The organism is Methylobacterium sp. 2A (assembly GCF_009806555.1).
GTDB lineage: Bacteria > Pseudomonadota > Alphaproteobacteria > Rhizobiales > Beijerinckiaceae > Methylobacterium.
Genome location: NZ_VUOK01000013.1, coordinates 541 through 226015, shown reverse-complemented (window position 1 = coordinate 226015; position 225475 = coordinate 541). Strand labels below are relative to the sequence as shown.

The 225475-nt window shown below is 69.3% G+C and carries 202 protein-coding genes, 3 tRNA genes and 1 pseudogene (1 of these 206 cut by a window edge); 79 read left to right on the top strand and 127 right to left on the bottom strand.

The window, feature by feature from the left end:
* The 5 genes from FVE89_RS07165 to FVE89_RS07145 all read right to left on the bottom strand — a co-directional run.
* Nucleotides 1-798: the 5' portion of an FMN-binding glutamate synthase family protein gene (locus tag FVE89_RS07165; protein WP_160533344.1), read on the bottom strand. Its footprint begins 531 nt before the window's first position; the window shows 798 of its 1329 coding nt (coding positions 1-798); its start codon is at nucleotides 796-798; its stop codon lies beyond the left edge, outside the window.
* A 185-nt stretch (nucleotides 799-983) separates the two neighbouring features.
* Nucleotides 984-1670, bottom strand: a complete 687-nt coding sequence (locus FVE89_RS07160) for a GXGXG domain-containing protein (protein ID WP_160533343.1) — start codon at nucleotides 1668-1670, stop codon at nucleotides 984-986.
* 35 nt (nucleotides 1671-1705) lie between these two features.
* Nucleotides 1706-2614 (bottom strand): glutamine amidotransferase family protein, encoded by a 909-nt coding sequence (locus tag FVE89_RS07155; RefSeq protein ID WP_160533342.1) that lies wholly within the window; start codon nucleotides 2612-2614, stop codon nucleotides 1706-1708.
* A gap of 102 nt (nucleotides 2615-2716) precedes the next feature.
* On the bottom strand, nucleotides 2717-3403 hold the full coding sequence (locus tag FVE89_RS07150) for an XRE family transcriptional regulator (protein ID WP_160533341.1): 687 nt from the start codon (nucleotides 3401-3403) through the stop codon (nucleotides 2717-2719).
* Nucleotides 3404-3468: 65 nt separating this feature from the next.
* Entirely contained in the window at nucleotides 3469-4800 is a 1332-nt protein-coding gene (locus FVE89_RS07145; RefSeq protein WP_160533340.1) for an FAD-binding oxidoreductase, read from the bottom strand.
* Nucleotides 4801-4925: 125 nt separating this feature from the next.
* Here FVE89_RS07145 and FVE89_RS07140 point away from each other — a divergent pair, with 125 nt between their 5' ends.
* Complete coding sequence (locus FVE89_RS07140; protein WP_160533339.1) at nucleotides 4926-5930, top strand: GlxA family transcriptional regulator; 1005 nt, start codon at nucleotides 4926-4928, stop codon at nucleotides 5928-5930.
* 24 nt (nucleotides 5931-5954) lie between these two features.
* Here FVE89_RS07140 and guaB read toward each other — a convergent pair whose 3' ends face one another.
* Entirely contained in the window at nucleotides 5955-7448 is a 1494-nt protein-coding gene (gene guaB / locus FVE89_RS07135; RefSeq protein WP_160533338.1) for an IMP dehydrogenase, read from the bottom strand.
* 174 nt (nucleotides 7449-7622) lie between these two features.
* Nucleotides 7623-8513 (bottom strand): DUF3313 domain-containing protein, encoded by an 891-nt coding sequence (locus FVE89_RS07130; RefSeq protein ID WP_160533337.1) that lies wholly within the window; start codon nucleotides 8511-8513, stop codon nucleotides 7623-7625.
* A 217-nt stretch (nucleotides 8514-8730) separates the two neighbouring features.
* Here FVE89_RS07130 and FVE89_RS07125 point away from each other — a divergent pair, with 217 nt between their 5' ends.
* Nucleotides 8731-10179 carry an MFS transporter gene (locus FVE89_RS07125; protein WP_160533336.1) on the top strand — a complete coding sequence of 483 codons (1449 nt, stop codon included), beginning with the start codon at nucleotides 8731-8733 and terminating at the stop codon, nucleotides 10177-10179.
* A 170-nt stretch (nucleotides 10180-10349) separates the two neighbouring features.
* Here FVE89_RS07125 and FVE89_RS07120 read toward each other — a convergent pair whose 3' ends face one another.
* From FVE89_RS07120 to FVE89_RS07105, 4 genes are all read right to left on the bottom strand, one after another.
* Nucleotides 10350-10874: a DoxX family protein gene (locus FVE89_RS07120; RefSeq protein ID WP_160533335.1), complete on the bottom strand. Its 525-nt coding sequence runs from the start codon at nucleotides 10872-10874 to the stop codon at nucleotides 10350-10352.
* Between the two features lie 70 nt (nucleotides 10875-10944).
* Complete coding sequence (locus FVE89_RS07115) at nucleotides 10945-12216, bottom strand: multidrug effflux MFS transporter (protein WP_160533334.1); 1272 nt, start codon at nucleotides 12214-12216, stop codon at nucleotides 10945-10947.
* A gap of 87 nt (nucleotides 12217-12303) precedes the next feature.
* Nucleotides 12304-13590, bottom strand: a complete 1287-nt coding sequence (locus tag FVE89_RS07110) for an MFS transporter (protein WP_160533333.1) — start codon at nucleotides 13588-13590, stop codon at nucleotides 12304-12306.
* 29 nt (nucleotides 13591-13619) lie between these two features.
* Nucleotides 13620-14036: a MarR family winged helix-turn-helix transcriptional regulator gene (locus FVE89_RS07105; protein WP_160533332.1), complete on the bottom strand. Its 417-nt coding sequence runs from the start codon at nucleotides 14034-14036 to the stop codon at nucleotides 13620-13622.
* 158 nt (nucleotides 14037-14194) lie between these two features.
* Here FVE89_RS07105 and FVE89_RS07100 point away from each other — a divergent pair, with 158 nt between their 5' ends.
* Nucleotides 14195-19039, top strand: a complete 4845-nt coding sequence (locus FVE89_RS07100; protein ID WP_160533331.1) for an NAD-glutamate dehydrogenase — start codon at nucleotides 14195-14197, stop codon at nucleotides 19037-19039.
* A gap of 301 nt (nucleotides 19040-19340) precedes the next feature.
* On the opposite strand, the gene FVE89_RS07095 is transcribed toward FVE89_RS07100, so the two are convergent.
* Nucleotides 19341-20516, bottom strand: coding sequence for an MFS transporter (locus tag FVE89_RS07095; RefSeq protein ID WP_160533330.1), 1176 nt, complete (start codon nucleotides 20514-20516; stop codon nucleotides 19341-19343).
* A gap of 208 nt (nucleotides 20517-20724) precedes the next feature.
* The gene (locus tag FVE89_RS07090) at nucleotides 20725-21228 is read right to left on the bottom strand and encodes a MucR family transcriptional regulator (RefSeq protein WP_160533329.1); all 504 of its coding nucleotides are present in this window, start codon (nucleotides 21226-21228) and stop codon (nucleotides 20725-20727) included.
* A 282-nt stretch (nucleotides 21229-21510) separates the two neighbouring features.
* Here FVE89_RS07090 and FVE89_RS07085 point away from each other — a divergent pair, with 282 nt between their 5' ends.
* Nucleotides 21511-23352 (top strand): outer membrane beta-barrel protein, encoded by a 1842-nt coding sequence (locus FVE89_RS07085; protein ID WP_160533328.1) that lies wholly within the window; start codon nucleotides 21511-21513, stop codon nucleotides 23350-23352.
* Between the two features lie 6 nt (nucleotides 23353-23358).
* Here the strand turns inward: FVE89_RS07085 and FVE89_RS07080 are convergent, their stop codons facing one another.
* Nucleotides 23359-24063, bottom strand: a complete 705-nt coding sequence (locus FVE89_RS07080; RefSeq protein WP_160533327.1) for an SDR family oxidoreductase — start codon at nucleotides 24061-24063, stop codon at nucleotides 23359-23361.
* Between the two features lie 36 nt (nucleotides 24064-24099).
* Complete coding sequence (locus tag FVE89_RS07075) at nucleotides 24100-24573, bottom strand: nucleoside deaminase (protein WP_160533326.1); 474 nt, start codon at nucleotides 24571-24573, stop codon at nucleotides 24100-24102.
* Between the two features lie 141 nt (nucleotides 24574-24714).
* On the opposite strand from FVE89_RS07075, the gene FVE89_RS07070 reads away from it, so the two are divergent.
* The 4 genes from FVE89_RS07070 (at nucleotide 24715) to rsmD (ending at nucleotide 27740) form a co-directional block, all read left to right on the top strand.
* Nucleotides 24715-24906, top strand: a complete 192-nt coding sequence (locus tag FVE89_RS07070) for a CsbD family protein (protein WP_160533325.1) — start codon at nucleotides 24715-24717, stop codon at nucleotides 24904-24906.
* A gap of 78 nt (nucleotides 24907-24984) precedes the next feature.
* On the top strand, nucleotides 24985-25161 hold the full coding sequence (locus FVE89_RS07065) for a DUF1328 domain-containing protein (RefSeq protein ID WP_160533376.1): 177 nt from the start codon (nucleotides 24985-24987) through the stop codon (nucleotides 25159-25161).
* 141 nt (nucleotides 25162-25302) lie between these two features.
* A complete protein-coding gene (locus FVE89_RS07060) occupies nucleotides 25303-27186 on the top strand; it encodes a pseudouridine synthase (protein ID WP_160533324.1) in 1884 nt (627 codons plus the stop codon).
* On the top strand, nucleotides 27183-27740 hold the full coding sequence (gene rsmD, locus FVE89_RS07055; RefSeq protein WP_160533323.1) for a 16S rRNA (guanine(966)-N(2))-methyltransferase RsmD: 558 nt from the start codon (nucleotides 27183-27185) through the stop codon (nucleotides 27738-27740). The genes FVE89_RS07060 and rsmD overlap by 4 nt, the downstream gene beginning before the upstream one ends.
* Before the next feature lie 7 nt (nucleotides 27741-27747).
* Here rsmD and FVE89_RS07050 read toward each other — a convergent pair whose 3' ends face one another.
* The 4 genes from FVE89_RS07050 to FVE89_RS07035 form a co-directional block, all read right to left on the bottom strand.
* Nucleotides 27748-28086: a cupin domain-containing protein gene (locus FVE89_RS07050; protein WP_160533375.1), complete on the bottom strand. Its 339-nt coding sequence runs from the start codon at nucleotides 28084-28086 to the stop codon at nucleotides 27748-27750.
* A gap of 95 nt (nucleotides 28087-28181) precedes the next feature.
* The gene (locus FVE89_RS07045; RefSeq protein ID WP_160533322.1) at nucleotides 28182-28631 is read right to left on the bottom strand and encodes a helix-turn-helix transcriptional regulator; all 450 of its coding nucleotides are present in this window, start codon (nucleotides 28629-28631) and stop codon (nucleotides 28182-28184) included.
* 385 nt (nucleotides 28632-29016) lie between these two features.
* Complete coding sequence (locus tag FVE89_RS07040; protein WP_342389624.1) at nucleotides 29017-29964, bottom strand: alpha/beta hydrolase; 948 nt, start codon at nucleotides 29962-29964, stop codon at nucleotides 29017-29019.
* Nucleotides 29961-30506 carry a phasin family protein gene (locus tag FVE89_RS07035; RefSeq protein ID WP_342389625.1) on the bottom strand — a complete coding sequence of 182 codons (546 nt, stop codon included), beginning with the start codon at nucleotides 30504-30506 and terminating at the stop codon, nucleotides 29961-29963. The genes FVE89_RS07040 and FVE89_RS07035 overlap by 4 nt, the downstream gene beginning before the upstream one ends.
* Before the next feature lie 198 nt (nucleotides 30507-30704).
* Here FVE89_RS07035 and FVE89_RS07030 point away from each other — a divergent pair, with 198 nt between their 5' ends.
* Nucleotides 30705-32357, top strand: coding sequence for an AMP-binding protein (locus FVE89_RS07030; RefSeq protein WP_160533321.1), 1653 nt, complete (start codon nucleotides 30705-30707; stop codon nucleotides 32355-32357).
* Nucleotides 32358-32536: 179 nt separating this feature from the next.
* Here FVE89_RS07030 and FVE89_RS07025 read toward each other — a convergent pair whose 3' ends face one another.
* Genes FVE89_RS07025 through FVE89_RS07005 form a run of 5 tightly spaced genes read right to left on the bottom strand, consistent with a single transcriptional unit; the run spans nucleotide 32537 to nucleotide 37046 of the window.
* Nucleotides 32537-32860 (bottom strand): DUF6285 domain-containing protein, encoded by a 324-nt coding sequence (locus FVE89_RS07025; RefSeq protein ID WP_160533320.1) that lies wholly within the window; start codon nucleotides 32858-32860, stop codon nucleotides 32537-32539.
* A 2-nt stretch (nucleotides 32861-32862) separates the two neighbouring features.
* On the bottom strand, nucleotides 32863-33873 hold the full coding sequence (locus FVE89_RS07020) for a phosphotransferase family protein (protein WP_160533319.1): 1011 nt from the start codon (nucleotides 33871-33873) through the stop codon (nucleotides 32863-32865).
* 3 nt (nucleotides 33874-33876) lie between these two features.
* A complete protein-coding gene (locus tag FVE89_RS07015) occupies nucleotides 33877-34644 on the bottom strand; it encodes an SDR family NAD(P)-dependent oxidoreductase (RefSeq protein WP_160533318.1) in 768 nt (255 codons plus the stop codon).
* 1 nt (nucleotide 34645) lies between these two features.
* Entirely contained in the window at nucleotides 34646-35824 is a 1179-nt protein-coding gene (locus tag FVE89_RS07010) for an acetyl-CoA C-acyltransferase family protein (RefSeq protein WP_160533317.1), read from the bottom strand.
* Between the two features lie 16 nt (nucleotides 35825-35840).
* On the bottom strand, nucleotides 35841-37046 hold the full coding sequence (locus FVE89_RS07005) for an acyl-CoA dehydrogenase family protein (protein WP_160533316.1): 1206 nt from the start codon (nucleotides 37044-37046) through the stop codon (nucleotides 35841-35843).
* A 1276-nt stretch (nucleotides 37047-38322) separates the two neighbouring features.
* On the opposite strand from FVE89_RS07005, the gene FVE89_RS07000 reads away from it, so the two are divergent.
* Genes FVE89_RS07000 through FVE89_RS06990 form a run of 3 tightly spaced genes read left to right on the top strand, consistent with a single transcriptional unit; the run spans nucleotide 38323 to nucleotide 40121 of the window.
* Entirely contained in the window at nucleotides 38323-38568 is a 246-nt protein-coding gene (locus FVE89_RS07000) for a hypothetical protein (protein WP_160533315.1), read from the top strand.
* A gap of 14 nt (nucleotides 38569-38582) precedes the next feature.
* Nucleotides 38583-39077 carry a hypothetical protein gene (locus FVE89_RS06995; RefSeq protein WP_160533314.1) on the top strand — a complete coding sequence of 165 codons (495 nt, stop codon included), beginning with the start codon at nucleotides 38583-38585 and terminating at the stop codon, nucleotides 39075-39077.
* A 30-nt stretch (nucleotides 39078-39107) separates the two neighbouring features.
* A complete protein-coding gene (locus FVE89_RS06990; RefSeq protein WP_160533313.1) occupies nucleotides 39108-40121 on the top strand; it encodes a hypothetical protein in 1014 nt (337 codons plus the stop codon).
* A gap of 338 nt (nucleotides 40122-40459) precedes the next feature.
* Here FVE89_RS06990 and FVE89_RS06980 read toward each other — a convergent pair whose 3' ends face one another.
* From FVE89_RS06980 to FVE89_RS06950, 7 genes are all read right to left on the bottom strand, one after another.
* Nucleotides 40460-42151: a TniQ family protein gene (locus FVE89_RS06980; protein WP_160533311.1), complete on the bottom strand. Its 1692-nt coding sequence runs from the start codon at nucleotides 42149-42151 to the stop codon at nucleotides 40460-40462.
* 41 nt (nucleotides 42152-42192) lie between these two features.
* Nucleotides 42193-43164: an ATP-binding protein gene (locus FVE89_RS06975; RefSeq protein WP_160533310.1), complete on the bottom strand. Its 972-nt coding sequence runs from the start codon at nucleotides 43162-43164 to the stop codon at nucleotides 42193-42195.
* Nucleotides 43165-43173: 9 nt separating this feature from the next.
* Nucleotides 43174-45423, bottom strand: a complete 2250-nt coding sequence (locus FVE89_RS06970; RefSeq protein WP_160533309.1) for a DDE-type integrase/transposase/recombinase — start codon at nucleotides 45421-45423, stop codon at nucleotides 43174-43176.
* A 17-nt stretch (nucleotides 45424-45440) separates the two neighbouring features.
* On the bottom strand, nucleotides 45441-46262 hold the full coding sequence (locus tag FVE89_RS06965) for a TnsA endonuclease N-terminal domain-containing protein (protein WP_160533308.1): 822 nt from the start codon (nucleotides 46260-46262) through the stop codon (nucleotides 45441-45443).
* Between the two features lie 583 nt (nucleotides 46263-46845).
* Complete coding sequence (locus FVE89_RS31660; protein ID WP_160533307.1) at nucleotides 46846-48846, bottom strand: AAA family ATPase; 2001 nt, start codon at nucleotides 48844-48846, stop codon at nucleotides 46846-46848.
* A gap of 175 nt (nucleotides 48847-49021) precedes the next feature.
* Nucleotides 49022-49300 carry a hypothetical protein gene (locus FVE89_RS06955; protein WP_160533306.1) on the bottom strand — a complete coding sequence of 93 codons (279 nt, stop codon included), beginning with the start codon at nucleotides 49298-49300 and terminating at the stop codon, nucleotides 49022-49024.
* Nucleotides 49301-49953: 653 nt separating this feature from the next.
* On the bottom strand, nucleotides 49954-50289 hold the full coding sequence (locus FVE89_RS06950) for a hypothetical protein (RefSeq protein ID WP_160533305.1): 336 nt from the start codon (nucleotides 50287-50289) through the stop codon (nucleotides 49954-49956).
* A gap of 74 nt (nucleotides 50290-50363) precedes the next feature.
* Here FVE89_RS06950 and FVE89_RS06945 point away from each other — a divergent pair, with 74 nt between their 5' ends.
* The 3 genes from FVE89_RS06945 to FVE89_RS06935 all read left to right on the top strand — a co-directional run bounded on the left by FVE89_RS06945 (nucleotide 50364) and on the right by FVE89_RS06935 (nucleotide 54465).
* Nucleotides 50364-51365 carry a DNA cytosine methyltransferase gene (locus FVE89_RS06945; RefSeq protein ID WP_160533304.1) on the top strand — a complete coding sequence of 334 codons (1002 nt, stop codon included), beginning with the start codon at nucleotides 50364-50366 and terminating at the stop codon, nucleotides 51363-51365.
* Nucleotides 51366-51474: 109 nt separating this feature from the next.
* Nucleotides 51475-51936 carry a DNA mismatch endonuclease Vsr gene (locus tag FVE89_RS06940; protein WP_160533303.1) on the top strand — a complete coding sequence of 154 codons (462 nt, stop codon included), beginning with the start codon at nucleotides 51475-51477 and terminating at the stop codon, nucleotides 51934-51936.
* A 180-nt stretch (nucleotides 51937-52116) separates the two neighbouring features.
* Nucleotides 52117-54465, top strand: a complete 2349-nt coding sequence (locus tag FVE89_RS06935; RefSeq protein WP_160533302.1) for an ATP-binding protein — start codon at nucleotides 52117-52119, stop codon at nucleotides 54463-54465.
* A 4-nt stretch (nucleotides 54466-54469) separates the two neighbouring features.
* Here FVE89_RS06935 and brxL read toward each other — a convergent pair whose 3' ends face one another.
* The 10 genes from brxL to FVE89_RS06885 all read right to left on the bottom strand — a co-directional run bounded on the left by brxL (nucleotide 54470) and on the right by FVE89_RS06885 (nucleotide 68660).
* The gene (gene brxL / locus FVE89_RS06930) at nucleotides 54470-56521 is read right to left on the bottom strand and encodes a protease Lon-related BREX system protein BrxL (protein WP_160533301.1); all 2052 of its coding nucleotides are present in this window, start codon (nucleotides 56519-56521) and stop codon (nucleotides 54470-54472) included.
* Nucleotides 56518-59037 carry a PglZ domain-containing protein gene (locus FVE89_RS31655; protein ID WP_160533300.1) on the bottom strand — a complete coding sequence of 840 codons (2520 nt, stop codon included), beginning with the start codon at nucleotides 59035-59037 and terminating at the stop codon, nucleotides 56518-56520. The genes brxL and FVE89_RS31655 overlap by 4 nt, the downstream gene beginning before the upstream one ends.
* Before the next feature lie 11 nt (nucleotides 59038-59048).
* A complete protein-coding gene (locus tag FVE89_RS06920; RefSeq protein WP_160533299.1) occupies nucleotides 59049-59693 on the bottom strand; it encodes a hypothetical protein in 645 nt (214 codons plus the stop codon).
* Nucleotides 59694-59759: 66 nt separating this feature from the next.
* Complete coding sequence (locus tag FVE89_RS06915; protein ID WP_160533298.1) at nucleotides 59760-61022, bottom strand: hypothetical protein; 1263 nt, start codon at nucleotides 61020-61022, stop codon at nucleotides 59760-59762.
* Nucleotides 61019-63010, bottom strand: a complete 1992-nt coding sequence (locus tag FVE89_RS06910; protein ID WP_160533297.1) for an SAM-dependent methyltransferase — start codon at nucleotides 63008-63010, stop codon at nucleotides 61019-61021. Before FVE89_RS06910 ends, FVE89_RS06915 begins: the two co-directional genes overlap by 4 nt.
* Nucleotides 63010-66552 carry a BREX system P-loop protein BrxC gene (gene brxC, locus FVE89_RS06905; RefSeq protein WP_160533296.1) on the bottom strand — a complete coding sequence of 1181 codons (3543 nt, stop codon included), beginning with the start codon at nucleotides 66550-66552 and terminating at the stop codon, nucleotides 63010-63012. The genes FVE89_RS06910 and brxC overlap by 1 nt, the downstream gene beginning before the upstream one ends.
* A 15-nt stretch (nucleotides 66553-66567) precedes the next feature.
* Nucleotides 66568-67146, bottom strand: coding sequence for a BREX protein BrxB domain-containing protein (locus tag FVE89_RS06900; RefSeq protein ID WP_160533295.1), 579 nt, complete (start codon nucleotides 67144-67146; stop codon nucleotides 66568-66570).
* A complete protein-coding gene (locus FVE89_RS06895; RefSeq protein ID WP_160533294.1) occupies nucleotides 67143-67859 on the bottom strand; it encodes a hypothetical protein in 717 nt (238 codons plus the stop codon). Before FVE89_RS06895 ends, FVE89_RS06900 begins: the two co-directional genes overlap by 4 nt.
* A 50-nt stretch (nucleotides 67860-67909) precedes the next feature.
* On the bottom strand, nucleotides 67910-68485 hold the full coding sequence (locus FVE89_RS06890; RefSeq protein WP_202130628.1) for a BrxE family protein: 576 nt from the start codon (nucleotides 68483-68485) through the stop codon (nucleotides 67910-67912).
* A gap of 1 nt (nucleotide 68486) precedes the next feature.
* Nucleotides 68487-68660, bottom strand: coding sequence for a hypothetical protein (locus FVE89_RS06885; RefSeq protein WP_160533293.1), 174 nt, complete (start codon nucleotides 68658-68660; stop codon nucleotides 68487-68489).
* 334 nt (nucleotides 68661-68994) lie between these two features.
* Here FVE89_RS06885 and FVE89_RS06880 point away from each other — a divergent pair, with 334 nt between their 5' ends.
* Complete coding sequence (locus tag FVE89_RS06880) at nucleotides 68995-69765, top strand: DNA-binding protein (RefSeq protein WP_160533292.1); 771 nt, start codon at nucleotides 68995-68997, stop codon at nucleotides 69763-69765.
* Nucleotides 69766-69819: 54 nt separating this feature from the next.
* On the opposite strand, the gene mutL is transcribed toward FVE89_RS06880, so the two are convergent.
* A complete protein-coding gene (mutL, locus tag FVE89_RS06875) occupies nucleotides 69820-71772 on the bottom strand; it encodes a DNA mismatch repair endonuclease MutL (RefSeq protein ID WP_160533291.1) in 1953 nt (650 codons plus the stop codon).
* Between the two features lie 565 nt (nucleotides 71773-72337).
* Here mutL and FVE89_RS06870 point away from each other — a divergent pair.
* Genes FVE89_RS06870 through FVE89_RS06860 form a run of 3 tightly spaced genes read left to right on the top strand, consistent with a single transcriptional unit; the run spans nucleotide 72338 to nucleotide 75230 of the window.
* Nucleotides 72338-73531, top strand: coding sequence for a fumarylacetoacetate hydrolase family protein (locus FVE89_RS06870; RefSeq protein ID WP_160533290.1), 1194 nt, complete (start codon nucleotides 72338-72340; stop codon nucleotides 73529-73531).
* Between the two features lie 36 nt (nucleotides 73532-73567).
* Nucleotides 73568-74935: an FAD-binding oxidoreductase gene (locus tag FVE89_RS06865; RefSeq protein WP_246730521.1), complete on the top strand. Its 1368-nt coding sequence runs from the start codon at nucleotides 73568-73570 to the stop codon at nucleotides 74933-74935.
* Nucleotides 74936-74945: 10 nt separating this feature from the next.
* Nucleotides 74946-75230, top strand: coding sequence for a DUF167 family protein (locus tag FVE89_RS06860; protein WP_160533288.1), 285 nt, complete (start codon nucleotides 74946-74948; stop codon nucleotides 75228-75230).
* Nucleotides 75231-75265: 35 nt separating this feature from the next.
* Here the strand turns inward: FVE89_RS06860 and FVE89_RS06855 are convergent, their stop codons facing one another.
* Together FVE89_RS06855 and FVE89_RS06850 are read right to left on the bottom strand one after the other, a co-directional pair.
* Nucleotides 75266-76195: a 3-keto-5-aminohexanoate cleavage protein gene (locus tag FVE89_RS06855; RefSeq protein WP_160533287.1), complete on the bottom strand. Its 930-nt coding sequence runs from the start codon at nucleotides 76193-76195 to the stop codon at nucleotides 75266-75268.
* 2 nt (nucleotides 76196-76197) lie between these two features.
* Nucleotides 76198-77121 (bottom strand): 3-hydroxyacyl-CoA dehydrogenase, encoded by a 924-nt coding sequence (locus tag FVE89_RS06850; RefSeq protein ID WP_160533286.1) that lies wholly within the window; start codon nucleotides 77119-77121, stop codon nucleotides 76198-76200.
* A 94-nt stretch (nucleotides 77122-77215) separates the two neighbouring features.
* Between FVE89_RS06850 and FVE89_RS06845 the strand changes: the two genes are divergently transcribed.
* From FVE89_RS06845 to FVE89_RS06830, 4 genes are all read left to right on the top strand, one after another.
* Nucleotides 77216-77929, top strand: a complete 714-nt coding sequence (locus FVE89_RS06845; RefSeq protein ID WP_160533285.1) for a GntR family transcriptional regulator — start codon at nucleotides 77216-77218, stop codon at nucleotides 77927-77929.
* A gap of 2 nt (nucleotides 77930-77931) precedes the next feature.
* Nucleotides 77932-78699, top strand: a complete 768-nt coding sequence (locus FVE89_RS06840) for an SDR family oxidoreductase (RefSeq protein WP_160533284.1) — start codon at nucleotides 77932-77934, stop codon at nucleotides 78697-78699.
* A gap of 156 nt (nucleotides 78700-78855) precedes the next feature.
* On the top strand, nucleotides 78856-81807 hold the full coding sequence (locus FVE89_RS06835) for an FAD-binding and (Fe-S)-binding domain-containing protein (protein WP_160533283.1): 2952 nt from the start codon (nucleotides 78856-78858) through the stop codon (nucleotides 81805-81807).
* A gap of 59 nt (nucleotides 81808-81866) precedes the next feature.
* Nucleotides 81867-82547, top strand: a complete 681-nt coding sequence (locus tag FVE89_RS06830; protein WP_160533282.1) for a GntR family transcriptional regulator — start codon at nucleotides 81867-81869, stop codon at nucleotides 82545-82547.
* A gap of 18 nt (nucleotides 82548-82565) precedes the next feature.
* Here FVE89_RS06830 and FVE89_RS06825 read toward each other — a convergent pair whose 3' ends face one another.
* Nucleotides 82566-83219: a GntR family transcriptional regulator gene (locus FVE89_RS06825; protein ID WP_160533281.1), complete on the bottom strand. Its 654-nt coding sequence runs from the start codon at nucleotides 83217-83219 to the stop codon at nucleotides 82566-82568.
* A 24-nt stretch (nucleotides 83220-83243) separates the two neighbouring features.
* Between FVE89_RS06825 and FVE89_RS06820 the strand changes: the two genes are divergently transcribed.
* From FVE89_RS06820 to FVE89_RS06800, 5 genes are all read left to right on the top strand, one after another.
* On the top strand, nucleotides 83244-83426 hold the full coding sequence (locus FVE89_RS06820) for a hypothetical protein (protein WP_160533280.1): 183 nt from the start codon (nucleotides 83244-83246) through the stop codon (nucleotides 83424-83426).
* A 212-nt stretch (nucleotides 83427-83638) separates the two neighbouring features.
* Nucleotides 83639-84661 (top strand): TRAP transporter substrate-binding protein DctP, encoded by a 1023-nt coding sequence (gene dctP / locus FVE89_RS06815; protein ID WP_160533279.1) that lies wholly within the window; start codon nucleotides 83639-83641, stop codon nucleotides 84659-84661.
* Entirely contained in the window at nucleotides 84658-85332 is a 675-nt protein-coding gene (locus FVE89_RS06810) for a TRAP transporter small permease (RefSeq protein WP_160533278.1), read from the top strand. Before dctP ends, FVE89_RS06810 begins: the two co-directional genes overlap by 4 nt.
* Nucleotides 85329-86681, top strand: coding sequence for a TRAP transporter large permease (locus FVE89_RS06805; RefSeq protein WP_160533277.1), 1353 nt, complete (start codon nucleotides 85329-85331; stop codon nucleotides 86679-86681). The genes FVE89_RS06810 and FVE89_RS06805 overlap by 4 nt, the downstream gene beginning before the upstream one ends.
* Nucleotides 86682-87008: 327 nt before the next feature.
* The gene (locus FVE89_RS06800) at nucleotides 87009-87476 is read left to right on the top strand and encodes a YbaK/EbsC family protein (protein ID WP_160533276.1); all 468 of its coding nucleotides are present in this window, start codon (nucleotides 87009-87011) and stop codon (nucleotides 87474-87476) included.
* 3 nt (nucleotides 87477-87479) lie between these two features.
* Here FVE89_RS06800 and FVE89_RS06795 read toward each other — a convergent pair whose 3' ends face one another.
* The 4 genes from FVE89_RS06795 to FVE89_RS06780 form a co-directional block, all read right to left on the bottom strand.
* A complete protein-coding gene (locus tag FVE89_RS06795) occupies nucleotides 87480-88292 on the bottom strand; it encodes an enoyl-CoA hydratase/isomerase family protein (protein ID WP_160533275.1) in 813 nt (270 codons plus the stop codon).
* A 22-nt stretch (nucleotides 88293-88314) separates the two neighbouring features.
* Nucleotides 88315-89535 carry a CoA transferase gene (locus FVE89_RS06790; RefSeq protein WP_160533274.1) on the bottom strand — a complete coding sequence of 407 codons (1221 nt, stop codon included), beginning with the start codon at nucleotides 89533-89535 and terminating at the stop codon, nucleotides 88315-88317.
* A gap of 7 nt (nucleotides 89536-89542) precedes the next feature.
* A complete protein-coding gene (locus tag FVE89_RS06785; protein ID WP_160533273.1) occupies nucleotides 89543-90835 on the bottom strand; it encodes an MFS transporter in 1293 nt (430 codons plus the stop codon).
* Between the two features lie 213 nt (nucleotides 90836-91048).
* Entirely contained in the window at nucleotides 91049-92299 is a 1251-nt protein-coding gene (locus FVE89_RS06780) for an MFS transporter (RefSeq protein WP_160533272.1), read from the bottom strand.
* A 464-nt stretch (nucleotides 92300-92763) separates the two neighbouring features.
* Between FVE89_RS06780 and FVE89_RS06775 the strand changes: the two genes are divergently transcribed.
* Nucleotides 92764-93777 (top strand): L,D-transpeptidase, encoded by a 1014-nt coding sequence (locus tag FVE89_RS06775; protein WP_160533271.1) that lies wholly within the window; start codon nucleotides 92764-92766, stop codon nucleotides 93775-93777.
* Nucleotides 93778-93792: 15 nt separating this feature from the next.
* Here the strand turns inward: FVE89_RS06775 and glpX are convergent, their stop codons facing one another.
* From glpX to FVE89_RS06760, 3 genes are all read right to left on the bottom strand, one after another.
* Nucleotides 93793-94776, bottom strand: a complete 984-nt coding sequence (glpX, locus tag FVE89_RS06770) for a class II fructose-bisphosphatase (protein ID WP_160533270.1) — start codon at nucleotides 94774-94776, stop codon at nucleotides 93793-93795.
* A 216-nt stretch (nucleotides 94777-94992) separates the two neighbouring features.
* Nucleotides 94993-96309: a homoserine dehydrogenase gene (locus FVE89_RS06765; RefSeq protein ID WP_160533269.1), complete on the bottom strand. Its 1317-nt coding sequence runs from the start codon at nucleotides 96307-96309 to the stop codon at nucleotides 94993-94995.
* 109 nt (nucleotides 96310-96418) lie between these two features.
* Complete coding sequence (locus FVE89_RS06760; protein WP_160533268.1) at nucleotides 96419-97105, bottom strand: ceramidase domain-containing protein; 687 nt, start codon at nucleotides 97103-97105, stop codon at nucleotides 96419-96421.
* Between the two features lie 232 nt (nucleotides 97106-97337).
* Here FVE89_RS06760 and xth point away from each other — a divergent pair, with 232 nt between their 5' ends.
* The gene (gene xth, locus FVE89_RS06755; protein ID WP_160533267.1) at nucleotides 97338-98132 is read left to right on the top strand and encodes an exodeoxyribonuclease III; all 795 of its coding nucleotides are present in this window, start codon (nucleotides 97338-97340) and stop codon (nucleotides 98130-98132) included.
* Nucleotides 98133-98203: 71 nt separating this feature from the next.
* A complete protein-coding gene (locus FVE89_RS06750; protein ID WP_160533266.1) occupies nucleotides 98204-98827 on the top strand; it encodes a glutathione S-transferase family protein in 624 nt (207 codons plus the stop codon).
* 25 nt (nucleotides 98828-98852) lie between these two features.
* Here the strand turns inward: FVE89_RS06750 and FVE89_RS06745 are convergent, their stop codons facing one another.
* The 7 genes from FVE89_RS06745 to poxB form a co-directional block, all read right to left on the bottom strand.
* On the bottom strand, nucleotides 98853-99755 hold the full coding sequence (locus tag FVE89_RS06745; protein ID WP_160533265.1) for a tetratricopeptide repeat protein: 903 nt from the start codon (nucleotides 99753-99755) through the stop codon (nucleotides 98853-98855).
* On the bottom strand, nucleotides 99742-101472 hold the full coding sequence (gene ilvD, locus FVE89_RS06740; RefSeq protein WP_160533264.1) for a dihydroxy-acid dehydratase: 1731 nt from the start codon (nucleotides 101470-101472) through the stop codon (nucleotides 99742-99744). Before ilvD ends, FVE89_RS06745 begins: the two co-directional genes overlap by 14 nt.
* Before the next feature lie 664 nt (nucleotides 101473-102136).
* Nucleotides 102137-102997, bottom strand: a complete 861-nt coding sequence (locus FVE89_RS06735) for a transglutaminase family protein (RefSeq protein ID WP_160533263.1) — start codon at nucleotides 102995-102997, stop codon at nucleotides 102137-102139.
* A 70-nt stretch (nucleotides 102998-103067) separates the two neighbouring features.
* Nucleotides 103068-103661 (bottom strand): LUD domain-containing protein, encoded by a 594-nt coding sequence (locus FVE89_RS06730; protein WP_160533262.1) that lies wholly within the window; start codon nucleotides 103659-103661, stop codon nucleotides 103068-103070.
* Nucleotides 103658-105229 (bottom strand): lactate utilization protein B, encoded by a 1572-nt coding sequence (locus FVE89_RS06725; RefSeq protein ID WP_160533261.1) that lies wholly within the window; start codon nucleotides 105227-105229, stop codon nucleotides 103658-103660. Before FVE89_RS06725 ends, FVE89_RS06730 begins: the two co-directional genes overlap by 4 nt.
* Nucleotides 105226-105969: a (Fe-S)-binding protein gene (locus tag FVE89_RS06720; protein ID WP_091715893.1), complete on the bottom strand. Its 744-nt coding sequence runs from the start codon at nucleotides 105967-105969 to the stop codon at nucleotides 105226-105228. The genes FVE89_RS06725 and FVE89_RS06720 overlap by 4 nt, the downstream gene beginning before the upstream one ends.
* Before the next feature lie 65 nt (nucleotides 105970-106034).
* Nucleotides 106035-107765, bottom strand: a complete 1731-nt coding sequence (poxB, locus tag FVE89_RS06715; RefSeq protein WP_160533260.1) for a ubiquinone-dependent pyruvate dehydrogenase — start codon at nucleotides 107763-107765, stop codon at nucleotides 106035-106037.
* Nucleotides 107766-107933: 168 nt separating this feature from the next.
* Here poxB and FVE89_RS06710 point away from each other — a divergent pair, with 168 nt between their 5' ends.
* Nucleotides 107934-108323 (top strand): DUF2267 domain-containing protein, encoded by a 390-nt coding sequence (locus FVE89_RS06710; protein WP_160533259.1) that lies wholly within the window; start codon nucleotides 107934-107936, stop codon nucleotides 108321-108323.
* 294 nt (nucleotides 108324-108617) lie between these two features.
* Complete coding sequence (locus FVE89_RS06705) at nucleotides 108618-108836, top strand: hypothetical protein (RefSeq protein ID WP_160533258.1); 219 nt, start codon at nucleotides 108618-108620, stop codon at nucleotides 108834-108836.
* 12 nt (nucleotides 108837-108848) lie between these two features.
* Here the strand turns inward: FVE89_RS06705 and FVE89_RS06700 are convergent, their stop codons facing one another.
* Both FVE89_RS06700 and FVE89_RS06695 read right to left on the bottom strand, forming a co-directional pair.
* The gene (locus FVE89_RS06700; protein ID WP_160533257.1) at nucleotides 108849-109781 is read right to left on the bottom strand and encodes a hypothetical protein; all 933 of its coding nucleotides are present in this window, start codon (nucleotides 109779-109781) and stop codon (nucleotides 108849-108851) included.
* Between the two features lie 82 nt (nucleotides 109782-109863).
* Complete coding sequence (locus tag FVE89_RS06695; RefSeq protein WP_160533256.1) at nucleotides 109864-111939, bottom strand: M3 family metallopeptidase; 2076 nt, start codon at nucleotides 111937-111939, stop codon at nucleotides 109864-109866.
* Nucleotides 111940-112107: 168 nt separating this feature from the next.
* On the opposite strand from FVE89_RS06695, the gene FVE89_RS06690 reads away from it, so the two are divergent.
* The 3 genes from FVE89_RS06690 (at nucleotide 112108) to FVE89_RS06680 (ending at nucleotide 114842) form a co-directional block, all read left to right on the top strand.
* Complete coding sequence (locus FVE89_RS06690; RefSeq protein ID WP_160533255.1) at nucleotides 112108-113025, top strand: extensin family protein; 918 nt, start codon at nucleotides 112108-112110, stop codon at nucleotides 113023-113025.
* Between the two features lie 74 nt (nucleotides 113026-113099).
* Complete coding sequence (locus FVE89_RS06685) at nucleotides 113100-114197, top strand: L,D-transpeptidase (RefSeq protein WP_160533254.1); 1098 nt, start codon at nucleotides 113100-113102, stop codon at nucleotides 114195-114197.
* Between the two features lie 255 nt (nucleotides 114198-114452).
* A complete protein-coding gene (locus FVE89_RS06680; protein ID WP_160533253.1) occupies nucleotides 114453-114842 on the top strand; it encodes a response regulator in 390 nt (129 codons plus the stop codon).
* Between the two features lie 27 nt (nucleotides 114843-114869).
* Here the strand turns inward: FVE89_RS06680 and FVE89_RS06675 are convergent, their stop codons facing one another.
* Both FVE89_RS06675 and rsmI read right to left on the bottom strand, forming a co-directional pair.
* Nucleotides 114870-115259, bottom strand: a complete 390-nt coding sequence (locus tag FVE89_RS06675) for a YraN family protein (RefSeq protein ID WP_160533252.1) — start codon at nucleotides 115257-115259, stop codon at nucleotides 114870-114872.
* Nucleotides 115256-116212, bottom strand: a complete 957-nt coding sequence (gene rsmI, locus FVE89_RS06670) for a 16S rRNA (cytidine(1402)-2'-O)-methyltransferase (RefSeq protein WP_160533251.1) — start codon at nucleotides 116210-116212, stop codon at nucleotides 115256-115258. The genes FVE89_RS06675 and rsmI overlap by 4 nt, the downstream gene beginning before the upstream one ends.
* Before the next feature lie 135 nt (nucleotides 116213-116347).
* Here rsmI and FVE89_RS06665 point away from each other — a divergent pair, with 135 nt between their 5' ends.
* Nucleotides 116348-117631 (top strand): penicillin-binding protein activator, encoded by a 1284-nt coding sequence (locus FVE89_RS06665; protein WP_202130625.1) that lies wholly within the window; start codon nucleotides 116348-116350, stop codon nucleotides 117629-117631.
* On the opposite strand, the gene hemW is transcribed toward FVE89_RS06665, so the two are convergent.
* The 3 genes from hemW to rph are packed head-to-tail and all read right to left on the bottom strand — an operon-like array spanning nucleotide 117632 to nucleotide 120185.
* The gene (gene hemW / locus FVE89_RS06660) at nucleotides 117632-118807 is read right to left on the bottom strand and encodes a radical SAM family heme chaperone HemW (RefSeq protein ID WP_160533250.1); all 1176 of its coding nucleotides are present in this window, start codon (nucleotides 118805-118807) and stop codon (nucleotides 117632-117634) included.
* A 38-nt stretch (nucleotides 118808-118845) separates the two neighbouring features.
* Nucleotides 118846-119475 (bottom strand): RdgB/HAM1 family non-canonical purine NTP pyrophosphatase, encoded by a 630-nt coding sequence (rdgB, locus tag FVE89_RS06655; protein WP_160533249.1) that lies wholly within the window; start codon nucleotides 119473-119475, stop codon nucleotides 118846-118848.
* The gene (gene rph, locus FVE89_RS06650) at nucleotides 119472-120185 is read right to left on the bottom strand and encodes a ribonuclease PH (RefSeq protein ID WP_160533248.1); all 714 of its coding nucleotides are present in this window, start codon (nucleotides 120183-120185) and stop codon (nucleotides 119472-119474) included. Before rph ends, rdgB begins: the two co-directional genes overlap by 4 nt.
* Nucleotides 120186-120365: 180 nt before the next feature.
* Between rph and hrcA the strand changes: the two genes are divergently transcribed.
* Nucleotides 120366-121421 carry a heat-inducible transcriptional repressor HrcA gene (gene hrcA / locus FVE89_RS06645; protein ID WP_160533247.1) on the top strand — a complete coding sequence of 352 codons (1056 nt, stop codon included), beginning with the start codon at nucleotides 120366-120368 and terminating at the stop codon, nucleotides 121419-121421.
* 438 nt (nucleotides 121422-121859) lie between these two features.
* Entirely contained in the window at nucleotides 121860-122492 is a 633-nt protein-coding gene (locus FVE89_RS06640) for a LysE family translocator (RefSeq protein WP_160533370.1), read from the top strand.
* A 24-nt stretch (nucleotides 122493-122516) separates the two neighbouring features.
* Here the strand turns inward: FVE89_RS06640 and FVE89_RS06635 are convergent, their stop codons facing one another.
* The 3 genes from FVE89_RS06635 to FVE89_RS31645 form a co-directional block, all read right to left on the bottom strand.
* Nucleotides 122517-124520: a methyl-accepting chemotaxis protein gene (locus tag FVE89_RS06635; RefSeq protein WP_160533246.1), complete on the bottom strand. Its 2004-nt coding sequence runs from the start codon at nucleotides 124518-124520 to the stop codon at nucleotides 122517-122519.
* A 272-nt stretch (nucleotides 124521-124792) separates the two neighbouring features.
* Complete coding sequence (locus tag FVE89_RS31650; protein ID WP_342390059.1) at nucleotides 124793-125005, bottom strand: DUF1236 domain-containing protein; 213 nt, start codon at nucleotides 125003-125005, stop codon at nucleotides 124793-124795.
* 41 nt (nucleotides 125006-125046) lie between these two features.
* Nucleotides 125047-125463 carry a hypothetical protein gene (locus FVE89_RS31645; RefSeq protein WP_342390098.1) on the bottom strand — a complete coding sequence of 139 codons (417 nt, stop codon included), beginning with the start codon at nucleotides 125461-125463 and terminating at the stop codon, nucleotides 125047-125049.
* Between the two features lie 330 nt (nucleotides 125464-125793).
* On the opposite strand from FVE89_RS31645, the gene FVE89_RS06625 reads away from it, so the two are divergent.
* Together FVE89_RS06625 and FVE89_RS06620 are read left to right on the top strand one after the other, a co-directional pair.
* Nucleotides 125794-127158 (top strand): MFS family transporter, encoded by a 1365-nt coding sequence (locus FVE89_RS06625; RefSeq protein ID WP_160533244.1) that lies wholly within the window; start codon nucleotides 125794-125796, stop codon nucleotides 127156-127158.
* A gap of 97 nt (nucleotides 127159-127255) precedes the next feature.
* Nucleotides 127256-127537, top strand: a complete 282-nt coding sequence (locus FVE89_RS06620) for a DUF2312 domain-containing protein (RefSeq protein WP_160533243.1) — start codon at nucleotides 127256-127258, stop codon at nucleotides 127535-127537.
* A 42-nt stretch (nucleotides 127538-127579) separates the two neighbouring features.
* Here FVE89_RS06620 and FVE89_RS06615 read toward each other — a convergent pair whose 3' ends face one another.
* Nucleotides 127580-128569, bottom strand: a complete 990-nt coding sequence (locus tag FVE89_RS06615; RefSeq protein WP_160533242.1) for a phosphoribosylaminoimidazolesuccinocarboxamide synthase — start codon at nucleotides 128567-128569, stop codon at nucleotides 127580-127582.
* 298 nt (nucleotides 128570-128867) lie between these two features.
* Here FVE89_RS06615 and FVE89_RS06610 point away from each other — a divergent pair, with 298 nt between their 5' ends.
* Nucleotides 128868-129608, top strand: coding sequence for a Crp/Fnr family transcriptional regulator (locus FVE89_RS06610; protein ID WP_160533241.1), 741 nt, complete (start codon nucleotides 128868-128870; stop codon nucleotides 129606-129608).
* 248 nt (nucleotides 129609-129856) lie between these two features.
* Here the strand turns inward: FVE89_RS06610 and FVE89_RS06605 are convergent.
* The 3 genes from FVE89_RS06605 to FVE89_RS06595 form a co-directional block, all read right to left on the bottom strand.
* Nucleotides 129857-129932: transfer RNA gene (locus FVE89_RS06605), tRNA-Phe, on the bottom strand.
* Nucleotides 129933-130037: 105 nt separating this feature from the next.
* Nucleotides 130038-130220: a DNA gyrase inhibitor YacG gene (yacG, locus tag FVE89_RS06600; protein WP_202130624.1), complete on the bottom strand. Its 183-nt coding sequence runs from the start codon at nucleotides 130218-130220 to the stop codon at nucleotides 130038-130040.
* Nucleotides 130217-130870: a Maf-like protein gene (locus FVE89_RS06595; protein ID WP_160533239.1), complete on the bottom strand. Its 654-nt coding sequence runs from the start codon at nucleotides 130868-130870 to the stop codon at nucleotides 130217-130219. Before FVE89_RS06595 ends, yacG begins: the two co-directional genes overlap by 4 nt.
* Before the next feature lie 344 nt (nucleotides 130871-131214).
* Here FVE89_RS06595 and FVE89_RS06590 point away from each other — a divergent pair, with 344 nt between their 5' ends.
* The 10 genes from FVE89_RS06590 to FVE89_RS06545 all read left to right on the top strand — a co-directional run bounded on the left by FVE89_RS06590 (nucleotide 131215) and on the right by FVE89_RS06545 (nucleotide 140680).
* Nucleotides 131215-131424, top strand: a complete 210-nt coding sequence (locus FVE89_RS06590; protein ID WP_160533238.1) for a hypothetical protein — start codon at nucleotides 131215-131217, stop codon at nucleotides 131422-131424.
* A gap of 151 nt (nucleotides 131425-131575) precedes the next feature.
* A complete protein-coding gene (locus FVE89_RS06585; protein ID WP_160533237.1) occupies nucleotides 131576-131815 on the top strand; it encodes a hypothetical protein in 240 nt (79 codons plus the stop codon).
* 277 nt (nucleotides 131816-132092) lie between these two features.
* Nucleotides 132093-133301, top strand: coding sequence for a polyhydroxyalkanoate depolymerase (phaZ, locus tag FVE89_RS06580; protein ID WP_160533236.1), 1209 nt, complete (start codon nucleotides 132093-132095; stop codon nucleotides 133299-133301).
* 137 nt (nucleotides 133302-133438) lie between these two features.
* A complete protein-coding gene (locus tag FVE89_RS06575; RefSeq protein WP_160533235.1) occupies nucleotides 133439-136075 on the top strand; it encodes a TIGR02302 family protein in 2637 nt (878 codons plus the stop codon).
* A 68-nt stretch (nucleotides 136076-136143) separates the two neighbouring features.
* Nucleotides 136144-136329, top strand: coding sequence for a twin transmembrane helix small protein (locus FVE89_RS06570; RefSeq protein WP_160533234.1), 186 nt, complete (start codon nucleotides 136144-136146; stop codon nucleotides 136327-136329).
* A 139-nt stretch (nucleotides 136330-136468) separates the two neighbouring features.
* Nucleotides 136469-137095 carry an acyloxyacyl hydrolase gene (locus FVE89_RS06565; protein WP_160533233.1) on the top strand — a complete coding sequence of 209 codons (627 nt, stop codon included), beginning with the start codon at nucleotides 136469-136471 and terminating at the stop codon, nucleotides 137093-137095.
* 13 nt (nucleotides 137096-137108) lie between these two features.
* Entirely contained in the window at nucleotides 137109-137681 is a 573-nt protein-coding gene (locus FVE89_RS06560) for a cob(I)yrinic acid a,c-diamide adenosyltransferase (RefSeq protein WP_160533232.1), read from the top strand.
* Between the two features lie 168 nt (nucleotides 137682-137849).
* Complete coding sequence (locus tag FVE89_RS06555; protein ID WP_160533369.1) at nucleotides 137850-138599, top strand: electron transfer flavoprotein subunit beta/FixA family protein; 750 nt, start codon at nucleotides 137850-137852, stop codon at nucleotides 138597-138599.
* Between the two features lie 67 nt (nucleotides 138600-138666).
* Nucleotides 138667-139620 (top strand): FAD-binding protein, encoded by a 954-nt coding sequence (locus FVE89_RS06550; RefSeq protein WP_160533231.1) that lies wholly within the window; start codon nucleotides 138667-138669, stop codon nucleotides 139618-139620.
* A gap of 178 nt (nucleotides 139621-139798) precedes the next feature.
* Nucleotides 139799-140680, top strand: coding sequence for a 3-hydroxybutyryl-CoA dehydrogenase (locus tag FVE89_RS06545; protein WP_160533230.1), 882 nt, complete (start codon nucleotides 139799-139801; stop codon nucleotides 140678-140680).
* A gap of 40 nt (nucleotides 140681-140720) precedes the next feature.
* On the opposite strand, the gene FVE89_RS06540 is transcribed toward FVE89_RS06545, so the two are convergent.
* The 4 genes from FVE89_RS06540 to FVE89_RS06525 all read right to left on the bottom strand — a co-directional run bounded on the left by FVE89_RS06540 (nucleotide 140721) and on the right by FVE89_RS06525 (nucleotide 144244).
* Nucleotides 140721-141026, bottom strand: a complete 306-nt coding sequence (locus tag FVE89_RS06540) for a hypothetical protein (RefSeq protein WP_160533229.1) — start codon at nucleotides 141024-141026, stop codon at nucleotides 140721-140723.
* A 112-nt stretch (nucleotides 141027-141138) separates the two neighbouring features.
* Nucleotides 141139-142152 (bottom strand): NAD(P)H-quinone oxidoreductase, encoded by a 1014-nt coding sequence (locus tag FVE89_RS06535; protein ID WP_160533228.1) that lies wholly within the window; start codon nucleotides 142150-142152, stop codon nucleotides 141139-141141.
* A 107-nt stretch (nucleotides 142153-142259) separates the two neighbouring features.
* A complete protein-coding gene (locus FVE89_RS06530; RefSeq protein WP_160533227.1) occupies nucleotides 142260-143501 on the bottom strand; it encodes an ABC transporter substrate-binding protein in 1242 nt (413 codons plus the stop codon).
* Nucleotides 143502-143620: 119 nt separating this feature from the next.
* On the bottom strand, nucleotides 143621-144244 hold the full coding sequence (locus tag FVE89_RS06525) for a DUF938 domain-containing protein (protein WP_160533226.1): 624 nt from the start codon (nucleotides 144242-144244) through the stop codon (nucleotides 143621-143623).
* Nucleotides 144245-144453: 209 nt separating this feature from the next.
* Between FVE89_RS06525 and kaiC the strand changes: the two genes are divergently transcribed.
* From kaiC to FVE89_RS06505, 4 genes are read left to right on the top strand one after another with little or no spacing between them, the layout of a single operon-like run.
* On the top strand, nucleotides 144454-146142 hold the full coding sequence (kaiC, locus tag FVE89_RS06520) for a circadian clock protein KaiC (protein ID WP_160533225.1): 1689 nt from the start codon (nucleotides 144454-144456) through the stop codon (nucleotides 146140-146142).
* Nucleotides 146139-146480: a circadian clock KaiB family protein gene (locus FVE89_RS06515; RefSeq protein ID WP_160533224.1), complete on the top strand. Its 342-nt coding sequence runs from the start codon at nucleotides 146139-146141 to the stop codon at nucleotides 146478-146480. The genes kaiC and FVE89_RS06515 overlap by 4 nt, the downstream gene beginning before the upstream one ends.
* Nucleotides 146477-146797 carry a circadian clock KaiB family protein gene (locus tag FVE89_RS06510; protein WP_160533223.1) on the top strand — a complete coding sequence of 107 codons (321 nt, stop codon included), beginning with the start codon at nucleotides 146477-146479 and terminating at the stop codon, nucleotides 146795-146797. Before FVE89_RS06515 ends, FVE89_RS06510 begins: the two co-directional genes overlap by 4 nt.
* Nucleotides 146794-148533, top strand: a complete 1740-nt coding sequence (locus FVE89_RS06505; protein WP_160533222.1) for a PAS domain-containing sensor histidine kinase — start codon at nucleotides 146794-146796, stop codon at nucleotides 148531-148533. The genes FVE89_RS06510 and FVE89_RS06505 overlap by 4 nt, the downstream gene beginning before the upstream one ends.
* 50 nt (nucleotides 148534-148583) lie before the next feature.
* Here the strand turns inward: FVE89_RS06505 and upp are convergent, their stop codons facing one another.
* Nucleotides 148584-149219, bottom strand: coding sequence for a uracil phosphoribosyltransferase (gene upp, locus FVE89_RS06500; protein ID WP_160533221.1), 636 nt, complete (start codon nucleotides 149217-149219; stop codon nucleotides 148584-148586).
* A 504-nt stretch (nucleotides 149220-149723) separates the two neighbouring features.
* On the opposite strand from upp, the gene FVE89_RS30965 reads away from it, so the two are divergent.
* Entirely contained in the window at nucleotides 149724-149981 is a 258-nt protein-coding gene (locus tag FVE89_RS30965; protein ID WP_246730532.1) for a hypothetical protein, read from the top strand.
* Nucleotides 149866-151500, top strand: coding sequence for a methyl-accepting chemotaxis protein (locus FVE89_RS06495; protein WP_246730524.1), 1635 nt, complete (start codon nucleotides 149866-149868; stop codon nucleotides 151498-151500). The genes FVE89_RS30965 and FVE89_RS06495 overlap by 116 nt, the downstream gene beginning before the upstream one ends.
* A gap of 120 nt (nucleotides 151501-151620) precedes the next feature.
* Here FVE89_RS06495 and FVE89_RS06490 read toward each other — a convergent pair whose 3' ends face one another.
* From FVE89_RS06490 to FVE89_RS06480, 3 genes and pseudogenes are all read right to left on the bottom strand, one after another.
* Complete coding sequence (locus FVE89_RS06490) at nucleotides 151621-152085, bottom strand: DUF2852 domain-containing protein (RefSeq protein WP_160533219.1); 465 nt, start codon at nucleotides 152083-152085, stop codon at nucleotides 151621-151623.
* 57 nt (nucleotides 152086-152142) lie between these two features.
* On the bottom strand, nucleotides 152143-152805 hold the full coding sequence (locus FVE89_RS06485) for a TetR/AcrR family transcriptional regulator (RefSeq protein ID WP_160533218.1): 663 nt from the start codon (nucleotides 152803-152805) through the stop codon (nucleotides 152143-152145).
* A gap of 226 nt (nucleotides 152806-153031) precedes the next feature.
* Nucleotides 153032-153532: pseudogene (locus FVE89_RS06480) on the bottom strand (hypothetical protein); the annotation flags it as partial.
* 31 nt (nucleotides 153533-153563) lie between these two features.
* Between FVE89_RS06480 and FVE89_RS06475 the strand changes: the two are divergent.
* The gene (locus FVE89_RS06475) at nucleotides 153564-153731 is read left to right on the top strand and encodes a hypothetical protein (RefSeq protein ID WP_160533217.1); all 168 of its coding nucleotides are present in this window, start codon (nucleotides 153564-153566) and stop codon (nucleotides 153729-153731) included.
* Nucleotides 153732-153796: 65 nt separating this feature from the next.
* Here FVE89_RS06475 and FVE89_RS31495 read toward each other — a convergent pair whose 3' ends face one another.
* The 3 genes from FVE89_RS31495 to FVE89_RS06465 all read right to left on the bottom strand — a co-directional run bounded on the left by FVE89_RS31495 (nucleotide 153797) and on the right by FVE89_RS06465 (nucleotide 154891).
* Nucleotides 153797-153919 carry a hypothetical protein gene (locus FVE89_RS31495; protein ID WP_281408947.1) on the bottom strand — a complete coding sequence of 41 codons (123 nt, stop codon included), beginning with the start codon at nucleotides 153917-153919 and terminating at the stop codon, nucleotides 153797-153799.
* Between the two features lie 118 nt (nucleotides 153920-154037).
* A tRNA-Pro gene (locus FVE89_RS06470) sits at nucleotides 154038-154114 on the bottom strand.
* A gap of 39 nt (nucleotides 154115-154153) precedes the next feature.
* Nucleotides 154154-154891, bottom strand: coding sequence for a 4'-phosphopantetheinyl transferase superfamily protein (locus tag FVE89_RS06465; protein WP_160533216.1), 738 nt, complete (start codon nucleotides 154889-154891; stop codon nucleotides 154154-154156).
* A gap of 174 nt (nucleotides 154892-155065) precedes the next feature.
* On the opposite strand from FVE89_RS06465, the gene FVE89_RS06460 reads away from it, so the two are divergent.
* The 3 genes from FVE89_RS06460 (at nucleotide 155066) to FVE89_RS06450 (ending at nucleotide 159750) form a co-directional block, all read left to right on the top strand.
* A complete protein-coding gene (locus FVE89_RS06460; RefSeq protein WP_160533215.1) occupies nucleotides 155066-156313 on the top strand; it encodes an MFS transporter in 1248 nt (415 codons plus the stop codon).
* 64 nt (nucleotides 156314-156377) lie between these two features.
* Nucleotides 156378-158810, top strand: coding sequence for an NAD-dependent DNA ligase LigA (gene ligA / locus FVE89_RS06455; RefSeq protein ID WP_160533214.1), 2433 nt, complete (start codon nucleotides 156378-156380; stop codon nucleotides 158808-158810).
* Nucleotides 158811-158880: 70 nt separating this feature from the next.
* The gene (locus tag FVE89_RS06450; protein ID WP_160533213.1) at nucleotides 158881-159750 is read left to right on the top strand and encodes a 3'-5' exonuclease; all 870 of its coding nucleotides are present in this window, start codon (nucleotides 158881-158883) and stop codon (nucleotides 159748-159750) included.
* A gap of 6 nt (nucleotides 159751-159756) precedes the next feature.
* On the opposite strand, the gene FVE89_RS06445 is transcribed toward FVE89_RS06450, so the two are convergent.
* Both FVE89_RS06445 and FVE89_RS06440 read right to left on the bottom strand, forming a co-directional pair.
* The gene (locus FVE89_RS06445) at nucleotides 159757-160806 is read right to left on the bottom strand and encodes a GntG family PLP-dependent aldolase (RefSeq protein ID WP_246730519.1); all 1050 of its coding nucleotides are present in this window, start codon (nucleotides 160804-160806) and stop codon (nucleotides 159757-159759) included.
* A gap of 32 nt (nucleotides 160807-160838) precedes the next feature.
* Nucleotides 160839-161747: an amino acid ABC transporter substrate-binding protein gene (locus FVE89_RS06440; RefSeq protein ID WP_160533211.1), complete on the bottom strand. Its 909-nt coding sequence runs from the start codon at nucleotides 161745-161747 to the stop codon at nucleotides 160839-160841.
* Between the two features lie 116 nt (nucleotides 161748-161863).
* Here FVE89_RS06440 and FVE89_RS06435 point away from each other — a divergent pair, with 116 nt between their 5' ends.
* Nucleotides 161864-162808, top strand: a complete 945-nt coding sequence (locus tag FVE89_RS06435) for a LysR substrate-binding domain-containing protein (protein WP_160533210.1) — start codon at nucleotides 161864-161866, stop codon at nucleotides 162806-162808.
* A gap of 2 nt (nucleotides 162809-162810) precedes the next feature.
* On the opposite strand, the gene FVE89_RS06430 is transcribed toward FVE89_RS06435, so the two are convergent.
* The gene (locus FVE89_RS06430; protein WP_160533209.1) at nucleotides 162811-165012 is read right to left on the bottom strand and encodes a 3-hydroxyacyl-CoA dehydrogenase NAD-binding domain-containing protein; all 2202 of its coding nucleotides are present in this window, start codon (nucleotides 165010-165012) and stop codon (nucleotides 162811-162813) included.
* Nucleotides 165013-165125: 113 nt separating this feature from the next.
* Between FVE89_RS06430 and FVE89_RS06425 the strand changes: the two genes are divergently transcribed.
* Entirely contained in the window at nucleotides 165126-165905 is a 780-nt protein-coding gene (locus FVE89_RS06425) for an EAL domain-containing protein (protein WP_160533208.1), read from the top strand.
* Between the two features lie 30 nt (nucleotides 165906-165935).
* Here FVE89_RS06425 and FVE89_RS06420 read toward each other — a convergent pair whose 3' ends face one another.
* The 4 genes from FVE89_RS06420 to rpsT all read right to left on the bottom strand — a co-directional run bounded on the left by FVE89_RS06420 (nucleotide 165936) and on the right by rpsT (nucleotide 170294).
* Nucleotides 165936-166442, bottom strand: a complete 507-nt coding sequence (locus FVE89_RS06420; RefSeq protein WP_160533207.1) for a hypothetical protein — start codon at nucleotides 166440-166442, stop codon at nucleotides 165936-165938.
* A gap of 120 nt (nucleotides 166443-166562) precedes the next feature.
* On the bottom strand, nucleotides 166563-167771 hold the full coding sequence (locus FVE89_RS06415; RefSeq protein WP_160533206.1) for an acetyl-CoA C-acetyltransferase: 1209 nt from the start codon (nucleotides 167769-167771) through the stop codon (nucleotides 166563-166565).
* 262 nt (nucleotides 167772-168033) lie between these two features.
* Nucleotides 168034-169527: a chromosomal replication initiator protein DnaA gene (gene dnaA / locus FVE89_RS06410; protein ID WP_160533205.1), complete on the bottom strand. Its 1494-nt coding sequence runs from the start codon at nucleotides 169525-169527 to the stop codon at nucleotides 168034-168036.
* Nucleotides 169528-170027: 500 nt separating this feature from the next.
* Nucleotides 170028-170294 carry a 30S ribosomal protein S20 gene (rpsT, locus tag FVE89_RS06405; protein ID WP_007561677.1) on the bottom strand — a complete coding sequence of 89 codons (267 nt, stop codon included), beginning with the start codon at nucleotides 170292-170294 and terminating at the stop codon, nucleotides 170028-170030.
* 910 nt (nucleotides 170295-171204) lie between these two features.
* Between rpsT and FVE89_RS06400 the strand changes: the two genes are divergently transcribed.
* The 3 genes from FVE89_RS06400 to FVE89_RS06390 all read left to right on the top strand — a co-directional run bounded on the left by FVE89_RS06400 (nucleotide 171205) and on the right by FVE89_RS06390 (nucleotide 172821).
* Nucleotides 171205-171453, top strand: coding sequence for a hypothetical protein (locus FVE89_RS06400; RefSeq protein WP_160533204.1), 249 nt, complete (start codon nucleotides 171205-171207; stop codon nucleotides 171451-171453).
* Nucleotides 171454-171646: 193 nt separating this feature from the next.
* Complete coding sequence (locus tag FVE89_RS06395) at nucleotides 171647-172414, top strand: hypothetical protein (protein ID WP_160533203.1); 768 nt, start codon at nucleotides 171647-171649, stop codon at nucleotides 172412-172414.
* A 167-nt stretch (nucleotides 172415-172581) separates the two neighbouring features.
* Nucleotides 172582-172821: a hypothetical protein gene (locus tag FVE89_RS06390; RefSeq protein WP_342389635.1), complete on the top strand. Its 240-nt coding sequence runs from the start codon at nucleotides 172582-172584 to the stop codon at nucleotides 172819-172821.
* Nucleotides 172822-172877: 56 nt separating this feature from the next.
* On the opposite strand, the gene ccmB is transcribed toward FVE89_RS06390, so the two are convergent.
* Entirely contained in the window at nucleotides 172878-173546 is a 669-nt protein-coding gene (gene ccmB / locus FVE89_RS06385; RefSeq protein WP_160533202.1) for a heme exporter protein CcmB, read from the bottom strand.
* Nucleotides 173543-174181, bottom strand: coding sequence for a heme ABC exporter ATP-binding protein CcmA (gene ccmA, locus FVE89_RS06380; RefSeq protein ID WP_160533201.1), 639 nt, complete (start codon nucleotides 174179-174181; stop codon nucleotides 173543-173545). Before ccmA ends, ccmB begins: the two co-directional genes overlap by 4 nt.
* Nucleotides 174182-174284: 103 nt before the next feature.
* On the opposite strand from ccmA, the gene FVE89_RS06375 reads away from it, so the two are divergent.
* Complete coding sequence (locus FVE89_RS06375; RefSeq protein WP_160533200.1) at nucleotides 174285-174470, top strand: hypothetical protein; 186 nt, start codon at nucleotides 174285-174287, stop codon at nucleotides 174468-174470.
* On the opposite strand, the gene FVE89_RS06370 is transcribed toward FVE89_RS06375, so the two are convergent.
* The 3 genes from FVE89_RS06370 to FVE89_RS06360 are packed head-to-tail and all read right to left on the bottom strand — an operon-like array spanning nucleotide 174471 to nucleotide 177081.
* The gene (locus tag FVE89_RS06370; protein WP_160533367.1) at nucleotides 174471-175226 is read right to left on the bottom strand and encodes an RNA methyltransferase; all 756 of its coding nucleotides are present in this window, start codon (nucleotides 175224-175226) and stop codon (nucleotides 174471-174473) included.
* A 29-nt stretch (nucleotides 175227-175255) separates the two neighbouring features.
* Complete coding sequence (locus FVE89_RS06365) at nucleotides 175256-175828, bottom strand: hypothetical protein (protein ID WP_160533199.1); 573 nt, start codon at nucleotides 175826-175828, stop codon at nucleotides 175256-175258.
* Entirely contained in the window at nucleotides 175825-177081 is a 1257-nt protein-coding gene (locus tag FVE89_RS06360; protein ID WP_160533198.1) for an ATP-binding protein, read from the bottom strand. Before FVE89_RS06360 ends, FVE89_RS06365 begins: the two co-directional genes overlap by 4 nt.
* Nucleotides 177082-177277: 196 nt before the next feature.
* Between FVE89_RS06360 and FVE89_RS06355 the strand changes: the two genes are divergently transcribed.
* Entirely contained in the window at nucleotides 177278-178492 is a 1215-nt protein-coding gene (locus FVE89_RS06355; RefSeq protein WP_160533197.1) for an NADP-dependent isocitrate dehydrogenase, read from the top strand.
* A 279-nt stretch (nucleotides 178493-178771) separates the two neighbouring features.
* Complete coding sequence (locus FVE89_RS06350; RefSeq protein ID WP_160533196.1) at nucleotides 178772-179719, top strand: alpha/beta hydrolase; 948 nt, start codon at nucleotides 178772-178774, stop codon at nucleotides 179717-179719.
* A 399-nt stretch (nucleotides 179720-180118) separates the two neighbouring features.
* Here the strand turns inward: FVE89_RS06350 and FVE89_RS06345 are convergent, their stop codons facing one another.
* Nucleotides 180119-180556 carry a DUF3429 domain-containing protein gene (locus FVE89_RS06345; RefSeq protein ID WP_160533195.1) on the bottom strand — a complete coding sequence of 146 codons (438 nt, stop codon included), beginning with the start codon at nucleotides 180554-180556 and terminating at the stop codon, nucleotides 180119-180121.
* Nucleotides 180557-180694: 138 nt separating this feature from the next.
* Complete coding sequence (locus FVE89_RS06340; protein WP_160533194.1) at nucleotides 180695-184012, bottom strand: SEL1-like repeat protein; 3318 nt, start codon at nucleotides 184010-184012, stop codon at nucleotides 180695-180697.
* Nucleotides 184013-184437: 425 nt separating this feature from the next.
* Here FVE89_RS06340 and FVE89_RS06335 point away from each other — a divergent pair, with 425 nt between their 5' ends.
* The gene (locus tag FVE89_RS06335; protein WP_160533193.1) at nucleotides 184438-186225 is read left to right on the top strand and encodes an acyl-CoA dehydrogenase C-terminal domain-containing protein; all 1788 of its coding nucleotides are present in this window, start codon (nucleotides 184438-184440) and stop codon (nucleotides 186223-186225) included.
* Between the two features lie 115 nt (nucleotides 186226-186340).
* On the opposite strand, the gene FVE89_RS06330 is transcribed toward FVE89_RS06335, so the two are convergent.
* From FVE89_RS06330 to FVE89_RS06320, 3 genes are all read right to left on the bottom strand, one after another.
* Complete coding sequence (locus FVE89_RS06330) at nucleotides 186341-187621, bottom strand: O-acetylhomoserine aminocarboxypropyltransferase (RefSeq protein ID WP_160533192.1); 1281 nt, start codon at nucleotides 187619-187621, stop codon at nucleotides 186341-186343.
* A gap of 107 nt (nucleotides 187622-187728) precedes the next feature.
* Nucleotides 187729-187944 carry a hypothetical protein gene (locus FVE89_RS06325; protein WP_160533191.1) on the bottom strand — a complete coding sequence of 72 codons (216 nt, stop codon included), beginning with the start codon at nucleotides 187942-187944 and terminating at the stop codon, nucleotides 187729-187731.
* A 28-nt stretch (nucleotides 187945-187972) separates the two neighbouring features.
* Nucleotides 187973-188215 carry a hypothetical protein gene (locus FVE89_RS06320; protein ID WP_160533190.1) on the bottom strand — a complete coding sequence of 81 codons (243 nt, stop codon included), beginning with the start codon at nucleotides 188213-188215 and terminating at the stop codon, nucleotides 187973-187975.
* A gap of 184 nt (nucleotides 188216-188399) precedes the next feature.
* Here FVE89_RS06320 and FVE89_RS06315 point away from each other — a divergent pair, with 184 nt between their 5' ends.
* The 3 genes from FVE89_RS06315 to FVE89_RS06305 all read left to right on the top strand — a co-directional run bounded on the left by FVE89_RS06315 (nucleotide 188400) and on the right by FVE89_RS06305 (nucleotide 192397).
* Nucleotides 188400-188585, top strand: coding sequence for a hypothetical protein (locus FVE89_RS06315; RefSeq protein WP_246730518.1), 186 nt, complete (start codon nucleotides 188400-188402; stop codon nucleotides 188583-188585).
* Between the two features lie 322 nt (nucleotides 188586-188907).
* A complete protein-coding gene (locus FVE89_RS06310) occupies nucleotides 188908-190731 on the top strand; it encodes an ATP-binding protein (protein WP_160533188.1) in 1824 nt (607 codons plus the stop codon).
* 1 nt (nucleotide 190732) lies between these two features.
* Nucleotides 190733-192397: an EAL domain-containing protein gene (locus tag FVE89_RS06305; protein WP_160533187.1), complete on the top strand. Its 1665-nt coding sequence runs from the start codon at nucleotides 190733-190735 to the stop codon at nucleotides 192395-192397.
* 45 nt (nucleotides 192398-192442) lie between these two features.
* On the opposite strand, the gene FVE89_RS06300 is transcribed toward FVE89_RS06305, so the two are convergent.
* The 8 genes from FVE89_RS06300 to FVE89_RS06265 form a co-directional block, all read right to left on the bottom strand.
* Nucleotides 192443-193237 (bottom strand): ABC transporter ATP-binding protein, encoded by a 795-nt coding sequence (locus FVE89_RS06300; protein WP_160533186.1) that lies wholly within the window; start codon nucleotides 193235-193237, stop codon nucleotides 192443-192445.
* Nucleotides 193234-194595, bottom strand: coding sequence for an ABC transporter substrate-binding protein (locus tag FVE89_RS06295; protein WP_160533185.1), 1362 nt, complete (start codon nucleotides 194593-194595; stop codon nucleotides 193234-193236). The genes FVE89_RS06300 and FVE89_RS06295 overlap by 4 nt, the downstream gene beginning before the upstream one ends.
* A gap of 32 nt (nucleotides 194596-194627) precedes the next feature.
* Nucleotides 194628-195659, bottom strand: coding sequence for a branched-chain amino acid ABC transporter permease (locus FVE89_RS06290; RefSeq protein ID WP_160533184.1), 1032 nt, complete (start codon nucleotides 195657-195659; stop codon nucleotides 194628-194630).
* A 3-nt stretch (nucleotides 195660-195662) separates the two neighbouring features.
* Nucleotides 195663-196556, bottom strand: a complete 894-nt coding sequence (locus tag FVE89_RS06285) for a branched-chain amino acid ABC transporter permease (protein WP_160533183.1) — start codon at nucleotides 196554-196556, stop codon at nucleotides 195663-195665.
* Complete coding sequence (locus FVE89_RS06280) at nucleotides 196553-197479, bottom strand: ABC transporter ATP-binding protein (protein ID WP_160533182.1); 927 nt, start codon at nucleotides 197477-197479, stop codon at nucleotides 196553-196555. Before FVE89_RS06280 ends, FVE89_RS06285 begins: the two co-directional genes overlap by 4 nt.
* 501 nt (nucleotides 197480-197980) lie before the next feature.
* A tRNA-Gly gene (locus FVE89_RS06275) sits at nucleotides 197981-198055 on the bottom strand.
* A 106-nt stretch (nucleotides 198056-198161) separates the two neighbouring features.
* Nucleotides 198162-198626, bottom strand: coding sequence for an NUDIX domain-containing protein (locus tag FVE89_RS06270; protein WP_160533181.1), 465 nt, complete (start codon nucleotides 198624-198626; stop codon nucleotides 198162-198164).
* Nucleotides 198627-198642: 16 nt separating this feature from the next.
* Nucleotides 198643-199338: a fumarylacetoacetate hydrolase family protein gene (locus tag FVE89_RS06265; RefSeq protein WP_160533180.1), complete on the bottom strand. Its 696-nt coding sequence runs from the start codon at nucleotides 199336-199338 to the stop codon at nucleotides 198643-198645.
* Nucleotides 199339-199472: 134 nt separating this feature from the next.
* On the opposite strand from FVE89_RS06265, the gene FVE89_RS06260 reads away from it, so the two are divergent.
* Together FVE89_RS06260 and FVE89_RS06255 are read left to right on the top strand one after the other, a co-directional pair.
* Entirely contained in the window at nucleotides 199473-200957 is a 1485-nt protein-coding gene (locus tag FVE89_RS06260; RefSeq protein WP_160533179.1) for an FAD-binding oxidoreductase, read from the top strand.
* Nucleotides 200958-201189: 232 nt separating this feature from the next.
* Nucleotides 201190-201483, top strand: coding sequence for a DUF2218 domain-containing protein (locus tag FVE89_RS06255; protein ID WP_160533178.1), 294 nt, complete (start codon nucleotides 201190-201192; stop codon nucleotides 201481-201483).
* A 51-nt stretch (nucleotides 201484-201534) separates the two neighbouring features.
* On the opposite strand, the gene putA is transcribed toward FVE89_RS06255, so the two are convergent.
* On the bottom strand, nucleotides 201535-205200 hold the full coding sequence (gene putA / locus FVE89_RS06250) for a trifunctional transcriptional regulator/proline dehydrogenase/L-glutamate gamma-semialdehyde dehydrogenase (RefSeq protein ID WP_160533177.1): 3666 nt from the start codon (nucleotides 205198-205200) through the stop codon (nucleotides 201535-201537).
* 99 nt (nucleotides 205201-205299) lie between these two features.
* Nucleotides 205300-206079: a hypothetical protein gene (locus FVE89_RS06245; protein ID WP_160533176.1), complete on the bottom strand. Its 780-nt coding sequence runs from the start codon at nucleotides 206077-206079 to the stop codon at nucleotides 205300-205302.
* Between the two features lie 143 nt (nucleotides 206080-206222).
* On the opposite strand from FVE89_RS06245, the gene FVE89_RS06240 reads away from it, so the two are divergent.
* Nucleotides 206223-207269, top strand: a complete 1047-nt coding sequence (locus tag FVE89_RS06240; protein WP_160533175.1) for a saccharopine dehydrogenase NADP-binding domain-containing protein — start codon at nucleotides 206223-206225, stop codon at nucleotides 207267-207269.
* 3 nt (nucleotides 207270-207272) lie between these two features.
* Here FVE89_RS06240 and FVE89_RS06235 read toward each other — a convergent pair whose 3' ends face one another.
* The 4 genes from FVE89_RS06235 to FVE89_RS06220 form a co-directional block, all read right to left on the bottom strand.
* Nucleotides 207273-208796, bottom strand: a complete 1524-nt coding sequence (locus FVE89_RS06235; protein ID WP_160533174.1) for an altronate dehydratase family protein — start codon at nucleotides 208794-208796, stop codon at nucleotides 207273-207275.
* Nucleotides 208797-208825: 29 nt separating this feature from the next.
* Nucleotides 208826-210136, bottom strand: a complete 1311-nt coding sequence (locus tag FVE89_RS06230; protein WP_160533173.1) for an MFS transporter — start codon at nucleotides 210134-210136, stop codon at nucleotides 208826-208828.
* Between the two features lie 96 nt (nucleotides 210137-210232).
* Nucleotides 210233-211303 (bottom strand): malate/lactate/ureidoglycolate dehydrogenase, encoded by a 1071-nt coding sequence (locus FVE89_RS06225; protein WP_160533172.1) that lies wholly within the window; start codon nucleotides 211301-211303, stop codon nucleotides 210233-210235.
* Nucleotides 211304-211405: 102 nt separating this feature from the next.
* Nucleotides 211406-212125: a DUF1194 domain-containing protein gene (locus tag FVE89_RS06220; RefSeq protein ID WP_160533171.1), complete on the bottom strand. Its 720-nt coding sequence runs from the start codon at nucleotides 212123-212125 to the stop codon at nucleotides 211406-211408.
* Nucleotides 212126-212367: 242 nt separating this feature from the next.
* Here FVE89_RS06220 and FVE89_RS06215 point away from each other — a divergent pair, with 242 nt between their 5' ends.
* Entirely contained in the window at nucleotides 212368-212589 is a 222-nt protein-coding gene (locus FVE89_RS06215; RefSeq protein ID WP_160533170.1) for a hypothetical protein, read from the top strand.
* A 29-nt stretch (nucleotides 212590-212618) separates the two neighbouring features.
* Here the strand turns inward: FVE89_RS06215 and FVE89_RS06210 are convergent, their stop codons facing one another.
* From FVE89_RS06210 to FVE89_RS06160, 11 genes are all read right to left on the bottom strand, one after another.
* The gene (locus tag FVE89_RS06210; protein WP_160533169.1) at nucleotides 212619-213386 is read right to left on the bottom strand and encodes a DUF1223 domain-containing protein; all 768 of its coding nucleotides are present in this window, start codon (nucleotides 213384-213386) and stop codon (nucleotides 212619-212621) included.
* A gap of 7 nt (nucleotides 213387-213393) precedes the next feature.
* Nucleotides 213394-214410 (bottom strand): lipid A biosynthesis lauroyl acyltransferase, encoded by a 1017-nt coding sequence (locus tag FVE89_RS06205; RefSeq protein WP_160533168.1) that lies wholly within the window; start codon nucleotides 214408-214410, stop codon nucleotides 213394-213396.
* A gap of 82 nt (nucleotides 214411-214492) precedes the next feature.
* Nucleotides 214493-215518, bottom strand: a complete 1026-nt coding sequence (locus FVE89_RS06200) for a zinc-binding dehydrogenase (protein WP_160533167.1) — start codon at nucleotides 215516-215518, stop codon at nucleotides 214493-214495.
* 88 nt (nucleotides 215519-215606) lie between these two features.
* Complete coding sequence (locus FVE89_RS06195; RefSeq protein WP_160533166.1) at nucleotides 215607-215909, bottom strand: type II toxin-antitoxin system PemK/MazF family toxin; 303 nt, start codon at nucleotides 215907-215909, stop codon at nucleotides 215607-215609.
* Nucleotides 215896-216249, bottom strand: a complete 354-nt coding sequence (locus tag FVE89_RS06190) for a hypothetical protein (RefSeq protein WP_160533165.1) — start codon at nucleotides 216247-216249, stop codon at nucleotides 215896-215898. Before FVE89_RS06190 ends, FVE89_RS06195 begins: the two co-directional genes overlap by 14 nt.
* A 99-nt stretch (nucleotides 216250-216348) precedes the next feature.
* Nucleotides 216349-216636 (bottom strand): SH3 domain-containing protein, encoded by a 288-nt coding sequence (locus FVE89_RS06185; RefSeq protein WP_160533164.1) that lies wholly within the window; start codon nucleotides 216634-216636, stop codon nucleotides 216349-216351.
* Between the two features lie 30 nt (nucleotides 216637-216666).
* Complete coding sequence (locus FVE89_RS06180; RefSeq protein ID WP_160533163.1) at nucleotides 216667-217434, bottom strand: SDR family NAD(P)-dependent oxidoreductase; 768 nt, start codon at nucleotides 217432-217434, stop codon at nucleotides 216667-216669.
* A complete protein-coding gene (locus tag FVE89_RS06175) occupies nucleotides 217431-218714 on the bottom strand; it encodes a beta-ketoacyl-ACP synthase (protein ID WP_160533162.1) in 1284 nt (427 codons plus the stop codon). The genes FVE89_RS06180 and FVE89_RS06175 overlap by 4 nt, the downstream gene beginning before the upstream one ends.
* Nucleotides 218715-218774: 60 nt before the next feature.
* Entirely contained in the window at nucleotides 218775-220058 is a 1284-nt protein-coding gene (locus tag FVE89_RS06170) for a Zn-dependent hydrolase (protein WP_246730517.1), read from the bottom strand.
* 98 nt (nucleotides 220059-220156) lie between these two features.
* Nucleotides 220157-220615 carry a tellurite resistance TerB family protein gene (locus FVE89_RS06165; RefSeq protein WP_160533161.1) on the bottom strand — a complete coding sequence of 153 codons (459 nt, stop codon included), beginning with the start codon at nucleotides 220613-220615 and terminating at the stop codon, nucleotides 220157-220159.
* Between the two features lie 594 nt (nucleotides 220616-221209).
* Nucleotides 221210-222724: a CYTH and CHAD domain-containing protein gene (locus FVE89_RS06160; protein WP_160533160.1), complete on the bottom strand. Its 1515-nt coding sequence runs from the start codon at nucleotides 222722-222724 to the stop codon at nucleotides 221210-221212.
* A gap of 362 nt (nucleotides 222725-223086) precedes the next feature.
* On the opposite strand from FVE89_RS06160, the gene selB reads away from it, so the two are divergent.
* Entirely contained in the window at nucleotides 223087-225027 is a 1941-nt protein-coding gene (gene selB, locus FVE89_RS06155; protein WP_160533159.1) for a selenocysteine-specific translation elongation factor, read from the top strand.
* On the opposite strand, the gene FVE89_RS06150 is transcribed toward selB, so the two are convergent.
* On the bottom strand, nucleotides 225024-225475 hold a 452-nt coding region (locus FVE89_RS06150; RefSeq protein WP_160533158.1), incomplete at its 5' end, for an integrase core domain-containing protein. The genes selB and FVE89_RS06150 overlap by 4 nt on opposite strands.

The following is a 225475-nucleotide window of genomic DNA, read 5'->3' as shown; positions in this document are numbered from 1 at the left end:
GTCCTGGGTCGCCGCCGTGCCGCCCTGCATGCCGTCGAGCACGACGACGTCGGCGCCGGCCTTCGCGGCGAGCGCGGTGTCGTAATAGGGCCGCGCGCCCCCGACCTTCACGTAGATCGGCTTCTCCCAGTCGGTGATCTCGCGCAATTCGCCGATCTTGATCTCGAGGTCGTCCGGGCCGGTCCAGTCCGGATGGCGGCAGGCGGAGCGCTGGTCGATCCCCTTGGGCAGATCCCGCATCGCCGCGACCCGGTCGGAGATCTTCTGGCCGAGCAGCATGCCGCCGCCGCCGGGCTTGGCGCCCTGGCCGACCACCACCTCGATGGCGTCGGCGCGCCGGAGGTCGCGCGGGTTCATGCCGTAGCGGGAGGGCAGGTACTGGTAGACCAGGATCTCGGAATGGCCGCGCTCCTCGTCGGTCATGCCGCCGTCGCCGGTGGTGGTGGAGGTTCCGGCCAGCGTCGCGCCGCGGCCGAGCGCTTCCTTGGCGTTGGCGGACAGGGAGCCGAAGCTCATGCCGGCGATGGTGATCGGGATCTTCAAGGCGATCGGCTTTTTCGCAAACCGCGTGCCGAGGGTGACGCCGGTCCCGCAGGTCTCCCGATAGCCCTCCAGCGGATAGCGGGACATCGAGGCGCCGAGGAACAGCAGGTCGTCGAGATGCGGGAGCTTGCGCTTCGTGCCGCCGCCCCGGATGTCGTAGATGCCGGTGGCCGCCGCCCGACGGATCTCCGCCAGGGTGTGGTCGTCGAAGGTCGCCGACTTGCGCGGCGGCATCGGCGGGTTCTGATAGGTCATGCCCGGTCTCCCGCTTGCGCCGCTCCCGATCGGGAGCGGCTTTAGAGCTCCTCACAAAACTCCCGGGCACCGGGGGCGCCCTCCGGCCACGACAGCCTGGCGGGAGTTTTGTGAGAGGCTCTTAAGGCCTTGATTTGACGCGCTCGCTTGCGCCGAACCGGCATCCACTTCGGCGGCGCGCGCTCTCAGTAGGCGTCGGCGTTGTCGATGTTGAAGCTGTAGAGCGTGCGGGCCGAGCCGTAGCGGCGGAACGCCTCGGGCCGAACGTCCGTGACTCCGGCCCGATCGAGCAGCACGCCGAGGTGCTCCAAATGCTCCGGGCGCATCGGCTTCTCGATGCAGTCGGCGCCGAGGCTCTTCACGCTGCCGCGGACGAACAGCTTCGCCTCGTAGAGGGAATCGCCCAGGGCCTCGCCGGCATCGCCCAGCACCACCAGGGATCCGGACTGGCCCATGAAGGCCGACATGTGCCCGATCGAGCCGTGCACCACGATGTCGATCCCCTTCATCGAGATGCCGCAGCGCGAGGCCGCGTTGCCCTTGATGACGAGGAGGCCGCCGCGCCCGGTCGCGCCGGCATATTGCGAGGCGTCGCCCTCGACCACGACGGTGCCCGACATCATGTTCTCGGCGACGCCGGGACCCGCCGAGCCCTGCACCGTGACGGTGCCGCCGTCGTTCATGCCGGCGCAGTAATAGCCGACCGAGCCGCGCACCGTGACGGTGACAGGCCCGTCGATCCCGACCGCCACCGCGTGCTGGCCCCTCGGGTTCAGCACCTCGAAGGCGGTGTCGTTGGCGCCGGGAGCGACGCCGTGGAGGGCCTGGTTCAGGGCGCGCAGGGGCGTCGCCGCCAGATCGAAGACGGGCATGGACGAGATCCGTGACGTGAAGGCTGCGGGGCGGCTCAGGCGGCCTGCCGCTGGTCCCAGAAGTAGACGGTCGCCGGCTCGGGCTCCCAGATCCGGGCGGATTCGATCCCCGGCAGGCCGACCAGCGCCCGGTATTCCGAGCCGAAGGCGACGTAGCGCTCGGTCTCGGCCATGATCGCGGGCTTGCAGGCGATCGGGTCGCGCAGCACGCCGAAGCCGGACTTGGTGCCGACCACGAAGGTGAAGAACCCGTCGAGATCCGCGAGCGCCCCGGCGAGCGCGGCGCCGAGATCCCGACCCTGCGCCATCGCGGTGGTGAGATAGGCGGCCGCGACCTCGGAATCGTTCTGGGTCTCGAACTCCATGCCGTCGCGGGCGAGGCTCCGGCGCAGGTTGTTGTGGTTCGACAGCGAGCCATTGTGGACGAGGCACTGGTCGGCGCCCGTGGAGAACGGGTGCGCGCCCATCGTGGTCACGGCCGATTCCGTCGCCATCCGGGTGTGGCCGATGCCGTGGGTGCCGGACATCCCGGCGATGCCGAACCGCGCCACCACGTCCTTCGGCAGGCCGACCTCCTTGTAGATCTCGACGCTCTCGCCGGCGCCCATCACGCGCAGGTCGGGCGAGAGGCCCTTGAGGGCCCTGCGCGTCGCCGCGAGGCGGTCGGTCGCCACGGTGATCACCGCGTGCGAACTCTTCACCGCCACCCGCGCCGATCCGCCGGAAACCTCCGCGAGGCGCGGCTCAAGCTCCGGGAAATCCGCCTCCGGCCGGGCCGATTGCACGGTGATCTTCGACTGGCCGGGGGTCGGCGGCCCGTAGATCGCGAGTCCCGCCGAGTCCGGCCCCCGGTCCGTCATGGTGACGAGCATGGCGGCGAGAAGCGCGCCGAGCTGCGGCTCCAGGGCGGGGTCCTTCAGGAACAATCCGACGATGCCGCACATGGCATCACCTCCGTGGTGACTACGCCCGGAGCATAGGCGCACACCCCGGCAGAAATCAACTGCCAAGAAACAAAATTTCTTCTGAGGAATGCGATGCGAGGTTCAACCGGGGCTGCTCGCCTGCGGATAGGCGATCACCGACAGGTAGCGGGCCGGCAGGACGAGCAGCTCCGCCGGGCCGTGCGGCGCATCGGCGTCGAAGAACAGGCTGTCGCCCGGCTGCATGTGGAAGTGCTGGTCCCCGTGCCGGTACAGCACCTCGCCCTCCAGCATGTAGAGGAACTCCAGGCCCGCGTGCTGGAAGGTCGGGAACACGTCCGAATCGGTCGTGAGCGTGATCAGGTACGGCTCGACCGTGACGCCGCTGGTGTTCTCGTGGATATGCCCGAGCAGGTTGTACTGATGCCCGGCCCGCGTTCCGCGCCGCTCCAGCTCGATACCCTCACCGGCCTTGACGAAGACGGCGTTGCGGACCTCCTCGTAGCCCCGGAAGAAGCCGGTGATCGGCATGCCGAGCGCCTGGGCGAGCAACTGCAGCGTCGTGAGAGACGGCGAGATGTTGCCGTTCTCGATCTTGGAGAGCATGCCGGGCGACAGGCCCGTCGTCGCGGCGAGATCCGCGGAGGTGATCCCCAGCCGTTTTCGGCGCTCGCGCACCGCGTGGCCGATCGCCCGTTCGAGGTTGTTCTCGCGCGGCTCGCGGACGGCGTGCGGATCCTGCGACAGGACCGGCGCGCGGGCTTGCCCCGGGGCTTGTCCCGCCGTCCGGTTCGATGAGCCTGACGGCATGGCGGGTTCCCTCCTCGGCAATCGCGGGCCGGGCCACGCGAGTCCCCGGGCGCCCTGCCGCGGCGTCAGACGCCTGTCAACGGCACGATCTTCGACCCGTCGGAGAAGCGCGAGAACCGGAAGGCTTTCGGATCGACCACGGGGCGCGCGCCGGTCACGAGATCGGCGGTCAGCCGTCCGGCCCCCGGCCCGAGGCCGAAGCCGTGCCCGGAGAAGCCGGTGGCGACGACGAGGCCGGGCCGGGTCTCGACCGGCGCGATGACCGGCACCGCGTCCGGCGTCACGTCGATCAACCCGGCCCAGCGCTGGGCGATCCGGGCGTCCGCGAAGACGGGGAACGCCTTGGCGAGCTGGGCCAGCGCCCGGTCGGCCATGGCGACATCCGGCTCGGGATCGAGGATCCGGGTCTTCTCGAAGGGGCTGGGCTCGCCGGGCCGCGGGCGCCGCGACTCGCGCCATTCCTGGGCGAACCGGCCGCCGATCCGGGGCCGCAGGGCCGACCATTCCATCTTCAGGGCCGGCAGGAACTGGCGGAGGAAGCGGAAACTGTCCGGCGTCAGGTCGTAGATGTTCGCCGCGAGGGTCGAGACCGTGTAGCCGCCGTCCGCGCGCTTGCGCACGGAGAAATCGGGCCCCCGCACCGTCACGTCGGGTCCCCCCGCAAGGGGCTCCGTGCGCAGGACCGAGTTCAGCACCTTGAGCTGCGGCAGGGTCACGCCGATGCCGCGCAGGAGGAGTCGGGACCACGCCCCGCCCGCCACCACGACCGCACCCGCTGCGATCCGCCCGCGCTCGGTGACCACGCCGCTGACTGCGCCGCCCGTCGTCTCGATGGCGCGCACCGCGCAGCCCGTCAGGATCGTCGCCCCCCGGGCCTGCGCGGCGCGCGCGATCGCCGGTGCGGCCCTCTGCGGCTCGGCGCGCCCGTCCGTCGGCGAATACAGGGCGCCGTCGAAGGCGAGATTCATGTCCGGCACGAGGTCGCGAACGCCATCGTTGTCGATCGCCGACACGCGCAGTTGCGTCCCCTTGAGGTAGTCGAGCCAGGCGAGGTTCTTGTCCCGGAAGGCAGCGCTGTGGAACGGCACGACGATGCCGCATTGCCGATAGCCGACGTCGAAGCCCACCCGTTCGGCCAAGCCTTCCCAGATGCGGATCGAGGCCGCCATCAGGTCGATCTCCCGGGGATCGCGGCGCGACAGGCGCACCCAGCCCCAGTTCCGGCTCGACTGCTCTCCGGCGACGATCCCCTTCTCGCAGAGGACCACGGACAGGCCCCGTTCGGCGAGTTCGAGGGCGGTCGAGACCCCCACGATGCCGCCGCCGATGACGAGGACATCGGCGCGCGCGGGGTGATCTGCGGAGGATGGCACGTCATCGACGGTGGGACCGGGCATCCGGGACGCATCCATGGGCTTGAGGGCGGGAGACATCAGGATGGCGCGACGTGCCGCTTGCGCTTGCCTCCCTGGGACGCTTTCCTGTCCCGATGGGACAAACACCGGGCGATGAAGTTCGTGGGATGCCGGGGCAGCTCGGCGATGATGTCCAGGGAATCGGCTTCATCCTCCTGCCGGGGTTCCCGCTGCTGGCGTTCGCCTCCGCCTGCGAACCCTTCCGGGCGGCCAACCGGCTCGCCGGCCGGCCGCTCTATCGGTTGCGCTATTTCGGGGAGGCGCCGGATGGCCGCGTGATCTCGTCCTCCGGGGCGGAGGTGCCGACGGGGCCGCTCCCTCGGGAGCGCGGCGACCTCCACACCGTCTTCATCTGCGCGGGCGGCGAGCCGGCCGAATGGCACCGGCCCGCAATCCACGCGGCGCTCCGGCGGCTGGCCCGGCTGGGCGTGCGCATCGGGGGCATCTCGGGCGGCCCCTATCTCATGGCCGCCGCGGGGCTGCTGACCGGCCGCCCCTGCACCCTTCACTGGGAGCATGCGGCCGCCTTCAAGGAAGCGTTCCCGGACCTGAGTCCCGCGCCCGCGCGCTACGTCTCCGCCGGGGACCGGGTCACCTGCGGCGGCGGCATCGCCCCCCTCGACATGGCCCACGCCCTCATCCGTGAGCGCATGGGCGCGGCCTTCGCCGGCCGCGTCTCCGACTGGTTCCTCCACACCGTCGTCGGCGCGCCGGCCGACCCGCAGCGCGCCTCATCGGCCGAGCGTTACGGCGTCCATCATCCGGCCCTGCTGCTCGTGCTCGAGACCATGGAGAAGACCGTCGAGGCACCGCTGAGCCGGGGGGCCATGGCCGCGCTCGCCTCGGTGAGCGAGCGCCATCTCGACCGGCTGTTCCGCGACAAGTGCGGTCTCAGCTTCTCGCAACAATACCGGATGATCCGCATCACGCACGCCCGGCGCCTGCTGCGCCAGAGCCCGCTGACGATCAGCGAGATCGCCGAAGCTACCGGCTTCGCGAACGCCGCCCATTTTGCGCGGGTCTATCGCACGCTGTTCGGGCAGAGCCCGTCCGCGGAACGGCGGATCCCCGACGGGGCCTCCCCCTTCGTTCCGGCGGCCTTCGCCCGCTGAGACGCGCGCGTTCAGCCCCGATCGTCAGGTCCGCGAGGGATAATTCGGGCTTTCCCGGGTGATCGTCACGTCGTGGACGTGGCTCTCCCGCAGGCCGGCATTGGTGATGCGGATGAAGCGCGCGCGCTCCTGGAATTCCGGGATGGTCGCGCCGCCGACATAGCCCATGGCGGCGCGCAGGCCGCCGGCGAGCTGGTGCAGGACGTTGCCCACCGGCCCCTTGTAGGGCACCTGACCCTCGATGCCCTCCGGCACGAGCTTGTGCGTGTCGCTGACCTCGGCCTGGAAGTAGCGGTCCGCCGAGCCGCGCGCCATGGCGCCGACCGAACCCATGCCGCGATACGACTTGTACGAGCGGCCCTGGTAGAGGAACACCTCGCCCGGAGCCTCGTCGGTGCCGGCGAGCAGGGAGCCGAGCATCGCCACAGAGGCGCCGGCCGCGATCGCCTTGGCGAGGTCGCCGGAATACTTGATGCCGCCATCGGCGATCACCGGGATGTCGGCCTCGGAGGCGGCCTCGACCGCCTCCATGAGCGCGGTGAGCTGCGGCACGCCCACGCCCGCCACGATCCGGGTCGTGCAGATCGAGCCCGGTCCGATGCCGACCTTGATGGCGTCCGCCCCGGCATCGATCAGCGCCTGCGCGCCCTCGCGGGTGGCGACGTTGCCGGCCACCACCTGCACGGCGTTCGAGAGCTGCTTCACGCGCGCCACGGCGTCGAGCACCTTGATCGAGTGGCCGTGCGCCGTGTCGACCACGATCACGTCGCAGCCGGCATCGATCAGCCGCTCGGCCCGCTCGAAGCCGCCGTCGCCCGTGGTGGTGGCGGCTGCGACCCGCAGGCGGCCCTGCTCGTCCTTCACGGCGAACGGATAGGTGACGCGCTTCTCGATGTCCTTGACGGTGATCAGGCCGATGCAGCGGTAATGATCGTCGACGACCAGCAGCTTCTCGATCCGGAACTGGTGCAGCAGGCGCTTGGCCTCGTCCTGGGTCACGCCCTCGCGGACCGTGATCAGGCGGTCCCGGGTCATCAGCTCGGCGACCGGCTGGGCCGAGTTCGTGGCGAAGCGCACGTCGCGGTTGGTCAGGATGCCGACGAGCTTGCCGCGCGAGCCGTTCGGCCCGCGCTCGACCACCGGTATGCCGGAGATCCGGTTCTTCTTCATCACCTCGAAGGCGTCGGCCAGGGTCTCGTCCGGGTGGATGGTGATCGGGTTCATCACCATGCCGGACTCGTACTTCTTGACGAGGCGGACCTGCTCGGCCTGCTCCGGCGGCTCGAGGTTGCGGTGGATCACGCCCATGCCGCCATTGGCCGCCATGGCGATGGCCATCGGCGCCTCGGTCACCGTGTCCATTGCGGAGGCGAGGATCGGCAGGTTGAGCGGGATCGTGCGGGTCAGCCGGGAGGCGACGTTCACCTCGGTCGGCATCACCGAGGAGGCGGCTGGCCGCAGGAGCACGTCGTCGAAGGTCAGGCCCTCGATGATCGATGCGGTTTCTAATCGGGCCATGTGCCAACTTTCCTCGGACGGCGGCGCGTTGGTGGGTCGCGCAGCGGGATCGGGTTGGCAAGTGCCAGTATCACGGTGCCCACGACGGCGCCAATGCGCGCGGGCCGCGGCGCAACGCGAAAACACGCATGGCTCACGGGTTTTTCCGGCGGGTTCCACCGCCGGGGTGGCGGTTCAGCGTATCGCGGGGGCTCCCGGCCCCTTGTCGGTATATTCCGGCGGCAGGCCGATATAGTCGCCGAGGATGCCGTCAATCCCGGGCGCCCGCCCGAAGGCCTCGCAATCCGGGTCGAGGGGGGCCTCGCCGAGCGTCGTGATGCGGATGCGGTCCCAGGTCGGCAGCGTGTTGGGTGCCGTGAACGGGTCGTCGCCGGTGGCCACCATGTAGCCGAAATCCTGCCCGAACTCGCCGGCGAGATCGTAGGCGTCGCTGGCGCGGGAGAAGCGCGGCTGGCTGGTGAAGGAATTGGCCGCCCCGCCCCACACCATGGCGGCACGCTGCTCGCGGCGGCGATCCAGCGCCTCGGCTTCCACGGTGAGGCTGCCGAGCCCGATCGGGATCCGCGGGATCGGGATGCGCCCGACGCCCTCGGCGGCGCTCAGCCCGAATTGCGAGGCGACCGTGACGCCGGCCGAGCCCGCGATGGTCGCGCCGGCCCCGAGCAGATCCGTCGGGTCGACCCGCGTCACCTGCGCCCGGACGGTGAGGTCCGCGTCGCGCCCCGACACGATGTCGTACTTCAGCGACAGGTCGTAGCAGAGCGCCCGGTCGGCGGCGTTGGCGATGAGGCGCCGCTCGGCCTGCGTGAGCGGACCGGCACCCGCCACGTCGGCGTGGAACGCCGTCGGGATGATGCGCACCGTGTGGGCCTTGGCGAGCGCCGGCCGGTCCACGTAGATCCGGGAGGCGGAGGCGACCTGATCGCTCGCCTTCAGGCGGTCGTAGCGCGTGAGCGAGCCGCGGTCGTTGAGGAGAACGGTGCCGCAGGCCGCCACCATCGAGAACAGGGCGACGCCGGCGGCGAGCCGCGGCAGGAAGGGGGCCTTCATGGGGCTGGACGGCATCGAACTCCTCGTGGCCCATTCCATCGGGCGGGCCCCCGCGCAGACCGAGCTCACGGCCGCGTGAACGGAACGTAGCCATGGGACCACGCGTACAAAAGGTGCCTAAGCTTAGCGATACAACTTCTGTTGCAAGATAGATACATTCGCGAAACACGCGGATGCGAGTTCGGCGCCGCCGCCGTGCAACCGGCTTGGCGTGGCGCGCGTCTGTCCCGTGATGTCCTCCCCCACCCAAAGACCGTTCTGGATCGTCCCCCTGACGGTCGCCACCGCCCTGTTCATGGAGAACACCGATTCGACGGTGATCGCCACGGCGCTGCCGAGCATCGCGGCGAGCCTCCACGAGGATCCGATCGCGCTGAAGCTCGCCCTGACCTCCTATCTGGTCAGCCTCGCGATCTTCATTCCCGTCAGCGGCTGGATGGCCGACCGCTACGGGTCGCGCACCGTCTTCCGCGCGGCGCTGGTGGTGTTCATGGCGGGCTCCCTCGCCTGCGCGGCCGCCAACGGGCTGGCGTGGTTCGTCGCCGCGCGATTTCTCCAGGGCATGGGCGGCGCCATGATGGTGCCGGTCGGACGGCTCGTCGTGCTGCGCAGCGTGCCGAAATCGCAGCTCGTCACGGCGCTCGCCTACCTCACCTTCCCCGCCCTCGTCGGGCCGGTGCTCGGGCCGCCGGTCGGCGGCCTGATCACCACGTGGTTCGACTGGCGCTGGATCTTCTTCATCAACCTGCCGATCGGCTGTGCCGGGATCGTGCTGGCGACCCTGTTCTTCGAGGATGTCCGCGAGGCGGAGCGGCCGCCCCTCGACATCCCGGGCTTCCTGCTGCTCGGGACGGGGCTTGCGGCGCTGATGCTCGGCCTCGCCTCCCTGGGACGCCACCTCCTGCCGGCTTCCGTCTCCTGGGGCTGCCTCGCCGGCGGCGCGATCCTGCTGCCGCTCTATTGGGCGCATGCGCGGCGGGTCGCCCACCCGATCGTGCGGCTCGACCTGATGGAGCGCCCGACCTTCCGGGTCGCGGTGCTCGGCGGCAGCCTGTTCCGGATCGGCACCGGGGCGATCCCGTTCCTGCTGCCGCTGATGCTGCAGGTCGGGTTCGGGCTCGACGCCCTGCATTCGGGGCTCATCACCTTCGCGGCGGCGGCCGGCGCGATGTTCGTGAAGACGCTCGCGCCGAAGATCCTGCGCCGCACGGGTTTTCGGACGCTGATGACGTGGAACGCGCTGCTGGCTTCCGCCTTCCTGGCGGTGAACGGCTTCTACACCGCAGAGACCTCCCACTGGATCATGGTGGCCCTGCTGTTCGTCGGCGGCTGCTCACGCTCGATCCAGTTCACCTGCGTCAACGCCATCGCGTATGCCGATCTCGAATCCCGCGAGATGAGCGCGGCCACGAGTTTCGCCAGCGTCTGCCAGCAGCTGTCGCTGAGCCTCGGCGTGACGCTTGGAGCGCTGGCGCTGGAAGGGACCGCCGGCCTGCACGGCCGGACGCAGATCGAGGCGGGCGATTTCGGGCCGGCCTTCTTCGCGGTGGCGGTGATCTCGGCGGCGTCCGTAATGGCGTTCCGCAACCTGTCGCCGGATGCCGGAGCCGAGATCTCCGGGCGCCGGATGGTCGCAGAGACGCCGCCCGCCGCGACCGAGATGCGGCCGCGGCACGGCTGAGAAGCCCCTGACCGGCCGCCCAATCTACGACCTCATCCTGAGGTGCCGGAGCGTAGCGCAGGCCTCGAAGGAGCCCTCCAGAAGGCGTCGCGATCCCTGGAGCCCTCCTTCGAGGCCCGCTTCGCGGACACCTCAGGATGAGGGGGTCGATCGGATCGGCCGATCAGGGATCAGGCCGCCGCGCGGGCGGGCGACCGGCCGGCGGATCGCTTGGCCCCGCTCCGCGCCGCGGGGGCCTTCGGGGCAGCTTTCCCGGCGGCGGGCTTGGCCTTCGGCGCGTCCGCCGCTGCGGCCCGCCAGCCCTGCCAGCTCCAGGCGCCGGGACCCGTCAAGGCATACATCAGGAAGCCGCCCGCGAGGCCGAGATCGGCCAGGAGGAGCGTGCGCTCGGCGATGGCCGCCGGGCCGACATAGTGCCAGAAGGCGTGGAGCACGAAGGCCGTCAGCGTCGCGAAGCCGGCGAGCGCCAGCCCGGTGAGCCGCGGCAGCACGCCGAGGATCAGGGCGAGCGGCCCGAAGACCTGTACGACCACCGCGCCCGTCGCCACGGCGTTCGGGAACGGCACGCCACCGCCCGCGAGCGTCAGCGCGAAGCCCGAGACGTTGAGGGCGCGGGCGATCCCCGTGGGCAGGAGCGCGGCGGCCAGCAGCAGTCGCGCGGCGAGAAGCGTTCCGTTCTGGGCGCGGTCGATCATCGGGAATCCGGTCGGCTGGGAGAACGCCCGGAGCTTGGCCGCCGCCGCTGAAGACCCGGTTAAGCCGCGCTCAACCGGCGGCGCCGCCCCGGAACAGCCGGCCACGCTCGGTCCAGGCGACGACGATCAGGGCGAGGCCGCCGAGGGCCGCGTAGCCGATGCCGACCGGCAGCACCGTCCCGTCGAAGGCTTGGCCGATCAGGAAGCCGCAGAAGGCACCGAGGATCGTCGTGTAGAAGCCGAGGAACGAGGAAGCCGTGCCGGCGATGGCGCCGAGCGGCTCCAGCGCCAGCGCGTTGAAGTTGGGCATCGCGAAGCTGATCAGGAACTGGTTCAGCGCCAGGATCGCCAGGAACAGCAGCAGCGGCGGATGCCCGTTATAGGCGAGCCCGACGCCGACCTGGAGGAGGCCGACCAGCGTGAAGGCGATGACGCCGCTGTGCGACATCATCCGCATCCCGAGCCGCCGCACGACCCGGGCGTTGATCAGCGTCGCCGTGCCCATCGCGCCCGCCACCAGCCCGAAGGCCAGGGGGAAGAGCGGGCCGAGATGGTACAGGCCGGTGTCGAAGACCTGCTGCGCCGAGCCGACATAGCCCATGATGCAGCCGGTCAGCAGGCCGAGGGCCGTGGTGTAGCCGATGGCGACGCGGGTCCTGAGCGTCAGGCGGATCGCCGCCCAGGTCGCGGCCGGCGAGAGCGGGCGCCGGTATTCCGGGTGCAGCGTCTCCGGCATGCGCCAGGAGAACCAGACGGTCAGCCAGAAGGCCAGGACCAGCATCGAGACGAAGACGTAGACCCAGGAGCCCAGCGCCAGCATCATGCCGCCGATCGCCGGGGCGATCATCGGCACGATCAGGAACACCATCATGGTGAACGACATCACGCTCGCCATCTCGCGGCCGGCGAAGCGGTCGCGCACGATCGCCACCGACAGGACGCGCCCGCCGGCCGCGCCGATGCCCTGGATGATCCGGGCGGCGAGCAGCCAGCCGAAGCTCGGCGCCGCCATGGCGAGCCCGCAGCCGACCACGTAGATCGCGAGGCTCGCCAGCAGCACCGGCCGGCGCCCGACCGTGTCGGAGACCGGCCCGTACACGATCTGCGCGACGCCGAAGCCGATCATGTAGACGTAGACGAGGAGCTGAAGCCGGTTCGGATCCGCGACGGCGAAGCGCGCCTCGATCGCCGGGAAGGCCGGCAGCAGGTTGTCGATGGAGATCGCCGTCACCGCCATCATCAGGGCGATGATGGCGACGAACTCGATGAAGCCCGGGCCCGACCAGGGCCGAGGGGCACGGGTCTCATGGGCCGGCGGGACGGGCCGGACTGCGATGGTCAAGGCGGGCTCTCGGGCTGCGCGGGAACGGGCCGTTCAGGGCGCTCCCATCGCGGCACGCTTATGGCAACCGGGGCCGCCCGCCGCAGTTCAGGCCGGCAGCGGGCGCAGGACCTGCTCCTGCGGTCGGCGCCCCACGAACATCGCCATCAGCGCCGCGACGAGGCAGAGCAGACCCGCCGAGACGAAGGCGCCGAGATAGGAGCCCGTGTCGGTCCGGACCAGGCCGGCGAGCCAGGCCGCCGAGGCGGCGCCGATCTGGTGCGCGGCGGCGATCCAGCCGAACATCAGCGCGGCGTTCTCCTCGCCGAAGGATTTGCCGGCGAGTTGGACGGTCGGCGGCACGGTGGCGATCCAGTCGAGCCCGTAGAACACCGCGAACAGCGACAGGCCGTAGAAGCTGAGATCGAACGAATAGGGCAGGAAGATCAGCGAGAGGCCGCGCAGCCCGTAATACCACACCAGGAGCTTGCGCGAATCGAACCGGTCCGTGAGCCAGCCGGAAGCCGTGGTGCCGACGAGGTCGCAGATTCCCATCAGCGCGAGGAGGCCCGCGGCCGTCACCTCGGGGATACCGTGGTCGATGCAGGCGGGGATCAGGTGGGTGCCGACCAGCCCGTTGGTGGAGGCGCCGCAGATGAAGAAGGTGCCGGCGAGCAGCCAGAAATCCTTGGCGCGCAAGCCGGTGCGCAGGCCGCGCAGCGCCCGCGCGGCCGGGTTCTCGGTCAGGACCGGATTCGGCGTCACGGCGGCCTCGCCGTAGCGGGGCAGGCCGAGATCGGCAGGCCGGTCGCGCAGCAACAGGGCGACGAGCGGGATCAGGGCCAGGGTCGCGGCCGCGACCACGAGCGAGACCGAGCGCCAGCCCTGCCCCACCGCCAGGGAGGCGAGCATCGGCAGGAAGACGAGCTGCCCGGTGGCGCTGCTCGCCGTGAGCATCCCGAGCACCAGCCCGCGCCGCTTGCCGAACCAGCGCCCGGCGACCGTGGCGCCCAGCACGTTGGCGACCATGCCGGAGCCCGACCCGACCACGACGCCCCAGAGCAGCACCATCTGCCACGGCGCGGTCATCAGGCTCGTGGCGGCGGTGCCGATCGCCAGGATGAGGAGCGCCGTACAGACCGAGCGCCGCAGGCCGAACCGCTCGATGATCGCCACCGCGAAGGGACCGATCATGCCGTACAGGAAGATGTTGAGCGCGATTCCGACGCCGATCGTCGCCGCGGTCCAGCCGAATTCGCGCTCCCAGGGCACGATCAGCACGCTCGGCGTGGCGCGCACCCCCGCGCCGACCAGCAGGACCAGGAAGGTCACCGCGGCGACGATCCAGGCATAATGCAGGCGCGGCACGGAAGTCTTCGCGGTGACGGCTGACATGGTCGGGCTCCGGGGGCGGGACGGATCGATCAGGAAGCGGCGATCAGGGCCTCCGCCACGGCGGAGACCGTCGCGGGATCGACCCGGGCGTTGATGCGGGCTTGCGCCTCCCGCCAATAGGGTGTGGCCGCCGCGAGCGCCTCGCGGCCGGCACCGGTCAGCGACACGATGCGCGCCCGCGGGTCCTCCGCACCGGGCGTGATGGCCACGAGGCCGCGCCGCTTGAGCGGGTCGAGGTTCCGGCCCATCGTGGTCCGCTCCAGCGCTGCCTCGGCGGCGAGCCGGGTGACCGGGATCGGGCCGAGGCGATCCAGATACCGCAGCAGCGCGAACTGCGTCACACGCAGGCCGGCCGGCTTGAGCGCGGCGTCATAGGCCGCCGTCAGCGCCCGCGTCGCACGGCGCAGGGCGGAACAGGTACAGGATTCGGCCGGCCGATCGCTCATCGGATAGGTGCATATGCACCTATCCGTCAGCGGGCAAGCCGGATCTGACGGTTCGCGCGGATCGACACGTCTTGGCCAGCAAAGCCGGGGGCGTGTCATCGACATGGCGGATCACGCTGCTATCGCTTGGGCGAATGACCCGGTTCGGGAGGAGCGCGATGACACTCGAGACCGCGACGGCCCTGTCTTCCTCCGAGCAGAAGACCGCCCGCACGGGACTGATCGAGGCGGCCGCCGAGATCGTCGGGCAGCAGGGCGGACCGGGCGGCTTCGTCCGCGACCTGTTCGGCCGCGTCACCCCGGAGGATCTGGCCCCCTACCGCGCCGATGCCCTGGCCGACCTCGCCGCCCGGGCCCGGGCCTTCCTGGCCGATCCGCGCCGGCCGGGGGATCCCGCCCGGATGCGCCTGAGCGATGCCGAACTCCTCCGCGATGGACGCCGCCGCGAGGTGACCATCCTCGAAGTCATCAACGACAACCGCCCGTTCCTGCTCGATTCGACCCTGGCCGAGCTGACCGAGCGGGGCCTGTCGCCCGATCTCGTCGCGCACCCGATCCTGGGCGTCGAGCGGGATGCCGGCGGTGCCCTGATCCGCGTTGTCGGCGAGACCACCGCGGATGCCCATGGCAGCCTCGCCCGCGAGAGCTTCATCCACATCCATCTCGACCGACTGGAGGAAGAGGCCGGGACCCGGCTGCTCGAGGCCCTGGCGGCGGTCTACCGCGACGTCGCCCTCGCGAGCGACGACCACGATGCCATGCTGGCGCGCCTGACCGGCCTCGCCGCGCAGCTCGGGCGTTCGCCCAGCCTGATGCCGGAGGGCGAGAGCACGGAGGCGCGCGCTTTCCTGGAATGGCTGATCGACGGCCAGTTCCTGCTGCTCGGCATGCAGGAGCACGGGATCGCCGGCGAGGCACACCCCCTCGTGGAGGGATCGAGCCTCGGCGTGCTGCGCGATCCCGGTGCCACCCCGCTGCGGCGGGGCCGGACGCCGGTGGATTATACGCCCGAGATCCTCGCCTTCCTGGAGGAGCCGCAGCCGCTCATCATCACCAAGGCGAGCGTGAAATCCCGCGTCCACCGCTCCGCCTTCCTCGATTATGTCGGCGTCAAGCTGTTCTCGGGGACCGGCAAGCTCTCGGGCGAGGTGCGGATCGTCGGCCTGTTCACGGCCTCGGCCTATGCCAGCCCCGCCCGCGAGGTGCCGGTCCTGCGGCGGAAGGTCGAGGCCGTCATCGCCCGGGCCGGGCTCGATCCGACGAGCCATGCCGGCCGCAGCCTCCTGGCGGTGCTGGAGAGCTATCCGCGGGACGAGCTGTTCCAGATCGACGGCGAGCGGCTGTACCGGTTCACCCTGGCGATCGCGAACCTCGCCGATCGGCCGCGGATCCGTGTGCTGTCGCGGCCGGACCGCTTCGGCCGCTTCGTCTCGCTCCTCGTCTACGTGCCGAAGGATCGCTACGATTCGACCGTGCGGGCGCGGATCGGCGCCTATCTCGCCGAGGCCTATGGCGGCCGGCTGAGTGCCGCCTATCCGGACTTCCCCGAAGGCCCGCTCGCCCGGACCCATTACATCGTCGGCCTGCCCGATCAGGGCGCGCCGGAGATCGACCCGGCGAGCCTCGAAGCCGGCATCGCCGCCCTGGTCCGGACCTGGGGCGATGCCCTGCGCGCCGCCCTCGCGGAACGCCTGGGCGGCGATCGGGCGCGGCTGCTCGCCGCCCGATACGCGGAGGCGTTCTCGGCCGCCTACCGGGACACCTTCCAGCCGGAGGTCGCCGTCGATGACATCGCGATCCTGGAGGGCCTGAACGAGGCGCAGCCGCGCGCCGTGCATCTCGGCCGCCGCGGCTCGGATGCCGCCGCGCAGGTGCGCCTCAAGGTTTTTTCGCGCGGGACCGCGATCGCCCTCTCGGACCGGGTGCCGGTTCTGGAGAATCTCGGCTTCCGCGTCATCAACGAGCGGACCTACCGAATCCTGCCGGCGGGCGCCGCCGAGGCCGACCGGGTCTGGCTGCACGACATGCTGCTCGAACGCGCGAGCGGCGCTCCGATCACGCTGGCCGATCTGGAGCAACCCCTCGAAGCCGCGCTGCTCGCCATCGCGGAGGGCGTGGCCGAATCCGACGGCTATAACCGGCTGATCCTGGAAGCGGCGTTGGATTGGCGGGAGGCTGCGCTCCTGCGCGCCTTCGGGCGCTACCTGCGCCAGCTGCGCATCCGCTACGGCCAGGATTATCTCGCCAACACGCTGAGCCGGCATCCCGGTATCGCGCGGGCGCTCGTCAGCCTGTTCCGGATCCGGTTCGATCCGGCCGCCGAGGGCGACCGCGCCGCCCGCTCGGCGGAGGTGCGCGCCGGCATCGAGGATGCGCTCGCGGACGTCACCAGCCTCGACGACGACCGGATTCTGCGCCGGTTCGTCAACCTCGTCGAGGCGGCGTTGCGGACCAACTTCTTCCAGAAAGGCGCGGACGGAAAGCCGCGGGAGACGATCAGCTTCAAGTTCGCCTGCGCGAAGGTGGCGGCGATGCCGCTGCCGCGGCCGCTGTTCGAGATCTTCGTCTACTCCCCCCGGGTCGAGGGCGTGCATCTGCGCTTCGGCTACGTCGCCCGCGGCGGCCTGCGCTGGTCCGACCGGCCGGAGGATTTCCGGACCGAGATCCTCGGCCTCGTGAAGGCCCAGCAGGTGAAGAACGCCGTGATCGTGCCGGTGGGCGCCAAGGGCGGCTTCTTCCCGAAGCGCCTGCCGCCTCCCACGGACCGCGCCGCCTGGATGCAGGAGGGCACCGAGAGCTACCGGATCTTCATCCGCACGCTCCTCGAACTGACCGACAACATCGTCGACAACGCGATCGTGCCCCCGCCCGACACGGTGCGGCACGACCCCGACGACGCCTATCTCGTGGTCGCGGCCGACAAGGGCACCGCCACCTTCTCGGACATCGCCAACGCGCTCTCGCTGGAGAAGGGCCATTGGCTCGGCGACGCCTTCGCGTCCGGCGGCAGCCAGGGCTACGACCACAAGGGCATGGGCATCACGGCCCGCGGCGCCTGGGAGGCGGTGCGCCGCCACTTCCGCGAGATCGACGTCGACGTGCAGACCGACCCGATCACCACGGTCGGCGTCGGCGACATGTCGGGGGACGTGTTCGGCAACGGCATGCTGCTGTCGCAGAGCATCCGGCTGATCGCGGCCTTCGACCACCGGGACATCTTCCTCGATCCGAACCCCGACGCCGCGGCGAGCTTTTCCGAGCGGCGGCGGCTGTTCGATCTCGGCCGCTCCTCCTGGGCGGATTACGACCGGGGCCTGATCTCGCCGGGCGGCGGTGTCTTCTCGCGCAGCCTGAAGACCATTCCGCTTTCCGAACAGATCCGGGCGGCCCTGGGTTTCGACCGCGCCGAGGCCACGCCCGCCGAGCTGATGCAGGCGATCCTGAAGGCACCGGCCGACCTGCTCTGGTTCGGCGGCATCGGCACCTATGTCCGCGCGACGACCGAAACCGACGACGACGCGGGCGACCGGGCCAACGATGCGGTGCGCATCACCGGCCCCGAGTTGCGGGTGAAGGTGATCGGCGAAGGCGCCAATCTCGGCCTGACCCAGCGCGGGCGCATCGAGGCGGCGCGGGCGGGCGTCCGGCTGAACACCGACGCGATCGACAACTCGGCCGGCGTGAACACCTCGGATGTCGAGGTGAACATCAAGATCGCCCTGATGACGCCCGAGCGCGACGGGCGCCTCAGCGTCGAGGCCCGCAACGCGCTGCTCGCCGCCATGACCGACGAGGTCGGCCGCCTCGTCCTGCGCAACAACGAGTTGCAGACGCTCGCCCTGTCGCTCGCGCAGCGCGGCGGCCTCGGCGAGACCGGCTTCGCCATGCGGACCATGCAGGCCCTCGAGGCCGAAGGGCGCCTCGACCGGGCGGTCGAATTCCTGCCGGACGACGCCGCGCTGACCGAGCGCCTGCGCCGCAACGAGGGGCTGACCCGGCCGGAATACGCGGTGCTGCTCGCTTACGCGAAGCTCTCGCTGCACGATGCGATCCTCGACAGCGCCGTGCCGAACGACCCGTATTTCGAGCGGGAGTTGCAGCGCTATTTCCCGAAAGCCCTGCGCGAACAATTCCCGGACGCCGTGAAGGGCCATCGGCTGCGCCGCGAGATCATCGCCACGGCGCTCGCCAACATCATCGTCAACCGCGGCGGCCCATCCCTGGTGACCCGCCTCGTGGACGGGACCGGCGCCGACGCCGCCACCATCGCCAAGGCCTACGCGCTCACCCGCGACGCCTTCGGACTGATGGAGCTCAATCTCGCCATCGACGGCCTGGCCGGCCGGATCTCCGGCCAGGGCCAGCTCGGCCTCTACGCCGAGGTTCAGGATCTCCTGATGAACCGGATCGTCTGGTTCATCCGCAACCTCGATCTCACCGGCGGCCTCGCACCGGTGGTCGCGCGCTACCGGGACGGCATCGCGGCGGTCGAGGCGGCTTTGCCGAAGGCCCTTGATGCGGCCTCGCGGGAAGCGATCGACGGGCGCGCCGCGGAACTCGGCCGCCTCGGCATGGCGCCCGCCCAGGCCCGGCGGCTCGCGTCGCTGACCGCCCTGGTCTCGGCGCCCGACATCGTGCGGGTCGCCGAGCTGAGCGGCCGTCCGGTGGAGGACGTGGCGGCGACGCATTTCGCCCTCGAACACGCCTTCCGCCTCGACGATCTCGCGGCTGCGGCGCGCGATGTCCCGGTGGCCGACACGTTCGACCGTGTCGCCCTGGAGCGCGCCGTGGCCGGCATCGCCGCCGCCCATCGCAGGCTCACCGCCGAGGTCGTGGCCGATCTGGGCGCGGGTCCGAGCGCGGTCGAGGCCTGGGTCAAGGCCCGGGGCGCGTCGCTCGCGCGGATCCGCGACGCGGTGGACGCGATCCGCGCCTCCGGCCTCACCGTCTCCAAGGCGACGGTGGCGGCGAGCCTGCTCGGCGATCTCGCGCGCGCCGATTGAGACGCGGAGCGGAGGCGCGGCCTGCCTTTCGCGCCTCATCCGCACGCGCCATAGCGGCGCGCGCGTCGCTTCAAGGTTTATCGGCCAGCTGTTAGGTCAGGAGGCAGACGAATCTGCGGATCGAATCTGTGGCCACTGTCATGGCGCGTGCTCTTGCGTTGGGTCTTCTTGTCGTTTCCTTGCTGTTGTTCGCGTGGTCGATGTCGGAACACATGGACCGCTGCCTTCACGAAGATAATCACCCGGCCGATTCGATACGGTGCTGAGACAGGCGTGTGCAGCGCGACGACCTCAGGGGCGCTCAGGCACCCGGTACAGAGGTGGAGAAGAGCCGCCGCCCTGAGCGGCTGACCGCCGTCAGGGTGAGACCGAGCCCGATGAGCGACACCACCGCCGCGATCAGCGGCAGCTCGCCATAGCCGATTCCGAATGTCAGGGCCGTCCCGCCGATCCAGGCGCCCGTGGCGTTGCCGAGGTTGAACGCGCCCTGGTTGAGCGTCGAGGCGAGATTCGGCGCGTCGCTCGCGGCCTCGACCACCCAGACCTGGAGCGGCGAGACCAGGGCGAAGACGAGCCCGGACCACAGGACCAGCACCACGACCGTCATCGAGGCATGGTGGGCCACCGTCGCCAGGGTGAGCAGCATCGCCACGATACCGAGGAAGCTGCCGATGATCGTCGCCATCTGGCCCCGGTCGGCGAAGTGCCCGCCCGCGAGGTTGCCGAGGGTGAGGCCCACCCCGGCGGCGAACAGCACGCCGGTCACCCCCTGCGGCGTGAAACCGCTGACATTGGTCAGGAACGGCGTGATGTAGGTGAAGACCGTGAAGAAGCTGACCGACGACAGGGTCGAGATCAGCATCGGCCGCAGAACCGGCCAGCGGCCCAGCGCCCGGAACTCGGCGATCAAGCGTCCGCGCGTGCCGGGCAGCCCGGCGGGCACGCAGAGCTGGATCGCTGCGCCGGCGGCCACGCCGATCGCCACCACGGCCCAGAAGGTCGCGCGCCACCCGGCAGCCTGCCCCAGCGCAGTCCCGAGGGGCACGCCCAGGACGTTGGCGAGGGTCAGGCCGGCGAACATGAGTGCGACGGCCTGGGTGCGCCGCTCGCGCGGCACGAGGTCCCGCGCCACCACGGCGCCGATGCCGAAGAAGGCCCCGTGCGCGAAGGCCGTGAGGACCCGCGCCGCCATGAGCAACGCATAACTCGGCGCAACCGCGCAGCCGAGATTTCCGAGCAGGAACACGCCCATCAGGGCGAGCAGCGCCGTCTTGCGGGGAAGCCGGGCCGTCGCGATCGCCACGATCGGAGCACCCACGACCACACCCAGCGCGTAGCCCGACACGAGGTAACCCGCCTGCGGAATGGTGACGCCGAAGCTCTGCGCCACCTCCGGCAGCAGGCCCATGATCACGAATTCCGTGGTGCCGATCCCGAAGGATGCGACGGCGAGGGCAAGGATCGGCAAGGGCAGCACGGCGAGTCTCTCCGGCGCAGGGTGATCGCTCGATTGTGCGAAGCAACATGCGCAGGATGGCAACCATGAGCCACCTGACCAGCCACGGATACGCGGCGCACGGTTGCACGGCGCGCAACCGGACCCGATGATGCGCGTGCTTGAGCAGGTATCCGTACGGGATGTGCGCCGCCGGGTCTCGATCACGCCTCGGAAGGCCGAGCAATCCTTATTCCGTCGGGGACTTCTTGCGACCGCGCGCCTTTGCAGGGGGCGCGGGCGGCGATTCCTTGGCCGCGACCTGCGCCGCACCGTTATACTTGCGGCGTTGCTGTCCGAGCCCGAGTGCCCGCGCCAGTTCGGACCGCTGTTCCGAGTAGCTGGCCGCCGTCATCGGATAGTCCCGCGGCAAGCCCCATTTCGACCGGTAGGCCTCGGGAGACAGGCCGCGGAGTGTAAGATGCCGACGCAGCGTCTTGTAGGGCTTCCCGTCCTCGAAGCTGACGATATGATCTCGCGTAATCGATTTGCGGATCTGTGCCGGCGTCAGCTTCTCGACCGGCCCATTCGAGGGCTGACTGTCGGTCGCTAGACGGCTCAGAGCGCTGTGCACGACCTCGATGAGGCCGGGAAGTTCCGCCGAGGGCACCGAGTTGTTCGACACGTAGGCCGCGACGATATCAACCGCGAGCTCGACCTGCCCCGACTGTTCACTTTCTACATTCCCCGTCATGGTGGAACCCCGCCCTGACAAATAACTAGATCGCCCAAACCCAGTTGGACACGATCGAAATCTGTTCCATCTTAGCGGATTTAGACGCAAATCTCAATCGGACGGTTATTGCGATTGAAACAGCGAAGGGTGGCCTTCGAATGCTGGTCCGGCGCGCCGTTGACGCCACATTAACCACGCCCGTCTAACCTCGATTAACCATGCCGACGACCGGTCAAGCCGCGGTGTCGACAGTGAATTTCGGCCCTCGACGGCCGGGATATTCGTGGAGATCGGGATCAAGTGCGGACGGCGCGGGCTGATCGGCGGGCACGTCACGAGAAGCGGCTCGCATACGCGGCCCTGACGCTGGTGCTCGCCGCCTCGCCGACCGCGGCCCAGCGCTTCGACGCGACCAGCCCCGTCACCGGCCAGCCCGACAATCCGGGCGCCGGCCTCGATACGGCTCCGAGCGGCCTGCCGGCGCTCCGGCGGCGCCTGCCGGACGGCTCAACACGGGATGACGGGCGCGGCTCGCCGGGCGGCGATACGCTCGGCGGTGACCAGATGGGCGGCGACAGCCTGCGGTCGCCACTCTCGCCGCCGATCCCGGCCCAGGGGCAGACGCAGCCGGGGGCATCGCAGCTCGGGACCCGCCTCACGAGCGGCGGCCAGCGCATCGGCGGCAGCGCCGTAACGTCGAGCAACCTCGCGCCCTCGACCCTGCTGCGGTCGCGGGCGGCGCCGCCGCGCCGTCTCGGCTCCGCGACCCGCAGCATCACCCAGAACGTCACGCAGGTGCCGAGCCCGGCGGCCCGGCTCACGCCGATCATCCAGCAGCCGGTCATCGGCGTGCCGCTGCCGCAAGCGCCGACCCCGATCCGGCCGATCCTGCCGCTTCTTGCCAATACCGCCACCCTGGGCCTGCTGACGCCGGGCTTCATCCTCGGGACGGACCTGGCACGGCCGATTCCTACGGATCCCGCCTACGCGCCGATCGGCTATCAGGTCGGCACCTTCACGGTCCTGCCGAGCTTCGCGCAGAGCCTCGGCTACGATTCGAACCCGGATCAGACAGCGCGACAGTTCGCGCGCGGGTCGGTCGCGCTCCGCACCGACGCGGCGGTCGACTTCCAGAGCAACTGGGCGTCGAGCTCGCTGCAGGGCTCCCTGCGCGGCGCCTATCTCGAAACGCCCCAGAACGAAGCCGCGAGCCGACCCGCCGCGGACGGCGTGGTGCGCTGGCGCCTCGACGCGAATCGGGATCTGCACATCGATGCGGAGGGGCGCTTCCTGGTCGACACGCAGCGGACCGGGAACCCCAACCTCCAGGTTGCCGCCGGCAATCTCCAGGCCGCTTCGGCCACCACGCGGCCGCTGCTCGCCGTCTACGGCGCCTCGCTCGGCGCGACCGAGTCGTTCAACCGCCTGTCGGTCACCCTGCGCGGCTCGATCGACCGCTCGGAATTCGACAATGCCCGCCTCTCGGACGGGACGATCATCAATCAGGCCGACCGCAACCTCAACCAGTACAGCCTGCAGCTGCGCACCGCCTACGAGGTCAATCCGGACTTCAGCCCCTTCATCGACATCCTCGGCGATACGCGCGTCTACGACCTGCAGCGGGATCAGAACGGGATCCGGCGTGATTCCGATGGCATCTCGTTCCTGGTCGGGGCGAGCTTCGGCCTGCTGCGCACGCTCACCGGCGAGATCTCGGCGGGCATCCAGCACCGCGACTACGTCGATCCGACCCTGCGCGCCATCGATGCGCCGCTCGTCAATGCCGCGCTGGTCTGGTCGATGAGTCCGCTGACCACGGTCCGCCTCACCGCCGCCACCGGGGTCACCGAGACGACGATCCCGGGTTCGAGCGGCATCCTGACGGATGTCGCCACGCTCGAAGTCCAGCACGACCTGTTCCGCAACCTGTCGATCGTCCTGGGCGGCTCGTTCCTGAAGAACACCTACCAGGGCAGCACGATCCGCGAGAACGGCGTCTCGGCGACCGCGCGGCTCGACTACCACCTGACCCGGTGGCTCACCCTGCGCGGCACCTACATCTACCAGCAGATCAACAGCACGGTGGCGGGGTCGAGCTTCAGCGACAACACGTTCCTGCTCGGCCTGCGGGTGAACCCGTAAGCCTGTTCAGAACCGCTCGGTCCAGGGCCGCAGCTCCAGCTCGGACGTCCAGGCGCTGCGATCCTGCCGCAGCACGTCGCGATAGGCCCGCGCGATGGCGTCGGGATCGAGATGGCTGTCGGGCGCGTCTGCGGGCTCGCCGCCGCGGGCCGGATTGCGGATCGCGCCGTCGATGACGAAGTGCGCCACGTGGATCCCCTGCGGCTGCAACTCGCGGGCGAGGCTCTGGCCGAGGCCGCGCAGGGCGAACTTCCCCATGGCGAAGGGCGCCGATCCGGAAAAACCCTTCACGCTCGCCGAGGCGCCGGTCAGGAGGATCGCCCCGTGGCGATGGGGCAGCATGCGCCGCGCCGCGGCCTGCGCCACGAGGAAGCCGCCATAGGCGCTGACCATCAGCGCCTCGGCGACCGCGGCCGGATCCAGATCCGCCACGGGGCCGCGCAGCCGGCCGCTGGCGTTGTAGACCACGACATCGGGCGCGCCCCCGAGCGCCGGCTCCAGGCGCGCGAACAAAGCCTCGACCTGGTCCGGCCGGCTCGCATCGCAGGCATGCACGGCGGCGCCGGTCTCCGCGGCCAGATCGGCGAGCTTCGCGACGTTGCGGGCGGCGAGGCCGATCCGCATGCCATCCGCCGCGAGCAGACGGGCCAGCGACGCGCTGAGGCCCGAACCGGCTCCGACGATCAGGGCGCGGGAATAGGCAGGCGTCATGGCGCTGTCCTCCGGTTCGGGCGCGATGTCCCGCGATCATACCCGCTTCGGCGCAAAGAAGTCCCGCAGGAGTGCCCCGGCCTCGCGCTCGCGGAAGCCGCCATAGACCTCCGGCGCGTGGTGGCAGGTCGGCTGATTGAAGACGCGCGGGCCGTGCTCGACCCCGCCGCCCTTCGGATCCGAAGCCCCGTAATAGAGCCGCCGGATCCGCGCGAAGGAGATCGCGCCGGCGCACATCGGGCAGGGTTCGAGGGTGACGTACAAATCGCAGCCGGTCAGGCGCTCATCGCCGATCGCCGCACAGGCCGCCCGGATGGCCAGGATCTCCGCGTGGGCGGTCGGGTCCCGCAGGCCCCGGGGCCGGTTGTGGGCGACGGCCAGCACGATGCCATCCCGCACCACGACCGCCCCGACCGGTATCTCGCCGGCCGCTGCCGCCTGCTCCGCCGCCGCGAAAGCCTGATCGAACGCCGTCGCAGTGCCCGCCGGACGCGTCGTGTCATCCGTCATGACGCGGACCTTTCGTGACACGGCAGAGTAACGCCGGGGTCTTGATCCAGAGCAATGTTAAGACTTGGAACATTCGCCCGACCGTGACCGTTCTTAGCGTCTCGTGCGGCGCCGCCGCAGGCCTATTGAAGGGACATTTCCATGAGCAGCACCACGGACAAGATCAAGGGCGCCGCCAACGAGGCTCTCGGCAAGGCCAAGCAGGGCCTCGGCGACGTGACCGGCAACGACAAGCTGAAGGCCGAGGGTGCGGCTCAGGAGCTGAAGGGCAAGACCCAGAGCACCGTCGGCAGCGCCAAGGACACCGTGAAGTCCGCCACCGACAAGCTCTGATCGCCGCGGGGTGATCGGAACGGGACCCGCCGCGGGCGGGTTCCCACCGTGGACCGGCTCGAACAACGCGAGGATGCCATGATCGGTTGGGCTATCACGTTTCTCGTCGTCGCGCTCGTCGCGGCTCTGCTCGGTTTCGGCGGCATCGCCGGCACCGCCATGGAGGCGGCCAAGGTCGTCTTCTTCGTGGCCATCGCCCTGTTCCTGATCTCCGCCGTCTTCGGCGTGATGCGCGGGCGCTCGCCCAGGCTCTGACGCGCGGAGGTTTCGCGCGGCGGCTGACGATGCACGTAAGGGGCGTTCCGCTGGGGACGCCCCTTCGCGTGCCGGCCTCCGCGCGGGGCAGTTCGAAAGACCCGTCTCGCCTGTCGGTTTCGGCTCTGGTAAGGGCCGGGCATGAGCGACACGCCGAACGACGATACACCGGAGGTCCCCGACCGCCCGGCCCCCGACACTTCACCGGCGCGGCCCTGGAGCCCGGCAACCGATGCCAATCGCATCGCCGATCCGGCGGAGGCGGCGCCGAAGCCCGCCCGGGCGAAGCCGCGCGCCGAGCCGACGGCGCCGGCCGCCGAAGATCCGCCTGCCGGTTCCGCCCCTGAGGCGACGCCCCCCGGGGAGCGCATCGCCAAGGCGATGGCGCGGGCCGGGATCGCGTCGCGGCGCGAGGCCGAGACGATGATCCTGGCCGGCCGGGTGAGCGTCAACGGCGAGACGCTGACCTCGCCGGCCCGCAACGTCACCGACGACGACCGGATCCTGATCGACGGCGAGCCCATGCCGTCGCGCGAGCGCAGCCGCCTGTGGATCTTCCACAAGCCGCGCGGCGTCGTGACGACGGCCCGCGATCCGGAGGGCCGCCAGACGGTCTTCGAGGTCCTGCCCGAGGATCTGCCCCGGGTCGTCGCGGTCGGCCGCCTCGACATCAACACCGAGGGGCTGCTGCTCCTGACCAACGACGGCGGCCTCGCCAAGGTCATCGCCCATCCCGAGACCGGCTGGCTCCGCCGCTACCGCGTCCGGGCGCACGGCGATATCGATCAGGCGCAGCTCGACCGGCTGTCGAAGGGCGTCACCATCGACGGGATGGAGTACGGTCCCGTGGAGGCGACGCTGGACCGGGTCCAGGGCGACAACGTGTGGCTGACGCTGGGCCTGCGCGAGGGCAAGAACCGCGAGGTCAAGCGCATCCTCGAGCATCTCGGGCTGTCGGTGAACCGGCTGATCCGGCTCTCGTTCGGGCCGTTCCAGCTCGGCGATCTGGAAGTCGGCCTCGTGGAGGAGGTCCGGACCCGCGTGCTGAAGGACCAGCTGGGCAAGTCGCTGGCCGAGCAGGCGGGGGTGGATTTCGACAGCCCGGTGCGGGAGCCGATCACACCGTTCGGCGGATCCAAGGCAGTCGATCGCGGCGGGAAATCGGCGCAGATCAGCGGCGCGATGCCCAAGCGCAACGCCGCGCGCCCCGCGCCCGCACCGCGCGTCGCGACGGGCGGCTCCGGACCGGGCCCGCGCAAGGCCGCGTGGCGGGACGACGAAGCCGCCAAGCCCCACGGAACGCGCATCCCCCGCCGTGGCGCCGATCCGCGTGCCGCCCAGGCCGCCGCGGCCGAGCGCGGGCGCGAGCGGGTCGGCTCGATCCGGGCTGCTGGGGACCGCCGGGTCGTCGTGGAACGCCTCGCGGCCAGCCCGGTCGAAGCCGAACAGCCGGTGAAGGCCCGTCGCCGCTACGCCGACGACGGTGCGCCGGGCGGGCAGCGGGGTGCGGCCGGCCGCCCGGGCCGCGCCGCGGGTTTCGGGAATGAGCGCGCTTCGGCACCGCGCGGCGACCGGGCGGCCCCCCGCGGCCAGGATGCCCAGGACGAGCGGCCGCGCCGGCCCGCGGTCCGCGGTGCCGAAGGCGGGTGGGGCGATGCGCGGCGGGACGCGCGTCCGCCCTTCAAGGCGGATCCCGGGCGAGAGCGATCCTCCCACGGGGCTCCGGGACAGGGGGCGCCGCGCGGCAAGGCCGGTTTCGGCGCACAGGACCGCGGGTCGGGCGGCGGCAAGCCGGCCTTCGGCGGGGCGAAGGCAGGCGGTGCGCGGCCCGGCGGCAAGGGCGGCGGCTTCGCCGGCAAGAGCGGCGGCTTCGCCGGTAAGGGCGGTGGCTTCGCCGGCAAAGGCGGCGGCTTCGCCGGTAAGGGACCCGGCCGGGGCGGACCCGGTGGCGGGGGTGGTCGCCCCGGCGGCGCCCAGGGTGGGGGCAAGCCCGGTGGCGGGCGCCCGCCCCGTGGTTCGCGATGAGGATCGTCGGCGGCGCTTGGCGCGGCCGACGGCTCTCGGCTCCGCGCAGCGACTCCATCCGGCCGACTTCGGACCGGCTCCGCGAATCGCTCTTCAACGTCCTGACGCATGCCTATGACGAGGCCGTGTCGGGAGCCCGGGTGCTCGATCTGTTCGCCGGCACCGGTGCGCTCGGCTTCGAGGCCCTGTCGCGGGGGGCAGCCTACGCGCTCCTGGTCGATGACGGGACGGAGGCCCGCGCCGTGATCCGGTCGAACATCGAGGCCCTCGGCGCAGAAGGCGTGACGCGCCTGTTCCGACGCGACGCCACCCGGCTCGGCCCCGCCGGCACGGCGGGCCAGTTCTCGCTGGTCTTCTGTGACCCACCCTATGGTCGCGATCTCGCACCGCGCGCCTTGACCAGCGCGGCCGGCGGCGCCTGGCTGGCTCCGGGTGCCCTCGTGGTGGTGGAGGAAGCCGAAACCGTACATCTGGATTGGCCAGAGGGCTTCGCCGAACTTGAGCGGCGCGCCTACGGCGATACGGCGATCACCCTGGCGCGCTACGACGCCTGAGGCCGCCTCATCCCCCGCTGGACGATGTGACTTCCGAGCCGAAATGGATCGCCAGCCAGACGGTCGGCGAGTCCGTTCGCTCGACCCGGTGGCGCCTGTGAGGTGCGATCAGGAGCGCGTCGCCCGCGACGAGGCGCCGGGGTTCCGCCTCGTCGGCGAAGCGCAGATCGGCCGAACCCGCCAGCACGGCAACCCATTCGGCGTGCGGCTGATCGTAAAGAAACCCCGGCGGGCTCGCCTGCCCGGTCGAGACGATGCGCTCCACCCGCAAGCCCGGTGCCGTGAGCAGCACGGACACCGCCTCCTCAAGCCCGCTGGTCGGCACGTCGGAGAGCAGATTGATGATGTCGGTGGGCTGCACGTGAACGCATCTCCCCGATGCTCCGGCAGCCACGCGTCGCTGCCCGCTTCGGCCGCACCGTCAGCGGGCGTCGGCTGATCTCAGGCGTTCGGCACCGCGTCGCGCGCCGAACCCTGATCCGCAGCGGCACCCGCGGCCGCACGGCTCTGGCCGATGCGCGCAGCCGACTTCACGAGGCTCAGAACGTCCCGGCGCATCTGGTCGTCGGCGATCTGATTGTAGGCGCGCAGAAGCTCGACGGCTCCGCTCACCCGCAGGAGAGAGGGACCGTTCTCGGTCGTGCTCTCGGGCTCGGGCTCGAAGAAGCTCGACACCGGCACGCCGAGCCGCTCGGCGATCGCCTGCAGACGGCCAGCTCCGACGCGGTTCTTGCCCGTCTCGTATTTCTGCACCTGCTGGAAGCTTACCCCCAGGGCGCTGGCCAGGGCCGATTGGCTCAGCCCGTTCGCCGCACGCAGGAACGCGATGCGGCTGCCAACGCCGTGATCGATCGCCGTGGTCTGCTTTGGCTTGGGGCTTGGCTTGGCCATGTTGGATGTCCGAACGTCGTCTCTGTTGGCGGGTCTGCGAGGCCGCAACCCGAGCCGCCGGCTACAACCCATTGCTGCTGATTGTGCGGCACAGATTCTAGCCTGCGCGTAGTAGATGCCACAGCCAAGCCCGGCGTGCAACGAAAGGTCACGGCCGCCACATCTAAGATACCAAAAATGGTCACCCGACCTCAGTGTCGCCCGCGTGTGAACCCGCAGAGAAGAGCCGACGGTGTTATTTCATGTCACCGAAACTACGTGAGACCTGCATATGGAATATTTGCGCTCGTGATGGATCCGGAGCTGCGTCACGACGGCGTGTCGAACATCGACTGCGGATCGCCCCGCGCAATGTCAGCCATCCTGCCGGCGACGCGCGTGGCGTTCACGTGCGCGGCGGCGGTCCCAGCCAGCGGGCTACAATCGAGAGTTGTTGATCGTCCAGGAGGGCTGGGGCGTGCCCGCAATCCGGTATTTCGACGCGCTCGGTCGGCGGCCCCCGGCGCGTCATCTCATCGGCCGTGGAGGCGAGCAGCAGCTCCGAGTGCTCCCCGCGCAGCAGCAGGACCGGACAGCGGATCGCGTCCCAGTCGCGCCACATGCTGACGCTGTAGACCCGGCCGGGCCGGAACGCGTCGCCGATGCCGGGATCGTAATGGGGCCGCCAGCCGCCGTTCGGCTCCCGGAAGAAGCTGTGCTTGGCGATGTGCCGCCACTGTTCGTCGGTCAGCGGGCCGAACGATCCGAGCACGGTGCGCAGGCGCGACTCGCCCGAGGCGAGGTTGTGGTGCAGCCGGGGCGCGTCCCTCAGGCGCGACCCGATATGGCGGATCGGTGCCCAGGGCAGGAACGGGCCGATATCGTTGATCACCATGCGGCGGATCGGCGTGTTGGCCGCGGCGGCGAGCACCATTCCGGTCAGCCCGCCCAGCGACGTGCCGACCCAGTCGATCTTCCCGGGGATCCGCAGATGCGCGATCAGCGCCGCCATGTCGGCGGCGTATTGCGGCAGGCCGTAGAGTTCCGGATCCTTGAGCCAGCCGCTCAGGCCGCGCCCCGGCAGATCCGGACAGACGACGCGGTAGCCCATCCTGGCCAGGAGATAGCCCAGCGGATCGAAATCCCGGCCCTGGCGGCTCAGCCCGTGGACGCAGACCACCACGTCCGGCGAGTTCGGATCGCCCCATTCGACATAGGCGATGCGGTGGAAGTCGTGGGGCGCGTAGGCGAGGAAGTCACCCGTCCGGAACGGCACGTCGGCCCGGCTGAGATCGTCCAGCCGCGGTAACGATGCCGTCAGGGCAGCCACGCCGACGGTCGCATCGGGGGTCACGGCGTTTCGGTGCGCGCGGCAGCCTCGCGGGCGAGCCGGCTCGTGGTCTGGTGGAGATCGACCATCTGGTCGGTGAACCGGCGCGCCTGCTCCTGAAGGAAGGTCACGTTCAAGGCCGCGACCTCGCGGGCATCCGCGGCCTTGGCCACGCGCTCGGCGAAATCGAGGTTGGCGCGCATGTTCGAGTCCGACGCCACGAGCATGCGGTGTCCGATCTCGCGCATCGCACCCAGCATATGGGCGGCGTTGTCCTCGAACGCGTTGTAGAGCCGCGCCCCGGCGGCCTCCCATTGCTCCCGCATCCTGCGGGCGCCGGCCACGTTGCTCTCGGAGAGCTGGTGGGCAGTCTCGCGGCTGGAGCCCATCACGGAGCGCCAGCCCTCGAAGGTCTGGGCCATCGATGACTCGAAGGCGTTGAGCGCCATCTCGCCGGCCTCCGCGAAGCGTTCATAGGCGTCCCGCGCCCGCGTGACGCCGCTCTCGGCCAGGGCCCGGCCCGCCTGCGTGGGCACCATCGGCTGGTTGTCGTTCTCCACGGTCACCGTCCCTCCCCGGCCCGGATCGGCCAAGCCCAGGTGACGGGCATCCGTCAGGGGCGGCGCGCCGTCAACCGTGGTCGTGACAGAAGCGAACCGGGGCACGCCCCGTCCGCGCATCGGCGATTGACAGCCGGGTCCCACGGTAAATCATCCGCGGGCGGAGCGAACGCCACGCCCGCCGCCGGATCAGAAAGCACAACGATGACGGAGTTCCATCCGCAGCCCGCGCCGGCCCGCGAAGCGGGGTGCCATCCCTTCGCGCGCAATCTCGACCGGACGCCGGCCAATTACGTCCCCCTGACCCCGGTGAGCCTGCTTGCGCGCGCCGCCGCCGCCGTGGGGGCGCGGGTCGCGGTGATCGACGGCGACCGGCGCCTGACCTACGCCGATCTGTACGCGCGATGCCGCCGCCTCGCCTCCGGACTCGCGGCGCACGGGATCGGTCCACTCGACACCGTGGCGATCCTGGCCCCGAACGTTCCCGAGATGATCGAGGCGCACTTCGCCGTGCCGATGCTCGGTGCCGTCCTCAACCCGCTGAATACCCGCCTCGACCCGGCGACGATCGCCTTCTCCCTGGCGCATGGGGGCGCCCGGGCGCTGATCGTCGAGGCCGAGTACGCGGCCCTGGCGGCTCGGGCCCTCGCGGAACTCGGGCGGCCCCTGCTGGTGGTGGCGATCGGCGATGCCGAACTGACCGATGCGGTCCCCTACGAGGCCCTGCTCGCCGCGGGCGACCCCGCGCAGGCCTGGGCGGGCCCTGCGGATGAGTGGCAATCGCTCTGCCTCCTCTACACCTCCGGCACCACCGGCGATCCGAAGGGCGCGGTCTACAGCCATCGTGGGGCCTATCTGCAGGCGCTCGGCAACGCCGTCACCTTCGGGCTGACCGCCGAGAGCGTGTATCTCTGGACGCTGCCGATGTTCCATTGCAGCGGCTGGTCGTACCCCTGGGCCTGCGTCGCCGCCTGCGCGACCCAGATCTGCCTGCGCAAGGTCGAGCCGGCGGCGATCTTCCGGCTGATCGCGGAGCACGGCGTCACGCATCTGTGCGGCGCCCCGATCGTGCTCTCGATGATCGCGCATGCGCCGGCCGCCGACCGCGTGTCCTTCCCGCAGCGGGTGCGCTGCGCGGTCGGCGGGGCGGCGCCGTCCTCGACGATCATCCGCACCATGGAGGAGCTGGGCTTCCAGGTGCTCCACCTCTACGGCGCGACCGAGAGCTACGGGCCGGCCACCGTCTGCCTGGCGCAGCCGGACTGGGCGGCGCTCTCCGAGGCGGACCGCTACGCCCGCATGGCCCGGCAGGGCGTGCCGCTGGCGACGCTCGAAGCCGCACAGGTGGTCGATCCGGAGACCGATCGGCCGGTGCCGCGGGACGGCCTCACGGTCGGGGAGATCTGCCTGCGGGGAAACACCGTGATGAAGGGCTATCTCGACAACCCGGACGCGACCGAGCGGGCGCTCGCCGGAGGCTGGTACCGGACCGGCGACCTCGCGGTCTGGCATCCGGACGGGTCCGTCGAAGTCAAGGACCGGGCCAAGGACATCATCATCTCGGGCGGCGAGAACATCTCCAGCCTGGAGGTGGAGGAGGTTCTGCTGCGCCACCCCGCGGTGATGCTGGCCGCCGTGGTGGCCCGCCCCGACCCGACCTGGGGCGAGAGCCCGTGCGCGTTTCTGGAAGTGAAGCCCGGCGCGGAGCCGCCGACCGATCAGGAGCTGATCGCGTTCTGCCGGGAGCGGATGGCGCGCTTCAAGGTGCCGAAGACCATGGTGTTCGGGACGCTTCCCAAGACCTCGACGGGCAAGATCCAGAAGTTCGTGCTGCGGGATCGCGCGCGGGAGTTGTGACGGACAGCTCACGATCGCCCACCCCCTCATCCTGAGATGACCGCGAAGCGGGCCGCGAAGGAGGGCTCCAGAGGCCGCCGCGATCCCAGGAGACCTCCTTCGAGGCCTCCGCTGCGCTCCGGCGTCTCAGGATGAGGTCGAGGATTGGAACGCCCGGTTCCGGCGGATCCGGCCGATGATCACCCGCCCCGGGAGGACGGCTTCCACACCTGCGCAGCCACAGCCGCAGCCGCCTCCAGGGCCGCGTGCAGGTCCGGATCGGCATCCCGGGCGCCGGCGCGGATCGCGGCGACCAGGGCCTCGACCGGCGCGCCGGCCAGGACATCCGCGCCGACGGCCCGCAGACGATCAGCCTCGGTGATCTCGCGCGCCGCGATGCCGATCGCGTTGGCCACCATCAGCGCGACGTAGCGCGGGCGGCCGGTGAGACCGGGCACCACCTCCTCAATCAGCGAGCGCCGCGCGGCATCGAGGAGGGCCGCGCCGGAGGGTTCGTCCTGCATGCTCAGCTCCACGACGCGGGGGATGTCGCCCGCAGGATGGCCCGTTCGAGCTCCGGCACCATCCGGCCGGTCAGGGCCAGTTCCAGGGAGAACTCGCGGCCGGACACGTGGCGTGCGCCCTGCTCCAGGGCGATCACCGCCCAGCGCAGATGCGCCATCACCTCCCAGTGGGCGACACGCGCGGGATCGATGGCCCGCCCGCCCGCCTCCGCGTAGCCCCGGTAGAAGGCCGCGCGCGAGCCGATGCCGCCGGCCTCCAGCTCGGGCCGGCCGAAGCGCCAGCACGCGGCGCAGAACCAGCCGAGATCCTGCGCGGGATCGCCCCAGCCGGCGAATTCCCAGTCCAGCACGGCCGTGAGGCCGGTTTCATCGACCATGTAGTTGCCGGTCCGGAAATCCCGGTGCACGAGCGCTGGCGCCGCAGGTTCGGGCGCGCGGACCTCGCCCCAGCGCAGGCCCCATTCGATCGCCGGGCGCCGGGCGCCGATCCCGTCGAGGCTGGCGCGCAGCCGCGCGATCTCGGCCCGCGCCGGATCCGGTTCCGGCGCGCCCAGGAAGGCGAGCGGCGGCGGAAGCGCTTCCGGGTCGAGGGCCGCGTGGATCCGGGCGAGTTCGCGGCCGAGCGCCTCGGTCAGCCGCTCGCGGTCGCCGCCCAGCGTCAGGTCCTTGGCGATGCGCGGCCCCAGGCCGACCCCCCCGACGAGCCCCATCAGCGCGAAGGGCGCGCCGATCACGGCCGGATCGGCGCAGAAGCCCACCGGCTCGGGCACGCGCACGCCCGCCGCCCAGACGGCCTCCAGGATGCGGAACTCCTCGGCGCGCGACCGGCTCGACGCGATCGTGGCGGGGGCATCCATGCGCAGCACGAAGCCGCGCTGTTCGTCCCCGAATCGGCAGCGGACGAGGCGGTTTTCCTGGATAGACCCGCCGCCGAGCGGGCGGATCTCCTCGATCGCCAGATCCGGGCGTTCGAGATGCGCGGCGATCCAGGCGCGCAGCCGTTCCTGATCCATCCGCTACAAACCCGAGACGAGATGGCCGCCGTCGACCGCGACGACGCTGCCGGTCATGTAGGCCCCGGCCCTGGAGGCGAGGAGCAGGAGCGGCCCGTCGAGCTCGGCCGCCTCGCCGAGCCGGCGCTGCGGCACGCGCTTGATCAGCGCCTTCCCGGGCTCGGAGTCGAAGAACGCGTCGTTGAGTTCGGTCTTGATGTAGCCGGGAGCGAGGGCGTTCACCCGGATTCCGTGGCGCGCCCATTCCAGCGCGAGGCTCTTGGTGAGTTGCACCACCCCGGCCTTCGAGGCGGCGTAGGGCGCGAGCCCTCCCGTCACGCGCAAGCCCAAGATCGACGCGATGTTGACGATGCTGCCGCCGGCGCCGTTCTGGACCATGCGTTTCCCGGTCGCCTGAGCCACCAGCCAGACGCCCTTCAGGTTCGTGTCGAGGACGGCATCCCAATCCGCCTCGGCGAGGTCGAGGGCCGGCTTGGTGGATGTCACGCCGGCATTGTTGACGAGGACCTGGATCGGCCCGAACCGGCGTTCGGCCTCGTCCAGCGCCCGCTCGACGCTGCTCGGGTCAGTCACGTCCATGACGACGGCATGGGCCTGACCGCCCGAATCCGTCACGCCCGCGACGGTCTCCGCGAGGGCGTCCGCCCGCCGCGCGCACAGGCTCAGCCGCGCCCCGGCCTTGGCCAGCGTCCCGGCGAAGTGGCGGCCGAGCCCGCTGGAGGCTCCGGTGACCAGCACGTGCTGGCCGGTGAGGTCGAACAGGCCCTCCATCTCAAGGCAGCCGCTCGAAGGCCACCGCGATGCCCTGGCCGCCGCCGATGCACATGGTCGCCAGCCCGTAGCGGCCGCCGGTGCGGGCCAACTCGTAGAGGGTTTTCACCGCGATGATTGCCCCAGAGGCGCCGATCGGATGGCCCAGCGCGATCGCGCCGCCATTCGGGTTCACGCGGGCGGGATCGAGGTCGAGGGCGCGGGAGACCGCGCAGGCCTGGGCCGCGAAGGCCTCATTCGATTCGATCACGTCGAAGTCTCCGGCGCGCAGGCCCGTCCGGTCGAGCAGCCGGCGCACCGCGGGCACCGGACCCATGCCCATCTCGGACGGGTCCACGCCCGCATGGGCGTAGTCGACGATCCGCGCGAGCGGCTTCGCCCCCGAACGCTCGGCCTCGGCCGCGCTCGACAGGACGAGGGCGGCGGCGCCGTCGTTCAGGCCCGAGGCGTTGCCGGCGGTGACGCTGCCGGTCTTGGAGAAGGCCGGGCGCAGCTTGGCCAGATCCTCGACGCTGGTCGCCTTCGGATGCTCGTCGGTGTCGAACGCCACCGTCTCGCGCTTGCGCTGGACCGGGACGGGCAGGATCTGCTCGCGGAACCGCCCTTCGCGGATCGCCCGGGCGGCACGCGCCTGGCTCTCGGCCGCGAAGGCATCCTGCTGATCGCGGGAGACGCCGTAGCGCTCCGCGACGTTCTCGGCGGTGACGCCCATATGGCCGTGGCCGAACGGGTCGCTCAGCACGCCGATCATGTAATCGACCAGGGTGGCATCGCCCATGCGCTGGCCGGTGCGGCCGGTCGTCAGGATATGCGGCGACCGGCTCATGTTCTCGGCGCCGCCGGCGACCGCGATCTCCGCGTCGCCGAGCAGGATGGATTGCGCCGCCGAGACGAGCGCCTGCAGGCCGCTGCCACAGAGCCGGTTGACGGTCATCGCCGGCACCTCCTTGGGCACCCCGCCCTCGATCGCGGCGACGCGGGCGATGTAGGCGTCCCGCGGCTCGGTCGGGATCACGTGGCCGAACACCACGTGGCCGACGCGCTCCGGCGCCGTGCCGGCGCGCTTGAGCGCCTCCGCCACGCAGAGCGCCCCCAGCGTCGAGGGCGGCGTTCCGGCGAGCGCGCCGCCGAAGGTGCCGATCGCGGTCCGCACCGCGCCTGTGATCACGACATCGGTCATCGTCACGCTCTCCGTCTCACGCTTTGACCGGCCAGGACCAGAAGGCGTCGCCCTCGGCCTCGAGGTTGCGGTTGAGCACCATCTTGTGGACCTCGTCGGCCCCGTCCACCAGCCGCGCCTGCCTGGCGTAGCGGTAGATCCATTCGAGCGGCGTGTCGGTGGAGTAGCCCCGGGCGCCGTTGATCTGGATCGCGACGTCGGCGGCCGCGTGCAGCAGGTTGGCGACGTGGACCTTCGCCATCGACACCTCCTTGCGGGCGAAGCTCCCCTGGTCGAGGGCCCAGGCGGCCTTCATGACCAGCAGGCGGCCGATCTGGATCCGCATGGCGAGGTCGCCGAGCATGAGCTGGATGCTCTCCCGGTCGGCGAGCCGGATGCCGAAGCCGTGGCGCTCCGCCGCGTAGGCCCGGGCGATCTCGACGCAGCGCTTCGACAGGCCGAGCCAGCGCATGCAGTGGGTCAGCCGCGCCGGACCGAGGCGGATCTGCGTGAGCTTGAGGCCATCGCCCTCGTTCATCAGGACGTTCTCGGCCGGGATTTCGAGCCCGTCGAACAGCAATTCGCAATGCCCGCCATGCTCCTCCGGCCCCATGATCGGGATGCGCCGCAGGATCTCCCAGCCGGGCTGGTCCCTGTGGAACAGGAAGGCGGTCAGGCCCCTGCGCGCATCGTCCGAGGTGCGGGCCATCAGGATGAAGTGTGCGGCCTCCTCCGCGCCGGTGATGTACCATTTGCGGCCGGTGACCACGTAGGTGTCGCCCCGCCGCTCGGCCCGGGTCTGGATCATGCCGGGATCGGAGCCGCCGCCGGGATGCGGCTCGGTCATGGCGAAGGCCGAGCGGACCTCGCCGCGCACGATCGGCGCCAGCCAGCGTTCCTTCTGCGCCGGGGTGGCGACCTTCTCCAGCACCATCATGTTGCCGTCGTCGGGGGCGGCGGAATTGAACACGACCGGCCCGAAGATCGAGCGGTTCATCGCCTCGTAGCAGACCGCCATGCCGACCTTGTCGAGCCCGGCGCCGCCGGTCTCGGGCTTCAGCTGCAGGCACCAGAGCCCCTGCTCCCGCGCGAGGCCGCGCAGGCGGGCCAGCTCCGACAGGGCGATGTTGCCGTGGCCGTCATAGGCCGACGGGTCGGATTCGAGCGGGATGACATGCGCCTCGACGAAGGCCGCGATCCGCGCGCGAAAATCCTCGACGCGGGGCGAGATGGTGAAATCCATGGGTCGCAGCCTCCGGCGGATGCCTGTGCGCGGACGTGAGCAGCGCCTGTCGGATCAGGATAGCTTTGCTCGCCTGTTCTCTCCACGATCGAGGCCCCTGCGGGCAATCGCAAGATGAAACGAAGTGCGGCGGCTGTTCGGTGCGCCCGGCGGCCGGGAGGATCGGGTCTGTCGGGACCGACTAAGGGCGGATCGATTTTCCCTCGGTGTCCCGGGTAAGGCCGAAACAGTTTCCCGGATAAGGGCGGTTCGAACCGCTGATTTCCACCTTAACGGCGAAACAGGCTGAAATCGACCTCATGGACGAGCATGCACCTGCCGGTGTCGGTGCTCATGCCGGGCCATCTTTCAGGATAACGGCGAAGCGATCCGCCCAGCGTGTACAGGATAAGAGCGAAGCACCGGATGGGTGGCCCAGCGTGCAGTCTCAACGAGAGACCGGTTCCCTTCCGGTCCGTGCGGTAGCGCCCCTCTCACGAACGTCCACACTTGCAAGAGCTCACCGCGCGATCCGGAACGCTCTCGACGACGGCTTCGCAGCCGCCAACCCTGCCCCCTTCTCTGCAGCGCATCACGCTCCCGGCCGACCAGCGATTTGACTGCCGGATAACAGGGAAGCGGCGCGCCGAGGGCTACATGATAAGGGCGAAGCAGCCTGCCTTCGCTTACAGAATAAGGGCGAAACCGCAGCTCGGTACCAACCCCGATCCGCAAAACACCGCTGGAGCCTCAGGCCGTCCGAACAGCCGCTCAAAGGCTGGGCTCGCCCCGTGCCTCACGTTCGAACCCGAATGTGTGCGGTGGCGATGCAGGCAGCGACGCCTAGCTCGCCCTATGTTGCGGCGATTGGGGACTGACATGGCGGACGTGACGCGGTTCCCGCGATACCACCAGGCTGAGAACGTGGTTACGAACCACGTCATGGTCATGCTGCGCATGCTCTACAAGGCCCCGCCAAAGCTCCTTGAGGGGCCGCTACAAGCGCTGTGCGCCGACGAGGCGACGCTCGGTCCCCGCTTCTCGCAACAGGTAGCCGGGGCCCACAGCGTACCGGCCCTGGCAGCCGCTTCGCGCCGCCCTCTAAATTCAGGATAAGGGCGAAGCAGCCTGTCTGCGGCTACAGATATATGGCGCAGAACTCCTCACTGGCTGTGCGCAACGCCGAAGCGTTGCTGAATGGATGAGTTGGCTGCAATTGGTGCACTGCAGCTTGGAAAATTGCCGCTCCGTGACAACCTTTCAGGCTGTGCGGCATGCGAATGAATTAGGAGACGCCATGGCCAAGCTTCCGACCCCTGACGAGAATGGCAGGCTCATTCTTGAAATTTATGCTCACTTCAATAGCCGGCCTGGCCATGTTCTGCGAGCAAACAATTTTGTCGCTGTCGCGGCGCGTCGACGCCTTCACATGGAGGATATTCAGCAAGGACTTGAGTATGCAGTCAGCCAAAATTGGATTGAAGAAACGGAAAATGGCTCTCTGCGCCTGACCGATGTTGGCTTTAGCGAAATGCCTGATTGAGCCCAAGGCCGAACATGTCCGATAGAACAGCCAACATCAGCCCCGAACACTTTTCATGGCTTGTGGAGGGTAGGTCTGCAAATCAAAATAGCACACTGAAACTTTACGAAATTATTTTTAATGGCGATAAGAAGCTCAATGGTAATGTTGAGCTTCAAGAGGCGGCCCACGAGCTAACTGGGGTAGCCTTTTCCCTTTGGAGAGCTGTTTTTCTAAGTGACGTTACTGACGAATATTCTGACGAATTGTCAGACATCAGAAAATTCCTCGTAAGCTTAATATCTGACAATACTGTTTTATACGTTACTGACAAAAATGCCCGTAATTGGTCCTTCAGATATTATCTAAGAAATGCACAACAGCGCTTAAAGTTGCTATCAAAAGGGAGGCTATCACTTGTAGACGAGTCTGCGTTATTAACTCCGGTTGAAACGGATAAGGACGATTGGGTTGGAACGCAACGCATTCTCGATGAAGCTATTGAAAGATTCGGGCGGGCAATGGCTTAGGATATATACAATCTTTGATCAGGGGGCGGCATGACGGACGTGACGCGGTTCCCGCGCTACCACCAGGCCGAGAACGTGGTGACGAACCACGTGATGGTCATGCTGCGCATGCTCTACAACGCCTCGCCGAAGCTCCTTGAGGGGCTGCTGCAGGCGCTATGCTCCGACGAGGTGACGGTCGGGCCCCGCTTCTCGCAGCAGGTCGCCGGCGCCCACAGCGTGCCGGACGGGCTCATCCTCCAGGAGCCGCTCGCTGTCTTCGTCGAGACGAAGCTGGGCTCGGCGGCCGACCCGGAACAGTTGCGGCGGCACTGCCGGACCATCGTGGACCGCCTGCCCGGTCGGAAGGGCACCTACCTCGTGTCCCTGACCGCCGGGCAGAGGGGCGCCATCCCCGACGAGGTCATGGAGATGGCTCGGGAACATGGCATCAAGGTCGTGCCGGCGAGTTTCGGCGATCTCGTCGAGCAGGTCGGTCAGCTTCCCGTGACCGACCTCGCTCTCCGGGAGGTCGTCCAGGAGTTCACCGACTTCGTCTTCTCCCAAGGGCTGGTGCCTAGGGAAGATCAGTTCCTGGTGGCAATGCTGACGGGCACGTCCTGGCAGGACAACCTTGCGCACGGCGTCTACTACGAGCCCGTGGACCGGAACCCGAAGTGGCAGCGCGCGGCGTTCCTGGGCCTCTATCACGACCGGCAGGTCAGCCACGTCGGCCGGATCGTCGCCGCCGTGGCGGCCGTGCAGGACGACAAGGGCGAGATGGCCTTCGACGAACCGGAGACCGGCTCGCTCGACGACGCGCGGCGGCAAGCCATCAGGAACGTCGTCGAGGCAGCACAGGCATACTACCCCGGCGTCGAGGCTGCCCGCCACCGATACTACGCGGTCGATGCCTTCACCCCGACGGACTTTCGGAAGCGGACGCCCGGAGGGATGATGGGGCACCGCTACTTCGACATCGAGAGCCTTAGCGGCAATCGCCTCCCCGGGCGCGCGCCCGGCTCGTTGGCCGCGCAGGCCTTGAACGGTCGCGTCTTCGATTAGCTCGCGTCCAATTTCCGCACGATCCAACCGAGCTGAGCCGAGCAGAGGCCATCAAGCGCCAGGGTGTAGCCGGCCTCAGCCCTTGAACACCTCGGCTCGCCTCCAGACGTAGCGGTTCCCGTTATGGAGGGACGCAGCGGGTTCGATTCCCCTCTCGGATAGAAATGGCTTCAAGGCTCGCGCGCTGACGCCGAGCGCCCGCGCAACCTCGGCGGTGCTGGCGTAGGTCTCGTTGAAGACCCTGACGTCGCCCTTGGTGATGCACCTGTCACCGGTCGCCCCGTTCCCGAGCAAACCGGCTGCGACCAGCCAGGTAACGTTCGGCGCCGGCATGCCGATCAGCGGGGCAACCTCGCGGTAGGAGAGCGTGACGCCGTCATCCTCGCCGCCGCGGCCCGAAGGTTCTCCGGGACGATGATGGCCCTCAGTTGGCCTTCGTCGACGAAAAGGCGGGTGATGCGACACTCGCCCTCGCCCGATGCGGCGAGCTCGCCCGACGCCAAGGCTTGCACGATCCGAAGCCATGGCTTGTCGCCGGGCGGAAGCTCATTCAGCACGGAGAAAATCCGCCGCGCCCCTGCCGCCGGCCCATCGGCCGACACGCAGTCGAGGATGGATGTGACCAGGGCGTCGAGCGAGGACTGCCGGATGTAGAGGTGCCCCTTGCCGAGCAGGAGGGCGGGCCCTTCCGCCCGCACGATCAGGCCGGCATCCACCAACGCCTGAAACGCCTCGACGGGCAAGCCGACCGCGCGGGCGGCCTTGGTCGCCTCGGTCATGTCCCGCTTGACCTCGGCGATGGCCTCGACCTCTGCCCGCTCGTAGAGGGTCAGGGACCTGTCCGCGCCCTCGATGCCGATGGCCTTCACCACGCCCTTGGCAGCAAGCCTCGGCATGTTGGCATGCTTGACGCCGAGGATGCGGGCGGCCTCCATCGTGTCGACGAGGTCATCCCGGTGCCGGTGTGCGCGCTTCCGCAACGGGGAGTGGTGGGCCGCCGTGCGCCTCATGTCCTCCGCGATGGCCTGCCGGACCGCCTCGCTGAGGCCGGGCGTCAACGATAGGCCCCAGGCCACGTTGCGGAGATGGCCGATCTCCTTGAATGTCCCGAAGAGCTGTGGTCGCTCGCGGGCCTTCGCACGCGCCTGCTCGCAGAGGCGCCCGATGCCATCCTGCCAATCCATCAGGGTACGCCCCATGACCGAGAGCAGGTGGGGGGTCAGGAACGCGCAGTCGTCCGGCCCACGCATGCGGCGGATCTGCTCGGCGACCATACGCGATGGCGTCTCGACGGCCCGCGCGATCACGATGGCAAGCTCGAACAGGTCCCCCGGAGCCGCTCCGCGAAGGGCCAGGTCAACGTTCGACGCCGCCCTCGTCCGGCGGGACGGCTCCGGGTCGACGAGGTCGGTCAGGAGCCGGAGCCCGGCCTCGTCCTCCACTTCGATCAGCGGCTGCGGATGGTCGCGCAGATCGACAAGCGGCCCCTCGTCCGCGTCGCGGCACCTGTCGCAGAAGGCGATGCCCCTGGTCGCGAACCAAGCGAGATGCCTGCGGCAGACCGGACACCTGTCGATCAAGGTCTCCATCGTCTCCGGGCAGAACGAGAACGGCGCCAAGTCATGGACGGCGCGGTGGTGCGCCGACCGCCTCAGCGCCAGGGGCGAGACCCTCCGGTAGCGCTTCTCGCGATACTGGGCCCTGATGGTCACCCCGAAGAAGTCGATGAAGTCCCCATCGCGGTCAGGCAAGGTGCCGGCTCGGTGGAGGCGCGAGAAGACCTCTGCGGGCGGCACCCTGAGGACATATGCGAGGCGCGTCGCGTCCTCGTCCGAGATTTGGGCCGGGACGCTGTTCGGCAGCACCTTCCCGATGTCCGCGAGCCGGACCACCTTGAGCACCGAGGTGTAGCCGTTCCTTGCCGCTGTGCGTGCGATCAGCCCCAACAGGCTCTCGCCCGTGACCGGTGCTGGATCAGGTCCGAACATGAGCGGCTGCAGGCGGCGCCACCGCTTGCCGGGGACCGTCATGCGATGGAACGCGAGGTCGCGGTCGGCCAGAACTTCGGCGCTTACTTCGCCCGATCTCTCTTACGCAGCGTGCGTGCACCGTGCTTGAACGGGTTGTGGTCGGTCTTGCCGAGTTCGATGGCCCACTCGTCGACGGCCCTGTCGAGGTCCTCGTACTCGATGCGCCGCGCGCCGCGTTCGATGGCGAAGACGGTCGCCACCTCGAAGACGTTCGAGGCCGTCCCGATAACGCCGTCGCTAACGTCGAACATGTTGGCGGGGATGTCGCCGACCAGCAGGCCGGACCGCTCCTCGAAGATGCCGTGCTCGACCAGCTTCATGTCGAAGCCCGCGCAATGGTCGAGGAATTCCTTGCGGTCGTCATCGTACTTGGCGTCTAGCGGCTTGATGAGGAGTGGCGCGTAGGCGCGCTCCGAGATCTGCTCGTTCTTCACCAGCAGGGGCATGGCCTTCTCGATTCCGACGAGCACGAGCGGGCATGCGCCGCGGATGAGCATCCGCTTGATCGTCTCCGCGACGCTCCAGGCCGTGGTTCCGCCCCTGTCGTTGTTGATGAGGTGGTGGAGCTCGTCCAATACGACGATGTCGGTCCTGGCGGTCTCCATCGCGTTACTGGCTCGCCTGAGCAGCGCCCGTGCGTTGCCCTGGTCGAACTCCGGGTCGCCGTATTCCTCCAGGATGTCCGAGCCGAGCGACCGGGTGTTCGCTTGGGCGGATAGGGTGACATGCACCACGGAATGGACCTGGTCGTCGGGTTCCCCTTCCTGAAGAACCTCCTCGACATAGGTCTTGATGCAGGTGCTCTTCCCCGAGCCCGACGGACCGATGATCGGCAGGTACTTCTGCGGGATACGGGGGCCGCGCCTGCCCTTCGCCTCCCACTCGTCACGGGACTTCGACCCGACCTTGCGGAGGACCTCCAGCTGGTCCCGGACGCGGACGACCCGCGAGTTCGGAAGCCGGAACTTCCGGAACTCCAGCCTGGCGTGGGCGATCTGGTCGGCAATCGACATCGGACTCGTTCAGTCCTTCTTGCGGTTGCGTTCCGCCATCCGCCGCTCGAAGTCCTGGGCGTAGGCGTCGGCATCGTCCAAGGCGAACCCGGAAACGTCCGGCCTCGCCTTCGTGGCCTTGCTCACCTGGGATGATGCCTGCGCCTCCCTTTCCGCCTCCTTGCGCTTGCGGGTCTCCGCGGCGGTCCTCATCGCCTTCTTGCCGCCCCGGCGGGGGCCCTTCTCGGGGATGCCGTCGCCCTCACGCTCGAACGCGAGCGGGACCGTGGGGATGTCGGCTGGCTTCGCGGCCAGAGCCCCGGGCACGACGGTGCCGTGCCTGACGAGGTCGCCGGCGAGGACGGGCTTGGGCGCTTCGAGGAGCCGGCGCTTCCGCCGCATCGCTGCGAACTTGGCGCTAGGCGCGGCAGCCTCGATGCTCGCCCGGAGACGGTGGCGGGCCGCCCAGCGCTCGTCGTCGGTCGAGAACGGCAGGTCCTCGGCCTTCGCCCAGTCCTTCAACTGCTTGTGGTGCCACATGCCTAAGCCGCCCCGGACATAGCGGACGTCCAGGTTGGGGAGGATCTCGTACTTCTTCCTGGGCTTGGCCTCGGGGTTCCAGACCGAGATCCGGCTGACGTCCGCCGGGTTGTACTTGATCTTAACAGTCGCGGTGGCGCCGCCCTTCCGCCGCTTGCGATGCGGCGTGAGGTGGGCCAGGTCCTCAAGGAGCTTCGAGGTGGTAACCGGGTCGTGGAAGCGCATCCCCTCAAAGGTGATGCCCTCGCGGGTCAGCATGGCCGTGTCCACCGCGCCAAACGCGGAAGCCAGGAAATTCACGTCGTCGATGGTCTCGCGGCCCTGCGCGAGGCCGCGGCGCCAGAGCGTCTCGGGAGCCGCCTCGATGCCGGCATGCACCTCGTACTGGTAGCTGTCCCGGAGGGTCTGGTAGACCAAGCCTTCCAGCATCGTCCGCGTCGTGGTGGCGTCCCGGGCCGGATCGAAGCCCATCTGCTTCATCATGTGCGGCGGCAGCGGAACGCCTCCCGCCAGCTTGTGGAACAGCTTCTTGTTGAACGTCCCGAAGAGCCTCTCAATCGGAGCCTTGTATTCCGGGTTCTTCACGGGCGCCCAAAGCACGTTGATGCTTGCATCTTCGCAGGCGTCCTGGAACGACACGCCGATCTGCTCCAAGGCGTTGTCGACGATGATGCTGTCCGGCTTGCCGTGCTTGTCCCGCCAGAGCTCGGCGAACTCCGGCCATTGCCTCATGAGGTCGAGCTTCGGCGTGGTCACGAGCTGGACACAGCTCATGATCGTGTAGATCGACGGGGGTTCATAGGTGAGCACGGCCGCGAGCACGGTGCGCGAATAGAGGTCCATCGCGAAGGTCAGCGTGGGACGACCGGCCGGGATCAGGTCGTCAAGCTGGTCATCGAGCACGCACCAGCCGTCCACGACGGTCGAGTCGATGAGGACAAAGTCGAGGATTGCCTTGGCCTGGATGGTGGGCCTCACGCCGCGGAACCGCCGCCTGCCGACCTGCCCGTTGAACTTGGCCGCGAGCGTCTCCTCGCACTCGGCCTCGTTGATGCGTACGCGCAGGGTCTCGTAGCTCGGGGTCGGGAGGTCCCTCCACGTCGTGCCGTACCGCGCCCTGCCGAGCCGGTTGGTGCGCAGGACGAAGGCGCGCAGCCAAGCGTAGGCGTCGCCCTTGTCGCGTGTCCAGAGCGAGTAGTACCAGCCGACCGCACGCTCCAAGATCTCCGCGACCGCCGGAGGCCAGCGGTTGCGCTTCCCCTTCCCGGACTGGCTCTCCATCACCTTGAGGGGGCGGTTGTCCGTGACGCCGCGCTCGGTGATGGCGCGGTAGAGCGCCGACGAGCTCGGCTTCCAGACGATGCCCCGCCGAGCGGCCTCGGCCGCGTGGTCCTCGACGAAGGCCGACAGGGCCTTCGCGCTCAGCGAGCATGCCTGTTGATCGAACTTCCTGGTGTAGAAGCGGCGCGCCCGGGCCTCGTCGGAGGCCCCGTCCGGCCCGACCTCGTCGGCTTGGTCGTAACGGTTCGGCCGGCCCGTCCGGTCGAGGCTGCGGCGAATGCGTGTCGCCTCCCCGGCGCAGAGCATCGCTTCGAGCTGCTCCTGGGAGAGGATCTCCTCCCTGGACAGGGCGAGGCTCCTGAACAGGAGGCGGTCGTCCGCGAGGTGCTTCGTCAGCACGTAGCGCCCGTCGGGGAAATCCCATTCCTCGAAGAGGGTGTGCTTGCTCTTGAGCGTCATGCCGGCCGCCTCCCCTCTCAGCGCGTGACGGCGGCGCGCGCCGCCGGGGAGACCAGGCGCACGGGGGCGCCGCGGTTGAGCGGTCGCGTCAGGTCGATGGAGACGACACGCAGCACGATGGCGGCATGGAGCTTGGCGCGCCCGCGGGAGCCGCCGCCGAGCGCCTCCGCGGCCTCGGCGAACGGGAGCGAGCCTCCGGCCCGGTAAACGGCTTCGGCGAGGCGATGCCGTTCCTGGCCGGTCACCCTGGCGGTGCGGTTGCGCTGGATGGCTTCGGCGGTCCGGAGCTCGCGCCTGTCCTTCAGGTCGGCCTCGGAGAGGATGAGGTAGGTCCAGCCCAGCCCCTCGTAGACGAGGCGGGCGAGTTCGAGCTTCAGCGCGTAATCCGGGGTGCGGCGGGCGTCCTCCTCGCGCTTCTTGATCTCGACGATCTCGACGCCGCCATCCGCGAGGTCCCGGCGCACGTCCGGGTAGTAGACGGCGCTCTTGCCCCCGGGCAGCCGGATGGTGAGCCGATGCGGCTGGCTCAGGTAGGAGACGACGTCGGCATCGGCCTCGCAGACCCAGAGGTAAGCCAGTTCGGCCAAGGCTTCCCATGGAAGCGAGCGGCGCGCCTTGCGGCTGGCGTAGCGACCGACGGGCTTGTGGTGCCGGCCGTTGATGATCAGGCGGACCGGTCCGCCCCGCACGCCGACGTCGATCTTCGCGGCGGTGCGGATGTCGAGCAGCGCCGTGTCGAGGTCGAACCTGCTGTCGCTGTGCTGGAAGAAGGGTGCGTTCGTCAGGGCGGCCTCCCATGGTCGGGGGGCCCGTCGCGCAGGAGCGCGACCGGCGGACATCTTGGCGGTGTGGCGGATGGCAGGCGCGTATGGTCCCGCCGCAGGCGGCGGGGCGCCGGGCTGACGCGCGTATGATCGGGTTCTTAGGCATGGCGGACGTCCTCCTAGGGGGTGGGCAGACGGGGACCTTGGAGCCCGCGGCTACGAGGCCGGGCGAGGCTGCCCCCGGACGCTCGACCAGGTCGGCCGAAAGCGGTCCGGATTCGGGAACGACTTGGATGGTCGACACCGACAGAGAGGCGTAGGCACGGGCGACCGGCGCGTGGATGGTCCCGGGTGATGACCTCGTACGGCCGTGGTCCCGGGCTACTCCTGCCGGTCCGGTCGCCCAAGGGCTCCGGATTATCTCGGACGCGAGGCTATCGCCGTTTTGCGGGCGCCGCCGGACCGAGGAAGGCGTGCGGTCATGCCGGGCATGCTTTCCTCCTCCGGTAGGGGCCAGGGGCTGGCCGGGGCGGGTAATGGGCGATGGCGTAAGGATGCCGCCGCCCAGGCTGATGAATGCTTAACGTCGCCCTGGCCGCTCGGTCGACGGCGTATATGGCTGTGGATGACGTCTGCGGCCGCGCTGGCTCCTCCGGGATTACCGTGTGCGTTCCTCCCGGGAGAGGTTGGCCCCGCGGAGGGGCTTTCGGCCGTCGATGATGGCGCTGACCTCGCGACCATCGACGATGCCGCAGTCGACGATTCGGCGGGCGAGTCGGTCGATGACGTCGGCGTTCTCCCGCACGAACCCGAGGGCGCGGGCGTAGAGGCGGGTCAGCTCCGTCTCGCAGGTGTCGCGGAAGGCCGGGTCGGTGCGCGCGAGTGCGACCGCCTGCTCGGGCGTGGCGGCCCGGTGGACGAGGCTGTTGCCGAGGCACCAGGCGCCGTGCAGGGCGGCGACCATGGCGGTCGCCAGCCCGACGTCGGATGTGGCGCTCCCGCCCGAGCCGGTGGTGGGCGCCCCCCAGGTCTCGTCGGCGGCACGGCCGGCAAGGATGGCGACGACGTGGGCCTCGACCTGTGCCCGGGTGCGTGTCTCGGGCTGCAGGAGCCGTGAGCTGGTGCGGCCGGCGAAGCGCCCGTGCGGGACCACCGAAACGAACGTAATCTCGGCCACGCCGAGCTTGAAAAGTGCGGCTGCGTGCGAAGCCTCGTGGCGGGCGACCGCGATGCGCTCCTCCGGCGTGCGCCCGTCGGGTTCGGAGATGAGGCCCAGGAGGTCGGGCAGGCGCATCGGGCGATCCTCCCCCCTGGCGGCCGCGCGGGCGGACCGGACCCAGCCGGCGGCCTGGGCCCCGGTTGCACCGACGGCGAGGGTGGCGAGCGGCAAGAGGTCGACGCCCTCCAGGTCGTGGCCGAGGTGCTGCCTCAGGATGCCGGCGAGCGCCGTCGGCGATGGCGGCTGGATGGTGATGACGCGGTTCAGCCGGCCGGGGCGAATTAGGGCCTCGTCCAGATGTTCGGGGAAATTGGTCGCTCCAATGATGATGCAGTTCTTCGTCTTTCCGGAGCCAGAACCGTCGAGAGCCAGCAAAACCGAGTGAACCAGCGGCGTCCAAAAATCTCTATTCTTGCTCGAAACTGTGGAACGGGCCGGGAGACCGTCAAGCTCATCTAGGAGGATCAAAATTGGGCTTCCGAAGGCAGCGGCCTGCTGCCACACGGCCTCGGCCTGTTGGACGATGTCGCCGAGGTGGCCGGCGCCGGGGGTAGCGAACCAGGCGGCGACTGAGGTCTCTAAAATCGGCAGCCCCAGGGTCTTTGCGACCGACCGCGCCAGCGTGGTCTTGCCCAACCCCGGGGCGGAGGCGAAGCAGACCGCGCGGTCGGCGATCTGGTCGAAGCGCTCGATCTTGCCGGCCCTCCAGTCGTCGACTTGGCGCTTGAGGGCCATGGCCCAGTCCATCGCCTCGCCCTCGTAGCCCCTGAGCTCCGAGATCAACGGCACGTCGGCGAGGTCGGTGTTGGGCGCCGCCTTCGCGCGGACGGTGGCGAGGAGACGCTTGCGGCACTGGGCCGGGGTGCTGCCGCGGCGGATGGCGACCGCGATCTCGTCGAGGGTCAGCCCGGCGGCGACACCGGCCGGCACGCGCCGGCACTCCTTGCCGGTGACGAGGGCGATGGCGGTGCGCAGGACGCGGTCGCTCGGGGCTCCGACCTCCAGGGTGATGTCGGCCCCCGTGACGAGGGCGGAGGGAAGGTACCTCGGCGGGTCCTGGGAAACCCCGGCCACGTTGAGGCCGTGGGTGAGCTGGTCGGAGATCTTGTCGTTCCCGACAGTGGCCTTGTCCTGGGACCGCGACCCGCCGCTCCTGTTGCAGATCCAGCCGAACGAGGCCGATTGGTTCAGGGCGCGCTCCATCGGGTCGCACCATTCCGGGCCGGGCACCCGCACCACCAGCGCGATGCCCGACCTGCGTTCGAGGCGTTCGAGCTGCCGCGTGGTGAGCAGGTCCTGCAGCGCCGCCATCGCGATGATGGTGCTGACCCGCGTGCCGGTGAGTTCCTCGGCGGCTTGGCGCAGGTCGCCGGTGCCGCCCAGGAACTCGTCGAGGTCGGCGAATTCCGGGTTTCTCTTAAGGTTGGTGCTCTTGGTCACGGCGGCCTCCTGCGGGCCGCCGCGCGTCGGTCAGGCCCGTCCGGGGATCACAGGGGATGGGGCACGGGATCCGCGGGCCGTGCGCGCGGGGCGCTCGGTCGGCGGGCGGCGGCCGCGGGTATCGGGTCGGCGCGACGGGTCATCGTTGTCTCCGGCCTGAGATAGGGGCGCCGGATCAGTCGGCGATGTCGAAGCCGTCGGGGTCGCCGACCCTCCGGGCATGCGCGGTGACCCGGACGTCGGTGGGCCTGGGCCCGGTCCGCTCGGCCAGCGCCCGCGCCCGGCGCTCGCCCTCCTCGTGGGCGGCGCGCCCAAGGGCGACCAGGGCTGCCTGGACGGCCCGGGAGAAGCCCCCCCCATCGATGCCGAGGCCCTTGAGCGACGACAATCTTCGGAAGAGCTCGCCGACGAGGCGGTCGGGGTCGTAGGATAGGTTGGGGTCGTGGAGGTTCATGGCGGCCTCGTGCGCGGGCCGCCGGACGTGTGCCGGTCAGGCCCCGCTGATCGCGTGGACGGGGAGCGCGGCGCCGCCCGGGGGCAGCGGACGGGCGTCCGGTATGAGGCGGCCGGGGAGGAACACGGTGGGGCTCCGAGAGGTGGGCAACGGTCCGGAAGCGCACGTGAACATAAGGGGACCGGCGCCCTGGGCGTCAACGCAACCGTGCCGGTTTCCCTCGTCCATCAGCTCTTTGCCGCAATCGCCATGTGGATCCCCAGGCAACGGCCAGGGCGCGCCTCCGCACGGCCGAAGCTTAAGCGGTCGCGCCGCGCAAGCCTGGGATCCGGGCCCGCGCCGCCGCGGGGACGCCGGTCCGGCGCGCATCCGCGCCGAACGGATAACGGGGACGCCACCCGTTACGCGTTATGCGGACGCCATGAAGCTGTGCGGCCTGAGCTCAGCAGCCGACATACCGCAGGGCGCCCAGATGTCCGCCGGCCGCTCGATGGCCGTACGCTGTGGGCCGGCGCCGGTAGCGTGGGCTGATCCGGCGTGAGGTCACGTGCTTCGCCTCGACGAGCCGCCGCCCTTCGATGCGAGCTGATGGCGCTCCGGCAGGGAAAGGCGGCCACCTCGGTTCTGGCTAGAGGACGCGCCGACCGCCGGGTTCAGATGTCCGCATAGGCCCGGGTCAGCATCTCGATGCTCGACCTCAGGACCGCTAGGTCGCCACCGGCCGCGATGAAGCCCTCGATGGCCTGGTTGACGCCCGTCACGTCCTGATCGGCCACCTCATTTTTTATATGAATATATTGGAGTACGCGGCGCACACGCGGGGTCACCCTCGCGAAGTTGCCCCGCTTCAGATGCCAAATGAACGTCTGCGGGACACTCGTCCTCCTCCCGAGTTCCGTATCCGACATGCCGGTGCGCGCGAGGAAGTCCTTAACTTCCGAAGTGATAGCATCGCGTCCGTCGAGGTCGACGGCTTCGTGCCGAGCCATGCCTAGCCCTCCTGGTGCCTTGCATAGCTTCCATATAAATGTATGATCTGAGCCATGCAAGCGACGGACCCGAGATGCGCCGGCCCTTCACCCTGATCGACCTGTTCGCCGGCGCCGGGCTGTTCAGCGCGGGCTTGATGAAGGCCGGCTTCCGGCCCGTCCTGGCCGTCGACGCCGCGGCGGACGCCGTCGCCTCGTACAACCGCAACGTCGCCCCTTGCGCTGTGAAGGGCAGCGTGGTCGTAACGAAGGGCGTGCGCCCGTGCGATGTGCTCGTAGCCGGCCCGCCGTGCCAAGGCTTCAGCACGCTTGGTCGCCGCGATCCGACCGATGTCCGGAACAGTTTGGGCTTGGCCATCCTCCCATGGGTTGAGGCGTCCCGCCCCCTTCTCGTCGTGGTCGAGAATGTGCCGCCCTTCCTGCGTTCCAAGCAGTGGCGGCAGATGGCGGACGGCTTGGCCGGCCTGGGCTATTCCGACGTCACAACCTGGGAGCTCGACGCCGCCGATTTCGGCACGCCGCAGCGTCGCAAGCGGGCGTTCACCATCGCCTCGCTCATCGGCCCCGTCGCCCCCCCGGAGCCCGGGCGCAGGAACATGTCGGCTGGGCGTGCGATCATGGTCCCGCCGCCATCGGATGGGGACCCGATGCACGTTTGGCCTGTCAAGACCGGCAAGGCGGCCGCCCGCATCGCTATGGTGCCGCCGCGCGGCGGCCGGCGCGACCTGGTTCGGCAATGCCCGGAACTCTGCCCTCCCTCGTGGATCAAGCTGGGCGGTGACGCGACCGACGTTTACGGGCGCATCGATCCGGATGTCCCGTCGAACACGTTGAGGTGCGAGTTCCTGAACCCCTCGAAGGGCCGGTACATCCACCCCTATGAGGACCGCGTGCTTTCGCTGCGCGAGGGCGCGCGCCTGCAAGGCGTCCCGGACGATTGGGTGTTCGAGGGAAAGCCTTGGCAGGTCGCCCGTCAGATCGGCAACGGCGTGCCCCTACCGCTCGGACGGGCGGTAGGCACTGTGTTGGCCCGGGCCCTCAAGGACCATCTCGCGAGACAGCCGGTGGCGGCGTGATGCGTCGGCGTGGCGGCATCAGCTCGCCAGCGGCGGTGTGCCGGCATGTGGCCTTTCCTCGTCCGCGCCCCTAGACGTTCGAGGCCACCTTCCTCGCAACGGCCGCCCTGTGACCGATTTCCTCGATCAAGCAGGTCGTTCCGCGCTGATGCGGCGCGTCCGGCGCAGCGACACGGCCCCAGAGCTGGCGGTGCGGCTCGCTCTGCGGGACCTCGGCGTCGGATACCGCTTGAGCCGCGAGGGACTTCCTGGCAGGCCGGACGTGGTCCTCGCCGGGCGTCGGGTTGCCGTCTTCGTGCACGGTTGCTTCTGGCACGGGCACCCCGATTGCAAGCGGTCCGCGCCGGCCAAGTCGAACGTAGCCTTCTGGTCGACAAAGATCGCGCGCAACGCCGAGCGGGACCGGCGTGTCGCGGAGGAACTGCGCTCGAAGGGGTGGCACGTGCTGGTCATATGGGAATGCGCGACCAGGAACCGGGTCCGGCTACGCGAGGTCCTCTCGACCTACCTCCTTGAACGGGGGTTCGAGCGTCGGTCACGGTCGACCGGCACGTTGGTCGAGATCGGCTGAGGCCGGCTCGGCGGGTTCGTTCGCGTCCCTTCGGCCGCGCTCGCGGGTTTGCTAGCGCTCGGCATCCGCGGCCGGACGGTTGGTGGGTTGGGTGACGATGGCCCTATCCCGAGGCTTGGCGTGTGCTAACCTCGGATAGGGGCACGAAGGTGCCTCGCAGCATACCGTCGGGGAGCGTCCGTGATCGACCGTGAGGGCATTACCGGGGATATAGACGACGCTGCCGCGACGCCGGTCGGCGACGTTACGGCGGAGGGCGCGACGCCGCGTCCCTCCAAGATGGTCATGGCCATCCAGACCGGGATGCTCAAGACGCTCGGGATCAACCTCTACACGAGCATCGGGAAGGTGCTCGTCGAGTTCATCGCCAACGCCTATGACAGTGATGCGAACAAGGTCGCTATCCGCATCCCGTTCGACGTCATCGCCGAGGAGCGCCAGGCGCTCAGGGCGCGGTTGAACGAGGAGCTCGCCGATGCGGCCGCTAAGGCCGAATCGGGGCAGGACACTTCTTGGGCCGCCGATGGCGGAGAGGACGGCGAGGATGAGGTGGAGGACCCCTCGCTCGTCAAGTTCCGGCTCCTGACGCAGACACTGCCGGAAGATATTCTTGTGACCATCGAGGACGACGGTCATGGCATGACGACCGCGGAGGTGCAGAACAAGTTCCTGCCGCTCAACCGGAGCCGGAGGAAGGATAAGAAGGGTCGTGAGCGCCTGCTGAAGACCGAGAGCGGGCGCCGATACGTCATGGGTCGCAAGGGGCTCGGCAAGTTGGCCGGCTTCGGCGCGGCGACGGTCGTGCAGGTCTGGACGAAGCGCGTCGGCGATACGCACGCGACCGTCATCACGATGTCCGACGATGCCCTGGGCAAGGTCGACGACGTCCGCGCGGCGTCCATTCCTGTCACCTACGAGGACGGACTCGAACCGGATCTGCATGGAACCCGTATCGAATTCAGGTCTCTGAAGAGCGACGCACTTCAAGACTCAGAAGGCGCCGTCAGGGAAAGTATCGCCCGGTCGTTCTTCGCCGTTAAACCCGAAGACATGCGCATCGAGTTGAATGGCAAGCTCATTTCCGTAGACGTCCCAGCATACGAGTTCATCTACCCCGCGGAGTTGACGCGGGACGACGTGGTAGAGGACCGCCTCGCCTCGGGAAGCGCTCCTGTAGAGGGCTTAGGCGAAATCGGCTTCCGCTACTACGTCGGCTTCAGGAGTAAGAACGAGCACCTGCCCGCCGGGAAGCGGGGCGCGCGCATCTACTGCAACAAGAGGCTCGCAGCTGGCCCTACCCTGCTGAAGCTCGGCACTGGCATGCACAGCTTCCATTCGCAGGATTACATGGAGGCCGTTTTCGAGGTGGATGAGCTCGACCGTGGCCCGGTCGACATCATCAACACGAGCAGGACCCAGTTCAAGGAAGGAAACGAGATCTTCGAGGCGCTGTCGGACAGGCTGACCGACATCATGAAGGCAGCGATTGCACGGCACGCCAAGTACCGCGAGGACCAGGCCGAGCACGAGCTTAACAACGATCCCGAAGCCCGCGTCTTGATGCGCATCGTGCGCAACCTGCCCAGGAAGACCCGAAAGGCGGCGGAGAAGCTTCTCAAGTCAATAGCCAGCGTGCATCCGGTCGGAACGGAGGAGTTCCAGGAACTCGCTCCCGTGATCTTGAATTCCGTCAACGCGACCGAAGTGCTCACCAAGCTGATCACCCTGGGCTCGAAGCCGGAGACGCTAGGGAAGGTCGCGGGCGAGCTTCGCGAACTCGCGGAGATCGAAAAGCTCGACGCGCTCAAGCTGTACCGCGGTCGCCGCAGCGGCATTCAAGCCATCCAAACGCTCATGGAAGGTGCGCAGCGTGAGGACTGGCGCACGAAGATGCGCGAGAAGGAGTTGCATCAACTCCTGAAAGATAACCCTTGGCTGATCCGTCCCGAGTTCTCCACATACCTGACAAGCGACATCGACATCAACAAGACGGTGACCCGAGTCGCTGAAGCCCTGGGCGTGGATGAATTCGCCCCAATATTTTCCGATGTTGACGAAGATCCGTCGAAGTCCAAGAAGGACAGGACGAGGCCGGACCTCACCTTTATGTTGAGCGACCCCGTACTGAGCGGGCCGTATAGGCTCATGATCGTCGAGCTCAAGTCGCCTTCGATGCCGCTGGAAATCGAGCATTACAGGCAGTTGGAAGACTATATTTTCAAGATTAAGACTTGGTGCAAGAATAACGTCACTCACTACGTTTCCGTTCACGGATATCTGATCGGCAGCTTTCCTAAAAAGGAAACAACCGTGGGAGCCGAGGTGCAGTTGCTCGACAAGTGGCAGAGGTCCTCGCCGAACGACGAGATCCGCATCGTCGACGTCATGGGCCTGATACAGGAGGCGAAGCAGACCCACCTGGAGGCGATCAAGGCTTTGGAGCAAGATACCGCCGAGGACGACGAGGCAGACGACGTGCCTGCGGCAGCCTCCCAAGCCGGGGATGCGACCACGGCGGCGCTCCCCTGAAGGTTTAAGGGACGCCTAACGCCTTCAGCGCCGCGGTCCGGGGGTCCCCGTAGAATATTGGGTCGACCTGTTCGGCGGCCTCACCGGACACTTCCAGATAGCTCCGCTTGTTCTCTAGTGGGATGAGGGCGCGGCGGCAGCCGTTGTCCATTGCGACCTGCAGCGGCTCGGCGAGCGAGCGGACGGGCTTGATGTTCCCCTGCACGCTCAGGTCCCCCAAGATGAGCGTGCCGGCCGCGACCGGCGCCCTGCGGAGCGCCGAAAGGCAGGCGACATAGAAGGCCACCCCGATCTCGGCGTCCGCCCGGTTGCCCGTCAAGTCGACGACCTCCAGGTGGAAGTCGAGTGCGGACGCCTCCTTGGCGACCCCCATCTCACCCTTGGTCGCCGCGAGGTGACTGAAGGCCCGCGTTACCGATTCCTTCATGGCGCCAGCCACGCCGCCGGCCAGCCGGAGCCGGCCGCTTCCCGCCGCCGTCGAGACCTCGACCCGGTACAGGCCAACGGCCCCGTCCGCGGCGACCCCCGACGCGTACAGACCGCCGGGAGCCAGGGGGTCGGGCGAGACGACCTGGCGGGCCGCCTGCTCCGGCACACCGACCACGTGTTCCTCGCCCGTCTCGCGGTCGATGCGGGAGAACGCGACCTGGTGGTACTCGAACGAGCCCATCTTCTTGAGCTGCTCCTTGACGCGGCGGCGCCCCTCCAGCGCCAGGTCGAGCAGTTCGGCGACGTCCTCGCGCGAGGCTTCTCCGTGGGGATGGAGGATCTTCATCAGCCCGGACACGGTCTTGTTGACAGCCTTGCGGTCGCGGGCGTTCAGGTGGCTCCCGTAGGAGAAGTAGCGTTCCGCCGTCTCAGTGAAGTTATGTTTGCGCAGGTCGCGGAGCGCCTCCGCGAGGTAGTCGACGACGAACCCATAGTGGTCGGTGAACATGTCCGTCCGCATCTTCGGCACCTCCCATCCCGGGAGGTAGAAGTGCATGCGGTCGATGAAGGCCATGTCGTCGCGGATCACGGCGGGCATCGGCTCGAAGAGGTGGCCGGTCCTGACCATCACGTCGACGGGCTGGTTGGTGTTGCCGAACATCGCAATGCTCGCGTCCCCGGAAGCGGCTTCTGGCCCGCGCTGGAAGGTCCCGGACTCGCAGAAGGTCTTCATCGTGGTGACAACCTCCTTGGGCATCTTCTCCAGGTCGGCCACCTCGTCGAAGGCGACGACGTCCCAGATCTGGACCATGCCCTTCTGCCGGCCGCCCATGTGCCCAAAGAGGTTCGCGACCGTCGTCGGCCCCGTGAGGAGCGAGGAGTACGGCGAGAATTCCTGGACAACGTAGCTCTTGCCGGTGCCGCGTGGCCCGAGCTCCACCAGGTTGTAGTTGCGCTCGGCCAGCGGAATTAGTCTGACCAGCAGGTGCAGCTTCAGGCGCCTGTCCATGGGCCCCGGTTCGTAGCCCATGCTGCGGAGCAAGAGGTCTATCCACTCGTCAGTGTTGAACTCCCGCCTTGCGACGCGGTACTCCTCTAGGTCGAAGGCCGCGATCTGGATCGGGTTCAGCTTCTCGATGCGAAAGGGGTTCTTGCCCCGGGTCTCTTCGTCGAACTCGTACTTGAGGTCGACCTGCGCCCAGATGCCTCCCGTCAGAAGCCGGTCATAGGCGCGAACGTACTCGCTGGGTACGTGAATAAAGCGGTGGCCGAACTTCGCCCCTTCGGCCCAGTAGTCCGAATCGACCAGCCGGACCTTCACCTTGTCGATGAATGAGTGTCGGCCGTTCTCCTTGACCTTGCTCTGCGCCTTCTGGCTCTCGTCGTCCCTGATGTAGTTGTTAGCGAGGATGTCGTTGACGACGCGCAGGCCCATCTGGATGGCCATCTCCTCGGAGGAGGCGCAATACTTTCCGAGGAGGAACTCCAGCACGAAGACCGGCACGTTGGCGCCGACCTTCACCTTCCGCACCAGGTCCTTGCGCACGACCTTGCCGGCGAAAGTCCGATTGGCCATGTCGTCGAGCGCGTCGCGCGTCGGGGCCGTGGTCTCGAAGCGCTGGGTCATAGGGCGAGCCGGACCGGGACGTCCTTTGAGGCATAAAGGACGGCGTCGGTATCCCCGTCCAGCACCTGGAAGCGGACCGACTTAACGGCGTCGTCGGACAGCATGAAGCCGACCGTCACAGTCGCGCCCGGCTGAACCTTGACCGTGCCGTCGTCCGCTCGGGGCGGATCGGTCATCATCACCGTCGCGACCTGCCGGTCGGCCGAGACGACGGCCGGCCTGACGTTCAACGCCTCCGTGAACAGCGTCCCGCCGAGCTCGATGCGCGCCATGAAGATCCTGTTGGTCAGCGTCGCCTCGTGGGTGACGGATACCGCCTTCCTCTCCGTTGCCGCGGCCCGGCCGGGCTTCAGGCGCAGGTTGATCAGCGGCACAACCAGCTCCTGCAGGCTCAAGCCGCCGTGATGATAGGCGAGGTCGCCGCCGGCCTTGAAGACGCCGGTGCCTCGCGGGAACACGAAGTCGAGATCCGAGAGGTAGCCGAACCTGTCGGCCGACACCCGGACGGCGCCGGCCGGCGTGGCGCCCCCGCGGCCGGCCCAACACCGGCGGTGCAGATCGATGGTCACGCCGCCGGGCGCTTCAAGCCGCATGCCCTCGTTCCTGTCCTGGCCGAAGAAGAGGTGTCCGTGATCGGCCACGACCACGGCGCTCTCCACGCCGGCGTCCGCGAGCCGCTTGAGGGCGCGGGCGATGTTTTCGATCACGCCGTCCATCACGACCCTCGCGAACGAGGTCGCGCCCTCGCCGGCCTGGTCGATGTCCTGCGAGCGCACGATGACGACCTGCGCCCCCTCGATGCGTCCGGCCAGGGTTTTCGCGGATGAGGAGAGCACGGCGTCGAGGGTCATGTCGACGGAGGCCGGCAGGTGGGCCCTGGCGTGTGCCTGGCGCCCCTTCAAGTCGCCGACGAACGTCCCATCGACGAGGGCGCCGAGCTTGCCGCCCCGCTCCTCGACCGAGAAGCCGCCGGCGGCCCCGGGCATGAGCGCGGCCATGCCGACCGCGGTGACTCCCGGCAAGGCGCCGACCACCGGGACGATGGAGAGCTCGGCGACGGAAGTGGCCAGCCGACCTGCCAGCTCGACGCCCATCTCGTACCGGAGCGCGTCGACCAGGAGGTAGGCGACCGGCTTCGCCCTTGGGTGCACGGCCTCCGCGAACACCTTGTCGTGACGGAGCATGCCGGGAACGGTCCAATCCGCTCCCTCCAGCGCCTTGACGAAGCCTTCCGCCATTCGGGCGCAGGTGTCCTCGTAGGCGTTCCGGACGACGCCGAGAGCCCTTTCCCCGGCCTCGTCGTCGAGGTGCCGGGCGACGCGCTCCAGCGTCCGCTGGGCGCGGTCCAGCCGATGCCAGCCTTGATCCGCCACGTACATCTCGACCCAGCGGGCAGGCTTACCGTTGGCCTTCGCCAACTGCCCCCGTACCTCGCCGGCGAGCGTGCCGAGCTCGACCATGGCGCGACACACCTCCCAAGTCGCCCGCCGCTCGGCGGACCGTTCGACCCAGAAGCTCGCATCCCTCTCGTCGATGACCGCCCGCGCCTCGGCGTAGCGCTCCGCGGCGACCAAGCCGAAGCAGTGGGCAACTACGCGCGCCTCCTCCACCCGGAAGGTGTCGATGGCGCCGAATGCGTCGCCGTCCAGGTCGAGCCGGTCGACGCCGAGTTCCTTCTCGACCGTATCCGCGATGCCCTCGTAGGCTTCCGGCGACCTCAACCGCATCTGCACCGCCACCTGGCGCACGCCCTGCTCCTGGTCCTTGGTCTTCGGCGTCGTGACGCCTGGAAGGGCAGGCACGCCTGTCCGAAGGTCGAGCAGGAACTCGGAGCCCAGGACGTGCCTGAGAGTTGCCGCCCGCATCCTCGAAGGGACGGCGTCCTCCGGCATGGAGAGGCCGAGGCGAACGTCCAGCAAGTGGATGAGCTCGGGCACCGCCCCCTTGTCGATCAGTGCCCGGTCCTTGGAGGGGTCGAGGCACCAGGACGCGATGATGCCGACCGCGTCGGAGGCGCCTTCGAACAGGCTCCGCAGGAGCGAGGCCGGCTCGCCGCCCGAGGGTTGCGCCGCGACCCGGGCCAGGTCGTCGTACCCGACCGACTCCGGGCGCAGGATGCCGTCGATCATGACGTCAGTCATCGTACGGCGCAGGACCTGGCGCGCCAGTTGTTTGAGCTGCGGCCTGTACACCGCACCCGCGCTTTCCATCTCAAGGAGCAGCGACGTCCTCTCGTCGTGTTGCTGCCCCGGGACGTAGACGAGGACCGAGGCAGGGTCGTCGGTGCCTACCAGCGGCTCGACGGCCATCTTGGTTTCTAGGAACGAGCCCGAGAACCGCGACAGCTTCGCCTTGCGGCCGCCGACCTCGACGTCGACCGGGTCGACGCCCGCGTTCGGGGCCATCTCGCGGAAGAACGGCTCGAACTCCTGGCGATGGTCGTACATGACGACGACCCACCTGTCCCTCAATTGGGCGGCAATCTGCCCGGCGATGTAGTCGTGAAGGGGATGCACGGACTGCGACCTCAAGAACGACGGCGGGTCCGGCGGCCCGGGGTTTCCGGATCGGCCGAGCCCTGCAACTCGGCGAGCGCCTCCCGGACGGCCGGGACGGCCAGGCCGGCTGCGACCTCCTCCGCCGACCGATCCGGGGATGCCTTCGGTGACCACTTGCCCGCGGCTGTCTCCTCCCAGAAGTCCGCCACGAGGCCGTGTGCGATGGCGAGGCTACGGTCCTCGGAACAGGCGGGCACGACCCGCTCCGGCCAGAGGCGCAGGGCGATGCCGGCCCAGTCGTACTTGCCCTGGGACAGCGCCCGCCACGTTACCACGAGGTCCTTCTGCCACGCCTTGTTGTGCCCGACGAGGCGCCACAACGGGGCGAAGTTGACGATCACGCCATCGTCGAGCTTGGGCGACCACAGCGGCGCTAGCTTGCCGATGTCGTCGGCGAATGCCTGCAACTCGTCCACGAACCTCTGCTGGCGCTCGATGTCCTTCCGCTGCGCCGCGCTCGGAGTAGGTCCGAACTCGGAGCGCAATCTGTCGAGATTGCTCCTCTCGTGGAGAAGCTTGGGCCGCGCGTAGTCCGAGTGGACGCGGTAGAGGGTGTCGGAGGTCAAGCTCGGGTAGTACAGCCAGACCGAATACGACGCGCTGGGCGTCGCCAATTGCCAATAGATCGGCGCCTTGCGTCGGTAACCACTGTATGTGGCGAGGTGCTCGGCGAAGAACTCTCACGCGAGCCATACCCGGAGGTCATCCGGCTCCATATCGACGACGCCCTCAGGGTCCTCGGCCACGAAGGACGCCACCGCCGTGACGATGTCGTCGGGATGCCCGAGGTCGTCGACAAGGATGTTGCGCAGCGGCCCTGTGGCGCCCCCGTCGGACGGGCTCGCGGCCGGGGGAAGCTCCGGAAGGGCGTCGAACGGTCCCAGGCAGGCATTCCCGTCGCCAGGCTCGACCGGCCGGAACCGGCCGAAGGCGCGGCCGACGCACCATGAGAGATACGTGGAGGCGTAGCGCGCCCCCTCGTCCTCGACGGACGGCGGGAGTGCCTGAGACCTTCGGAGGCGCGCCCAAGCGGCGACCTCCGCGATGCTCAATTCGTCGAGGCGCAGCGCCTCGGCGCTCAGCGCGTCGCACTCGTTCAGGATTTGCGTCATGCGGTTGTCGATGGCGCCCAGCGAATTCATCGGTGCCGGACCCGCGAAGCGGAGGGAGGTTTCAGACGACCGGGACTTTTCGAGGCCGAGCTCCCATCCCACCTCGGCGAGCCTCGCCAGCCTGTCTGCCAAGGCGTGGTCGAGGTCGGGGAACGGGACCGAAGTGATGTACCCGGCCTCGTACTTGAGCGTCTGTCCGCCCTCGCTGCCCCGCGGCATGAGGCATTCGAGCAGGAAGAGGAAAGGTGCGCTGTTGAGGACGGCGCAGAGGGGGCCAAGGGCGGACGAGTCCCGCGAGAAGATCCCGGGCCCTCCATCGCTGTAGATGCAGCCCCGCGGCAGGAATTGGAACGAACCGATGACGTGCGGCAGCCTCGGCCAGGTCAGGCCCTCTCGGAAGTAGAATTCCTGGCCCTGGACCTTGCGCGAGGCCGACCCGACTTTCCGCTCGACCGAGGCCTTCAACTCGTCGCCGCCGTGCCAGTTGACCTTCAGGGCGATGTCCGCGTGGAAAGGCGAGAAACGGCCGCCCTTGGCGAATGGGACCCAGCCGGCATCGTCCGACGGCACCTCCCACCACAGCCTCAGGAATCGGAAATCGTCGAGCGTGCCGAGCCCGCACCTGCTCTCGAAGTCCTCCCACCGGCTCTCACCCCGGAACAAGTCGAGGAGAGTCGGTTGCAGCCAATAGACGAAGGCCGCGCCGGGGACGTTCGTCATGTCGGCCGGGTCGCGGCGCATCGAGGCGCCGCCCTCGCCCTGGACCGCCTCGCGCAGGCGCTCCGCCTTGTCGTCGACCGGGACGTCCAGCAGTCGGACGAAGAGCGTCATCGCGGCGCCTCCAGGCAGTATGCGGCCGTCTCGACCATCGCCCCGTCGAGGACGCCGGCGCCGAGGTCGGCGAAGACGACGGGCGGCGCCAACTTCAGGATCACCTCGCGGCGCCACTTGGCGAAGTCCGACAAGTAGAAGCCCGTCCGAGACGTGATGGCGCCGAGGCGGCCACCCTCCTGCAGCAGCTCGATGCCGCGCTCCACGAAGGCGGCGTAGACGTCGACCTTGGAGCGTGGATAGGAGCTCTCGAACTTCGATTTCGCCGCGACGGAGCCCGCCCCGAACGGGGGGTTCATCACGACCACGTCGAAGCGCTTTGTGGACAGGTCCACGAGCGCGAAGCCCTGCGCGGCGTCCTCGACGAACAGCTTGCGGGCCGTCCGCCCGGGTCCTGCGACCGACGCCGCGTATTCCGACAAGGCGAGCAGGACCATCGCCTCGGCCCTGTTCCAGAAGCCGCTCCCATCGCCGAACCCGCTCTCGCCCGCCAGCGGCGTGAAGTCGACGGACGTGAACAAGGGTAGTTCCTCCGTCCAGCGCGCGCGTCCCCTCGCGACGACCTCAGACATGCGCCGCTCGATGCGCAGGAGCAGGCCCATGTCGCCGGCCAGTTCCAGCTCGGCCCAGACGGCGCGCACGAGGTCGGCGAGACTGTCGGCCATGGCGGGCGTGACCCGAACCTCCTTTCCGGAGGCGTCGTCCAGCACCCGCGCAAGCAGGGCTTCGAGCCTCTCGCCTTGCAGGCCGCGTAGGAACTCCTCAAGCAGGTTCCGCTCGCCCGGCATGGACTCGGCCACCACCACGTTCGAGCGCGTGATACGCGGTCGGTCGCCCCGTGCGATCCCTGCTTGCTCGAACGCGCGCTGCGCCCTCAGCCAGAGCGCGAACTGCGCGATCTGCGCGCAGCGAGCGTCAATGTCGACGCCGTGAAGGTTGTGCCGGAGGATCAACCCCGGCACCGCCGCCCGTAGGGCCTCCAGCGTACGGTAGTCCTCGCGCAGCGTCCGGCCGGTGCATTCCGATACCGGGGCTTCCTCGGCCTGCCAGCCTTCCTCGTAGACGGTGACGAACAGGTCGAAGAGGCCCAGGAGGAAATGCCCCGAGCCGCAGGCCGGGTCCAGGGCCCGTATGTCGCGCGGGTCCTTCCTCGGACGTCGCGGCGCCGTTCCACCGTCAACGCCATCGCGGACCATGTACTCGCATGCGCCGGACAGGGCCGAGCGCCCATCGGACATCTCAAGCCAGATCCGGCCGAGCGTGTTCTCGACAAGGAAGCGGACCACGTAGGACGGTGTGAAGAACTGGTTCCTCACCGCCAATTCGCGCCCGTTGCGCGGCGACTGGCTCGCCTCCCGCATTGCGCGCCGCTCCTCGCCGGAGTTGAAGAACTGGTAAATCCAGCCGAGCGTCTCGTCCTCGATCCAGGCGGACGCTAGCCGAGGATCGTTCAGGAGCGCGAGGAGGTCGTCGAAGACCGCCTTCTTCGGCCACAGCATCGAGGCCGGGTCACGCCGGTCGAACAGGACCTTCACCTCGGTGGACAGTTCGTCGAAGATGCTCTCGACGAAGAGCCTGTAGCCCTCGCCGGACGGCAGCAGCTTCAGTTCCGGGGCCACGCCGGCGAACTCGTTCGCGTAACCCGAGGAGAGCTCCCCCTCGCCGACGCAAGGCCGGAGCAACCCGCGGGCCTCAAGCATCTTCAGGGCTGCGAACCGGTTCAGGGTCGTGAAGGCCGCGTCCCGGACGAAGTCGTCGAACGCCTCCTGCGCCGACATGCCCGCGGCCCGCTTGTGCGCGACCGCCTCGGCGAGGCGGTCGCGCAGCGCGGCTTGGCGCCTGCCAAGGTGCGCCCCAGGTGCCTGCACGGACGCCCCCGACCGCATGATGTCGTAGGTCGCCTCCATCTGCTCCCCGAACTCGCCAGAGAGCAGGGCCCTGGCCCGCTGGGTCAATCCCTGCAGGGCATTTCGGATCTCCCTGTCCATCAGGCCCCCCAGGTCGCCATGACCTTCTTGCCGGCGCCGATGAGCCGGGAAACCTCGTCCCGGATGACGTCCAGGGTCTGGTCAAGCTGCTCAACGGTCTCGATGCCGTCCTGGAAGAACTCGGAGATGCGCAGGGTCGCGAGCCGGTCGCCCTCCAGCAATTCGTGCATCCGCGCGGCGGCCGCACCCAGGCGACCCTCACAAGCTTCCGTCTCCGAGCGGAGATGCTGGAGGGTCTGGTTGTTCTGCGTGGGGTCGGCGCCGCGGCGAAGCCGCTCGGTGACGGCGTCCTGCTGCGCGTCCGAGAGTTCGGCCCATTCCGGCCTCCGGGCCAACCTGTCCAAGGCGTCCTGGTAGGCCGAGACGCGTCGTTCGAGGGCCTGCTTGTATCGCCTGTCGTACTCGGCGCCGATCCTGCCGGACACGATCGCGATCTGGGCGATCTCCCTGTAGAAGGTCTCGCGTTCGAGCAGGTCGAGCAGCAGCGCGCCGTCCGCCCGAGTTGCATCCGAGAGGTCCTGCTCCTCCTGGAGGACCGGCCAGCGCCATCTAATCACGTCCCGGGCCGCCGCGATCTTGGCGACCTCGGCGGGACCGACGAGTTTCTCGACCTCGCCGGCCTTCCTGACGGCCTCCTTGAGGTCGGCATGACCGGAGTTGAAATCCAGGATCGTCCGCTCGTTGGTACCCCGGCGAACCGCCTTCATCAGGTCGGCCGCCGCCTCCATGGCCTCGCGACCGGGGAGAGAGGAGCCGCGGAGGGTCGCCACGACCGATGCGACCCTGTCCTCGCATCCTTCGATGGCGGAGCGGATTTCGGCGGCGACCTTGTGGTCCGTCAGGTCCTGGATCTCGCGCCCGAAGGTGGTGCGGTAGTTCTCCGCCGCGTTGACGATCTCCTCGAAGTCGACGCCCTTCTTGGGCCTGAAGGTGGCACCGCGGAAGAACGGGTTGTTCTGGAACACCTCCTTGGCCGGCACGCCGCCGGCGTTGTCGACGGTCTGGCTCCTGTGGAGCCCCTCGATCCTGCCGGCGCGCAGGAGTGCCAGGGCGAAGAGGCGCACTGCGTCGAAGTCCCATCCGTAGGGCGCCTGGCCGAACGCCTCCTCCAGGTAACGGCCGGAGGCGAGCTCACCGTAGCCGGAGCGGTCGGCGATGCGGGCGAGCACGTCGGACAGCGGGGGCTTGTCGCAGTCCATGACGACGCGACCGTTCTCGTCTTTCAGGAGGCCGAGCGCCGTGAAGACCGGCGGCAGGCCGTTGAGGTTGTCCGCCGTCAGGAGGGCGGCGATGCCCTTGTCGAGGTCTGCGCGCTTGGCGGCCGCTGCCTCGAATCGGTCGTAGACGTCGGGCAGGACCGCCCGCATCACCTCGGCGACCGCCTTGCCGACCTCCGCCGTGCCGCCGGGGCTGCGATCGTTGCCGCGGAAGTAGACGGCGCCGGCCAGGCAGGCCGCCTTGAGGTAGCCGCGCAGCTGGTCGGTATGCCGGCGTAAGCGCGCCTTCTCCTCTACGAGGAGCGTGCTCTCGTCCGCGGTCGTGGCTCCCCGCGAGCGGCGCGCGATGATCTCCTGCGAGCGGAACGCCTCCTGCATCTCCCTGCGGATGTCCGTGGAGAGCGTGACGACCCAGAAGACGGTCCCCTTCTCGGATTGACTGCGGACGCGGGCATCGGCCGAGAGCCGGTCCGCCTCCTGCACGTCGGCGGCGACGAGCACGTGGAACGGCAGGTCGTTCCTGGCGACCTCCTTGCCGTCGACCGTCAACCCGGCCTTGAACAGCTTGGCGTCGGCGAGGTTGAACGTGGGCGTCGGCGTCCAGAAGGTGGCCAGCGTGTCCGAGATCAGCTTGTTCTCCGCGGCCCGGGTCAGGGCGACCCCGGTGCGGTTCTGCTCCCAGTCGTCCTCCGCCGGGGTCGGTATCCGGTAGCCGTCCTCCCCGTGCCGGACGATCTGCGCGTCCTCCAGGGCTTTCAGCGCCTCCTTGACCGCGATCGTCCCGTCTGGGGCGTCGACGGCCGGATGGAGGGAGGCGGCCAGGTTCTCGGCCGTGCGGTGCACGCTCTTGACGAAGTGCAGCAGGCAGACGGCCTTCGCCACGGCATGGGCCATGGGCACGCCGGGAAGACGCGCCGGCACGGAGGCGATCTTCGTCCGGATCTCCGAGGCGATGTTGCTCTCGACGAGGTCGTAGACCTGGTCCAGGCGCACGAGAGACCCTACGGGCAGCGCCGCGACCGCCGTCCCAGGATTGATGAGCAGTTGCTGCGCCAGCTTGATAATGGTGCGGTTCGCGCCGCCGACGTGCTTACTGGCACCCCCCTGCGTCCGGAGGCCGGACACGACCCGGATGATGAGCTCCACCTGATAGGGCAGGAGCGGGTAGAGGTCTACGAAGCGTTCCCGGCTGAGCTCGGGCAAGGCGATGTCGGCGGTCAGCCGGGTCGCCTGCGCGAAGCGCCCCCGGTGCGCGTCGTACATCTCGCCGAGGCGGGCCTGGGCGGCGGCGTTCTTGGCCAGCACCCGTCGGCTCGTGACCTCCGAGATGTCGGAGGGCTCCAGGTGAACCTGGACCGGGAAGCGGTCCATGAGCCGCGCCAGCTCGATCCGCTTGTCGTCCAGGCCGCCGACCAGTTCGTTGAGCTTCTCCTGCGAGGTGACGGCGATCCAGTGGCGGCCCCGTCCCTTCACGCCGAGCTGCTGCACGATGGCCTGGAGGTCGAGCATCTTCTGGACGTCGCGGGCGACGAATTGCCCGACCTCGTCGACGACGAACATCAGCGAACGGCCGGGCTTGCGCCGGTCCATGAGCTTGGAGACGCGCTCGGCGAAGAGGCCAGGCGTGATGTCCGCCCTGGCGCGCGTCTTGGCCCAGGAATCGGCCGCGGGGAACGTGCCCGGATCCATTGTGTGCAGCACCTTGCTGGCCTGCCCGATGGCGAAGGCGAGCATGCCCTTCGCGCCGTCCCACTCCTTCCCGTAGATCGACCGGTAGGTCTCCTCGAACTCCGTCAGACGCCCGTCCTGCTCAAGGCCGATCTCCAGCTCCGCCAGATCGAGGTCCTTCGCGTAGCCGAGGCTCGTCAGGAAGAGACCGTACATGATCTCGGTCAGCATCTGGTTGCCGGTCCGGATGCCGCGGTCCGTCGACACGTCGAAGATCACCGCATGCGTCGGCATCTTCTCGTTGACCGTGCGCAGGACGACCTTGAGCCTCTCGTCGGCGATCCGCCCGGCGAACAGCTCCGCGGCCGGGGAGCCGACGATGTCGCGGTTCTCGACGGCCAGGCCCAGGTTCTTCGCGAAGCTCGACTTGCCGGACCCGAAGAAGCCGGAGATCCAGATGGCGACGCCCTCGGTGCGCTTCAGGGAGGATTCCCGGTAGCTTTCGAGGATGTCGACGTAGTGCCCCTTGATGGCGTCGGTGACGACGTATTCCTCGATCTCGGCGCGCAGCACGTCGGCGTCGACCTGGTCGACCTTGATGACCTCCTCGATCTTCCGGTTGATGTCGTTCGCGAACAGGGAGCCGATGGCGCTCATGGCAGGACTGTCCCGTCAGAAGATCTTGGGGCGGTAGTTGTGCTCGGCTTCCAGGACGCCCATGAACCGGAGACCCGCCGCCCCGTCCATGTCGCCCGGATAGAAGAGCACGGTAGGGACGCTGACCTGGCCCTTGAGCTGCTCCAGCAGCGAGAAGGTCCGGTAGAATGGGAACAGCGCCCCGGTCCTCGACACGAGGACGACGTCCTTGGCCGGGTCCGGCGCCGTGGGCAGTCGCTCCGCGACGAGGTTCACCAAGGGGCAGTAGGTGGCCAGGACGTTGGCGACCGTCTCGACGGTCTCGGCGAGGCCGATGTCCCGCTCCGCTTGATACCAATCCTCCTGCGCCTGCCCGCTTCCGGCGAGCGCCGCGGCGAGGCATTCGGCGAGGGAGATCCGAGTGACCCGCTTGCCCTTGAGCTGGAGGCGGGTGGCGAGGTCGGTGACCGCCTTCCTCAGCGCGAACTCCTCCGCCGCGTCGTAGCGGAAGATGGCATAGGGCATGTCGTGGTAGGCGCTGATGCGCGCGCGCGGGTCGCCGTCCTCAAGGATCGGCAGCAGGGTCCCGAAAAGCCGTGCCTCGAACTCGCTCATGTCGCCATCGCCTCGGCGCAAGCGGTCGCGTCGCGGTAGGGCAACGAGAGTTGAACGAGGCTCCCGGCCACCTGGTAGTCGAGCTTGCGGAACTGGTGCAGCCGGAGCAGGGCTGCGTGAACATCGTCTGGGCGCATGAGGGCCGAGCGCCAGTAGGGGCTGTCCACGACCCGCGCCGCGCTGCCCTCGAACTGCGCAACGAGATGCACGTGGAAGACGAGCGCGACGTCGCCCATTCCGGGAGAGGCGATGTCCCGCGTGGTCGAGCCCGGGTGTAGCAGCCCGAGGTCCGTCGCGGTCTTGATCAGGTCGCGGGCGGCGCGGACGCGTCCGTCGTCAGTGGGCGGGGCCTTGCCCGCGCCTGCCCATGCGGCGTCGACGAAGGACCGCACGTCGCCGGCCGCGACCCGGCCGCGCCCCTCCAGCCTCTCCCCGAAAAGCCAATCCCGAACGAACGTGCCGAAGGGTTCCTCGGTCGCGACCAGCCACAGCCGCAGGCAATCCCGCCAGTCGTCGAAGGACACCTTACCCTGCGCGAGGCGCACGAGGGGTGCGATGCGCGCGAAGTCACGCACCCTGACGCCGACCGAGGTGCGCACGACCTCCTCCCAGCCGCGCGTGCCGAAATGGCCTTGGGTGCCGCGGCGAAGGTTCGTGTCGGCATCGTCCTCGAAGCGCCAGTTCGCGAAGATCTGGTGGGTCTCGGGCGCCAAGGGGCCGTGCCGAAGGAGCCGGGATGACCAGGCGGTAACAGGTCTCATCGCTAGCCCAACCTCGCGTACGGGACGACTAGGCCGTCCGTGCCCTTGTCGAAGCCGAGCGCGAGCAGGGCGACCTCCTCTTTCGTCCCGCCGAAGGAGCGTGACAGGATCACCGAGCGGCCCTCGGCGGAGCGGCGCAAAGAGCGGGCGTCGTCCAACTCACGGTCCGTGACCAACCCGAGCTCGGTCAAGAGCGTCGTCAGGTCTCGGGCCGCAGGTGACTTGAGGCTGTCGAAGAAGGGCGCCCACGCGGCTCCGTCATCCAGCCAGTCACCCCAGCTGGCCTCGACGGCCTCTTCCAATGCCTCGGGCAGGTCCCAGAGGTTTACCGAGTTCGGGAGGTCGTAATGCTCGCGGCACCGACGCGCTGCGACCGCAAGGACGATCCTTGCCTGCGCGAACATGTAGGTGCGGGGTAAGTTGCGGCGCAGCGCGAGGGCGCCGGTTGTCGACAATGCCTTATTGGTGTTCCACCAACGCGCCCGGTCGTTCTCCCCGTGGCGCGCGACGGCGACGCGTAGCTTGAAAAGCCATTCGGGATTTATCGCCGGCGACATCGCCCCTACGGTCGATGCCATGTCAGTCAGCGTCCTTCAGGGCCCACGGCAGGCTCGCAAAAGTTAAGGCCCGGACGGCTTCGGAAAGACAGGCGAATTTCACCTGGCGGATTTCCATGTCTGCTAGAGGCACGGAGACACGATGGTCAGGGCCGAGAGCGACCCGCAGCAAGGTGGTGTCGTCGTTATCGTCCACGTCTGTGACCGCCCAGGAAACCACCCTCCCCAAGTCCCAGCAATCGCAGGATTCGACAAGCGGTCGTCGCTCTCCGACGGCCGGTAAGGTTTCTTTCGTGCCTAAGTGTGCCGTTCCGACAACCATGGGTTTCCTTACCGCCTTGCGGCGGCGCGACCGCCTTGGTGCTCCAAGCTACCGCTTCGCGGTGTGCCGGAAGCGACGCCGCGGCTGTCGGTCTCGGCACCGTGACACTGCCGGAAAGCGGGAAGCGGAAAGCACGGCTTACTTTCCGCTTCCCTGGAGCGCTTTGTTTACGAGCTCGTCGGATCCTCTCTGTCGGAGGTGATGTGCAATGCCGACCAGGGATCAGGTGTGGATCGCAGCCGACCGGCTCGCGGAGCGTGGCGACCCGGTATCGCAGACCTCTGTTATCGCCGAGTTGCAAAGCGACTGGGCTCGCGAGGAGCTCGGGGCGAAGGGAGGCTCGTCCAAGGCAGTGGGGCCGCACCTACGGGACTGGAAGGTGGAAAGAGCCTACCAGCCGCGGTCGCAGCAAGCCGAGTTGCCCAAGCCGGTGCTCGCGCCGTTGATGGACTTCGCGAATGCGGTTTGGGGTGCCGCGCTAGCCGAGGCCCAGGCTCGCTTCGACGACGAGCGCACGAGGGTCGAGGCATCCGTTCGAGCGAACGACGAGCTTAGGGTAGAGAGCTCTGTTCTTGCCGATATGGCGATTGTCGAAGCCGAGGGCCTCAAGTCACGCAACGCCGCACTGGAAACCCAGAACGCCGCGCTCCGCGGCGAGGTTGAGCGGCTGCGCAAACGCTTAGACCACGTCCGGTCGGAAGATTACTGGGACCGTGTGATGCAGGAAGTCTACGAACTGCTTCCACCATCCGGGACGATGACGCCGGCAACTATCATGACGAAGCTGCGCAGTTCGACCATACGAGGCGGCCGCCTTGTCAAAGAACAATTGGACGAGGCGGTGCTGCGACGAAAGATGGATATTCGGGTCGAATGGGATAGGTACTTCGAAAAATCTGGTGATGATTACGGGCGCTTGCCCGGCTGGAATGGCGCCATCGGGATCAGAGAGAAAAAGCTGACGAAGGCTCCGGCCTAACGCTGTTCCGCCCTTAACCTGTAACTGCTTCGCTCTTTGCCTGTCCCGACAGGGTCACCGCCGGCCGAACAGCCGCTCGATGTCGGACAGCTTCAGCTCGATCGAGGTCGGGCGGCCGTGGTTGCACTGGCCGGAATTCGGCGTCGCCTCCATCTCGCGCAGCAGCGCGTTCATCTCCTCGGGCCGCAGGCGCCGTCCGGCGCGGACCGAGCCGTGGCAGCTCATGCGCGAGAGCACCGCGTCGAGGCGCCGGCCGAGCGGACCGCCCTCCCCGGCCGGCGCGCCGCCCTCCTCGTCGCCGCTCGATTCGAGGGCGTTGAGGATGTCGGTCACGAGGTCGCGCACCGAGGCGCCGAGGAGCGCGGCCGGCACCTCGCGGACCAGCACGGCCCCCGGCCCGAACGCCTCGATGGTCAGGCCGAGCCGGTCGAGGTCCGGCGCGGCGGCGACGAGCCGGTCGGCCTCCTCGGGGCTCATCTCGACCACGTCGGGGATCAGCAGCCCCTGCCGGGCGATGCCACCGGCCGCCCGCTCGGCCTTCATCCGCTCGTAGACGAGGCGCTCATGGGCGGCGTGCTGATCGACAATCACGAGGCCGTCGCGGGTCTGGGCGAGGATGTAGGTCTCGTGGATCTGCGCCCGGGCCGCCCCGAGGGGATGATCGATCGCCTCCGGAGCCTCGGCGAGCGGACGGACATCCGCCTGGGGCGGGGCCGCGACGTCCCCGGCGAAGGCGGCCTGGGGCGCCTCCGCGAAGCCGCCCTCCTCCGCCAGGGCGTAAGCGGGCTCCGCGGCGCGCGGCATCGGGGCGGGTCGCCATGTCGGCGAATTCCGGTAGCCCGCCGGCGCCGCCACCGAGGGCGCGCCTGACGGAAACGGGCTCGGCCGCGTCGGCTGGAACAGGCTCGGTGCCGCCGCTCCGGTGTGGATCGCGAGGGCCGGACCGGCCGGGCGCAGGGCGTCGAGGGTCCGGGCGGCGCCGGTCGTGGCCGAGCGGGCGCCGCCCTGGCGCAGGGCCTCGTGGATGGCGCTGACGATCAGCGCCCGCACGAGGCCCGGCTCGCGGAAGCGCACCTCCGTCTTGGCCGGGTGGACATTGACGTCGACCCGTTCGGGCTCGCAGACGATCGTCAGGCCGAGCACGGGGTGGCGGTCCGAGGCCAGGGTGTCGGCATAGGCGCCGCGCACCGCCCCGAGGAGCAGCCGGTCGCGCACCGGGCGGCCGTTGACGGCGAGGTGGATGTGGGTCGCCGCGCCCCGGTGATAGGTCGGCAGGCCGACATGGCCGGTCACCGCGAATCCCTCCCGGGCGAGCGAGACCGGCAGGGCGTTGGCGGCGAAATCCGGCCCCAGCACGGCGGTGAGCCGGCGCAGATCCGCCTCGGGGCCGGTTTCGGCCGGGAGCACCAGGGGCTGGCCGGCATCGGCCCGCAGGGTGAAGCGGATCCCCGCCTGCGTCACGGCGAGACGCCGCAGGGTCTCGGCGATGGCGGCATTCTCGGCCCGGTCGGATTTCAGGAACTTGAGCCGGGCCGGCGTCGCGGCGAACAGCTCGGTCACCTCGATCCGCGTGCCGGGCTGCGCCGGGGCCGGGCGGACCGGACCTTTCAGCCCCGCTTCGACGATGAGGCTCGCCCCGGCCTCGGCCTCCGGCGTGCGGGTAACGATGGCGAGCCGCGACACCGCCCCGATCGAGGGCAAGGCCTCGCCGCGGAAACCCAGCGTGTCGATCGCCGTCAGGTCGCCCCCGGGGAGCTTCGAGGTGGCGTGACGCTCGACCGCGAGATCGAGGTCGTCCGGGGTCATTCCGCGGCCGTCATCGACCACGCGGATCAGCCGGCGGCCGCCCGCCTCGACCGTGACCTCGATGGACCGGGCGCCCGCATCGATGGCGTTCTCGACCAGCTCCTTCACGGCCGAGGCGGGGCGCTCCACCACCTCGCCCGCGGCGATGCGGTCGACGAGGATCGGGTCGAGGCGGCGGACGGATGACACGGGGGTGGACATCGCCCGCGACGATAGACCCTCGCCGCCCGCTATCCAATCGCCCCCGATCCCGGCCGGTTGAAGCCGGGCATTGTCGTCGGCAGCCCCCGCGCGACCTTCACCCGCTCCCATGCGGGCTCGCGGAGCGATACAGCGGTCTGGGATCATCGTGCTGTTGCCAGGAGGGACGGCCGGGATGGCTCAAGCCCCCTCCCCCCTTTGCAGGCGACACAGATTGGATGGCTTGGCGGATTCTTCCTTTTGCAGGATGAGGCATGGGTCCCTTCTCCGGCACGGGAGGGGGAGCCTGTCGCGCTCCGTCATCATCCGCAGGCCGCAAACCGGATTCGCCCCTCGCCCGCAGCGGGGGAGGAAGAGACGCGGAGCCGCCCGCGCCTCTCCAAGGGAGACGTGTGCATCCGTTCGTCCTCCCGGTCGACGCTTGCGGATTCATATCGGGCTTGGAATCATCGTGCGGTCGACAGGGGGGCCGCCCGGATAGCTCATGCGCCGACCCCCTCCTTTGCGGGGGAGGGTGGCCCCATGGGCGCCCTCTGCGTCGGCAGGGGTCGTGAAAGGGAGCACCATGTCGTTATCCGGTCTGAACGCGCAGGCGGTCCTACCCGTCGACGGGTGTCGCGGCTCTCTTGTCGGCCGGGTCTGGCGCCCGGACGCGCAGGGGCCCAGCGTCGTGGCGATCCGTGCCGACGCGTCGGGCGAGGCGCGGGTGATCGACGTCACGCCCCGCCTGCCCACGGTGAGCGACCTGTGCGAACAGCCCGATCCCGCCGCAGCCCTGCGCGGGGCGGAGGGCGAGGATCTCGGCAGCCTCGACGCGATCCTGGCCAACACGCCGCCGGACCTCCGCAATACGAATCGGCCGTGGCTGCTCGCGCCGGTCGATCTCCAGGCCCTGAAGGCGGCGGGCGTCACCTTCGCCACCTCCATGCTGGAGCGCGTCATCGAGGAGCGGGCGCGCGGCGACCTCGCCGCCGCGGCGGCGATCCGCGCGGAGGTCGTGCGTCTGGTCGGCCAGGACCTGCGCCGGCTGAAGCCCGGCTCGGCCGAGGCGATGGCGTTGAAGGAGGTGCTGGTCGCGCAGGGCGCCTGGAGCCAGTACCTGGAGGTCGGCATCGGCCCGGATGCGGAGATCTTCACGAAGGCCCAGCCGATGTCGGCCGTGGGCTGCGGCGCGGATGCCGGCCTGCATCCGCATTCCCACTGGAACAACCCGGAGCCCGAGGTGGCGCTGGCCGTCGCCTCCGATCAGCGGATCGTCGGGGCGACCCTCGCCAATGACGTCAATCTGCGCGACTTCGAGGGCCGCTCGGCCCTGTTGCTGGGTAAGGCCAAGGACAACAACGCCTCCTGCGCGCTCGGGCCGTTCCTGCGCCTGTTCGACGAGACCTTCGATCTCGACACCATCCGGCGCACCACCGTGACGCTGGAGGTGACCGGCACCGACGGGTTCCGCATGGAGGGCACCTCGCCGCTGGCCGAGATCAGCCGCGATCCCGACGAGCTGGTGGCGGCCCTGATGGGGCGCACGCACCACTATCCGGACGGGGCGCTGCTGCTCCTCGGCACGATGTTCGCGCCGATCCAGGACCGGCATGGGCCGGGCCTCGGCTTCACCCATGTCGAGAACGATCGGGTCGTGGTCGCGAGCCCGGAACTCGGCAGCCTCGTCAACCGCATGCGCTCGTGCGATGCCTGCGAGCCCTGGACCTTCGGGGCCCGCGCGCTGATGCGCAACCTCGCGGCGCGTGGCTTTCTGTGACAGAGCATCGGGCGTGAGCCCAACAGGACCATGCCGATGACCAACGCCGCCCTCCTCGACCGCCTCGCCGCGCTCGTCGGACCGTCCGGCGTCGTCACCGGCGACGAGCTGCGCCAGCGCTCGGCCAACTGGACGCGGCCGACCGAGCCCTGCGCCGCCTTCGCGCTGGTCCGCCCGCGCAGCACCGCCGAGACGCGTGCCGTCCTGGCGGCCTGCCACGAAGCCGGCGTCGCCGTGGTTCCGCGGGGCGGCGCCACCGGCCTCGTGGACGGGACCTTGTGCGCGCCCGACGAGATCACCCTCTCGACCGAGCGCATGACCCAGATCGAGCCGGTGGACCCGCTCGGCATGACGGTGGTGGTCGGGACGGGCGCCACCCTCGAGAGCGTGCAGAACGCGGCAACCGAGGCCGGCCTGTTCTTCCCCCTCGATCTCGGCGCCCGGGGCTCGGCGACGGTCGGCGGCGCGATCTCGACCAATGCCGGCGGCCTCCGGGTGCTGCGCTACGGCATGATGCGCGAGATGGTGCTCGGGCTCGAAGCGGTGCTGGCCGACGGCACGGTGGTGTCGTCGATGCGCCCGCTGATCAAGAACAACACCGGGCTCGACCTGAAGCAGCTCTTCATCGGCACCGAGGGGACGCTCGGCATCGTCACGCGGGCGGTTCTGCGGCTGCGCCCGGAGCCCGCCGGCTACGCCACGGCGCTGATCGCCTGCCCGGGCGTCGACGATGGGGCGCGGGTGCTGCGCGCGGCGCAGAGCGCGTTCCAGGGCCGCGTCTCGTCCTTCGAGGGCCTGTGGCCTGAGTTCTACCGGGTGATGACCGCCCCCGGCCGGGCCACGCCGCCGCTCGGCCACGATTACCCGTTCTACGCCATCATCGAGGTCGAGTGCGTGCCCGAGGAATCCGAGCGCTTCCTGGGCCTGCTGGAGCGCCTGATGGGCGAGGGCACGATCCTCGACGCCGCGGTCGCCGCCTCCGAGGAGCAGCGCCGGGGCATGTGGCGCATCCGCGACCGGGTGGAGCATCTCAACGCCGACGGGATCGAGCGCGCCTTCGACGTCAGCGTGCCGCTGGCGAAGATGGACGGCTACGTGCGCGGCGCGCTCGAACGGCTCTCCGCCATTCCGGGCTGCCGGGCGGTCGTCTACGGCCATATCGGCGACAACAACCTGCACTGGAACACCACCCGCCTCGACGCCGCCGGCAACGCCGCGATCGACGCCGCGCTCTACGAGCCGCTGGCCGAACTGAACGGCTCTGTCTCGGCCGAGCACGGGATCGGCCTGGAGAAGCGGAGCAAGCTGCCGCTGTCGCGCTCGCCCGAGGAGATCGCCGCGATGCGGCTGGTCAAGCGCGCGCTCGATCCGGACAACCGGCTGAACCCCGGCAAGATTTTTTGAGCTTCGCGCGATGACGGTCCGGCTGGCGGTTCGGCTGACGCCCCGCGGCGGGCGCGACGCCGTGGACGGGTGGGCGCGCGACGAGAAGGGCCAGCCCTATCTCAAGGCCCGCGTCGCCGCGCCGCCGGTGGAGGGCGCCGCCAACGCGGCGCTGGAGAAGATGATCGCCAAGATGCTGAAGGTGAGCCGCGGCGCGGTGCGGATCGCCTCGGGCGACCAGAGCCGGTTGAAGATCTTAGAGATCGACGGGATCGGGCAGGCGGATGTGGAGCGGGTGTTCGGTCAGCCCGGCTAACCGACTGGGGACGCTTACAACCGCCAGATTCAGACTCAGAACGCGACCTTGTCGCCCCCCTTCAGCGCCAGCATCTCCCGCGCCTCGTCGGGCGAGGCCACCGCGAGCCCCAGCCCTTCGATGATCGACCGGACGCGCCGCACCTGCGCGGCGTTCGTCTCGGCGAGCTTGCCTGGCCCGTCCCAGAGGCTGTCCTCCAGCCCGACGCGGACGTTGCCGCCTATCGCGGCCGCCATGGCGGCGATGTTCATCTGGTTGCGGCCCGCCCCCAGCACCGACCACCGGTACTGATCGCCGAACAGCCGGTCGGCGGTGCGCTTCATGTGCATCACGTCGTCGGGATGCGCGCCGATCCCGCCCTGAAGCCCGAACACCGTCTGGATGAACAGCGGCGCCTGCACGAGGCCCCGGTCGAAAAAATATTTCAGGTTGTAGAGATGAGCGGTGTCATAGCATTCGAACTCGAACTTCGTGCCGTTCGGCCCGCAAGTCGTCAGGATATGCTCGATCTGCCCGAACGTGTTGCGGAAGATGATGTCCTTGTTGCCGAGATAGTCCCGCTCCCACTGGTGCTTCAGGTCCTTGAACCGGTCGAGCATGCCGAACAGCCCGAAATTCATCGAGCCGAGATTCAGGGAGGCGACCTCGGGCTTGAACGTGGCGGCCGGGCGGACCCGCTCCTCGATCGACATGGTCGGCGCGCCGCCGGTGGTGAGATTGATCACGCAGGAGGAGCGCTGCTTGATCACCGACAGGAACGGAGCGAAGGCCTCGGGCGACTGATCGGGCTGGCCGGTCTCCGGGTTGCGGGCGTGCAGATGCACGATCGCCGCGCCGGCCTCCGCCGCCCCGATGGCGGCGTCGGCGATCTCTTCAGCTGTCACCGGCAGGTGCGGCGACATGCTGGGCGTGTGGATCGCGCCCGTCACCGCGCAGGTGATGATGACTTTCCGCTGTGCAGCCATGATCAATCCTTCTGTGAAGCCTTGTGGGCACGGAGCGCCGCGAGCCGCGCGTCGCGCCTTTGCATGCGAGCCGGCAGATCGGGCTTGGCCGGCCATTGCGCCAGGATCGCCTCCGTGGCCGGCGCCTCGTAGACCGCGGGCGGCGCCGGATCGGCGGCGAGGCGCTTGTAGAAACCGGTGTAGCGCGCGCAGTAATCCGCGATGCCGCCCGGCGCGTTGAGCTCGATCGTCTCGAACGGCCCCATGAAGCTCCAGCGCAGGCCAAGTCCGTCCGCAACGGTCCGGTCGAGGTCCTGCGGGGTCACGTAGCCCTCGGCGGCGAGGCGGAACGCCTCCGCCAGCAGCGCGCCCTGCAGCCGGTTCAGGATGAAGCCCTCGATCTCCTTCAGCACCGTGATCGGCACCTGGCCGATCTGCTCGTAGATGGCCCGCGCCCGGTCCAGTGCCTCCGGGGCGGTCCAGGGCGCGCCGGAGATCTCCACCAGCGGGATCAGGTGCGGCGGGTTTACCGGATGGCCGATGAGGCAGCGCCCCCGGCCCGGCAGATCCTCGGTGAACAGCGAGCACCGGATCGCCGAGGAGGACGAGGCCAGGATGGCCTCGGCCGGCGCGCGGGCGTCGAGTTCGGCGAAGAGCGTCTGCTTGGCGGCCAGCGTCTCCGGACCGTTCTCCTGCACGAAGGCGACGCCGTCCAGGCACGCGGCGAGGCTCGGGACAGCCCGGATCCGCCGCGCGGCCGCCTCCGGATCGGGGCAGAGCCCGTTCCCGGCCAGGACGCGCAGGCCCTCGACGCAGAGCGGGATCGCCGCCTCGGCGACGCCGGCGGCGGCGTCGAACAGGCGCACATCCCAGCCGGCGCGGGCGAAGATCATCGCCCAGGCCCGGCCGATCAGACCGACGCCCACGATCGCGACGCTGCCGGTCATGACAGCCCTCCCGTATCCCGTTCCCGCGGCGTGCGCCGCCGCTGTGATCACAGATCACTAGCGGGAACGATCCGGTTTCGTCTAGTCTCACGCCATGGAATCCCTGGCGGCGCTGGCCGACCTCCCGCAGCTTGAACGGCGAACCCTCACCGACACCGCCTATGCGGCGCTGTCGGACCTCCTGGCCTCGGGCCGGCTGGCTCCGGGCGACAGGCTCTCCCTGCGCAGCAGCGCGGCGGCCTTCGGGGTCTCGGTGATGCCGGTCCGGGAGGCCGTGAGCCGCCTCGTCGCCGAAGGGGTGCTGGAGGTCGCCCCGGCCCGGGTGATCCGCGTTCCGATCCTGGGTGCGGGTGCGTTCCGGGCGCTCGCCGAGACACGCATCGCCGTCGAAGGCATCGCGGCCGCGCGCGCCGCCGAACGCCGGACGGAGGCCGAACTCGGTGCGATCCGGCAGGCGGAGGCGGCGTTCCGGGCGGAGGCCGAATCGCTGGAGCCCGACCGGATCAGGGCCGTCCAGCTCAACCGCGATCTGCACTTCGCGATCTACGGGGCCTGCGGGTTGGCCCCGCTCACGGAGATCATCGGCCGCCTGTGGCTGAAGGCCGGCCCGGTCATCAACCTGGATCTGCGCGCCTGCCCGGAGCGGCTGCACCAGGGTTTCGCCCTGCGGCGCCATGCCGAAGCCCGCGCGGCGATCGAGGCGCGCGACGCTCCGGCCGCCGCCGCGGCGATCGCTGCCGATATCCGCGAGGCGGCCGATTTCATCCTGTCCCGCGGCACGTTGCGGGACGAGCATGGGGAGAACTGATCATGGATCTTGGAATGACCGGGCTGCGCGTCCTCGTCACCGCGGGGGCGGCGGGAATCGGGCGTGCCATCGTCGACGCCTTCCTTGAGGAGGGCGCGCGGGTCTTCGCCTGCGACATCGACCCGGAGGCCCTGGCCACGCTGCCGGCCGCCGTCGGGCGCAGCCGGACCGACGTGGCGGACCGGGCCGCGGTGGCGGCGATGATGGACTCCGCGATCGATCATCTCGGCGGCCTCGACGTGCTCGTGAACAATGCCGGCATCGCCGGGCCGACCGGGCGGGTGGAGGAGATCGCTCCCGAGACCTGGGATCAGTGCCTGACCGTCTGCCTGACCAGCCAGTTCAACTGCGCGCGGCTCGCGGTGCCGCATCTGCGGCGGAGCGCCAACGCCTCGATCGTCAACCTGTCCTCGGCGGCCGGCAAGTTCGGCTTCGCCCTGCGCAGCCCCTACGCGGCGGCGAAATGGGGCGTGATCGGCTTCACCAAATCGCTCGCCATCGAACTCGGCGGCGACGGAATCCGGGTCAACGCGATCCTGCCGGGTTTGGTCGCCGGTGACCGCCAGCGACGGGTGCTGGAGGCGAAGGCGCAGCAGCAGGGCACCAGCTTCGCCGAGATGGAGGCGCGCGCCTTCTCGTTCGTGTCGATCAAGGACTACGTCACCGCCCGGCAGCTGGCCGACCAGATCCTGCTGCTCTGCTCGGAGCGCGGCCGGACGATCTCCGGCCAGGCGATCTCCATCGACGGGGACACCCGGATGCTCTCGTGACATCCGGCGCCCGAGCCGGGGCGGGGATCAACACGCAGAACGCGTGTCGTGAACCGCGCCGGAAGCGCGCAGGGTGCCGGAGGTGATTTCCGAACCTCTGAATTTTGAATACAATCCCGCCAAGGTGGCTCCGGGTCACCGCGGGAGGATGCTGACGTGACGGGACCGAAGGCGCAGATCGCGACAGCGCCGCGCGCAGCGGCGCGGCGCGATGCCGGGCTGGCGCGCCGGCTGGCGGAGCAGCTTCAGGGCGAGGCGCGCTTCGATGCCTTCACCCGCGGGCGCTACAGCACCGACGCCTCGATCTACCAGATCATGCCGGCCGGCGTGGTCCTGCCGCGCTCGGCCTCCGACATCGCCGCGACCCTGCGGATCGCCGCCGAGCACGGTGCGCCGGTGATCCTGCGCGGCGGCGGGACCTCGCAGAACGGCCAGCCGATCGGCTCCGGCCTCGTGGTGGACTGCTCGCGCCACTTCAACGGCATCCTGGCCTACGATCCGGAGGCCGGCACCATCACGGTCGAGCCCGGCATGGTGCTGGAGCGGCTGAACACCCGGGTGAAGGCCGATGGCTGGTTCTTCCCCGTCGAGCCCTCCACCGCGACCCGCTGCACCATCGGCGGCATGGCGGGCAACAATTCCTGCGGCGCCCGCTCCCTGCGCTACGGCAAGATGAGCGACAACGTCCTCGCCCTGGACGCGCTGTTCCCTGACGGGGAGGCCTTCACCTTCGGCCTGACCGGCAACGCGGTCTCCGGCGTCACCGGCTCGGCCCGGGCCGAGTCGCTGGCCGAGCAGATGCGCGCGCTCGCGCACGAGCACCGGGACGAGATCGCGCTCCGCTATCCGAAGGTGCAGCGGCGCGTGGGCGGCTACAATCTGGACGCGCTGATCGAGCCGCGTCCGAACCTCGCGCACCTGCTGGTCGGGTCGGAGGGCACGCTGGCCGCCACCACGGCGGTGACGCTGAAGCTGTCGCGCCTGCCGACCCACCGGGTGATGGGCGTGTGTCATTTCCCGTCGTTCCGGGCCGCGATGGAGACCACGCGGCACATCGTGGCGCTCGACCCGGTGGCGGTGGAACTCGTCGACAACAACGTCCTCGTGCTCGGCGCCGACATTCCGCTGTTCCGCACGACGCTCGCCGACATCACCCGCGGCCAGCCGAACTGCCTGCTGCTGACGGAATTCGCCGGCGACGATCTCGGCGCCCTGAAGCGCGACCTGAAGCGGCTTGAGGCCTGCATGGCCGATCACGGCTATCGGGATGCGGTGGTCGAGGTCGTGGAGCCGGCCCGGCAGAAATCCGTCTGGGAGGTGCGCGAGGCCTGCCTCAACATCATGATGTCGATGAAGGGCGACGCCAAGCCGGTGTCGTTCATCGAGGATTGCGCGGTGCCCTTGGAGCACCTCGCCGACTACACCGATGCGGTGACCGAGGTGTTCACCAAGCACGGCACCCGCGGCACGTGGTACGCCCACGCCTCGGTCGGCTGCCTGCACGTGCGCCCGATCCTCGACATGAAGCTGGGGGGCGACGTCGCGAAGATGCGCGCGATCGCGGAGGAAACCTCCGAACTCGTGCGCCGGTACAAGGGCTCGTATTCCGGCGAGCACGGCGACGGGATCTCGCGCTCCGAATACATCGCGCCGCTGTTCGGCCCGGTCCTCGGCGGCGCCTTCGAGAGCGTGAAGGATTCCTTCGACCCCGAGAACCGGCTCAACCCCGGCAAGATCGTCCGGCCGCTCACGATGGACGACCGGTCGCTGTTCCGGTTCAAGCCGGACTACGCGGTGACCCAGCCGATGCAGACGGCCCTCGACTGGTCGGATTGGGGCGGCTTCGGCGCCGCCGTCGAGATGTGCAACAACAACGGCACCTGCCGGAAGCTCGCCGGCGGTGCCATGTGCCCCTCCTACCGGGTGACCCGCGAGGAGCAGCACCTCACCCGGGGCCGGGCCAATTCCCTGCGGCTCGCCATGTCGGGGCAGCTCGGCAAGGACGCCTTCACCAGCCCGGAGATGAAGCGGACCCTCGATCTCTGCGTCTCCTGCAAGGCCTGCCGGCGGGAATGCCCGACCGGCGTCGACATGGCCAAGATGAAGATCGAGTTCCTGCACCACTACCATACCCGGCACGGGCTGCCGCTCCGCGAGCGGCTGATCGCCCTGATGCCGGTCTATGCCGGGGCAGCCGCCCGGCTCGCGCCGCTCCTCAACCTGCGGGATCGGCATCCGGCGCTGGCGCAGCTCTCCGAAAGATTCGCCGGCCTCTCCGCGAAGCGCTCCCTGCCGCGCTGGCGCCGGCCCTGGAGCGAGCAGGGCGAGGCCGCCCATCCCGGCGACGTGAAGGGCGATCTTCGCGACGTGATCCTGTTCGGCGATACCTTCAACCGCGCCTTCGAGCGGGAGAATCTGGAGGCCGCCGAACGGGTGCTCGCCGCCGCCGGCTATCGCCTGCACCGGGTCTATCCGGAGCGCGGGCGGCGGCCGCTCTGCTGCGGTCGGACCTGGCTCGCCTCCGGCCAGACCGACCGGGCGCGGCAGGAGGCGCGGCGGACCCTCAGCGCGCTTCTCCCCTTCGTCCGGGCCGGCGCGCGGGTCGTCGGTCTGGAGCCGTCCTGCCTCCTCACCTTCCGAGACGAATTGTCCGCGCTGCTCCCAGGATCGGATGCCGCCCTGCTCGCCCGGCAATCCATGCTGTTCGAGGAACTGCTGGCCGCCGACCTCGCGGCGGGGCGGATCGCGCTGCCGCTCGCGGACCAGCGTGGCCGCGTGGCCCATCTGCACGGGCATTGCCACCAGAAATCCTTCGGCCTGATGGGCTCGGTGGAGACGGTGCTGCGGACCGTGCCGGGGCTCGATGTGCGGGTGATCGAGTCGAGCTGCTGCGGCATGGCCGGGGCCTTCGGATATCGACCGGAATCGATCGAGACTTCCTTCGCCATGGCCGAGCTGTCGCTGTTCCCGGCCCTGCGCGCGGCGGCTCCCGGCGATCTCGTCGTCGCCGACGGGACGAGCTGCCGCCATCAGATCCATGACGGGCTGGGACTCCACGCGGAACATGTGGCCCGCGTGCTGGATCGGGCGCTCACGCCTCGACACTGAATGGCCGGGCACCTACACAGGGATGACGGGCATGCGGACCTGCCATGCGTTGGGGGACCATGAACAAGATTGAATCCGGGATCGGCATCAGCCGCCGCTATCTGCACGACGAAGTGGCGGACCGGATTCGCGAGTTGATCCGATCCGGCGAGATGGAGCCGAAGGCGCGGATCAATGAGGGCGAGCTGACGGAGCGCTTCGGCATCTCACGGACGCCGCTCCGTGAGGCGATCAAGATCCTGGCTACGGAGGGCCTCCTCGAACTCTTGCCGAACCGCGGGGCGCGGGTCGCCAGCATCTCGGATTCCGAGCTTGAGGAGATGATGGAGGTGATCGCCGGCCTGGAGGCGACGGCCGGCGACCTCGCCTGCCGCACGATCAGCGATGCAGAGGTCGACGCCATCGTGGCCGACCACGAGGCGATGGTGGCGGCCTGGAAGGCGGGCGACGAGGCCGGCTACTTCCGCTATAACCGCCGCATCCACGAGGCCATCATGGCGGCCAGCCGGAACACCGTTCTGGCCAATCTTTACGAGAGCCTTTCGGGGCGGATCCAGCGTTCGCGCTACACCGCCCATCAGACCGCGGACCAATGGGCCCGGGCGGTCGCCGAACACGAGCGGATGATCGCGCTCCTGCGCGCCCGTGACGGCGCATCGCTCGCTGTCCTGATGCGCGAGCATATCCGGGGCAAGAAATCGGTGATCGCGGCCCATTACGGGACCGCCGACGCGGTCTGACGACGGTCGGGGCCGCGCTCAGGCGGCGGTCGGCGTCCGCAATCCGGCCACGAGGTCGGTGAAGCGGTCACCCTGCACGATCACGTGGTTGCGCAGGGCCTCGGCCGCCTGCATCGCGTCGCCGGCCAGGATGGCGGCGACGATCGCTTCGTGCTCGGCCAGCGATTGCGGCACCCGCTGGCGAACCCGCAGCTGCAATCGGCGGTAAGGCGCCAGCCGGCGGTGCAGCGAGAGAGCCTGCTCGGCTAAAAAGTCGTTGTGGCTCGCGCGGTACACGACGGCGTGGAACACGTAGTTCTCGGCGTAGTACGCCTCCGCATCCTCCGTCGCCATGGCGGTCCGGCAGCCCGACAGCGCCGCTTGCAGGGCGGCCGCATCGTCCGCTGTGAGGCGCCGCGACGCGAGGCGTCCGCACGCGGCCTCGATCTCCGCCATGGTCTCGAACATGGCGAGCAGCAGGTGCGGCTCGGGCGCGCTGACGATCGCGCCGCGCCGCGGCTTCGTCTGGATGAGGCCGGTGGCGGCAAGCTGCAGCAACGCCTCCCGGATCGGCGTGCGCGAGACGCCGAACCGGGCCGCGAGCTGATTTTCGTCGAGGCGCGATCCCAGCGCGAGCTCACCGGAGACGATCTCGTCCTCGATCCGCTGCTTCAGGCGCTGCGCGTGATTCATCCCCCATTCCTTTCTCGTGCGCTGATGCTCGCCGAAGCCCTCCGCGCCATGGCGTCGGCCGAGGAGCAGGCCAGACGCCGCTCGGCGCTGTTCCGGCTTGCGACACCGCACCCGTCGATCGCTCCGGGCCGAGCGGCGTTCGCGAAGGTTGCCGCGTTCGGTGCCTCCGTTGCGGTCGGACGCCTCGGGATTGCCGGGGCGGATTAGAAAGCCGCTCTCCTCCGTCCGTGATCGAAGGTGTCGTGGTCCGCACGGCCGGTCGCGAACGTCACGGTCAACCTATTCGGCCCAGGTCGTGGCACATTATGCTTCCGCATTGACAAAATATACAAGACGGTTCTTCATGCATACATAATTGCGGTGTCATTGGTGCGCCGCACAACAATCGAGCCGCAATGTTTGCGGTGCGGGAGAGCCAGATGACGCCTACTCGTCGCTCCGTGATCGCGGCAACATTTGCGGCCCCTGCCCTGCTCCGATTGGGTCTCGGATCTGCACAAGCGGCTACGACGCTGAAGCTGTCGCATCAGTTTCCGGGCGGGACCATCGAAGAGGGTGATTTCCGCGACCGCATGTGCCGGAAATTCGCCAAGACGGTCGCCGAGCGCTCCAAGGGCGCGCTGGAGGTTCAGGTCTATCCCGGTTCCTCGCTGATGAAGACGAACGCCCAGTTCGGCGCGATGCGCAAGGGCGCCCTCGACATGTCGCTCTATCCGAGCCCCTATGCGGGCGGCGAGGTGCCCGAGATGAATATCGGGCTGATGCCGGCGCTGGTGACGTCCTACGCGCAGGCGGTCGCCTGGAAGAACGCGCCCGTCGGGCGCAAGCTGACCGAGATCCTCGAATCCAAGGGCATCATCCTCGTCTCCTGGGTCTGGCAGGCGGGCGGGGTCGCGAGCCGCGAGCGGCCCCTCGTCAGCCCGGCCGACGCCAAGGGCATGAAGGTCCGCGGCGGTTCGCGCGAGATGGACATGATGATGAAGGAGGCGGGCGCCGCCACCCTCTCCATCCCGTCGAACGAATCCTACGCGGCGATGCAGACCGGCGCCTGCGACGCGGTCATCACCTCGTCCACCAGCCTGATCTCGTTCCGCCTGGAGGAGCTCGCCAAGGCGCTGACCTCCGGCCGGGAGCGCTCCTACTGGTTCATGCTCGAACCGATCATGATGTCCAAGATCGTGTTCTCGGGCCTCTCGAAGGACCAGCAGGACCTGATCATGGCCGTGGGCGGCGAGCTCGAAGCCTTCGGGCAGGCGGGCGCCAAGGAGGACGACACCCGGGTCGAGGAGATTTTTTCCAAGGCTGGCGCCAAGGTCTCGCAGCTCGACGAGAAGTCGCTGGGTGAATGGCGCGACCTCGCCCGGGGCACGGCCTGGAAGGACTACGCGGCCAAGAACGCGAACTGCGCGGAGCTGCTCAAGCTCGCGGAGCAGGTCGCGTGAGCCACGGCTTCGACGCCGCCACGGCGGCCCCCGATGGGCAGGCCGCCGACGAACCGCGCGTCCCCGGTCTCCTGGGCACGCTCGACCGCGCGATGCGCCTCCTGAACCGGGTGATCCTCGGTCTCGGCGGCCTCTGCCTCGTGGCGGCCTGCCTCGTGCTGACCCACAGCGTCGTCGTCCGCTACCTCCTGAAGGAGCCGACGGAGTGGCAGGACGAGATGGCGGTGTTCCTGATCATCGGCGCCACCTTCCTGTCGGCGGCCGGGGTCCAGGCCAAGCGCGGCCATGTGGCGATCGAGGCGCTGACCGGCCTGCTGCCGCCGGCCGCCAACCGGGTCCGGCTGCTGCTCGCCGACGTGATCAGCCTCGCCTTCTGCCTGTTCTTCGCCTGGAAGAGCTGGTCCCTCGACCATGAGGCCTGGACCGACGGCCAGATCTCGCAATCGACCTGGGGACCGCCTCTATGGATCCCCTACACGCTGATGGCGGCCGGCATGAGCCTGCTGTGCCTGCAATTCGCCCTGCAGATCGCCGAGGCGCTGGCCTACGGCCCCCGGGCGGCCGGCTGGGCGAAGCCGAAGATCGGCCTCGGCGCCGATCTCAATCAGACGATCGCGCCGCAGGGGCCGGACCCGATGGGCCGGACCGTCACCGCGAAGGGTCACCGATGAGCACCGCCGCGATCGGCTTCCTCTACGCGGGCGCCACCCTCGGGGCGATGCTCTCGGGCATCCCCATCGCGTTCGCGCTGGGCTTCGTGGCGTTGGCCTTCATGGTCGCATTCATGCCGGGCGCCTCCCTCGATACGGTGGCGCAGAACGTCTACGAGGAGATGGCCTCCATCACCCTCCTGTCGATCCCGCTCTTCATCCTGAAGGGCGCGGCGATCGGCCGGTCCCGGGCGGGCCAGGACCTCTACTCGGCCATGCATGCCTGGATGCACCGCATCCCCGGGGGTCTCGGCATCGCCAACGTCTTCGCCTGCGCGCTGTTCGCCGCCATGGCGGGGTCGAGCCCGGCGACCTGCTCGGCGATCGGCTCGGCCGGCATCCCGGAGATGCGCAAGCGCGGCTACTCGCCGGGCTTCGCCGCCGGGATCATCGCGGCCGGCGGGACGCTCGGCATCCTGCTGCCGCCCTCGATCACCATGATCCTGTACGCGGTGGCCGCCGAGCAGTCGCTCGGGCGCCTGTTCCTGGCCGGGATCGGGCCGGGATTGCTGCTGGTCAGCCTGTTCGCGGCGTGGTCGATGATCCGCTTCCGCTCGGAATACGCGACCGCCAAGGCGGCTCTGGAGCGCGGGGGTCCGGCCTCGCCGATCCTGGCGGACGAGCAGTACAGCATGGCGCAGCGCTTCTCGACGCTGCCGCGGGTGATGCCCTTCGTGGTCTTGCTCACCGGCGTGATGGTGGCGCTCTATGGCGGCTATGCGACGCCCTCGGAGACGGCGGGTCTCGGCGGCCTTCTGGCCCTGGCGCTGATCGCCGCGATCTACGGCGTGTGGCGGTTCCGGGACGTCAGCCCGATCCTGACCGCGACTTTGCGCGAATCCACCATGCTGATGCTGATCATCGGCATGTCGCTGCTCTACGCCTACGTGATGAGCTACCTGCACATCTCGCAATCGGCCGCGCAGGCGATCGTGGCGATGCAGCTCTCGCCCTGGGTCCTGCTGGTGACGATCCTGGCGCTGGTGATCGTGCTGGGCTTCTTCCTGCCGCCGGTCTCGATCATCCTGATGACGGCGCCGATCATCCTGCCGCCGCTTAAGGCCGCGGGCTTCGATCTGGTGTGGTTCGGCGTGGTGATGACCATCACCATGGAGATGGGGCTGATCCACCCGCCGGTGGGCTTGAACATCTTCGTCATCAAGAACATCGCGCCGGACATCCCGCTCTCGGACATCATCTGGGGCACCCTGCCCTTCGTGCTGCTGATGGCGGTGGCGATCCTGATCCTGTGCCTCGTGCCGGGGATCGCGATGGCGCTGCCGGATTGGCTGCTGGCGACGACGCGGTAGGAGGTGGCGCGTTGGAGCCCACCGCGCGTCCCCCTCCCCCCTTCGCGGGGGAGGGTGGCCCCCGAAGGGGGTCGGGAGAGGGGAGCGACGGCGCAGGATTGTGCTGTGCCCGTCATGAAGGTCGCGCTCTTGCTTGAACCGTCGTTCCCCCCTTGCGGGACTTCGTCCCGACCCGACCCCTGCTGACGCAGGGGCCACCCTCCCCCGCAGAGGGGGGAGGGAGAGACACGGCAAGGCTTGCGCGAAGCGAAGCCATATTTCGGTCGCGCCGCGAACGGCGCCGGCGTAGGTGAACGCCCGCATCGTCCAGCGTTCCCGGGATCCGCCATGAGTCTCGCCTCCGTCCGGGCCTTCTTCGCCGAGAAGGCGCCCGACATCACGATCCTCGAACTCGAAACCCGCACCGCCACCGTGGCGGAGGCCGCTGCGGCCCACGGCGTCGCCCCGGCGCAGATCGCCAAGACGCTCTCCCTCCGGGTCGGCGATCAGGTCGTCCTGGTGGTGACCCGCGGTGACGCGCGGCTCGACAACAAGAAGGCCAAGGCGGTCCTCGGCGGAAAGGTCCGGATGCTCGATCTCGCCGAGGTCGAGGCGGTGACCGGCCATCCGGTCGGCGGCGTCTGCCCGTTCGGCCTGATCGCGCCGCTGCCGGTCTATTGCGACGTGTCGCTCAAAGCCTTCGACGCGGTGGTGCCGGCCGCCGGCAGCACCCACAGCGCGGTCCGGATCGCCCCGGAGCGGATGGCCGAACTCACGAATGCCACCTGGGTCGATGTCTGCCAGGAAACGGCTTGAGCCTCAGCGCCCGGACCAGTTCGGCGGCCGCTTGCCGAGGAACGCCTCCATCCCCTCGCGGAAATCCTGGCTCATGTAGCAGAGGAGGATCAGGTCATCGCCCGGATGCGCCGCGCCCTCGGCGGGCGCCTCCTCCTCGGCGAGGCGGCGCAGCCCCTCCTTGGTCGCCTGCATGGTCAGCGGTGCGTGGCCGGCCAGAAGCTGACCGAGGGTGTCGACCCGCTCGGTGAGCGCCGCGCGATCCTCCACGACCTCACCCACGAGCCCGATGGCCAGCGCCTCCTCGGCCCCCACGAGGCGGGCGGTGAAGATGATGTCCTTGACCCGCGCCGGCCCGATCAGCGCCGAGAGGCGCTTGAGGTTGCCCTGGCTCAGGCAGTTGCCGAGCGTCCGGGCGATCGGGAAGCCGAACCGGGCGTCCCGTGTGGCGATGCGCAGGTCGCAGGCCGCCGCGATGGCGGCCCCCCCGCCCGTGCACGCCCCCGCGATCGCCGCGATGGTCGGCACCCGCAGCCGTTCCAGCGTCCCGAGCACCCGGTCCATGAAGCGCTCGTAGCCCAGGGCGTCCTCGGCGGTCTTGAAGTCGCGGAACTGCGCGATGTCGGTGCCGGCCGCAAAGGCCTTGTCGCCGGCGCCGGTGATGATGAGGGCCTTCACGGCCGGGTTGTCGGCGATCGCCTCGCAGCAGGTGATCAGCCCCCGATACATCGCGAAGGTCAGCGCGTTGCGCGCCTGCGGCCGGTTGAGCACGATCCGGGCGATGCCGGCCTCGTCGGTGGTGAACAGCAGTTCGTCCGTGGCGGGCGTGGCATTCATCGGAACCTCTCCGGGCGTGGAATCAGGCCACGGTCTCGCGGACCACGCCCCGCTCGATCAGGCTCGCGATCGCGTCGTCCGTGTAGCCGGCCTCGGCCAGGATCGCCCGGGAATGCTCGCCGAGCAACGGGGCCGGGCCGTGGACGCGGCCGGGCGTATCCGAAAACTTCACCGGCAGGCCGAGCGTCTTCATGCGCCCGACCCGCGGGTGATCGACTTCGACCACCATCTCGCGCGCCCGCGTCTGCGGATCCCGGTGCATGGCGTTCACGTCGAGCACCGGCCCGGCCGGGACGCCGCCGGCTTCGAGCCGCGCCAGCCATTCGCCCGAGGAATGGGCCCGGAAGATCGGCGCCAGCGTCGCGGCGAGGGCCTCGCGGTTGGCCATCCGGTCGCGATTGAGCGCGAAGCGCGGATCTTCGGCCAGCGCGTCGGCGCCGATCGCCTTGAGCAGGCGCAGCCAGTTGGTCTGGTTGGCCGCCCCGATGGTGATCCAGCCATCGGCGGTCTCGAACGCCTCGTAGGGCGCGTTCAGCGGATGGGCCGAGCCCATCGGGCCGGGCGCGATTCCCGTCGCCATGGCGATGGCCGATTGCCAGTAGGTATGGGTGATGCCGGCCTCGAACAGCGACGTGTCGACCGCCTGCCCCCTGCCCGTCCGGAGCCGATGAGAATAGGCCGCCAGCACGCCCATGGCGGCCAGGATCCCGGCGGTGATGTCGGTTACCGGCGGCCCGCACTTCATCGGCGGCCGGCCGGGCCCCTCCCCCGTCACCGACATGAGTCCGCTCATGCCCTGCGCCACGAGGTCGAACCCGGCCCGGTCGGCATAGGGTCCGGTGCGGCCGAAGCCGGAGAGCGAGCAGTAGACGAGCTCGGGAAACTCTTCGCGCAGGGTCTTGTAGCCGATCCCGAGGCGCTCCATCGTGCCGCCGCGGTAATTCTCGATCAGCGCGTCGGCGCCCTTGAGCAGGCGGCGCAGCACCGCGATGCCGTCCGGGTCCTTCAGGTCGAGGCTGATGCCGCGCTTGCCGCGGTTCATCATCATGTAGGCGGCGCTCTCGCCTTCGAGCGCCGGCGGAACGGTGCGGCGGGTGTCGTCGCCGTCCATCTTCTCGACCTTGATGACCTCCGCGCCCATGTCGGCGAGCATCAGCCCGCAGACCGGGCCGGCCATGATGTGCGCGAGCTCGATCACCCGCATGCCGGCGAGCGGCCCGGTACGCCCCGTCGCTTCCGTCATCGTGAGACTACTCCGCCGCCGGGACCGTCGCCGCGGATCCGAGCGGTCGCTCGGCCGGCTCGATGAATTCCCGCTCGGGATGCATGGTGAAGGCGAGACCGGCGCCGAGCAAGCAAAGGCCGATCGAGCCGACGAACGGCAGGGTCCAGCTGCCGGTCAGATCGACGATGACGCCGAACACGATCGGCGAGACGATCGCCGCCACGGCCGAGCCGGTGTTCATCAGGCCGCTCGCGGTGCCGGCATATCTCGGCGCGATGTCCATGGGCACGGACCAGATCGGGCCGATCACCAGCTCAGCGAAGAAGAAGCCGGAGGAGAGCAGGAGCGCCACCAGCGTCAGGTCGCGGGTCATGAACACGCCCGCGAGGCTCGCGGCCGCGCCCAGGAAGCCGACCACGATCACCGACAGCCGGGCGAGCTTCACCTTGCCGGTGCGATGCAGGATGACGTCGCTCATCATGCCGCCGACCGTGTCGCCGACCACGCCCGCGAAGAACACGCCCGAGGCGAACAAAGCCGAGTTCTTCAGATCGAGGCTGTAATTCTCCTTGAAGAAGCTCGGCAGCCAGCCGAGGAACAGCCACAGGGTCCAGCCGTAGCAGAAATACGTGACCGTCACCGGCAGCATCCGGCGGGTCAGCGCGCCCCACGGCACCGATTGCTTCGCGCCGACCTTGCGCGGCGGCGGTAGCGTGTCGAGTTCGGCCCGGGTGATCGCCGGATGGTCGGAGGGATCGTCGCGGAAATAGGCGTACCAGATCGCCACCCAGATGAAGCTGATCGCGCCGAGGATCACGAAGCTGGTGCGCCAGCCGAAATGCCAGATCAGGAAGGCGACGATCGGCGGCGCCACGGCGTTGCCCAGCCGGCTGAACGCGTGGGTGATGCCCTGCGCGAAGCCGCGCTTGCCGGGCGCCGTCCAGTTCTGCATGGCGCGGGTGGCGGTCGGGAAGGTCGCGCCCTCGCCGAAGCCGAGCAGGACGCGCGCCAGGAACAGGCTGGCGATTCCGCCGACCATGCCGGTCAGGATGGTGGCGGCCGCCCAGATCACCCCGCAGGCCAGCAGGGTCCGCCGGGCGCCGAACTTGTCCCCGACCGAGCCGCCGATCACCTGGAAGATCGCGTAGGGATAGGCGAAGGCCGAGAGGATCAGGCCGAAATCGGTCTTCGACATCCCGAAATCGCGCATGATCTCGGCGCCGGCCGTCGCGATGTTCACACGGTCCAGATAGGTGATGAAATACATCACGCACAGCAGGCCGAGCACGCCGTTCGTGGCGCTGAAGCGCTTCGACATCGACCGTTCCTTCCCATCGGAGCGCCGCCGTTGACGGCCGCCTGGCGCCTCAACCAGTGGTTGGGCACTCTCTCGTAATGCATTATTCAAACGCTTCGAGAGCCGGATGGCAACCGGGAATTACGCGCGATACGGGAATCGGGGATGTAGATTTCGACGAATACGGGGGCCGCCAGGGCCCCCGTTCCGCGTCTCACGATCCTGGTCGTCCGCTCAGGCGGTGGCCGGCCGCAATTGCTCGGGCTGCCCTTCGGGCGCCGTGCCCATCGCCTTGCCGCGCGGCCCCACCCAGCTGCCGACCCATTTGCGCTGCCACAGGGCGAGGCAGCCGAGCACGATCGCCGTGAAGGCGGCGTAGCCGATGAACCCCATCGAGAAAGAGCCGGTATATTGCTTGGACAGGCCCATCACGTTCGGCAGGATCGCGCCGCCGAGCGCCCCGATCTCGCCGATCATCGAACCGGCCACCGCGGTGTTCGAGGGCCAGCGCAGGGGCACGAGCTGGAACAGCGCGCCGTTGCCGGCGCCGAGCGCCGCGAAGCAGAGCATGAACAGCAGCGTCGTGAGCGCCAGCGACGGGGTCGCGGTCAGCCACAGCAGGGTTGCGATCGCCGCGAGCAGCACCACCGACAGGACCGCGATCCCGCCCATCCGGTCGGCGAAGTAGCCGCCGACGATCCGGATGCCCGAGCCCATGAAGGCCGCCAGCATGGTCAGCCGCCCGGCCTCGACCTTGGTCACGGCGAACTGCTCGTAGAAGAAGGTCGGCAGGAAGTTCGACAGGCCGATGAAGCCGCCGAAGGTGATCACGTAGATCAGCGAGAAGGCCCAGCCGTCCTTGGTGAACAGGCAAGAGATGTGCTCCTTGAACGACTGATGCTCGCAATCCGGCGGCTCCTTCGCCAGCACGATCATGACCGCCAGGGGCAGCAGCATGGTGAGGCCCGCGAAGGCATAGGTCGTCTGCCAGCCATAGGCCTGGGCCAGCGGCGGCGCGAACAGCACAGCCAGCACCGTGCCGGAATTGCCGGCGCCCGCGATGCCCATGGCGAGCCCCTTATGCTCCGGCGGGAACCAGCCCGAGCCGAGCGAGAGCGCCACGCCGAAGGACGCGCCGGCGATGCCGAGCAGGACGCCCATGGCCAACACTTCGTTGTAGGAGGAGACGAACAGATAGCCGTAGGCCATCGCCAGCATGATCACGCTCATCTCGACGATCGCGGCGTTCTTGCGGCCGATATACTGGGCCAGGACGCCGAGCGGGAAGCGCATCAGCGCGCCCGCCAGGATCGGCAGCGAGATCATGAACCCGGTCTGGGCCGGCGTCAGCTTGTAGGTCTCGGTGATGAACGGACCCATGGCGCCGTTCAGGACCCAGATGGCGAAGCAGAAATCGAAATAGAGGAATGCGGCGAACAGCGTCGGGGGGTGACCCGACTTCATCACGGTCTTGAAGCTGGCCATTTCAGGTGCTCGTCATAGAAAGGCGAACCGTCACGCGGTCGCTCATGCCGGGGATCCGGACTCACACCGTCCGCTGTCTGGAGCGCCGTTGCTCCGCCGCCGCATCAGGCGCGGCTGCCCTTGGCTAAGCAGCAAGCGTGCCAGATCCCGGTTGCCGCGGGCCTCGGGCGCCGGACCGCACGCTGATGCCGATCGAGGCAGCACTGCCAAGCAAACGGGCGGCAGAGCGCGGTTCCGTCGGATCTGCGCCGGGTGGCGCGGGGCGATTGCGGCAAGCGGGTCACACAGGCATGAAGAACGAGGCCCCGACCGCCCGTAATGTGCCCGTGCAGGTTGCCGGCAACTTGGCGGCGAAGCGCGGTATTTGCTACGCTAAGGGATGAGCTGAGCCATGTCTTCGTGCAGGCCCGCTCGATTGCGCGCCCGGACGTGTCCCGGCGTCGCCGCCGAGGAATTTTCAAACCATGCCCGCCCCGATCCGTCGCCTTCTCCTGGCCGGCTTCGCCGTCCTCGCCGTCGCTTCCCCCGCGCACGCTCAGGGCCGCGGCCCGGTCGGTCAGGCCGGCATCGACGGGTTCGGCGATGACGGGCAGCTCTACCAGGATCAGAACGGCGCGTATTACGTGCGCCGCGGCGACCGCTACCTGCCCTATACCGGCCGCACCGACTTCGTGCGCCCCGCCGCGCCGCGGCAGGCCGCGCAGCCCCAGCCTCCGGCATCCGCCGCGTCGCTGGATGCGGAGCCGACGGCGCCGGGCCGCCCGGGCACGGCGTCCACGGCCGAGGGCCTGTCGCCGCTGGAGGCCGCCAAGGCGAAGGCCGTGCTGCGCGCGCCCGACAACGAGCCGATCGACTACGCCAGGATCTACGGGCCGGTCACCGATGACGTTTTTCCGATCCAGGCGTTCAATTACAAGAAGATGAACCCGGCGTTTCTGCGCCAGGAGATCGCCTATCACGGCCCCTACGAGCCGGGGACGATCATCGTCGATCCGCGCGCGCACCAGCTCACGCTGGTGGAGGAGAACGGCCGGGCGCGCCGCTACGGTGTGGGCGTCGGCAAGCAGGGCTTCTCGTGGTCCGGCAGCGCCACGGTCAATTCCAAGCAGGCATGGCCGGACTGGTATCCGCCCAAGGAGATGATCGCCCGCAGCCCGAAGCTCGCGAGCGAGGTCGACAAGCTGCAGAGCGGCCTCGGCGTGGCGGGCGGCCTGCGCAACCCGCTCGGCGCCCGGGCCATGTACCTCTGGCAGGGCAACAAGGACACGCTGTTTCGCATTCACGGCACCCTCGAGCCCTACTCCATCGGCAAGAGCGTGTCCTCGGGCTGCATCCGGATGATCAACCAGGATGCCATCGACCTGTTCAGCCGCGTCAATGTCGGCACGAAGGTGGTCGTGCTGAGCGGCGGCGGCACGGTTGAAGCGGCTGCGAACCCGCCGGCGCCGCGGGGTCGCACCGCGGACAGCCGGCTCTGAAAACCTGCTGACGCGTCAGCTCAACCCGCGCCGATGCTCCCCGAGGATCCGGCGCACGGTGCCGGCCTCGGACCGGTAGACCACCGTCTCGGTCTGGATCCGGTCCGGCCGGAAGCGGACGCCGCGCAGCAGCGCGCCGTCGGTGACGCCCGTGGCCGCCACGATCACGTCGCCGCTCGCCAATTCGGTGAGATCGTATTTCCGGTCGAGATCCTTGATGCCCATTTCGGTCGCCCGGCGGCGGCGATCGGCCGTGTCGAGGATGAGGCGGCCCTGCATCTGGCCCCCGATGCATCGCATCGCCGCCGCCGCGAGCACCCCCTCGGGCGCTGCGCCGGTCCCGAGATAGAGATCGATCCCGGTCTCCTCGGGCCGAGCCGTGAAGATGATCCCGGCAATGTCGCCGTCCGAGATCAGCCGGACCGCGGCCCCCGCCTCCCGCACCTCGGCCACGAGCGCCGCGTGACGGGGCCGGTCTAGGATCAGCGCGGTGATCTGCTGCGGATCGACGCCCTTGGCCCGGGCCAGCGCGCGGACATTGTCGGTGGGACTCGCATCGAGGTCGACGAGTCCGGCCGGATAGCCCGGGCCGATCGCGATCTTCTGCATGTAGACGTCGGGGGCCGCGAGCAGGGAGCCGCGCTCCGCCATCGCCATGACGGCGATCGCCCCGGGCATGTCCTTGGCGCAGAGCGTCGTGCCTTCGAGGGGATCGACCGCGATATCCACCTCCGGACCTTCGCCGCGCCCCAGTTGCTCGCCGATGAACAGCATCGGCGCCTCGTCGCGCTCGCCCTCCCCGATCACCACCGTGCCGCGGATCGGAAGGCCGTTGAGCTCGTCGCGCATGGCATCGACGGCCGCCTGATCGGCGGCCTTCTCGTCACCCTTACCCCGCAGGCGCGCCGCCGCGATGGCGGCCCGTTCGGTCACGCGGGCCAATTCCAGGGCGAGCATGCGCGGGACCCCGCGCGAAGCGGGTTTCAGAGCGTCGGCCATCGTTTCCTGCCTTTGTCCGGGCCCGATCTTTTGTCGGATCCCGATATAAACGCCGTTCGGCGATCGACGTTCAGCCTAAGCTCCGTTCGAGGCGGCCCCATAATCTAGATTAGATCCGCGTATCTTGCACCGGATCGTTTCGCGAGGCTTGCCGATCTCATCCAGAAGGGCGTCGGGACTCGCCCTATCGCAGAGCGTGAATCGCGCGTTGCGCCGTTACTCGCGCTCGATCCGGATGACCTGGGGCGGCTCGGCCAGCAGACCGTCCGCATCGATCGCGTCGAGGGCTGTGCGGATGCTGCCCTCGGTGGCCGCATAGGTGATCAGAACCAGCGGCACGGGCCGCCCCGAGCGCCCGCGCGGATCCGAGTCACCGCCCTCGGTGCGGCGTTGCAGGATGCTCTCCAGAGAGATCTCGCGCTCGGCCATCCGCTGGGCGACGCCCGCCGCGACGCCCGGCCGATCGTGAACCGTGAGCCGGATATAGTAGCCGCCCTTGTGGCGCTGCATCTCGACGCGTTCGCTGGCGCGCATCGTGGCGGCGGGGATGCCGAAGGTCGAACGCACGATCCCGCGCGCCACGTCGGCGATATCGGCCACGACCGCGGAGGCCGTCGCCTCGCCGCCGGCGCCCGGGCCGATCAGGGTCAGCTCGCCGACCGCGTCGGCATCGATCGTCACCGCGTTGGTGACGCCCATGACCTGGGCGATGGCCGAGGATTTCGGCACCATGGTGGGATGCACCCGCTGCTCGACCCCGGCCTCGGTCGCCTGCGCGACGCCGAGCAGCTTGATCCGGTAGCCGAGCTCGTCGGCCATGCGCAGGTCGAGGGGCTGGACGCGTGAGATCCCCTCCACCGACACGCCGTCGGCATCGACCGCGGTGCCGAAGGCGAGGCTCGTCAGAATCGCGAGCTTGTGGGCGGTGTCGAAGCCTTCGACGTCGAAGGTCGGGTCGGCCTCGGCGTAGCCCAGCGCCTGCGCGTCCTTGAGGCAGGCCTCGAAGGTCAGGCCCTCGCGCTCCATCCGGCTGAGGATGTAGTTGCAGGTGCCGTTGAGGATTCCGTAGACGCGGCTCACCGCGTTGCCGGGCAGGCCCTCGCGCAGGGTCTTGATCACCGGGATCCCCCCGGCCACCGCCGCCTCGAAGGCCAGCGCGACGCCGCGCGCTTCGGCCAAAGCAGCCAGAGAGGCGCCGTGGCGGGCGAGGAGCGCCTTGTTGGCGGTCACCACCGGCTTGCCGGATTCGAGCGCCGCCTCGACCACGGCCTTGGCCGCCCCCTCGGCCCCGCCGATCAACTCGACCACGGCGTCGACATTTCCCGACCGCGCCAGGGCGACCGGATCGTCGAACCAGTCGATCCCCGCCATGTCGAGGCCGCGGTCGCGGCTCCGGTCGCGGGACGACACCGCGGTCACCCGCAGGTCGAGGCCCGAAGCGGCGAGCGCCGGACGGCGGCGTTCCACCATCCGGACCACGGACGCACCGACGGTGCCGAGCCCGGCGATCCCGAGGCGAAAACTCACTGTCATGACCTCTTCCATGCCCAGGCGACCGCGAAGAGCCGGGCGCCCGATGCGGCGCACTTCTGCAAGAAATCGGTCTGCGCCGCAAGGAAACCGCCGCGGCGCGGCGATCGGCTCATCCGGCCACGGCGCGATGCCGGATCGCGGTCGCCACGAGGCCGTAGAGCGCGACCGCATTGAGGACATGCCACACCGGATGCGTCCCGATCGGCAGCGATGCGCAGGCGGCTTGGTCGGCGCTGCGCGCGGCGAGCGAGATCACGAACAGGGCGCCGATGCCGGTGAGTCGCCGTCCCGTGCCGATACGGTGCTCCTCCGGACGCATGAGGGTCATGGCCGTGACGCCGAACAGCGCCAGCAGCGCCGGCAGATAATCGATCGAGCCGTTGGTCAGATGCGAGAGGTCGAGGCCCGTCATGTCGTCGAGCATGGGCGTGAGCGAGAAGCCGAACATCGCGAAACCCGCCGTTCCCACGACGACGCGCACCCGCGAGAGCCGCAGGAACCGACGGAGCGCCAGCGCGAGATACGCGTAGATGAACGCCGCGATCGGGATCACGTCGGCCAGCATCGCCCAACGGACGGCCAGCGTGTGGAACAGGAAGGAGCCGATCCCGATCACCGCGATCAGCCCGGCCAGACCGAACCCGACGCGATCCGGAGGCCGGGCCTGGCTTGCGCGCCGCGCCGCCGCAGCGGCGGCCAGAAGGAAGGCGGCGTTGGACAGGGCGTTGACGGGCTCGGCCCAGAACCCGGCGTCGGCCCGCTCGCAATAGGCCCGCACCGGCTCGAACCATTCCATGGGACCCCCCTCAGGACGCTCTCTGCCGGAGCGGGTTCAGATCCGGCCGAAGCGGATGCATCGCACCGGCCTGCCGAGCCCGGCACGACGCTGACGCTTCTGCGCCGGATCGCCGCCAAGCGCGACGCCATCGTTCGGAGCGACACCTAGATGCCCGATCTTGCACCAAGCCGGCCTTGCCAGCGCGACGCGAAGCGGGGATGACGACCCAGAGGCGACCGGATGCGAGGCGATGCGGATCACGACCTGGAACGTCAATTCGATCAAGCAGCGTTTGCCCCACCTCCTGGCCTTCCTCGACGAGGCCAAGCCCGACGTGGTCTGCCTCCAGGAGCTGAAATGCCAGGATGCGGCGTTCCCCCGCGCCGAGGTGGAGGCCGCTGGCTACGCGGTCGAGACGCTGGGCCAGAAGGCCTATAACGGCGTCGCCCTGCTGGTCCGCGCGCCGCTCACGATGGGCGAGGTGCGGCGCGGGCTTCCCGGCGATGCCGAGGACGAGCAGGCCCGCTACATCGAGGCGCTGATCTCGGGAACGGAGACCCGGCCGGTGCGGGTCGCCTCGATCTACCTGCCGAACGGCAATCCGGTGGACAGCCCGAAATACCCCTACAAGCTCGCCTTCCTCGAACGACTCAGGCTCCATGCGCGCGCGCTGATGGAAGACGAGAACGCGGTGGTTCTGGCGGGCGACTACAACGTCATCCCGGAGCCCGCCGACGCCGCCGATCCGGAGGCGTGGCGCTCCGACGCCCTGTTCCTCCTCGAGAGCCGGATGGCGTTCCGCGCCCTGCTGGCCGAGGGCTACACGGACGGGCTGCGGGCCTGCGACCCCCGCGATGGGCTCTACACGTTCTGGGACTATCAGGCGGGCTGCTGGCAGCGGAATGCCGGTATCCGGATCGACCACCTGCTGCTCTCGCCCCAGGCCGCTGACCGGCTGGTCGCGGCCTCGGTGCAGAAGCACCTGCGCGGGCTCGACAAGCCGTCCGACCACGTTCCGGTGACGGTCGAACTGTCGGCAGGCTGACACAACGCCCTATCTAAGGGAGGTGGAACGCGGCCCGGTACCTGCCGCGTCCCTCAGCATAGGAGCTCCGCTTGATCGTCTACGGCACCGGTTACTCGCCCTTCGTCCGCAAGGTCCTGGTCTCATTGGCCGAGAAGGGCGTCTCGTATGAGCACAAGCCCGTCATGTTCCACGCGCCGGATGCGGATTTCCAGGCGGCGAGCCCGTTCGGAAAGATCCCCGCCATCGAGGATGACGGTTTCCGCCTCGCCGATTCCTCCGCCATCCTCTGGTATCTGGAGCGCAAGCATCCGACGCCGGCTCTCGTGCCGACCGATCCCAAGGCACTCGGCCGTGCCGTCTGGTTCGACAAGTTCGGCGACACGGAGCTGTTCGGGAAGCTGATCGTGCCCTTCGTCGAGCGGGTGCTGAAGCCCAACGTGATGAAGCAGGCCACAAACGAGGCCGCGGTGACGAAGGCCCTCGACAAGGACCTGCCGCCGCTCTTCGACTATCTGGAGGGCGAGGTCGCGGGCCCGTATCTCGTGGGCGACGTCTTCAGCATCGCCGACATCTCGGTCGCCACCGGTTTCTACAACTTCCAATTGGCCGAAGCCCGGATCGATGCCGGACGCTGGCCGAGGCTCGCAGCCTATGTCGACGCCACCCTGGGGCGGCCGTCGTTCAAGGCCGCCCTGGCGGCGAAGAAGGGCTGACGCGCTCTGAGGGAGCCGGCGGCGGTCAGCGCCGCCGCCGGATCGACCCCACGGTCTGCAACTGGGTCTGCGCCTCCGCGCGGTCGTCCTCGTTGGCGGCGGCCCAGTTCTTGTCGTAGAGCGCCACGATCCAGTCATCCTTGCGGCCCTCGGCGCCCTCCCGGGCGAGGGAGAGCCACATCAGGCCCTTCACCCGCTGGATCGGCACGCCGCCGAGGCCGTTGATCAGCATGTCGCCGAGCAGCGCCTGGGCCGGGTGGTGTCCCTTCTCGGCGGCGAGGTTGAACCAGCGCGCGGCCTGCCGGGGATCGGCCTCGACGCCGGTGCCGTCGAGGTAGAGCCGGGCCAGATTGTACTGCGCGTTGGGGTCGCCGTAATAGGACGCCGCGTAGTTGAACATATCATAGGCGCGCTCGGGATTCGGGCGCACGTAGGTGCCCTTGATCCCCTCCAGGAAGTAGGTACCGAGCGCCGTGAAGGCGCTGCCCAGAACCGCCGAGTTCTGCGGATCGGGCCCGTCATCGGTGCTGGCATCGGCGATCCGGGAGAAGAACTCGAACGCCTTCAGGTCGTCATGGGGCACACCGTCGCCGTCGGCATACATCCGGCCGAGCTTCCACAGGGCCAGGGCATGGCCCTGCCCGGCCGCATATTCGAGGGCGCGCGCGGCGCCCTGCTTGTCGCCGGCATTGTACTCGCGCATGCCGGCCCGCAGCGCGTCCTTGGCCGAGCGATAGCTCTTGTCGGCCACCGGCACCTGGACCGGCATGCGCACGTTGGCGTCGAGGGCGCGGGGCGCCGTGGTCGGCAACGCGAGCAAAGCCAGCGCCCAGGCCGCGAGCACGGCCCTCCCGGCAGACCGGAACCGACCGGGATCGGCCCCGGCCAGCGCCCTGCGCCGGCTGGAGTCAGTCCTAGACGTCCGCATAGCTCTGCGTCTCCTTGGCACCTCCGGGGTGCGTGACGGCGCCGTAGAGCGCCGGGCCGACGCCCTGCGCGTATTTCCAGAGATAGCCGGAGGTCGCGGTGTTGGCCCGCGGCGCCCAGGCTTTTCGACGCTCGGCGAGTTCCTCGTCCGACAGCGCGACGCTGAGCGTGCCCTGGATCGCGTCCAGGGTGATCATGTCGCCGTCGCGGATCAGGCCGATCGGGCCGCCGACCGCCGCCTCGGGCCCGACATGGCCGACGCAGAAGCCGCGCGTCGCACCGGAGAAGCGCCCGTCCGTGATCAGCGCGACCTTGTCGCCCATGCCCTGGCCGTAGAGGGCCGCGGTGGTCGACAGCATCTCGCGCATGCCGGGGCCGCCGCGCGGTCCCTCGTAGCGGATGACGAGGACTTCGCCTTCCTTGTAGGTCCGTGACTGCACCGCCGCGAAGCAGGCCTCCTCGCCGTCGAACACACGCGCCGGGCCGGTGAAGACCTGCTTCTCGGTCGGCATGCCGGCGACCTTCACGATCGCGCCCTCGGGGGCGAGGTTGCCCTTCAGGCCGACGACACCGCCGGTCGGCGTGATCGGGCGGTTGGCCGGGTAGACCACGTCCTGATCCGGGTTCCAGGTCACCCGGTCCATGTTCTCCGCGATGGTGCGGCCGGTGACCGTCATGCAGTCGCCGTGCATGAAGCCGTGATCGAGCAGCGTCTTCATGAGGAGCGGGATGCCGCCGACCTCGAACATGTCCTTGGCGACGTAGCGCCCGCCCGGCTTCAGGTCGGCGATGTAAGGCGTGCGCCGGAAGATCTCGGCCACGTCGAACAGCGTGAATTCGATGCCGCATTCATGGGCGATCGCCGGCAGATGGAGGGCGGCGTTGGTCGAGCCGCCGGAGGCCGCCACCACGGTCGCGGCGTTCTCCAGGGCCTTGCGGGTGACGATGTCGCGCGGGCGGATCTGCTTGGCCAGCAGCTCCATCACCTTCTCGCCGGCGGTGGCGCAGAACTTGTCCCGGATCTCGTAGGGCGCCGGGGCGCCGGCCGAGTAGGGCAGCGCGAGGCCGATCGCCTCGGAGACGGTCGCCATCGTGTTGGCGGTGAACTGCGCGCCGCAGGCCCCGGCCGAGGGGCAGGCGACCTGCTCCAGCTCGTCGAGATCTTCCAGGCTCATGTCGCCGACCGCGACCTTGCCGACCGCCTCGAACAGGTCCTGGACCGTCACGGGCTTGCCGCGGAACGAGCCGGGCAGGATCGAGCCGCCGTAGATGAAGATCGACGGCACGTTGAGGCGCACCATGGCCATCATCATGCCGGGCAGCGACTTGTCGCAGCCGGCCAAGCCCACCAGCGCGTCGTAGGCGTGGCCGCGCATGGTCAGCTCGACCGAATCGGCGATGACCTCGCGCGACGGCAGCGAGGCGCGCATGCCGCCATGGCCCATGGCGATGCCGTCGGTCACCGTGATGGTGCAGAACTCGCGCGGCGTGCCGTTGGCGGCGGCGACCCCCTTCTTGACCGCCTGCGCCTGCCGCATCAGCGAGATGTTGCAGGGCGCGGCCTCGTTCCAGCAGGAGGCGACGCCGACGAGCGGCTGGTGGATCTGCTCGCGGGTCAGACCCATGGCGTAGAGATAGGAGCGGTGCGGCGCGCGGTCCGGCCCCTCGGTGACGTGGCGGCTCGGCAGCTTCGACTTGTCGTTCAAACGCGTCACCATGAGCCCGGACGGAGCCTTCGCACCACCAATCCCAAGACTGTGCGAAAGACCGCGGCGCCTCGCCGTTCGCGACGCGCCGGACTCGTCATCCGCGTGCTCGGGAAACCTCGTTCATTAACGGTAAAGCGTTGTCGAGATTGCCGTTTACCGCGGATGTTGAGGTGGGCCCGGACTATGGCGGGATCGCGGCGTTTACGGGCAGGTCTCGGGGCGGACCCGGGATCGTTTTACGGTGTTGCGACCCCGCCACAGCCACGCTTGGGCGGAATTCACCCAATGCCGATCGATCAAGAACACGTCAATTCAGGGCAAGAGAAATGGCGGGACCGGCCGATCTCCGGCGCCCGCGGAAGGGATCATCGACCGGGTTAAGACGCTGTTCTCAGTCTTTGATGAAATGATAGACGGTTCTTCGCACGCGTGAAGAGCCCTGGACGTTTGCGGCAGGCTGTTCTTCGACTGCCGAATCGGCGCCCAGGACGATTGCGCATCTGAGCTTTGACGCGTTCGACCTCAGGCCTCTTGCGTCATGCCGGATGCGCCACGCACGTGTGAGGGCGCATTTGCCGCCACCCGCGCGGGCCGATCCGCATCATCCGGCGCGCGGCCTGACAGCCGGCCGGATCGCCCGATGACCGCCTGTGGCGGCGCAGAACAAGCCCGTTCAGGCCGCCCCGGCGTGCGGCGCGGGGATCTCCGTGGAGATCGCGTCCACGGTGCGCGGCATCGGGCTGCCCAGCCCGTCCGAGCGCTGGATCCGCACCTGCTGGTTCACCGGCTGCATGTTGCCGAAGGGCGTCGAGAACGCGATCTCGGCGGCGTCGCGGCCGACGCCGATCCGGACGAGACCGTCGAGATCGGCCTGCCGCGTGGCGTCGAACAGCCACCAGCGCCCGTCGAGATAGGCCTCGAACACCGCGTGGAAATCGCTCGGCACGAGGCCGTGCGCGTAGCAGCTCACGAAACGGGCGGGGATGCCCAGAGCCCGGCAGAAGGCGGTGCCGATATGCGCGAAATCGCGGCAGACGCCGGCGCGTTTGAGCAGCGACTCGTCCGCGGTCGTCTCGCCGTCGCTGGTGCCGGGCTGATAGGTGATGTGATCGTGGATCCAGTTGCAGATCTGGTTCACGCGCGCATGGCCCTTCGGCAGCGCGCCGAACTCGGCCAGCGCGAACGGCGTCAGCCGGTCGGAGGAGACGAAGCGGCTCGGCAGCAGGAAGGGCAGGATGTCGAGGGGCAGTTGCCCGACCGGCGTCTCGTTGATGCTCGCCGGATCGGCCCGGTGCACGGTGAGGTCCACCTCGGCATTGTATTCCAGGGCGAACTGGCCCGTGGGGACATTGAGGCCGAGATAGCGGTTCTGGAGGTCGGGCGTTATGTAGATGTCGCGCTTCAGGTCGGGCGTCAGGACCAGGCTCTCGCTCAGGATCTCGACGCTCTTCAGCCTGGCCACCTCCAGATTGAAGATGAAGGTCGTATCCGAGAGGATATTGTAGGACAGGCTGCAACCAAGCGTGTAGCGCATCGGATCTCCTTGCCGGACGACTTCCTATTCGTCGCCCAAGCAAAGGTCGCGCCCGATCGCGGGTTCCGCCTCAGGCTGTTTTCGGCTGCATCACCACCGTGAGCGAGCGCACCCCTTGCGCCCCGTGGATCAGCACGCCCTCGATATCGGCGGTGGCCGAAGGGCCGGTATGCAGCACCGCGTAGGCGGAGCGGCCGAATTCCGGCCGGCGATAGGCCGCCTGGACGTTCGGCAGGATGTCGGCGGGGTCGAGCAGCACGACGAGGTGCTGGGCGAGATAAGCGACGGCATTCACGATCAGCTGGTCCTGCGTGAACAGGACCGAGCCCGTCTCGGCGATGCCGAACACGGCCCGGACCACCGCCACGTCGACATCCTCGACCTCCTGCGGATAGCGCACCGCCCGCAGGTCGCGGTTGCCCGTCAGCTCCGGGACCGCCGAGGCGACGACCTTCGCGCCGTCGAGCCGCTCGCGCACGCCCGCAAAGATGTCACCGGCCTGTGGTTCGGCCACGCGGCCGCCCATGCGCTTCAGGCGCTCTCCGAACTCGGCCACGAGATCGTCGCCGATGAGCGGCGCGAACAGCGGCACCTCCGGCAGCGGGAAGTCGCCGGCCGGCCGGTTCCGGCGGATATCGGCGAGGATCGCGTCGCGGGCGCTCATGGCTGCGTGCCCTTCATCCGGTTCTGCTTGTACCACGCGTGGAAGGTCTGGCGCGGGGCGTCCGGCATTTCCCGCTTCTTCCCCCAGGTGTTGAGCGGATTGTAGACCGCGAAGCGCGGCAGCACCTTCAGCGCCGAATCCGCCGCGCCGATCGCCGCCCGGTAGGCCACGGGGCGGGAGAGCACCGCGCCGGCGGCCTTCATCATCCCCTGCTTGAGCGCCGGGATCTGGTGCTCCTCGACCAGCACCTTGCGCCACGCAAAAATCTGCTCGTGGATGTTGATCTTCACCGGGCAGACGTTGGTGCAGGAGCCGTTCATCGTCGAGGAAAACGGCAGGGTCGAATATTTCCGCTTGTTGAAGGTCGGGTCGATGATCAGCCCGATCGGCCCCGAATAGGTCGCTCCATAGGAGAGGCCGCCCGAGCGCCGGTAGACCGGGCAGGTATTCATGCAGGCGCCGCAGCGGATGCACTTCAGGGAGGTCCAGAACTCCTCCATGCCGAGACGCTCGGAGCGGCCGTTATCGACCAGCACATAGTGCATTTCGGTGCCCTTCCGCGGTTTGCGGAAATGCGAGGTGTACTGGGTGATCGGCGAGCCGAGCGCCGAACGCGACAGCAGCCGGATGAACACGCCGAGATGCTCGACCTTCGGGATGATCTTCTCGATGCCGATCGAGTGGATCTGCAGCGGCGGCACGTTGCCGGAGAGGTCGGCATTGCCCTCGTTGGTGCAGGTGACGACCGAGCCGGTCTCAGCAATGGCGAAGTTGCAGCCGGTCATGCCGGCATCGGCCTTCAGGATGTAGGGCCGGGTCGTCTCGCGCTGGCTCTCGGCGAGGTAATGGGCGTCGTCGTTGTCGGGGTCGGTGCCGAGCGTCTTCGCGAAAACCTCGGCCACGTCCATCCGGGTCTTGTGGACCGCCGGGGCGACGACGTGGCTCGGCTCCTCGTTGTCGAGCTGCTGGATCCGCTCGCCGAGATCGGTCTCGATGATCTCGATGCCGCTGGCCGCCATGTGATGGCGGAACCCGCATTCCTCGGTGAGCATCGACTTCGACTTCACCAGGGCCCTGGCGCCGTGGCTGCGCAGGATCTCCAGGACGATCCGGTTGTGATCGGCCCCGTCCCGCGCCCAGTGGACGTGGACGCCGTTGGCCTTCGCGGCGGCCTCGAACTGCTCAAGGTACTGGTCGAGGTGGCTCAGCGTGTGCGTCTTGATCTGCGAGGCGAGCTCGCGCAGCTCCTCCCATTCGGGAATGCCGTGGGCCGAGGCGTCGCGCTTCTTGCGCAGGTCCCACAGGCGCTCGTCGTGGGCGGCCTGATGGAGCGGCGCGGCGAGGAAGCGCTCGGCGGCCTCGGACTGATCGATCGGCCGGTCGCCGCGGATCTTGGCGCCGCGGGGCTGGGGCTCGCGGATCTGCGGGGCGCGGATCGGCTTCGAGGCGGCCTCGGCGTGCTGGAGCCGGGCGCCGTCCTGAGAGCGCTCGCTCTCGTCGTCGCGGGCGCGCACCTCGGGGTGGATGACGCCCTCGCGCTCGCGGGGATTGAGATCCTCGACGCTCATGCGGCGGCTCCGTTCAGCACCTGCGCGATGTGGATGTACTTCAGCGGCAGCCCCAGGCGCTCGGCGCAGCCCTTCTGGTGCATGAGACAGGAGGAATCGGCCGAGACCACGTATTCGGCCCCGGCCCGGTTCTGATCGGCGACCTTGTCGTAGCCCATCTTGGCCGAGACCGCGGGCTCGAACACCGAGAAGGTCCCGCCGAAGCCGCAGCATTCGTCGGGCCGGGCGAGATCGACCAGCTCGACGCCGTCGACGAGGCGCAGCAGGTCGAGGGGCTTCGAGTAATAGGGCTTCACCAACTCAGAGGGCCGCGCATGGTGAATGCCGCGCAGCGCGTTGCAGTTGGTGTGGTAGGCGACCTTGTGGGGGAAGCTCGCCCAGGGCAGCGCCTCGACCTTGAGCACGTCGTGCAGGAACTCCACCAGCTCGTAGGTGCTGGCCCGGACGTGGCGGACCTCGTCGGTCTGCGGAATCGCGGTCAGGTGCTCGCGGACCTGATGGACGCAGGATCCGGAGGGCGCCACGACATAGTCGAAGCCCGAAAAATTCTTGACGAACAGAGCCTCGGTCGCGGCGGCCTCGGCGTGGCAGCCGGTGTTGGTCATCGGCTGGCCGCAGCAGGTCTGGTCGAACGGATACTCCACCGTGCAGCCAAGCCGCTCCAGCAGCTCCAGCGTGGCGATTCCGACCTCCGGCTCGAAGGCATCGACGTAGCACGGCACGAACAGGCCGACCCGCATGGTCCGGCACCTCCCTGCATCGCCGCCCCGTTGGTCTGGAACGGTTCGAGACTGATACTGGTCGTCTACCGGATGAGGTTGGTCTTGGCGAGGTCGAGGACCGCGTCACCGCGTCCATCCATCACCGCGCGGAGCACATAGAGGCTGAAGCCCTTCATCTGCTGCCCGTCGATCTTGGGCGGCATCGACAGCTCGTTGCGGGCGGTGCGGACGTCGAGCAGCGAGGGGCCGTCGAAGGCCAGGAACTCGCGCATCGCGCCCGGCAGCTCGGCGGGATCCTCGACCCGCAGGGCGAAGATCCCGGCCGCCCGCGACATCGCGGCGAAGTCCGGATTGTCGAGGGCGACGCCGGTCTCAAGGTAGCCGGCAGCCTTCATCTCCAGCTCGACGAAGCCGAGCGTGCCGTTGTTGAAGATCACGACCTTCAACGGCAGGCGGTGCTGCCGCAACGTCAGAAAGTCACCCATCAGCATGGCGAAGCCGCCATCGCCGCACAGCGCGATCACCTGCCGGTCCGGCTGGCACGCCTGCGCACCGATCCCCTGCGACAGGGCGTTGGCCATGGAGCCGTGCACCCAGGAGCCGAGGAGCCGCCGCTTCCCGTTCATCGCGAGGTAGCGCGCCGCCCAGATCGTCGGCGTGCCGACATCGGCGGTGAAGATCGCGTCGTCCGAGGCTGCCTCACTGATGGTGCGGGCGAGGTATTGCGGGTGCAGCGGCCCGCCTGCCTTGCCGGTGGCGAGATCGTCGAGGCCGGTGCGCGCCCTGGCGTAGTGCTTCAGGCTGGCATCCAGGAAGGAGCAGTCGGTCTTGGGCTTCAGCCGCGGCAGCAACGCCCGGAGCGTCGCGCCGACATCGCCGACGAGACCCAGCTCGATCCGGCAGCGCCGCCCGAGCTCGGAGGGGCGGAGATCGACCTGCACGACCTTCGCGTCCTGCGGGTAGAATTGCTTGTAGGGGAAGCCCGTGCCGAGCATCAGCAGCGTGTCGCAGGCCATCATGGCGGCGTAGCCCGACGCGTAGCCGATCAGGCCGGTCATGCCGACATCGAAAGGATTGTCGAACTCCACGAACTCCTTGCCGCCGAGCGCGTGGACGATCGGGCTCTTGAGGGCGTCGGCGAGTTGCAGGAGCTCGGCATGCGCGCCGGCGCAGCCACGCCCGCACAGCAGGGTGACCCGCTTGCCCGCATTGAGCAGCGCGGCCAGCGCGTCCAGCTCCGGATCCGCCGGCCGGACCACCGGCCTGGCGGGGATCAGCCCGGCCCGCGGCGCGAGCGGGCGTTTCGGCGCCTCGCGGAGCGCCATGTCGCCCGGAAGGACGATCACCGCCACGCCCCCCTCGCCCACGGCGGCGCGGATCGCGTTCTCCAGCACGAAGGGCATCTGCGCCGGGTCCGAGATCAGCTCGCAATAGTGGCTGCAGTCGCGAAACAGCGCGGTCGGCTTCGTCTCCTGGAAATAGCCCGAGCCGATCTCGGGCGACGGGATATGGGCCGCGATCGCGAGGACCGGGCTCCGGCTCCGATGGGCGTCGTACAGCCCGTTGATCAGGTGGAGGTTGCCCGGCCCGCAGGAGCCGGCGCAGACCGCGAGCTGGCCGGTGACCTGCGCCTCGCCGGCGGCCGCGAAGGCCGCGGCCTCCTCGTGGCGCGTGTGGATCCAGGCGATCCGCCCCCGGGCCCGCAGCGCCTCCGTGATCCCGTTCAGGCTGTCGCCGACCACGCCATAGACGCGGGCGACACCCGCCTCCTGAAGGGTCTCGGCGACGACGTCGGCGACGTTGCTGATGCGCATGGTCGGGCTCCGCTCTCGGGCTCGCGCGGGAATGTGGAACCCGAGCCCCGGAAGTCACCCCGGACCGGCCGGCGCGCGGGGCTTTCCCGGGTAACCCAGCCCGCGCGCTTGATTTCCGGCGCCCCAGAGTCGAAGGACGTCTGGAAACGTTCCGAAGAGATCAGCACCATGGAAGAACTGCTCGCCCGCGTGACCGCCCGTACCGGGCTCGACGCCGCGACGGCCCAGACCGCGATCGGTCACATCCTCGCCTTCCTGCAGAAGGAGGGGCCCGAGACGGAGGTGAACCAGCTTCTCGCGGCGCTGCCGGGATCCGAATCGCTGATCGCCGAAGCCAATGCCGGCGAGGGTGGCGGGGGCGGCCTGATGGGCATGCTCGGCGGCATGATGGGCGGCGGCGTGATGGCGCTGGGCCAGAAGCTGATGGCGGCCGGCGTGCCGATGGGCCAGATGCAGCCGCTCGGTCAGGAGCTGTTCGCCTTCGGCCGCGAGAAGGTCGGCGAGGACGCGATGGGACCGATCATCGGCTCGATCCCCGGGCTCAACCAGTTCGTCTGAGCGCGCATTTTCGACTGAGCGCGCATGCGAGCGCCGCTTCCGGCCGCGTTGCACGCGGAAGCGGCTCTCAGGCTGTGTCCTGACGCGCGCTGTTGCGCCGAATCGGCATTCGCGTCGGCGGCGAGCGCTCCGGGTGTGCAGGCGCACTGAATTCGGGCGGGGCCGGGACGATCGTAAAAAAACAGTTTCCGGGCGAAAGCTTGACGGAACCTGTCCACGCGATCCCCGTTATTGGGGTGCGGTCGGAATCGGGGCCTTCGGCGCCGTTCGCGATCGCAATCCAGCAGGCCGGCCATGCCCGTCTTCGAAGCGAAGAACCTGGACAGCGCATTCGAGGGCCAAGCCCTCCTCGCCGCCATTCTGCATCCGACGCGCGCCGCTCAAACCCGCGCGCTGCGCCATGGCCGCCGCCGCGCCGAGCGTGCGGCCGCGATGGCCGATCCGCTGACCCTGGAACCGCGATTCCCGGTCACCGTCGACGGGCTGGCCCCGACACCCTACCCGTCGCGCTAGAAATCCGGACCGCTACCAGGGCTGCGGGGTGACGACACCCTGCCGGGTCACGACCCTCCAATCCCGCCCATGGCGTTCGATGCCCTCGACCCGGCCGAAACCGGGCAGGGTTTCACCCGGCCCGATCTCAAGGAGCCGGTGGCGGCGGTTCTCCAGGATCGCCATCCCGTCATAGACCTCGCGGACCGCCCAGGAATCGATCACCGGGGGTTTGTCGCTGGCCGGAGCCTTCGGCTTCACGTCGGCCGGCTTGGCATCCGCGAGCTTCGCCTCGGTGATCTTGGCCTCGGTGATCTTGGCCTCGGTGATCTTGGCCTCGGTGGCTTTGGGCTCCGCAGCCTTCGGCTCGACGCTGCGGGGCTCGGCGAGGCTTCCGGTCTGGGTCGGCTCAGGCCTAGCGACCGTCGCGGCCCGGCGCTCGATCTGGGCTGCGAGACCCGCGATCCGGGCATTCTGCTCACGCTCGACCTGTTCGAGACGCTCGCCGAGCGCCGCGGTCTTGGCGGTGAGGTTCTTGTCGAGCTGCGCGAGGCGCTCGCCGAGCGCGCCGCTGCGGGTCGATGCCTCCCTGCGGGCGCTGTCGGTGGAGGCGCGCAGGTCGGCCAGGATATGATGGAGTTGCGCGATATCGCTTCCGAGACGCGCAGTCTCGGTCCGGCCGGCGTCGAGCGTCGTGCTGAGCGCCGCGACGGCGTCGCTCGACAGGGCGGACGAGCGGGTCATCGCGATCACGCCGCCGCCCAGCAGGGCGCCCAGCGCGAGGCAGGCGCCGGGAAGCGCGAGGGTGCGCCGGTCGATCCGCGGCAGGGAACGCAGCACCGCGATCGTCGGCGCGGCGGCGTCCGGCGCCTTGGCGGCCGCCGCCACGGGCTCCGCCTGGCCGCTGACGACGGCCTTGAGCAGGTCGTCCGGCGAGACGGCCGGCTTGGTCTCGGTCTTGATCATCGCCCCCAACTCCGGTGCAGGACGTCGCTGCAAGCCTTCGTTAAGGACGTTTGTTTACGAAACCCTTACCGGCCGTTTGGGCTCACGCCGCCAGCCCGCGCTTCTTCAGCAGGGGCTCGATGCTCGGCATCCGCCCGCGGAACGCCGTATAGGCCTCGCGCGGGTCGCGCAGGTTGCCGGCGCCGTACACGAAGGTGCGCAGGCGCTTGGCGGTCTCCGGATCGAAGATGTCGCCCGCCTCGCGGAAGGCGTCGAACGCGTCGGCATCCAGCACCTCAGACCAGAGATAGCTGTAATAGCCCGCCGCGTAGCCGTCGCCCGAGAAGATGTGCGCGAAGTGCGGCGTCCGGTGCCGCATGCCGATCTCGGCCGGCATGCTGATCCGCCGCAATGCCTCGGTCTCGAAGGCCGGCACGTCGAGCCCCGCCTCGCCCTCGGCCGAGAGGTGGAGCGTCATGTCGACGATCGCCGAGGCGGTGTACTCGACGGTGGCGAAGCCCTGATTGAAGGTCCGGGCGGCCAACAGCTTCTGGAGGAGCGCGTCCGGCATCGGCGCCCCGGTCTGGTGATGGCGCGCGTGGGTCCGCAGGACCTCCGGCTGCTCCAGCCAGTGCTCGTAGAGCTGCGAGGGCAATTCCACGAAGTCGCGGGCCACCGCGGTGCCGGAGAGCAGCGGATAGGTCACGTCCGACAGGAGCCCGTGCAGGGCGTGGCCGAACTCGTGGAACAAAGTGCGCGCGTCGTCGAAGGACAGGAGCGTGCTCTCGCCCTCCGGGGCCTTCGCGAAGTTCATCACGTTGACGATGATCGGCGTGATCGGCCCGTTCAACCGCTCCTGCGAGCGGAAGGCGCTCATCCAGGCGCCGGAGCGCTTGGTGGCCTGGGCGAAGTAATCGCCCAGGAACAATCCGACCTCGGAGCCGTCCGGATTGCCGACCCGCCAGACCCGCACGTCGGGGTGGTAGCGCGGCACGTCGGACAACTCCTCGAAGGTCAGGCCGAACAGCCGCGAGGCCGTGTCGAAGGCCGCCTGAATCATCCGCTCCAGCGGCAGGTAGGCCTTGATCTCGCTCTCATCGAGGTCGTGCTCGGCCCGCCGCACCTTCTCGGCATAGTGGCGCCAATCGTGCGCCTGGAGCGTGAAGTTGTGGCCCTCTTCCTGAATCGCTGCCTGGAGACGATCGCGCTCGTCGGCCGCCCGCACCCGGGCCGGAGTCCAGACATCGCGCAGGAGCCCGGTGGCGGCGTCGGGGCTCGCCGCCATCGTGTCGTCGAGGGCGAAATGCGCGAAGCTCTGAAAACCCAGCAGGCGGGCGCGCTCGGCACGCAGCTGGATGATCTCGGCGGCGATCGCGCGGTTGTCGGTCTCGCCGCCATTCTCACCGCGCCGGGTCCAGGCCGCGTGGGCGCGCTCGCGCAGGTCGCGGCGGGTGGAGAAGACGAGGAAGGGCTCGATCAAAGAGCGCGACAGGGTGATGACGTGACCCGACAACCCCCGCTCCTCGGCGGCGCTCCGGGCGGCAGCGCGCAGGAACGGCGGCAGGCCGGCAAGGTCGTCCTCGCTCTCGAGGGGAAGCGTGAAGCTGCTCTCATCGGCCAGGAGGTTCTGGCTGAATTTCGTGCCGAGCTCCGACATCCGAGCCGCGATCTCGGCGATGCGCGCCTTGGCGTCGGGTTCGAGCGTCGCCCCGGCCCGGCGAAAACGGATGCGGTAGCGGTCGAGGACGCGCCGCTCCTCCGGACCGAGCCCCTCAACCTCCGCGTCGACCGCCGAGATCCGCGCCCACAATTGCGGGTTCAGGTAGATCGCGCTGCCGTGGCGGGCGAGTTTCGGCCCGATCTCGCGCTCGATCGCCTGCAGCTCCGGGTTCGTGTGACTGCCGGTCAGATTGTAAAAGACCCCCGCGACCCGATCCAGGGCCTGGCCCGCCCGCTCCATGGCCACGACGGTGTTGGCGAAGGTCGCGGGCGCCGTCTCGGCCGCGATGGCCTCGATCTCGGCCGTATGGGCGGCGAGCGCCGCCTCGAAGGCCGGGCGGTAATGCTCCGGCCGGATCTGCTCGAAGGGCGGGATCCCGTAAGGCGTGGTCCAGCGCGCCTCGTGGAAGGGATTGTCCTGCGGCAGGCTGGGCAGCCCGGCTTCAACGGCGTCCGGCATTCAATCCTCAGGCTCGATCCAGGCGGCCCCTTGTCGCGGCAATTCGGCGACGGGGCGCGCGCATGATCCGGCAGAGAGATCCGGTTCGAGCCATTCGTCAACCGTGTCGGTGATCCGAACGGCCGTTCGCTCGTTTCCGTGAACCCAACGCCCACGCTTCGAGGCTCCATGCCGGGACGATTTCTGCCAGTCCGCCGACTGCCCACAGCCCTGGTGCTCGGCGCCCTCGCCGCAGCGCTGTCGGCCGCCTCGAGCCCGGCCGCCGAGACGCCGGCGGCCACCGTTCCGGTGCCGCCACCCCTTCCGCCCGAGCGGCCTGAGGCCATGAAGCCGCCATCCGCGCCGGAGGCGATACCGCCGACGCCGCCCGCGCGCCCGGCCGAGCTGACACCCCCTGCGTCCAAACCGAAGGAGCCCGCCGAAACGCCGGTCGCGGAAAAGCCTCCGGAGACCGGCAAACCCGAGCTGCCGAGCCCGCCGCCGACCCCGCCCGGGCGGCCGCCGGAACTCTCCGGCGAGGCGGCGTTGGCGCTCAAGGTCGCGCCACCGGACGACACCGCGTGCCGCACCCGCCTCAAGCGGCTCGGCGTCGCGTTCGAGCCTCTGCCGGCGATCGCCGAGGGTCAGTGTACGGCACCGCTGCCGCTGAAGGTCACGCAGCTCGCCGATGGCATCACGCTGCCCGGGGGCGCGACCCTCACCTGCCGGACTGCCGAGGCTTTGGCGCGCTGGGTCACCGAGGTTCAGGTCGAGGCCGACAGGACGCTCAAGCACGGGCTGATCGGCTTGGAGCTCGGCGGCAGCTACGTCTGCCGCGGCCAGAATCACGATGTCGATGCCAAATTGAGCGAACACGCCTTCGCCAACGCCGTCGACGTGATGGCCTTCACCTTCGCGGGCCGCGCCAGCATCCCCGTGAAGGCGATGCCGGAGGGCTCCGACGAGGCGCAATTTCTCGGTTCCGTCCGCGGCAAGGCCTGCACCTTCTTCCGGACGGTCCTGGGGCCGGGCACGAACGCGGCCCACGCCAACCACTTCCACCTCGACGAACGGGAACGGAATGCCGGTCACCGGCTTTGCGAGTAGCGCGGGTGGAACGTTCGGGCAGACGCGGCATTTCTGCGTGCGGAGCGCCGACGCTTCCGGAGACAGCGATCGCGATGAGCCCGAAAATCTGGCGACCGGTCTTTGCCGCGCTGTTGGCCGCCAGCCTCGCCGCGCATGGCGCGGAGGCTCGTCCGAAGCCGAAGGCCGCCGATCGCGAGGCGCGATCCCCCGCGCTGACCGCCGAGGCCATCAACACCGCGACTCTATCGCCGCAGGCCGGCGACAAGCCGGTCGCCAAGCCCGCGGCCGGGAAGAAGGCGGACGACAAGCCCGATCCGCTGATCGTCAAGGCCCAGGTGCTGCTCGACCGCGCCCGCTTCTATCCGGGGGCCATCGATGGTCTGACGGGTGAGAACTACAAGCGCGCGCTCTCGGCCTTCGCGGTGGCGCAGGGGCTTCCGGCGACGCAGGCGCTGACGCCCGAGGTCTGGGCCAAGCTCCAGGCCACGAGCGACAAGCCCGTCGTCACGGATTACACGATCACCGAGGCCGATGCGGCGGGTCCCTATGTCGACAGGATCCCGCCCAAGATGGAACAGCAGGCCGATCTCAAGGCGCTGAGCTACACGAACCCGCGGGAAATGCTGGCCGAGCGCTTCCACATGAGCCGTGCCCTGGTGACGGCGCTCAACCCCGATAAACCCCTCGACAAGGCGGGCACGACGATCGCGGTCGCGGCCGTGGACCCGATGGGGACCGACAAGCCGAAGGCGAAGGATCTGCCGCACGACCCGAAGGTCGAACGCATCGAGGTCGACAAGAGCAGCCGCGACGTGCGGGCCTACGGCGCCGACGACAAGCTGCTGGCCTACTATCCGGCGTCAATCGGCAGCACGGAGAAGCCGGCACCGAGCGGCGATACGAAGGTGAAGGGCGTCGCCTTCGATCCCGATTACACCTACAATCCGAAATACGCGTTCAAGGGCGTGCAAGCGCAACACAAGTTCACCATCCCGTCCGGCCCGAACAATCCGGTGGGTCTCGTCTGGATCGACCTGGCAATTCCGAGCTACGGCATCCACGGGACACCGGAACCCGAGAAGGTGGGAAAGACCGAGTCCCATGGCTGCATCCGGCTGACCAACTGGAATGCCCGCGATCTCGCGGCCCATGTGGCCCGCGGGGCAAAGGTCAGCTTCAAGGACGATTGAGAGACATCAACCACCGGCTGCCGAAGCCGGTAACAGATATGTATCATCGGTTAACATTCTGCGCGCAGATCGCTCCGGAACGGCGCGCGAACGCTTGACACGTTGCGCGTTACGGGCGACGCCAAATGCTACCTCGTGAACCGCCCGTCGTAGCAGCGTTGCGCTCTCCGGACGCCGGGCCTACGGTTTTCGAGTGTATTCTTGCGGACGGCTTGGTCCCCGGTCCGGGGGCGCTCGAAGGGAAGACGGCCCGGCGTGACTGCTGACTCCAACGATGATGTTCTCAACGGCGTCCGCGTGCTCGTCGTCGAGGATGAGGCCGCGATCTCGATGCTGCTTGAGGACATGCTGCTCGATTTCGGCTGCGCCGTCGTCGGGCCGGCCGCGCGCCTGTCCTCGGCCCTCGAAATGGCCGCCCAGGAAACGTTCGAGGTCGCAATCCTCGACGTGAACGTGGCGGGCGAGCCGATCTACCCGGTCGCCGAAGCGATCGCCAAGCGGGATCTGCCGCTCGTGTTTTCAACCGGCTACGGTGGTGCCGGCATCCGCGAGCCGTTCCGCGACCGGCCGGTGGTTCAGAAGCCGTTCAGCCAGGCCGATCTGAAGCGCACGCTGATCGGCGCCATCCGGGCCGCCCGCGCCTGACGCGGCCGCGGCCCGAACAGCGGTCGCCTACAAGCCCTCGATCGTGAACGCGTCGGCGACATGCGCCGGCCATCCCCGGGCGCCGACGAATACGGCATCCGCCCGGAAGGTCATGCCCGCACACCAGGGATTGTGCCCGATCCAGGATCGGACGGCCCGGGAGAAGCGGCGCCGCTTGGCCGCATCGATCGTCTCCCGCGCGTCGTCGCGCCGGGGCCGGGCCTTCACCTCCACGAACGCGATGGTGTGCAGGCGCTGGACGATGAGGTCGATCTCACCCCCCGCGCAGCTCACGCGCCGGCCGATCGGCCAGTAGCCCTTGAGCATCAGCGCCGCGAGGGCCAGCCACTCGGCGCGATGACCGCGCCGATAGGCGGCCCGGCGCCTGTCACCCTGCTCGGGCCGCGCCTCGGTCACGTCTCGCTCCGCGCCAGGGCGAGGGCCCGGGTGTAGACAAGCCGGCGCGGCTGGCCGGTCTCGTCGGCCACGAGGCTCGCGGCATCCTTGATCGAGTGCCGCTCCAGCGCCGTGCGGATCAGGCCGTCGAGGGCTTCGTCCCCCTCCGCCATGCGCTCCGACGCCGTGGCAGCGCCGATGATGACGACGATCTCGCCCTTCGGCGGCCCCTCCTCGGCGAAGCGCTGGCTGAGGCCGCCCAGCGTGTCACGGCGGATGGTCTCGTAAAGCTTCGTCAGTTCCCGGGTCACCGCGGCCGGGCGATCGGGCCCGAGAACGGCGGCGGCATCGGCCAGCATCTCCGGCAGCCGATGCGGCGATTCAAACAGGACCAGCGTGCCCGGAACCTGGGTCAGCGCCTCAAGGCGGTTGCGTCGTGCACCGGCCTTCTGGGGCAGGAATCCCTCGAAGAAGAAGCGGTCGGTCGGGAGACCCGCCGCCACCAAGGCGGTCATCACCGCCGAGGGACCGGGCACCGGCGTGATCGGGATGCCGGCCTCGATGGCGACCTGGACCAGCTTGTAGCCCGGATCCGAAACGAGCGGCGTGCCCGCATCCGAGACGAGCGCCAGCGCCTCGCCGGCCCGCAGCCGGCCGACCATCCGCTCGCGCACCGCATCGTTCGAATGCTCGTGATAGGCGACGAGCGGTGTCGTGATGCCGTAATGGGCGAGCAGAGTCCGCGTGACGCGGGTGTCCTCGGCGAGCACCGCGTCGGCCGCCGCGAGGGTGGCGAGCGCGCGGATGGTAATGTCGCGCAGGTTGCCGATCGGTGTCGCCACGATGTGCAGGCCGGGGGCGAGCGGTTCGGCCTCGCTCGCCAGCCCGAAGGCCGTGAAGGTGGTGGCCCGCGGCCGATCCTCTCGCGGTCTCCGGGGCGGGGCTGTCGTCGGGGCGTCGAATCGGCGGGTCATCGTTGGCGATCTTGCCACACTGATGGGCTCTCGTCGCGCGTGAGCCCTGTTGCCGGGGGCAAGTCCTTCGTCCTGCGTTTACATTCTTGGGTCCCGCGATCACGCTGCCGTGGCTTGCCCGAAGGAGACTGCGCCATGGCGCGCCTGACCGGCGCGCCGGATCGTCTCGCGCGCGTCACCGCCCTGACCGCCCTCGTCTGCGCGGCGCTGCTGCCCCTCGGAGGCTGCCTCGGCGGCGGCGCGACCCGGCGGGTTCCGCCCCCGCAGGCCGCCCTGACGCCCCCGGCCGCGGTGCCGCAGGCGGGTCCGTCGCCTTCGGCTCAGGCGCCCGGCGGTTCGGGGCCGGTCACCCCGATGGCATCGGGCGGCCCCAGGATCGGCGCCGGCTCGGTGAAGGTCGCCCTCGTCCTGCCGCTCACCGGCCCGGGGGCAAACGTCGGCACCGCCATGCGCAACGCCGCGCAGCTCGCCTTCGACGAGGCGCAGCAGCCGGACCTGACGATCCTCGTGGAGGATGATCGCGGCACCCCCGACGGGGCGCGGGACGCCGCTCAGGAGGCGCTGCGGCAGGGCGCCGAGATCGTTCTGGGGCCGCTCTTCGCCGGCAGCGTTCAGTCCGCCGCCGCGGTGGCTAAAGCGAGCGGCAAGCCGGTGATCGGCTTCTCCACCGACGTCACCGTGGCGGCGCCCAACGTCTATCTCCTGAGCTTCCTGCCGCAGCCAGAGGTCGACCGTGTGGTCGAGGAGTCGGTGGCGGGGGGCAAGCGCTCCTTCGCGGCGCTGATCCCCGAGACCGCCTACGGCAACGCCGTGGAAGCGGCCTTCCGCGAGACCGTGGCGCGCCGGGGCGCCCGCGTCGCGGCGGTGGAACGTTACCCGACTGACAATCCGGGACCCGCCGTGGAGCGCTTGGCCCGCGTCATCACGGGGCCCGGCGCGACAGCCGACGCCTTGTTCATCCCGGAAACGGCCGAGGCGATGCCGACCGTCGCGGCGGCGCTGAGCAAGGCCGGCTTTTCCCCGGCGAGGGTCCGGCCGATCGGCACAGCCCTATGGAACGAGCCGGCGCTCTTCGCCCTCCCGGCCCTGCAGGGCGGCCACTTCGCCGCGCCGGACCGCAGCGGCTTCTCGGCGTTCAGCGGGCGCTACCAGGCCCGGTTCGGCGCCGTGCCGCCGCGCGTCACCTCCCTCGCCTACGACGCCGTGACGCTCGCCGCAGCGCTCGCGCGGCAATACGGCTCGCAGCGCTTCGCCGAGGCGACCCTGACCAACGGCGCGGGCTTCGCCGGGGTGGACGGCACCTTCCGTTTCCGCCCGGACGGGCAGAGCGAGCGTGCTCTGGCGGTCTATGAAATCCGCAACAACGCCGCGACGCCGGTGAGCCCCGCCCCGCGGGTTCTGGCCAAGCCCGGGATCTGATCAGCCTGCGAGTTCGGCGACGAGCGCGTTGAGGACCGGCGCGCCGCGCGGAGTGGCGGCGATGCGGCCGTCACGGCGCCGCTCCAGCAGGCCGTCACCGATCAGCATGCCGATCCGGTTGCCATTCAGGGGCCGGCCCTTCAGGGCGGCGTAGCGGTCCGGATCGATGCCCTCGCGCAGACGCAGGCCCATTACGAGGAACTCGTCGGCCTGGTCGGCGGGCGAGAGCGTTTCGGTCTCGACGATACCCTGACCGTCGCGCTCGACCCCGGCGAGCCACGCTTCCGGGCTACGCTCGGTGACGGTGCCGATCCGGCCGACCTCGGTAACGAGGCGTCCATGCGCCCCGGGACCGATCCCGGCATATTCGCCGTAGCGCCAGTAGAGCAGGTTGTGGCGCGATTCCGCGCCGGGCCGGGCGTGGTTCGAGATTTCGTAGGCGGGCAGGCCGGCTTGCGCGCAGAGCTCCTGCGTCACGTCGTAGAGGGCTCGCCCGGTCTCATCGTCCGGAATGACCAGCTTGCCCGCGTTGGCGAGGCCGTGGAAGGGCGTGCCCGGCTCGATGGTGAGCTGGTAGAGCGACAGGTGCTCGCCGGCCCGCTGCAGGGCCTCGCCCAACTCGTTCCGCCACATCGCGGGCGTCTGGCCCGGGCGGGCGTAGATCAGGTCGAACGAGGTCCGTTCGAACGTGGCCTGCGCCACACGGATCGCGTCGAGCGCCTGCGCCACGTCGTGCAGCCGGCCGAGCGTCCGGAGCGATGCATCGTCCAGCGCCTGCACGCCGAGCGAGACCCGGTTGATTCCGGCGGCACGATAGCCGCGGAAGCGGGCCGCCTCGACACTCGACGGATTGGCCTCAAGCGTGATCTCCGCGTCCGGCGCCACGGGCCAGCGCGCCGCCACGGCGTCGAGCAGGCCCGCAACCGTGGCGGGCTGCATCAGCGACGGGGTGCCGCCCCCGAGGAAGATGCTGGTGACGGTCCGGCCGGGCGTCCGCCCCGCTGCATGGTCGATCTCGGCCTTGAAGGCGGCGAGGAAGCGCGGCTCGTCGACGCCGGCATGGCGGACGTGACTGTTGAAGTCGCAGTAGGGGCACTTCGCCGCGCAGAACGGCCAGTGCAGGTAGATGCCGAAGCCCGCATCGCGGGTCGGATGGTCCAGGCCGGTTGCTCGCATGATGCCGGGGATGTGAGCGCCGCCGCCCGTTTTGGCAATCAGGCGCGCGGCGCGAGGCAGGCCCGGCTCAGCTCCACGAAGGCCCGTGCCCGGTGGGAGAGCCCCTGCCCGCGCTGCCAATCGACGCCGTGCTTCTCCTCCGCGCTCATCTCGCCGAAGGTGCGGTCGTGGCCCTCCGGCCGGAAGATCGGGTCGTAGCCGAAGCCGGCCGAGCCGCGGGGTTCGACGAGGTCACCGAACACCCGGCCTTCGAACAGCTCGGTGTGGCCGTCGGGCCAAGCGAGCACCAGCGCCGAGACGAAATGCGCGCGGCGATCCTGCGCGCCGCGCCGGTCCAATTCGGAGAAAATCCGCGCCATGGCGCCGGAAAAGTCCTTGGTCGGGCCGGCCCAGCGGGCAGAAAAAATGCCCGGCGCCCCGTCGAGGGCGTCGACGCAGAGGCCGGAATCGTCCGCGAAGGCGGGAAGGCCGGTGGCCTCGGCGGCGGCGTGAGCCTTGATCGCCGCGTTCTCGGCGAACATCGTACCGGTCTCCTCCGGCTCCGGCAGGCCGAGCTCGCCGGCCGACACCGCCTGCACGCCGAACGGAGCCAGCAACTCGCGCATCTCCGCGAGCTTGCCGGCATTGTGGGTGGCGATGACCACCTTGCCCGTCAAGGGCCGGCTCACGCGATCGCCTCCTTCTGCAGGGCGACCAGCCGGTCGGTGCCGGCGCGGGCGAGGCGCAGCAACTCGAGAAGCTGATCCTGCGAGAACGGCTCCATCTCGGCGGTGCCCTGCACCTCCACGATGCCGCCCCGGCCGGTGAGCACGAAATTGGCGTCGGTCTCGGCGGCCGAATCCTCGGCGTAGTCGAGGTCCAGCACCGGCGTGCCCTTGTAGAGGCCGCAGGAGACGGCCGCGACGTGATCGCGCAGCGGATCGACCGAGATGATCGAGCGCGCCCGCATCCAGCCGAAGCAATCGTGCAGGGCCACCCAGGCGCCCGTGATGGCGGCGGTGCGCGTGCCGCCATCGGCCTGGATCACGTCGCAATCCACCGTCACCTGCCGCTCGCCGAGCGCCGGCAGGTTGGTGACGGCTCGCAGGGAGCGCCCGATCAGCCGCTGGATCTCCTGGGTCCGCCCCGACGGCTTGCCGGAACCGATCTCGCGGCGGGTGCGTTCGTGCGTCGCACGCGGGAGCATGGCGTATTCGGCCGTGACCCAGCCCTTGCCCGAACCGCGCAGCCACGGGGGCCCGCGCTCCTCCAGCGAGGCAGTGCAGAGCACCCGGGTGTTGCCGAAGCTGACGAGGCACGAGCCCTCGGCGTAGCGCGAGACCGCGCGCTCCAGGCTCACGGGCCGCAACTCGTCGGCGGCACGCTTGGAAGGCCGCATTGCGGACCCCTTCTGTGAGGAAAGTCGAGGGCCGGGCTCTTAGGCCGCCGTGTCTCCGCGGGCAAGCGGCGCAGAGGAGCCGTGTTGTCCGGATTGATCCGGACCGGGCGGTTGGACATGATCGGACGACAGGATCAGAGCGTGACAGACCCGAACCCGCGATTTCCCGACGGCCCAACGATGCACGCGCTTGCCGCGCTCAACGAGCGCGCCCGAGAGATCTTCCGGCAGATCGTCGAGAGCTACCTCACCACCGGCGAACCGGTCGGATCGCGCAACCTCGCGCGGATCCTGCCGATGGCCCTGTCGCCGGCCTCGATTCGCAACGTGATGGCGGATCTTGAGCATTCCGGCCTGATCTTCGCCCCGCACACATCCGCGGGCCGGCTGCCGACCGAGCTCGGCCTGCGCTTCTTCGTCGACGCCATGCTGGAACTGGGCGATGTCAGCCAGGACGAGCAGGCCCGGATCGAGGCGCAGATGCGGGCCGCCGCCTCGGGCCACACCTTCGATTCTGCTTTGACCGAGGCCTCGACCATGCTGTCGGGCATCTCGCGCGGCGCCGGCGTCGTGCTGACCACCAAGGCGAACGTGAACCTGAAGCACATCGAGTTCGTGCGCCTCGATCCGGCCCGGGCGCTCGTCGTGCTGGTCTCGGATGACGGCTCCGTCGAGAACCGCCTCGTGGACCTGCCGCCCGGCCTGCCCGCAGGCGCCCTTCGGGAGGCAACGAACTTTCTGAATGCCCGGCTTCAGGGCCGGACCCTCGGCACCCTGCGGGCGGAGATCGAGGCCAGCCGCCAAGCGATGAAGCGGGAGCTCGACGCCCTGACCGAACGCCTCGTGGATGCCGGGCTGGCGACGCCGGTCGGTCCCACCGAGGCGCGCCAGCTGATCGTACGCGGGCAGGCCAATCTGCTGGACGATCTCAGGGCGGCCGAGGATCTGGAGCGCATCCGCCTGCTGTTCAACGATCTGGAGAGCCAGAAGGACGTCATCGACCTCCTCGCCCGGGCCGAGGGCGGCGACGGCGTGCGCATCTTCATCGGCTCCGAGAACAAGCTGTTCTCGCTCTCCGGCTCGTCGCTGATCGCCGCGCCGTTCCGGGACGGGGCCCAGAAGATCGTCGGCGTGGTCGGCGTGATCGGGCCGACGCGGCTGAACTACGCGCGCATCGTGCCGATGGTCGACTATACGGCCCGCGTCGTCTCGAAACTTCTGGACGGGGGACGGTGACGCGACCGTTGCTGTGCCAGGCCCGGGGCGTTATCTTCGGGAGTGGGATCGGCGGCGGCTTTCCGCCGATCCCTGGCATTCACCTTCTCAGGTGTCGCCGTCTCCAGAGAGGAATGGCGAGGCGGAGCGTGAGTCTCCACTCGCCATTCGCTTTTCTGGACCATGCCAGAGAGATGACCATCCTCTGCACTCCCGGCCGCAACCGGCCGCGTGCGGCCTTCGCGGGTGAGTCGGTCAAGCTCACGCGCCGTTGTAGCCGGCATGGTCGCCGAGGTAAGCAAGCATCCGCGTCATGCCGGCGGCCGCTGAACGCTTTGACAAGCCGGATCCGATCAGTCCAGCTCGATGCTGGAAGCTGCTCTCTTCGATGAAAGACGATTCGTCGGGCAGAGAAACGCACGCTTCTGTTGGCGACGACCTGTGACGGGATGGATCGAAATGCCGGATCTGGGCAGCTACTTGGCCTTTGCCTTGGTCTCGCTGGGCATGGCCCTCACGCCGGGACCGAATATGGTCTATCTGATCTCCCGCTCGATCGCGCAGGGGCGCACGGCCGGCCTGATCTCGCTCGGCGGCATCCTCGTGGGCCACATCGTCTACATGGTGTGTGCGGCCTTGGGGCTCACGGCGCTGCTGATCGCGATCCCCTACGCCTACGATGGGGTCCGCATCGCCGGCGCACTCTATCTCCTGTATCTCGCATGGCAGGCGGTTCGGCCCAACGGGCGATCGCCGTTCCAAGTCCACGACCTGTCGAAGGACAGCTCGCGCAAGCTCTTCGTGATGGGTCTGCTGACCAACCTGCTCAATCCGAAGATTGCAGTTCTGTACCTGTCGCTCCTGCCGCAGTTCATCGACCCGAAGAACGGGAGCGTGCTCGCGCAGGCGCTGATATTCTGCGGCACCCAGCTCGTCGTCAGCGTGGTGATGAACGCCGTCTTCATCGTGTCGGCAGCGACGATCGCCGGGTTCTTCATCCAGCGCCCCCTCTGGAGCGTCGTTCAGCGCTGGCTGATGGGGACGGTGCTGGCAGCGCTTGCGATCCGCATGGCGGCCGAGGCGCATCGCTGATCGCCTCGGCCGCCAATGACCTCGTCAGGCAGCCCTGACCGATTCAAGGAAACGGGCGACCTCGACACTGAGATGGTCCGATTGCCGGGACAGTTCCGTGGCGGAATCCAGGACTCGATGCGCAGCCTGACCGGTCTGCGCCGCGGCTCCGGCGACGCCGGCGATGTTCGTCGTGACCTCGTCGGTCCCGGTCGCGGCTTGACCGACGTTGCGGGCGATCTCCTGCGCGGCCGAATCCTGCTCGCTCACCGCGGCGGCGATCGTGTTCGCCACGTCGTTGATGTCCCGGATGCGCCCCACGATCCCGTCGAGCGCCCGGGTGGCCTCGCCGGTCGAGCCCTCGACACGCGCGATGTGGGCGGTGATCTCCTCGGTCGCCCGGGCGGTCTGGGCGGCCAGTTCCTTCACCTCGGCGGCCACGACGGCGAAGCCGCGCCCCGCCTCGCCGGCGCGCGCCGCCTCGATCGTGGCATTCAGTGCGAGGAGGTTCGTCTGCGCCGCGATGGAGGAGATCAGCCCGACCGCGTCTCCGATCTTGGACACGGCCTCAGAGAGGTCCTGCACCCGCCGCCCGGTCTCGTCGGCCTCATCGACCGCCGTTCGGGCGAGGCGTGACGAGCCGGCGACCTGTCCGGCCACCGCCTGCACGCTCGCGCCGAGTTGCTCGGTCGCCGCCGCGACGGTGCGGACATTGGCGGACGCCTCCTCGGCGGCGGCCGCGACGCCGCTGGACTGCGCCGCGGCCTGCGTGGCGGCAACCGTCAGCGTCTCGGCGGTCGCATGAAGATCGGCGGCTGCGGACGAGACCGAATTCACGATGGTGCCGACGACCCGCTCGAATCCATCGGCCAGTTCGGTCATCGTGCGCCTGCGCTCGGCGGCGGCGGCCGCGTCGGCGAGGCGGCGCATATCGGCCTGCTCGCGCGCCTTCTCCGCCACGAGGGCCTTGATGCCTTCGACGGCGCGCCCGACCATGCCGATCTCGTCCTGCCGGCGCGCCTCCGTGATCTCGGTGTCCAACTCACCCTGACTCATCCGCTGAAGCACGCCGACGAGACGATTCAGCGGACGTGCCACCGTGGTCGCCATGGTCCGTCCCACCGCGACCGCCAGCGCCAGCAGCATGATGACGGTCGCGACCGCCATATTCCGCGTGAGGTGGTCGATCGGCGCGACCGCCGCCGCTTGATCGAAGGAGAGCGCGACGTACCAGTCGAGATTGGACGGCAGGTCGGGGACCCGGGCGAACACCGTCAGGGTGGCGCGGCCAGCCTCGCGGGTCTCGATTTCGTGGCCGGCGGCAATCTCGGGCTTCGGACCGCCGATCAGATCCGTGAGGGGTTTGCCGATCAATTCCGCTTTGGGATGGATCAGGATCTTGCCGCCGCCGGACACGAGATAGGCATAGCCATGGCCGCCGGGCACCACCTCGGCGATCATCCGGGCCAGGGCCGCGACGTCGAAATCGCCGGCCGCCACGCCGACCAGGTTGTGCTGCGCATCCGCGACCGGTGCGGCCGCTGTCAGGACCATGCTGCCCCGGCTGGCGGACTTGTAGGGTTCGGTCAGGATCGTGCCCGTCGTCGCCGCGACCTCTTTGAACCACGGCCGCTGGCGCGGATCGTAGCCCGGCGGAATCGGCGCCTTGGGCATCTTCGTGTAGAACCCGTCGGTGCGCCCGAGATAGCTGACGTAGAACCCCTGGCGGACGATCGGCGCGTCGAGCACGCGGTCCGCCTCAGGCCCGACCCCGGTGCCGGCGATCTCCTCCGCCGCCAGCTGCATGAGATCCAGCTTCCCACGCAGCCAGTTGCCGATGCTCCGCGCGGCGGCACCGCTCAGGCTCGACATGCTGGTCTGGATCTCCGTCCGCAGCAGCGCGGTCTGCGACGTGTGGATGTAGATGGAGCATGCGAGAAAGGCGGTGAACGCGATCGCGAGAGTCAGGAGCGTTGCGCGACCCGCTATCCCGAGGCGCAAGCGCGTGAGCCATGCGGATGCGCTAAGACCAGACTTCACACTCGACATACCACTCTCCAAACGGAGGCGACGCTTGAAGAGCTCCTATTCGCATCTGAAATTCACGGTCCGTGGCGTTTGTTTTGATTGTAAATCCAGACAGATCATTCAATAGAACAGAGGTTTTTCTTATCAGCGGCGCCTTTCATGGCTGGATCCGGACATGTCCGGATCCAGGCCGCTGCGGGTTTACGACGTTTTCCTTTCGTTTTCTTTTCGCAAATCGGCCGAACGCGCGAGAAATCCGCGCTGCCGCGCGTTCGGCACGAGGACGACGCGGATCAGGCGGGGATCACATCGACGATCTCGTAGGTATCGGGATCGATGATGACGATGTCGTCGCGCACCAGGATGAAGTCGTAGCCTTCGTATTCCGGCACGAGCTCGATGATCGCCGGCGGCAACCGGTGGAGGGACACCGAACGCGGAATCGCGGTGCCGACCGCGAGGCCGAAGGCGACATCCCTGAGCGGCGAGACGCCGAGTCGGGTGATCGAGGACCGGAACTCGGTGCGCTGCCGGGTATCGAGCCGCCCTACCGCACCACGAACGGAACCGCGGTCCCGGGCACCGGCGCGGCCGCCGTGATCCCCAGCAGGCCCCCGTGCGCCCTGGTTCGGCCCTGCGGCATCGCGATTGCCGCGCTCGCCCCCCGGGCCGGACTCGCGCGCACCGCGCTCGCCTGGAGCGGGGTTGGCCCCCGGTGCGCCCCGCTCGGCCGGACCACCGCGCTCGCCGCCGCCGGCCCGGCCCGGCCCTTCGGCGCCACGTCCCCCGGGACCACCCGGCTCCGCACCGCGCGCGCCGCCCTCACCGCCGGGTCCCCGCATCGCACCGCCCTCCGGAGCGCCGGCACCGCCCCGCATGCCGCCGCCGCCAGCGCCCGGGCCAGCCCCGCCGCCCGGTCCGGCCGCGGGACCCGCTCCCGCCCCACCAGCGCCGCCCGCGCCACCGCCGGGCCCGCCTGGAGCGCCTTGCGCGAAGGCGGTCGCCGCTCCGGCGACGACGATGACCGCCGCGACCGTGTCCCTCAGAATCCGCTTCATGGCCTCTCCTCCTGGCGATATCGGAGCGCCGTCGACGCCCGCGCCGGGCCGCAACGGACCCCCGGGGCAAACCGTTCCGTGCGGGCCTCGGCCGTGACGTCGCGCCTGACAGGCGCCCGGGCGTCCCGCGGAAAGGCTCATCACGGACTTGCGATCACGATCATCACCTGTAACGTCGCAGGGCACGAAGAAGAGGCCGGCCATCGCCGTCCCGATAAGTGATCGACGGAGACGCCATGTCCGCCTCGCGGAACGATACGATCGGCATCGCACCGGGCACCCACGACGACGCTGCGGACCGGAAGCGGCGCATCTGGGCGATCGTCGGCTCGTCCTCGGGCAATCTCGTCGAGTGGTACGACTTCTACTGCTACGCGTTCTTCGCGCTCTATTTCGCGCCGGCCTTCTTCCCCAAGGGCGACTCGACTAGCCAGTTGCTTCAGACCGCCGGTATCTTCGCGGTCGGATTCTTCATGCGCCCGATCGGCGGCTGGCTGTTCGGGCGCATCGCCGACCGGGTCGGGCGGCGGACCTCGATGGTCGTCTCCGTGCTGATGATGTGCTTCGGCTCGCTGCTGATCGGCATCCTGCCGATCTACGCGCAGGTCGGGACCCTGGCGCCGGTGCTGCTGCTCCTCGCCCGCATGCTGCAGGGCCTCTCGGTCGGCGGCGAATACGGCACCTCGGCGACCTATATGAGCGAGGTCGCGATCAAGGGAAAACGCGGCTTCTTCGCCTCGTTCCAGTATGTCACGCTGATCGGCGGGCAGCTCCTCGCCTCGCTGGTCCTCGTGCTCCTCCAGACCGTCATGACCGGCCCCGAATTGACAGCCTGGGGCTGGCGCATCCCGTTCTTCATCGGCGCCGGCCTCGCCCTCGTGGCGCTCTATCTGCGGCGTTCGCTCGCCGAGACCAAGGACAGCAGCGACAGGGAGACGGCCGGCACCTTCGCCGAGCTGTTCAAGCACTGGCGGGCGTTCCTCGTGGTCGTCGCCTACACGGCCGGCGGCTCCCTGAGCTTCTACACCTTCACGACCTACATGCAGAAGTATCTGGTCAACACCGCCGGGATGCCGAAGACTGCGGCCTCGCAGGTCATGACCGTGGTGCTGTTCGTCTACATGGCGATCCAGCCGATCTTCGGCGCCCTGTCCGACAAGATCGGCCGCAAGGCCAACATGCTGCTCTACAGCGGCCTCGGCACGCTCATGGTGGTGCCGCTGATGACCGCGCTCGGCACCAACAAGGACCCGTATCTCGCCTTCGCGCTGATCACGCTCGGGCTCGCCGTGGTGTCGTTCTACACGGGCATCAGCGGCATCGTGAAGGCGGAGCTGTTCCCGACCAACGTGCGGGCGCTCGGCGTCGGCCTGTCCTACGCGGTGGCCAACGCGACCTTCGGCGGCACCGCCGAGTTCGTCGCCCTGTGGTTCAAGGATAACGGCATGGAGAGCACGTTCTTCTGGTACGTGACCGTGCTGATGGCGATCGCCTTCGTGGCCTCCCTGATCATGCCGAACCCGAAGGTCCACGGCTATCTCGACGGTGCCGGGACCGTCGAGGAGGCGCTGGGTAAGAAGGCGCGCTTCGCCCACGCCTGAGCGCCGCCGGGGGGTAGGGGCGGCCATGAGGACCGCCCTTAACCTGCCGCTTACCCTGTGCCGGCGAGGATGCCCCCGTCATCCGACGAGGGATTGCATGACCGATATGACCGACACCGTGGGCGTCGCCGGCGACCGGATCCGCTCGATCATCGAGCGCGTGGAACGGCTCGAGGAAGAGATCAAGGATTTGATGGAAGCCAAGAAGGAGGTCTTCGCCGAGGCCAAGGGCGAGGGCCTGGACGTCAAGATCCTCAAGGAGATCCTGAAGATCCGCAAGCAGGACAAGGACGAGCGCGACGAGCACGAGACGCTGCTCGACGTCTACCTGCGGGCGATGGACGCGCCCTCCCCGGCCCCGATGGCGGCCGCGGCCTGAACCGTCGCAATCCGTATGGGGCGGCGCGCCACGCGCCGCCCTTCAACGATCCGGGTTGGCGGCCAGATAGGCCTCGATGTTGCGGCGCACGCGATCGAACGGCAACTCGGCCGGATCCGGCAGCGCGAACCGCGCGCCGGTGATCGTCTCGTAGGCCGTGATGTAGACCGCAGCCGTCTCAAGGATGACGTCCGCGGGGATCTCCGGGATCGGATCCCGATAGGGATCGCAGCGGGCCACGACCCAATTGCGCACGAAATCCTTGTCGAAGCTCTCGGGCGCCGCCCCCGCGGCGAAGCGGTCGGGATAGCTCTGCGCGAACCAGTAGCGGCTGCTGTCCGGGGTGTGGATCTCATCCGCGAGGACGATCCTGCCCTCGCGATCCGTGCCGAACTCGTACTTCGTGTCCGCCAGGATCAGCCCACGCTCGGCCGCCAGATCCTGCCCGCGGGCGAACAGCGCCAGGGCCGCCTCCGAGACGGTGCGCCACTGCTGTTCCGTCAAAAGGCCGCGGCCGAGAATCTCGGCCTCGGTCAGGGGCTCGTCGTGGCCGCCATCGAAGGCTTTCGTGGTCGGCGTGATGATGGGAGCCGGCAGGCGCTCGTTCGGGCGCATGCCGTCGGGAAAGCGATGGCCGTACATCTCCCGCTCGCCGGCGCGGTACCGGGTCAGCACGGAGGTCGAGGTCGTGCCGGCGAGGTAGCCGCGGACCACGACCTCCACGGGCAGGATCTCCAGGCGCTGTCCGACGACGACATTGGGATCGGGGTAAGCCAGGACGTGGTTCGGGCAGATGTCACCCGTCCGCTCGAACCAGAACCGCGCGGTCTGCGTCAGCACCTGCCCCTTGAACGGAATCGCGGCGAGCGCCCGGTCGAAGGCGCTGATCCGGTCGGTCGTGATCAAGATGCGCCGGCCGTCCGAGAGGTCGTAATTGTCCCGGACCTTGCCGCGATAATGGTTCGGCAGTCCGGGCAGCGTCGCCTCGCTCAGGATCTGATGCGCGTGGGGGGCGAGATCAGCCGTGTTCATCCGAGCGTTCCGTCAGACAGAGCGGCGATGCCGCCGCGGCGCCTGTGTGCGCGGACAAGGCGGAGATTTCCAGCCCCATCACCACGTGGCTGTCCCGCAGCGGGAGTGACGCATTCGTTCGGCCGGTCCGATACCGTCCAGACTGTGAAGCATTCGCCAACGCGATCGAAATATCGGACCCGGCCCCTATCTTCGCGTCCCGGGCTCGTCGATTGGTATCCCGAGAGCAGAAGGTTATCACGCGTCGGTCGGACCCCGGCATCCCGTGTGGTGTCTGCCTAGCGTCGATCGAGGTGGGATGAACACACCAAGCCAGCACGCGAACCGCCATCCGTTCCTGCGCAAGATCGAGAGCGTCGCGCTGTTCGAACTCTCCGACGCGGAACGCGCTGCGCTCGAAGCCCTCCCGATGCAACTCGCCCAGATCGAGGCCTATCAGGACATCGTGCGCGAGGGCGACCGTCCGGGCCGGAGCTTCACGCTCATCTCGGGCATCGCCAGCACCTACAAGACGACCCGGGCCGGCAAACGGCAGGTCATGAGCTATCACGTCCCCGGCGACGTGCCCGATTTCCAGAGTCTGCACCTGCAAACCCTCGATATCAGCATCGCGACGGTGAGCCCGTGCCGCGTCGGCTTCGTGCAGCATGATGCGGTGCGCGCGCTCCTCCGCGCACAGCCGCGACTCAGCGAAGTGTTCTGGCGGGCGACGCTCATCGACGCCGCCGTGGTGCGGGAATGGATGCTGAACACCGGGCGCCGTGAGGCCTACGCGCGGATGGCCCATCTCTTCTGCGAGCTGGTCATGCGCCTCGGCGCCGTCGGGCTCGCGCCGGAGTTGAGTTGTGAGTTGCCCATGACCCAGCCGGAGTTGGCCGACGCCCTCGGCATCACGCCGGTTCACGTCAATCGCACGATCCGCGACCTGAAGGCCGCCGGGTTGATCGCGCTGCGCAGCCGTCGTTTGACCGTGCTCGATTGGGACGGGCTCGTCTCCGCGGCGGAGTTCGACCCGACCTATCTGCATCTGCGTCGGTAGGCGCTCGTTCACGCGTCGCCGCTCGTCTGCGGCGTCTCGGCGCCGGTCTGCTGCCGATCGTGCGCACGAAGAATTTCGCCCCGGATCGCTCGGACCCCGCGATGCGTGTGGACGTATCGGCCACGGACCCGCACCGGACGCAAGCGAGCGTCGACCGCACGGCCGCGATGTTGGAGGCGAGGGGCGTTGAGATCAGCTGAATGCGGGACAGCGCGATTGGAAAAGCCCGCTTCGCCTCAGCGAAACGATGGTGCCCAGGGGCGGAATCGAACCACCGACACTGCGATTTTCAGTCGCATGCTCTACCAACTGAGCTACCTGGGCGTCGTCCGCGGCGCTGTCGGCCTCGGATGCCGCGGGGTATAGTCAGTGCTTCGCGGCCTGTCCAGCCTTGCCGTGACATCGACGTGACGGAAAGGCCGGAAAAGTTCAGCGCTCCGGATCCGGCTCCGGCGGCGGCTCGTCGGAATCGATCTCTTCGGGGATCGCGTAACGCTCGTTCAGCCAGCGGCCGAGATCGACGTCGGCGCAGCGCTGCGAGCAGAAAGGCCGAAAGTCCGGCACGGACGGACGGCGGCAGATCGGGCAGGGCGGGCGGCGCTCCCGGCTCATGCGAGCCCACCCCATCCGGCGCGGACCGGATAGCCCTCGCCGTCGAGGAGGTTCTGGGTTTCGTAGAGCGGAAGCCCGACCACCGAACTGTAGGATCCGACCAGCTTGACGACGAAGGCGCCGGCCAGTCCCTGGATCGCGTAGCCGCCGGCCTTCCCCCGCCACTCGCCCGAGGCGACGTAGCCCTGGATGTCCCGACCCGAGAGACGCTTGAACCGGACCCGCGTCTCGACGATCCGCTCGCGCCGCCCCCGCGGCGAGAGCAGGCAGACCGCCGTGTAGACGCGGTGCTGGCGACCCGACAGGAGCCGCAGGCAATCCGCCGCCTCGTCCGGAACCTCGGCCTTGGGCAGCACGCGCCGTCCCACCGCGACGACCGTATCGGCCGACAGGAGCCAGGTCGGCGCGGTCTTGTCGCCCAGGTGGAGGGCCGCCTCGGCGGTGGCGAGCTTCGTACGCGCCAGACGGCGGGCGAGGTCGCGCGGCGGCTCGGCCTTGCGCGGCGTCTCGTCGATCTCGGCCGGCAGAAGGGCGTCCGGCTCGATGCCGATCTGCTGGAGCAGCGCGAGCCGGCGCGGTGAGGCCGAGGCGAGCACGAGGCGAGCTGTCGGCCGTTGCGCCGAGTCGATCGCGTCTGGTGTGGCGTCCATGATGTTCCGTTCGCACGATCGGCGGAAAGCGGCGCCGGCCCGTTGCGACGCGCCATCACGCCAGCCCGGCCTCGATCCGCCAGCCTGATAAGGGATGGGTGGGGGCTTGTGAACCGGAGCGGCATCGCGCGCCTCCGGTGTCTCGCCGACGTCCGGCACCGTGGTGCGTAAGGATTGCCGAGATCCGCAAAGAGCAGCCGGAGACCGGCTCGGCACCATGGGCCGTCCACATCAGCAGTGACCGGGGCCTGCCGCAAGAAGAGGGCAAGAGATCAGTCCTCACGGTAACCTGCCATTAACCAAAAAGGCAGACGATCACCCCCAGCGGGAAGGAGTTGCCGTCGATGCTGAACGCCGATCCATTGCTGCGGCGCCCGAAGCTGCTCAACCAGGCGCTTGTGGCGCGCGCCCTGGAAGGCTTCAGGCCGAAGGCGGACTCACCCGACAAAATGTGGCGGTTGCTCACCGATCATTACGTCGTCGACCTCGACGCGGTCGCGGCCCTGCTGCCGACCAGCGAGCCGGAGACGCGCTGGCTCCCGGCGCGGGACTGATCTCCAGGCCGCGACCGCTCCTCCCACAACTGGCACGAGACGTGCCTCGGCCGATCAACATCTTGAGGACGCGCCCAGGCAACGACAACGCGGTGGCTCGCACGCCAGAGCACCCCGCGGACCTTTCGATCACTCGAAGCCGAGGTCCGTCATGCCGGAATTGCTGTCCGTTGCCCTGGTCTGTGCCGGGACATTGCTGGCGCAGGATTGCTCCCGCGATACCGCCCTCGATGTCATCATCGCGCCGGCGCACACCCCGATGGAGTGCCTGATGCACGCCCAGACCATGGCGGCGCAGGCCGGTCTGCCCGGGGGAGGCGACCGGTATCTCAAGATCGCCTGCGAGCATCGGCGCACCGAGAACGGCGTCGCGGTCCACCGTGCATCCTGACCGGTCAGCTCTGTCCGAGTCCGCCGCAGCGGCTCGGCTTGGTCCGGCGGCCTTCATACACGACCATCCATCCGCCGGACGGGATCCGGCATGGCCCGCATGATGCATCAAAGTCACGTCGGTAGTCTTCTTGACGGCTTTCGCCGTTCGGACAGTTGCCGGCCCTGGGGGGCGCGACCATCCTAGATGGCCACGCTGATGCAATTCTAGCCTGGCATCCGCCTCCATTGTCGCCTGTTAGCCCGCGTGCCGGGCGGGGCTCCGCGAGTGCCTGCTGATGCTGTACGACGCGTTCGATCTGCAGACCGACATCGCCGCCCAGACCCGGGCGTGGGGACAGGTCCTCAACGATGTGTGGTCGCCCTGGACCGGACTGGGCGAGCCGATCACCTGGATGTCGGCGGGCGCCCGGATGATGATGCGCACCGGCCTGACCTTCGCGCGGCCGCCCTTCGGCATCGACGCCATCGACGTGGGCAACAGGAGTGTGCCGGTCTCCGAGGAGCCGGTGGTGGTCACCCCGTTCGCGACCCTGCTGCACTTCAAGAAGGACATCCAGACTGAGCAGCCCAAGGTGCTGATGGTCGCGCCGATGTCCGGCCATTTCGCCACGCTGCTGCGGGCGACCGTGCGCACCATGCTGCCGGACCACGACGTCTACATCACCGACTGGCACAATGCCCGGGACGTGCCGCTGTCGGAGGGGCAATTCGGCTTCGACGATTACGTCGGTCACCTCGTCCATTTCCTGCAGACGATCGGCGAAGGCGCCCACATGGTCGCGGTCTGCCAGCCGGCGGTGCAGGCCCTCGTGGCCGCCGCCGCGATGGCGCAGGCCAGGGACGCGGCGGCCCCGCGCAGCATGACCCTGATGGCCGGGCCGGTGGATTGCCGGATCAACCCCACCAGCGTGAACGAACTCGCGAATTCCAAGCCGATCACGTGGTTCGAGCAGAACCTGATCGCGACGGTCCCGAACCGGCACAGGGGCGCCGGCCGCCGGGTCTATCCGGGCTTCGTGCAGGTCACGGCCTTCATGTCGATGAACGCCAAGCGGCACGTCCAGGGCCATGCCGACCTGTTCTGGCACATGGCCAACGGCGAGCAGGCCAAGGCCGAGGCGATCGAGACCTTCTACGACGAGTATTTCGCCGTCCTCGACCTCGCGGCCGAGTTCTACCTCGAAACCGTGAGGACCGTGTTCCAGGATCATGCCCTGGCGCGCAACGCGGTGACCTATCGCGGCGAGCCGATCGACCTGCGATCCATCCGCCGGACGGCCCTGATGACCGTCGAGGGCGAGCGGGATGACATCTGTGCCGTCGGCCAGACCATGGCGGCCCACGACCTCTGCACGGGCCTCGCCCCCTACATGCGGACCCACCATCTCCAGCCGGGCGTAGGCCATTACGGCGTCTTCGCGGGGCGGCGCTGGGAAAGCCAGATCTACCCGCAGGTGCGCAACTTCATCCAGGCGCACAACTAAGCGCGCTCTCCGCCGAAGCGGAAACCGGATCGTCGCGCCGATTTGACCCGCCGACCGCCGCGGCCCACCATGATAGCCTTGAACCATCGGTGCCGGGTTTACCTCCGGTGCCACGGGCGCGAGGCGGAACGATCGGCGTGATCGGCAGGAACGGCTCCGAAGGCAAGGGCACCACGACCGGCGCGACGCCGCGACCCGCGACGGCGTTCGCACGGCTCGACCGGCTGGTCGCCCAGGCGCGCGTCGCGGCCCTGTGGGAGCAGCTCTGGCCGGTCCTCTGGCGCGGCCTCGCCGTCATTCTGCTCTTCCTCATCCTGTCCTGGTCGGGTCTCTGGCTCGACCTGTCGCCATTCTGGCGTCAGGTCGGACTGGTCATCCTGGCCGGTCTGCTGGTCGCCGCGCTCCTGCCCCTCGTCCACCTCAGGCGGATCGGGCGACGCGCGGCCCTGACCCGCCTGGACCGGGAGGCGGCTGTGCGCGAGCCCGCCCTGCGTCACGGGCCGGCCTCGGCCGCGCAGGACACCCTCGCCGTAGGCGCCGCCGATGCGGGCAGCCGTGCCCTTTGGGATCTTCACCAGCGCCGCGCGGCGCGGGATGTTGCAAATCTCCGGGTCGGACTCCCCCGGCCCGGCATGGTGCGGCGTGATCCCTTCGCACTCCGCGCAGGCCTGATCGTCGCGGCAGCCGCCAGCCTGTTCGCGGCCGGCCCCGAATGGCGCGACCGGATCGGCGCCGCCTTCGATTGGCACGAGGCGGCGATGCCCGGCCCGAACTTCCGCGTCGACGGCTGGATCGATCCGCCGCTCTACACGCGGCTGCCGCCATTGCTGATCGCCATGGACGGCCGCGACCAGCACCTGCGGGCGCCGGTCAACGCCCAATTGATCGTGCGCATCGCCGGCCAGGGCAAGGCCGCGGCCGACACCACCCTGACGCCGAATGCGAGGCTGGTCCCCGTCCCCGGCCAGGAGCCGCGCCCGGATCTCCGCGAGGAGCGCTACCGGATCGCCGGCAATGCGGAACTGACGATCGTCACGCCGGCCGGCCGGCAGCGCCTGACCGTGGACGCGATCCCCGATCGGCCGCCGGAGGTGACCGCAATCGGCGGCCCCGAAGTGAACGGGCGCGGGACCTTCAATCTGACCTATCGCGCCAAGGACGATTACGGGATCAGCTCGGCCGAGGCGGCGATCGTGCCGGTCAAGCCCGGCCGCGCGCTCGTTCCGATTCCGCATATCAGCCTCGCCCTCCCCGGCGATGCCTCCGGCGACACCGATACCAAGACGCTGGTCGACCTCACCGACAATCCGTGGTCGGGCGCGCGCGTGCGCTACCAGATCGTCGTCAAGGACGAGGCGGGGCAGGAAGGCCATACGCCGGAAACCGAGATCACGTTGCCGGCGCGTCCATTCCGTGACCCGCTGGCGCGCGCGCTGGCGGAGGATCGGCGCCGGCTCGTGACCGCGCCCGATACGGATCGTCCCTGGGTCCAGTCCGCGCTCGATGCCCTGCTGGTCGCCCCCGACATGTTCACGCCGCAGCCGGCGATCTTCCTCGGGCTGCGCACGGCCACGGAGCGCCTGCGCCGCGCCCGGTCGGATTCAGACCTCGTGGACGTCGCCGACCTGCTCTGGGAGATGGCGCTGAAGATCGAGGACGGCGATCTCTCGGACGCCGAGAAGCAACTGCGGCAAGCGCAGGACCGGCTGAAGGAGGCGATCGAGCGCAACGCGCCCGATGACGAGATCAAGCGCCTCACCCAGGACCTGAAGCAGGCGCTCGACAAGTTCCTGTCCGAGATGGCGCAGAAGCAGGGTCGCGACCCGAACAAAACCGGGGCGCGCCAGCAGAACAGCCAGCAATCCAAGACCGTCACGCCCGAGGATCTCGACAAGATGATCCAGGACATGGCCGAGGCGATGAAGCGCGGCGACACGGCCGAGGCACAGCGCCTGATGGAGCAGCTGCGCAACATCCTGGAGAACCTCCAGACTGCCGAGCGTGGCAGCCGCTCGGATCAGGCCTCCCGCGAGATGCAGAAGCAGATGCGCGATCTCGATGCGATGACGCGCGAGCAGCAGGGCCTGCGCGATCAGACCTTCAAGGACGGGCAGGAGCCGAGCGGTAGCCAGCGCCCGCCCAACCGCGGCCAGCAGCAACAGGGCCAGCGCGGCCAGCAGGGCCAGAAGCAGCAGGGCCTGCAGGGGCAACAGGGTCAGAGCCAGCAGGGCCAAGGACAGCAGGGCCAAGGACAGCAGGGCCAAGGACAGCAGGGCAATGTCGGCGAGCGCCAGCAGGCGCTGCGGCAGCGGCTGGAAGAGCTGGAGCAGCGCATGAAGGAGAACGGCATGCGCGGCGAGCAGGGCCTGTCCGATGCCGAGAACGCCATGCGTGAGGCCGAGAACGCCCTGAAGGACGGCGATTCCGACGAGGCGGTCGACGCGCAGGGCCGCGCCCTCGAGGGTCTCAAGAAGGGCGCCGAGGGCATGGCGCAGCAGATGCAGGAGATGGCCGAAGGCCAGGGCGAGGGCCAGCAGGAGGGCGGGCAGCAGCCGGGGCAGCAGGGTCAGGCCGGCGCCCGGGACGACGACCCGCTCGGCCGCCCGACCCGCGGCCGCGACATGAGCGACGGACGGGTCCGCGTGCCGACGGCTGACGAATCCGCCGTTCAGCGCGCCCGGCGCATCATGGAGGAACTGCGCCGCAAACTCGGCGACCCGACCCGGCCCCGCGAGGAGCTCGACTATTTCGAGCGCCTGCTCCGCCGCAACTGAACCCCTTCCACCTCAACCCGTGATGGGAATCAGCCGCCGGTCCCCATCACGCCCGGATCGTCGTAGTCATGTCGTCCAACACCCTCGTCCTCCTGGCCTGCCTGGCCGTGGCCCTCGTGCTGCTCTTCGGGCTGGCCAACATGATGCGCGGCGGGAGCGCGAATCTCTCGCAGAAATTGATGCGCCTGCGGGTCCTGCTGCAATTCGTGGCCATCGTGATCATCATGGGCGTGGTCTGGTGGCGCTCGGCCTGAGCCTGAAACCGAAGGTGTGACCGGACCGCCGCACCTCACCCTTTTCGCGGGGCGGGCGGATGAATTGCCGACTGGAGCGGAACGGCACCGTGCTACGCTCGGCAGAACCGAACTGCCAAGCCGCTCCGGCCGAGGCCTTATGACTGCCCCTTCCCGCACCTGTCTCGTAGGCCTGATCTCCCTGGCGGCGATCCTGCCGGTCTCGGCTGCGGACCTGCCGCCGCCACCCGCTGCCTACGCGGCGCCGGTCCAGCCGCTGAGCATCGTCTCGGAGGTGCGGATCGGCGGCTCGGTTCAGGACCCCGGCAGCGCCGAGGGCAAGCTCCCGGGCTTCAGCAAGGCGAACGTGAACGGCGAGATCCTGTTCGCCAAGCCGGTCATCAGCGCCGATCCCTTCTGGCAGGCCTTCGTGCCGCGGCCCACGGTGGGCGGCAGCTACAACACCGGCGGCCGGACCAGCTACGCCTATCTCGGCGCGACCTGGACCCTGGAGGTCTTCCCAGAGACCTTCAACCGCCGCGTGTTCCTCGACGGGTTCTTCGGCGGCGTCGCCCATAACGGCTACACCGGTCCCAAGGCCGAGACGCCCTACGGCTTCAACACGCTCGGATGTTCGCCGATGTTCCGCGAAGCCGCCGCCCTGGGCTTTCGTCTGACGGAGCATTGGAGCATCATGGCCACCATCGAGCATATGTCGAATGCGGGCCTCTGCGCGAACAATCGCGGGTTAACCAATTTCGGCGGCAAGATCGGCTACACGTTCTGAGGCATCCCGCCGCGTGGTCAAACTCAACAAGATCTACACGCGCACCGGCGATAACGGCACGACCGCCCTGGCAGACGGCCAGCGCCGCTCCAAGGCGGATCTCCGGGTCGAGACCTACGGCACAGTCGACGAGACCAACGCCTGCATCGGCCTCGTCCGTGTGCATACGACGGGGACGCTCGACGACATGCTCGGGGCGATCCAGAACGATCTCTTCGACCTCGGCGCCGACCTCGCGACGCCGCCGAGTCCGGATCCCCTCCCCTACGAGCCGCTGCGGATCGTCGCGCGCCAGGTGGAGCGGCTTGAGCGCGACATCGACGCGCTGAACGCCCCGATCCCGCCTCTCAAATCCTTCGTGCTGCCCGGCGGCTCCGCGGCGGCGGCGGCCCTGCACCTCGCCCGGACCGTATGCCGCCGCGCCGAGCGTCTGGCGGTGAGCCTCGCCGCTCACGAGAACGAGATCGTCTCGCCCGAAGCGTTGCGGTATCTGAACCGCCTGTCGGACTTCCTGTTCGTCGCGAGCCGGGCCGCCAATGGCGACGGCGCCGACGACGTGCTCTGGGTGCCCGGCGCGAACCGCTGACGCACCGCCCCGCTTTTCCCGCAACCTCCACCGCGCCGCGTTGACAAGGCGGAAATGTGGCCGCTACGGTCCGGCCGCCCTGCACGCCTCCGCGACGGCGCCTCGGTGGTGCCCGCGAGAACGGCCTGCACGACGACAAGAATCCTGCGGGGAAGGATCGTGACCGCCATGAAGGTGCTGGTGCCCGTCAAGCGGGTTGTGGACTACAACGTCAAGATCCGCGTAAAGGCCGACGGCTCCGGGGTCGAACTCGCCAACGTCAAGATGTCGATGAACCCCTTCGACGAGATCGCCGTCGAGGAGGCGATCCGCCTGAAGGAAAAGGGCAAGGTCACCGAGATCGTCGCCGTCTCGATCGGCCCGCAGCAGGCGCAGGAGACGCTGCGCACCGCGCTGGCCATGGGGGCCGACCGGGCGATCCTCGTGAAGACCGACGTGAATTGCGAGCCGCTGGCGGTCGCCAAGCTCCTCAAGGCCGTGGTCGAGAAGGAGAGCCCGCAGCTCGTCATCCTCGGCAAGCAGGCGATCGACGACGACTCGAACCAGACCGGCCAGATGCTCGGCGCTCTGCTCGGCTGGCCGCAGGGGACCTTCGCCTACAAGATCGAGGCCGGCGAGGGCAGCCTCGACGTGACCCGCGAGGTCGATGGCGGCCTGCAGACGGTAAGCCTGAATCTCCCGGCGATCGTCACCACGGATCTGCGTCTGAACGAGCCGCGCTACGCCAGCCTGCCCAACATCATGAAGGCGAAGAAGAAGCCGCTCGAGGAACTGGCCCCCGACGCGCTCAGCGTCGACGTCACCCCGAGGCTCAAGGTGCTCAAGACCGCCGAGCCGCCGGGGCGCTCGGCGGGCGTGAAGGTCGGCTCGGCGGCCGAGCTCGTCCAGAAGCTCAAGGTCGAGGCCGGCGTCATCTGATCGGCAGGCGAGGCTCCCCGCACCGGGTCGAGCCTCGCGTCATCAATTCCGGGGATTCGAGACGACCATGACGACACTTCTCTTCGTCGAGCACGGCAACGGCCAGATCAAGGACGGGACGCTCAAGGCGCTGACCGCCGCCAAGGAGATCGGCGCGCCGATCCACGCCCTCGTACTCGGCTCGGGATCGAAGGCGGTGGCGGATCTGGCCGCGAAGCTCGACGGTGTCGAGAAGGTGCTGGTCGCCGAGGACGCGGCCTATGACCACGATCTCGCCGAACCGGTCGGGGCGCTGATCGCGTCGATCGCCGAACCCTACGACACGATCATCGCGTCCGCCTCGACCACGGGCAAGAACGTGCTGCCGCGGGTGGCCGCCCTGCTCGACGTGGCGCAGGTCTCGGACATCATCAAGGTCGTCGGGCCCGACACGTTCGAGCGGCCGATCTACGCCGGCAACGCGATCCAGACGGTTCAGACGCCCGCGGCCAAGCGGGTGATCACGGTGCGCACGGCGGCCTTCAAGGCGGCCGGCGAGGGTGGGTCCGCGGCCCCGGTCGAGCCGGTTGCCGCCTCCGCGCCCGCTGCGGCCGGTTCGACCTTCAAGGGCGAGGAGATCGCCAAGTCCGACCGTCCGGAACTGGCCTCGGCGCGGATCATCGTGTCGGGCGGGCGCTCGCTGGGCTCCTCGGACAAGTTCCACGAGCTGATCGAGCCGCTGGCCGACAGCCTCGGCGCGGCGGTGGGCGCTTCGCGGGCTGCGGTGGATGCGGGCTACGCGCCGAACGACTGGCAGGTCGGTCAGACCGGCAAGGTCGTGGCGCCCGATCTCTACGTGGCGGTGGGCATCTCCGGCGCGATCCAGCATCTCGCCGGCATGAAGGACTCGAAGGTCATCGTCGCCATCAACAAGGACGAGGACGCTCCGATCTTCCAGGTCGCCGATTACGGCCTCGTCGGCGACCTGTTCCAGGTCGTTCCGGAACTGCAATCGGAGATCGGCAAGGCGAAGGGCCAGTAACGGCCGGGAACATCCGGGCGCAGGCGAAGCCGGCCCTTTCGCAAGGTCAGGCCTCGCGGGTTCCTTCCGTGCCGGTGATTGGTCTAGAAGGCGGCGACGGCGATACGGCGTGCCGCCGTCAGGCACAATCCGTCGGGTCGGGCGGCCGGGCATCGGTATCAGGGGCACAGGTCGACAGATGGACATGGAGATCAAGCGGGTCGGGATCATCGGTGCGGGCCAGATGGGCAGCGGCATCGCGCAGGTCTGCGCCGCGGCCGGTCTGGACGTCCTGCTGAACGACCGCGATCCGGGCCGCCTGGAGAACGGGCTGGGTCTGATCGAGAGCAATCTCAACCGGCTGGTCTCCAAGGGCAGCCTGTCCGATGAGGGCAGCCGTGAGGCGCGGGCGCGGATCAGCCCGGCTCGGGACTTCGACGCACTCGGCACCTGCGACCTCGTCATCGAGGCCGCGACGGAGAACGAGGCCACGAAGCGGGAGATCTTCTCGACTCTGTGCGCGTCGCTTAAGCCGGAGGCGCTGGTCGCCACCAACACGTCATCGATCTCGATCACCCGTTTGGCCGCGGCGACGGACCGGCCGGAGAAGTTCATCGGCATCCACTTCATGAACCCGGTGCCGGTGATGCAGCTCGTCGAGCTGATCCGCGGCATCGCCACCGAGGATACGACCTACGAGGCGGCCAAGGCGTTCATCGCCAAGCTCGGCAAGACCTCGACGATGTCGGAGGATTTTCCGGCCTTCATCGTCAACCGCATCCTGCTGCCGATGATCAACGAGGCGATCTACACGCTCTACGAGGGCGTCGGTTCGGTGGAGTCGATCGACACCGCGATGAAGCTCGGCGCGAACCATCCGATGGGTCCGCTCCAGCTCGCCGACTTCATCGGCCTCGATACCTGCCTGTCGGTGATGCAGGTTCTCTACGAGGGGCTGGCGGATTCGAAATACCGCCCCTGCCCGCTCCTCGTGAAATATGTCGAGGCCGGCTGGCTCGGCCGGAAGGCGAAGCGCGGCTTCTACGATTACCGCGGGCCGACGCCGATACCGACCCGCTGATCGGGCGGAAGGGGCGGCAGTGGAGCCGCCCCAGGCTCGGCTACTTCGCCGCGCCGCCATTCGCGCCCGGCTGAGCCGGCTGCGGATAGGACGGATTACCACCTGGAACGCCCGTGCTGTTCGAAGGCGAGGCAGCGCCGGACTGCCCATTGACCGAGCCCGTCACCTCGCGCCGCGACGCGTCCTGGCTCTGGCTGGCATAATCCTTCGGCGCAGTCGCACCGTTCCAGGTCAGCAGCCCGACAGTGGCGATCGCCAGGAGGACGAGGCTCGCCACCAGCACCCACAGAACGGGCTTGCCCCGCTCGCCCTGTCGGCCTTCCTGCGGATTCAATCTTTCGGCCATCGACACACATCCTCGTCTGCGGGACGCAACACGCGGAGGCGCGGTCTGCGACACGATCCCGTTACCGGCCGCCAACGCGGAGCCGGCGAAGCGGGTTCCTGCAGATGGGTGGTCAGCGGCCGGTGGTAAGCAGGATCTTGCCGAGATGCGCGCTCGATTCCATCAGCGCATGCGCCTCCTGTGCCTGCTCCAGCGGGAAGGTGGCGTGGGTGACGGTGCGGATCCGACCGGCATCGAGCTCGGGCCAGACATCCCGGCGCAGGCCGTCCGCGATCGCGGCCTTGTCGGCCTTCGGGCGCGGCCGAAGGGTCGAGCCCGTGAAGGTCAGGCGGTTGCGCATGATCGGCGTGATGTTGAGGCCGTCGACCTTGTAGCCGCCCATCAGGGCGATCATCACCAGCCGTCCATCCGGCGCGAGGGACTTGAGATTCCGGGCGAGATAGCTCGCGCCGATCATGTCGAGGATGACGTCGACGCCGCGCCCGTCCGTGAGGCGCTGCACTTCCTCGGCGAAATCCGCCTGCTTGTAATCGATCGCGGCGTCGGCCCCGAGATCCTCGCAGAAGCGGCACTTCTCAGCCGAGCCGGCCGTGGCGAACACCTTCGCGCCGACATGCTTGGCGATCTGGATCGCGGTGGCGCCGATGCCGCTCGATCCGCCATGGACCAAAAAGCTCTCCCCGGCGGCGAGCCGGCCGCGCTGGACCACGTTCGAGTAGACGGTGAAGAACGTCTCCGGCAGGCCGCCGGCATCGACCAGCGAGACGGCCTTCGGCCGCGGCAGGCAATGGCTGGCTTCGGCCACGGCGAATTCGGCATAGCCGCCGCTGATCACCAGGGCGCAGACCTCGTCGCCGATCGACAGGCCATCGACGCCCGCGCCGAGCGCAGCGATACGGCCCGCCACTTCGAGGCCGGGGACCTCGGTCGCTCCGGGCGGCGGCGGATACAGGCCTGCGCGCTGCATCACGTCCGGCCGGTTCACACCGGCGGCCACCACTTCGATCAGCACCTGCCCCGGTCCCGGACTCGGCAACGGCACGGATGCGACTGCGATCACCTCCGGGCCGCCCGGACCCGTGAAGCGGATCTGGCGCATGGTCTCGGGCAGGGCAGTGCTGGCCATCCAGGCGTCCTCAACGCGTACGTTCTGCGGGCCGCGCCGCGCGGGCGCGAACCGTCTTGATTATGGCGCAGGCGGCGCTTGGCAAGCGTGGCTTTCGACGTGCCGGACTAACGGGCCGCGGCCTTGACGGCGGCAGGAAGCACGATCTGCCCCTGCGCGAGGCCCTTCGGCCAGATCGCAACCTGCTTGCCATCCTGCCACTGCGCCATCAGCCCGGTGACGAAACCCTGTCCGTACCGGATCGAGTGGGTGAAGGGATCGTCCTTGCCGTAAAACTGCGTGCGCCCGACCGTCCCCTCCCAATCCGTCTTCTCCAGCGCATCGACGAGCTTGTCGGCCTCCGTGGAGCCGGCGCGCTTCACCGCTTCGGCGGCGTAATAGACCTGATCGTAGGCCATGTAGCCCGCATAAGACGGGTCGCTGTTGAACCGCTTCTTGAAGGCATCGCTGAAGGCGAGCGACTTGCCGGTGATCGCGGCCCCCGGCACCGCGATGCTCTGGAAGATCACGCCCTGTGTCGCGCCGTTGGTGTTCGACCAGAAGGTCGAGGAGGTCGCCTGCGAGTTCATGCCGGTCATGGCCAGCGGCACCTGCTGGTTCTGCCACTGCACGGTCGGCTGCACGCCGACATGCGAGATGCCGGTGACGATGAGATCAGGCTTGGCCGCCTCGATCTTGTTGTAGATCGGCGTGAAATCGCCGGTGTCCGGCGAGAAGCGGATATGATCGACGACCTTCACGCCGATCTCGGGCAGGCACTTCTCGTAACCGACGTCGAGCGGGCGGGTCCAGGCCGCGTCCTCGCTCATGATCGCGGCGGTCTTCACCTTCATCAGGTCGATGAGCATGTCCTTGGTCGAATCGCAGATCGACTGCGCCAGGGCCGCCGAGGTCAGGTAGCCGTGGAAGGTGTACTTGTTGCGCGCGTAATCCTTGTGGACGGCGAGGCTGATCTCGTTCGAGGCCGCGCCGGGGGTGATCATCGGCGTCTTGAGCCGCGCCGCCCAGGGCATCAGCGCCAGCACGACTTCGGAGATGTAGCTGGCGATGACGAGGTTGACCTTGTCCTCCGAGACTGCCCGCTGGAACGCACGCACGGCGTCGGAGGCGGAGGACTTGTCGTCATAGGTGACGACCTGGATCTGCCGCCCGTCGACTCCGCCCTTGGCGTTGATCTCGTCGGCGGCGAGCTGCACCGCCTGCGGGATCGAGGCCCCGACCACGGACTGCGCCTCGGCGATCACCCCGATCCTGATCGGGTCGGCGGCCCGCGCCGGTCCCGCTCCCACCAGTCCGGCCACTGTGAGCAGGGCGAGGACCCGGCTCGAAACGCTGCGTTCCATCGGCATGGGCTTCCTCCTGCGGCCCGTGCGGCTTTTGCCGCCGCATCGGGATCACGCCGGGAGTGTGCAACATCCGCGCGCCTGAATTCAATGTACAGTTTTGCGAGCAGGTGACGAAGTGCCCGTCACCTTCCGGCCCGGCGGAAGATCAGGCTCAAGTTGTTGGCCGGCATCGGCACGCGCTCGATGGCACGCAGTCCATGCCGCGCAGCCTCCGCGGTGACGGCCTCGCGGTCGCGCACGCCCCAGGCCGGATCTCGGGCCCGCAGGGATGCATCGAAGGCGGCATTGCTGTCGGCGCTGTGCCGGTCGCCCTCGCGGAACGGTCCATAGAGGAACAGGATGCCGCCTTCGGCCAGGGCGCGGCCGGCGCCGGCCATGAGCCCTTCCGTCGCGCTCCACGGGGCGATGTGAATCATGTTGATGCAGACGATCGCATCGACGGGGCCGACAGGCCATGCGCGCTCGCGGGCGTCGAGGGCGAGCGGGGGCAGGATATTGGTGAGGCCGGCGCGGCTTGTATGAGCCACAACGCTGCGCCGAGCCTCCGGCTCGGGATCGCTCGGCAGCCAAGTCAGGCCCGGAAGCGCCGCAGCGACGTGGATCGCGTGCTCGCCGGATCCGCTGGCAATCTCCAGCACGGTGCCCCGCGCCGGAAGCACCCCGCGCAGTACGTCGAGGATCGCGTCGCGGTTGCGCGCGACCGCGGGGGCCGTCAGGGCATCCCGATCGACATCCCCGTCCAGCATGGCAACCAACTCCCTGTTGCGGGCAGCGCGCCGGCTTTCAACCGAAGGCCGGCGGCGCCCCGGCATATTGCGCTGCGGGCAGCGTTGCCATACCCGAACCGGGCCGATCTTTTTCCCGGCCTGCAGGTCGTCGGCGCGGCCGGCACGATCCCTGATCGCAAACCGCTTCCGCCCGTCCTTCACCAGAGACGTCCAGGACAGCCCGTATCGTGCCCGATCAACGCACCGCCCCGACGCTGCCCAAAGCGCCCACGGGCATCGAAGGATTCGACGACCTGACCTTCGGCGGCCTCCCGGCCGGACGGCCGTCGCTGATCTGCGGGGCAGCGGGCTGCGGAAAAACTTTGTTCGCCACCACCTTCCTGGTCAATGGCGCGACCCGGTTCGGCGAGCCCGGCGTCTTCATGAGCTTCGAGGAGCGGGCCGAGGATCTGGCCGCCAACGTCGCTTCCCTGGGCTTCGACCTCGACGGGCTTGTGGCGGCGGGCAAGCTCGCCATCGATCACGTCCGCGTGGAGCGCAGCGAGATCGAGGAGACCGGCGAGTACGACCTCGAAGGCCTGTTCATCCGCCTGGGCTTCGCGGTCGACAGTATCGGCGCCAAGCGCGTCGTGCTCGATACGATCGAGACGCTGTTCGCCGGCTTCACCGACCCGGCGCTGCTGCGCGCGGAGCTGCGCCGGCTGTTCGGCTGGATCAAGGATCGCGGCCTCACCGCGATCATCACCGGCGAGCGCGGCGAGGGTCAGCTCACCCGTCAGGGGCTGGAGGAATACGTCTCCGATTGCGTCATCCTGCTCGACAACCGGGTCGACGACCAGATCACGACGCGGCGGCTGCGCGTGGTCAAGTACCGGGGTTCGGCGCACGGCACCAACGAGTACCCGTTCCTGATCGATCACGCGGGGATCAGCGTCCTCCCGGTGACCTCGGCCGAGCTCGACTATGTGGGACCGACCGGTCTGATCTCCACCGGGATCGCCGGGCTCGATGCCATGCTGGCACCGGGCGGATTCTATCGCGGCTCCAGCATCCTGGTCTCCGGGGCGTCGGGCACTGGCAAGAGCATGCTGGCGGCCTCCATGGTCGAAGCCGCCTGCCGGCGCGGCGAGCGCTCTCTGATCTTCGCCTTCGAGGAGAGCGGACCACAGATCATCCGCAACGCGGCCTCGATCGGGCTCGATCTCGAAGCACAGGTGAAGAGCGGCCTGCTGCGCTTCGAGGCGGCGCGGCCGAGCCTCTACGGCCTCGAAACACACCTCGCCCGGATGCACCGCGACCTCGACCAGTTCCGGCCGGACCTGATCGTGATCGATCCGATTTCGGCGCTGCGGGGACCGGCCAGCGAATTGCAGGGGGCGCTCCTGCGCATGATCGACCTGATCAAGACCCGCGGTATCACGGCGATCTTCACGACCCTGCGAAGCGACGGCTCGCTCATCAGTGACGACGACCTCGGCGTGTCCTCGCTGATGGATGCCTGGATCAAGCTTCAGAACATGGAGGCGAACGGGGAGCGCACGCGCACGCTTTACGTCATCAAGGCGCGCGGCATGAGCCACTCCAATCAGATCCGCGAATTTCTGATGTCGTCCGGCGGAATCCGGCTGATCGACGCCTATATCGGCACCGCGGGGGTGCTCACGGGCACGGCCCGCGTTGTTCAGGAGGCCCGCGAGCGGGCCGAGGCGCAGCAGCGCCTGTATGAGAACGAGCGGCGGCTGCGCGATGTGGTCCGGCGCCGGGCGGCCCTCGACCGTCAGCTCGCGGAAATTCGGGCCAGCCTGGACGCCGCGGAGGACGAGGAAGCGCGCCTGCGCGCGGACGACGAGTCGCGCGTCGCGGCGGATGAGGTGGAGCGGCGGGAGCTGATCGCACGGCGGAGGGCTGCGGAATGAGCGAAGCGACCTCGGAAGACCCGGCGCCCGAGACGGATCCCGACCGCGATCCGGGCCACTATCATCTGCGCCTCTACGTCGCCGGACAGACGGCGAAATCCCTCGCCGCGATGGCGAACCTCAAGCGCTTCTGCGAGGAGCATCTGGCAGGCCGCTATGACATCGAAGTCATCGACCTCATGAAAAATCCGCAGCTGGCGGCCGGCGATCAGATCCTCGCCATCCCGACCCTGGTCCGCCGCCTCCCCTCGCCCCTGAAACGGATCATCGGCGACCTGTCGAACACCGAGAAGGTCCTGGTCGGTCTCGACATCCGCCAGAGGGCGGACGAGCCTTGAGCGGATCGGCGGAACTCTCCGACCTCCCGGATCGCTATCGTTTCCGCTTGTTCGTCGCCGGAACCGCACCGCGCTCGTTGCGCGCGGTCGAAGCGGTGCGTCGTGTCTGCGAGACGCACCTTGCCGGCCGCTACGAATTGGAGATCGTCGACATCTATCAGCAGCCCGACCTCGCCGAGCGCGACGGGATTCTCGCCGCCCCGATCCTGCTGAAGCTCGCGCCGCATCCGGAGCGGCGCATCGCGGGTGACCTGCTGGACGCGGAGCGGATCCTGCGCGGACTCAACATCCAGCCGGCCGACGAGACGCAGCGATGAGCGTGGATGCCCTGATGCCCGGCGACGAGCCGAGCCCGGACGCTTACCGCGCCCATATCCGGGAGCTCGAAGCGCGTCTCGAGGAGAGCGAGGAGACGCTGGCCGCCATCCGGCGCGGCGATTTCGACGCCGTGGTGGTGGAGGGCCCGAACCACGAGCGCCTCGTCTACACGCTGGAGAACGCCGACCGGCCGTACCGGGTCCTGATCGAGCAGATCCAGGAGGGCGCCTTCACCCTCGGGCTCGACGGCATCTTGCTCTACTGCAACCGGCGCCTGGCCGACATGCTCGGCGAACCGCAGGAGCGGTTGCTCGGACGGTCGCTGCGCACCTTCGTTTCGGGCGGCACCGACCTCGACCGGCTGGTGCAGACCGCGATGACGGCGCCGGTGCGCGAGGAGATCGAGCTCCTCGCCGCGGAAGGGACCGAGCGCGCGACGTTCCTGTCGCTCAGCCGCTTCGAGAGCCAGGGCGACCAGCCCCTGCTCTGCGGGATCCTTACCGACCTGACCGAGCAGCGGCGCAACATGCGCGCCCTCGCGGAGGCCCATGCCCGGCTCCAATCCGAAAGCGTCGAGCGCCAGCTTGTCGAGGAGGCCCTGCGCCAGTCGCAGAAGCTGGAGGCGGTCGGCCAGCTCACCGGCGGGGTGGCGCACGATTTCAACAACCTGCTCACCGTCATCAAGTCCTCCACCGATCTGCTGAAGCGGCCGGACCTCCCCGACGAGCGGCGCCGACGCTATGTCGAGGCGATCTCCGACACGGTGGACCGGGCCGCCAAGCTCACCGGGCAGCTCCTCGCCTTCGCCCGCCGTCAGGCCCTGCGGCCGGAGGTGTTCGATGTCGGCACCTCGCTGCGCGCCGTCGCGGAGATGCTCGACTCGGTGACCGGTGCGCGCATCACCGTCGAGACGAAGATCCCGGACGAGCCCTGCTACATCCGGGCGGATCTCAGCCAGTTCGAGACCGCCCTGATCAACATGGCCGTCAACGCCCGCGACGCGATGGGCGGCCAGGGCACCCTGACCCTCCGGCTCGTGGGCGGACGGCCGATGCCGGCGATCCGCGGCCATGCCGGGTCGCGCTGCACCTTCGCGGCCGTGTCGCTCGCCGATACGGGCATCGGGATCGCGCCCGACGTGCTGCCGCGCATCTTCGAGCCGTTCTTCACCACCAAGGAGATCGGCAAGGGGACCGGGCTCGGCCTGTCGCAGGTCTTCGGCTTCGCCAAGCAATCCGGCGGCGATGTCGACGTGGCGAGCGCGCCCGGCGCGGGCACCACCTTCACCCTCTACCTGCCGCAGGTCGAGAAGGCCCCCGAGACCTCCGACGCGCGCCCGCGCGACGAGCGTGATTTCGACGGCGCCAGCCTGTGCATCCTCGTCGTGGAGGACAACCTGGAGGTCGGCCGGTTCGCCACGCAGATCCTCGAGGATCTGGGCCACAACACCGTCTGGGCGACGAATGCCGAGGACGCGTTGATGGAGATCGAGAAGATCCCGTTCCGCTTCGACGCCGTGTTCTCCGACGTGGTGATGCCCGGCATGGGCGGCATCGCGCTCGCCCGGGAACTCGAACGGCGCCTGCCGGACCTGCCCGTCGTGCTGACCTCGGGCTACAGCCACGTGCTCGCGCAGGAGGGCGTCCACGGCTTCGACCTGATCCAGAAGCCCTATTCCGTGGAGCAACTGGCCCGGGTGCTCGGCCGGATCCGTACCGATGCCCGGAGACGGTAGCGCCGCCGGTCGGCATGGCCGGACTGAACGGCCAGCATGAGCGCTCCCGATTACCGGGTGCCGTACATCCGGTCCCCGGCATCGCCGAGGCCCGGTACGATGTAGCCGTGATCGTTCAGGTGGCTGTCGATCGCCGCGGTCCAGAGCGGCACGTCGGGATGAGCCTCCTGGAATTTGGCGAGCCCTTCCGGCGCAGCCAGAAGGCAGACGAAACGCAGGTCGGACGCCCCCCGGGCCTTCAGCAGGTCGAGGGCCGCGATCGCCGAATTGGCGGTGGCCAGCATTGGATCGAGGACGAGCACCGTCCGGTCGGCGAGATCCGACGGCGCCTTGAAGTAATACTCGACCGCCTCAAGGGTCTCCGGGTCCCGGTAGAGGCCGACATGCGCGACCCGCGCCGAGGGAACGAGCGACAGCATCCCGTCGAGAAACCCGACGCCGGCCCGCAGGATCGGCGCGAGGACCAGCTTCTTGCCCTGGATCTGCCGGCCTTCCATCGGCTGCAGCGGAGTCTCGATTGTCACCGGCTCCAGCGGCAGGTCCCGCGTGACCTCGTAGGCCAGGAGCATCCCGATCTCGTTCAGGAGCTGTCGGAACCCCTTGGTCGAGCGGTTCCTGTCGCGCAGGTATGTCAGCTTGTGCTGCACGAGCGGGTGATCCACCACGGTGACCTGACCCATCGGCATGGTCCTCCCCCTGCGCGCCCCGGCTGTTGTGACATGCAGGAGCCAGGGCTGCGGTGCAACTTCCGAGTGGCCGATTCGGCGCGCTGCATCGTCGTGAAGCGTCCGCGAAACAGGGGGTGTCGGGCTGCAACTGACCCCAGTCACGGGGCGAACACCCGCAGGCGGGGCTGAAGTGTCCGAAATGGAACGAGCCAGAAATCTCTGCCTTCTCGGTAAAAAAATTTATTACGCCCTTTTAAGCATGTCTATTCCGCGCACTCCTGTTATCGAAAGGGGAACGTTGATTGCAACCGCGTATTGATCCGCAGTGGTAAAACCTAAGATTGAAACATGTAAATTTAAATAATTCTAGAAAATTTGCGGGAGAGAATTTAAATAAAAGACGTTACAGGATGCAGTAATTTTGATGATTTCTGCTCTCAGTACAATATAAAATCTATTTTTCACCGACTAGACAAACAACTCAAATATATAATCGGATGTCATTACCGCATCGGGTCCGGCTTGCTGTTCGCACGTCGCGCCTTAATTCAGGTCTCGCATTTTTTGCTCCCCCCCGGCTTCCTGCAGCAGGCATTTGGCACGCGCCATGCAACTCAAACTGTCAATCAAAGCAACTCTGACCATCCTTTTCGGATTGCTCGCGCTGATCTCGGCGGGACAGGGCGGCCTGTCGCTTCGCGACGCATCCGCGATACGCCGATCGACGACGGCATTGGCGACCAACTGGCTACCTTCCGTCGAGAAGATCAGCGCGATTGAGATCGCGGTGTCCGAAGTTCGGATCAAGCAATATCGGCTGATCCTGCTGTCGAACACTCCGGAAAAGGTGGCCGAGAACGAAGTCAGCCTCGCGGCGACGCACACGCGGCTGGCGGAGGCTCGCAAGACCTATGAGGCGCTCATCGTCACCCCCCAGGAGCGAGCCCTCTACGACGCCTTCGCGGCTGCCTGGACCAAGTTCGAGCGGGTGGACGGTGACGCGCGCCGCCTGATGCAGGCTGGCCAGTCGCAGGACGCCATGGCGCTGCTCGTGAAATCCGAGGTCGTCGCCCTTTACGACGACGCCCGCAAGACGCTCACACAGCTCGTCGCGCATGACGAGGAGATCGCCTCGCACGATGCGAATGAGGCCATGGCGGGCGCGAACTCGGCATCCCTGACGGCCCTCGTCGGGATCGGGCTCGCCGTCGCGTCGGCCCTGGGCGCCGCGGTCTTCGGTCTGCTCTCCATCTCGCGGCCGATCCAGCGGATGACGGCCGCGATGTCGAAGCTCGCCGAAGGCGATACCGGCACGCCTGTGCCGCATATCGGCCGCCACGACGAAATCGGCGCGATGGCGACCGCCGTGCAGGTGTTCAAGGACAATATGATCCGGGCTCGGGCTCTGGAGGTCGAGGCCGCGCGGGCCCGTGCGGCGGCGGAGGAGCAGCGCAAGCTCGGGATGCGCGAGATGGCCGACAGCTTCGAGCGCGCGGTCGGCGGCATCGTCGGGCAGGTCTCGGCCTCGGCCACCGAATTGCAGGCCACCGCCGGCTCCATGTCGGCCATGGCCGGCCAGACCTCGGCTCAGTCGACCGCGGTCGCCGCGGCCGCCGAGGAGGCCGGCACCAACGTCAACACCGTGGCGGCGGCGGCCGAGGAGCTTGGCACCTCCGTCCAGGAGATCGGCCGACAGGTCCAGGGTTCGGCTCAGCTCGCCCAGACGGCCGTCGGCGAAGCCGATCAGACCGGCGCGCTGGTGCTGGAGCTGAACGGCGCCGTGACCCGGATCGGCGACGTGGTCGGATTGATCTCGTCCATCGCCGGGCAGACCAACCTGCTCGCGCTCAACGCCACGATCGAGGCGGCCCGAGCGGGGGCCGCCGGCCGCGGCTTCGCCGTGGTCGCCGCCGAGGTGAAGGCGCTCGCCGAGCAGACCGCGAAGGCCACCGAGGAGATCAGCCAGCAGATCGGCCGGGTTCAGGGCGTGACCGGTCAGGCGGTCGACGCGATCAGCTCGATCACCGCACGGATCCGCGAGATCAACGGTGTGGCGACCTCGATCGCGGCGGCGGTCGAGCAGCAGGGCGCCGCCACGCAGGAGATCGTGCGCAATGTCGGCCAGGCGGCGCAGGGCACCGGCGAGGTGACGAACAACATCGTGGGCGTGGCCGACGCGGCGGAGGAGACGGGACGCGCGGCGAGCCAAGTGCTCGGGGCGGCCTCCGAGCTGTCGCGGCAATCTGAACACCTCACCGCCGAGGTCAGCCGCTTCCTCACGGGCATCCGGGCTGCCTGACGGGCGCCGGCATCGATCCGGCTGACGGACGCGATCCGTTCGTCAGCCGCGGCGCGGTCTGGAGACCGGTCGATGCACGTGAGCCCTGCGGGCGCGTGCGAGCGCACCCGCAGGGTGGCGTCAGGCCGTCTGGCCTTCGCCGCCGTTGTTCCGGCGTTTGGCCATGAAGGCGTCGAACTGCTCGCGGTCCTTCGCCCGCTTCAGTTCTTCGAGGAACGCCGCGAAGGCACGGCCCTCCTCCTCCAGGGCCCGCCGCTGGGCCTCCAGACGATCGAGCTCGGCCCGGCGATAGGCGTCGAAGGCCGCGTTGCCGGAGCTGTCGCGCCGGCTCGCCGCCTCAAAGGCACGGGCGAACCGCGAGACCGGGCGGGCGCCCTCGATGTCGGAGAGGGTCCGCCGGGCCGTGTCGCGCATCTCGGCGAAGGCCGGATAGCCGGCGAACTTCCAGGCCAGCAACGCGAGGCCGACCGGCCACCAGTAGATGAAGCCGACGACGATCGCCCCGATTTCCAGTGAGCGGCGCGGGAACGGGCCGGAGCGGCAGAGCCGGCCGGTCGCCCAGGGTGAGGAGGTTTGAGAGGTCACGGCAAAGCTCCGCTGTTCATGTGAACGCGGTTAACATGCGGGCGCCTGAGCCAGCTTTCAAGGCCGTGCCGGGTTCGGCCCGTGCGCGGCCCCGTGGACCAGCGCGAGGACGCCGGCCCGCAACAGCTCGTACTTGTCGGGGAAGCCAGGGCCGCGCGGCAGATGCCCGGCGGCCGAGAGGGTCGCGAGACCATGCGCGAGCGCCCAGACTTCGAGAGCAATGAAGCGGGGTGCGACGCCGCCGAACCCGTCGGCGAACGTGGCTTGGAGGGCTTCGACCAGCAGGTCGAAGGGACTGGGCCGTGCGGCGGTGTTTCCGATGTCGGCCACGTCGTCGCGCTCGGAGCCGGCAGCAAGGCCGCGGGTCTCGAAGATGGCGGCGTAATAGGCCGGCTCCTCCTCGGCGAAGGCGAGGTAGGTCTCACCCATGCGGGTGAACCGTTCCAAGGGCGTGCCGCGCGACGTGAGCGCCCGCGCCAAGCGGGCGGCCAGCTCGGCGAAGCCGCGTCCGGCCAGTTCCTCCAGCAGCGCTTCCCGACCACGGAAATGCCGGTACAGGGCGGCGGGGGTCACGCCGACGAGGCGCGCGGCATCGACCAGCGTAAAGCCGCCGATCCCGCGCTCGGCGATGAACCGGCGTGCCGCTTCGATGAGCGCCTCTTTCAGGTTGCCGTGATGGTAGTTCCGCCGGTCGTTCGGTCCGTCCCGCCAGGGTCGCAAGATCCCACATCCTCTGCGCGCTCGTGTTCACCTCACAGACCATCCGCGATGCTGTCGAGTCGGAAGACCGCTGGGACGGATGGATTTCGTGAGGTGCCGCCAGGAATTACCACCGAACGCGCTCTTTGTTGCGCTCGGGAACGGCTGGAGCGCTCTCCGCTTCAGCGGACGCCGCTTCGGCGCAGGAGAGCGCGTTGAAGCAAAGGCTTATACCAACTCTCGTTGATCAGAACCCATGGGCCCATGCGCGCAGTCCGATGGACATGATGCGCGCGGATTGGTCGATGAGGGGGTTCCAGGCATGGCAGCAGTGGTCGAGGATGTCGGCGTAGGATGTGAAGACGCGATTTCCGAGCCCGTTGTCGCGCATGAACTGCCAGAGGTCCTCGTTCTGAGCCTGTCGAAGGACGTCGGAGAACCAGATCTCTCTCGGCTTGCCGCCGGCGGCCTGCGCGATCTCCTCCGTGCGGGCGGGGAAGTCTCTTTGAAAGCGGGGATGGTGTCCGGGTCCCGGGCGTGGTGGCGCGGGCGAGCGGAGAGCTTGCGGTAGCCCATGCCCCGCAGGACCCCGCTCAATGAGCCCGGGCAGAACCTCACGCCGCTCGGCGTTCAGGCGCGGACAGGCCCCGGGCGTCTTTCCGCCGATCAGCCCGTCCGGGCCGTGCGCGTTGAACGCCACGATCCAGTCCCGCACCGTCTGAAGCCCGGCCCCGCCGAGGGCGGCTGCGGAGGCTCGCCACACCAACGTGATGCAGGCGATGGCGACGTTCGTGCCCCGTTCCGAAATCGACAAAGACGACGAAGCGATTCACGAGCGGATCGAAGGCGTCGAGAGGCGCCTGGGCACGATAGACAAGCGGGTGTGGGGTGCGCCGGCGAGCGCGTTTGGCACCGTCGTCCTGACGAAGGTCGGCCTGATGCACTGACCTTTGACCGCTAACATCCGTCAAAACCTGGGCGCCCTGGCTTCGCCTAGGCGCCTTTCGTCGGTTCAGATCAGCCGCAGGCCCGTCCGCGCGCTCCACACCGCCGCCTGACCCAGCGCCTCGATTCCGTCGTTCGACGCCTCGGATGTGCGGCGCAGGTCGCCGACGGAGGGAATCGCGTAGGCCATGCTGCGGGGCGTCGCGCGGACGCGGACATGCGTCGCGGCGGTGGGCTCAAGATCCGCTTTTGAGAGGGTTTCTGTCGGTATAACTGTCGGGCCAGTTATCAGAGACAGCGCTTAGTATTGGTCGGAGTGGCAGGATTTGAACCTGCGACCCCCACGTCCCGAACGTGGTGCGCTACCAGACTGCGCTACACTCCGAAGGCCGGCCTGCATCGCTGCCTGGGCCGGTGAGCGGGCTTATAGCCGTGCCTTGGCTGGGCCGCAAGCGCGGTTTGCACGCTTTTCGCCGAGCCGATCAGGCCAGTCCGGCGAAAGCCTATGATGACGGAACGCTATGTCAGCCGCGCGAACCGCCACGGTGGCGGCATAGCCGGGTCCGGCCTCGATTGCGGCGAGGGTCCATCCAGCGGAATTGCCCAGCAGGCGCGGGGCCGCGGGCGGCAGGGTCACGCTGAAGCGGTTGAGCGGCAGAGACAGGCCGGTGCCGAGTGCCTTCACAACCGCCTCCTTCCGGGTCCACAGGCCGAAGAAGGTCGGCTCGACAGCATGGGGGGGAAGCTTCGCGAGGGATGCGGCCTCGTCGGGCGCGAAATGCGTCCGCGCGATCCGCACCGCGTCCGGGATCGGCCGGATCAGCTCGATATCGACGCCGATATCCGCCGAGTCCCCGAGGCCGATAAGGGCGCGGGTCCCCGAATGCGACAGGTTGAACGCCTGAGCGCTTCCGGCCGGCGCCGCGAGGTTCGGCTTGCCGGCGGCGTTCGCGGTCAGGCGGATCTCGGACGGGCTGCAGGCGCGCGCTTCCGCCAGGATCAGCCGGAGCGCAGCGTGGCTCGCGACGAAGCGCGCGCGGTCTTCCAGCCGCAGGAACCGGTTGCCGCGTTCGCGCTCCGAGCGGTCGAGCACCTGCGCGCAGAGGTCGAGCTGGTCCGCCGATACGGCGAGATCGACCAGCCAAACATCCACCGCGCTCACGCGACGCCTCGCGGCGGCCTGAAGCTGGAATTAGGGTCGCGCGGAGGTGGGGGCACGGAGGGCATCCGGTGACGACGGCATGAGGAGCATCGCGCCCACGCACGCGGCGGGCAAGGTCCGGCGCGCTTGAGCGATCCGGCCGCGCTACCCGTGCGCCCATCCCTGCGCGCGCCCATGAGCCTCGCAGGCCGCCGCACCCGCTACGGGGTGTTCTGCGCCACCTACCTTTATCAGGGCCTGATCGCCGGGTTCTCGCTCACGGCTTTGGCCAATCATCTGACCGCCCGGGGCGTGTCGGCGGCGGAGATCGGCGTCCACTTCGCCCTCGCGGGCCTGCCCTGGACGCTCCAGCCGATCCTGTGGGGTCCGGTCGTCGATCGAGCGGGCGATTTCGACATGGGACGGCGCCGGGCCTTCGCGGTCGCGGCGGTTCTGGGCGGCCACGCCGCCCTGGCGCTCCTCTTATGGGGCGCCGAGGATCACGTCGGCTGGCTCGGCCTGATCTTCCTGGGGCACAGCCTGTGCGCGTCGCTCCTCGACACCGCCTGCGACCGGATGATCATGGACCATGTGCCGCCCTCGGAACTCGGCCGGGTGAGCGGCTGCACCCGGGCGGGCTTCGTCGCCGGCAGCAGCCTCAGCGCAGCCGCCTTCGGGTGGATGCTCACGACTTACGGCTTCGCCGTCAGCGCGCGCTGGCTCCTGGCGGCCGCCATGCTGGCGAGCCTCCCGATCCTGCTGGTCCGCGAGGCGCCCTCGGATGCCCTCCTCACCCTGGCGCGACGCGGATCGGCGCCGCGGCGCATGCCCGTCCGTCGCTTCCTGCGCCGCCTGATCGCGAGCCTGCGCCGACCGCGGGCGCTTCGGCTGCTCGCCCTCTGCTTCGGCCTCGATGGCGCGCTCGGCCTGTTCGAACTGCCCTTCTCGGTGGACCTGCTCCAGCGTCAGGCGTGGGATCCGGCCGACTTGTCCCGGCTCCAGGCCGGTCTGGCGCTGGCGAGCGGCACGGCCGGCGCGCTGGCGGTCGGGTTCTGGTCCGACCGGGCCGGGCCGGTGCGACCGCTGCGTGTCCTCCTGATCGCCAGCGCCGGCACCTTCCTGATGGCCGCCGTCCTGATCGCGTCGGGGCTCGTCGGCGCGGCCGGGCCGGTCATCCTGGCGCTGACCAACATGCTGCCCGGCCTGCTGATCGTCGCGCTGATGCCGGCCCTGCTCCAGGCCAGCCAGGGGCGTGCGGGTGCGGCGACGCAGTTCGAGGTCTACATGGCGGCGATGAATCTCGGCTCCGTGTCCGGCACCGCCCTGGCCGGGTGGCTGGCGCCGATCCTGCCGCTGGCGGCGGTCGCCGTCTGCGTCGCCGCGTTCTTCCTGGGGGCGTTCCGGCTGTCCGGCCGCGGCGATCTGCTCAGCCCCCGCCGGTGAGGGAAAGCGGGGACGCCGCCCGCGGGCCACTCCCGGCGGGCCGCCGATGCGCTAGAACCCCGCCATGGCCGCCGCGAAAACCGACACGCCCGATCTCGACCTGACCGCCGAGGAGGCCCGCGCCGAGCACGCGCGCCTCTCGGAGGCGATCCTGGAGGCCGACCGGCTCTATTACCAGGAGGACGCGCCCGAGATTTCGGACGCGGAATACGACCGCCTACGCCGACGCCTGGAGAATCTGGAGACCCGCTTCCCGGACCTCGCCGGCACGGGTGCGGCCAGCACGTCGGTGGGCGCCAAGCCTGCGGAAAAATTCGCCAAGGTGCGGCACGCCGTGCCGATGCTGTCCCTCGGCAACGCCTTCGACGATGCGGAGGTGGCCGAGTTCGTGGCCCGGGTGCGCCGCTTCCTCGGCTGGGCGGAGGATGAACCGCTCGCCTTCACGGCCGAGCCGAAGATCGACGGCCTGTCCCTGTCGCTGCGCTACGTGAACGGGCGCCTCGACACCGCGGCCACCCGCGGCGACGGCGAGGTCGGCGAGAACGTCACCGCCAATGCGCGGACCGTGCAGGACATCCCCGAGACGCTCGCGGGCTCCGGCTGGCCGGAGATCTGCGAGGTGCGCGGCGAGGTCTACCTGTCGCACGCCGATTTCGCCGCCATCAACGCCCGCCAGGAGGCGGCCGGCAAGCCGCTCTTCGCCAACCCGCGCAACGCCGCCGCGGGCAGCCTGCGCCAGCTCGATCCGGCGATCACCGCCTCCCGGCCGCTCCGGTTCTTCGCCTATGCCTGGGGCGAACTCTCAGGCCCGATCGCCGAGACGCAGACCGGCGCCCTGCAGCGTTTCGCCGCCTGGGGGCTGCCGGTGAATCCGTTGACCCAGACCTTCACCGATACCGAGGCGATGCTCGCCCATTACCGCCGGATCGAGGCCGACCGGGCCGGGCTCGGCTACGACATCGACGGCGTCGTCTACAAGGTCGACGACCTCGCGCTCCAGAAGCGGCTCGGCTTCGTCTCGCGCTCGCCGCGCTGGGCGCTCGCCCACAAATTCGCCGCCCAGGAGGCGACGACTGTGGTGGAGGACATCGTCATCAATGTCGGCCGCACCGGCTCGCTGAACCCGCTGGCGAAGCTGCGGCCGGTGACGGTCGGCGGCGTGGTCGTGTCGAACGCGACCCTGCACAACGAAGGCTACGTGAAGGGCGTCGGCGCCGACGGCGAGCCGATCCGCGACGGCCGCGACATCCGCGTCGGCGATACGGTGACGGTGGTCCGCGCGGGCGACGTCATCCCGAAGGTGATGGATGTCGATCTCACCAAACGGCCGGCGGATTCGCAGCCCTTCGCCTTCCCGGAGACCTGCCCGGCCTGCGGCAGCCGCGCGGTCCGCGCCGTCAATCCGCGCACCGGACGCCCCGACGCGGTGCGGCGCTGTACCGGCGGGCTGATCTGCCCGGCGCAGGGGGTGGAGCGGCTGAAGCACTTCGTGTCGCGCAACGGCTTCGACATCGAGGGTTTTGGCGAGACCTATATCGAGGTGCTGTTCGAGGCGGGGCTCGTGCGCCAGCCCGCCGACCTGTTCCGGCTCGACTTCGACAGGCTGAAGGCCGCCATCGTGGCCCGGCGCGAGGCGCTGTCGGCCGAAAGGCGCGCCGGATCCGGGGCGGCCGAACCGCCGAAGAAGAGCGCCAAGAAGAAGGGCGAGGACGAGGACAAGGCGATCAAGAATCTGCTCGCCGGCGTCGAGGCACGGCGCCGGGTTCCGATGAACCGCCTGCTCTTCGCCCTCGGGATCCCGCAGATCGGTGAGGCCACCGCCAAGGCGCTGGCCAAGCGGTTTGCCGACATGCCGACGCTGATCGCGGCGATCGGCGAGGCCGCCGCCGCGCAGCCGGGGTCCGACTGGGTCGAGCTCACGGCCGTGCCCCGGGTCGGCGGCACGACCCGCGACCGGCTGCTCGATCTGGGCTTTCCGGAGGACGCGGCGGCGCCGGGCCAGGAGCGTGCGCGCCTCAGCGCGGTCCAGCGCGAGAACCTGATCGCGCATTACGGCGACGCCGATGCGGCGCGCGCGGCGATCGCCAAGGCTGCGGCGCAGCGCCCCGGGGACGCCTACCGCCTGTTCGCCGATGACGGCGAGATCGGGCCGGTGGCGACCGACGCGCTGATTCTGTTCTTCTCCGAGCCCCACAATGCCGATGCGGTCTCGGCCCTGCTCGACGAGGTCGTGGTCGAGCCGATGGAGCAGGCGGCGTCTGCCTCGGCCTTCGCGGGCAAGACCGTGGTGTTCACCGGCACCCTGGAAAAGATGACCCGCAACGAGGCCAAGGCCGTGGCCGAACGCCTGGGCGCCAAGGTCTCGGGCTCCGTCTCGGCGAAGACCGATCTGGTGGTGGCGGGCCCCGGCGCGGGCTCCAAGCTGAAGGATGCGCAGAAGCACGGCGTGCGCGTCGTCTCGGAAGACGATTGGCTCGGCATGGTGGGGCAGGGTTGAAGCCCGAGTCCGGGCGGCCTAGACCTCTCGGGGAACACCCCGAGAACTCCCGCCGGCAGGTCGATCCCCGATGACGGTCCTGGCCCTCGACTTCGAGACGGCCAACGAGCGGCGCGACAGCGCCTGCGCGGTCGGTCTCGCCTGGATCGCGGATGGACGCGTGATCAGGCGCGAAAGCCACCTGATCCGCCCGCCCGAGATGCGCTTCTCGCCCGGCAACATCCGGGTTCACGGCATCCTGCCGGCGAACGTCGCCGATGCGCCGGACTTCGCCACCGCGATGGCGCCGTATCTGGAGGATCTGCGGCGTGGGCTCATCCTGGCGCACAATGCGAGCTTCGATATCGGCGTCCTGCGGGCCGGGCTGGTGCGGGCCGGCCTGCCGGTGCCGGATTTCTCCTACCTCTGCACCGTCCAGATCGCGCGCCGGGTGTTTCCGGCGCCGGAGGGCTGCGGGCTCGGCAAGGTCGCCCGGCGGCTGGGCATCCGCTTCGAGCATCACGATGCCGGCGAGGACGCCTATGCCTGCGCGGAGATCGCGCTGGCGGCCATGCGCGAGCGGGAGGCCGCCGACGTCCATGCCCTCGCCGCCGCGCTCGGCCTGCCGATCGCGCGGGCGGCCGGCGGTCCCGCCGTGCCCCGGCGCGCGCCCGGGGCGATCAGCGGGCGCGCGATGGCCGCCTTTCCCCAGACACCAGCGGCCCTGCGCTTCGCCATGCGGGGCTCCACCGGCAACCGGTACGACGTGAGTCTCGAGGAGAGGCCCGGCGGCCCTCAGCTGCGCTGCACCTGCACGGCCGGCCGCTTCGGCGTGCGCTGCCGCCACGTGAAGGCGCTGGAGGTCGGCGACATCACCGACCTGCTCTCCGACAATGCCGCCGACGTGCTGCTCCTCGCCCGCATGCTCGGCGCCAAGGCGCGGGTCGCCGGCGCGGCCTGAGATCGATCAGGCCGCGTCGAGGCAGGTCCGGAAGGCGGCGACGGCGCGGTCTATGGCGGCGGCCGTGATGTGCCGGTGTGTAACCAAGCGCAGCCGCGTCGGGCCAAGCGGTCGGGTCCGCACCCCCGCCGACTCGAGATCCTCCACCCAGCGGGCGCTGTCGCGGCCGGTCCGCGCCAGATCGACCTGAACGATGTTGGTCTGCGGGATGGTCGCCGAGAGGCGCGGCGCGAGCGCGTTCAGCCCGTCGCTGAGCTGCCGGGCCCGGGCGTGATCCTCGGCGAGCCGCGCGCCCATGGCGGTGACCGCCTCCAGCCCCGCCGCCGCCACGACGCCCACCTGCCGCTGCGTGCCGCCGATCATCTTGCGCAGGCGCCGGGCCGCCGCGATGACCGCCGCGTCGCCGGCCAGCACCGCGCCCATCGGGGCGCTCAGGCCCTTCGACAGACAGAGCGAGACCGTGTCGACATGCGCGGTGAGCTCGGCCGGCGGGACGCCGAGATGCGTCGCGGCGTTGAACAGGCGCGCGCCGTCGAGATGGACCGGGATGCCCCGCGCACGGGCGATGCCGGCCACCGCCGCCATGTGATCGACCGGCAGCACCGTGCCCCCGGCGGCATTGTGCGAGGTCTCCAGCGCGATCAGGGCGGTCCGCAGCGGGCTGGCGGAGGGGTGCAGCGCCGCCTCCAGCCGGTCGAGGTCCATGGCGCCGTCCGCGCCCTGGATCCCGAGCAGGAAGGCGCCCGTGAGGGTGGCGGCCCCGCGCTCGGTGTTGAGCATGTGGGCCTGCGCTTCGAGCAGCACCTGCTCGCTGCGCTGGACCTGGGCCAGGACCGCCAGGAGGTTGCCCATCGTGCAGCTCGGCACGAACAGGCCCGCGGCCTTGCCGAGCATGGCGGCCGCCGTGTCCTCCAGCGCCCGCGCGGTCGGATCGGCGTCGAGCCCGTCGTCGCCGAGCGGCGCGGAGCGCATCCGCGCGTACATCGCCTCGGTCGGCCGCGTGACCGTGTCGCTGCGCAGATCCACGACGGCGGGGGCTTCGGCGACCTGAGTCATAGCGCTCTGCATCTCAATACCCGCCGACCGCCTTACCGGTAGGCGGCCTCGTCACCGGAATCAGTCGGGTTGGCCAGGGCACGCTTGAGCACGTCGCTCATCGGCAATTCGAGGTTGATGCCCCTGGGCGGGATCGGCTGTTCGAAGTAGCGGCTGTAGAGCCGCGCCACGGTCCCGTCCTGGATCAGCTCGACCACGGCCTTGTCGACCGCCGCCTTGAAGGCCGGATCGTCCTTCGGCTCCAGGATGCCGTAGGGCGCGAATTCGAGCCCCTTGGTGCCGATCTTGTAATCGCCCGGCCGCTTGGCCCCCGCCACCGTGGCGTGCGCCAGGGCGTCGTCGTTGATCGTCCCCGCGGCGCGGCCGGTCTCCAACAGCAGGAAGACCTCGGCGGTGTCCTTGGCGGGCATCACCTGGATATCGAGCTTGTCGCGGACATTGATCCGCGTGGCGACGCGCTGGGTCTCGCCGCCCGCCTGGGCCGAGATGGCCTTGCCGCGGAACGAGGCGATGTCGTCCACGTCGACCGGCGTATCCTTCTTGGCCGTCAGCACGACCTGCGCCACGAAGGTGGTCGGCGCGAAGGCGATCAGCTTGTGCCGCTCCGGCAGGTTGCTGGCGGTGCCGCATTCGAGATCGATCGTGCCGTTGTTGATCAGCGGGATCCGCGTCGCCGACATCACCGGCACGTGGCGGATGTCGAGCTTGGGCAGGCCCAGCACATCTTTCAGCTTCTGCGCGACGTGCTCACATATCTCCAGCGAATAGCCGACCGGCTTGGCGTTCTGGTCGAGGAAGCCGAAGGGCGGCGATGCGTCCGGGAAGCCGAGGCTGATCTGGCCGTTCGCGCGGATCTTGTCGAGGCGCCCCTCCGCGGCCGACGGCGCGGCGAGCCCGGCCCAGCACAAGGCGGCCACGATGAGCGAAAGCGTCCTCGACACGATCCGAATCCCCCGGTTATGCCCGACTCGGCATCCCAAGCTTTGCCGGCTGATCCTAGGAGCGGCCGCGCGCCGGCGTCCAATGCCGATTCCTGACACGAGCATACGGATCTGATATGACCGTGCGGCGGATGACCTTCCGGCACATCGAGGCCTTCCGGGCTGTCATGGCCACGGGCTCGATGACTGAAGCGAGCCGGCACCTCCACACCTCGCAACCGCAGGTAAGCCGCCTGATCGCGCAGCTGGAGGCGATCACGGGCCTGCCGCTGTTCGACCGCAGCGGCAGCCGGGTCGTGCCCTCCCTCGACGGCACGCGCTTCCACGCCGAGGTGGAGCGGGCCTTCGTCGGCCTCACCAGCCTGGAGGCGGCGGCCGCGCGCATCCGCGCCTTCGGCGCCGAGCGACTCCGGGTCGCCGCGATGCCGCGGTTGGCCGGGGGCCTCCTGGCCCGGGCGGTCGTGCGCTTCCGCGCCGCGCATCCGGACGTGATCGTCGCGATCCATTCCGGCGACGACGAGACCGTGAACCATTGGATCGCCACCGGCTTCTGCGACGCCGCGCTGACGATGCTCTACGGCGACCTCCCCGAAGCCAGGCTCGACCATGTCGAGACGCGGGCCTGCGTGGCGGTGCTGCCGCAGGACCACCCGCTCGCGGCACGCGCGACGCTCGGCCCGGAGGATTTTCGCGCTGTGCCCTTCGTCGCGGCCTCGCTCGGCAGCGCTCTTCGCGGCCGGACCGAGGCCGTCTTCGCGGCGGCGGGCGTTCCGTTGACCATCACCGCCGAGGCGGGCCTCGGCGCCTCGATCTGCACCCTGGTCTCGGCCGGCCTCGGGGTGAGCGTGATGAATCCGCTGGCCGCCCACGAGGAGGCGAAGGTCTCGGCCATCGCGATCCGGCCCTTCGCCCCCGCCCTGCCGGTGCATTTCGCTCTGCTGTTCCCGCCCGATCATGCCCGCGGACGGCTGATGCGGGCCTTCGGCGCCTGCGCCCGGGCGGTCCTGCTGGAGGAGCTCGCCCGTTTGCCGGACGCCGCGATCGGGCGTCCGGCAGGCTGAGCTCAGGCGGCGCGCTTCCGGGCCTCCCCGTAGAAGGTGCCGCCGCGCTCCGCCATGGCGGCGAGGATTTCGGGCACGGCAAACCGTGGGCCGTGCTTGGCCTCGAGCGTCCGGGCGAGATCGACGAAGGCCGCCGCGCCCATGAAGTCGATGTAGGACAAGGCCCCGCCGGTGAACGGCGCGAAGCCGAAGCCGAGGATCGAGCCCACATCCGCCTCGCGCGGGTCCGTCACCACGCCCTCGCCCACCGTGCGGGCGGCCTCCAGCGCCTGCACCACCAGGAGGCGCTGCTTCAGCTCGGTGAAGTCGACGGACTCGGGATCGAGCCGGTTCGGCTGAAGATCCGCCAGGCCGGGCCAGAGACGCTTCGGCGCACCCTCGGGATAATCGTAAAAGCCCTTGCGGTTCTTCCGGCCGAGACGGCCCTGCTTCTCCACCAGTTCGGACAGGATCGCCTTCTGCGCCGGATCGACGGCCCCCTGCCCCACCTGCGCCTCGGTGGCCTTGGCGATCCTGAGCACCAGATCGAGGGCGACCTCGTCGTTGAGGGAGAGCGGCCCGACCGGCATGCCCGCCTGACGGCCGGCGCTCTCGATCATGGCGGGCGGCACGCCCTCGGCCAGCATCTTGTGGCCTTCGAGGATGTAGGCGCCGACGCAGCGGTTGGCGAAGAAGCCGCGGGCGTCGTTGACGACGATCGGGGTCTTCTTGATCAGCCGCACGTAGTCGAGCGCCGTGGCGAGCGCCGCGTCGCCGGTCGCCTCGCCCTTGATGATCTCGACCAGCATCATCTTCTCGACCGGCGAGAAGAAGTGGATGCCGACGAACTGGTCCGGCCGCTGCGAACTCATGGCGAGCCCGGTGATCGGCAGGGTCGAGGTGTTGGAGGCGAAGATCGCATCGGGGCGGATCACCGCCTCGACCTTCCGGATCACCTCGGCCTTCACCTTGGGATCCTCGAACACCGCCTCGATCACGAGGTCGCACTCGGCCAGCGCGCCGTAATCGGCGGTCGCCTGGATGCGGCCGAGCAGCGCGTCCCGGTCGGCGGTCTTGGCGCGGCCCTTGTTGATCTGGCCGGTGATCAGCGTGTGGGCGTAGGCCTTGCCCTTCTCGGCGGCCTCCTCCGACTGATCGACCAGCACCACCGCGATCCCGGCCTGCGCGGTGACGTAGGCCACCCCTGCCCCCATGAAGCCGGCGCCGACCACGCCGACCTTGCGCAGATTCGTAGCCGGCACGTCCTTCGGCCGGCGCGCGCCCTTGTTCAGCTCGCCCATGGAGATGAACAGCGTGCGAATCATCGCCGCCGCCTCCTTGCTGCGCAGGATATGCGCGAAGTACCGACTCTCGACCCGCAGGGCGAGGTCCATCGGTAGCTGCAGGCCCTCGTACACGGAGGCCAGGATCGCCTTCGCGGCCGGGTAATTGTCATGCGTCTCGCGCCGGTAGATCGCGTTGGCCGGCGGCCAGATCATCATGCCGGCGGGCGAGTAGACCTTGCCCGACGGCGCCTTGAACTTCGGCACGTCCCAGGGCGCCACCGCCGAGCCGCCCTCGCGGATCCAGGCCTTGGCGCGCTCGACGATCTCGGCCTGCGGCGCCACCGCGTGGATCAGGCCCATGCCCTTGGCCATGGGCGCGCGAATCTGCTCGCCCTTGAACAGCATCTGGAGGGCGTCGCCGGTCTGCATCAGCCGGGCGACGCGCTGCGTGCCGCCGCCGCCCGGGAACAGCCCGACCTTGATCTCCGGCAGGCCGACCCGCGTCTTCGCATCGTCCGACGCGACCCGGTAATGGCACGACAGCGCCAACTCGAAGGCCCCGCCGAGGCACAGGCCCTGGATCGCCGCCGCGAAGGGCTTGCCGCAGGTCTCCAGTCGCCGGAACAGCAGCGACAGGCGCCGGGCGGCCTCGAAGAAGTGGCGCATCGCCACCTCCTCACCCTGCTCGGCCTTCAACGTCTCGTAGGCGAGGCCGTGGCTCTGCAGCATGGTGAGGTCGGCGCCGGCGGAAAAGTTGTCCTTGCCCGTGGCGATGACGCAACCCTTGATGGCGGCATCCGAGGCGACCTGCTCGATGATCTGCTCGAACTGGTCCATCACCGCTTCGGTGATGACGTTCATCGAGCGGCCAGGCATGTCCCAGGTCGCCACGGCGATGCCGTCGGGATCGGTCTCAAACCGGAAATCGGTCAACGTCATGGTGCCGTCCTCCCAGAGAAGCGTCGGAAAGATACCGAAGCGATCACGTTAAGGTTGTGTAGAGCGCGGTCGGGCACAGTCCGTCGATCGGGGGGCACCGACGGAAGCCAGCCATGACGAAGGTAACCGGGTGCCGCGCCTGTCGCGCGGGTACCGCCCTCGACTTCGAGTTCTCGATGGCTTTCCAGCCGATCGTCGACGTCCGCGCGGGCTCGGTCTGGGCCTACGAGGCCCTGGTGCGCGGCCCGAACGGGGAGCCGGCCCCGACGGTCCTCGACCGGGTGACGGACGCGAACCGCTACCAGTTCGATCAGGCTGCCCGCGTCCGGGCGATCGAGCTCGCCGGCCGGCTCTTCCCGCGGGACAGCGGCACGCGGCTGTCGATCAATTTCATGCCGAACGCCGTCTACGAGCCGGTCGCCTGCATCCGTGCCTCCCTGGAGGCGGCAAGGCGCGTCGATTTCGCCCATCAGCGGCTGATGTTCGAGTTCACCGAGCAGGAGCGGTTCCGCGACATCGCGCATGTGCAGGGCATCGTCGCCGCCTACCGCAAGCAGGGCTTCCTCACGGCGCTCGACGATTTCGGCGCGGGCTTCGCGGGCCTGAGCCTGCTGGCCAATTTCCGGCCCGATCTGATCAAGATCGACATGGATCTGGTCCGCGGCATCGACACCGATGCCGGGCGACTCGCCATCGTGTCGGGTGTCGTCGCCATCGCCCGGGCGCTCGGCGTGACGGTCCTCGCCGAGGGGATCGAGACCGCGGCGGAGCGCGAGGCCCTGCGCGCCCTCGGGATCGACCTGATGCAGGGCTACCACTTCGCCAAGCCGATGCTGGAGGCGCTGCCCCCGGTAGCCGGCTTCGCGCCCATGACCGCCGCGCGCGCGGCCTGAGGCCAGCCGGGGGCGCGCGGCAACCATCGCCTACTTCTGCGCCGGGGCGGGCGCCGCGGTCGGCGGCACCGGCGGCGTGCCGGGCTTGGGCGCATTGTCGGTCGCCGAGGCCACCGCCAGCATGTTCAGGAGCTTGGTGACCGAGTTCTGCGAGATCGCCGTCACCGAGGAATTCGGATCGGCGTTCATGGTCTGGAACTTGAGGTAGGTCGGGTCCGAATAGATCTCGTCGAGATGCTTCAGCTCGGCGAGGCTGAACTTCTCGGCGTATTCCTTCGACAGCCCCTCGACCATGATGCCGCGCTGCTTCTCGAACTCGGCGGTGAGTTCCTTGCGCACGGCCTCGGCGCGGGCCTCCGGCATCGGCGCGACGGTCTTCTCCAGCGCGACGTTGAAGCCGGTCTGCAGGTTCTTGATCAGGGTCTTGTTCACGAGAGTCGTGGCGGCGGCGACGCGGTCGGCCGCCTCGTCGGCATGGGCGGCGAGCGGCAGGCTCAAGGTGACGCCGAGGCACAGCGTCGCGATCAGGCGGTTCAAGGGCTTGTCTCCCAGGGTCTTATCGTCCGGTCCGGATGCGGGCCGGACGTCGCCCGCGCCTCTAGCAGCGTTCCCGGACTTTGGGGAGCGGCGGCACGCCGCTCCCGGACGCCGCAGCGGTCAGACCCGCTCGATGATCGTCGCCGTGCCCATGCCGGCGCCGATGCACAGCGTGATCAGCGCGCGCTCCTTGCCGGTCCGCTCCAGCTCGTCGAGCGCCGTGCCGAGGATCATTGCGCCCGTCGCGCCGAGCGGATGGCCCAGCGCGATGGCGCCGCCATTGACGTTGACCACGTCCGGGTCGAGGTCGAAGGCTTGGCAGAAGCGCAGGACCACCGCCGCGAAGGCCTCGTTCACCTCGAACAGGTCGATGTCCGACAGGCTCATCCCGGACTTGGCCAGGACCTTGTGGGTGACATCCACCGGACCGGTGAGCATCAGGGCCGGGTCGGAGCCGATATTGGCGAAGGCCCGGATCCGCGCCCGCGGGCGCAGGCCCGCGGCTTCCCCGGCCGCCTTCGAGCCGACCAGCACGGCGGCCGCGCCGTCCACGATGCCGGAGGAATTGCCGGCATGGTGGACATGGTTCACCGCCTCGACGTCGGGATGCGCGTCGGTCGCCACGGCGTCGAAGCCGCCCATCTGGCCCATCTGCACGAAGGAGGCCTTCAGCGCGGCGAGCGACTGCATGTCGGTGCCGGGGCGCATGTGCTCGTCCCGGTCGAGCAGGGTGATGCCGTTCACGTCGCGCACCGGGACCACGGAGCCGTTGAACAGCCCCTCGCCCCAGGATTTCGCCGCGCGCTCCTGCGAGCGGACCGCGTAGGCATCGCACGCGTCCCGGGTGAAGCCGTACTTGGTGGCGATCAGGTCGGCCGAGACGCCCTGCGGCATGAAGTAGGACTTGATGGCGATCGCCGGATCGACCGGCCAGGCGCCGCCCGAGGCGCCGATGCCGATGCGGCTCATCGATTCGACGCCGCCGCCCACCGCCATCTCGTGCTGGCCGCTCATGACCTGCGCGGCCGCGAAGTTTACCGCGTCGAGGCCGGAGGCGCAGAACCGGTTGATCTGCACGCCGGGCACATGGGCACCGTAATCCGCGACCAGAGCCGCCGCCCGGGCGATGTCGCCGCCCGCCTCGCCCACCGGATCGACGCAGCCCAGCACCACGTCGTCCACGAGGCCGGTATCGAGGCCGTTGCGGTCCTTGAGGGCGCGAAGCGCCGTCTCGGCGAGGCGCAGAGCCGTCACCTCGTGCAGGGAGCCATCCGCCTTGCCGCGCCCGCGGGGCGTGCGCACGTGATCGTAGATGAAGGCGTCGGTCATCAGCACTCCCCGGGGTGTCGGTCCTCGCCTCGCGGCGACGCGGCCTTACAGGGCCGTCTCGGTTCGCGCTACTGTGCCACGGCGCGCGCGTCCCCGGCCAGCCCCAATCGCGGGGAGCCGGCGGAGGACGCGTGACAGCGTGATGGATTTGGCAGCGGTCGTCGTAGAGAACGCGCCGGGCCTGCGCGGTCGGGCCGGGCGCCCGCGGCCCCGGGCATCACGATCCCGGCCAGTTCAGATCCGGCCGGGACCTGCGACGCAGCTAGTCCTGCAGCATCCGCTTCAGCAGCTCGACTTCATCACCGAGCACCGAGTCTTCGCCGATCTGCTTCTCGATCTTGCGGACGGCGTGGAGCACCGTGGTGTGATCCCGCCCGCCGAATCGCCGGCCGATCTCAGGGAGCGAGCGCAGGGTCAGCACCTTCGAGAGGTACATGGCGATCTGGCGTGGCTTGACCACCGCGGCGGTGCGGCGCTCCGACAGGATGTCCGAGCGCGAGACGTTGTAGCGCGAGGCCACCAGCTTCTGGATGTCCTCGATCTTGATGCGCTTCGGCTCGCGGTTCTTCACGAGATCGCGGATCGCGGCCTCGGCGGTCTCCATCGTCACCGCGGTGCCGGTGAGCGTGGCGTGCGCCAGCAGGCGGTTCACCGCGCCCTCGAGATCGCGGCCGTTGGCGGTGATCGCCCGGGCGACGTAGGACGCCACCTGCGGCGAGACGTCGAAGCCCGGATGCGAGGCCCGCACGGCGGCGAGCCGCGCCGACAGGATCGAGACCCGCAGCGCCTCGTCGAGGGCGGTGATCTCGACCACGAGGCCACCGCCGAGGCGCGAGCGGACCCGCTCGTCCAGCGCCTCCAGCTCGGTCGGCGGCCGGTCCGAGGCGACCACGACCTGCCGGCCGGCATCGATCAGCGCGTTGATGGTGTGGCCGAACTCGGCCTGGATCGACTTGCCCTGAATGAACTGGACGTCGTCCAGGATCAGGAGATCGATGCCGCGCAGGCGCTCCTTGTAGGCCAGCGCCGACTGCGTCTTGAGGGCGTTGACGAAGCCGTACATGAACCGGTCGGCCGTCAGGTAGATCACCCGGCGCCCCGCCTCGCGGGCGGCGTGGCCGATGCCGTGCAGCAGGTGCGTCTTGCCGAGGCCGACGCCGGCATGGAGATAGAGCGGGTTGTAGAGGGCGCCCTCCCCCTGGTGGGCGGCGACCCGCTCGGCGGCGGCGTGCGCCAGGGCGTTGGAGCGGCCGATCACGAAGCTCGCGAAGGTCAGCCGCGCATCGAGCGGCGTGCCGCTGAGGTCGCCGCCGGCCTCCGTGGCGGAGCGGGGCTCCGGCGCGACCGCGGCGACCGGAGCCGGGGTGCCCGCCGCGTGCAGACGGGCGAGCGGACCGCTGGCCGGGCTGGCCTTGGGCGCGCCCGTCGCGACCGTGCGGACCGGGGCACTGGAGCCGCGCACGCCGACCTCGATGCGTGCAATCTCCTCGACCTCCGCCTTGAAGGTGTTGAGCACGCGGTCGAGGTAGTGGGACTCGATCCAGCTCTTGAGGAAGCGGGTCGGCACCGTGAGACGGGCCGTGCCGCCCGAGACCGCTTCCAGTTCCAGGCGGGCGAACCAGCTCGCGAAAACGTCCTCTCCGAGCTCGGCGCGGAGCCGGCGCTTCACGCGCGCCCAGGCGGATCCGTAATCCATGGTGCCACCGCCGTTGCGGCCGCCCTCGTCGTCGCTCGCCACCGTTCCGTCGACACGCATCATTGGCTCTCCTGACGCTGCCCCCGGAGTCCCGCAGGCCGCGCCTACGCACGATTTACGCCTTCAGAGTCCCGCCAGAACGGGCGGGACAGGGTCCCCCGAACGGAGTCAAGCCCATTGCGAGGAACTTTTGCCGATTGGGAGAGCCTATCAACAATTACCTACGGTTCCTTTAACAGTGGGACTTGTGGGGATGGCGCCGATTCCCATCCGAAAGTCTTTCTGGCGACGCCGAGCGATCCCGCTAGAGTCTTGGCGAATCGGAATGATTCGGCAGAATCTCGAACTCACCGCGTTTTGCTTGATCGGTGTCAGTTTTTGTTAAGCTACACGGCGCGCCGAGACTCTGCAATGTCGCCGATTCTTGAACAGGGTTAATGCTTCCCGAGCGGCCGGCCCGGGAGTCGGCCAGGGTGCCGGGACAGGGGCGAGAAAGCGGGCATGAAAAAAGCCCGACTCATGGAGCCGGGCTTCGAACCGTCTGAAGGCTGCGGGTGGTTTTAGGCGGCGAGCGCCTTAACCCGAGCGGCGAGGCGCGAGACCTTCCGCGAGGCGTTGTTCTTGTGAACGATGCCGTGCTGGGCGGCGCGCATCATCTCGGGCTCGGCGGCGCGGAGGGCGGCGAGCGCGTCCTGCTGGTTGCCGGTGGCGATGGCCTCCTCGACCTTGCGGACGAAGGTGCGCATGCGCGAGCGGCGCGAGCGGTTGATCGCCGTGCGCTTGGCGATCTTGCGGGTCATCTTCTTGGCCGAAGCGGTGTTGGCCATGGAATCCTCGTTCTCTTCGTCGGGCGATGCCGACGGGCCGGGCTGGCCGGAGATCGGTCGTCGCGTCAGGTTGTCTGGCGATGGCCGAGACGCAGCGCGCGCGAAAGCACGGCCTCTCGGCGAAGCGGTCTCTATAGTGAGGGGTGCGCGCTGCGTCAACGCGGAACAGCCCGCAGGCGCCGGAACGGGCCACGGGTCTTACATCTTGACATTTTTCCTATTTTCTTGTTTTGTTCCTAACGGATCGCCAGAGGGCGGGACGGCGGGGCGAGGCGACGATGCGTGACGAGTCTCAAGCGCACGGCGAGGCGATCGTGCTGCGCAACGTTCTTGCCGGCCTCGCCCTGGAGACCAAGCTGATCCGCCTGCAGCGGCAACTCCATGCCAAAGGCTGGGAGACGCAGCCGCGCGCTCCCGCGGGACAGCCAAACGGCGGCGAGTGGGTGCAGGGCCCCAGCGGCGGCCAGTGGACCTCACTCCACGAGGATCGGCCCGGCGACCCCTCCCCTCAAGATCCGCCCCCGCTCACGGAAGCCACAACGCTGGAGGATGGGACACGCGTCCTGTCGATCCGAATACACGCGGGGCGAAAGCCCTTCGACGAACAACATACCGTCACAGCGCCGGACGGCGAGAGCCGGGCCTTCGAGACATCCGGGGAACGCAGACGATTCGGGATGGCAAGACAGGCGAAATCCTGTCTCGGACCACCTTCACGCCGACCGGTCTCGTCGCCGACCCGATCGTTCAACAGGCCTTCGCCCCAGCCCTACCGCTGATCGCCGCCCCCGTCATCGCAACCTTCGAGCTTGGGTTGCAGCCTCTCACGTATCTTTCCGCTCGCGAGGATGGATACGGCACTGTCTTGGGCCTTACCGCGCAAGAATATAAATTCGGGGACGATCCACAGATGAGTATGCCGATGTGGATCGGCCGGCTTAGCCAAGCGCAATTGGATGACGCCTGTCCGAGAAACGGGGAAGTGCAGGCCATTGTGGACGAGGTAACTGCACGCGTGACGGCGCAAGGTGGGTATGCAAATGCGACCCAGCTGGGTACGAAGATCCATGTTGAGATCGCGCGCATCATCAATGAGATGCATGATTCAAATTTCGTTGCAGAATTAATTTTGGCCGATTTGACAATAACGGAAAGATGATTCTGCTAGGCAGCAAAAGATCTGACGTATTTGAACGACCACGGATCGACACTGCATGTATTTACGATCCAAAAACCGGAAGCAGGGGATGGACCCCTAAACAGGCCGTCGATTCCATTAAAGCGGCGAAGCGTAAACTTCCCGAAGTGGTCCGATTTATCATGATACAATTAAGGCCCAGGAAATGGCCAAAATGACGCGTGCATCAACACAACAAATTCGAGCTCTTTCTGAGCCATTGATAGATCGAAATTATGATGTTTCTTTCACAGGCGGTAAATTTCTCTGCGTTCAAAATGTTGGACATATTGCGAGGCAGATCCGAGTCTATAATCGCCCCAGTCGTGGCTATTTTACGCTCGAATGGAGGCTCACCGAATTATATATCCGAGGGGATAAATTCGATTTTGGAGGTTATGGTCGATCGATCGGCATGATCGGTCGGTCGCGTCAGTTCAAACCAGCTGGCAAAGGGGGAGTTTGGGATTGGGACGACCCGACAATCTTCGGTGATTTCGTCAATCAGATCGAAATTGAGGTCCTTCCACTCCTTCAATCGTTAGACTCGATCGAAAAAACTGTAACATTTATTTTATCACAAGAAATGAGAGGATATTTATTTCACAAAGATCACATTTGGATGGCCTTTACAAACGCTGCACTAGGTGAATTCGCAATCGCCAAAAAACACTGGGATCTGATTACCCCGAGCTTCAAGGAGCGGTACGAAAAACAAAAAATGACCCGTGATGGGCTGATCTCTGGTTACCTCCAGAGCTGCGTTGCCGTGGGGGAAGCCCTGCAGGCCGGCGATCAGATGGCTTTGGCGAAGCTTCTCTGGGAGAACGAGCGCACTGAAGCAGATCGTTTCAAACTCGGCCGCCACTGGCAGCCGACCGCGTTCCCATTTCAGAAAGCTAAACCGCCGATCGCGGCCGCCTGCGTACCCGACCAACGATGATTGGCATCGAGGCGGACTTTATCTCGATGACTTGCAGGGTGGCCACAAGTGGAAGGTTGGCGAGACAACCACAATAGAGTGGTCGGAAAGTAACGGCAATCTAAGCGTTCGCTATGATTCCTGTGTCGCCCACGTGCCAGCCGTCAACTCGCCGAGGAGGAATACGCGTGGGAAGTCATACGATCTTCGACGTGCTGAAAACTCTGGAGGAAGCCAAAATTTCCTTCCGGCTCGCGCGGGATCGGCCGGATACGATCAGGGTCGACGCAACGCTCTTCGGGTTGCGCCTCGAGATCGAATGCTTCGACGACAACCACGTCGAGGTATCGACCTTCCGGGGGACGGAAGACATCGATGGAGAATACGACTATCTGCTAAAGATACTGGCCGAGAATCCCATGGATTAGACTCGGCAATGCCCTATTGCGGCCTTCGGCAGGACGCGACGTTCGATCGTCAAGCCTCACTCCGGCCAGCGCAAAGCCGCCGCCGCCGCCAGCGTCCCGACGACGGCGGCGATCAGCGTCAGCGCGGCCAGCACAGCCAGGGGCACGAGGAACGGCACCGTCCCCCCGCTCGCCGCCTGGGCGGCCGAGACGCCGAAGATCAGCGTCGGGATCATCAGCGGCAGAACCAGCACGGCCAGGATCAGCCCGCCCCGGCGGATCGAGGCCGTCAGCGCCGCCCCCACCGCGCCGATGAAGCTGAGCGCCGGCGTCCCGGCGAGCAGCGTCAGGGCCGTGGCGCCCATGGCGGTGCCGTCGAGGGCGACCAGCAGGCCGAAGAGCGGCGCGGCCAGGGCGAGGGGCAGGCCGGTGGTGAGCCAGTGCGCCGTCACCTTGCCGAGCACCACCAGTTCGAGCGGCACCGGGGCGGCGGTCATCAGGTCGAGGGAGCCGTCCTCCTCGTCGGCTTGGAACAGGCGGTCGAGGCCGATCAGCGTCGCCAGCACCGCGGCGAGCCAGAGGATCGCCGGGCCGATCCGTGAGAGCAGGTTCAGGTCGGGCCCGAGGGCGAACGGCACCAGGGCAACGATCATCAGGAAGAACACCAGCGACAGGGCGCCGGACCCGCCGACACGACCGGACAGGCGCAGGTCGCGGGCGATCAGGGCGAGGACTGCGCGGATCACGCCCATTCCTCCTGCACATCCTCCACCGGGGCAGCGGCGGCAGCCTCGATGCGCAGCTCGGCGGCGTCCGCGAGGCCGAGCGCCTGGTGCGTCGCCGCGATCACGAGGCCGCCGCCGTCCCGGTGGTCCGCCATCAACTCGGCGAGCACGGCCTGCGACGCCGTATCGAGGGCCGCGGTGGGCTCGTCGAGCAGCCAGAGCGGCCGGGCGCAGACGAGGAGCCGCGCGAGCGCGACCCGCCGCCGCTGGCCGGCCGAGAGATAGGCCACCGGCAAATCGTGGGCGTGGCCGAGGCCGAGGCGCTCCAGCGCGTCGTGGGGTGAGAGGCGCGGCGCACCGAGGAGACGCTGGGCGAACAGCAGGTTCTCGCCAGCCGTCAAGGAACTCTTCAGCCCGTCCCGGTGACCCACCGCGTGCAGGCATTCCGGCAGGCTCGCCTCACCGACATCGGCGACGTCGATCCGACCGGCATCCGGTCGCAGCCGGCCGGACAGGATCGCGAGCAGGCTCGACTTGCCGGCGCCGTTGCGTCCGGTCACCGCCAGGGCGTCGCCGGGCCCGAGGGCGAAGGACAGGTTGGCGAAGATGCGGCGGCCGGAGCGGCGGCAGGCCAGATTGTCCACGCTGAGCCGCACCCGATACTCCGCCCTCTCCCGTTCCACCCTCCATGCCCGATTGCGCCCTGGAACGGAACCGCACGGCCGAGCTGGGCTTTCGTTCTGAAACGGAGGATTGCCGATGGCCGAAGCGGGGAACCCGAGCGAGGCGGACGTCGCCGCGACACCCGACGCGGTCGCCGGCCGCGCCAAGGTCGAGGCGCGCATGGCCGCCTGCACCCCCGAAGAGCAGGCCGCGTTCTGGGAGGCGGTCGGACGCTGCTTCGGCGGCGGCAAGCCGCCTGAGATGGAACCAACGCCTCAGTAGTCAGACGCCCTTGCGGGTCAGCGCCCGCAGCGCGCCGCGGAAGGTGCGGACATCCTGCTCGGTCAGGCTCATGCGGTGGAGCATGTCGCGCATGTTGCGGGCGATGATGTCGCGCTTCTCCGGCGGATAGAAGCCGGCCGCGTCGAGGGCGGCTTCCAGGCTCCCGAAGAGCGCGACCAACGCTTCCCGGGTGGCCGGCGGCGACAGGAGTTCCCCGGAGAAGGGCAGCCGCGCCCGGCCGCTCGCCTGACGCCACGCATAGCCCACGAGCAGCACCGCCTGGGCGAGGTTGAGCGAGGGGAAATCCGGCGAGACCGGGAAGGTCACGATCGCATCGGCGAGCGACACCTCGTCGTTGGTGAGCCCGACCCGCTCCCGCCCGAACATCACCGCGGTCCGCTGCCCCTCCCGGGCGACCAGCTCGGCCATCGCGTCATCGGGCGAAAACACCCGCTTCATCTGCCCGCGCTCGCGCGCCGTGGTGGCCAGCACGTAGTGGCAATCGGCGATGGCCTCGGCGACGCTGCCGAAGAGCGTCGCGCGGTCGAGGACATGCGTCGCGCCGGAGGCGGCCTCGCGCACGCCCTTCTTGGGCCAGCCGTTCTTCGGATTGACGAGGCGCAATTCCGACAGGCCGAAATTCGCCATGGCGCGGGCGGTCATGCCGATATTCTCGGCGAGCTGCGGCTCCACGAGGATCACCGTGGGGGCGAGGCCGGGAGAAATCTCCAACTCACGCGTCTGACGCTGCGGCATGGGATGCTCGCCCGGTTCCGTCTTGAAGCTCACCGGAGAGTCCTAAGTGTAGAAAGACGATCGGCCAGACCGCCGAAATCCTCGGGGCAAAGCTGGCGGATCCGGTCGATGCGCCGGGCAGCCTCGTTGCCGAGCGTCCGGCGCCCGCCGCCCGGCTCAGATGCGAGACCTCTTATGGAGGCGAAGGGAGCAAAGAAGTCCTCCTTCACGTCCCGAGCATTGCGCACGTCCTGCCATCGCCAGCCAGCTGGGAGATCGCAGCCCGCCAACGCCCAGGTTTCCACCTCCTGCCAAGCCTCGACCGCGATGAGGCGGGTCCGGGATGCGAAATGGGCTTCGATCGCGTCCAGTCTCCGGCGTCGGTTCGGATCGGAATCCCGATCGACACAGAGGATGAAGGTATCGACCATCCCGGCATAGCGCGCCACGACGGCTTCCAACCGTGCGATATTCAAGGCTTGATCGATGCCGCCCATGAGCGGATCGCGGCAGGCCATCAGCTTGGGACGGGCAAAGCCCAGATCCGCGAGGAGCGCTCGCAAGACCGGTTCGAGCAGGAAGGCATCGTTGCGGCTGTCCTCGGGGACGACCAGAAACCTCATTCGGCGGCCTCGGCCGAATCCTCGAAATACAAGGCGTCCTCGAACCAGCCGGATGCGTGCAGGCGGCCCAGCCCCTGTTGCGAACGCAGCGCGGCGATGTTCGGCAGGTCTACGATACGCCGGATGGTCGAGCTGTGGCCGGCGGGGGGGCGGTAGACCACGGAGGTGTTCTCGAAGGTCGCGTCCCCGACGATCGTCAGGAGATCGGGGGAATGCGTCGTCGTGACGACCTGAATCGGCGACTGCGCAACCCGCCGCTCGATGAGGTCGATCAGGACGCGCATCCGCGCGGGATGCAGGCCGTTGTCGATCTCCTCGAAGAAGAAAAGGCCGCCTTCGCGCTCCGCGAGGAGCGCGACCGCCATGGCGAGGAAACGCAGCGTCCCGTCGGACGCGCTGAAGGCCGAGACCCGTGAGCCGCCGGCATCGACCAGAAACAGGACGACCTGGCCAAGCGTATCGAGTTCGAAGGCAAAATCGGAAACGTCCAGAGGCGTCAGTTCGGCGATCCAGGCGAGCAGCGTGCGCTTACGATCAGGGTCGGCGGCGATGGCCTGAAGCACCGTGGCGAGGTTCTCGCCGCTCTCGCCCATGATGGTCTGCCCCGGGAAGGCCGGCTTGCGCATGGCGTCGGCGGCCAGATCGAGGAATCGGATTTCCGACAAGGCCGTTACGACGGCGCTGACCATGGCGCGTAGTTCCGCCGCCACACCCTTCTTGTGCGCCAGCTGGGTCAGGGCAGGGTGGTCGCGGCGCAAGGCCATGCGCCGCCCGAGGCCGCGTGATCCCTCGCCAGCGCGCAACCGGATTTCTAGGTCATCGGAATCCTCAGGCTGGCCGATGGTCTCGAAGATGGGTGACTTCCAGGCCGTATCCAGGGTTTGGAGACATTCCCGATCGAGCAGGAATCGGCCCCGATCGGGCTCGCGGGAGACCGTGATCTCGTACGAGAGCCGACCGAAGGTCGCGGTTCGGATATCGAGACCAATCGCAAAACGCGGCTGGCCGAAGCGGACAATCTCGGTCGCGGCACCCCGCAGCGGCGCCCATTCGCGGTAACCGCCTTCGCCATACCGGCCACCGATGATCTCGGCCAGAGCGTAGCCGCGCCCAACGCCGTGGAGGAAACGGAAAGCGTCGCGGATATTGCTCTTCCCGCTGGCGTTCACACCGATGACGACCGTCAGGCCGCCGATCGCGAGAGTGGCGTCGGAAAAGCTCTTGAAGTCGTGAAGGCGCAGGCGTTCCAGCATCGATTCCTCGCCGGGGCCCCGGAACAGTCCCGCACGACGGACCGGCCGTCAATCGAAGGACGACGCTCTTTGTCAGCATCCGGCGACGGTGTCGACCACTTCGCCTTTTCCCTCCGGACAGTGCGCGTTAAGAGCCAGCCTCGACCGCACGGCCCTTGCATGCCGTGCGCGGGGACAACGCGGAAGGCATCGGTTCATGGCGAAGATCAAGGTAGCGAACCCCGTCGTCGAGCTCGACGGCGACGAGATGACCCGGATCATCTGGGCCGAGATCAAGAATAAGCTGATCCATCCCTATCTCGACGTCGATCTCGAATATTACGACCTCGGCGTCGAGCACCGCGATGCCACCAACGACAAGGTGACGGTCGATGCCGCCGAGGCGATCAAGCGCCACGGCGTCGGCGTGAAGTGCGCCACCATCACGCCGGACGAGGCCCGCGTGAAGGAGTTCAACCTGAAGGAGATGTGGCGGTCGCCGAACGGCACGATCCGCAACATCCTCGGCGGCGTGATCTTCCGCGAGCCGATCATCTGCAAGAATGTCCCTCGGCTCGTGCCCGGCTGGACCCAGCCCTTCGTGATCGGCCGCCACGCCTACGGCGACCAGTACCGCGCCACGGACTTCAAGGTGCCCGGCAAGGGCCGGCTCACCATCAAGTTCGAGGGCGATGACGGCACGGTCATCGAGAAGGAGGTGTTCAAGTTCCCCGAGGCCGGCGTCGCCATGTCGATGTACAACCTCGACCAGTCGATCATCGACTTCGCCCGCGCCTCGATGAACTACGGGCTGGCGCGCAAGTACCCGGTCTATCTCTCGACCAAGAACACCATCCTGAAGGCCTATGACGGCCGGTTCAAGGACCTGTTCCAGAAGGTCTACGAGGACGAGTTCGAGGCGAAGTTCAAGGCGCTCGGCATCACCTACGAGCACCGCCTGATCGACGACATGGTGGCCTCGTGCCTGAAGTGGTCGGGCGGCTACGTCTGGGCCTGCAAGAACTACGACGGCGACGTGCAGTCCGACACCGCCGCGCAGGGCTTCGGCTCGCTCGGCCTGATGACCTCCGTGCTGATGACGCCGGACGGCCAGACCGTGGAGGCCGAGGCCGCCCACGGCACCGTCACCCGCCACTACCGCGAGCACCAGAAGGGCCGCGAGACCTCGACCAACTCGATCGCCTCGATCTTCGCCTGGACCCGCGGCCTGTCGCACCGCGCCAAGCTGGACGGCAACGAGGATCTGGCGAAGTTCTCCGCCACCCTGGAGAAGGTCTGCGTCGATACGGTCGAGGCCGGGTTCATGACCAAGGATCTGGCGCTGCTCGTCGGGCCGGAGCAGAAGTGGCTCTCGACCACGGGCTTCCTCGACAAGGTCGATCAGAACCTGAAGACCGCCATGGGTGCGTGAGGCGCTCACGTCTCGATCGACGATGCGGCGGGCGTCCTGTAGGGCGCCCGCCGTTTCGTTTCAGGGCTGGCGGGGGCGAGCCGGTCGACTCAAATGCGGTCCATGTCCTCACGACGCCGCGCTGCGCGTTCGATCCGAACGCCCGGATATGCTTGTCTCGATCGGCCTTCCCGCCACCTGAGGTACGCAAGCTCGATCGGGTCACCGCGGTAGCCTGCGGGCTTTGGTGAGGGGCGAGACTACAATCCATCAGACGAAGAACCGGAAGGAACTGACGCGATGACGTTCGATCCCGAGGTCGAGAAACTGCTGGTGCGGATGCGCGACAGTCGCATGCCGGCGTTCGAGCAGTTGAGCGTACCGGACGCTCGTCGACTGTACATGGTTCAAGCCGACACGATCGGCGGCCCCATCCTTCCCAACATCGTCGTCAGCGATCGCACCGCGCAAGGGCCGCTCGGGCCGATTCCGCTCCGGCTCTACCGCCGGAAGGGGGAGCCGGAGACCGATTCGCCCGCCCTGATCTACTTCCATGGTGGCGGCTGGGTCATCGGCAGCATCGAGACTCATGACCGCGTCTGCCGGCAGATCGCTGACCGGGCTGGCGGCGCCGTCGTATCGGTCGATTATCGTTTGGCCCCCGAGCATCCTGCTCCTGCCGCGGCCGACGACGCCATCGCGGCCCTGTCTTGGATCCGCGGCCATGCTCGCGACCTCGGGCTCGATCCGGATCGGCTGGCCGTGGGCGGCGACAGCGCGGGCGGGAGCCTGTCCGCCGTCGTCGCGCAAGCCGCCCGGGACGCCCAGATCCCGTTACGCTGCCAGATTCTCCTCTACCCCAGCACGGATGTCCGCCCCGAATCCTGGTCCTACCCGTCACGGACTGCCAATGCCCAGGTGCCGCCGTTGACCCGCCCGGTGATGGATTATTTCATGAGGCATTTCCTGCCGAACGAGGCCTTAGCGCAGGATTGGCGGGTCTCCCCACTGGCGGCTCGGACGCTCGAAGGCGTCGCACCGGCGTTCGTGATCACCGCCGACTGCGACATGCTCCACGACGAAGGCCGCCTCTACGCCGACCGCCTTGAGGCTGCGAACGTCGCCGTGTCGAGAATGAACTTCCCCGGCATGATCCACGGCTTCATCGAGATGGCCGGCGCGCTGTCCGCCACGCACGAGGCCCTCGACGCGATTGCCTCCACGCTCAGGAAATACCTGAATGAATGAACCGGGATGGGCGGATTCGTCGGTCTTTCCGCGGATCGCACCGTTCCCCACCGGGGATCACCGGGACCGCTGCATCCGCGGCCGGCACGACCGGCACCCCACGGCCCGCACCCCCGCCTGATGTGCCAGGGCCGGCGACTTCGTGCAAATGAGAGTCGCCCAGCAAATCCATCGCTGTGTACTGCGGTGGGCATCGGCCGGTGGCTCAAGCAGGCGTGGCTGCCGCGCGTCGACAAATCCCTGTCGGCCAAGTCCGGCCAAGCGCCAAACGTCTGCTTTCGCAGTTCAACGCGCGAGAGCAGACGGGCCGTGAAGCCCCCTTATCGGACCGACGGACAATCAAGCCGGGCCAGTGCGAATCCGAAAGGTTTCGACTGACGCGACCGGCGCGCCCTCGCCTCAGGCGGCCACCAGCAGCGCAGCCCCAGCGACCCCCGACAACACCAGCCGCAGCCGCCCGAGCCACAGCGGCGCGAGGCCGCGGCGGGGCAGATCCTGGTCGATCAGGCCCCAGGCGAGCACGAGGACACCGAGGATGCGCAGGTCCCACGGTGCCGGCGCCGCCATAGCGGCCCAGGCCACGAGGGAGGGGACGATCGCCACGAGGTAATCGGCATTGCCGGCGTTGCGCGCCGCCGCGGCGCCCCAGCGGATGCCGCCGAGGAACGAGGCGATCACCGCCCCATAGGCCGAGAGAATGGTGCGCGGCGCCAAGCCAAGGCTGCTCAGGCCGCCGTCGCTGCCCGAGACGGCAAGGGCCGAAAAACCCAGGAACGGGATCAGACCGGCCACGCCGAGCACGAGGGCGCCGATCGGGATGGTGTTCCGGCGCGCCATCCATCCTCCGAGCAGCGGCACAGGCTGGCGACCCGCGCGGCCCCACCTCGGTCCGACGCCGCCCGGCCGGAGCGTTCCCGCATCGCGGGAGCGCGGTCAAGCTCGGATTCTCCGGCGCCGCGCTCCGACGAAACCCCGCTAGGACCGCTTCGGAGCGGCCGTGAAAGCGACGGAGCTTGGCGCAGGAGCGCCGAGCAGCGACATCGGGGCGGTGACACCGGGTTTCGGGCTCGGCGGCTCGTTGACCGCCGCGTCAATCTTTCGCGGCTTGAACGAGGCCGCCAGGGACTTCGCGCTGGCGAGTTCGGCGGTGCTCAGCTTGTTAGCCACGTCGTCGCGCTTCTTGGCCGCGTCGTCGTCGCCCTGCGCGGCGGCGGCCGCGAACCACGCGTAGGATTGCACCAGATCCTGCGTCAGCCCCATGCCGCGGGCGTAGAGCACGCCGAGGTTGTACTGGCTGTCGCGGACGCCGTATTCCGCCCCCTGGCGGAACCAGGAGGCCGCGGAGGCGAAATCCGGCTTGCCGTTGGCGGCCGGGTTCTCGGCGAAGATCACCGCGAGATTGTGCATCGACCGGGCATGGCCCTGCTCGGCGGCGCGGCCGTACCAGAGCTTCGCCTTGTCGAGATCGCGGACCACGCCGGCCCCCTTCTCGTACTGGCCGGCGATCTTATACTGCGCCGGGGCGTAGCCCGCCGCCGCCAGCTTCTCGAAGAGCTTGGCGGCCAGCGCGAGGTCGCGCGGCATGCCGCGGCCGTCGGCTTCCCGGACCGCCAGATCCCAGACCGCCGTGCCGTCGCCGTCGAGGGCTGCCGCCTTCACCTTGGCGAGGCCGGGCGGCACGCCGCCGAGATCGGCCTGCAGGGTGTTCATCCCCGCGACCTGCGGCAGGGCGGCTTTCGCACCGGACGCGCGCGCTTCGGCAGGAACCGGGTTCGGCAAGGCCTGGGTGGTCGTCGGATCGGTCACCGGCGGCTTTGCACCCGGCGCATCCGTCCAGCCCTCGGCTCCGGCCACCTTGGCAATCTCCTTGGTGGCGTCCTTTGCGACCTCCTTGGCAGCCCCGCCGGACCCGGATCCGGCAGCGGCCTTCGCGGGATCGCCGGCCGCCTCGCTGCCCGCGGGCACGGCTTGGCTCCCGGCGACGACCGGGCGGGGCTCGGCCGGGGCGCGCAGCTTGACCGTCTGCAGGGCACCGAGCGCCAGGACGATCGCGGCGAGCCCGAGCAGCAGCGGCCGACGCCGCCGGTCCATCTCGCTTCGCAGGCGGCTCAGGCGGCCCGGCTCGTCCGTCGCCAGCGCGGTCGCGGACTTGGTGGGGCGGCTGTCCCGGCGGTCGGTCGGCGCCTCGGCGGCGAGCTCCGCCTGCGCGGCCTGCGCGGCCCGGCGCGCCGCCGCGATGAAGCTCGTCTTGATATCGCTCTCGGCGCCGGGCTCGACTCGCGGCCGAAGGGGAGCCGATTCCGCCTGCGGATCCTTGGCGGCCCGGCGGCTTGGCGCATCGCGGCCGCCGCGCGGCGCGCGCACCGGCCTCCCGCTCCCGGGTTCCAGCAAGTCGTCGGCGCGCACGGGGGCCTCGGGTCCCACCGGGCGGCCGGCCGGGTTCACGTCGGCGGCGGTGAGCGTCACCTCCGGGCTCGTCGACGACATCAGGCGCGCGCCGAGGGAGGGAGCCCGCGGATCCGCCGCGTCCGCCGGGCCGAGCCGGACGAGAAGGCGTTCGAGGGCGGTCTGCACACCTTCCAGCGTGGCGCCCAGGCGCTGATCCGAGGCGGCCTGCCGCGCCTGCATATCGGCGAGACTCGCGCGCAGAAGGCCGATCTCGCCCGAATCCGCGGCGATGCCGGCCCCGCTCAGGGTCTGCGCGACCGCGTTGCGGGCGGCGCGCTCGACCACGGCCTCGCTCGGCGCCGCGTCCCGGAGCGCGGCGACCTGCGCCAGCAGATCGCCCATGGTGCGCTCGAGGCCCGCCAGCGCGGGATCGCCGCCATGGGGCGTATCCAGCCGGTCGGCCAGGGTCATCACCTGCTTCTCGAGGGCATCGAGGCCGTCATGCTCGCTGGCTTCGTCCACCTTCTCGGCCAGGGTGTGGAGCATGGCCTGGATGGAGGCCATCTCGCCGGGCTGAGGCTGGGCCGCCGCGTCGATCGCCTCCGACCGCTCCTGCCGTGCGCAGAGGTGATCGACCTTCTCGGCCAGCGCCTGGATCTGCTCGGCGAGCGCCGCGGGCGCGGCGACCTTCACCTCGCCGCGGATCTCCTCCAGCAGCGGGCGCAGATCCGGGCCGGCCCCGATACGCTGCAGCTGCACCACCTGGGCGCTGACGACCTGCAGGCTGTTCGCGAGGCTCTGGATCCGCTCCGGATCGGCGAGCGCCGTGATCAGCTGCCGGATCGCGTCGAGCTCCGCGAACAACGCGGCGAGGGTCTGCCCCTCCGGATCCGTCGGACCGGTTGCCGCGACAGCGTCGAGCCGCTTGGCCAGGCGGCGGACATCCTCCGCGACACGGGCATGGACATTCTCGGCGACCTCTTCGGCCAGGCGCTCGACCTGTAGCCGGATCTCCTCGATCGGCGCCGCGATCGCGGTGAGATCGGTGCCGACCTGGGCGCGCCCGAGGCCGCTCGTGAGCGCGGTGACGGCCTGCTCCAGGGCACCGACGTCGCGGCTCGTGGCGAGCTGATCGATGGCCTGGCGCAGGCGAACGGTCTCCAGCTGGAGCTCGGACAGGGCCGTCGAGGTCGCGGCGGCGTCCTCGGTGCGGGCCTCCAGCCGGCGGGCGAGGTCCTGGCGCATGCTCGCGACGACGCCGCCATCGGCGGGCGGCGCGGCGGCGTCGCCGGCAGCCTCCGACAGCTCCCGCTGGCGCTGGCGGATGTCCTGCACCGCGCTGCGGATATCGGCCGGCGCCGGGCGCGACCGCCGTCCGGGCTGACGCGTCGCGGCGACCTGCTCGCCGAGCTGCGACATGCGGCGCTCGATGTCCCCGAGCCGCTCGGTGACCTGCTGGACGGGGGCGGCGTTCAGGGCGCGCTCGATCCGAGCCTCGATCTCGGCCAGACGCCGCGCCTCGGCGATCTGCGCTTCACGCCGCTCCGCGTCCAGCGTCCGGTCGAGGCCGTCGAGCCGGTTCATCAGCGCGGCGAAGCCCTCGCCGTATGTTTCTGCGACCGGCGCCGGCCGATCCTCTGCCGGGGGATTCGTCTGGTGGGCGCCGATCCGGTCGATCCCGGCTTCGGCGCGGACGGCGGCCTCCGGCCGCGCGGCCCGGTCGAGCTGCTCGGCCCGGAGGCGGCGACGCTGGCGGCGATTGCCGGGGAGTCCGGCTTGCGGCTGCGGCACGACCGAGGCGATCCAGGTCTCGAGCGGGACCCCCGCCCGCGCGGCGACGTCGCGGGCAGCGTCGAGCACCTCGGGATCGAAACTGTCGAGCTGCGGCATCGCGGTGCGGGTCATCGGGGGCCTGTGGTCGGCAGCGTGCGTCGTCCAAACCGGTGTGCGGCGCCCAAATGGGTCTCCACGGAACGCGCCCCGGATCGTTCGGGGGCGATCATTAACTTTCTTGGTAAACACGAGGTTAAGGGTGTTCTGACTTGGTAATCGGAACGGATTTAGCGCCGTTGCCGGACACAAAGCAGTTCGAGGCCGCCCTAAGCCTTTGTTTCGATGCACTCTCTGATGCCGAAGCGGTCTCGATGGCGGCGCAGAGCGCTCGCGTGACGCCGGAGGCGGCGACGCGCCGACACAAGTCCCCTGACCATCCGGCGTCAGCCGCGTGCGCGACGGGCCTGAGCCGTTGCTCCGCAGCGCGCGGAGCGGTTACATGGGCTGCTGAAAGCGGATCGCACCGAGAGATCCGCGCAGACGGGGGAGGCCTCACGATGCCGCAGTACCGCGCACCGGTCGACGACACGCTGTTCCTGCTTTCCGACGTGCTGGGCTTCCATGCGCGGGACAATCTCGCGGGCTTCGCCGACGCGTCCCCCGATGTCGTCGAGGCGGTCCTGCGCGAGGGTGCCAAGCTCGCCGAGGAGGTGCTGGCGCCGCTGAACCGGACCGGCGATCTCGAGGGCTGCCGCCGGGAGGCCGATGGCAGCGTGCGTACGCCGACCGGCTTCAAGGCCGCCTACGACACCTACGCGCGCGGCGGCTGGATGGGCCTTTCCGTACCCGAGACGTATGGTGGGCAGGGTCTGCCGCACACGCTCAATACGGCCATTCAGGAATTCGCCTCGGGGGCGAATCTGGCCTTCGGCATGTATCCGGGCCTGACCCAGGGCGCGATGGCGGCCCTGCTGGTCCACGGCACGGAGGATCAGAAGGCGCTCTACCTGCCCAGGATGGTCGAGGGTGCCTGGACCGGCACCATGAACCTCACCGAGCCGCATTGCGGGACGGATCTGGGTCTCCTCAAGACCAAGGCCGCGCCGAACGGCGACGGCTCCTACAGCATCACCGGCACCAAGATCTTCATCTCGGCCGGCGAGCACGACCTCGCCGAGAACATCGTGCATCTCGTCCTCGCGCGGATCGAGGGCGCGCCGGCCGGCACGAAGGGTATCTCCCTGTTCGTGGTGCCGAAATTCCTGGTGAACCCGGACGGGTCGCTCGGCGCCCGCAACGGCGTGTCCTGCGGCTCCCTGGAGCACAAGATGGGCATCCACGGGAACGCGACCTGCGTGATGAACTACGACGGGGCGACCGGCTGGCTGGTCGGCCAGGAGAATCGCGGCCTCAACGCGATGTTCGTGATGATGAACGAGGCGCGGCTCGCCGTGGGCGTGCAGGGCCTCGGTCAGTCCGAGGTCGCCTATCAGAACGCCGCCGCCTATGCGCGGGACCGGCTCCAGGGGCGCGCCCTGACCGGCGCCAAGGCGCCCGAGAAGGCGGCCGATCCGATCATCGTCCATCCGGACGTGCGCCGGACCCTGCTGCAGATCCGCGCCTTCAACGAGGCGGCCCGCGCCCTGATGCTCTGGACCGCGCTGCAGGCCGACATCCTGCACCGGTCCGAGGACGCCAAGGAGCGACAGGCGGCCGACGACTATCTCGGCCTGATGACGCCGGTGGTGAAGGGTGTCTTCACCGATCGCGGCTTCGCCAACGCGGTCGAGGCGCAGCAGCTGCTGGGCGGCCACGGCTATATCGAGGAATGGGGCATGTCGCAGTTCGTGCGCGATGCCCGCATCGCCATGATCTACGAGGGCGCGAACGGCATCCAGGCGATGGACCTGATCGGTCGCAAGCTGCCGAAGGATGGCGGCCGGGCGATGATGACCTTCCTCGGCGAGGTCCAGACCTTCGTGAAGGATCACGGCGAGGATCCGGCGATGGCGCCCTTCGTCAAGCCGCTCCAGGCCGGGCTGAACGATCTCCAGGGCGCCGTGATGTGGCTGATGCAGAACGCGTTTTCGAAGCCCGACAATGCCGGCGCCGGCGCCACCGATTTCATGCACCTCTTCGGGCTCGTCGCCCTCGGCTACATGTGGGGCCGGATCGCCAAGGCCGCGCTCGCCAAGCAGGCCGCGGCGCCCTCCCCGCGCTGGGAGTCGAAGCTCACGGGCGGCCGGTTCTTCATGGAGCGGATGCTGCCGGAGACGGGCCTGCGGCTCACCCGGATCAAGGCCGGGGCGGAGAGCACCATGGCGCTGGAGGCTGAGGCGTTCTGAGCGTCTTGCCAGCCACGGTCCTGACGGGTCGTGGCTGGCGGCTTGGCTGCGCGGCCGTCAACCGCAAGGCGATCGACGCTGCGAGTCGCTTCGCTTCGGCGGCAAGTAGCACCCCTCAGGCACTGAGCGCCCCATCCAGATCCTCGATCAGATCCGCCGGATCCTCCAACCCGATCGACAGGCGCACCACGTCGGGTCCCGCTCCCGCGGCGGTCTTCTGCGCGTCGGTGAGCTGGCGGTGGGTCGTCGAGGCCGGGTGGATGATCAGCGAGCGCGTGTCGCCGATATTGGCGAGGTGCGAGAACAGCTGGAGATTCGAAACCAGCTTCACCCCCGCCTCGTAGCCGCCCTTCAACCCGAAGGTGAAGACCGCACCGGCCCCGTTCGGCGTGTAGCGCTTCGCGAGCTGGTGGTAGCGATCGGTCTCCAGGCCCGGGTAGCTCACCCACGACACCGCCGGGTGCTGGACCAAGTGCTTGGCGACCGTCAGCGCGTTGTCGCAATGGCGCTGCATCCGCAGCGGCAGGGTCTCGATGCCGTTGAGGATCAGGAAGGCGTTGAAGGGCGAGAGCGCCGGGCCGAGGTCGCGCAGGCCCAGCACCCGGCAGGCGATCGCGAAGCCGAAATTGCCGAAGGTCTCGGCCAGCACCATCCCGGAATATTCCGGCCGCGGCTCACTCATCATCGGATAGCGGGCGTCACCGGCCCATTGGAACGTGCCGCCGTCGACGATCAGGCCGCCGATCGAATTGCCGTGGCCGCCGAGGAACTTGGTCGCCGAATGCACCACGATGTCGGCGCCGTGCTCGAACGGCCGGATCAGGTACGGCGTCGCCATGGTGTTGTCGACGACGAGCGGGATGTTGTGTTTCTTGGCGATCTGCGAAAGGGCCGCGAGGTCGGTGATGACGCCGCCGGGATTGGCGATGGATTCGCAAAAAATCGCCTTGGTGCGCGGGGTGATGGCCGCCTCGAACGAGGCCGGATCGTCGTTGTCCGCCCAGGCGACCGACCAGCCGAAGTTCTTGTACGCGTGATTGAACTGGTTGATCGAGCCGCCGTAGAGCTTGTTCGACGCCACGAATTCGTCGCCCGGCTGCATCAGCGCGTGCATGGTCAGGAACTCGGCCGCGTGGCCGGAGGCGACGGCAAGCGCGGCGGTTCCGCCTTCGAGGGCGGCGATGCGCTCCTCCAGCACGGCATTCGTCGGGTTGGTGATCCGCGTGTAGATGTTGCCGAAGGCCTGCAGCCCGAACAGCGAAGCGGCGTGGTCGACATCGTCGAACACGAAGCTGGTGGTCTGGTAGATCGGCGTCGCCCGCGCGCCGGTGGCGGCGTCGGGTGCGGCGCCCGCGTGGATCGCGAGTGTGTTGAAGCCGGGCAGGCGGTCGGTCATCGTCGTGTCTCCTCCGGTCAGGCGAGCCTCTACGCCCGTGCGGGAGCAGGGAGCAAGGGACGGCGCGAATCAGCGTCGCCGGGCCTGTAAGTCCGGAGCGCCGTCGGCTACGCCTCCGGGTGCGGACCGATATCGACATGCGGCTGACCGGCATCGACCAGGGCGCGATCCACGGCCTCGATGGCCAGGAGGGTCCGTGTCAGGTCCTCGGACATGGAAATCGGCGCCACGTCGAGGCCGCCGATCCGGCGGGCGATGGCGTTTCGCTGCCGTGCCAGCGCGGCCCGGGCACGATTCAGATCCTGGATCTCGTCGGCGGTCATCCGCGCTTCCTCTCCGAGCCTGGGCCGATCAATTTCCGGGCGTCCAGTCGATGTTGGGCCGCTGGGCCAGCATGCGCTCGAAATAATCGGCCACCGCCTGGGCGCCATCGGTGTGCATCATCGCGACCGGATGCGCGAGGTAGGCGCGGGCCAGATCCAGGGGGATCTTGTCCGACTGAAGGGCGCTCAGAACCTCGTCGATGAAGGCGTCGTTCGCCTCGTTGAAGTCGTTCGACAGCTTCTTCCGATCGTTCAACGCCCTGATTGCCATGCCGCGTCCCAACTCGTTCACGCGGGTCTCAGGCGGCCCGCTCGCAGGTCGAACGGGATACAGCGTCGCGCGTTCCCATGACAGGGCGCTGCCCGCCGCGGATGCAACGCAGCGGGTCCCGCTAACCTTACGGATCGAGCGCCCGGAGCGGAAGCGCCGCCTGGCACGTTAAGGGGGCATGTCGATGCAGATATCCCGTACCCATTCGGTCGAAATCGTCCCCTGCGCGGACGGCTACCGCTGGATCATCCGTACCCGCAGCGGCGCCGTCGTGGAGGCCTCACCTTACGCCTTCATGACCTCGAACGGCGCGCGCATCTCGGGTGAGTGCTGGAAGCGCGAGCATTTCAACGAGCCGCAGGGCGCGTGAGACGCGCAGCAGCGCCGGCGAACACGCTCCCCGCCGCGACCGATCACCGCGCCGCCGCACCGATCCTGGCTTCGCCGGAGCCCGTCACGCGGCGCGATACAATCGCTGCGTGCAGCTATTGACGCGAAATACACCTGGCGTACGTGCCCGCACGACGGGACATGAGGCCGGAATTATGGCCGGCGCCATACTCCATCGTCTATAGTATATTTGCGGAAGGAACGATTAATCATCGCATAGTCTCAACCCTGTCTTTGTCGGATTGTTAATCGACGGCCCTCATCATGGAAACACGTTAAGGTGGTGGGCTCGGACACACGTGATGTTGAACGGTGAGGCAATCGACCGGGACGCGGTTTCGGCCGCACGCATGGGTTCGGTGACGTCCATCGAAGGATCGAAGGTCCATCTCGAACTTGCCGGGCAGAACGGCCGGCCGAATGTGCGGGCGACCGTCGGCAATTTCGTCCGGATCGAGGCTGGCACCGGACTTCTGATCGGCATCATCACGACGCTGTCGTCGGGCGGCGACCGCGCGCGTCAGACCGGCGCCTATGCCAGCATCGACCTCGTCGGCGAGATCCTGTCGGATGGCGGCACCAAGCGGTTCCAGAGGGGTGTGACCTGCTACCCCGCCATCGGGGATGCGGTCGAGCTGCTCCCCGCGGGCGATCTGCGGATCCTCTATCAGGTCTCCGCCGCGCACATGGCCGCCGTGGGAGCGCTCTATCAGGACCCGGACACGCCGGCCTGTATCAAGGTCGAGGATCTGCTCACGAAGCACTTCGCGGTGCTCGGCACGACCGGTGTCGGGAAGTCCAGCGGCGTCGCCGTGATCCTCGATCAGGTGATGCGGGCCCAGCAATCGGTGCGCATCTTCCTGCTGGACGTCCACAACGAGTACGCGGCCTGTTTCGGCGATCAGGCGAGCGTCATCAGCCCGCGCAATCTCAAGCTGCCCTTCTGGCTCTTCAACCTCGAGGAGATCGCCGACGTCATCTATGGCGGCCGCTCGCCCGTCGACGAGGAGATCGAGATTCTCGCGGAAGTCATTCCCCTCGCGAAGAGCAAGTACGCCCAGTACAAGGAGGCGAGTGACCGGCAGATCGTCAAGCGCAGCATCGGCAAGAGTTCCGGCTACACGGTCGACACGCCGGTCCCCTACATGCTGCAGGACCTGATCGCGCTGATCGACGAGCGGATGGGCCGCCTCGAGAACCGCGTCGGGCGGATGCATTACCACCGCCTGATCACGCGCATCGAGGCGATCCGCAACGATCCGCGCTACGGCTTCATGTTCGAGAACGCCAATGTCGGCGGCGACATGATGGGCGAGATCCTGGGGCACCTGTTCCGGCTCGATCCGGACGGACGCCCGATGACGATCATGCAGCTTGCCGGGCTGCCCATGGAAGTCGTCGACGCCGTGGTGTGCGTCCTGTGCCGCCTCGCCTTCGAGTTCGGCATCTGGAGCGAGGGCGCGATCCCGCTGCTGTTCGTGTGCGAGGAGGCTCACCGCTACGCCTCCGCCGACCGCTCCATCGGCTTCACCCCGACACGTCGCGCCCTGTCGCGAATCGCCCGTGAGGGCCGCAAGCACGGCGTCTATCTGGGCCTCGTCACCCAGCGCCCGGCCGAGCTCGATCCGACGATCATGTCGCAGTGCAGCACCCTCTTCGCGATGCGGATGACCAACGATCGCGATCAGGCCTTCCTGGCCGCGGCGGTCTCCGATGCGGTGAATCTGCTCACCTTCGTGCCGTCGCTCGGCACCGGTGAGGTCATCGCCTTCGGTGAGGGCGTGCCGATGCCGGTGCGGATGAAGTTCACCGCGCTGCCCCCGGAGCGCCAGCCGCGCAACGACATGAGCGGGCGCGTCTCCGATCACGCCGATGCGATCTCCGGTCCGGCCTTCGTGGGCGCGGTCGTGGAGCGCTGGCGCGGGGCAACCATGAGCAAGGCCGGCGGTCTCGATGCGGACGCCTCGGCCAGCGCCCGCCTTCTCCGGGAACCGGGCGCCGAGGCTGGTCACGGCGCCGCCCTCGACCACGTGCATCGCCGCCTGCTCCGGCGCCCCCTGGAGGCCGGCGACGCCTCCGCCGAAGTGGGCCTGCGCGCATCCAAGACGCTCTGGCAGCAGGGCTGACGTGAGCACGTCCGCGTCCCGAGAACGGCAGAGCCTTCTGGAAGCCGCCATCCAGGCGCTTCCGGTCGGAATCGTGGTCCATGACGAGCGGGGGCTCTGCATCCTGGCCAACGCCGCGGCCCGCACGCTCGGGTCGGGGGCCATCGACGAACTCTCCGCGAGCGCGTTCGACAGCCCCGACGCGGCGATCATCCAGGAGGTCGGTGATCGCGTCATCGAGGCGCAGGCGCAGCCCGTCGGCACCGAAGCGGCCCCCTACACGCTCACCACCCTCACGGACGTCACGCATCATCACGTCATTCAGCGTGACCTGATCGCGCAGGCCTATATCGACGCACTGACGGGGCTCCCGAACCGGACGATGTTCGAGCAGAGCATCGAGGAACTCATCGTCGGCGCCGGTCCGGACGACCGGTTCGCCCTGGCCTTCATCGACCTCGACAACTTCAAACACATCAACGACTATTACAGCCACGCCGCCGGCGATGCCCTGCTGCGCAAGGTCTCCGACCGGATCCGGAGTGCCCTGCGCCCGAGCGACATGCTCGCGCGGATCGGCGGCGACGAGTTCGTGCTGCTGCTCAACCCGGTCACTGACCGGGACGTCACCCTGGCGGCGGTGCTCGAGATCTCGGACCGCCTGAAACAGCCGTTCTTCATCGACGACCACGAGATCTTCGCCTCGGCCTCGATCGGCCTGAGCCTGTTCCCGGAGCACGGGACGACCTACGAGATCCTGCACCGGCAGGCCGACAACGCCATGTACCGGGTGAAAGACGGCGTGAAAGGCGGCGTCAGCGTCTTCGAGGAGACGATGAGCCACGCCGCCACCGCCCGCATGGCCGTGGAGCAGCGCCTGCGGCTGGCGATCCGCGACCGGTGTTTCTGCTGCGCCTTCCAGCCGAAGGTCGACATGCGGACGCACGCGGTGATGGGCGTCGAGGTCCTGCTGCGCTGGCGGGACGAGCTCGGGATGATCCAGGCGCCGGGCGACTTCATCGGGCTGGCGATCGAACTCGGCCTCATCAACGAGATCACCCTGCAGGTTCTGAGCGAGACCGTGCAGACCATGCCGGACATCGACGAGGTGTTCGGACCGGATGTCACGGTGAGCCTGAACATCGCCGCCAAGCAGGCCTGCGACGTGTCGTTCATGTCGGCCTTCTGCGACGCCCTCGGGGCGACGGGCCTCGCCCGGCGCTTCGTGCTGGAGCTGACCGAGGAGGCCTTCTTCACCAAGGGCCGCTTCCAGCGCGAGGTCCTGCCGCGCATCCGGGCGATCGGTGCCCGGGTCTCGATCGACGATTTCGGCGTGGGCTACTCGTCGCTCGCGGCACTCGCGGAGATCACCGCGGACGAGTTGAAGATCGACCGGTCGTTCATCACCGACATCGACAAGCGCCCCCGCAGCCAGATCGTCCTCAAGGCGATCGAATCGCTCGGGATGGCGCTCGGCATGTCGGTGGTCGCCGAGGGCGTCGAGACCTACGAGGAGGTCGCCTACCTGCTCGGCGCCACGCAGATCCGCTGCGCCCAGGGCTACTACTACGCCAAGCCTCAGCTGATCGAGCAGATCCGGCAGGCGGATCAGCGGGTGTCGTCGCCTCGCGCCTCCCAGAGCCGCGGCTCGGATTTCCGCTCGCCGAGTCTGTTGCGGCGGGCCTGATCGGTCACAGGGTCGGACGGCGCGATGCCGTTCACCGCGCCGCCCTCAAGCCGGGACGACGACCCTATCGACGGCAGCGCACGAGGGGCCCAGACCGAGATAGACCGCGCGGATGTCGTCCCGGGCGCGCAGGACGTCGGCGGGTCCTTCCAGCACCGAGCGGCCGGTCTCCAGCACGACGCAGCGATGGGCGTGGCGCAGGGCGAGGGCCACGTTCTGCTCGGCGACCAGCAGGGTCAGGCCCTCGCTGCGGTTGAGCCCGACGAGGATGCGATAGATCTCCTCGGTGATCCGCGGGGCGAGGCCCATGGAGGGCTCGTCGAGGACGAGGAGGCGCGGACGTCCCATCAGCGCCCGGCCGATCGCCGCCATCTGCTGCTCGCCGCCCGAGACGAGGCCGGCGGGCAGCGCGCGCTTCTGCGCGAGGCGCGGGAACAGGGCATAGACCCGATCGAGGTCGGCGCGGAGTTCGGCCGGTCTCGACCCGCGCCCGAGACCACCCGCCAGAAGGTTCTCCGCGATGCTGAGGCTTCGGAAGCAGTGCCGCCCCTCCAGGACGCCGACGAGGCCGAGGCGCACCAGCACGTCCGTGCGGGTGCGCGCCACGTCCCGGCCGGCATAGACGACGCGCCCGGCGGTGATCCGGCCGCCGGTGGCGGGCAGCAGGTTGGAGACGGCCCGGAGCAAGGTGGTCTTGCCGGCGCCGTTGGAACCGGCCAGGGCGAGGATCTCGCCCGCGCGCACGCTCAGGTCGACGCCGGAGAGGGCCCGCACGCCACCGCCATAGACCGCCTCCAGCGCCTCGACGCGCAGGAGGTCCTGGTCCGGTTGCGCGGTCACTTCGCCTCCGCCGAGGCGCGCTGGCCGGCACGGGCATCCGCCTGCTCCTCGGCGGCGCAGTCCCGCGGAGTCAGGCCGCGCTCCTTGGCGTAGGTCGCCGCGGAGGCCTCGATGATCGGACGCAGCGACGCCCAATCGGGCTTGATCCAGTCGGAGACGACCGTCCATTTCGCGCCGTCCCATTGCTGGAAGGTGACGCGACCCTCGCCCTCGTGGTTGGCGCAGGTCACGTTGATCGAGTGGAACAGCCCCTTGGCGCCGAGGGCCGCCACGCGCGCCTCGTCGAGGCGCAGGTGCTCGAAGCCCCAGCGCACCTCGTCGCCGGTCAGGGTCCGGTGACCGAACCTGGCCTGCGCAATCCGCACCGCCTCGACGTTCAGGATGCCGTTCAGCACCCCGAGATTGTGGTACACGCTGCCGATCCGCTTCCGGTCGGCGAGGTTGCCCGCACCCTTGTCGTAGACGCTGCCGATGATCTCCTGGATCACCGGATATTGCGCGCCGGACGCCTGGGTGGTGACGGCGACGTAGCCCTTCGCGGCCTCGCCCGCCGGGATCACGTCCTCCTCCGAGTTCGACCAGACGTTGCCGACGATGCGGTCCGCGGGAAAACCGGTCTTCTGCGCCGTCTTCAGCGCCACCGGGTTCATCACGCCCCAGCCCCGCAACACCACGTAATCGGGCCGCAGGCGGCGGATGGTGAGCCATTGCGATTGCTGCTCGTTGCCGGGATGCGGCACCTCGATCTGCTCGATCTTGAAGCCGTAGCGCTTGGCCAGCAACTCGTAGATCGGGATCGTCTCCTTGCCGTAGGGCGAGCCGTGATAGAGCACCGCGATCGTCTTGCCCTTGAGCTTGTCGAGCCCGCCCTCCCGGGTGGCGAGATATTCGACGATGCCGGAGGTCTCGCTGTAGGGGTTCAGCAGCAGCGGGAAGACGTAGGGAAACACCCGTCCGTCGGTCGAGTCGGTGCGGCCGTGATTGATCGTGATCAGCGGCACCTTGTCGGCCGTGATCCGGTCGATCATCGCGTAGGCGATCCCCACCGAGAGCGGATTCCAGGCCGCGATGCCCGGCCGCGACTTCAGCCGCTCGTAGACTTCGACGCCGCGCTCGACCTCGTACTGGGTCTCGCCCTCGCTCCAGGTGAGCTTCACCCCGTTCACGCCGCCGTCGCGGCTGTTGACGAGGTTCAGGTAGTCGATGAACCCGCCGAAGAACCCGGTGCCGCCGGCCGCGTAGGGTCCGACCCGGTAGCTCTGGAGCGGGAAGTACTGCTCGTCGGCCGAGGCGCTCACGCCGAGGGCGAGCAGGGCGGCGCCGGCGAGCAGGGCGCGGATCGGGGTCTTGCGGGGCATGGAGGCTCCTTGGGGATCGAGAGGAAACGGGATCAGGCCGGCAGGCGGAGGCGGCGCCCGGCGCGGTCGAGGAGGGCTGCGAGGCCGGCCGGCTCGCGGATCAGCACCGCGACGATGAGTGCGCCGAGCACGATGCGCTGCACCATCTCCAGCGTGCCGGAATCGAAGCCGTCGCCCGGGAGGACGGCGCCGAGGCGGGAGAGCGCCAGCGGCAGCACCACGATGAAGCCCGCGCCGAGGAAGGCCCCGCGCAGGGTTCCGAGGCCGCCGATGATGACGATGAACAGGATCTGGAAGGAGCGGTCGAGGTTGAACCCCGCCGGCTCGACGGTCCGCAGATAGGCGAAGGCCCAGAGCACCCCGGCGATGCCGACCACGAAGGAGGAGAGTGCGAAGGCCAGGAGCTTGGTGCGTGCCACCTTCACGCCGACGATCCGTGCGGCAATCTCCTGATCGCGGATCGCCACGAGGTTGCGCCCGGTCGGCGAGCGCACCAGCCGCCACGCCGCGACGGTCAGAAGCGCGACCACCGTGAGGGAGAACAGGTAGCGCCCGCGGGCATCCTCGAAGGACAGGCCCGCCACCACGAGACGCGGGGCGTTGATCACGCCCGACGGGCTGTCGTTCGACAGCCAGCCGATCCGGTTCAAAGCCCAGGCGACGAAGAACTGCGCGGCGAGCGTCGAGACCGCGAGGTAGAAGCCCCGCAGCCGCAGGGCGGGCAGGCCCGCCACGAGGCCGGCCGCCGCCGCGACCAGCCCCGCCCCCAGGATCGAGACCGGCAGGGGCAGGCCGGGCACCCGCAGGGACAGGTTGAACGCGGCATAGGCGCCGACCGCCATGAAGGCCGCCGAGCCGAGCGAGAGCAAGCCCGCATAGCCGGTGAGCAGGTTAAGTCCGAGCCCCGCGAGGGCGAGCGCCAGGAACGGCGTGAGGATCGCCTCGAACAGGTAATCGCTGCCGACGAGCGGAACGAGACCGAAGGCGGTTGCGAGGAGGACAGCCACCCCGACGGGGCCGGAAAGATTCCTGGGCTTGGCCGACAGGGCGATCGCCGTCGTCATCGCTCAGGCCCGCTCCACGCTGCGCTGGCCGAACAGACCGGAGGGCCGGATCAGCAGGAGGGCGAGCGCCGCGACGTAGGCGATCCAGCCCTCGATGCCGCCGCCGACGAAGGGGCCGAGATAGACCTCCGCGAGTTTCTCGGCGGCGCCGACGATCAGCCCCGCCACGATGGCCCCGGCGATCGAATCGAACCCGCCCAGCACCAAGACCGGCAGGGCCTTGAGCACGACGAGGGAGAGCGAGAACTGCACCCCGAGCCGGGCACCCCAGAGGAGGCCCGCCACCAGGGCGACGATGCCCGCGGCGATCCACACCGCCGACCAGATCCGCGGCAGGCGAAGCCCGACATTGAGCGCCGCCAGCGGATCGTCGGCCACCGCGCGGAAGGCCAGCCCGGTGCGGGTATAGCGGAAGAACAGAGTCAGCAGCGCCACCATCAGGCCCGCAACGGTGGCCGCGAACAGGTCGAACAGGCTCACCAGCACGCCGCCGAATTCGAGGGGCGTGTCGTCGATGCCGAGGTCGAGCCCGTGGACCTGCGTGCCCCAGGCGAGTTGCGCGGCGCCCTCGATGACGTAGGCGACCCCGAGCGTCGCCATGAACAGGGTGATCGGCGGCTGGTTCACCAGCGGGCGCAGCACAGCCCGTTCGACCGCGAGGCCCACGACGACCATCACGGCGAGCGTCGCCGCGACGGCCGCCGGGAAGGGCAGGCCCCGCTCGACGAGGCTGACGAAGGTCAGCGCCGCGAACAGCACCATCGCGCCCTGCGCGAAGTTGAGCACGCCCGATGTCTTGTAGATCAGTACGAAGCCGATCGCCACGAGGGTGTACATCACCCCCGAGAGCAGGCCGCCGACGATGACTTCGACGAGGAAGGCGAGATCGGGATTCATGCCGCCTCGGCCTCCGGCTCGTCCGCGAGGCCGAGATAGGCGGCGATGACCGCCGGGTTCGCCTGCACCTGCGCGGGTGTGCCGTGGGCGATGCGGCGCCCGTGATCCAGCACGGTCACGCGGTCCGAGAGGCGCATCACCACGCCGATATCGTGCTCGATCAGCACGATGGCGCTGCCGAGGCTCTCCCGCGCCTCGCGGATGAAGCGGCTCATCTCAGCCTTCTCGGTGGCGGTCATGCCGGCCATGGGCTCGTCGAGCAGCAGCAGGCGCGGACGGGCGACGAGGGCGCGGGCGAGTTCCACCCGCTTCTGAACCCCGAACGGCAGGGTGCCGACCGGCCTGTCCGCCACTCCGGCAAGGTCGAGGCGGGCGATCACGTCCGCGGCGCGCTCCCGCTGCGCGCGTGCCTCGCGCCGCGCCTGCGGCAACCCCAGCATCTGCGCGGCGAGCCCGGCCCGCTGCGCGCCCGCGAGCCCGGACAGGACGTTCTCGAACACGCTCAACCCCTTGAACAGGGCGAGGTTCTGGAACGTACGCGCCACCCCCAAGGCCGCGAGGCGATGCGCCGGGACGCGGCTGAAGCGCGCCGCGCCGATCCGGACGCTGCCGGATTGCGGCGCGTAGAGCCCGCTGATCGCGTTGATGAGGGACGATTTCCCGGCCCCGTTTGGACCGATCACCGCGTGGATCTCACCGGCCTGAACGGTGAGGTCGATCGCCTCGAAGGCGACGGCGCCGCCGAAGGCGAGCGTCAGCCCCTCGACAGCGAGTGCGGTGGCCTCCGCCGCCTCCACCCCGCACGCAAGCACACCGGACGCCGCCGAAGACGGTCGACGCACGACGCTCCGGTGGCGCAGGGGCACGACCTGCCCGAGGAGCGACTGCACGCGGAAGATCAAGAGTGAGGCAGACGATGCCATCGCTTCGAAATCGGCTCGAACCCAGGAAAGACTTTCATCCGCCGCGAAGATCTGGCGCATGCTGCGCAAACAATTTTGTTTGCGAATGCACTGTCGCATCCTATCGATCGATGAGAAGGGACGTCAAAGGCATGAAAAACTTTTGTTTCTCATGATCCGAGTTCGGTGTTTTACGGAGCACCCCGTCGGGAGAGAACCTTTCATCTGCGGCTGCGGTCGGTTCTGCGACTCGGCGGATGGTGCGTGGACGGGGCGCACACCGGAGGAAGCGGTGGCGCCGAACCGGCCGCAAGGGCGAACAGCCCGCGGTCAAGCGCACGCCGAGCCGCGCCGGGATCGAGTCCGGGCCCTGGATGACATCGTGGTCGTGTTCGCCGCGGACGCCTCAACGCCGCGTACGGATCCGAAGGAACCGCTCGGTTCGCCCGCCGTGACGGACCTCGGAAACGACAAAGGCCGCAGAGCTGCGGCCTTGTGAATCGTTCGTCTGGTTGGGAAAACTGGAGCGGGCGAAGGGATTCGAACCCTCGACCCCAACCTTGGCAAGGTTGTGCTCTACCCCTGAGCTACACCCGCTCACTCACCGTGCCGCCCGGACTTTCGTGCCGGCGGCCCCCGGCGGCGCTCTCTAAACACCATTCCGCCGGGCGACGCAAGCGTCTCTTTGCCCGATCGTGACGATTCACCAATTCGGGTCCTGCGGGAGGCTCTGCCGCAGCTCCTCCAGGCGAGCGCGGGTGCCGCGGGTCGTACCCTCGGGGAGCGCGTCGGCCGGGAAGAATCCGCAGGCGGCGATTTCCCGATCGGGCGCCTTGGGCCGCAGCACGGTGAAGGCCGGAAGGACGAACAAAGCCACGTGATCGCGGGGGGCGGCCACGACGTTCCGGTAGAGGCCGACGAGACGCGGCGGCGCCTCCGGGACGATCTCCGCCTCCTCGCGGAACTCGCGGATCATCGCCTCTGCGGCGGTCTCACCGCGCTCGACGCCGCCGCCGGGCAGATGCCAGCCGCTGACATAGGTGTGGCGCACCAGCGCCACGCGGCCCAGCGGATCGATGGCGATCCCACGGACGCCGAGCGTCATGCCCCGCGTGGCGAGCGCGCCGAGGTGAAACAGGCGCCGCAGCAGCCGCCGGTCGAGGAGCATGTCGGTCCGTGGCGTTTCAGACGACGTCGAGGGTGATGGCGCCGAGGCCGGCGATCGCCGCCACCATGCGCTGGCCGCGCTCGACCGGGCCGACGCCAGACGGCGTGCCCGTGAAGATCAGGTCGCCCGGCTGCAGCGCGAAGTAGCCCGAGAGGTACGCGATCTGCTCGGCCACCGACCAGATCATGTCGCCGAGGTCGCCCTTCTGGCGGATCTGCCCATCCACCGACAGGGTGATCTCCCCCCGCGCCGGGTGGCCCACCAGCGAGACCGGGTGCAGGGCGCCGATCGGGCCCGAACCATCGGCCGCCTTGGCGGTGTCCCAGGGCCGCGACAGCTTCTTGGCCTCGTCCTGAACGTCACGCCGGGTCATATCGAGACCGATCGCGTAGCCGTAGACGTGGTCAAGCGCGTCCTCGACCGGAAGATCGGTGCCGCCGCCCGCGAGCGCGGCCACCATCTCGACCTCGAAGTGGTAGTTCCTGGTCTTGGACGGATAGGGGTGGGGCGTCGGCTCGGAGCCTACGATCTGCAGCGCGTCGGCGGGTTTCATGAAAAAGAACGGGGGCTCGCGGTCCGGATCGGCCCCCATCTCCCGGGCATGGGCGGCGTAGTTGCGCCCCACGCAATACACCCGGCGGACCGGGAACAGGTCGCTGCTGCCGACGATCGGGAGCGCGGTGCGGGGCGGGTTCTGGATGACGGACAGCATCTCGGCCTCTGCGGTGGAACGTCCGGGTTCGGGCAGGCGCTGCCCGCGAGCGATGCGACCGTTGTAAGGTGCCTGCCGCCATGCGCCATACGGCCGGTTGCCGAGAGCGCATCTTGGTCTACAAAATTTTTGCGATGACACCGGCAACGACCACCCACGACACCCTGCTCGCCGTGCTGCGCGACGGCCTCGGGGCACGCCACGTCCTGACCGGGCCGGAGGATCTGGCCCCCTACCTGACCGAGACCCGAAAGCTGTTCACGGGCTCGGCCGTGGCGGTGCTGCGGCCGGGCTCAACCGAGGAGGTCGCCTTCGCGGTCCGCGCCTGTACGCAGGCCGGTCTGTCGGTGGTGCCCCTCGGCGGCAATACCGGGCTCACCGGGGGCGGCATCCCGCAGGGCGGCGTGGTGCTCTCCCTGGAGCGGATGACGCGGCTGCGCGCCGTCGATCCGGTGGACGCCACCATCACGGTGGAGGCCGGGATGATCCTGCAGGCGGTCCAGGAGGCCGCCGACGCCGCCGGCATGCTGTTCCCGCTCTCCTACGCGTCGCGGGGCTCGGCCCGGATCGGCGGCGGGATCAGCACCAATGCGGGCGGCATCGCGGTGCTGGCCTACGGCAATGCCCGCGATCTCGTGCTCGGGCTGGAGGTCGTCCTGGCCGACGGGCGGGTGTGGAACGGGCTTCGGGCGCTCCGGAAGGACAATGCCGGCTACGATCTCAAGCAGCTCTTCATCGGCTCGGAGGGCACGCTCGGCATCGTCACCGCGGCGGTGCTGAAGCTGTTTCCGAAGCCGCGCAGCACCAGCGTCGCCTTCGTGGGCCTGGATTCGGCACAGGCCGCCCTCGACCTGTTCGTGGCTCTGCGCGGGCGGCTCGATCGGGATCTGACGGCCTTCGAGTACCTGCCGCCCTTCGCGCTGGAACTGGTCCTTCGGCACGTCCCGGGGACGGTCCCGCCGCTCGCCGGCGCGCACGGCGCCTATGCGCTGATCGAGGCTGCCTCGGCGCGGCCCGAGGCCGACATGCAGGCTGCGCTGGAAGCCGCCCTGGGCGACGCCCTGGCCGCCGGCTTAGTCGCCGATGCGGTGATCGGCGCGAGCGGCGCCCAGAACGACGCCCTCTGGCGGCTGCGCGAGGGCGTGCCCGAGGCGCAGACCCGCGAGGGTGCCTCGATCAAGCACGACGTCTCGGTCCCTCTGTCCCGCCTGCCCGAATTCCTGGAGCGGGCGGGCGCCGCCTGCATGGCAGAGATGCCGGGCCTGCGCCCCTGCGGCTTCGGCCATTTCGGGGACGGCAACATCCACTTCAACCTGTCGCAGCCCATCGACATGCCGGCGGCGGATTTTCTGGCGCAGTGGGCCCGGTTCAACCGCATCGTCCACGACATCGTGCACGACCTTGGCGGCTCGATCGCGGCCGAGCACGGGGTCGGCCTGATCAAGCGCGAGGAGTTGGCGCGCTACGGCGATCCGGTCGGTCTCGACCTGATGCGGCGGCTCAAGGACGCCCTGGATCCCGAGCACCGGCTCAACCCCGGCAAAATCCTTACCGCGGCTCTGGCCGAGCACGGGCACGCGCCCGGATCCGGGCCTGAAAATTTGTGCGCCGCGCCATAATTCGGCACCGGGGCCGGTGCAGGACAGACACGGCCTGCGGTCATCCGCGGGGGCCGACCACCGCGTTAAGCATCTGCTAACGCGGCAGCCAGACTTTGAGCGGCAACGGCAAGGACTGTCCGTCGCAGACCGGCATGGCAATTGCTCTGAAGCCTTCCTATCTCGCACTTGCGAGATCGAGCGACGAACCGTCAACGACAGGCTGAATCACGTCCATTTGGAGATCGACGGAATGCCTACCTCATTGGCCCGCGTGCAGACCACGGAAGCGAGCCGCTACCTGCAGCAGCTCTGCCGGCACTGGAGCCACAAGTTCAAGGTCGAGGCGACCCCGCAGCATGGCACCGTGCCGTTCGGCGAGGATCGCGTCTGCACCTTCGACGCCGAGCCCGACGCGCTCGTGATGCGCATCGACAGCGCCGACCCGGTCAACCTCACCCGCCTGGAGAATGTCGTGGCCGATCACCTGGCCCGCTTCGCCTTCCGCGAGAGCCTCGGCGACATCCGCTGGTCGCGTGCCGCCTGACGGCGTGAAGGCCGGATCCATCTTGACGCCTGAAGGCGAGCCAACCCGCCCTCACCCCACGCTCATCAGGCTGGCATTGCCCCCGGCGGCCGCCGTGTTGATCGCGGTCGAGACCTCCTCGACGAGGGCCGCCGCCTCATAGAGGTCGCCGTTGGCCAGCCCGTCCGGGCTCCGCGCCTGGATCGCCAGGATCGGGCCGGGCCAGGCCGCGACGGTCGCGGCGAGGGTCAGCAGATCGTCCGGATCGCCCTCGAACAGGAGCGCGCGAATATCGCCTGCCGCGTCGAGATCCGGCGCATAGGCGACCCGCGCCGCCAAGTCGGCCGGCAGGTCCCGCAGGACATCGCGGTGCCGCTCGGCGCCCACCGCAACGGCCGCGTCGCCGCAGGCCAGAATCGTCCCGATCTGGATCAGGAGCCCCGTTTCCGTCCGGGCAACGGCAGCAACCCGCCCGCGTGGGCGGAGGGCATAGAGGTTGCGCTCCCCGACCGGTCCCGTCAGGGCGATCTCCGTCAAGGCCGGGTAGCGCGCCCGCGCCAGACGCTCGGCCAGGGCGCCGCGGCCCTGCGCGGTCAGCCAAGCGAGATAGCTCGGAAGCGGAAACGCGTCCGCCGCCAGCCCGTCGAGCGCCCGGTCCGGCGCCCGTCTGACGAGCCGACCGAGATAGAGCGGCCCGCCGGCCTTCGGGCCCGTCCCCGACAGGCCGGAGCCGCCGAAGGGCTGCACGCCGACCACCGCGCCGATGATGTTGCGGTTCACGTACCGGTTGCCGGCCCGGACGCGACCGAGCGCCCGGGCGATCGTCTGGTCGATGCGGCTGTGCAGGCCGAAGGTCAGGCCGTAGCCGGTGGAGTCGATGGCCGACAGGAGATCGTCGAGGTCTGCGCGCCGGTAGCGCAGCACGTGCAGCACCGGCCCGAACACCTCGCGCTCGACATCCGCCACATGGCCGATCTCGATCAGGGTCGGCGGCACGAAGGTTCCGGCAGCGGTTACGGGCGGGAGGGCGAGTTGCTCGACGGCAAAGCCCCGGGCGCGCATCGCCGCCACGTGGCCGGTGATGGCCTCGGCCGCCTCGGCGGTGATGACCGGCCCCACATCCGTGGACAGGCGGCGGGGATCGCCGACCGTCAGCTCACGCAGCGCGCCCTTCAGCAGGGACAGGATCCGGTCGGCGATCTCCTCCTGCAGGCAGAGGATCCGCAGGGCCGAGCAGCGCTGGCCCGCCGAGTCGAAGGCCGAGGCGATCACGTCCGCCACAACCTGCTCGGCCAGGGCGGAGGAATCCACCACCATGGCGTTCTGGCCGCCGGTCTCGGCGATGAGGGGGACGGGATCGCCGTGGCGGCCGAGCCGTTCGGCGAGGCGGCGCTGGATCGCCTTGGCGACCGCGGTCGAGCCCGTGAACACCACGCCCTGGACCCGGGCATCGCCGACCAACGCGGCGCCGACCGTGCCGTCGCCCGGCAGGAGCTGCAGCGCGTCCTCCGGGATGCCGGCGTCGTGCAGCACCCGCACCGCCTCCGCGGCGGTAAGCGGCGTCTCCTCGGCGGGCTTGGCCAGGACCGTGTTGCCGGCCGCCAGGGCGGCCGCCACCTGCCCGACGAAGATCGCGAGCGGAAAATTCCAGGGCGCGATGCAGGCCACCGGCCCGAGCGGCTCGTGGCCCCGGCGGAGCGTCCGTTCGGCCTCGGCCGCGTAGTAGCGCAAAAAATCCACGGCCTCGCGGATCTCCGCGACCGCGTTGCCGTACGACTTGCCCGCCTCCCGCACGATGAGCCCGATCAGCGTCGGCATCCGCGCCGCGAAGGCGTCGGCGGCGCGGCGCAGGCCGGCGGCCCGCTCGGCTGGCTCTGTTTCCGCCCAGCCCGGTGCGGCGGCCTCGGCGCGCACGAGAGCCCGCTCGATGTCGGCCGCCGTCGCCGGTCGAGAGACGCCGACCACGTCCCGATGATCGGCCGGGTTGTGCACGGGGATTTCAGCCGCCCCGCCTCCTGGCGGCGCCGCCCGCCACGCGATCCGGCCGCTCTCCGTCAGCCCGTCCGCCAGTTGCCGGAGGGCGGCCTCGTCGGCGAGATCGAGGCCGGGGGCGTTGACCCGGGCCGGTCCGTAGAGGCCGCCGGGCGGGGCGATCCGCTCGTGCGGCGCGCCCGGCTCCGGCATGGCCTCCACCAGAGCCACGGGATCGGCGATCAGGGCCTCGACCGGCACCGATTCGTCGGCGACGCGATTCACGAAGGAGGTGTTCGCCCCGTTCTCCAGGAGCCGCCGCACGAGGTAGGCGAGCAGCGTCTCGTGCGTGCCCACGGGCGCGTAGATCCGGCACGGGCGCCGTGGGCCTTCGCCCGACACCACAGCCTCGTAGAGCGGCTCGCCCATGCCGTGCAGGCACTGGAACTCGTACTGGCCGAGGCGGAAATCCGGCCCCGCCATCTCCACGATGGCGGCGAGCGTCTGCGCGTTGTGGGTCGCGAATTGCGGGAACACCGCGTCGGGGGCGTCGAGGAGCCGGCGCGCGCAGGCGCGGTACGACACGTCCGTGTGGACCTTGCGGGTGAAGACCGGGAAGTCGGAAAGCCCGTCGACCTGGGCGCGCTTGATCTCGCTGTCCCAATAGGCGCCCTTGACGAGCCGCACCATCAGGCGCCGCCGGCTGCGCCGGGCGAGGTCGATCAGCACGTCGATCACGAAGGGGCAGCGCTTGCCGTAGGCCTGGACGACGAAGCCGAGCCCGTCCCAGCCGGCGAGCTCCGGCTCCAGGGCGAGCCGTTCGAGGATGTCGAGCGACAGGTCGAGCCGGTCGGACTCCTCGGCGTCGATGTTGAGGCCGATATCGAAGTCCTTGGCGAGCCGGGCCAAGCCCCGGACGCGCGGGACCAGCTCGGCCAGGACGCGGCCGCGCTGCGCTCGGACATAGCGCGGGTGGAGCGCCGACAGCTTGATCGAGATTCCCGGGCCGGCCAGCACCCCGCGCCCGGCCGAGGCCGCGCCGATCGCCCGGATCGCGTCCGTGTAGGAGGCGAGGTAGCGCGCCGCGTCCTCGGCGGTCACAGCGGCCTCGCCCAGCATGTCGTACGAGTAGGTGAAGCCCTTAGCCTCCATCCGGGCGGCGTTGCGCAGGGCCTCGGCGATCGACCGTCCGGTTACGAACTGCTCGCCCATCATCCGGACGGCGAGGTCGACACCCCCGCGGATCAGCGGCTCGCCGCCGCGGGCGATCATGCGGGTGAGCGCGGCGGACAGGCCTGCCTCGTCCCGGGTCGCGACGAGGCGGCCGGTGACCAGCAGGCCCCAGGTCGCCGCGTTGACGAAGGGCGACGGGCTGTGGCCGAGATGGGCCGCCCAGTCGCCGCGGGCGATCTTGTCGCGGATCAGCGCGTCGCGGGTGGCGGCGTCGGGGATGCGCAGCAGCGCCTCGGCGAGGCACATCAGCGCGACGCCCTCCTCGCTTGAGAGGGCGTATTCCTGGATCAGGCCCTCGACCCCGCCGCGGCGGGTTCGGCGGCGCAGGGACTCGACGAGCGCGCGGGCCGTGGTGGCGACGCGGGTGGTCGCCTCGGCGGGCAGGCGCGCCTGTTCGACGAGCGGCGCCACGCAGTCCGGCTCGGGCCGCCGGCAGGCCGCCACGACGGCCTGCCGCAGGGGCGACAGAGCGGGCAGGTCTGCGAAGGCGCCGAACGGCTCGGCGACGCCTTCGGCGATGCGGGACGCGCGCATGACTGATCCCCGACGTGCGGCGGCTTCCCGCCTGAGCGGCAGGCTACGCCGTCTGCCGCCCCCGTTTAAGCCCTGCCCGATGGCCACCGACCGAACCCGTCACGGCGCGGCATGCGCGGCGTCGATCGCGTCGGTCAGGACGGGCTGGGCACCCTCGCGGCGCAGCACCGCGTTCGGGATCACGACCGTGTCGGCGCAGGCCTGCGCGTAGTGGGGCAGATCGAACTGGACCGCGAGGCCGCCCGCCTTGGCGTCGAGCCACGCCATCATGGCCGGCGGGTCGCCGAGCGGGGTTTCCTGCACCACCGCCCGGCAATCGTTGTCGTCCCCGTCGCGCTTCGCCTTGCTGTCCTTCGGACGGTAGCGGTCGAGATAGAGCGCGTGCAGCCGCTTGGAGGCCAGCGTCACCATCTTGGTCCCGTCCAGGCCTTCCACCAGGGCGACCTTGCCGGTCAGCGTCGGCGGCAGCAGCGTGGCCCAATCGACCGGTGCGCCGGTCGTCAGATCGTACACGATCGCCATCAGGCCGGTGCTCGGATGCGCGCCGCCGCAGAACATGTCGTCGGCGATCTCGACGCTCAGGAAGCGGGGCCCGTGCATCGGCGTGCGGATCGTCCGCGTCCAGGAACTGTGCGCCCCACCGTCGGCCTGACAGGACCGGGCCGCCTTGCGGACGTTGCCGTCGAAGCGCCGGAGTGCGGTATTGATCCGGCGCTCCGCATCGTCGGCCGGCGCCGCGATCTGAGGCATCGCGGCGAGGCCGGGCTTCAGCTCGGGCTGCGCCGCCACGGTGACCAGCCGATCGGCCGCCCCTGTCGGGCCGGTGAGCAATGCCAGTAGGGCGCCGGCGCTGAGCGTGAGTCGAAGGGACCGGTTCATCGTCATGTGGCTCCTGGGCGAACCGTATCGCGACCGGGGATGTTGGCCGCCCTGCCGCGCCCCGGGTCAGGCACCGATGCGGTGAATCCGGGCGGGGCGCGGCGCGCTTTCACACACGCAAGCACGATGGCAGAATCCCGGCCATGGGCACGATCCTCATCTACGGCGCCACCGGCTACACCGGCACGCTGCTCGCCGAACACGCGCGCGCGCAGGGGCTGCGGCCGATCCTGGCCGGGCGCGATCCGGAAAAGTTGCGCCCGCTCGCCGAACGGCTCGGCTTCGAATCGCGCGCCGCGCGCCTCGACGTGCCGGACGCCCTCCGGGCCGCGCTCGCCGGGGTCACGGTGGTGATCCACGCCGCCGGCCCGTTCTCGAAGACGGCCCGGCCGATGGCCGAGGCGTGCCTCGCCGCGGGGGCGCATTACGTCGACATCACGGGCGAGATCTCGGTGCTGGAGGCGCTCGCCGCCCGCGACGCGGAGGCGAAGGCGGCCGGCATCGTCCTCCTTCCGGCCGCGGGCTTCGACGTGGTGCCGAGCGACTGTCTCGCGGCCCATGTGGCGCGGCGGCTTCCCGGCGCGACGCATCTGCGGATCTCGATCGGCGGCTTCGGCGGCTTCAGCCGGGGCACGGCCCGCACCATGGTCGAGGGCATCGCCTGGGGCACGCGGGTCCGCCGGGACGGCCGGATCGTCGAGCTGCCGAGTCCGCCCCGCGGCAGCGCCGATTTCGGCCGCGGTCCGCGCCGGACGGTGGGTCTCGGCTGGGGCGACGTGTCGAGCGCGTGGTACTCGACGCACGTCCCCAACATCGACGTGTATTTCGAGGCCTTCCCCGCCATGGCGGCCGCCGCCGGCCTGCCGGCCGGGATCCGGCGGATCATCGCGGGCGGGACCGCGCAGCGGCTGATCAATCGCGGCATCGACCGGCTCCCCGCCGGGCCCTCCGAATCCGCGCGCAAGACGGCGCGCAGTACCTTCCTGGCCGAGGCCTGGGACAATGCGGGGCATCGGGCGGCCAGTCGCATGGAGACGCCCGAAGGCTACACCCTGACCGCGTTGACCGCCCTGGAAGTCACCCGCCGCCTCGCCGCCAACGCGGTGCCGGCGGGCTTCCACACGCCGGCAACCGCCTTCGGCCCCGATTTCATCCTGGATTTTCCGGGCGTGGTGCGGACAGACCTCTAATCCTCACACCGTCGCGCCGATCTGCCAGGGCGCGAATTCCGACGATCCGAAATCGAACTGCTCGCTCTTCGTCCGCTCGCCGCCCGCGACCTTCAGGATCAGCTCAAAAATCCGCCGCCCGGCCTGCTCGACACTCTCCTCACCGTCGAGGATCGTGCCGCAATTGACGTCCATGTCCTCCTCGAGCCGCCGGTACATGGCCGAATTGGTGGCGATCTTGATCGAGGGCGCCGGCTTGCAGCCGAACACGCTGCCGCGGCCGGTGGTGAAGCACACGAGATTCGCCCCGCCCGCCACCTGCCCGGTCGCCGAGACCGGATCGTAGCCGGGCGTGTCCATGAACACGAAGCCCTTGGCGGTGACCGGATCGGCGTAGCGCAGCACGTCGACGAGGTTGGTGCTCCCGGCCTTGGCCATGGCGCCCAGCGACTTTTCCAGGATCGTGGTCAGGCCGCCGGCCTTGTTGCCGGGCGACGGGTTAGCGTCGATCTCCGAGCCTTCCTTGCGGGTGTAGTCCTCCCACCAGCGCATCAGGTCCACGAGCTTCTGGCCGACCTCCGGGCTGACGGCGCGCCGGGTGAACAGGTGCTCGGCGCCGTAGGTCTCGGTGGTCTCCGACAGGATCACGGTGCCGCCGTTCTGGACCACGAGGTCGCTGGCGATGCCGAGCGCCGGATTGGCCGAGACGCCGGAATAGCCGTCCGACCCGCCGCATTGCAGGGCGACGATCAGCTCGCTCGCCGGCACCGGCTCGCGATGGACGACGTTGGCCTCGTCCAGAATGCCCTTCACGAAGGCGATGCCCGCCTCCACGGTCTTGCGGGTGCCGCCAAGCGACTGGATGTTCATGCTGCGGATCCGGTCGCCGAGCCCCTGCTCCTCCAGGAAGGCGCCGATCTGGTTCACCTCGCAGCCGAGCCCGATCATCACGATGTGCGAGAAGTTGACGTGTCGGGCATAGCCCGCGAGCGTGCGGCGCAGGAGCCGCAGCGGCTCGCCCATCGCCATGCCGCATCCGGTCTTGTGGGTGAGCGCCACCACGCCATCGACGTTCGGATAGGCGGCCAGCGGATCGAGCCCGAGGATCGGGTGGCGCCGGAACGCGTCGGCGATCAGGTCGGCGACGTGCGCGCTGCAATTCACCGAGGTGAGGATGCCGACATAGTTGCGGGTCGCGACCCGCCCGTCCGGGCGGCGGATGCCCTGGAAGGTCGCAGGCGGCGTGACGAGCCGGGTCGGCTTCGCATCGACCCCGAACGCGTAGTCGCGCGCGAACTCGCCCATCCCGAGATTGTGGACGTGGACGTGCCGCCCGGGGGCGATGTCCGCCTTGGCGAAGCCGATGATCTGGCCGTACTTGGTCACCGCCTCGCCGCTGCGGTGCGGGCGCACCGCGACCTTGTGACCGGCCGGGATCCGCTCGGCGGCGGTGACGCCGTCGGCGACCGGCGTGCCGGGCTCGATGGCGCCGCGGGCGACGACGACGCCGTCGTCCGGCCGCAGGGTGATGACGGGATAGGCGGACATGGGTCTCTCCTGGCGATGCGTCGTGGCGCTCATCGGGCCGCCTCGGGCCGCAGCGCCGGGGCGCGGGCCTCCCGGACCGGCAGCGGCGCGATCTCGCCGACCACGAACAGGTAGATGAAGGCGCCGAGCAGGCAGAACCCGCCGGCCACGATCAGCGGGATGACGAACGAGCCCTGCGTGACGGTCAGCATCACGCCGGTGAAGGTCGTGGTCACGATGCCGGCGACGTTCGAGGCGAAGTTCTGGATGCCGCCGATCGAGGCCACGTGGGCCGGCGTCGGCGCCACGTCCCCGGGCAGCGCCCAGATCGAGGCCGCCGTGAAGGCGAGGCTGCCATAGGCCACCGCGAAGCACAGCAAAGCCACGTAGACGTTCGGCGCGATGATCGAGAGCGTGATCACCGAGGACATCAGCATGCCGCCGACGAGGCAGGTCTTGCGGGCGGCGGTGAGGCTCCAGCCCCGGCGGTAGAGCGCGTCGGAGGCGAAGCCGCCGAGCCAGCCCGCGGGGATCGAAGCCAAAGCCGGCAGGCTGCCAAGGGTGCCGAGTTCCGCAAGCGAGAAGCCCCGCGCCTTCACGAGGTAGGTCGGGAACCACGTGATGAAGAAGTAGATCACGAAGTTCAGGCAGAAGAACCCGGCCATCATCCCCCAGACCGTCCGGTAGCGGAACAGCGACAGCCACGGCACCTGTTCCTGAGCCGCGGCGGCATCGACGGATTTCGGCCGGTCCTGCGCGGCGCGCAGCCGCGCGAGGTCTTCGGCCGAGACGGCGGGGTGGTTCTCGGGCTCGCGGTAGAGCCACATCCAGAACACGGCCCAGACGAAGCCGAGCACCCCGGTGACGATGAAGGATTCGCGCCAGCCGAGCGTCGCGATCACCCAGGAGACCAGCGGGATCGCGAGCGCCGAGCCGACCCGCGAGCCGCTGTCGAAGACGCTGCTGGCAAAGCTCCGCTCGCTGCGCGGGAACCACGAGGCCGCGACCTTGGCGAAGGACGGGTAGGCTCCGGCCTCGCCGACGCCGAGCAGCATGCGCAGGCCGAGCAGCGACAGGAACCCCCGTCCCGCGGCGGTCAGCGCCGTGCAGGCCGACCACCAGACCACCGCCACGACCAGCGAGAGCCGCGCGCCGACCCGGTCGGCCACGTAGCCGAAGGGCAATTGCATGATCGCGTAGGTCCAGAAGAACCCCGACAGGATCAGGCCCATATCGGTGGCGTTGAGCCCCAGTTCCTTCGACATGGACGGGGCGGCAACCGCGAGATTGGCGCGATCGATGTAGTTGATCGCGTTGGCGGCCATGCAGAGGCCGATCATGAGCCAGCGTAGGCGAGGCATCGTGTTCCTCCCGAAACGTGGGGATGGCGTCCCCGCTTGGCGCGGCGCCCCCATTCTGGCCGGGGGTCGCCGCAAAGACCGTCGTCCGCCGCCGGGTCAGGCGCGGTAGGCGTCCCCGTCGAGCCCGTGCGGCCGACCGGCGGCGCGCAGCGTGTCCCAGACCGGTTCGGGCAGCGGTACGCCCTCCGCGAGGCGCTGGGCCCGCATCCGGCGCTCCGGCTCGCCGGGCAGCAGCACCTCGGCGCCGGGCATCGGGCGGGCGCTCTTGAAGAAATCGAGATAGGTCCGCGCCTCCGACGCCAGCACGTCCTCGGTGCCGAGGGCGGCGGGCGTCACGTAGATCGAGAGCATGCCGTTGCAGATCCGGCGCTTGCCCGGCCCCGCCGTGCCCGATCCGGTGAGCGCGCCGGCGAGCAGCTCGCACATCAGCGCCAACCCCGAGCCCTTGTGCTCGCCGAAGGCCCGGATCGCGCCCGCACCGCGCTGGTTGTCGCGCGCGTCGCCGTCGAGCGGGCCGAACAGGGTCGCCGGATCCGCGCTGAGGCGTCCGTCAGGCTCGATCAGCGCGCCCTCCGGCAGCGGCTTGCCGCCCCGGGAGGCGACCAGCACCTTGCCCTCGGCCACCAACGATGTGGCGAAATCCAGGATGATCGGGTCGGCACCCGGCACCGGGAAGCCGGCCGAGAACGGCGCGGTCGAGAACCGCCGCTCGACGGAGCCGAAGGGTGCCACCAGAAGGCTCCCCGCCACGTTGACGAAATGGACCGAGACCAGCCCGGCGGCGGCGGCGCGCTCGGACCATTCGCCGATCCGGCCGAGATGCCCGGCATGCCGGAGCGCGACGATCGCGACGCCGTTCGCCCGCGCCTTGGCGATCCCCAGATCGACCGCGAAGGGGCCGGCGGTCTGGCCGAACCCGTACTGGGCATCCAACAGGGCGAAGCACGGCGCATCGGTGACGATCTCGGGTGTCCGGCCCGCCTCGACCTCGCCGGTGCGCAACCACTCGACGTAGCGGGACACCCGGACGACGCCGTGGCTGTCATGTCCCGTCAGGTTGGCCGCCACCAGGAAGCGGCCGATCCGCTCGGCCTCCGCCTCGGCGCAGCCCTCGCGCACGAAGATGTCCCGCACATAGGCGGACAGCCCGTCGGCCGAGATCCGCATTCTGGTTCCTCCCTGGCCGCGCCTTAACCAGCGCGTGCGGGATGAACGTAGCGCCGTCGACCGTGCTGCGCGAGCGCTGCGGGTGACGCGATCCGCGGCCCGTCACGAAATCTCGCGGATCAACTTGGCGATGATGGCGCGGCCGAACGCCTCGAAACTCTCGGCGCTCATCACGAACGCCCCCTCCCCGCCGATGACGTGATCCCGATAATAGGCCGCGAGGCCGCCGGGCGGGTTGGTGTGCTCCCTCAGGAAGCTCGGCATGCCCTCCGGATCGGTGAGGACCACGATGCCGTTGACGGTGATGCCGGCCGAGACGGCGGCGTCCCGGGCGTCGGGGGTGGAGCGGCCGGCATTGCCGGTGCCGTCACCCGAGATGTCGATCACCTTCCGCTCGGTCCGGAACGGCGCCCGCGCCAGGAGGTCGGCCGCGAAGCCCAGGGCGGAGCCGATCGCGGTCCGGCCGTAGAACGGGCGCGGCACCGCGGCGAGCCGCGCCGCGAAGACCGCCGCATCCTGCGCGGAACCGATGATCATCCAGTCGACCGCAACGCGCTGCTCCCCGGGCCCGGCCCAGTCGAACAGGGCGACGCCGATCCGTCCGGCCGGCCCGTCACCAATGGCGCGCAGGACGCGGGGATCGGCGAAGGCCTCGGCATAGCCGCGCCGTTCGAGATCGAAACGCGCCTCGCTGATGCTGAGGGACACATCCACGGCGAGCACCAAGAGGACATCGACGTCCGGCTGATCGGCCGCCCCGGCGCGTCGTCCCGCGAGCGAAAGGGCCGCGAGCAGGCCGGACAGGAGGTGGCGTCGCCGCATGGTCGACACTCGATCAGGAATGCAGCGCGTGAGCGCCGCCGCAACCCGTGCAACGGACGCGCTACCCCGCAGGTTCGCGGTGCCGGCACAGCCTCAATGCCGCCCGGGCGGCGCGAGCCGGATTGGTTCCGTGCGAGGCCTTCGGCGCGGCGCCGCTTTTGGTCCCATGCTGCGGGCCACCGACGACGCTATCTCGCCTCCGCGACGGTGCGCCCCGCGCCGCAACCCCGAGACCTCTTCCCATGCATCTCGTCCACCGGATCCTGCGCCTCATCGAAAGCGTACTCGTCGCGGCCGTGATCGGCACCGTCGCGCTCGTCAGCCGCGTCATCGACGCGACGATCGGCCTCGTCGGCCGCCTGTCGGATCGGCTCGATGCCAAGCTCGCGGGACTCGCCCGTGAATCGAGGGAGCGGCACCGGCGGGACGGGCGTCGGCAGATCGATCCGATCAGCCTGAAATGAGGCTTCCCGGTCCGGGAGCCTCGGGCCGCCTAGAGCCCCGGCCCCTTCGCGGCGCCGAAGATGCGGCCGGGCCGGTTTTCCGCGCCGCCCTGGAGCAGCACCACCCAGCTATCCGCGTCGGCGACATCGGCCTCCGTGTCGGGCACGTCGAGGGTGAGGGCCTGCCCGTTCCAATGGCCGAGGTGCTGCAGCCCCCGCACCACGTTGACGTAGGTCGCGGTGCGTCCGCCATTCTCGCCGGACTGGATCGCGATCGCCCGGCGGCGCAGCACGGGAACCAGCCAGACCTCGCCGTGCAGCTCCGCCTTGGCGTCCGGTGCGGCCCCGATTTCGATCCAGATCCGGTCCCCGCGCGCCTCGCTGCGCACGGAAACCGGCAATCCGCCGCGCTGGCCCCCATCGCGCATCAGCCGCTCCAGGGAGGCCCTGTCGGATCCCACCGCCACGCCGCTGCCATCCACCACCGCCTGTGGCGTGAAGACCTGACGGCCGCCGCGCCCCCGGGCATAACCGCGCTGGCGCTCGGTGAGCGGACGCGACGCCAGGGTGTCTTTCCAGCCAAGATAATCCCAGTAGGTCACCGGCAGGGTCAGGGCGATCACCCCGGGCTGCCGGGACAGGTCGCGCAGGACAGGTTCGGCCGAACGGCAGGCGCCGCAGCCCTGGCTGGTGAACAGCTCCACGACCGCGCGAACCGGCTCGGCCCGCGCCGCCGAGGCAGCCGCGGCGGTGCCGAGCAGCACGGCCGCGCCAAGCGCGCGGCGGTCGCGAATCCAGGCGCGGTGCCGAGGCGTCATCGCACCATCAGAGCGTCTGGTCCGCCGTCTGTGAAATCACGTTGGCTTGAGACGGATGTACTGGTGTCGCGGATGCGGCCGGTGCCGTTCGGGCCCTCGGCAACATGTCCGGGCGCCAGCGCCGGTGCATCCACAGCCACTGCCCGGGATTCTCGCGCACCCAGCCCTCGACGACGGCGGTCATCGCCTGCATGGCGCGCGGCACGTCGATGGTCCCATCCGAGGCCCGTGGCAGATCGAGCGGCGGCGTCAGTTCGAGCTTGAAGCGACCCTCCGGAAGCCGGACGACCCGGACGCCGTGGACCGGACACGCATAGTGCCGGGCGAGCTTGGCGAGGAGCGGATTGGCGAGGCAGGGCCGGCCGAGGAACTGCACCACGACGCCGCGGGTGAAGTGCTGGTCGATCAGCTGGCCGAGATGGCCGCCGTTCTCCACCACGTCCCGCATGGCGAAGACCGCGCCCGGCGTCGAGGCCGCCAGCCCGCCCATGGACCGGCGGCGGACCTCCTGCACGAGGCGGGCGGCCGCCGGGTTGTTGGGCGGCCGGAACACCGCCGTCGCGTCGAGGCCGAACCGGGCTGCGCAGATCGCCGGCAATTCCCAGTTGGCGAGGTGCGCGGAGAAGATCAGGCCCGGCTCGCCGTCGTCGCGCAGGGCGAAGAAATGCTCGATGCCCGCGACCTCGGTCCGCAGCGGCCCTGTCGCCGCCGGATCGTAATCGAACAGGCTGTCGAGATGGGCGTATTCGGCCCCCACACGGCCGAGATTGTCCCAGGCCTCCAGGGCGATCCGCCGGCGCTCCGCCTCCGGCAGATCCGGGAAGGCCGCCTGCAGATTCGCCAGGGCGGTGCGGTGGGCCGGCAGGAGCGGCCCGATCCGGCGCAGCATCCCGGCCCCGAAGCCGGTCGCGCGCTCCGGCCCGAGGAGCCGGGCCAGCCAGACCAGGGCGCGGATCAGCGGGATCATGGCGTAGCCCGCAAGGCGCGGCCAGGACCGTTTCAGAACGAGGGCGAGACGCAGCACTGTTATATCCCGGGCAGATCCGGGCCGCCCCACGCACCCGTACGGCCCCGTTTACGCGATGTTCGCCGCAGCGCGAAACGCACTACAGGCTGACGAGGATCTTGCCGAAGACCTTTCGCGATTCCAGGCGCTCCAGCCCCTGGGCGAAGTCGGCGAGCGGGTAGACGGTATCCACCACCGGTCGGATACCGGATGCCATCTTGTCGAGCGACTGGCGGATATTGGCAAGCGAGCAGCCGAACGAGCCGGTGATTCGGTATTGCTGCTGGAACAGCTGCATCAGGTTCATGGTCGCCGAGACGCCCGAGGTCGAGCCGCAGGTGACCAGCCGCCCACCCCGCTTGAGGCAGAGCAGCGAGCCGTTCCACGTGTCGGCGCCGACATGCTCGAACACCACATCGACACCCTTGCGCTTGGTCAGCCGCCGGACCTCGCCCTCGAACCGCTCGGTCCGGTAATTGATCACGTGGTCGGCGCCGAGCTCGGCGGCCCTGCGGCCTTTCTCGTCGTCGCCGACCGTCGTGTAGACGGTGCAGCCGATCGCCTTGGCCATGCGGATCGCCGCGGTGCCGATCCCCGACCCGCCGGCATGGACGAGCACGCTCTCCCCGGGCTCGAGCCGGGCGTTGTCGAACAGCATGTGCTGGACGGTGCCGAAGGCGATGCCGGCGCAGGCGGCATCCGTGTCGCTCACCCCGTCCGGCACCTTCACGACGAGGCGGGACGGCAGCGTCACCAACTCCCGAGCGAAGCCATCGAGGTGAAAGCCCATCACGCCGGACACGTCCTCGCAGAGGTTGTCCCGGCCCTCGCGGCAGGCGCGGCATTGGCCGCAGGTCATCGCCCCGTAGGGCACGACCCGGTCGCCGGGGACGAGATCCGCGACGCCCTCCCCCACGGCCTCGATCGCACCCGCCGCCTCCGCGCCGACCACGAGGGGCAGCCTGCGCTTGGCGAAGGCCATGCCGCGAAAGCCCCAGACGTCGATGAAGTTGAGGCCGACGGCGCGGATGCGGATCCGCACCTCGCCCGGACCGGGGGTGGGCGCAGGCTCGATCTCGGTCAGGCGCAGGTCGCGGTCGCCGAAGAGCTGGAGGGCTTGTACCATCATCGTCTTTCCATCGTCGGCGCCCCCCGATCCGGCGGCACCGCGATCTCCATCAGGCGTGCAGGATTGCTGCGAAATGGATCGCGAGTTACGCGCGATCCTCCGCGGCGAGATGTCCGATCCGGCGGCCGATCTGCGTGTTCGGGAGCGTGAACAGCTTGCAGCGAACCACCGACGGATGTCTGAGGCCAGCCGCAGCCAGATCGAGGATCGGGTGGTCGCTCCGCCAGCGGCTGCCGGCGCCCGTGGTAATCATCGCGGTTACGACATGCCCGTTCGCGGTGTTGAAGGCGCCGTTTGAGACCCCCATGACTGGCCGCGGCTTGCGGACCGGTACGTCGATGAACGGAAAGAGCGCCGTCAGAACGTCGAAGCGTTCATAGGCCGTCATAGGCTGCGGCATCGTCCGGGCTGTTCCACTCCGTCAGCGTCGCGCTCAGAGACAGCAGATACGGATCGGGCATCGGCCGCTCAGGCTCGACGGTGATCATCGAACCGCGGCGGGACTGCAAGTCATGCCAGATCTCCGCGTCGACGGGCTCCGGCCGGACGCCGTCGGTCGGATGTCCGGTCGCCGCGTCGACGACCTTGCGAAAGCGTAGGGGTCTGCCCTCGATCCGGAGCACGAGGGGCTGGTCCGACGGCAACGTCCGGATGGCCCGGCCCAGGTCCGGATTGTCCTCGACAGGCCGCGCCCGAAGAACGTCGTCGCGCAGGATCAGGGTCGCCATCGCTGCACCTCCTATCGAGAGCTACGCGCCGTCCTGGCGCGGATCAACAGGGCCTCGCCGATCATCGCGTCCGACGACGCATCCAGCTCAAGTGACGACCTATTCCGGCGCCAGATAGCGCCGCCGCGCCCAGCCCAGGGTCCGGCCGGCCTTGACCCGGCACCACGTCGTGCGGCTCGGCGTGTCGTTGGTGCAGCCGAAGACCAGGGCGCGGACGCGGATCTCGCCGATCTGCTCGGCCGCGGCATCGGGCTCCACGCGGATGCTCAGGGCCTCGCCCGGCGGCAGGCCCGTGACCCGGTAGGCTTCGGGCTCGGCCCACGCCGGCCCGGCGGCGAGCATCGCTGACACGGAGAAGACGGCGGTGAGGGCGGTGCTGGCGCGCATCGGCGGAATCGTCCGGTTCGGCATCGCGGGTCAGGCCCGGTGGACGCCCATCATCGCGGTCAGGCCGCCATCGACCGGCAGCACCGCGCCGGTGATGTAGGACGCTCCCTCGCCCATCAGGAAGGCCGCGAGCGCCGCGACATCTTCGGGCTGCGCGAACCGCCCGGCGGGGATCTGCCGCTCCATCCCGTCCCGATGGGCGGCGTAGCGCGCCATCATGGCCGTGTCGACGAAGCCGGGGGCGATCACGTTGACGGTGACGCCGCGCTTGGCCGCCTCGATCGCCAGCGTGCGGCAATAGGCGATCAGCGCCCCCTTGGTGGCGGCGTAGGCGGCGTTGCCGGCATTGGCCCGCAGGGCCGCGACCGACCCGATCGCCACGATGCGGCCGGACCGCGCCCGGGTCATCGGACGGACCAGCGTCTTGGCGAGGCGGGTCAGCGAGAAGAAGTTGACCTGCATGGCCGCCTCGGCCTGCTCCTGATCGAGCATGGCGGCCAGCGCATCGTAGGACTGGCCGGCATTGTGGGCGAGCCCGTAATAGCCGTTCTCCTCCGCGGCCGCGCAGAAGGCGTCGAGGGCGACCCGGTCGGCGAGGTCGAGGGCATGGGCCGCGAAGCTGCGCTCCGGATGCGCCGCGCCGAGTTCCGCGCGCAGCGCCTCGGCGGCCTCGGCCGACGACCGGTAGGTGAAATCCACCGCGAAGCCCGCGCCCGCCAGGGCCCGGACGATCGCCGCGCCGATCCCGGACGCGCCGCCCGTGACGAGGACGCGGCGGTGGGGTGAGGCCGCGCTCACGCCGGCTCCGCGCCGAGGACGAGGCAGGTGTTCTGGCCGCCGAAGCCGAAGGAGTTCGACAGCACCGTGCGCACCGGCAGGTCGCGGGCCGTCTCGACGATGTCGAGGGCGATCGTCGGATCCGGCACCCGGTGGTTGATGGTCGGCGGGATGCGGCCGTGGCGGATGGTGAGCAGCGACACCGCCGCCTCGATGGCGCCCGCAGCCGTCAGGGTGTGACCGATCATCGACTTGTTGGAGGTCACCGGCAGGGCGGCGGCGCGCTCGCCGAACACCGCCCCGAGACCCAGGGCCTCCATCTTGTCGTTCTCCGGCGTCGAGGTGCCGTGGGCGTTGACCGTGTCGATCCCGTCGGGTTCGAGCCCGGCATCCTCCAGGCTCGCCCGGATCGCCGCGATGATCGGCGCCCCGTCGGGGCTGGAGCGGGTGCGGTGGAAGCCGTCGCCCTTCTCGCCGCAGCCGAGCACGTAGCCGAGGATCTTCGCGCCCCGCGCCCGTGCGGATTCGGCATCCTCCAGCACCAGGGCGGCCGCGCCCTCGCCCATGACGAAGCCGTCCCGGTCCTTCGAGAACGGCTTCGAGGCCGCCTCCGGATCGTCGTTGCGAGTCGAGAGCGCCGAGAGCAGCGAGAAGCGGATCAGCGATTCCGGGTTCACCGAACCGTCCGTGCCGATGCAGAGCGCCGCCGCGGTCTCGCCGCGCCGGATCGCCTCGACGCCGAGCTGGATCGCGGTGGCGCCGGACGAACAGGCGGTGGACAGCGAAATCGGCGAGCCCTTCGTGCCGAACCGGTCGGCGATGCGATCGGCGACGGTGCCGAAGATGAACAGGTCGTGCCAGTCATCGAAGCGGCGCGTCGCGGCGGCCCGCAGAAGCCCGGCGTAATCGACCGGGCCGTCGCCACCGGCGGCCTGCGCCAGGGCCTGCCGCTGCGGCCATTCCATCTCGACCGGCGGCACCGCGATGAACAGGGCGCCGGGAAAATCGCCCGCGGTGCCGATCCCGGCCTGGGCGATCGCCTCCTCGGCCGCAACGGCGGCGAAGCGCTCGGACAGGAGCGGCGCCACCAGGGGCTCTGTGTCGAGGAAATCCACCGTGCCGGCGATGCGCGTGCGCAGGCCCTCGGTCGGGAACCGCGCGATGGCGTGGATGCCCGACCGCCCCTCGGTCATGGCCGCCCAGGTCTCGGTCTGCCCCTGGCCGAGGGAGGAAACGACGCCGAGGCCGGTGACCGCGACGAGCGGTCGGCCCCGGGCGTCGCGGTTGGATTGCGCGCTCATGAGGCGCGCCTTAGCGGATTTTCCGCGGCCTTACACCACCGGACATCGCTGGCCGCGCCGTCATTTCGCGGCGGATCCGTCCGGTCGGGGTGCGTTGGCGAGGCGCAACACGGTCTGCAACAGCACGTCGGCCCCGGCCGCGCAGTCGGCCTGCGTCGCGGATTCCGCCTCGTTGTGGCTGATCCCGTCCTTGCATGGCACGAAGATCATCGCGGCCGGCACCCTGGCGGCGAGGTTGCAGGCATCGTGTCCGGCCCCCGAGATGATCCGGCGCCGGGCATGGCCCAGGCCCTCCGCCGCCGCGTCGATCGCCGCCACGATGGCGGGGTCGAAGGGAACCGGCTCCTTGCGCCAGATCCGGTTGAGCTGGATCGCCAGGCGGCGGCGCCCGGCGATCTCGGCGGCCGCCTCCTGCAGGGCGGCCTCCATGGCGTCGAGGGTGGCCGAGCGCGGATCGCGCACGTCCACCGTGAAGGCGACCCGGCCCGGCACGACGTTGCGGGACGGCGCCAGGATCGCGGCCTCGCCGATCGTGGCCACCGCCGAGGGGGCATGCGCCAGGGCGATGCGCTCGGCCGCCAGCGCGAACTCGGACAAAGCCAGCAGCGCGTCCCGGCGGCGCGGCATCGGCGTGGTGCCGGCATGGCTCTCGAAGCCGGTGATCACCCCGTCGAACCAGAGGATGCCCTGGCCGCCCTCGACCACCCCGATGGTCTTGCCCTCGGCCTCCAGGATCGGCCCCTGCTCGATATGCAGCTCGACGAAGGCGCCGATCTCCCGCGTGCCGACGGCCTCGACCCCGCGATAGCCGATGGCGTCGAGGGCCTCCGCCACCGTGGTGCCGGCGGCGTCGCGTTTGGCCAGGATCTCGTCGGTGGTGAAGTCGCCCGCATAGGCCGCCGAGGCCATCATGGCGGGGGCGAAGCGGGAGCCCTCCTCGTTGGTCCAGTTGACCACCATGAGCGGCGCGTCGGTCTCGATTCCGGCATCGTTGAGGCTGCGCATCACTTCGAGGCCGGCGAGCACGCCGAGCACGCCGTCGAACTTGCCGCCCGTGGGCTGCGTGTCGAGATGCGAGCCGAACGCGATCGGCTTCCGGCTCATGTCCCGGCCCGGGCGCAGGGCGTATTGTGTGCCGAGCGCATCCACCGAGACCTCCAGCCCGGCCGCCGTGCAGGCATCGCGGAACCAGTCGCGCACCCGGCCATCCTCGGCCGAGAGCGTCAGGCGGTTGATCCCGCCGGCCGGCGTGCCGCCGAACGCGGCGGTCTCCAGGATCGTGGACCAGAGTCGTGCCCCGTCCGCACGCAGGTTGTGGGTCTTGCTCAGGTTTGTCTCGGCCATGCCGGTTCCTTCCACGGCGGAGCGCCGTGCCACGTTGACGTCATCGATCCGCCCGCCGTTCTGCGCCGGGCGCGCCGCCTCAGCAACGCCGATGCCAATCAGGCCGGTGGACGCCGCACCGGATTGGCGCGTAGGAGGCCGACTCCGTCGACCCGCAGCGCAGCGGCGATCTCGCCCAGCGCACTCGCCTCAATGTTGCTGATCCCGTCCTGATCGGCGACGTCGGCGGCGATCAGGAAGACGTTCTCGCGCTGGCTCGGAGGTCGTTCGACGATCGCCGCGACATGGCGCAGGTTCTCCGCCCGGCCGAGGCGGGTCCGCGCCCGGGCGATGCCCTCGTAGAGCTCGGTCTCGAGCATCAGGGCATCGTAGCCCTTCATCAGCACGGGATCGGCGCTGAGGCCCTGAAGAGCCGTCTCGAATTCCTGTCCGGCCACCTCGCCGTCGGCCACGATGACGTTGGCCGCCGCCGAGACCGCGGCGAGCATCAGGGCCTTGTCGCCGACATAGGCCGTGACGGTGCGGCCCACTTGGCCGAGGAGATCGCGAAGGCTCATGAAGGCTGTGCCGGGGCCCGGTTGGGTGCGGGAACATGCGAGGGATAGCAGAGGCTGGCGCAGAAGGAAGCCGCTGCGGCGACCCCATTTGCCGCGACCTGATATTGCAACTTCCGCGAATTCCCGGCGCGGCAGACATGCTTCGGCAACATCGCCCTGCGAATATGAACGCATCCGCGCCGACGCGCGGTTGACGGGTTGCGGACCGAGTTCCCCCCAGCAGGATCCGCCGCCGTCGTCACGCCGCCGGTACGATGTTCGGGTGCCCCCCAGGCCCGATCTTCGTGCCGGCGGCGGTCTCCGTCGGCGAACAACATTTCTTTTTCCGACGCCGATGCGTCCGTCTCGTTGGGCAGGGCCTGCTCCGAACGATGTGCCGGCCTGGTCGACGATGCCCGTAGCCTCCTATCGCGGACAGACCGGCTCAGCGCATCTCTTCCCACCTCAGCGCGTCACACGGGCTCGCGGCAGGCCCGCGCCTCACCCTGCCGATGGATGAGCCTGCCGAAACCACAATCTGAGTCGCCGTAGCCCCTTGGGCGGGGAGGCACGGAAACGCAGCCGCGCCCGCTGCCGATCGGCGCGGCGCCCATCTCACCGCCAGAAGGGCTTCACGTCGAGGAGGTCGGACCGGGCATCGGCTGCGGCCTTCAGAAGGTCCCGCGCGCCCGGATCATCCGAGCCGGGCATCGGCGGACCGGCAAGGCTCTCTGTCATCGACCGGGCCGTCTCAAGGTCGTTGAGCGCCCCGAGATGATCCTGAAGGTCCGACAGGGCGTCGCCGAACTTTTCCTGACGGCGCCGCGCCTTCTTCTTGTGGTAGAGGCCCGAGAAGAACTCCGCACCATAGCGCAACTTCTTGGCGGCGATCCGGGCCCGGTGCCGCGTGTGCGGGTCGAGGTGCTTGAGGCCGCGTCCGCGCTTCTTCAGGCGCCCGCGCGCCGCGTCGAGCACCCTTGCGGCCAAGTCGCGTCCCGGTTCGGCGGCGGCCGGCTGCGCGGCCCACGCACCCGTCTCGACCCATCCGGCGAAATCGATGATCAGGCTGCGCCATTGCGGGCTCTGCAGGGTTGCCAGGACCACGTCGTAGGCGCGCTCCCGCTCCGCCTCGGCCCGTTCGCGCAGCCCGTCGAGGCCGGCATCGTCGGGGCGCTCCTTGGCGAGGTCCGGCAGGGTGTGCCCGAGGAACACGTCGAGGTTGCGGGCGTGACCGAAGGGTTCGGTCACCCGCTTGATCTCGTCGGCGAAGCCCACCGCCCGGGGATCGCCCTCCAGCATCGGAGCGAACAGGGACAGGGCCGAGCGCAGCCGGCGGAGGGAGACGCGGATCTGATGCAGGGCTTCGACCGGCTGACCGCCTTCGAGAAACACGGTCTCGTTGAGCCGCAAGTGGCGCAGACAGGCGCGCGCGACCTGGCGGAACACCGTGCCGGCGCTGGCATCGTCCGGCAGATCGATCGCCTCGGCCTTGACGGCGGAGCGTCCGCTCCCGTCGATCAGCGCGTAGCCGATCGCGCTCTTGCTGAGCGCGCTGAGGCGCAGGGGCACCGTCTCGGCCAGGGCCTGCGCCAGCTGGAACAGGTCGGCCGGATTACCCTGCTGAAGCTCAAGTTCGACCTCGCAGAGCGGGGCGTCGCCGGCCGGGCTTTCGACGCGGCCCTCATCGAGCGTCACGAGGATGCGCGACTCCCCCTGAACGACCGGGAATTCCCGACGCATGACCACCGTCGAAAACAGCCGCTGCACCGGCGCATCGGCCTCGCGCAGGACCGCTTCGGCGGCCGTCCCGGCCCAGGCGGCCGGATCGGGAGTCTCACCGGAGATCTCGGTTTCCCACTCGGCCCGATCGAACAGCCCGACATCGCCTGTCCCCGCCTTGACGGTCTGGATGTAGCGTCCGCCCTTGGCACGGACCCGCAGCGTCAGGCCGGCTGCCTGCAGATCGCGCGTCGGCGTGTCGTAATACGTGCTGACCACGTGCGCGCGCTCGGCCTCCGCCGCGCCCGGGAGCAGCGGATGGGCGGCCAGCACCGTCAGATCGGGCCCCGCACAGACGAGCTTCAGCTCGACCTCCCGCGGCTCCTCGGCCTTGCCTCTGCTCTCGCTCATGCGCTCCTCTTCGTGACCGCGCGGCCCCAACGGTGTCGGGCATGCGCCGGGTTGCAGCGAACTGTCGCGGCCGGTCCTGCCGACCACCCTGTTCTTCGACGTCAATCTAGCAAAAACAAACATTTCATGGGGAGGTTTGGCCAAGCTTGCGCCAGGGCTCTGCGTGTCGGGCATGTTGCGCTGCGTGAAAATCGCGCTTTCCCAAATCGCAAACGCATGGCAAAACAAGTTGTCCACAATCCATCTGCCGCGCACGCTCCGGCCCCGACCGTCCGGCGGCCCTCGGCTCGACGACGAGCCGGTGCGGCGGGATTCCCGATGAGTCGCGAGGTGCGCGCTGCTGGGACGGCAGCGCCGCGGAGATGGTCTGGTCGGTGATCACGTTGAAGACACTACTTGTGGGCGTCATCGGGCATGTGGATCACGGCAAGACGGCTCTGGTCCGCGCCCTCACCGGGATCGAGACCGACAGGCTGAAGGAGGAGCAGGCCCGCGGCGTCTCGATCGTGCCGGGTTTCGCGCTCCTGGCGACCGAAGAGGGTGAGATCGATCTCGTCGATCTGCCCGGCCACGAGCGGTTCGTGCGCGCCATGGTATCGGGCGCCACCGGCATGCGGGCCGTCCTGCTGGCGGTGGATGCGCATGAGGGCATCAAGCCGCAGACCGTCGAGCACCTCGAGATCGCGCGGCTGATCGGCGTGCGCCGCGGCGTCCTGGCGCTCACGAAGTCCGATCTCGCCAGCCCCGAGGCGATCGCCGCGCGTTCGGCCGAAATCGCGTCCGCAGCGGCCCGGGCCGGGCTTGAGGCGGGTCCGGTGATCGCGACCTCGACGGTGACGGGTGCGGGCCTGTCCGCACTCAAGGCGGCGCTGGCCGGGCTGCTGACCGAAGCCGAAGACGGCCTCGACGACGGCTTCCCCTACCTGCCTGTGGATCGGGTCTTCTCCCGGGCCGGCTTCGGAACGGTCGTGACCGGAACCCTGCGGCGCGGGTCGCTCATGGTCGGCGACCCGGTCGAGATCGTGCCGGGCGGCCGGAGCGCGGTGGTGCGCGGCCTTCAGATCCACGGCCGTCCGGTGGAGCGGGCCGAGCCGGGACGACGCACGGCGGTCGCGCTGCGCGGCATCGGACTCGACGAGATCGCCCGGGGACAGGCTCTCGCGCCGGCGGGGCTGCTCGTGCCGAGCACGTGGCTCGATGTGTCGATCACGGCCGCCGCCAGTGCGGAGGCGCCCCTGGCGAGCGGCACCACCTGCCGCCTGCTCTTCGGGACCACCGAGGTCGAAGCCCGGCTGCGCCTGCTCGATCGCGATGCCCTGGAGCCGGGTGCCAGCACGCAGGCGCAGGTGCATCTCGCGCAGCCCGTCGCCGTGCCGGCGCGGGAACCCTATGTTCTGCGGCTGGATTCGCCGGCCGCCACCGTCGCGGGTGGGCGCATCCTCGATCCGGAGAGCCGTCGCCGACGCCGCAAAGATCCGCGGGTCATGGCCGATCTCGCCGCGCTCGCGTCGGGGAAGCCGGATCAGGCGCTCGCCGTGCGCCTCGGGCAGGCCGGCGCGACCGGCGCCTCCCTGGCGGAACTCGCCCGGCTCGCCGGCATCGCACCGGATCGCGCCCGGCAGACGCTGATCGCGTCCGGCGCGCGCGAGGTCGGCGACCGCTTCATCGGCGCCGCGGCCTTCGCGGCTTTGCAGACCGGAATCCTGGCGGCCCTCGCACAGCATCACCGCGACAACCCGATGGAGCACGGCATTGCCCTGGAACGCCTGTCGCGTTCGCTGGCGCTTCCGGACATGCTCGTCGGGACGGCGCTGCGCGTCCTCGCGGCAACGGGTTCGGTAAGCCAAGCCGGCACCCTGTGGCGGCGCGCCGATTTCGACCCTGCCCGCAACGAAAGCGAGGCCGCCCGCCGCCTGGAACAGATCTTCCGGCGCGCCGGCCTGAATCCGCCGGACGAGAGCGAGGCCGTCGGCCGGGATGTGCGGCGGCGGGAGGCCCTGACCTATCTCGTCGGCGCCGGGACGGTGATCCGGGCGATCGACCGGGTTCAGCGCCGCGCCGTCCTGTTCCACCGGGAGGCGGTGGCGAGCGCCCGGACGCGCCTCACCGAGGCCTTCCCCAACGCGGCGACGCCGGAGACCGGCTTCCTCGCCCGAGAGGCGGGCGCGACGCTGGGCATTTCGCGCAAGTTCTCGATCCCCCTCCTCGAACATCTCGACGCCACCGGCTTCACCCGGCGCGCCGGGGACCGCCGGATCATCGTCGCCCTCGAATCGGATCGGGGCAGCGCGAAATCGGGCTAGGGCTGTGCCCGATCGCGTTGCAATCGAGCGCGGCTCCAGGACATTGTCTCAACGCGCTCCCTTGTGTCGTTTCCAAGGAGGTTGTCCTTGGTGAGCCTGCTTGTTGGCGGTTGTCCACCGAGTGCGGAGTGGGGTCTGCGGCTATTGTAGTCGCACAGCCACGGGGTCATGGCGGCGGTGCGTTCCTGGGAGGAGGCGTACGGGGTGGCATAGAGCCATTCGCGCAAGGTGGTCTGGATGAAGCGTTCGGCTTTGCCGTTGGTGCGGGGCGTGTAGGGGCGGGTGCGCTTGTGGGTGATCGCCCTGGCCGCGAGGGCGTCGCGGAACAGGTGGCTTTTGTAAGCCGAGCCGTTGTCGGTCATGACCCGCTCGACGGTGACGCCGAGGCTTTCAAACCAAGCCAACGCCCGCTCCAGGAAGGCGGTGGCGCTTTCCTTCCGCTCGTTAG

What these genes read in the sequence shown, in the direction of transcription:
- FVE89_RS07160 (WP_160533343.1), bottom strand. Translation starts at nt 1,670, where the DNA reads ATGCCCGTCTTCGATCTGGCGGCGACGCCCCTGCGCGCCCTGAACCAG.
- FVE89_RS07155 (WP_160533342.1), bottom strand. Translation starts at nt 2,614, where the DNA reads ATGTGCGGCATCGTCGGATTGTTCCTGAAGGACCCCGCCCTGGAGCCG.
- FVE89_RS07150 (WP_160533341.1), bottom strand. Translation starts at nt 3,403, where the DNA reads ATGCCGTCAGGCTCATCGAACCGGACGGCGGGACAAGCCCCGGGGCAA.
- FVE89_RS07145 (WP_160533340.1), bottom strand. Translation starts at nt 4,800, where the DNA reads ATGCCCGGTCCCACCGTCGATGACGTGCCATCCTCCGCAGATCACCCC.
- FVE89_RS07140 (WP_160533339.1), top strand. Translation starts at nt 4,926, where the DNA reads ATGCCGGGGCAGCTCGGCGATGATGTCCAGGGAATCGGCTTCATCCTC.
- guaB (WP_160533338.1), bottom strand. Translation starts at nt 7,448, where the DNA reads ATGGCCCGATTAGAAACCGCATCGATCATCGAGGGCCTGACCTTCGAC.
- FVE89_RS07130 (WP_160533337.1), bottom strand. Translation starts at nt 8,513, where the DNA reads ATGCCGTCCAGCCCCATGAAGGCCCCCTTCCTGCCGCGGCTCGCCGCC.
- FVE89_RS07125 (WP_160533336.1), top strand. Translation starts at nt 8,731, where the DNA reads ATGTCCTCCCCCACCCAAAGACCGTTCTGGATCGTCCCCCTGACGGTC.
- FVE89_RS07120 (WP_160533335.1), bottom strand. Translation starts at nt 10,874, where the DNA reads ATGATCGACCGCGCCCAGAACGGAACGCTTCTCGCCGCGCGACTGCTG.
- FVE89_RS07110 (WP_160533333.1), bottom strand. Translation starts at nt 13,590, where the DNA reads ATGTCAGCCGTCACCGCGAAGACTTCCGTGCCGCGCCTGCATTATGCC.
- FVE89_RS07105 (WP_160533332.1), bottom strand. Translation starts at nt 14,036, where the DNA reads ATGAGCGATCGGCCGGCCGAATCCTGTACCTGTTCCGCCCTGCGCCGT.
- FVE89_RS07100 (WP_160533331.1), top strand. Translation starts at nt 14,195, where the DNA reads ATGACACTCGAGACCGCGACGGCCCTGTCTTCCTCCGAGCAGAAGACC.
- FVE89_RS07090 (WP_160533329.1), bottom strand. Translation starts at nt 21,228, where the DNA reads ATGACGGGGAATGTAGAAAGTGAACAGTCGGGGCAGGTCGAGCTCGCG.
- FVE89_RS07080 (WP_160533327.1), bottom strand. Translation starts at nt 24,063, where the DNA reads ATGACGCCTGCCTATTCCCGCGCCCTGATCGTCGGAGCCGGTTCGGGC.
- FVE89_RS07075 (WP_160533326.1), bottom strand. Translation starts at nt 24,573, where the DNA reads ATGACGGATGACACGACGCGTCCGGCGGGCACTGCGACGGCGTTCGAT.
- FVE89_RS07070 (WP_160533325.1), top strand. Translation starts at nt 24,715, where the DNA reads ATGAGCAGCACCACGGACAAGATCAAGGGCGCCGCCAACGAGGCTCTC.
- FVE89_RS07065 (WP_160533376.1), top strand. Translation starts at nt 24,985, where the DNA reads ATGATCGGTTGGGCTATCACGTTTCTCGTCGTCGCGCTCGTCGCGGCT.
- FVE89_RS07060 (WP_160533324.1), top strand. Translation starts at nt 25,303, where the DNA reads ATGAGCGACACGCCGAACGACGATACACCGGAGGTCCCCGACCGCCCG.
- rsmD (WP_160533323.1), top strand. Translation starts at nt 27,183, where the DNA reads ATGAGGATCGTCGGCGGCGCTTGGCGCGGCCGACGGCTCTCGGCTCCG.
- FVE89_RS07045 (WP_160533322.1), bottom strand. Translation starts at nt 28,631, where the DNA reads ATGGCCAAGCCAAGCCCCAAGCCAAAGCAGACCACGGCGATCGATCAC.
- FVE89_RS07030 (WP_160533321.1), top strand. Translation starts at nt 30,705, where the DNA reads ATGACGGAGTTCCATCCGCAGCCCGCGCCGGCCCGCGAAGCGGGGTGC.
- FVE89_RS07025 (WP_160533320.1), bottom strand. Translation starts at nt 32,860, where the DNA reads ATGCAGGACGAACCCTCCGGCGCGGCCCTCCTCGATGCCGCGCGGCGC.
- FVE89_RS07020 (WP_160533319.1), bottom strand. Translation starts at nt 33,873, where the DNA reads ATGGATCAGGAACGGCTGCGCGCCTGGATCGCCGCGCATCTCGAACGC.
- FVE89_RS07015 (WP_160533318.1), bottom strand. Translation starts at nt 34,644, where the DNA reads ATGGAGGGCCTGTTCGACCTCACCGGCCAGCACGTGCTGGTCACCGGA.
- FVE89_RS07010 (WP_160533317.1), bottom strand. Translation starts at nt 35,824, where the DNA reads ATGACCGATGTCGTGATCACAGGCGCGGTGCGGACCGCGATCGGCACC.
- FVE89_RS07005 (WP_160533316.1), bottom strand. Translation starts at nt 37,046, where the DNA reads ATGGATTTCACCATCTCGCCCCGCGTCGAGGATTTTCGCGCGCGGATC.
- FVE89_RS07000 (WP_160533315.1), top strand. Translation starts at nt 38,323, where the DNA reads ATGGCCAAGCTTCCGACCCCTGACGAGAATGGCAGGCTCATTCTTGAA.
- FVE89_RS06995 (WP_160533314.1), top strand. Translation starts at nt 38,583, where the DNA reads ATGTCCGATAGAACAGCCAACATCAGCCCCGAACACTTTTCATGGCTT.
- FVE89_RS06990 (WP_160533313.1), top strand. Translation starts at nt 39,108, where the DNA reads ATGACGGACGTGACGCGGTTCCCGCGCTACCACCAGGCCGAGAACGTG.
- FVE89_RS06980 (WP_160533311.1), bottom strand. Translation starts at nt 42,151, where the DNA reads ATGACGGTCCCCGGCAAGCGGTGGCGCCGCCTGCAGCCGCTCATGTTC.
- FVE89_RS06975 (WP_160533310.1), bottom strand. Translation starts at nt 43,164, where the DNA reads ATGTCGATTGCCGACCAGATCGCCCACGCCAGGCTGGAGTTCCGGAAG.
- FVE89_RS06970 (WP_160533309.1), bottom strand. Translation starts at nt 45,423, where the DNA reads ATGACGCTCAAGAGCAAGCACACCCTCTTCGAGGAATGGGATTTCCCC.
- FVE89_RS06965 (WP_160533308.1), bottom strand. Translation starts at nt 46,262, where the DNA reads ATGTCCGCCGGTCGCGCTCCTGCGCGACGGGCCCCCCGACCATGGGAG.
- FVE89_RS06955 (WP_160533306.1), bottom strand. Translation starts at nt 49,300, where the DNA reads ATGAACCTCCACGACCCCAACCTATCCTACGACCCCGACCGCCTCGTC.
- FVE89_RS06950 (WP_160533305.1), bottom strand. Translation starts at nt 50,289, where the DNA reads ATGGCTCGGCACGAAGCCGTCGACCTCGACGGACGCGATGCTATCACT.
- FVE89_RS06945 (WP_160533304.1), top strand. Translation starts at nt 50,364, where the DNA reads ATGCGCCGGCCCTTCACCCTGATCGACCTGTTCGCCGGCGCCGGGCTG.
- brxL (WP_160533301.1), bottom strand. Translation starts at nt 56,521, where the DNA reads ATGACCCAGCGCTTCGAGACCACGGCCCCGACGCGCGACGCGCTCGAC.
- FVE89_RS06915 (WP_160533298.1), bottom strand. Translation starts at nt 61,022, where the DNA reads ATGACGCTCTTCGTCCGACTGCTGGACGTCCCGGTCGACGACAAGGCG.
- FVE89_RS06910 (WP_160533297.1), bottom strand. Translation starts at nt 63,010, where the DNA reads ATGGACAGGGAGATCCGAAATGCCCTGCAGGGATTGACCCAGCGGGCC.
- brxC (WP_160533296.1), bottom strand. Translation starts at nt 66,552, where the DNA reads ATGAGCGCCATCGGCTCCCTGTTCGCGAACGACATCAACCGGAAGATC.
- FVE89_RS06900 (WP_160533295.1), bottom strand. Translation starts at nt 67,146, where the DNA reads ATGAGCGAGTTCGAGGCACGGCTTTTCGGGACCCTGCTGCCGATCCTT.
- FVE89_RS06890 (WP_202130628.1), bottom strand. Translation starts at nt 68,485, where the DNA reads ATGGCATCGACCGTAGGGGCGATGTCGCCGGCGATAAATCCCGAATGG.
- FVE89_RS06880 (WP_160533292.1), top strand. Translation starts at nt 68,995, where the DNA reads ATGCCGACCAGGGATCAGGTGTGGATCGCAGCCGACCGGCTCGCGGAG.
- mutL (WP_160533291.1), bottom strand. Translation starts at nt 71,772, where the DNA reads ATGTCCACCCCCGTGTCATCCGTCCGCCGCCTCGACCCGATCCTCGTC.
- FVE89_RS06870 (WP_160533290.1), top strand. Translation starts at nt 72,338, where the DNA reads ATGTCGTTATCCGGTCTGAACGCGCAGGCGGTCCTACCCGTCGACGGG.
- FVE89_RS06865 (WP_246730521.1), top strand. Translation starts at nt 73,568, where the DNA reads ATGACCAACGCCGCCCTCCTCGACCGCCTCGCCGCGCTCGTCGGACCG.
- FVE89_RS06860 (WP_160533288.1), top strand. Translation starts at nt 74,946, where the DNA reads ATGACGGTCCGGCTGGCGGTTCGGCTGACGCCCCGCGGCGGGCGCGAC.
- FVE89_RS06855 (WP_160533287.1), bottom strand. Translation starts at nt 76,195, where the DNA reads ATGGCTGCACAGCGGAAAGTCATCATCACCTGCGCGGTGACGGGCGCG.
- FVE89_RS06850 (WP_160533286.1), bottom strand. Translation starts at nt 77,121, where the DNA reads ATGACCGGCAGCGTCGCGATCGTGGGCGTCGGTCTGATCGGCCGGGCC.
- FVE89_RS06845 (WP_160533285.1), top strand. Translation starts at nt 77,216, where the DNA reads ATGGAATCCCTGGCGGCGCTGGCCGACCTCCCGCAGCTTGAACGGCGA.
- FVE89_RS06840 (WP_160533284.1), top strand. Translation starts at nt 77,932, where the DNA reads ATGGATCTTGGAATGACCGGGCTGCGCGTCCTCGTCACCGCGGGGGCG.
- FVE89_RS06830 (WP_160533282.1), top strand. Translation starts at nt 81,867, where the DNA reads ATGAACAAGATTGAATCCGGGATCGGCATCAGCCGCCGCTATCTGCAC.
- FVE89_RS06825 (WP_160533281.1), bottom strand. Translation starts at nt 83,219, where the DNA reads ATGAATCACGCGCAGCGCCTGAAGCAGCGGATCGAGGACGAGATCGTC.
- FVE89_RS06820 (WP_160533280.1), top strand. Translation starts at nt 83,244, where the DNA reads ATGCTCGCCGAAGCCCTCCGCGCCATGGCGTCGGCCGAGGAGCAGGCC.
- dctP (WP_160533279.1), top strand. Translation starts at nt 83,639, where the DNA reads ATGACGCCTACTCGTCGCTCCGTGATCGCGGCAACATTTGCGGCCCCT.
- FVE89_RS06805 (WP_160533277.1), top strand. Translation starts at nt 85,329, where the DNA reads ATGAGCACCGCCGCGATCGGCTTCCTCTACGCGGGCGCCACCCTCGGG.
- FVE89_RS06800 (WP_160533276.1), top strand. Translation starts at nt 87,009, where the DNA reads ATGAGTCTCGCCTCCGTCCGGGCCTTCTTCGCCGAGAAGGCGCCCGAC.
- FVE89_RS06795 (WP_160533275.1), bottom strand. Translation starts at nt 88,292, where the DNA reads ATGAATGCCACGCCCGCCACGGACGAACTGCTGTTCACCACCGACGAG.
- FVE89_RS06790 (WP_160533274.1), bottom strand. Translation starts at nt 89,535, where the DNA reads ATGACGGAAGCGACGGGGCGTACCGGGCCGCTCGCCGGCATGCGGGTG.
- FVE89_RS06785 (WP_160533273.1), bottom strand. Translation starts at nt 90,835, where the DNA reads ATGTCGAAGCGCTTCAGCGCCACGAACGGCGTGCTCGGCCTGCTGTGC.
- FVE89_RS06780 (WP_160533272.1), bottom strand. Translation starts at nt 92,299, where the DNA reads ATGGCCAGCTTCAAGACCGTGATGAAGTCGGGTCACCCCCCGACGCTG.
- FVE89_RS06775 (WP_160533271.1), top strand. Translation starts at nt 92,764, where the DNA reads ATGCCCGCCCCGATCCGTCGCCTTCTCCTGGCCGGCTTCGCCGTCCTC.
- glpX (WP_160533270.1), bottom strand. Translation starts at nt 94,776, where the DNA reads ATGGCCGACGCTCTGAAACCCGCTTCGCGCGGGGTCCCGCGCATGCTC.
- FVE89_RS06765 (WP_160533269.1), bottom strand. Translation starts at nt 96,309, where the DNA reads ATGACAGTGAGTTTTCGCCTCGGGATCGCCGGGCTCGGCACCGTCGGT.
- FVE89_RS06760 (WP_160533268.1), bottom strand. Translation starts at nt 97,105, where the DNA reads ATGGAATGGTTCGAGCCGGTGCGGGCCTATTGCGAGCGGGCCGACGCC.
- xth (WP_160533267.1), top strand. Translation starts at nt 97,338, where the DNA reads ATGCGGATCACGACCTGGAACGTCAATTCGATCAAGCAGCGTTTGCCC.
- FVE89_RS06745 (WP_160533265.1), bottom strand. Translation starts at nt 99,755, where the DNA reads ATGCGGACGTCTAGGACTGACTCCAGCCGGCGCAGGGCGCTGGCCGGG.
- ilvD (WP_160533264.1), bottom strand. Translation starts at nt 101,472, where the DNA reads ATGGTGACGCGTTTGAACGACAAGTCGAAGCTGCCGAGCCGCCACGTC.
- FVE89_RS06735 (WP_160533263.1), bottom strand. Translation starts at nt 102,997, where the DNA reads ATGCGCTACACGCTTGGTTGCAGCCTGTCCTACAATATCCTCTCGGAT.
- FVE89_RS06730 (WP_160533262.1), bottom strand. Translation starts at nt 103,661, where the DNA reads ATGAGCGCCCGCGACGCGATCCTCGCCGATATCCGCCGGAACCGGCCG.
- FVE89_RS06725 (WP_160533261.1), bottom strand. Translation starts at nt 105,229, where the DNA reads ATGAGCGTCGAGGATCTCAATCCCCGCGAGCGCGAGGGCGTCATCCAC.
- FVE89_RS06720 (WP_091715893.1), bottom strand. Translation starts at nt 105,969, where the DNA reads ATGCGGGTCGGCCTGTTCGTGCCGTGCTACGTCGATGCCTTCGAGCCG.
- poxB (WP_160533260.1), bottom strand. Translation starts at nt 107,765, where the DNA reads ATGCGCATCAGCAACGTCGCCGACGTCGTCGCCGAGACCCTTCAGGAG.
- FVE89_RS06710 (WP_160533259.1), top strand. Translation starts at nt 107,934, where the DNA reads ATGGAAGAACTGCTCGCCCGCGTGACCGCCCGTACCGGGCTCGACGCC.
- FVE89_RS06705 (WP_160533258.1), top strand. Translation starts at nt 108,618, where the DNA reads ATGCCCGTCTTCGAAGCGAAGAACCTGGACAGCGCATTCGAGGGCCAA.
- FVE89_RS06700 (WP_160533257.1), bottom strand. Translation starts at nt 109,781, where the DNA reads ATGATCAAGACCGAGACCAAGCCGGCCGTCTCGCCGGACGACCTGCTC.
- FVE89_RS06695 (WP_160533256.1), bottom strand. Translation starts at nt 111,939, where the DNA reads ATGCCGGACGCCGTTGAAGCCGGGCTGCCCAGCCTGCCGCAGGACAAT.
- FVE89_RS06690 (WP_160533255.1), top strand. Translation starts at nt 112,108, where the DNA reads ATGCCGGGACGATTTCTGCCAGTCCGCCGACTGCCCACAGCCCTGGTG.
- FVE89_RS06685 (WP_160533254.1), top strand. Translation starts at nt 113,100, where the DNA reads ATGAGCCCGAAAATCTGGCGACCGGTCTTTGCCGCGCTGTTGGCCGCC.
- rsmI (WP_160533251.1), bottom strand. Translation starts at nt 116,212, where the DNA reads ATGACCCGCCGATTCGACGCCCCGACGACAGCCCCGCCCCGGAGACCG.
- FVE89_RS06665 (WP_202130625.1), top strand. Translation starts at nt 116,348, where the DNA reads ATGGCGCGCCTGACCGGCGCGCCGGATCGTCTCGCGCGCGTCACCGCC.
- hemW (WP_160533250.1), bottom strand. Translation starts at nt 118,807, where the DNA reads ATGCGAGCAACCGGCCTGGACCATCCGACCCGCGATGCGGGCTTCGGC.
- rph (WP_160533248.1), bottom strand. Translation starts at nt 120,185, where the DNA reads ATGCGGCCTTCCAAGCGTGCCGCCGACGAGTTGCGGCCCGTGAGCCTG.
- hrcA (WP_160533247.1), top strand. Translation starts at nt 120,366, where the DNA reads ATGCACGCGCTTGCCGCGCTCAACGAGCGCGCCCGAGAGATCTTCCGG.
- FVE89_RS06640 (WP_160533370.1), top strand. Translation starts at nt 121,860, where the DNA reads ATGCCGGATCTGGGCAGCTACTTGGCCTTTGCCTTGGTCTCGCTGGGC.
- FVE89_RS06635 (WP_160533246.1), bottom strand. Translation starts at nt 124,520, where the DNA reads ATGTCGAGTGTGAAGTCTGGTCTTAGCGCATCCGCATGGCTCACGCGC.
- FVE89_RS06625 (WP_160533244.1), top strand. Translation starts at nt 125,794, where the DNA reads ATGTCCGCCTCGCGGAACGATACGATCGGCATCGCACCGGGCACCCAC.
- FVE89_RS06620 (WP_160533243.1), top strand. Translation starts at nt 127,256, where the DNA reads ATGACCGATATGACCGACACCGTGGGCGTCGCCGGCGACCGGATCCGC.
- FVE89_RS06615 (WP_160533242.1), bottom strand. Translation starts at nt 128,569, where the DNA reads ATGAACACGGCTGATCTCGCCCCCCACGCGCATCAGATCCTGAGCGAG.
- FVE89_RS06610 (WP_160533241.1), top strand. Translation starts at nt 128,868, where the DNA reads ATGAACACACCAAGCCAGCACGCGAACCGCCATCCGTTCCTGCGCAAG.
- yacG (WP_202130624.1), bottom strand. Translation starts at nt 130,220, where the DNA reads ATGAGCCGGGAGCGCCGCCCGCCCTGCCCGATCTGCCGCCGTCCGTCC.
- FVE89_RS06595 (WP_160533239.1), bottom strand. Translation starts at nt 130,870, where the DNA reads ATGGACGCCACACCAGACGCGATCGACTCGGCGCAACGGCCGACAGCT.
- FVE89_RS06590 (WP_160533238.1), top strand. Translation starts at nt 131,215, where the DNA reads ATGCTGAACGCCGATCCATTGCTGCGGCGCCCGAAGCTGCTCAACCAG.
- FVE89_RS06585 (WP_160533237.1), top strand. Translation starts at nt 131,576, where the DNA reads ATGCCGGAATTGCTGTCCGTTGCCCTGGTCTGTGCCGGGACATTGCTG.
- phaZ (WP_160533236.1), top strand. Translation starts at nt 132,093, where the DNA reads ATGCTGTACGACGCGTTCGATCTGCAGACCGACATCGCCGCCCAGACC.
- FVE89_RS06570 (WP_160533234.1), top strand. Translation starts at nt 136,144, where the DNA reads ATGTCGTCCAACACCCTCGTCCTCCTGGCCTGCCTGGCCGTGGCCCTC.
- FVE89_RS06565 (WP_160533233.1), top strand. Translation starts at nt 136,469, where the DNA reads ATGACTGCCCCTTCCCGCACCTGTCTCGTAGGCCTGATCTCCCTGGCG.
- FVE89_RS06555 (WP_160533369.1), top strand. Translation starts at nt 137,850, where the DNA reads ATGAAGGTGCTGGTGCCCGTCAAGCGGGTTGTGGACTACAACGTCAAG.
- FVE89_RS06550 (WP_160533231.1), top strand. Translation starts at nt 138,667, where the DNA reads ATGACGACACTTCTCTTCGTCGAGCACGGCAACGGCCAGATCAAGGAC.
- FVE89_RS06545 (WP_160533230.1), top strand. Translation starts at nt 139,799, where the DNA reads ATGGACATGGAGATCAAGCGGGTCGGGATCATCGGTGCGGGCCAGATG.
- FVE89_RS06540 (WP_160533229.1), bottom strand. Translation starts at nt 141,026, where the DNA reads ATGGCCGAAAGATTGAATCCGCAGGAAGGCCGACAGGGCGAGCGGGGC.
- FVE89_RS06535 (WP_160533228.1), bottom strand. Translation starts at nt 142,152, where the DNA reads ATGGCCAGCACTGCCCTGCCCGAGACCATGCGCCAGATCCGCTTCACG.
- FVE89_RS06530 (WP_160533227.1), bottom strand. Translation starts at nt 143,501, where the DNA reads ATGCCGATGGAACGCAGCGTTTCGAGCCGGGTCCTCGCCCTGCTCACA.
- FVE89_RS06525 (WP_160533226.1), bottom strand. Translation starts at nt 144,244, where the DNA reads ATGCTGGACGGGGATGTCGATCGGGATGCCCTGACGGCCCCCGCGGTC.
- FVE89_RS06515 (WP_160533224.1), top strand. Translation starts at nt 146,139, where the DNA reads ATGAGCGAAGCGACCTCGGAAGACCCGGCGCCCGAGACGGATCCCGAC.
- FVE89_RS06505 (WP_160533222.1), top strand. Translation starts at nt 146,794, where the DNA reads ATGAGCGTGGATGCCCTGATGCCCGGCGACGAGCCGAGCCCGGACGCT.
- upp (WP_160533221.1), bottom strand. Translation starts at nt 149,219, where the DNA reads ATGCCGATGGGTCAGGTCACCGTGGTGGATCACCCGCTCGTGCAGCAC.
- FVE89_RS06475 (WP_160533217.1), top strand. Translation starts at nt 153,564, where the DNA reads ATGGCGACGTTCGTGCCCCGTTCCGAAATCGACAAAGACGACGAAGCG.
- FVE89_RS31495 (WP_281408947.1), bottom strand. Translation starts at nt 153,919, where the DNA reads ATGGCCTACGCGATTCCCTCCGTCGGCGACCTGCGCCGCACATCCGAG.
- FVE89_RS06460 (WP_160533215.1), top strand. Translation starts at nt 155,066, where the DNA reads ATGAGCCTCGCAGGCCGCCGCACCCGCTACGGGGTGTTCTGCGCCACC.
- ligA (WP_160533214.1), top strand. Translation starts at nt 156,378, where the DNA reads ATGGCCGCCGCGAAAACCGACACGCCCGATCTCGACCTGACCGCCGAG.
- FVE89_RS06450 (WP_160533213.1), top strand. Translation starts at nt 158,881, where the DNA reads ATGACGGTCCTGGCCCTCGACTTCGAGACGGCCAACGAGCGGCGCGAC.
- FVE89_RS06445 (WP_246730519.1), bottom strand. Translation starts at nt 160,806, where the DNA reads ATGACTCAGGTCGCCGAAGCCCCCGCCGTCGTGGATCTGCGCAGCGAC.
- FVE89_RS06435 (WP_160533210.1), top strand. Translation starts at nt 161,864, where the DNA reads ATGACCGTGCGGCGGATGACCTTCCGGCACATCGAGGCCTTCCGGGCT.
- FVE89_RS06430 (WP_160533209.1), bottom strand. Translation starts at nt 165,012, where the DNA reads ATGACGTTGACCGATTTCCGGTTTGAGACCGATCCCGACGGCATCGCC.
- FVE89_RS06425 (WP_160533208.1), top strand. Translation starts at nt 165,126, where the DNA reads ATGACGAAGGTAACCGGGTGCCGCGCCTGTCGCGCGGGTACCGCCCTC.
- FVE89_RS06415 (WP_160533206.1), bottom strand. Translation starts at nt 167,771, where the DNA reads ATGACCGACGCCTTCATCTACGATCACGTGCGCACGCCCCGCGGGCGC.
- dnaA (WP_160533205.1), bottom strand. Translation starts at nt 169,527, where the DNA reads ATGCGTGTCGACGGAACGGTGGCGAGCGACGACGAGGGCGGCCGCAAC.
- rpsT (WP_007561677.1), bottom strand. Translation starts at nt 170,294, where the DNA reads ATGGCCAACACCGCTTCGGCCAAGAAGATGACCCGCAAGATCGCCAAG.
- FVE89_RS06400 (WP_160533204.1), top strand. Translation starts at nt 171,205, where the DNA reads ATGAGTATGCCGATGTGGATCGGCCGGCTTAGCCAAGCGCAATTGGAT.
- FVE89_RS06395 (WP_160533203.1), top strand. Translation starts at nt 171,647, where the DNA reads ATGACGCGTGCATCAACACAACAAATTCGAGCTCTTTCTGAGCCATTG.
- FVE89_RS06375 (WP_160533200.1), top strand. Translation starts at nt 174,285, where the DNA reads ATGGCCGAAGCGGGGAACCCGAGCGAGGCGGACGTCGCCGCGACACCC.
- FVE89_RS06370 (WP_160533367.1), bottom strand. Translation starts at nt 175,226, where the DNA reads ATGCCGCAGCGTCAGACGCGTGAGTTGGAGATTTCTCCCGGCCTCGCC.
- FVE89_RS06365 (WP_160533199.1), bottom strand. Translation starts at nt 175,828, where the DNA reads ATGAGGTTTCTGGTCGTCCCCGAGGACAGCCGCAACGATGCCTTCCTG.
- FVE89_RS06360 (WP_160533198.1), bottom strand. Translation starts at nt 177,081, where the DNA reads ATGCTGGAACGCCTGCGCCTTCACGACTTCAAGAGCTTTTCCGACGCC.
- FVE89_RS06355 (WP_160533197.1), top strand. Translation starts at nt 177,278, where the DNA reads ATGGCGAAGATCAAGGTAGCGAACCCCGTCGTCGAGCTCGACGGCGAC.
- FVE89_RS06350 (WP_160533196.1), top strand. Translation starts at nt 178,772, where the DNA reads ATGACGTTCGATCCCGAGGTCGAGAAACTGCTGGTGCGGATGCGCGAC.
- FVE89_RS06345 (WP_160533195.1), bottom strand. Translation starts at nt 180,556, where the DNA reads ATGGCGCGCCGGAACACCATCCCGATCGGCGCCCTCGTGCTCGGCGTG.
- FVE89_RS06340 (WP_160533194.1), bottom strand. Translation starts at nt 184,012, where the DNA reads ATGACCCGCACCGCGATGCCGCAGCTCGACAGTTTCGATCCCGAGGTG.
- FVE89_RS06335 (WP_160533193.1), top strand. Translation starts at nt 184,438, where the DNA reads ATGCCGCAGTACCGCGCACCGGTCGACGACACGCTGTTCCTGCTTTCC.
- FVE89_RS06330 (WP_160533192.1), bottom strand. Translation starts at nt 187,621, where the DNA reads ATGACCGACCGCCTGCCCGGCTTCAACACACTCGCGATCCACGCGGGC.
- FVE89_RS06325 (WP_160533191.1), bottom strand. Translation starts at nt 187,944, where the DNA reads ATGACCGCCGACGAGATCCAGGATCTGAATCGTGCCCGGGCCGCGCTG.
- FVE89_RS06320 (WP_160533190.1), bottom strand. Translation starts at nt 188,215, where the DNA reads ATGGCAATCAGGGCGTTGAACGATCGGAAGAAGCTGTCGAACGACTTC.
- FVE89_RS06315 (WP_246730518.1), top strand. Translation starts at nt 188,400, where the DNA reads ATGCAGATATCCCGTACCCATTCGGTCGAAATCGTCCCCTGCGCGGAC.
- FVE89_RS06310 (WP_160533188.1), top strand. Translation starts at nt 188,908, where the DNA reads ATGTTGAACGGTGAGGCAATCGACCGGGACGCGGTTTCGGCCGCACGC.
- FVE89_RS06295 (WP_160533185.1), bottom strand. Translation starts at nt 194,595, where the DNA reads ATGCCCCGCAAGACCCCGATCCGCGCCCTGCTCGCCGGCGCCGCCCTG.
- FVE89_RS06290 (WP_160533184.1), bottom strand. Translation starts at nt 195,659, where the DNA reads ATGACGACGGCGATCGCCCTGTCGGCCAAGCCCAGGAATCTTTCCGGC.
- FVE89_RS06285 (WP_160533183.1), bottom strand. Translation starts at nt 196,556, where the DNA reads ATGAATCCCGATCTCGCCTTCCTCGTCGAAGTCATCGTCGGCGGCCTG.
- FVE89_RS06280 (WP_160533182.1), bottom strand. Translation starts at nt 197,479, where the DNA reads ATGGCATCGTCTGCCTCACTCTTGATCTTCCGCGTGCAGTCGCTCCTC.
- FVE89_RS06270 (WP_160533181.1), bottom strand. Translation starts at nt 198,626, where the DNA reads ATGCTCCTCGACCGGCGGCTGCTGCGGCGCCTGTTTCACCTCGGCGCG.
- FVE89_RS06265 (WP_160533180.1), bottom strand. Translation starts at nt 199,338, where the DNA reads ATGCTGTCCGTCATCCAGAACCCGCCCCGCACCGCGCTCCCGATCGTC.
- FVE89_RS06260 (WP_160533179.1), top strand. Translation starts at nt 199,473, where the DNA reads ATGACACCGGCAACGACCACCCACGACACCCTGCTCGCCGTGCTGCGC.
- FVE89_RS06255 (WP_160533178.1), top strand. Translation starts at nt 201,190, where the DNA reads ATGCCTACCTCATTGGCCCGCGTGCAGACCACGGAAGCGAGCCGCTAC.
- putA (WP_160533177.1), bottom strand. Translation starts at nt 205,200, where the DNA reads ATGCGCGCGTCCCGCATCGCCGAAGGCGTCGCCGAGCCGTTCGGCGCC.
- FVE89_RS06245 (WP_160533176.1), bottom strand. Translation starts at nt 206,079, where the DNA reads ATGAACCGGTCCCTTCGACTCACGCTCAGCGCCGGCGCCCTACTGGCA.
- FVE89_RS06240 (WP_160533175.1), top strand. Translation starts at nt 206,223, where the DNA reads ATGGGCACGATCCTCATCTACGGCGCCACCGGCTACACCGGCACGCTG.
- FVE89_RS06235 (WP_160533174.1), bottom strand. Translation starts at nt 208,796, where the DNA reads ATGTCCGCCTATCCCGTCATCACCCTGCGGCCGGACGACGGCGTCGTC.
- FVE89_RS06230 (WP_160533173.1), bottom strand. Translation starts at nt 210,136, where the DNA reads ATGCCTCGCCTACGCTGGCTCATGATCGGCCTCTGCATGGCCGCCAAC.
- FVE89_RS06225 (WP_160533172.1), bottom strand. Translation starts at nt 211,303, where the DNA reads ATGCGGATCTCGGCCGACGGGCTGTCCGCCTATGTGCGGGACATCTTC.
- FVE89_RS06220 (WP_160533171.1), bottom strand. Translation starts at nt 212,125, where the DNA reads ATGCGGCGACGCCACCTCCTGTCCGGCCTGCTCGCGGCCCTTTCGCTC.
- FVE89_RS06215 (WP_160533170.1), top strand. Translation starts at nt 212,368, where the DNA reads ATGCATCTCGTCCACCGGATCCTGCGCCTCATCGAAAGCGTACTCGTC.
- FVE89_RS06210 (WP_160533169.1), bottom strand. Translation starts at nt 213,386, where the DNA reads ATGACGCCTCGGCACCGCGCCTGGATTCGCGACCGCCGCGCGCTTGGC.
- FVE89_RS06200 (WP_160533167.1), bottom strand. Translation starts at nt 215,518, where the DNA reads ATGGTACAAGCCCTCCAGCTCTTCGGCGACCGCGACCTGCGCCTGACC.
- FVE89_RS06195 (WP_160533166.1), bottom strand. Translation starts at nt 215,909, where the DNA reads ATGACGGCCTATGAACGCTTCGACGTTCTGACGGCGCTCTTTCCGTTC.
- FVE89_RS06190 (WP_160533165.1), bottom strand. Translation starts at nt 216,249, where the DNA reads ATGGCGACCCTGATCCTGCGCGACGACGTTCTTCGGGCGCGGCCTGTC.
- FVE89_RS06185 (WP_160533164.1), bottom strand. Translation starts at nt 216,636, where the DNA reads ATGCGCGCCAGCACCGCCCTCACCGCCGTCTTCTCCGTGTCAGCGATG.
- FVE89_RS06175 (WP_160533162.1), bottom strand. Translation starts at nt 218,714, where the DNA reads ATGAGCGCGCAATCCAACCGCGACGCCCGGGGCCGACCGCTCGTCGCG.
- FVE89_RS06170 (WP_246730517.1), bottom strand. Translation starts at nt 220,058, where the DNA reads ATGGCCGAGACAAACCTGAGCAAGACCCACAACCTGCGTGCGGACGGG.
- FVE89_RS06165 (WP_160533161.1), bottom strand. Translation starts at nt 220,615, where the DNA reads ATGAGCCTTCGCGATCTCCTCGGCCAAGTGGGCCGCACCGTCACGGCC.
- FVE89_RS06160 (WP_160533160.1), bottom strand. Translation starts at nt 222,724, where the DNA reads ATGAGCGAGAGCAGAGGCAAGGCCGAGGAGCCGCGGGAGGTCGAGCTG.
- selB (WP_160533159.1), top strand. Translation starts at nt 223,087, where the DNA reads ATGGTCTGGTCGGTGATCACGTTGAAGACACTACTTGTGGGCGTCATC.